The 216,614-nt window shown below is 47.3% G+C and carries 194 protein-coding genes, 3 pseudogenes and 1 riboswitch (1 of these 198 cut by a window edge); of the genes and pseudogenes, 116 read left to right on the top strand and 81 right to left on the bottom strand.

Annotated features, from left to right (window positions below; translation table 11 throughout):
- From NC994_RS01785 to ilvD, 4 genes are all read left to right on the top strand, one after another.
- Positions 1 to 519, top strand: a 519-nt coding sequence (locus NC994_RS01785; RefSeq protein WP_190436573.1) for an IS630 family transposase, incomplete at its 5' end; no start/stop codon positions are given.
- Positions 498 to 902, top strand: coding sequence for a hypothetical protein (locus NC994_RS01780; protein ID WP_190436571.1), 405 nt, complete (start codon positions 498 to 500; stop codon positions 900 to 902). The genes NC994_RS01785 and NC994_RS01780, both read left to right, overlap by 22 nt.
- A gap of 5 nt (positions 903 to 907) precedes the next feature.
- Positions 908 to 1,336, top strand: coding sequence for a transposase (locus NC994_RS01775; protein WP_190436568.1), 429 nt, complete (start codon positions 908 to 910; stop codon positions 1,334 to 1,336).
- A gap of 296 nt (positions 1,337 to 1,632) precedes the next feature.
- Positions 1,633 to 3,477, top strand: a complete 1,845-nt coding sequence (gene ilvD / locus NC994_RS01770; RefSeq protein ID WP_190436565.1) for a dihydroxy-acid dehydratase — start codon at positions 1,633 to 1,635, stop codon at positions 3,475 to 3,477.
- A gap of 289 nt (positions 3,478 to 3,766) precedes the next feature.
- Here the strand turns inward: ilvD and NC994_RS01765 are convergent.
- Positions 3,767 to 4,649 (bottom strand): annotated as a pseudogene (locus NC994_RS01765) (IS982 family transposase); the annotation flags it as partial.
- Between the two features lie 106 nt (positions 4,650 to 4,755).
- Here NC994_RS01765 and NC994_RS01760 point away from each other — a divergent pair.
- From NC994_RS01760 to NC994_RS01725, 8 genes are all read left to right on the top strand, one after another.
- Positions 4,756 to 7,581 carry an S-layer family protein gene (locus NC994_RS01760; protein WP_190436560.1) on the top strand — a complete coding sequence of 942 codons (2,826 nt, stop codon included), beginning with the start codon at positions 4,756 to 4,758 and terminating at the stop codon, positions 7,579 to 7,581.
- A 142-nt stretch (positions 7,582 to 7,723) separates the two neighbouring features.
- The gene (locus NC994_RS01755) at positions 7,724 to 8,509 is read left to right on the top strand and encodes a peptidylprolyl isomerase (RefSeq protein WP_190436557.1); all 786 of its coding nucleotides are present in this window, start codon (positions 7,724 to 7,726) and stop codon (positions 8,507 to 8,509) included.
- Positions 8,510 to 8,792: 283 nt separating this feature from the next.
- Complete coding sequence (locus NC994_RS01750) at positions 8,793 to 11,762, top strand: peptidase domain-containing ABC transporter (protein ID WP_190436554.1); 2,970 nt, start codon at positions 8,793 to 8,795, stop codon at positions 11,760 to 11,762.
- A 162-nt stretch (positions 11,763 to 11,924) separates the two neighbouring features.
- Positions 11,925 to 13,505 (top strand): HlyD family efflux transporter periplasmic adaptor subunit, encoded by a 1,581-nt coding sequence (locus NC994_RS01745; RefSeq protein ID WP_190436549.1) that lies wholly within the window; start codon positions 11,925 to 11,927, stop codon positions 13,503 to 13,505.
- A gap of 127 nt (positions 13,506 to 13,632) precedes the next feature.
- The gene (locus NC994_RS01740; protein ID WP_190410171.1) at positions 13,633 to 14,301 is read left to right on the top strand and encodes a glutathione S-transferase family protein; all 669 of its coding nucleotides are present in this window, start codon (positions 13,633 to 13,635) and stop codon (positions 14,299 to 14,301) included.
- Positions 14,302 to 14,516: 215 nt separating this feature from the next.
- Positions 14,517 to 15,344 (top strand): type I methionyl aminopeptidase, encoded by an 828-nt coding sequence (gene map, locus NC994_RS01735; protein WP_190436545.1) that lies wholly within the window; start codon positions 14,517 to 14,519, stop codon positions 15,342 to 15,344.
- A gap of 124 nt (positions 15,345 to 15,468) precedes the next feature.
- On the top strand, positions 15,469 to 16,128 hold the full coding sequence (locus NC994_RS01730) for a Uma2 family endonuclease (RefSeq protein ID WP_190430444.1): 660 nt from the start codon (positions 15,469 to 15,471) through the stop codon (positions 16,126 to 16,128).
- A gap of 104 nt (positions 16,129 to 16,232) precedes the next feature.
- Positions 16,233 to 17,636: an amidase gene (locus NC994_RS01725; protein WP_190436542.1), complete on the top strand. Its 1,404-nt coding sequence runs from the start codon at positions 16,233 to 16,235 to the stop codon at positions 17,634 to 17,636.
- A 99-nt stretch (positions 17,637 to 17,735) separates the two neighbouring features.
- Here NC994_RS01725 and NC994_RS01720 read toward each other — a convergent pair whose 3' ends face one another.
- From NC994_RS01720 to NC994_RS01710, 3 genes are all read right to left on the bottom strand, one after another.
- Positions 17,736 to 18,488 (bottom strand): SDR family oxidoreductase, encoded by a 753-nt coding sequence (locus NC994_RS01720; protein WP_190436540.1) that lies wholly within the window; start codon positions 18,486 to 18,488, stop codon positions 17,736 to 17,738.
- Positions 18,489 to 18,600: 112 nt separating this feature from the next.
- Complete coding sequence (locus NC994_RS01715; RefSeq protein WP_190436537.1) at positions 18,601 to 19,212, bottom strand: DsbA family oxidoreductase; 612 nt, start codon at positions 19,210 to 19,212, stop codon at positions 18,601 to 18,603.
- Positions 19,213 to 19,638: 426 nt separating this feature from the next.
- Positions 19,639 to 20,730 carry an EndoU domain-containing protein gene (locus NC994_RS01710; protein WP_242030556.1) on the bottom strand — a complete coding sequence of 364 codons (1,092 nt, stop codon included), beginning with the start codon at positions 20,728 to 20,730 and terminating at the stop codon, positions 19,639 to 19,641.
- A gap of 255 nt (positions 20,731 to 20,985) precedes the next feature.
- Between NC994_RS01710 and NC994_RS01705 the strand changes: the two genes are divergently transcribed.
- The gene (locus tag NC994_RS01705) at positions 20,986 to 22,794 is read left to right on the top strand and encodes a tetratricopeptide repeat protein (protein ID WP_190436534.1); all 1,809 of its coding nucleotides are present in this window, start codon (positions 20,986 to 20,988) and stop codon (positions 22,792 to 22,794) included.
- Positions 22,795 to 22,863: 69 nt separating this feature from the next.
- Here the strand turns inward: NC994_RS01705 and crtW are convergent, their stop codons facing one another.
- Both crtW and NC994_RS01695 read right to left on the bottom strand, forming a co-directional pair.
- Positions 22,864 to 23,640, bottom strand: a complete 777-nt coding sequence (gene crtW / locus NC994_RS01700; protein WP_190436531.1) for a beta-carotene ketolase CrtW — start codon at positions 23,638 to 23,640, stop codon at positions 22,864 to 22,866.
- A 386-nt stretch (positions 23,641 to 24,026) separates the two neighbouring features.
- The gene (locus tag NC994_RS01695; protein ID WP_190410163.1) at positions 24,027 to 24,233 is read right to left on the bottom strand and encodes a chlorophyll a/b-binding protein; all 207 of its coding nucleotides are present in this window, start codon (positions 24,231 to 24,233) and stop codon (positions 24,027 to 24,029) included.
- Positions 24,234 to 24,499: 266 nt separating this feature from the next.
- Between NC994_RS01695 and NC994_RS01690 the strand changes: the two genes are divergently transcribed.
- A complete protein-coding gene (locus NC994_RS01690) occupies positions 24,500 to 25,321 on the top strand; it encodes an SDR family oxidoreductase (protein WP_190430800.1) in 822 nt (273 codons plus the stop codon).
- A gap of 116 nt (positions 25,322 to 25,437) precedes the next feature.
- Here NC994_RS01690 and NC994_RS01685 read toward each other — a convergent pair whose 3' ends face one another.
- On the bottom strand, positions 25,438 to 28,128 hold the full coding sequence (locus NC994_RS01685) for a CHAT domain-containing tetratricopeptide repeat protein (protein ID WP_190436528.1): 2,691 nt from the start codon (positions 28,126 to 28,128) through the stop codon (positions 25,438 to 25,440).
- Between the two features lie 6 nt (positions 28,129 to 28,134).
- On the opposite strand from NC994_RS01685, the gene NC994_RS01680 reads away from it, so the two are divergent.
- Positions 28,135 to 28,353 carry a hypothetical protein gene (locus tag NC994_RS01680; RefSeq protein ID WP_190436653.1) on the top strand — a complete coding sequence of 73 codons (219 nt, stop codon included), beginning with the start codon at positions 28,135 to 28,137 and terminating at the stop codon, positions 28,351 to 28,353.
- A 291-nt stretch (positions 28,354 to 28,644) separates the two neighbouring features.
- Here NC994_RS01680 and ilvC read toward each other — a convergent pair whose 3' ends face one another.
- Positions 28,645 to 29,640 (bottom strand): ketol-acid reductoisomerase, encoded by a 996-nt coding sequence (ilvC, locus tag NC994_RS01675; RefSeq protein ID WP_190410160.1) that lies wholly within the window; start codon positions 29,638 to 29,640, stop codon positions 28,645 to 28,647.
- A 168-nt stretch (positions 29,641 to 29,808) separates the two neighbouring features.
- Entirely contained in the window at positions 29,809 to 30,537 is a 729-nt protein-coding gene (locus NC994_RS01670; protein ID WP_190410159.1) for a DUF3891 family protein, read from the bottom strand.
- Between the two features lie 228 nt (positions 30,538 to 30,765).
- Here NC994_RS01670 and NC994_RS01665 point away from each other — a divergent pair, with 228 nt between their 5' ends.
- The 3 genes from NC994_RS01665 to NC994_RS01655 all read left to right on the top strand — a co-directional run bounded on the left by NC994_RS01665 (position 30,766) and on the right by NC994_RS01655 (position 34,516).
- Positions 30,766 to 31,713, top strand: a complete 948-nt coding sequence (locus NC994_RS01665; RefSeq protein WP_190410158.1) for a DUF4349 domain-containing protein — start codon at positions 30,766 to 30,768, stop codon at positions 31,711 to 31,713.
- Positions 31,714 to 31,891: 178 nt separating this feature from the next.
- Positions 31,892 to 33,436, top strand: a complete 1,545-nt coding sequence (locus NC994_RS01660; protein WP_190410178.1) for a SagB/ThcOx family dehydrogenase — start codon at positions 31,892 to 31,894, stop codon at positions 33,434 to 33,436.
- Positions 33,437 to 33,574: 138 nt separating this feature from the next.
- A complete protein-coding gene (locus NC994_RS01655) occupies positions 33,575 to 34,516 on the top strand; it encodes a ribonuclease III domain-containing protein (RefSeq protein ID WP_190410157.1) in 942 nt (313 codons plus the stop codon).
- Between the two features lie 320 nt (positions 34,517 to 34,836).
- On the opposite strand, the gene NC994_RS01650 is transcribed toward NC994_RS01655, so the two are convergent.
- Positions 34,837 to 35,190 carry a PhoD-like phosphatase N-terminal domain-containing protein gene (locus NC994_RS01650; protein ID WP_199299647.1) on the bottom strand — a complete coding sequence of 118 codons (354 nt, stop codon included), beginning with the start codon at positions 35,188 to 35,190 and terminating at the stop codon, positions 34,837 to 34,839.
- A 402-nt stretch (positions 35,191 to 35,592) separates the two neighbouring features.
- Here NC994_RS01650 and NC994_RS01645 point away from each other — a divergent pair, with 402 nt between their 5' ends.
- Positions 35,593 to 35,973 carry a response regulator gene (locus NC994_RS01645; RefSeq protein ID WP_190410155.1) on the top strand — a complete coding sequence of 127 codons (381 nt, stop codon included), beginning with the start codon at positions 35,593 to 35,595 and terminating at the stop codon, positions 35,971 to 35,973.
- Between the two features lie 24 nt (positions 35,974 to 35,997).
- Here NC994_RS01645 and NC994_RS01640 read toward each other — a convergent pair whose 3' ends face one another.
- The gene (locus NC994_RS01640) at positions 35,998 to 36,591 is read right to left on the bottom strand and encodes a class I SAM-dependent methyltransferase (RefSeq protein WP_190436525.1); all 594 of its coding nucleotides are present in this window, start codon (positions 36,589 to 36,591) and stop codon (positions 35,998 to 36,000) included.
- Positions 36,592 to 36,718: 127 nt separating this feature from the next.
- Positions 36,719 to 38,104: a tRNA uridine-5-carboxymethylaminomethyl(34) synthesis GTPase MnmE gene (mnmE, locus tag NC994_RS01635; RefSeq protein ID WP_190436522.1), complete on the bottom strand. Its 1,386-nt coding sequence runs from the start codon at positions 38,102 to 38,104 to the stop codon at positions 36,719 to 36,721.
- Positions 38,105 to 38,163: 59 nt separating this feature from the next.
- Between mnmE and NC994_RS01630 the strand changes: the two genes are divergently transcribed.
- Positions 38,164 to 39,162 (top strand): mechanosensitive ion channel domain-containing protein, encoded by a 999-nt coding sequence (locus NC994_RS01630; protein ID WP_190436519.1) that lies wholly within the window; start codon positions 38,164 to 38,166, stop codon positions 39,160 to 39,162.
- The gene (locus NC994_RS01625; protein ID WP_190436516.1) at positions 39,137 to 40,273 is read left to right on the top strand and encodes a mechanosensitive ion channel domain-containing protein; all 1,137 of its coding nucleotides are present in this window, start codon (positions 39,137 to 39,139) and stop codon (positions 40,271 to 40,273) included. The genes NC994_RS01630 and NC994_RS01625 overlap by 26 nt, the downstream gene beginning before the upstream one ends.
- A gap of 79 nt (positions 40,274 to 40,352) precedes the next feature.
- Here the strand turns inward: NC994_RS01625 and NC994_RS01620 are convergent, their stop codons facing one another.
- The 3 genes and pseudogenes from NC994_RS01620 to NC994_RS01610 form a co-directional block, all read right to left on the bottom strand.
- Positions 40,353 to 40,880 (bottom strand): hypothetical protein, encoded by a 528-nt coding sequence (locus NC994_RS01620; RefSeq protein ID WP_242028965.1) that lies wholly within the window; start codon positions 40,878 to 40,880, stop codon positions 40,353 to 40,355.
- Between the two features lie 838 nt (positions 40,881 to 41,718).
- Positions 41,719 to 42,103: pseudogene (locus NC994_RS01615) on the bottom strand (SulP family inorganic anion transporter); the annotation flags it as partial.
- Positions 42,104 to 42,262: 159 nt separating this feature from the next.
- On the bottom strand, positions 42,263 to 42,430 hold the full coding sequence (locus NC994_RS01610) for a hypothetical protein (RefSeq protein ID WP_190410150.1): 168 nt from the start codon (positions 42,428 to 42,430) through the stop codon (positions 42,263 to 42,265).
- A gap of 42 nt (positions 42,431 to 42,472) precedes the next feature.
- On the opposite strand from NC994_RS01610, the gene NC994_RS01605 reads away from it, so the two are divergent.
- From NC994_RS01605 to NC994_RS01595, 3 genes are all read left to right on the top strand, one after another.
- Positions 42,473 to 44,317, top strand: a complete 1,845-nt coding sequence (locus NC994_RS01605; RefSeq protein WP_190436513.1) for a family 10 glycosylhydrolase — start codon at positions 42,473 to 42,475, stop codon at positions 44,315 to 44,317.
- Between the two features lie 312 nt (positions 44,318 to 44,629).
- Positions 44,630 to 45,970, top strand: coding sequence for a MurT ligase domain-containing protein (locus tag NC994_RS01600; RefSeq protein WP_190436511.1), 1,341 nt, complete (start codon positions 44,630 to 44,632; stop codon positions 45,968 to 45,970).
- A gap of 103 nt (positions 45,971 to 46,073) precedes the next feature.
- On the top strand, positions 46,074 to 46,898 hold the full coding sequence (locus NC994_RS01595; RefSeq protein ID WP_190436509.1) for a type 1 glutamine amidotransferase: 825 nt from the start codon (positions 46,074 to 46,076) through the stop codon (positions 46,896 to 46,898).
- Between the two features lie 163 nt (positions 46,899 to 47,061).
- Here the strand turns inward: NC994_RS01595 and NC994_RS01590 are convergent, their stop codons facing one another.
- Together NC994_RS01590 and NC994_RS01585 are read right to left on the bottom strand one after the other, a co-directional pair.
- Positions 47,062 to 49,824, bottom strand: a complete 2,763-nt coding sequence (locus NC994_RS01590; protein ID WP_190436506.1) for an MHYT domain-containing protein — start codon at positions 49,822 to 49,824, stop codon at positions 47,062 to 47,064.
- Positions 49,825 to 50,061: 237 nt separating this feature from the next.
- A complete protein-coding gene (locus tag NC994_RS01585) occupies positions 50,062 to 51,927 on the bottom strand; it encodes a DUF3685 domain-containing protein (protein ID WP_190436503.1) in 1,866 nt (621 codons plus the stop codon).
- A gap of 567 nt (positions 51,928 to 52,494) precedes the next feature.
- Here NC994_RS01585 and NC994_RS01580 point away from each other — a divergent pair.
- Positions 52,495 to 52,998, top strand: a complete 504-nt coding sequence (locus NC994_RS01580) for a peptidoglycan-binding domain-containing protein (protein WP_199299645.1) — start codon at positions 52,495 to 52,497, stop codon at positions 52,996 to 52,998.
- 197 nt (positions 52,999 to 53,195) lie between these two features.
- On the opposite strand, the gene NC994_RS01575 is transcribed toward NC994_RS01580, so the two are convergent.
- Entirely contained in the window at positions 53,196 to 55,121 is a 1,926-nt protein-coding gene (locus NC994_RS01575; RefSeq protein WP_348225570.1) for a hypothetical protein, read from the bottom strand.
- 336 nt (positions 55,122 to 55,457) lie between these two features.
- Here NC994_RS01575 and NC994_RS01570 point away from each other — a divergent pair, with 336 nt between their 5' ends.
- Positions 55,458 to 58,805 carry a pentapeptide repeat-containing protein gene (locus tag NC994_RS01570; RefSeq protein ID WP_190436497.1) on the top strand — a complete coding sequence of 1,116 codons (3,348 nt, stop codon included), beginning with the start codon at positions 55,458 to 55,460 and terminating at the stop codon, positions 58,803 to 58,805.
- A 314-nt stretch (positions 58,806 to 59,119) separates the two neighbouring features.
- On the opposite strand, the gene NC994_RS01565 is transcribed toward NC994_RS01570, so the two are convergent.
- A complete protein-coding gene (locus NC994_RS01565) occupies positions 59,120 to 59,584 on the bottom strand; it encodes a Fur family transcriptional regulator (protein WP_190411365.1) in 465 nt (154 codons plus the stop codon).
- A 126-nt stretch (positions 59,585 to 59,710) separates the two neighbouring features.
- Positions 59,711 to 60,103 carry a helix-turn-helix transcriptional regulator gene (locus tag NC994_RS01560; protein WP_242028996.1) on the bottom strand — a complete coding sequence of 131 codons (393 nt, stop codon included), beginning with the start codon at positions 60,101 to 60,103 and terminating at the stop codon, positions 59,711 to 59,713.
- A gap of 615 nt (positions 60,104 to 60,718) precedes the next feature.
- Here NC994_RS01560 and NC994_RS01555 point away from each other — a divergent pair.
- The 4 genes from NC994_RS01555 to NC994_RS01540 all read left to right on the top strand — a co-directional run bounded on the left by NC994_RS01555 (position 60,719) and on the right by NC994_RS01540 (position 63,387).
- Positions 60,719 to 61,195: a CRR6 family NdhI maturation factor gene (locus tag NC994_RS01555; RefSeq protein ID WP_190436494.1), complete on the top strand. Its 477-nt coding sequence runs from the start codon at positions 60,719 to 60,721 to the stop codon at positions 61,193 to 61,195.
- A 377-nt stretch (positions 61,196 to 61,572) separates the two neighbouring features.
- Complete coding sequence (locus NC994_RS01550; RefSeq protein ID WP_190428917.1) at positions 61,573 to 62,295, top strand: pyridoxine 5'-phosphate synthase; 723 nt, start codon at positions 61,573 to 61,575, stop codon at positions 62,293 to 62,295.
- 94 nt (positions 62,296 to 62,389) lie between these two features.
- Complete coding sequence (locus tag NC994_RS01545; protein ID WP_190436491.1) at positions 62,390 to 62,719, top strand: MgPME-cyclase complex family protein; 330 nt, start codon at positions 62,390 to 62,392, stop codon at positions 62,717 to 62,719.
- A gap of 59 nt (positions 62,720 to 62,778) precedes the next feature.
- Positions 62,779 to 63,387, top strand: a complete 609-nt coding sequence (locus tag NC994_RS01540; RefSeq protein WP_190428919.1) for a hypothetical protein — start codon at positions 62,779 to 62,781, stop codon at positions 63,385 to 63,387.
- A 60-nt stretch (positions 63,388 to 63,447) separates the two neighbouring features.
- Here the strand turns inward: NC994_RS01540 and NC994_RS01535 are convergent, their stop codons facing one another.
- The 3 genes from NC994_RS01535 to folD form a co-directional block, all read right to left on the bottom strand.
- Positions 63,448 to 63,903 carry a divergent PAP2 family protein gene (locus NC994_RS01535; RefSeq protein ID WP_190411370.1) on the bottom strand — a complete coding sequence of 152 codons (456 nt, stop codon included), beginning with the start codon at positions 63,901 to 63,903 and terminating at the stop codon, positions 63,448 to 63,450.
- 70 nt (positions 63,904 to 63,973) lie between these two features.
- Positions 63,974 to 64,903 carry a geranylgeranyl diphosphate synthase CrtE gene (crtE, locus tag NC994_RS01530; RefSeq protein WP_190436488.1) on the bottom strand — a complete coding sequence of 310 codons (930 nt, stop codon included), beginning with the start codon at positions 64,901 to 64,903 and terminating at the stop codon, positions 63,974 to 63,976.
- Positions 64,904 to 65,049: 146 nt separating this feature from the next.
- The gene (gene folD, locus NC994_RS01525; protein WP_190436486.1) at positions 65,050 to 65,925 is read right to left on the bottom strand and encodes a bifunctional methylenetetrahydrofolate dehydrogenase/methenyltetrahydrofolate cyclohydrolase FolD; all 876 of its coding nucleotides are present in this window, start codon (positions 65,923 to 65,925) and stop codon (positions 65,050 to 65,052) included.
- Positions 65,926 to 66,242: 317 nt separating this feature from the next.
- On the opposite strand from folD, the gene NC994_RS01520 reads away from it, so the two are divergent.
- From NC994_RS01520 to NC994_RS01495, 6 genes are all read left to right on the top strand, one after another.
- Entirely contained in the window at positions 66,243 to 66,698 is a 456-nt protein-coding gene (locus NC994_RS01520) for a hypothetical protein (protein ID WP_242032547.1), read from the top strand.
- Positions 66,688 to 67,134, top strand: a complete 447-nt coding sequence (locus NC994_RS01515) for an NUDIX hydrolase (RefSeq protein ID WP_190411372.1) — start codon at positions 66,688 to 66,690, stop codon at positions 67,132 to 67,134. Before NC994_RS01520 ends, NC994_RS01515 begins: the two co-directional genes overlap by 11 nt.
- Positions 67,135 to 67,188: 54 nt before the next feature.
- Positions 67,189 to 68,313, top strand: coding sequence for an AI-2E family transporter (locus NC994_RS01510; protein ID WP_190411475.1), 1,125 nt, complete (start codon positions 67,189 to 67,191; stop codon positions 68,311 to 68,313).
- A 75-nt stretch (positions 68,314 to 68,388) separates the two neighbouring features.
- Positions 68,389 to 69,645, top strand: a complete 1,257-nt coding sequence (locus NC994_RS01505) for an ATP-binding protein (protein ID WP_190436483.1) — start codon at positions 68,389 to 68,391, stop codon at positions 69,643 to 69,645.
- A 68-nt stretch (positions 69,646 to 69,713) separates the two neighbouring features.
- Complete coding sequence (locus NC994_RS01500) at positions 69,714 to 70,169, top strand: hypothetical protein (RefSeq protein ID WP_242032545.1); 456 nt, start codon at positions 69,714 to 69,716, stop codon at positions 70,167 to 70,169.
- A 17-nt stretch (positions 70,170 to 70,186) separates the two neighbouring features.
- Positions 70,187 to 71,050 carry an aminotransferase class IV gene (locus NC994_RS01495; protein ID WP_190436477.1) on the top strand — a complete coding sequence of 288 codons (864 nt, stop codon included), beginning with the start codon at positions 70,187 to 70,189 and terminating at the stop codon, positions 71,048 to 71,050.
- Here NC994_RS01495 and NC994_RS01490 read toward each other — a convergent pair.
- Complete coding sequence (locus tag NC994_RS01490; RefSeq protein ID WP_190436474.1) at positions 71,037 to 71,228, bottom strand: hypothetical protein; 192 nt, start codon at positions 71,226 to 71,228, stop codon at positions 71,037 to 71,039. The genes NC994_RS01495 and NC994_RS01490 overlap by 14 nt on opposite strands.
- Between NC994_RS01490 and mutS the strand changes: the two genes are divergently transcribed.
- Both mutS and NC994_RS01480 read left to right on the top strand, forming a co-directional pair.
- The gene (mutS, locus tag NC994_RS01485) at positions 71,227 to 73,887 is read left to right on the top strand and encodes a DNA mismatch repair protein MutS (RefSeq protein WP_190436471.1); all 2,661 of its coding nucleotides are present in this window, start codon (positions 71,227 to 71,229) and stop codon (positions 73,885 to 73,887) included. The genes NC994_RS01490 and mutS overlap by 2 nt on opposite strands.
- Before the next feature lie 465 nt (positions 73,888 to 74,352).
- Positions 74,353 to 74,829 (top strand): hypothetical protein, encoded by a 477-nt coding sequence (locus NC994_RS01480; RefSeq protein WP_190436468.1) that lies wholly within the window; start codon positions 74,353 to 74,355, stop codon positions 74,827 to 74,829.
- A gap of 31 nt (positions 74,830 to 74,860) precedes the next feature.
- Here NC994_RS01480 and NC994_RS01475 read toward each other — a convergent pair whose 3' ends face one another.
- The 3 genes from NC994_RS01475 to NC994_RS01465 all read right to left on the bottom strand — a co-directional run bounded on the left by NC994_RS01475 (position 74,861) and on the right by NC994_RS01465 (position 78,648).
- Positions 74,861 to 75,367: a hypothetical protein gene (locus NC994_RS01475; protein WP_190436465.1), complete on the bottom strand. Its 507-nt coding sequence runs from the start codon at positions 75,365 to 75,367 to the stop codon at positions 74,861 to 74,863.
- 15 nt (positions 75,368 to 75,382) lie between these two features.
- Entirely contained in the window at positions 75,383 to 77,260 is a 1,878-nt protein-coding gene (locus NC994_RS01470) for an adenylate/guanylate cyclase domain-containing protein (RefSeq protein WP_199299644.1), read from the bottom strand.
- Positions 77,261 to 77,778: 518 nt separating this feature from the next.
- Positions 77,779 to 78,648, bottom strand: a complete 870-nt coding sequence (locus tag NC994_RS01465) for a FecR family protein (protein ID WP_190436462.1) — start codon at positions 78,646 to 78,648, stop codon at positions 77,779 to 77,781.
- 83 nt (positions 78,649 to 78,731) lie between these two features.
- On the opposite strand from NC994_RS01465, the gene NC994_RS01460 reads away from it, so the two are divergent.
- Both NC994_RS01460 and NC994_RS01455 read left to right on the top strand, forming a co-directional pair.
- Positions 78,732 to 79,337 carry a thylakoid membrane photosystem I accumulation factor gene (locus NC994_RS01460; RefSeq protein ID WP_190411379.1) on the top strand — a complete coding sequence of 202 codons (606 nt, stop codon included), beginning with the start codon at positions 78,732 to 78,734 and terminating at the stop codon, positions 79,335 to 79,337.
- 298 nt (positions 79,338 to 79,635) lie between these two features.
- Positions 79,636 to 79,854 carry a hypothetical protein gene (locus NC994_RS01455; RefSeq protein WP_190411380.1) on the top strand — a complete coding sequence of 73 codons (219 nt, stop codon included), beginning with the start codon at positions 79,636 to 79,638 and terminating at the stop codon, positions 79,852 to 79,854.
- A 204-nt stretch (positions 79,855 to 80,058) separates the two neighbouring features.
- Here NC994_RS01455 and NC994_RS01450 read toward each other — a convergent pair whose 3' ends face one another.
- A complete protein-coding gene (locus NC994_RS01450) occupies positions 80,059 to 80,295 on the bottom strand; it encodes a hypothetical protein (protein WP_190411381.1) in 237 nt (78 codons plus the stop codon).
- A 575-nt stretch (positions 80,296 to 80,870) separates the two neighbouring features.
- Between NC994_RS01450 and NC994_RS01445 the strand changes: the two genes are divergently transcribed.
- Entirely contained in the window at positions 80,871 to 81,542 is a 672-nt protein-coding gene (locus tag NC994_RS01445; protein ID WP_190436457.1) for a DUF4214 domain-containing protein, read from the top strand.
- A 289-nt stretch (positions 81,543 to 81,831) separates the two neighbouring features.
- Here the strand turns inward: NC994_RS01445 and egtD are convergent, their stop codons facing one another.
- From egtD to egtC, 3 genes are all read right to left on the bottom strand, one after another.
- A complete protein-coding gene (gene egtD / locus NC994_RS01440) occupies positions 81,832 to 82,881 on the bottom strand; it encodes an L-histidine N(alpha)-methyltransferase (RefSeq protein ID WP_190436451.1) in 1,050 nt (349 codons plus the stop codon).
- A gap of 500 nt (positions 82,882 to 83,381) precedes the next feature.
- Entirely contained in the window at positions 83,382 to 84,671 is a 1,290-nt protein-coding gene (locus NC994_RS01435; protein ID WP_190436644.1) for an SUMF1/EgtB/PvdO family nonheme iron enzyme, read from the bottom strand.
- Entirely contained in the window at positions 84,661 to 85,449 is a 789-nt protein-coding gene (gene egtC, locus NC994_RS01430) for an ergothioneine biosynthesis protein EgtC (RefSeq protein WP_190436448.1), read from the bottom strand. Before egtC ends, NC994_RS01435 begins: the two co-directional genes overlap by 11 nt.
- A 123-nt stretch (positions 85,450 to 85,572) precedes the next feature.
- Here egtC and NC994_RS01425 point away from each other — a divergent pair, with 123 nt between their 5' ends.
- From NC994_RS01425 to NC994_RS01405, 5 genes are all read left to right on the top strand, one after another.
- A complete protein-coding gene (locus NC994_RS01425) occupies positions 85,573 to 85,740 on the top strand; it encodes a hypothetical protein (protein ID WP_190411385.1) in 168 nt (55 codons plus the stop codon).
- Positions 85,741 to 85,772: 32 nt separating this feature from the next.
- Positions 85,773 to 86,708, top strand: a complete 936-nt coding sequence (locus NC994_RS01420) for a nucleotidyltransferase domain-containing protein (protein WP_190436446.1) — start codon at positions 85,773 to 85,775, stop codon at positions 86,706 to 86,708.
- Between the two features lie 52 nt (positions 86,709 to 86,760).
- A complete protein-coding gene (locus NC994_RS01415) occupies positions 86,761 to 87,453 on the top strand; it encodes a DUF6717 family protein (protein WP_242032544.1) in 693 nt (230 codons plus the stop codon).
- 290 nt (positions 87,454 to 87,743) lie between these two features.
- Positions 87,744 to 88,508 carry a nucleotidyltransferase domain-containing protein gene (locus tag NC994_RS01410; protein WP_190436443.1) on the top strand — a complete coding sequence of 255 codons (765 nt, stop codon included), beginning with the start codon at positions 87,744 to 87,746 and terminating at the stop codon, positions 88,506 to 88,508.
- A gap of 468 nt (positions 88,509 to 88,976) precedes the next feature.
- Positions 88,977 to 89,639, top strand: a complete 663-nt coding sequence (locus NC994_RS01405; protein WP_190436441.1) for a dual specificity protein phosphatase family protein — start codon at positions 88,977 to 88,979, stop codon at positions 89,637 to 89,639.
- Here NC994_RS01405 and NC994_RS01400 read toward each other — a convergent pair.
- From NC994_RS01400 to nagA, 4 genes are all read right to left on the bottom strand, one after another.
- Positions 89,636 to 90,010 (bottom strand): DUF423 domain-containing protein, encoded by a 375-nt coding sequence (locus tag NC994_RS01400; RefSeq protein ID WP_190436641.1) that lies wholly within the window; start codon positions 90,008 to 90,010, stop codon positions 89,636 to 89,638. The genes NC994_RS01405 and NC994_RS01400 overlap by 4 nt on opposite strands.
- Before the next feature lie 17 nt (positions 90,011 to 90,027).
- Positions 90,028 to 90,450, bottom strand: a complete 423-nt coding sequence (locus tag NC994_RS01395; protein ID WP_190436438.1) for a hypothetical protein — start codon at positions 90,448 to 90,450, stop codon at positions 90,028 to 90,030.
- Between the two features lie 41 nt (positions 90,451 to 90,491).
- A complete protein-coding gene (bchM, locus tag NC994_RS01390; RefSeq protein ID WP_190436638.1) occupies positions 90,492 to 91,178 on the bottom strand; it encodes a magnesium protoporphyrin IX methyltransferase in 687 nt (228 codons plus the stop codon).
- Positions 91,179 to 91,276: 98 nt separating this feature from the next.
- Entirely contained in the window at positions 91,277 to 92,548 is a 1,272-nt protein-coding gene (gene nagA / locus NC994_RS01385; RefSeq protein WP_190436435.1) for an N-acetylglucosamine-6-phosphate deacetylase, read from the bottom strand.
- A gap of 75 nt (positions 92,549 to 92,623) precedes the next feature.
- Here nagA and purE point away from each other — a divergent pair, with 75 nt between their 5' ends.
- From purE to NC994_RS01360, 5 genes are all read left to right on the top strand, one after another.
- Positions 92,624 to 93,145: a 5-(carboxyamino)imidazole ribonucleotide mutase gene (gene purE / locus NC994_RS01380; RefSeq protein WP_190411392.1), complete on the top strand. Its 522-nt coding sequence runs from the start codon at positions 92,624 to 92,626 to the stop codon at positions 93,143 to 93,145.
- Between the two features lie 789 nt (positions 93,146 to 93,934).
- On the top strand, positions 93,935 to 95,545 hold the full coding sequence (amt, locus tag NC994_RS01375; RefSeq protein ID WP_190436432.1) for an ammonium transporter: 1,611 nt from the start codon (positions 93,935 to 93,937) through the stop codon (positions 95,543 to 95,545).
- A gap of 248 nt (positions 95,546 to 95,793) precedes the next feature.
- Positions 95,794 to 97,281, top strand: a complete 1,488-nt coding sequence (locus NC994_RS01370) for an ammonium transporter (protein ID WP_347276524.1) — start codon at positions 95,794 to 95,796, stop codon at positions 97,279 to 97,281.
- A gap of 92 nt (positions 97,282 to 97,373) precedes the next feature.
- Positions 97,374 to 98,240, top strand: a complete 867-nt coding sequence (locus tag NC994_RS01365) for an SGNH/GDSL hydrolase family protein (RefSeq protein WP_347276523.1) — start codon at positions 97,374 to 97,376, stop codon at positions 98,238 to 98,240.
- Between the two features lie 99 nt (positions 98,241 to 98,339).
- Positions 98,340 to 99,545, top strand: a complete 1,206-nt coding sequence (locus NC994_RS01360) for a 4-hydroxy-3-methylbut-2-enyl diphosphate reductase (RefSeq protein ID WP_190411395.1) — start codon at positions 98,340 to 98,342, stop codon at positions 99,543 to 99,545.
- A 63-nt stretch (positions 99,546 to 99,608) separates the two neighbouring features.
- Here the strand turns inward: NC994_RS01360 and NC994_RS01355 are convergent, their stop codons facing one another.
- Positions 99,609 to 100,496, bottom strand: coding sequence for a mechanosensitive ion channel family protein (locus NC994_RS01355; RefSeq protein ID WP_190436429.1), 888 nt, complete (start codon positions 100,494 to 100,496; stop codon positions 99,609 to 99,611).
- Between the two features lie 17 nt (positions 100,497 to 100,513).
- Complete coding sequence (locus NC994_RS01350; protein ID WP_190411397.1) at positions 100,514 to 100,666, bottom strand: hypothetical protein; 153 nt, start codon at positions 100,664 to 100,666, stop codon at positions 100,514 to 100,516.
- 607 nt (positions 100,667 to 101,273) lie between these two features.
- Here NC994_RS01350 and NC994_RS01345 point away from each other — a divergent pair.
- From NC994_RS01345 to NC994_RS01335, 3 genes are all read left to right on the top strand, one after another.
- Positions 101,274 to 102,098 carry an SDR family NAD(P)-dependent oxidoreductase gene (locus tag NC994_RS01345; protein WP_190436426.1) on the top strand — a complete coding sequence of 275 codons (825 nt, stop codon included), beginning with the start codon at positions 101,274 to 101,276 and terminating at the stop codon, positions 102,096 to 102,098.
- Between the two features lie 156 nt (positions 102,099 to 102,254).
- On the top strand, positions 102,255 to 102,704 hold the full coding sequence (locus NC994_RS01340) for a GAF domain-containing protein (protein WP_190436423.1): 450 nt from the start codon (positions 102,255 to 102,257) through the stop codon (positions 102,702 to 102,704).
- Between the two features lie 386 nt (positions 102,705 to 103,090).
- Positions 103,091 to 103,477: a hypothetical protein gene (locus NC994_RS01335; RefSeq protein ID WP_190436421.1), complete on the top strand. Its 387-nt coding sequence runs from the start codon at positions 103,091 to 103,093 to the stop codon at positions 103,475 to 103,477.
- A gap of 51 nt (positions 103,478 to 103,528) precedes the next feature.
- Here the strand turns inward: NC994_RS01335 and NC994_RS01330 are convergent, their stop codons facing one another.
- From NC994_RS01330 to NC994_RS01315, 4 genes are all read right to left on the bottom strand, one after another.
- Complete coding sequence (locus tag NC994_RS01330; RefSeq protein WP_190436418.1) at positions 103,529 to 104,332, bottom strand: hypothetical protein; 804 nt, start codon at positions 104,330 to 104,332, stop codon at positions 103,529 to 103,531.
- Between the two features lie 285 nt (positions 104,333 to 104,617).
- On the bottom strand, positions 104,618 to 104,983 hold the full coding sequence (locus tag NC994_RS01325; protein ID WP_190436416.1) for a transposase: 366 nt from the start codon (positions 104,981 to 104,983) through the stop codon (positions 104,618 to 104,620).
- Positions 104,984 to 105,333: 350 nt separating this feature from the next.
- The gene (locus NC994_RS01320; protein ID WP_190436411.1) at positions 105,334 to 105,879 is read right to left on the bottom strand and encodes an SH3 domain-containing protein; all 546 of its coding nucleotides are present in this window, start codon (positions 105,877 to 105,879) and stop codon (positions 105,334 to 105,336) included.
- Positions 105,880 to 105,926: 47 nt separating this feature from the next.
- Positions 105,927 to 107,435 carry a UbiD family decarboxylase gene (locus NC994_RS01315; protein WP_190436408.1) on the bottom strand — a complete coding sequence of 503 codons (1,509 nt, stop codon included), beginning with the start codon at positions 107,433 to 107,435 and terminating at the stop codon, positions 105,927 to 105,929.
- Between the two features lie 113 nt (positions 107,436 to 107,548).
- Here NC994_RS01315 and NC994_RS01310 point away from each other — a divergent pair, with 113 nt between their 5' ends.
- Positions 107,549 to 109,294, top strand: coding sequence for an NYN domain-containing protein (locus NC994_RS01310; protein ID WP_190436405.1), 1,746 nt, complete (start codon positions 107,549 to 107,551; stop codon positions 109,292 to 109,294).
- A 41-nt stretch (positions 109,295 to 109,335) separates the two neighbouring features.
- Here the strand turns inward: NC994_RS01310 and NC994_RS01305 are convergent, their stop codons facing one another.
- Complete coding sequence (locus NC994_RS01305; protein WP_190436402.1) at positions 109,336 to 110,808, bottom strand: cyclic nucleotide-binding domain-containing protein; 1,473 nt, start codon at positions 110,806 to 110,808, stop codon at positions 109,336 to 109,338.
- A 344-nt stretch (positions 110,809 to 111,152) separates the two neighbouring features.
- Between NC994_RS01305 and NC994_RS01300 the strand changes: the two genes are divergently transcribed.
- The 3 genes from NC994_RS01300 (at position 111,153) to NC994_RS01290 (ending at position 114,010) form a co-directional block, all read left to right on the top strand.
- On the top strand, positions 111,153 to 111,854 hold the full coding sequence (locus NC994_RS01300; RefSeq protein ID WP_190436399.1) for an SDR family oxidoreductase: 702 nt from the start codon (positions 111,153 to 111,155) through the stop codon (positions 111,852 to 111,854).
- A 226-nt stretch (positions 111,855 to 112,080) separates the two neighbouring features.
- On the top strand, positions 112,081 to 113,202 hold the full coding sequence (hppD, locus tag NC994_RS01295; RefSeq protein WP_190436396.1) for a 4-hydroxyphenylpyruvate dioxygenase: 1,122 nt from the start codon (positions 112,081 to 112,083) through the stop codon (positions 113,200 to 113,202).
- 79 nt (positions 113,203 to 113,281) lie between these two features.
- Positions 113,282 to 114,010 carry an HAD family hydrolase gene (locus NC994_RS01290; RefSeq protein WP_190411411.1) on the top strand — a complete coding sequence of 243 codons (729 nt, stop codon included), beginning with the start codon at positions 113,282 to 113,284 and terminating at the stop codon, positions 114,008 to 114,010.
- 34 nt (positions 114,011 to 114,044) lie between these two features.
- Here the strand turns inward: NC994_RS01290 and NC994_RS01285 are convergent, their stop codons facing one another.
- Entirely contained in the window at positions 114,045 to 114,668 is a 624-nt protein-coding gene (locus tag NC994_RS01285) for a CPP1-like family protein (protein ID WP_190411412.1), read from the bottom strand.
- A 464-nt stretch (positions 114,669 to 115,132) separates the two neighbouring features.
- Positions 115,133 to 115,414, bottom strand: coding sequence for a hypothetical protein (locus NC994_RS01280; RefSeq protein ID WP_190426037.1), 282 nt, complete (start codon positions 115,412 to 115,414; stop codon positions 115,133 to 115,135).
- A 23-nt stretch (positions 115,415 to 115,437) separates the two neighbouring features.
- Between NC994_RS01280 and NC994_RS01275 the strand changes: the two genes are divergently transcribed.
- Together NC994_RS01275 and modA are read left to right on the top strand one after the other, a co-directional pair.
- The gene (locus NC994_RS01275) at positions 115,438 to 116,172 is read left to right on the top strand and encodes a response regulator transcription factor (protein ID WP_190411414.1); all 735 of its coding nucleotides are present in this window, start codon (positions 115,438 to 115,440) and stop codon (positions 116,170 to 116,172) included.
- A 74-nt stretch (positions 116,173 to 116,246) separates the two neighbouring features.
- Positions 116,247 to 117,089 carry a molybdate ABC transporter substrate-binding protein gene (gene modA, locus NC994_RS01270; protein WP_190436393.1) on the top strand — a complete coding sequence of 281 codons (843 nt, stop codon included), beginning with the start codon at positions 116,247 to 116,249 and terminating at the stop codon, positions 117,087 to 117,089.
- Between the two features lie 194 nt (positions 117,090 to 117,283).
- On the opposite strand, the gene NC994_RS01265 is transcribed toward modA, so the two are convergent.
- Together NC994_RS01265 and psbH are read right to left on the bottom strand one after the other, a co-directional pair.
- Positions 117,284 to 117,556: a TatA/E family twin arginine-targeting protein translocase gene (locus NC994_RS01265; protein ID WP_190411416.1), complete on the bottom strand. Its 273-nt coding sequence runs from the start codon at positions 117,554 to 117,556 to the stop codon at positions 117,284 to 117,286.
- A gap of 132 nt (positions 117,557 to 117,688) precedes the next feature.
- Positions 117,689 to 117,892 (bottom strand): photosystem II reaction center protein PsbH, encoded by a 204-nt coding sequence (psbH, locus tag NC994_RS01260; RefSeq protein WP_190411417.1) that lies wholly within the window; start codon positions 117,890 to 117,892, stop codon positions 117,689 to 117,691.
- 83 nt (positions 117,893 to 117,975) lie between these two features.
- Between psbH and psbN the strand changes: the two genes are divergently transcribed.
- The 10 genes from psbN to NC994_RS01210 all read left to right on the top strand — a co-directional run bounded on the left by psbN (position 117,976) and on the right by NC994_RS01210 (position 125,524).
- Complete coding sequence (psbN, locus tag NC994_RS01255; RefSeq protein WP_190411418.1) at positions 117,976 to 118,107, top strand: photosystem II reaction center protein PsbN; 132 nt, start codon at positions 117,976 to 117,978, stop codon at positions 118,105 to 118,107.
- Positions 118,108 to 118,246: 139 nt separating this feature from the next.
- Positions 118,247 to 118,402, top strand: coding sequence for a hypothetical protein (locus NC994_RS01250; RefSeq protein ID WP_190436391.1), 156 nt, complete (start codon positions 118,247 to 118,249; stop codon positions 118,400 to 118,402).
- Positions 118,403 to 118,551: 149 nt separating this feature from the next.
- Positions 118,552 to 118,685, top strand: a riboswitch (guanidine-I (ykkC/yxkD leader).
- A 116-nt stretch (positions 118,686 to 118,801) separates the two neighbouring features.
- Positions 118,802 to 119,995 (top strand): agmatinase, encoded by a 1,194-nt coding sequence (gene speB, locus NC994_RS01245; protein WP_190411419.1) that lies wholly within the window; start codon positions 118,802 to 118,804, stop codon positions 119,993 to 119,995.
- Between the two features lie 3 nt (positions 119,996 to 119,998).
- Entirely contained in the window at positions 119,999 to 120,385 is a 387-nt protein-coding gene (gene hypA / locus NC994_RS01240; RefSeq protein ID WP_199299643.1) for a hydrogenase maturation nickel metallochaperone HypA, read from the top strand.
- Positions 120,369 to 121,079 (top strand): hydrogenase nickel incorporation protein HypB, encoded by a 711-nt coding sequence (gene hypB, locus NC994_RS01235; protein ID WP_190436388.1) that lies wholly within the window; start codon positions 120,369 to 120,371, stop codon positions 121,077 to 121,079. Before hypA ends, hypB begins: the two co-directional genes overlap by 17 nt.
- Before the next feature lie 28 nt (positions 121,080 to 121,107).
- On the top strand, positions 121,108 to 122,127 hold the full coding sequence (locus NC994_RS01230; protein ID WP_190436385.1) for an ABC transporter substrate-binding protein: 1,020 nt from the start codon (positions 121,108 to 121,110) through the stop codon (positions 122,125 to 122,127).
- Positions 122,124 to 122,972 (top strand): ABC transporter permease, encoded by an 849-nt coding sequence (locus tag NC994_RS01225; protein ID WP_190411422.1) that lies wholly within the window; start codon positions 122,124 to 122,126, stop codon positions 122,970 to 122,972. Before NC994_RS01230 ends, NC994_RS01225 begins: the two co-directional genes overlap by 4 nt.
- A gap of 106 nt (positions 122,973 to 123,078) precedes the next feature.
- A complete protein-coding gene (locus NC994_RS01220; protein ID WP_190411423.1) occupies positions 123,079 to 123,882 on the top strand; it encodes an ABC transporter ATP-binding protein in 804 nt (267 codons plus the stop codon).
- Positions 123,883 to 124,218: 336 nt separating this feature from the next.
- Positions 124,219 to 124,998 carry a cysteine hydrolase family protein gene (locus NC994_RS01215; protein WP_190411424.1) on the top strand — a complete coding sequence of 260 codons (780 nt, stop codon included), beginning with the start codon at positions 124,219 to 124,221 and terminating at the stop codon, positions 124,996 to 124,998.
- A gap of 70 nt (positions 124,999 to 125,068) precedes the next feature.
- Positions 125,069 to 125,524: a cupin domain-containing protein gene (locus NC994_RS01210; RefSeq protein WP_190411425.1), complete on the top strand. Its 456-nt coding sequence runs from the start codon at positions 125,069 to 125,071 to the stop codon at positions 125,522 to 125,524.
- 219 nt (positions 125,525 to 125,743) lie between these two features.
- Here NC994_RS01210 and NC994_RS01205 read toward each other — a convergent pair whose 3' ends face one another.
- Both NC994_RS01205 and NC994_RS01200 read right to left on the bottom strand, forming a co-directional pair.
- Positions 125,744 to 126,580 carry a sulfite exporter TauE/SafE family protein gene (locus NC994_RS01205; protein WP_190411427.1) on the bottom strand — a complete coding sequence of 279 codons (837 nt, stop codon included), beginning with the start codon at positions 126,578 to 126,580 and terminating at the stop codon, positions 125,744 to 125,746.
- Positions 126,581 to 126,656: 76 nt separating this feature from the next.
- Positions 126,657 to 127,826 (bottom strand): FAD-binding oxidoreductase, encoded by a 1,170-nt coding sequence (locus NC994_RS01200; RefSeq protein ID WP_190436630.1) that lies wholly within the window; start codon positions 127,824 to 127,826, stop codon positions 126,657 to 126,659.
- Positions 127,827 to 128,034: 208 nt separating this feature from the next.
- Between NC994_RS01200 and NC994_RS01195 the strand changes: the two genes are divergently transcribed.
- The 4 genes from NC994_RS01195 to NC994_RS01180 all read left to right on the top strand — a co-directional run bounded on the left by NC994_RS01195 (position 128,035) and on the right by NC994_RS01180 (position 131,284).
- The gene (locus NC994_RS01195) at positions 128,035 to 128,556 is read left to right on the top strand and encodes a hypothetical protein (RefSeq protein WP_190436382.1); all 522 of its coding nucleotides are present in this window, start codon (positions 128,035 to 128,037) and stop codon (positions 128,554 to 128,556) included.
- 149 nt (positions 128,557 to 128,705) lie between these two features.
- Complete coding sequence (locus tag NC994_RS01190) at positions 128,706 to 129,335, top strand: class I SAM-dependent methyltransferase (RefSeq protein ID WP_190429630.1); 630 nt, start codon at positions 128,706 to 128,708, stop codon at positions 129,333 to 129,335.
- A 181-nt stretch (positions 129,336 to 129,516) separates the two neighbouring features.
- Positions 129,517 to 130,902: a DegT/DnrJ/EryC1/StrS family aminotransferase gene (locus NC994_RS01185; protein ID WP_190436378.1), complete on the top strand. Its 1,386-nt coding sequence runs from the start codon at positions 129,517 to 129,519 to the stop codon at positions 130,900 to 130,902.
- A 193-nt stretch (positions 130,903 to 131,095) separates the two neighbouring features.
- A complete protein-coding gene (locus NC994_RS01180) occupies positions 131,096 to 131,284 on the top strand; it encodes a hypothetical protein (protein ID WP_190411487.1) in 189 nt (62 codons plus the stop codon).
- 320 nt (positions 131,285 to 131,604) lie between these two features.
- Here the strand turns inward: NC994_RS01180 and NC994_RS01175 are convergent, their stop codons facing one another.
- The gene (locus NC994_RS01175) at positions 131,605 to 133,005 is read right to left on the bottom strand and encodes an AtzE family amidohydrolase (protein WP_190436375.1); all 1,401 of its coding nucleotides are present in this window, start codon (positions 133,003 to 133,005) and stop codon (positions 131,605 to 131,607) included.
- Positions 133,002 to 133,187, bottom strand: a complete 186-nt coding sequence (locus NC994_RS01170) for a DUF4089 domain-containing protein (RefSeq protein ID WP_190411431.1) — start codon at positions 133,185 to 133,187, stop codon at positions 133,002 to 133,004. Before NC994_RS01170 ends, NC994_RS01175 begins: the two co-directional genes overlap by 4 nt.
- 421 nt (positions 133,188 to 133,608) lie before the next feature.
- Between NC994_RS01170 and NC994_RS01165 the strand changes: the two genes are divergently transcribed.
- From NC994_RS01165 to NC994_RS01135, 7 genes are all read left to right on the top strand, one after another.
- Complete coding sequence (locus NC994_RS01165) at positions 133,609 to 136,971, top strand: PAS domain S-box protein (RefSeq protein ID WP_190436372.1); 3,363 nt, start codon at positions 133,609 to 133,611, stop codon at positions 136,969 to 136,971.
- Between the two features lie 70 nt (positions 136,972 to 137,041).
- A complete protein-coding gene (locus NC994_RS01160; protein WP_190436369.1) occupies positions 137,042 to 137,503 on the top strand; it encodes a response regulator in 462 nt (153 codons plus the stop codon).
- Positions 137,504 to 137,707: 204 nt separating this feature from the next.
- Positions 137,708 to 140,362 (top strand): response regulator, encoded by a 2,655-nt coding sequence (locus NC994_RS01155; RefSeq protein WP_190436365.1) that lies wholly within the window; start codon positions 137,708 to 137,710, stop codon positions 140,360 to 140,362.
- Between the two features lie 593 nt (positions 140,363 to 140,955).
- Entirely contained in the window at positions 140,956 to 142,284 is a 1,329-nt protein-coding gene (locus NC994_RS01150; RefSeq protein ID WP_190436360.1) for an ABC transporter substrate-binding protein, read from the top strand.
- A 121-nt stretch (positions 142,285 to 142,405) separates the two neighbouring features.
- Positions 142,406 to 143,317: an ABC transporter permease subunit gene (locus NC994_RS01145; protein WP_190436357.1), complete on the top strand. Its 912-nt coding sequence runs from the start codon at positions 142,406 to 142,408 to the stop codon at positions 143,315 to 143,317.
- 81 nt (positions 143,318 to 143,398) lie between these two features.
- A complete protein-coding gene (locus tag NC994_RS01140; RefSeq protein ID WP_242028893.1) occupies positions 143,399 to 144,205 on the top strand; it encodes a carbohydrate ABC transporter permease in 807 nt (268 codons plus the stop codon).
- 147 nt (positions 144,206 to 144,352) lie between these two features.
- Positions 144,353 to 145,453 (top strand): ABC transporter ATP-binding protein, encoded by a 1,101-nt coding sequence (locus NC994_RS01135; protein WP_190426672.1) that lies wholly within the window; start codon positions 144,353 to 144,355, stop codon positions 145,451 to 145,453.
- A gap of 202 nt (positions 145,454 to 145,655) precedes the next feature.
- On the opposite strand, the gene NC994_RS01130 is transcribed toward NC994_RS01135, so the two are convergent.
- A complete protein-coding gene (locus NC994_RS01130) occupies positions 145,656 to 147,473 on the bottom strand; it encodes an iron uptake porin (protein ID WP_199299641.1) in 1,818 nt (605 codons plus the stop codon).
- Between the two features lie 526 nt (positions 147,474 to 147,999).
- Between NC994_RS01130 and NC994_RS01125 the strand changes: the two genes are divergently transcribed.
- The 4 genes from NC994_RS01125 (at position 148,000) to upp (ending at position 152,497) form a co-directional block, all read left to right on the top strand.
- Positions 148,000 to 148,554, top strand: a complete 555-nt coding sequence (locus NC994_RS01125) for a DUF2808 domain-containing protein (RefSeq protein WP_190436353.1) — start codon at positions 148,000 to 148,002, stop codon at positions 148,552 to 148,554.
- Positions 148,555 to 149,037: 483 nt separating this feature from the next.
- The gene (locus NC994_RS01120) at positions 149,038 to 150,303 is read left to right on the top strand and encodes a GTP cyclohydrolase II (RefSeq protein ID WP_190436350.1); all 1,266 of its coding nucleotides are present in this window, start codon (positions 149,038 to 149,040) and stop codon (positions 150,301 to 150,303) included.
- A gap of 50 nt (positions 150,304 to 150,353) precedes the next feature.
- Complete coding sequence (locus NC994_RS01115; protein WP_190436348.1) at positions 150,354 to 151,589, top strand: URC4/urg3 family protein; 1,236 nt, start codon at positions 150,354 to 150,356, stop codon at positions 151,587 to 151,589.
- A 272-nt stretch (positions 151,590 to 151,861) separates the two neighbouring features.
- Positions 151,862 to 152,497: a uracil phosphoribosyltransferase gene (gene upp, locus NC994_RS01110; RefSeq protein ID WP_190426659.1), complete on the top strand. Its 636-nt coding sequence runs from the start codon at positions 151,862 to 151,864 to the stop codon at positions 152,495 to 152,497.
- A gap of 10 nt (positions 152,498 to 152,507) precedes the next feature.
- Here the strand turns inward: upp and NC994_RS01105 are convergent, their stop codons facing one another.
- The 7 genes from NC994_RS01105 to NC994_RS01075 form a co-directional block, all read right to left on the bottom strand.
- Positions 152,508 to 153,167: an HAD family hydrolase gene (locus NC994_RS01105; RefSeq protein WP_190436345.1), complete on the bottom strand. Its 660-nt coding sequence runs from the start codon at positions 153,165 to 153,167 to the stop codon at positions 152,508 to 152,510.
- Positions 153,164 to 154,099, bottom strand: coding sequence for an ABC transporter permease (locus NC994_RS01100; RefSeq protein WP_190436342.1), 936 nt, complete (start codon positions 154,097 to 154,099; stop codon positions 153,164 to 153,166). Before NC994_RS01100 ends, NC994_RS01105 begins: the two co-directional genes overlap by 4 nt.
- 243 nt (positions 154,100 to 154,342) lie before the next feature.
- On the bottom strand, positions 154,343 to 156,127 hold the full coding sequence (gene pyk / locus NC994_RS01095; RefSeq protein WP_190411446.1) for a pyruvate kinase: 1,785 nt from the start codon (positions 156,125 to 156,127) through the stop codon (positions 154,343 to 154,345).
- A 143-nt stretch (positions 156,128 to 156,270) separates the two neighbouring features.
- Positions 156,271 to 156,774 carry a pentapeptide repeat-containing protein gene (locus NC994_RS01090; RefSeq protein WP_190411447.1) on the bottom strand — a complete coding sequence of 168 codons (504 nt, stop codon included), beginning with the start codon at positions 156,772 to 156,774 and terminating at the stop codon, positions 156,271 to 156,273.
- A 131-nt stretch (positions 156,775 to 156,905) separates the two neighbouring features.
- Complete coding sequence (locus NC994_RS01085) at positions 156,906 to 158,198, bottom strand: pentapeptide repeat-containing protein (RefSeq protein ID WP_190436339.1); 1,293 nt, start codon at positions 158,196 to 158,198, stop codon at positions 156,906 to 156,908.
- A 33-nt stretch (positions 158,199 to 158,231) separates the two neighbouring features.
- Positions 158,232 to 159,590 carry a sorbosone dehydrogenase family protein gene (locus NC994_RS01080; protein ID WP_190436336.1) on the bottom strand — a complete coding sequence of 453 codons (1,359 nt, stop codon included), beginning with the start codon at positions 159,588 to 159,590 and terminating at the stop codon, positions 158,232 to 158,234.
- Between the two features lie 115 nt (positions 159,591 to 159,705).
- Positions 159,706 to 160,791 carry an RNA ligase family protein gene (locus NC994_RS01075; RefSeq protein ID WP_190436334.1) on the bottom strand — a complete coding sequence of 362 codons (1,086 nt, stop codon included), beginning with the start codon at positions 160,789 to 160,791 and terminating at the stop codon, positions 159,706 to 159,708.
- Positions 160,792 to 161,004: 213 nt separating this feature from the next.
- Between NC994_RS01075 and NC994_RS01070 the strand changes: the two genes are divergently transcribed.
- On the top strand, positions 161,005 to 161,223 hold the full coding sequence (locus NC994_RS01070) for a hypothetical protein (RefSeq protein WP_190411451.1): 219 nt from the start codon (positions 161,005 to 161,007) through the stop codon (positions 161,221 to 161,223).
- A 241-nt stretch (positions 161,224 to 161,464) separates the two neighbouring features.
- Here NC994_RS01070 and NC994_RS01065 read toward each other — a convergent pair whose 3' ends face one another.
- The 5 genes from NC994_RS01065 to NC994_RS01045 form a co-directional block, all read right to left on the bottom strand.
- The gene (locus NC994_RS01065; RefSeq protein WP_199299640.1) at positions 161,465 to 162,148 is read right to left on the bottom strand and encodes a chromophore lyase CpcT/CpeT; all 684 of its coding nucleotides are present in this window, start codon (positions 162,146 to 162,148) and stop codon (positions 161,465 to 161,467) included.
- 15 nt (positions 162,149 to 162,163) lie between these two features.
- Entirely contained in the window at positions 162,164 to 162,580 is a 417-nt protein-coding gene (locus tag NC994_RS01060) for a hypothetical protein (RefSeq protein ID WP_190436331.1), read from the bottom strand.
- A gap of 63 nt (positions 162,581 to 162,643) precedes the next feature.
- Positions 162,644 to 163,486: an FAD-binding domain-containing protein gene (locus NC994_RS01055; RefSeq protein WP_190436622.1), complete on the bottom strand. Its 843-nt coding sequence runs from the start codon at positions 163,484 to 163,486 to the stop codon at positions 162,644 to 162,646.
- A gap of 148 nt (positions 163,487 to 163,634) precedes the next feature.
- On the bottom strand, positions 163,635 to 164,318 hold the full coding sequence (locus NC994_RS01050; RefSeq protein WP_190430327.1) for an S-layer homology domain-containing protein: 684 nt from the start codon (positions 164,316 to 164,318) through the stop codon (positions 163,635 to 163,637).
- A gap of 56 nt (positions 164,319 to 164,374) precedes the next feature.
- The gene (locus NC994_RS01045) at positions 164,375 to 164,551 is read right to left on the bottom strand and encodes a hypothetical protein (protein ID WP_190436328.1); all 177 of its coding nucleotides are present in this window, start codon (positions 164,549 to 164,551) and stop codon (positions 164,375 to 164,377) included.
- A 238-nt stretch (positions 164,552 to 164,789) separates the two neighbouring features.
- On the opposite strand from NC994_RS01045, the gene NC994_RS01040 reads away from it, so the two are divergent.
- From NC994_RS01040 to NC994_RS01015, 6 genes are all read left to right on the top strand, one after another.
- The gene (locus NC994_RS01040) at positions 164,790 to 164,933 is read left to right on the top strand and encodes a hypothetical protein (protein ID WP_190436325.1); all 144 of its coding nucleotides are present in this window, start codon (positions 164,790 to 164,792) and stop codon (positions 164,931 to 164,933) included.
- A 73-nt stretch (positions 164,934 to 165,006) separates the two neighbouring features.
- The gene (locus NC994_RS01035; protein ID WP_190436322.1) at positions 165,007 to 166,803 is read left to right on the top strand and encodes a serine/threonine-protein kinase; all 1,797 of its coding nucleotides are present in this window, start codon (positions 165,007 to 165,009) and stop codon (positions 166,801 to 166,803) included.
- 23 nt (positions 166,804 to 166,826) lie between these two features.
- Complete coding sequence (locus NC994_RS01030; RefSeq protein ID WP_190526880.1) at positions 166,827 to 166,994, top strand: hypothetical protein; 168 nt, start codon at positions 166,827 to 166,829, stop codon at positions 166,992 to 166,994.
- Between the two features lie 580 nt (positions 166,995 to 167,574).
- Positions 167,575 to 169,788, top strand: coding sequence for a polysaccharide biosynthesis tyrosine autokinase (locus NC994_RS01025; protein WP_190411461.1), 2,214 nt, complete (start codon positions 167,575 to 167,577; stop codon positions 169,786 to 169,788).
- Positions 169,789 to 171,002: 1,214 nt separating this feature from the next.
- Positions 171,003 to 172,250 carry a glycosyltransferase family 4 protein gene (locus tag NC994_RS01020; protein ID WP_190430324.1) on the top strand — a complete coding sequence of 416 codons (1,248 nt, stop codon included), beginning with the start codon at positions 171,003 to 171,005 and terminating at the stop codon, positions 172,248 to 172,250.
- Positions 172,247 to 173,434: a glycosyltransferase family 4 protein gene (locus tag NC994_RS01015; protein ID WP_190411463.1), complete on the top strand. Its 1,188-nt coding sequence runs from the start codon at positions 172,247 to 172,249 to the stop codon at positions 173,432 to 173,434. Before NC994_RS01020 ends, NC994_RS01015 begins: the two co-directional genes overlap by 4 nt.
- A gap of 691 nt (positions 173,435 to 174,125) precedes the next feature.
- Here the strand turns inward: NC994_RS01015 and NC994_RS01010 are convergent.
- The 3 genes from NC994_RS01010 to NC994_RS01000 all read right to left on the bottom strand — a co-directional run bounded on the left by NC994_RS01010 (position 174,126) and on the right by NC994_RS01000 (position 175,259).
- A complete protein-coding gene (locus NC994_RS01010) occupies positions 174,126 to 174,311 on the bottom strand; it encodes a hypothetical protein (protein ID WP_190411464.1) in 186 nt (61 codons plus the stop codon).
- Between the two features lie 141 nt (positions 174,312 to 174,452).
- Positions 174,453 to 174,632 carry a hypothetical protein gene (locus NC994_RS01005; RefSeq protein ID WP_190436319.1) on the bottom strand — a complete coding sequence of 60 codons (180 nt, stop codon included), beginning with the start codon at positions 174,630 to 174,632 and terminating at the stop codon, positions 174,453 to 174,455.
- A 162-nt stretch (positions 174,633 to 174,794) separates the two neighbouring features.
- Positions 174,795 to 175,259 (bottom strand): hypothetical protein, encoded by a 465-nt coding sequence (locus NC994_RS01000; RefSeq protein WP_190436316.1) that lies wholly within the window; start codon positions 175,257 to 175,259, stop codon positions 174,795 to 174,797.
- A gap of 874 nt (positions 175,260 to 176,133) precedes the next feature.
- Between NC994_RS01000 and NC994_RS00995 the strand changes: the two genes are divergently transcribed.
- From NC994_RS00995 to NC994_RS00975, 5 genes are all read left to right on the top strand, one after another.
- Positions 176,134 to 177,534, top strand: coding sequence for an oligosaccharide flippase family protein (locus NC994_RS00995; protein ID WP_190436313.1), 1,401 nt, complete (start codon positions 176,134 to 176,136; stop codon positions 177,532 to 177,534).
- A 125-nt stretch (positions 177,535 to 177,659) separates the two neighbouring features.
- A complete protein-coding gene (locus tag NC994_RS00990) occupies positions 177,660 to 178,952 on the top strand; it encodes an O-antigen ligase (RefSeq protein WP_190430196.1) in 1,293 nt (430 codons plus the stop codon).
- A 105-nt stretch (positions 178,953 to 179,057) separates the two neighbouring features.
- On the top strand, positions 179,058 to 180,155 hold the full coding sequence (locus NC994_RS00985; protein ID WP_190436311.1) for a glycosyltransferase: 1,098 nt from the start codon (positions 179,058 to 179,060) through the stop codon (positions 180,153 to 180,155).
- Between the two features lie 77 nt (positions 180,156 to 180,232).
- A complete protein-coding gene (locus NC994_RS00980) occupies positions 180,233 to 181,180 on the top strand; it encodes a glycosyltransferase (RefSeq protein WP_190436308.1) in 948 nt (315 codons plus the stop codon).
- 119 nt (positions 181,181 to 181,299) lie between these two features.
- On the top strand, positions 181,300 to 183,477 hold the full coding sequence (locus NC994_RS00975; protein ID WP_190436305.1) for a hypothetical protein: 2,178 nt from the start codon (positions 181,300 to 181,302) through the stop codon (positions 183,475 to 183,477).
- A 284-nt stretch (positions 183,478 to 183,761) separates the two neighbouring features.
- On the opposite strand, the gene NC994_RS00970 is transcribed toward NC994_RS00975, so the two are convergent.
- The 4 genes from NC994_RS00970 to rpmI form a co-directional block, all read right to left on the bottom strand.
- Positions 183,762 to 184,289, bottom strand: coding sequence for a tetratricopeptide repeat protein (locus NC994_RS00970; protein WP_190413797.1), 528 nt, complete (start codon positions 184,287 to 184,289; stop codon positions 183,762 to 183,764).
- A gap of 97 nt (positions 184,290 to 184,386) precedes the next feature.
- Positions 184,387 to 185,160, bottom strand: coding sequence for a transporter substrate-binding domain-containing protein (locus tag NC994_RS00965; protein WP_190436619.1), 774 nt, complete (start codon positions 185,158 to 185,160; stop codon positions 184,387 to 184,389).
- 98 nt (positions 185,161 to 185,258) lie between these two features.
- On the bottom strand, positions 185,259 to 185,615 hold the full coding sequence (gene rplT / locus NC994_RS00960; protein WP_190413799.1) for a 50S ribosomal protein L20: 357 nt from the start codon (positions 185,613 to 185,615) through the stop codon (positions 185,259 to 185,261).
- A 98-nt stretch (positions 185,616 to 185,713) separates the two neighbouring features.
- Entirely contained in the window at positions 185,714 to 185,911 is a 198-nt protein-coding gene (rpmI, locus tag NC994_RS00955; RefSeq protein ID WP_190413800.1) for a 50S ribosomal protein L35, read from the bottom strand.
- A 130-nt stretch (positions 185,912 to 186,041) separates the two neighbouring features.
- On the opposite strand from rpmI, the gene NC994_RS00950 reads away from it, so the two are divergent.
- Positions 186,042 to 186,485, top strand: coding sequence for a late competence development ComFB family protein (locus NC994_RS00950; protein WP_190436303.1), 444 nt, complete (start codon positions 186,042 to 186,044; stop codon positions 186,483 to 186,485).
- 54 nt (positions 186,486 to 186,539) lie between these two features.
- Here NC994_RS00950 and galK read toward each other — a convergent pair whose 3' ends face one another.
- Both galK and NC994_RS00940 read right to left on the bottom strand, forming a co-directional pair.
- Positions 186,540 to 187,598, bottom strand: a complete 1,059-nt coding sequence (gene galK / locus NC994_RS00945) for a galactokinase (protein WP_190436616.1) — start codon at positions 187,596 to 187,598, stop codon at positions 186,540 to 186,542.
- Between the two features lie 184 nt (positions 187,599 to 187,782).
- On the bottom strand, positions 187,783 to 188,256 hold the full coding sequence (locus NC994_RS00940; protein ID WP_190413802.1) for a tryptophan-rich sensory protein: 474 nt from the start codon (positions 188,254 to 188,256) through the stop codon (positions 187,783 to 187,785).
- A 688-nt stretch (positions 188,257 to 188,944) separates the two neighbouring features.
- Here NC994_RS00940 and NC994_RS00935 point away from each other — a divergent pair.
- From NC994_RS00935 to NC994_RS00920, 4 genes are all read left to right on the top strand, one after another.
- Entirely contained in the window at positions 188,945 to 189,595 is a 651-nt protein-coding gene (locus NC994_RS00935) for a PEP-CTERM sorting domain-containing protein (RefSeq protein ID WP_190436301.1), read from the top strand.
- A gap of 154 nt (positions 189,596 to 189,749) precedes the next feature.
- Positions 189,750 to 190,364 (top strand): PEP-CTERM sorting domain-containing protein, encoded by a 615-nt coding sequence (locus NC994_RS00930; RefSeq protein WP_190436297.1) that lies wholly within the window; start codon positions 189,750 to 189,752, stop codon positions 190,362 to 190,364.
- 135 nt (positions 190,365 to 190,499) lie between these two features.
- The gene (locus tag NC994_RS00925; protein ID WP_190436295.1) at positions 190,500 to 191,789 is read left to right on the top strand and encodes a choice-of-anchor tandem repeat NxxGxxAF-containing protein; all 1,290 of its coding nucleotides are present in this window, start codon (positions 190,500 to 190,502) and stop codon (positions 191,787 to 191,789) included.
- 74 nt (positions 191,790 to 191,863) lie between these two features.
- Positions 191,864 to 192,586, top strand: coding sequence for a PEP-CTERM sorting domain-containing protein (locus tag NC994_RS00920; RefSeq protein ID WP_199299639.1), 723 nt, complete (start codon positions 191,864 to 191,866; stop codon positions 192,584 to 192,586).
- 1 nt (position 192,587) lies between these two features.
- Here the strand turns inward: NC994_RS00920 and NC994_RS00915 are convergent, their stop codons facing one another.
- Positions 192,588 to 194,945: an ATP-dependent helicase gene (locus NC994_RS00915; RefSeq protein WP_190436609.1), complete on the bottom strand. Its 2,358-nt coding sequence runs from the start codon at positions 194,943 to 194,945 to the stop codon at positions 192,588 to 192,590.
- A gap of 238 nt (positions 194,946 to 195,183) precedes the next feature.
- On the opposite strand from NC994_RS00915, the gene NC994_RS00910 reads away from it, so the two are divergent.
- Positions 195,184 to 197,004 (top strand): glycosyltransferase family 39 protein, encoded by a 1,821-nt coding sequence (locus tag NC994_RS00910; RefSeq protein WP_190436293.1) that lies wholly within the window; start codon positions 195,184 to 195,186, stop codon positions 197,002 to 197,004.
- A 177-nt stretch (positions 197,005 to 197,181) separates the two neighbouring features.
- On the opposite strand, the gene NC994_RS00905 is transcribed toward NC994_RS00910, so the two are convergent.
- Positions 197,182 to 198,282: a RuBisCO accumulation factor 1 gene (locus tag NC994_RS00905; protein ID WP_190436291.1), complete on the bottom strand. Its 1,101-nt coding sequence runs from the start codon at positions 198,280 to 198,282 to the stop codon at positions 197,182 to 197,184.
- A gap of 244 nt (positions 198,283 to 198,526) precedes the next feature.
- Here NC994_RS00905 and NC994_RS00900 point away from each other — a divergent pair, with 244 nt between their 5' ends.
- The 4 genes from NC994_RS00900 (at position 198,527) to NC994_RS00885 (ending at position 203,038) form a co-directional block, all read left to right on the top strand.
- The gene (locus NC994_RS00900) at positions 198,527 to 199,474 is read left to right on the top strand and encodes a response regulator (protein ID WP_190413807.1); all 948 of its coding nucleotides are present in this window, start codon (positions 198,527 to 198,529) and stop codon (positions 199,472 to 199,474) included.
- A gap of 66 nt (positions 199,475 to 199,540) precedes the next feature.
- Positions 199,541 to 200,242, top strand: a complete 702-nt coding sequence (gene ubiE / locus NC994_RS00895; RefSeq protein WP_190413808.1) for a bifunctional demethylmenaquinone methyltransferase/2-methoxy-6-polyprenyl-1,4-benzoquinol methylase UbiE — start codon at positions 199,541 to 199,543, stop codon at positions 200,240 to 200,242.
- Positions 200,243 to 200,382: 140 nt separating this feature from the next.
- Complete coding sequence (locus tag NC994_RS00890; protein WP_190413809.1) at positions 200,383 to 201,612, top strand: DUF445 family protein; 1,230 nt, start codon at positions 200,383 to 200,385, stop codon at positions 201,610 to 201,612.
- 46 nt (positions 201,613 to 201,658) lie between these two features.
- Positions 201,659 to 203,038: a serine/threonine-protein kinase gene (locus NC994_RS00885; protein ID WP_190436290.1), complete on the top strand. Its 1,380-nt coding sequence runs from the start codon at positions 201,659 to 201,661 to the stop codon at positions 203,036 to 203,038.
- Between the two features lie 69 nt (positions 203,039 to 203,107).
- Here NC994_RS00885 and NC994_RS00880 read toward each other — a convergent pair whose 3' ends face one another.
- Entirely contained in the window at positions 203,108 to 203,563 is a 456-nt protein-coding gene (locus tag NC994_RS00880) for a hypothetical protein (RefSeq protein WP_190426374.1), read from the bottom strand.
- A gap of 118 nt (positions 203,564 to 203,681) precedes the next feature.
- Between NC994_RS00880 and NC994_RS00875 the strand changes: the two genes are divergently transcribed.
- The 3 genes from NC994_RS00875 to NC994_RS00865 all read left to right on the top strand — a co-directional run bounded on the left by NC994_RS00875 (position 203,682) and on the right by NC994_RS00865 (position 205,542).
- Positions 203,682 to 203,903 carry a helix-turn-helix transcriptional regulator gene (locus NC994_RS00875; RefSeq protein ID WP_190413812.1) on the top strand — a complete coding sequence of 74 codons (222 nt, stop codon included), beginning with the start codon at positions 203,682 to 203,684 and terminating at the stop codon, positions 203,901 to 203,903.
- A 242-nt stretch (positions 203,904 to 204,145) separates the two neighbouring features.
- Positions 204,146 to 204,508, top strand: a complete 363-nt coding sequence (locus NC994_RS00870; RefSeq protein WP_190436288.1) for a GUN4 domain-containing protein — start codon at positions 204,146 to 204,148, stop codon at positions 204,506 to 204,508.
- Between the two features lie 134 nt (positions 204,509 to 204,642).
- Complete coding sequence (locus NC994_RS00865) at positions 204,643 to 205,542, top strand: class I SAM-dependent methyltransferase (RefSeq protein ID WP_190436285.1); 900 nt, start codon at positions 204,643 to 204,645, stop codon at positions 205,540 to 205,542.
- A 365-nt stretch (positions 205,543 to 205,907) separates the two neighbouring features.
- Here NC994_RS00865 and NC994_RS00860 read toward each other — a convergent pair whose 3' ends face one another.
- Entirely contained in the window at positions 205,908 to 206,891 is a 984-nt protein-coding gene (locus NC994_RS00860; protein ID WP_190436606.1) for an AraC family transcriptional regulator, read from the bottom strand.
- A 359-nt stretch (positions 206,892 to 207,250) separates the two neighbouring features.
- Between NC994_RS00860 and NC994_RS00855 the strand changes: the two genes are divergently transcribed.
- The 6 genes and pseudogenes from NC994_RS00855 to NC994_RS00830 all read left to right on the top strand — a co-directional run.
- Positions 207,251 to 207,754, top strand: a complete 504-nt coding sequence (locus NC994_RS00855; RefSeq protein ID WP_190436283.1) for a cupin domain-containing protein — start codon at positions 207,251 to 207,253, stop codon at positions 207,752 to 207,754.
- Positions 207,754 to 208,281, top strand: a complete 528-nt coding sequence (locus NC994_RS00850) for a cyclophilin-like fold protein (protein ID WP_190436279.1) — start codon at positions 207,754 to 207,756, stop codon at positions 208,279 to 208,281. Before NC994_RS00855 ends, NC994_RS00850 begins: the two co-directional genes overlap by 1 nt.
- 83 nt (positions 208,282 to 208,364) lie before the next feature.
- Positions 208,365 to 209,456 (top strand): alpha/beta hydrolase, encoded by a 1,092-nt coding sequence (locus NC994_RS00845; RefSeq protein WP_190436276.1) that lies wholly within the window; start codon positions 208,365 to 208,367, stop codon positions 209,454 to 209,456.
- Positions 209,457 to 209,479: 23 nt separating this feature from the next.
- Positions 209,480 to 210,274, top strand: coding sequence for an SDR family oxidoreductase (locus tag NC994_RS00840; protein WP_190436273.1), 795 nt, complete (start codon positions 209,480 to 209,482; stop codon positions 210,272 to 210,274).
- 224 nt (positions 210,275 to 210,498) lie between these two features.
- Positions 210,499 to 211,560: an NAD(P)-dependent alcohol dehydrogenase gene (locus NC994_RS00835; RefSeq protein WP_190413822.1), complete on the top strand. Its 1,062-nt coding sequence runs from the start codon at positions 210,499 to 210,501 to the stop codon at positions 211,558 to 211,560.
- Between the two features lie 299 nt (positions 211,561 to 211,859).
- A pseudogene (locus NC994_RS00830) lies at positions 211,860 to 212,105 on the top strand (alpha/beta hydrolase); the annotation flags it as partial.
- Between the two features lie 77 nt (positions 212,106 to 212,182).
- On the opposite strand, the gene NC994_RS00825 reads toward NC994_RS00830, so the two are convergent.
- From NC994_RS00825 to dnaK, 5 genes are all read right to left on the bottom strand, one after another.
- A complete protein-coding gene (locus NC994_RS00825) occupies positions 212,183 to 212,530 on the bottom strand; it encodes a hypothetical protein (protein ID WP_190436270.1) in 348 nt (115 codons plus the stop codon).
- A gap of 17 nt (positions 212,531 to 212,547) precedes the next feature.
- Positions 212,548 to 213,720, bottom strand: a complete 1,173-nt coding sequence (gene rsgA / locus NC994_RS00820) for a small ribosomal subunit biogenesis GTPase RsgA (protein WP_190436267.1) — start codon at positions 213,718 to 213,720, stop codon at positions 212,548 to 212,550.
- The gene (locus tag NC994_RS00815; protein ID WP_190427803.1) at positions 213,717 to 213,992 is read right to left on the bottom strand and encodes a sulfurtransferase TusA family protein; all 276 of its coding nucleotides are present in this window, start codon (positions 213,990 to 213,992) and stop codon (positions 213,717 to 213,719) included. Before NC994_RS00815 ends, rsgA begins: the two co-directional genes overlap by 4 nt.
- Entirely contained in the window at positions 213,992 to 215,116 is a 1,125-nt protein-coding gene (gene dnaJ, locus NC994_RS00810) for a molecular chaperone DnaJ (RefSeq protein ID WP_190413824.1), read from the bottom strand. Before dnaJ ends, NC994_RS00815 begins: the two co-directional genes overlap by 1 nt.
- 101 nt (positions 215,117 to 215,217) lie before the next feature.
- Positions 215,218 to 216,614 carry the 3' portion of a molecular chaperone DnaK gene (gene dnaK, locus NC994_RS00805; protein WP_190427811.1) on the bottom strand. The gene runs 562 nt beyond the window's last position, so only the last 1,397 of its 1,959 coding nucleotides appear in the window; its start codon lies beyond the right edge, outside the window — the gene reads right to left on this strand; it ends in the stop codon at positions 215,218 to 215,220.

Genomic DNA, 216,614 nt, shown 5'->3' with positions numbered 1-216,614 from the left:
AAGCATCAAGCCTTTCAAGCCCGATTGAAGCGTATCCCCTATCCTCAAGTCGTATACGTGGATGAAGCAGGCATCGATAACCGAGATGACTATCCCTATGGCTACTGCCAGAGGGGAAAACGCTTCTATGCCCTCAAGTGTGGCAAACGCACTGGGCGAGTCAGTTGGATTGCCGCACTCAAACTCGGAAAGTTATTTGCACCGATGACCTTTGTCGGCTCCTGTAATCGGGACTTGTTTGAGCAGTGGTTAGGAGAGTGTCTGGTCCCGCAATTGCACCCAGGGGATGTGATTGTCATTGATAATGCTAGTTTCCACCATTCTCAGACGATTGAGGAAATTGTCACAGAAGCCGGGTGTAAAATCTGGTATCTGCCTCCCTATTCTCCAGACTTGAACAAGATCGAGCATTGGTGGAGTGTGCTGAAAAATTGGATGCGGCAACGCTGGGATGAGTTTGATAGCGTTCGCGATTGTGTTGATGCTGCTTTTAAACAATGTCCTCACGTATTTGCGTAACGCTATACCAGCATCGCATGGGCATCGAAGCTTTTTTTCGCGATTACAAAAGTGGGGGATATCAAGTCGAATCCACTCGTCTCAATCCTGAACGCTTATCGGGCTTATTTGTCCTTTTAGCTCTTGCCTATACCAGTGCGGTCATTCAAGGCTATGAAGTTCGTTCTCAAGGCTTATCGAGCTATATTTGTCGAGCCAAAGAAGGACGAAGACGGCGACGCAGACATAGCGATTTTTGGATAGGTTTGTATGCCCAAACCTGGTTAGAAGGGATGGATTTAGCCACTGATTGGGTAGAGTCTTGGATGCAGCTTAGTGGCAATAAGCAACTCTATCTTCAGCAAGGCTTGCATGCTGCTTCTCTCCTCCAGTCTTTGTTCTAGCCTTCTTGTTACCCCCTAAGGTTGTTGATCCTCAACGCCCAGCCCTAACTGCTCGACGAGCCGCATTCTTGGTGCTGCGGCAATCTGAGACACTTGGCACAGATGAACAACAGATGATTGAGGAAATGGTCAAACAGCCTGAACTAGCAACAGCGGTCGAACTGGCTCAAAGATTTATCTGTTTAGTCCGACAACAGCAGCCACAACAATTAGACATTTGGTTAGAGCAAGCGAAAGCCAGCCATCTTGCTCCAATGGTAAGGTTTGCTCAAAGCTTGCAAGAAGATTACGATGCGGTCACAGCCGGAGTGACTTTATCAACACATAACGGTCCGGTCGAGGGGCAAATCAATCGTTTGAAGATGCTCAAGCGCCAAATGTATGGACAAGCAGGCATTGATTTACTGAGTCGCCGCTTTTTGCTTGCAGGTTAGGCAATTGGGTTCTGGTTTAGATGTGAATCTAACGTCTCTCAACTGCTAAGATCACCAAAACTTAGGAAGAACCATTATATTTGGCGTGGAATCAAATTAATGTCGTTAAACTTTTAAATCGATATACTTCTTATCTCTCCTATGTCATAGCGATAAAGGTTCTCTTAGGACAACAGGACTTTGGACTTAGCGCTTAAGGCAACAAGATTTGCACAGAGCCTTTGTCACTGAGAAGTTTTTGCAACACAACCATAAAGTCTAAACTATTAAGAACCCTTAGACCAATAGGATGCGCCATGCCGACCTATCGCTCCAAAACCTCCACTCAGGGACGCAATATGGCCGGTGCCCGCGCTCTCTGGCGCGCCACCGGAATGCACACTGAGGATTTTGAGAAGCCAATCATTGCAGTTGCCAACTCCTTTACTCAATTCGTACCCGGTCACGTTCACTTGAAGGATCTGGGACAACTGGTGTGCCGTGAGATTGAAGCCGCTGGTGGTGTCGCCAAGGAATTCAACACCATCGCTGTGGATGATGGCATCGCCATGGGTCATGACGGGATGCTCTATAGCCTGCCCTCGCGCGAAATTATCGCCGATTCGGTCGAGTACATGGTCAACGCCCATTGTGCCGATGCCCTAGTCTGCATTTCCAACTGTGACAAAATCACCCCCGGTATGTTGATGGCAGCCTTGCGTCTCAACATTCCTACAGTATTTGTCTCCGGCGGTCCGATGGAAGCTGGCAAAACCAAGCTCGCGGATCACAAACTGGACTTGGTGGATGCTATGGTGGCTGCCGCCAACGACAGTCTCAGCGACGAGGTTGTCGAAGAGTATGAGCGTTCCGCCTGCCCGACCTGTGGCTCTTGCTCCGGTATGTTTACCGCCAACTCCATGAACTCCCTCACCGAAGCTATCGGGCTATCCTTACCGGGGAACGGCACTGTGCTTGCAACCCATTTCGACCGGAAGGATCTGTTTCTCAACGCTGCGCGCACTATTGTCAGCATTACCCGCCGCTACTACGAGCAGGACGATGAATCAGTACTGCCACGCTCCGTCGCCAGTTTTAAAGCATTCGAGAATGCCATGATGCTGGACATCGCAATGGGCGGCTCCACCAACACCATTCTGCACTTGCTGGCTGCCGCTCATGAAGCTGATGTCGATTTTACCTTGGCTGACATCGACCGCCTCTCGCGCCAACTTCCTCAACTGTGCAAAGTGGCACCAAACACACCCCAGTATCATATAGAGGATGTTCACCGCGCTGGCGGTATCCCCAGCATTCTTGGCGAACTAGATCGAGCTGGTCTGCTCCATACAGATGTACCGACAGTTCACAGTCAAACGCTGAAAGAAGCGCTCGATCGCTGGGATGTCATGCGTACCGATGACGAAGCCGTCCACACCTTCTTCAAGGCGGGTCCTGCGGGTATTCCAACTCAGCAAGCGTTCAGTCAATCGACCCGCTGGCCCTCACTCGACCTAGACCGAGAAAACGGCTGTATCCGCCGCCTCAAAAATGCCTACAGCACCGAGGGCGGACTGGCTGTGCTATACGGCAACCTGGCTGAGCGCGGTTGTATTGTGAAGACGGCAGGCGTAGACGAAAGCATTCATGTGTTTGAAGGCAAAGCGCGCATTTATGAAAGCCAGGATGCTGCTGTCAAAGGAATTCTGGGTGATGAAGTGGAACCAGGCGACGTGTTGATCATTCGCTATGAAGGACCGCGTGGTGGACCTGGTATGCAGGAAATGCTCTATCCAACGAGCTACCTTAAATCCAAGGGATTGGGCAAGGTTTGTGCATTACTGACCGATGGTCGATTCTCAGGTGGGACTTCGGGCCTCTCGATTGGTCATGCCTCTCCAGAGGCAGCAGCAGGCGGCAACATTGCTCTGGTCAAGGACGGCGATCCGATCCAGATTGACATCCCCAATCGCCGCATTAATGTGGAGCTATCGGCGGAGGAATTAGCCAACCGTCGTGCTGCCATGGAAGCGAAGGGCAAAGATGCCTGGAAGCCTGCACAGCCCCGTCAGCGTCGGGTGAGTGCGGCGCTCAAGGCTTATGCACTGCTGGCGACTAGCGCGGATCAAGGCGCGGTACGAAACCTGGAAATGCTGGAGTAGAGAAATACGCAGACACAAAAACTCTTTCCATCCGGGTGTACCAGCGGTTGTTTTGGACCTGGAAATGCTGGAGTATAGAAATACGCAGACACAAAAACGGGGTTGTGTCGCTTGCAATAGGTCACTGGTAAGGTGGGAAAGTCTCTCTTCCCTCCCCCATACACCATACAAGCGTTTAAAGTCTTCTGACTTCAGGCTCTTTACTTGCTCGTAGGTCATACATGCTACTCAACTCTAACCTGCTAGTCCCACGTATCTGACGCGATGTGCGACTAAAGCTAGGTTGCCACAACGGCTCAAACTGCAAAGGGTTAGTCGTGTGGCGATTGAGCCAGCGACAGACAGTATGAGCTAATAGCTTACGATTGATCCGACTGGTCAAGTGCCAGGTATCTCGTGCCCAGACTTTTTCAATCGAGAAGCGTTCGACGAGTTGTCCAATCACTGTTTCAATCAGTCGTCGCAGTCGTTTGAGTAAGGCGACCCAAGCCGGGTCACGCGAGTCGTGCATGTTGGAGGCAAGGCTGTTTCAAGCTCAATACCAACCTGTCGGAGTTCGTGTTGGAGTGGAGCAGACAGATAGCCCTTATCGCCAATGCGTAGTAGCCCGTGAATGGTTTGGCACCCAATCCCAAAGGGCTTCTCGCTCACTGCCATTGGCAGGAGTCAAACTAAAGCCGGTAATCACGCCGGTCGCACTGATGAGCAAATGCCCATGAAAGCCATAGTAGGTCTGTTTCTTGGCGGTACAGTACCCATAGGCAGCAACGCCCTTAAAACTGCGGCAACCTGGGGCACGACTGAAGCCGCACAACGGTATCGGAATGCCATCAACCAGATGCACGCTTGTCGCTAAAGGCTCCCAACTGGACCGCTAAGCGTTGCTGGAGGCGTTCTTTGTACTGCCACAGGTTTGCGGCTTGTCACACAAAGGCGCAACGGCTCCTTAAGCCGGGAAACCACTCCAACCAGTGACGGCGAAAGTACTGCCAAATTGCTTGGTCAGCGTCTATCCCTTGATACTCCGCCACAATCTCCATCGTCAGCACCTCGCTATCGCTCAACGCAGGCGCAAAGCCTTTGGCTCGAATTGGTTGTCCTTGCGTGATTTCAGCCAGTCCATCATCCACACAGCAGAAAACCGCAATGATAAACTCTTCAATAGAAAACATTTGTCTCACCCGAACTAGATAGGTTGTACTTCTAGCTTCGTAGGGTGAGACTTTCTTTGCAAATCCTTAGTTGCACATCGTGTTGATTATTGTTTAGATATCGTGCGTGCAAAATGGCACGCTATTCTGGGAAGCGATCGCCTTTTTCATCCTGACAGACGTCTGGATACGTTTTTACTCAGGCAAATGGTTGAATCCGACCCAGTTGTGGGGTTTGTGTATGAAACTGCGTTCTCTGTCATTCTGGCTTTTTGGCAGTCTTTCCGGGTTCTGTCTGGTGACAACCAGCCCCATGCAGGCGCAAATTGTCGAGGATTCAACCCTACCCCAGCCCTCCATCGTTACTCAAAGTGGCAACAGCAGAATAATTACCGGAGGTACGCAAGCTAACTCCAACTTGTTCCACAGCTTTGAGGAATTTTCGATTCCTACTAACGGCAGTGCTTACTTTAACAATGCTGCCAATATTCAAAACATTATCAGCCGCGTCACGGGTTCCTCGGAGTCTAAGATTGACGGCTTGATTCGAGCCAACGGGACAGCCAACCTATTTCTAATTAACTCGAACGGGATTACTTTTGGCTCAAATGCGGCGCTGAAGATTGGCGGATCTTTTTTGGCGAGTACGGCGACTAGCCTCAGCTTGGCGGATGGAACTTCGTTCAGCGCCACGAATCCCCAAACGACACCCCTGCTGACTCTCAGCGTCCCGATTGGTTTGCAATTTGGAAAAGCAGCAGCCAGCATTCAAGTACAGGGGGCGAAGCTGCAAGTGCCGTCTGGGAAAACCTTGGGGCTAGTGGGTGGTAACTTGACGCTCGTGGGAGGAAGATTACAGGCGGCGGGAGGACGGATTGAATTAGGCGGCGTGGCTGGAGCAATCACACCCGCTTCCCCCGTACAAGTTAACCTCACCCCAACTGCCCAAGGCTATGCTCTGGGGTATCCGAATATCCAGAACTTCCAAGACATCCAGTCCCAGCAAACGACGGTAACGACCAGCGGCAATGGGGGAGGCGATATCCACGTCCAAGGTAGGCGGATCGCGCTTACAGAGGGTTCTCAGATGCTGGCGAATACCTTGGGTTCAGCACCTGGAGGGGCTTTAGCGGTCACTGGCTCGGAGTGGGTGGAAATTAGTGGCAGTTCGCTTAGTGGCGATCGCAGTGGTTTATTTGCCAGGGTTAATTCAAAAACAGCCACCGGATCTGGGGGAAATCTGACCGTTGAAACCGGAAAATTCATTGTCCGGGATGGGGCGCAAGTCTCCACTTCTACTTTCGGTCAAGGGCAGGGCGGGAATTTAACGGTGCGTGCGACCGATTCGGTAGAAGTCAGTGGCAGATCGAGCGATCGCGAAATTGGGAGTGGATTGCGGGCTACAGTCCAAGGGGGAGCAAAAGGGGATGGGGGAAATCTAACTGTTGAAACTGGACAATTGATTGTCCGAGATGGAGCCGAAGTAACAACTTCTACTTTTGGGCAAGGGAAAGCCGGAGATTTAACCGTGAGAGCGACCCAAGTGGAAGCGATGGGTTATGGTTTCGATGAAAACAATACGCTCAGGCAAAGCAGTTTGCGTGCCCAAGTAGAACAAAACGCCACCGGAACTGGAGGAAATTTAACTATAGAGAGCGATCGCTTGAGCGTTCAAAATGGGGCACAAGTTGCAGTGACGACGCTTAGCAAGTTTAGCCAAGCCAAGGCAGGCACTTTGATAGTTCGAGCTTCAGACGTTGAACTGGCGGGGGTTGCGGTTTCCGCAGACGGTCAATTGCTGACAAATCAGCTCGGTTTGCCTTTTCCGAGCGGCTTATTTTCTGGAAGCGGTATCGGTTCCCAGGCAGATGGAGGAGCCTTAAGCGTTGAGACTGAACGATTGCGCGTCCGCGATGGAGCCGTCATCCAGACTTCTACTTTAGGTGCAGGGGATGCGGGAAATTTAACCGTTCAAGCTTCCGAGTTTGTGGAATTAGCGGGTACTGCTAAAGGCAGTCAGTTTCCCAGTAGCTTGCTTGCTGTTTCTGGAGGAATTCCCGGCTTTCCAGGTGTTTTTGACGCCACAGGTCGCGGGGGAAGTCTGAGGGTTAATACTGGAAAGTTGACGCTCCGGGATGGAGCAGCCGTAGCCGCGAGCAGTTTTAATCCAGCGAACGATGCCAAAGGTGCTGGCAACCTTGAGCTGACTGCTCAAAGCCTGAGTTTAGATAACCAGGCAACGATTACGGCAGCAACTGCATCCGGTAATGGGGGAAATATGGTGTTAGTGCAGGATTTGTTACTGCTGCGCCACAACAGTAGAATCTCAAGTACCGCTGGCATTGCAGGTGCGGGTGGCAATGGTGGCAACATCACGATTAACAGCTCATTTATCGTCGCCGTCCCTGGGGAAAATAGCGACATTACTGCCAATGCTTTTACTGGCAATGGGGGGAATATCCAAATTACGACTCAAGGCATCTTTGGAATTCAGTTTCGGGAAGACGAAACTCTCTTGAGCGACATCACCGCCAGTTCTGAGTTTGGCGTGAACGGTGTGGTGGAAATCAATACGCCGGATGTTGACCCCAGTCGCGGTGTAGTCGCTTTACCGACGGACTTGGTGGATGCCTCTGGACTGATTGCATCAAGTTGTGGAACCACGGTCGGGCAACAAAAAAGCGAATTGGTCGTTACCGGACGCGGTGGAATTCCACCCAATCCCGGCGAAACCCTCAGCAGCAACCTCGTTTGGAGCGATTTGCGCCTGATAACTCAGCAAGTCGGAAATCTTCCGAATCCTGCGGTTGTTCCCAGCCGTCCGGCTACCGGGGAGAGTTCCAGGCAGTTGATGGAAGCCCAAGGATGGGTGAGGAATAACTTTGGCGAGGTCATTCTCACCGCGCGATCGCCCACAGGGATGCCTCACGCCACTTCCTGCGCTGGCTCCTAGAAAGGGGTACAAGTAAAGTTTTGTAACGTATTACATAATTCCTGATTTTTCGGCTGATACATCCTTAGAGATTTGCAGATTTTGTCAGAGCAATCGCGCTCAAAATATCAGTCGCAAACCAGAAATTCAAAGGGACTCAGGTATGACTACAGCTTTACAAATTGGTAATCGCACCCTCACAGCTGAGGAAATCATTCCCCTACTGGCTAGCTACCAAATGTTTCCTCAATTGCTGCGTGAGAGCATTATTGATAGCGCGATCGCTTCTTTTAACTGTACGCCTGAAGAAATTGCTCATGCCTGCGGGAATTTCTACCAGCAAAATCAACTGACTTCTGAAGCCGAACAGCAAGCTTGGCTAGAGCGCTACAGGATGAGCCAAGAGCATTTAGAAGCCTTGACAACCCGGAAGTTAAGAATTGAAAAATTTAAACAAGCGACTTGGGGTAACAAACTAGAATCTTATTTTCTCAAGCGCAAAGGTCAATTGGATCAAGCCATTTATTCGTTGATTCGGACGAAAGATCCAGGCATTGCCCAAGAACTTTATTTCCGCCTTTCCGAACAAGAGCAGTCTTTTAGCGAACTGGCGGCTGAGTATTCCCAAGGGCCTGAAGCACAAACGGGTGGAACTATCGGCCCGGTAGAGATTGGGACTCTCCACCCACATCTGGCGAGACTGCTATCGGTTAGTCAAAAGAATCAACTTTGGTCGCCCAGACCTTTAGGAGAATGGATGGTCATTGTGCGCCTAGAAAAGTTAGTTCCCGCCCAATTAAATGAATTCATGCGTCAACGATTGCTGCGAGAACTTTTTGAATCGTGGGTGCAAGAGCAAATCGGGAACCTACCCGAAGCAGACAAAATTTGGCTGGGAGCTGCAACAAATCGTAAAGTTGAACCAAGCGGTCAACTGGCAGCAGCGTAAACGAGCGATCGCTAAGTAGAGATCGCTCTATTTAGGTGTTAAAAACAACTTCGATAATACGCATTTTTCTTGCCCTGAACTATTCTGATAAACTACAGAAGAGTGGTGCTAAACCTGTCAAAATGATTCAAACGGATCTGAGGCATCACTTATTAAAATATTCTGTTTTTTTCAGCAAAAGCATCGGTTTTAATTGTAATAGATTGTAAATATTTGAATAAGGAGGGTGGCTTTCTTTCCCATCAAGTAGCAGCTTGGATGGAGAGCGTAGCCGCAAAACGGGATGACCCATACGGCAATTAGTATCAAAGAAATTCTCGCTGGTATATCTCCGTTTAATCAACTGCCATCGGTTGTCTTAGAAAGAGTTGCAACAAAATTTCAATTTTTGCGCTACCGCATGGGACAGGCAATGTTTGTGCGAGAAACAATGCCAGCGCAAATTGCCATCATCTATCAAGGGCAAGCCCGCCTTTTAGGTTATGACCCCCGGAGCCAAGCACCTGTCACCCTGAAATTATTAGAACCCGGAGAAATTCTCGGATGGGTTAGCTTAATTCGGGGAACAGCTTGCGAGACAGCGATCGCTTCGACAGAAACCATTTGTTTAATCCTCCCAGACGCCGATTTTTTAGCTTTATTAAACCAGGAACGCTCATTTGCGGCTGCTTTTGAAAACCGTTGTTCTTTGATTGAAGTCTTCGATCTGATTGGGGAAGAATTGGCGCGTCAAGCTGATGGGACAACCAATCTCAAGGAACTCACTTTAAAAGCGGTTTCAGACGCAACGATTCTCAACTTACCCCCCGGAAAAACTCCCCTCAGCAAGATAGATCCTAACTGGGTATGGCTGGTGAGTGGCGGAACCGTCGCTGATTTCCCCGTAGGAAGCCGCTTGATACCGAGTACACCAGGAAATTTACACGTAGAAGGCGCGAGAGGGGTTCGTTTATTGGGCTTGCAGAAGTCCATCCTGTTTCCCTCGGAATCGAAAGACGCGATCGCATTGGCATCGGCGTCCCTTGCCCCTACAACTGACTGGGAAGCGATTCCCTACGCGCCGGAACAACCTCCATCTGGTGAAACGGCGACGACTTATAAACACGAGAAACACCCCTACATCTACGGGAGAGGTCGTCTGGATGCAACAATAGCTTGCTTCCAAATGCTGTCTCAGCACTTGGGGATACCTTTCCGACGGGATGTGATCAAGAGAGTCTTAGTCAATCACCTCAAGCACACCGAGAACTTATCTCTGCAATTTTGCGGTGCGGTGGCTGAGTTAACCGGGTTAAATACGCAATTAATTAAAGTGCCTGCGGCTGCGGTGTGTCGCCTGCAAGCTCCCGCCATGATTAGCTGGCAAGATAGTTTTGCGATTCTTTACAAAATTAGCGATCGCGAGTTAGTGCTGGCGGTGCCAGAAGTTGGCATTTTACGCAAAAAACCCGCCCAATTTATGGAAGCGTGGGGGCCAGAAGGGGAAGTTCTGCTGCTCCGACCTACAAAAGAAGCTTCTAAAGAGCGGTTTAGTCTGCGTTGGTTTTTACCTTCTATCTATCGCTACCGCAAAGTTTTAATAGAAGTTTTAATTGCTTCCATTTTTGTACAAATCTTTGGTTTAGTAAATCCCCTGATGACTCAGGTGATTATTGACAAAGTTCTTGTACAAAACAGTATTGATACTTTATCTGTTTTAGGCATTTTCTTAGTCGTAGTCGCTGCTGTCGAAGCAGTTCTGACCAGTTTACGCACGCATTTATTTGTTGATACCACCAACCGGATGGACTTGGCTTTAGGCTCAGAGGTCATCAGTCACCTTTTACGCCTGCCCTTGTCCTATTTTGAACGGCGGCCTGTTGGGGAACTCGCTACTCGCGTTAATGAACTTGAAAATATTCGCTCCTTCCTGACTGGAACCGCCTTAACAGTAGTGTTAGATGCCATCTTTTCAGTCATCTACATTGCGGTAATGTTGATTTACAGTGGAGTGCTAACGCTAGTCGCATTGGCAACAGTACCACTGTTTGCTTTGCTAACACTTGGAGTGTCACCGATCATTCGGCAGCAGTCGCGGGTGAAAGCAGAGCGCAACGCCGAAACTCACTCTTATTTAGTGGAAGTTCTGTCAGGAATCCAAACAGTTAAAGCACAAAATTTAGAATTGCGATCGCGCTGGCAATGGCAAGAGCGTTATGGTCGTTATATCAGTGCTGGATTTAAAACAGTTTCAACCTCTACGACTGCCAGTTCAATTAGCAGTTTCCTAAATAAACTCTCCAGTTTGTTAGTGTTATGGGCTGGAGCTTATTTAGTCCTAAAAGGAGAATTAACATTAGGACAATTAATTGCTTTCCGCATCCTTTCCGGTTATGTAACAAGTCCGTTATTGCGATTAGTACAACTGTGGCAAAACTTTCAAGAAACCGCTTTATCTCTTGAGCGACTGGGCGATGTTCTCGACGCCAATCTTGAAGCAGATGAAACCGATCGCCACAACATTCTCATGCCAGCCATTCAAGGAAGCGTGAAGTTTGAAAATGTTTCTTTCAGCTTCAATCCTAGCGGCGCTCTTCAGCTAAGTAATATTAATCTGGACTTTCCAGCAGGGCTATTTATCGGCATCGTAGGACAAAGCGGATCGGGTAAAAGTACCTTGACAAAACTTTTACCCAGACTCTATGAGCCAAGATCAGGGCGGATTATCATTGATGACTACGATATTAGTAAGGTAGAACTTTATTCCCTGCGGCGTCAGATTGGAATGGTGCTTCAAGATACTCTCTTGTTTGATGGGACGGTGCAGGAAAATATCGCGCTAACCAATCCAGATGCTAGCGATGAGGAAATCATTGAAGCCGCCAAGGTTGCTTTTGCCCACGACTTTATCATGGCTTTGCCGAACGGTTACAACACTCGCGTCGGAGAACGAGGTTCGGCTTTATCCGGGGGACAAAGACAGCGAATTGCGATCGCGCGTACCGTTTTACAAAATCCTCAGTTACTGATTTTAGACGAAGCGACCAGCGCTTTAGACTACAACGCAGAGCGACAAGTGTGTTTAAATCTAGCCTCGACATTCCGCGATCGCACTGTGTTTTTTATTACCCATCGTTTAACTACAATTAGAAATGCCAATCTGATTTTGATGATGGATCAAGGTGCAGTCGTTGAACAGGGAACTCATGACGAATTAATGGCTCTCAGAGGTCGCTACTACTGTCTGTATCAACAACAAGAAGCGCAACTATAGAAAATTGAATGGGAATTGCTAATGGCTAATGGGTAATTAATAAATCCCCCTCTCACCCTCTATTATTCAGTCCGCGAACACAGCGCCGCTTCGCTAACACTCTTCAGTCCTTAGTCCTCAGTCCACAGTCCCCAGTCCTAGCACTCAGCACTATTGTCAGCTATGCTCCAACAAAATGGAAAACAGTCTAACGAACACCTATCTTTAGTACCCCAAGCAGTCCCAAGTCCTAGCCTTAATACAGTTCCAAGTCCTAATCCTAATAAGGAAGTAACGCCACCCGCCTCTACCTCAAACAACTTCGATCAAGCTGTTATTCTTCAACAATCCCCGACTTGGTCTCGCGCGATCGTTTGGGGAATCATGGGAATGACAACTTTTGTGATAGTTTGGGCTTCTGTCTTCCAAATTGAAGAAGCCATTCCTGCGACTGGCAAACTGGAACCGCAAGGTGCTGTTAAGGAAGTTCAAGCTCCAATAGCAGGGGTCGTGAAAGAAATTTATGTCAAAGATGGACAACGAGTAAAAAAAGGGGATAAGCTGCTGAGTTTAGACTCAGAAACCGCTCAGGCTCAGTTAACTTCCCTGAATAAAATTCAGACAGCATTAAAGCAAGAAAATCAGTTTTATCGATCGCAAATAAAAGGTGCAGGTTTCCCCGCTGCAATAGATGGAGAGACTGCTCAACTAAAACTACCATTAGAGTTAGTCTCTCTGACTAAAGTGCGCTCCTCTTTAGCCTCAGAAAATCAACTGTATCGCGCTCAACTAAGAGGTTCTTCTAAAGGAACAAGTCTTAGCTTAGATCAACAGCAGCGTTTTCAATCGAGTATAGCAGAACTCAATTCTCGCGTTGCGACTGCTAGGTTGGAAGCTGAGCAATTGGAAAAGCAGCTAAGTCAAACTCAGGTAGAGATAGCGAGTTCCAAAGACTTATTAGAGGTGAATCAAGGGATTCTCGACGATATAGAACCGATCATGAAACAAGGAGCAGTTTCCCGCGTGCAATACCTGAAGCAGAAGCAGGATGTACGCACTCGCAAAGCTGAGGTGGATCAACTGACTCAGGAACAGAAGCGGTTACAGCTAGCGATCGCGCAAGCGAATGAAAAGCTGCAAAATACCATCGCTTTGACTAAACAAGATTTGCAAACCAAAATTGCTGAGAATGAAAAACGTTTGGCAGAAATTGACGATCAGCTAAACAAGGCAATTGTAGAAAACAACAAGCGCCTTGCAGAAATCGACAGCCAAATGAGCCAAGCAGAACAAAATTTAAAATACCAAGAAATCAAAGCTCCGGTAGATGGAACTATCTTTGAGCTAAAACCTCATGGACCAGGTTTTGTTACCAATTCTACCGAACCCGTTTTAAAAATTGTTCCAAGTGACAGCCTAGTTGCTAAAGTTTTTATCACCAATAAAGATATTGGCTTTGTGAAAGAAGGGATGGAAGCAGATATCAGAATTGACTCTTTTCCATTTCGGGAATTTGGCGATACGAAAGGTCGTTTAACCTGGATTGGATCGGATGCTCTACCACCCGAACAAATTCGCCCTTATTATACGTTTCCTGCCAAAGTTAGCTTAGATAATCAGTCTCTTTTAATTAAAGGTCGAGAAGTCCCGCTGCAATCAGGGATGTCGGTAAGTGTCAACCTGAAGGTACGTAAACGCACAATCATGAGCATTTTCACTGATTTATTTATGGATAAAGTTGAAGGCTTAAAGACGGTTCGCTAGGGTTTCTTAGCAGAAAGATGGAATAGGGAGAGGGAAGTTTGGAAAAAGTTGCATAGGACGCGATCGCGCTCGTTGCCAGACCAGGGAGCGGAGTATCCTGGGAAATAAGTTCTGGAGAGGTATCCTCATGCTGAAGCTTTATCACACTCCCCTTTCCGCTAACTCAAGGCGCGTATGGGTGGCGCTACTGGAGAAAGAAATTCCCTTTGAGCTGGTATCGCTGAATATGGATGGCGATCAATTTCACCCAGAATTTCTAGCGATGAATCCCTTCCACCACATTCCAGTTTTAGTGGATGATGGCTTTAACGTTATAGAATCCTTAGCCATCCTTGACTATCTAGAGGCAAAATATCCCACGCCTGCCTTACTACCTACGGATGCCAAGGCGCTAGCAACCGTGCGGATGGTAGAAATGGTGACTGTCAACGAACTGTTGCCTGCCATAAACCCATTCGCCAATCAAATGATGGGCTTGGATGCAGACGCACAGCAGTTGGAGCAGTCAAAGCAGAAAATTCTGACAGTGCTGAACTTTTTTGAGAGTCTACTGGGCGACGATCGATACTTTGCAGGTAGCGCTAGTCTCACCCTCGCTGAGATTGTCGCCGGAACGATGGTGCCGTTGTTGCCTATGCTAGGCGTATCGCTGGATAACCATCCCAAACTGAGTGCCTGGTGTGAGAACTTGACGCAGCGTCCTGCATGGCAAAAAACCCAGCCCACTCAGGAGGCAATTGAAGCCTTTAAGCCTCGATTCAAAGAGTTGATGGCAGCACGGCAGAACCAGTCTTAATAGCAGTTGGTAGCTGTAATCCTGAAACAATTCAGATGAGAGAACAACCGTGGAGTCTCCCGCCCTCGGAATGGTTTCAACAAAGTTAACTTAAGATAATAAATACCTGACAAATTAACAGGGAGAGTGCTTCCTCAGTCGTCAATCACCCCAGAAGCAGGCGGGAGGAGCGATCGCTTTACCCTGTTGACATCCCACCACTCGCCATCTGTCAAATGAACATCCTGAACAATCTGCTTTTCCAACCCGCTCAACCTCCCCGCGAGAAAAAACAACGTCGTGGCGTTGAAATTAAGTCACAGCGTGAAATTGAAATCATGCGACAGGCGGCGAAGATTGTGGCAACCGTGCTCAAAGAAATTCAAGAGATGGTGCAGCCTGGTATGACAACTGCGGATTTAGATGCTTATGCCGAAAAGCGCATCCGCGAAATGGGGGCAACACCGAGTTTTAAGGGATATCACGGCTTCCCCGCTTCTATTTGCTCCAGCATCAACAACGAAGTCGTACATGGCATTCCCAACGCCAAAAAAGTGATTCGGACTGGCGATGTCTTGAAAGTTGATACAGGTGCTTATTTCCAGGGCTATCACGGTGATTCCTGCATCACTATCGCCGTGGGTGAAGTGACACCAGAAGCGGCTAAGTTAATCCGCGTAGCAGAAGAAGCACTCTTTAAAGGAATTGAACAAGTTAAAGCTGGAGCCTACCTGCTCGACCTTGCTGGTGCCATTCAAGACCATGTGTTAGGCAATGGTTTTAGTATTGTGGAAGACTTCACCGGACACGGTGTTGGACGGAATTTGCACGAAGAACCGTCTGTTTTTAATTTCCGCACCCGCGAGATGCCAAATGTCAAGCTTCGGGCTGGAATGACTTTGGCAATTGAGCCGATTTTAAATGCTGGTTCAAAATTTACCCGCATCTTATCCGACAAGTGGACGGCAGTAACGGTGGATAATTCCCTGTCAGCTCAGTTTGAGCATACCGTGCTGGTGACGGAAGATGGATATGAGATTTTGACCGACCGCTCGAAAGTTTAATCGCTCAAAAGCACGATTGACCCACACCCGTAAGGGTGGGACTAGACAAACAAAGCCCGCCTGCGCGGGCTTCTGAATTTTTCTATCTAAAAGCATCATTTAAGTAAAGTGAGCAGGTGGCAATATGTACCAAACAGCGCAAGAGTTGGAAGCAAAAATGCCAGATGCTACAAAACTTTTGAGCGATGAACCAGAAATGGAAAGTTCTCTGCATTACAAGCAACTTGCTTTATTAGTGAGTTGCTTAGAATGGTTTTGGCGCAATCGCCATGATTTTTTTATTGGCGCTAACCTAACAGTTTATTTTAGTCGGCAGCAATTGCGAAATCGAGATTTTCGAGGGCCAGATTTTTTTCTGGTGAAAAATACCGAAAAACGCGATCGCACTTCTTGGGTGGTGTGGGAAGAAGAAGGCAAATATCCCGATCTGATTATCGAATTGCTTTCGACTTCAACGGCTAATATTGACCGAAATTTAAAAAAAGACCTCTATCAAAATCGATTTCGCACGCCAGAATACTTTTGGTTCGAGCCGGAGGATTTAGAGTTGGCAGGTTTTCGGCTGGTAGGAGAACAGTATCAAGCCATTGTGCCCAACCCTCAAGGCTGGCTGTGGAGTGAAGTTCTAGATTTGTATTTAGGCGTAGAAGCCGGAAAATTGCGCTACTTTACCCCAGAAGGTTCTCTAGTTCTTACACCAGAAGAGGCAGCAGAACAGGAACGAAGACGGGCAGAACGACTGGCGGAACAACTGCGATCGCTCGGTGTCGATCCGGATACTTAAGCGAAAAAGCGATCGCGTGAAACAATGTTTATTGGCAAGCTAGGATTTTATTGCCTAGACGCGCTCAGGCGTTCAAGATTAAGTAGCGATCGCCCAAAGTCCCCATGAATCAAACTGATTTAGCTTTTACCCCAGCGATAGAACAGGCGCGGCTCATCCGCAGCAAACAAGTATCACCGCTAGAGTTGGTGGAACTTTACCTGGAACGCATTCAGAGACTGGATTCCCAACTGGGGAGTTATTTTACCGTCATGGCAGATATGGCGCTTGCCGATGCCCAGGCGAAGACGGAAGCATTGGCAGGCAACACAGAAGAATTTCCGCCCTTTTTTGGGGTACCCATTTCGATTAAAGACCTCAACCCCGTTGCTGGTGTTCGCTGTACCTACGGAACAGCGGCGCTGATGGACAAAATTGCCGCTTATGATGATGCGGTGGTGACGCGGATTAAGCTGGCGGGGTTTACGATTCTCGGTAAGACGGCGACTTCTGAACTGGGTTCTTTCCCTTATACAGAACCTCCGGCGTTTCCACCCGCCCGGAATCCGTGGAATCTCGACTATACACCGGGGGGATCGAGTGGGGGCGCTGCGGCGGCTACGGCGGCGGGGTTGTGCGCGATCGCTCAAGGTTCTGATGGCGGCGGTTCGGTGCGCGGTCCCGCCGCTTGTTGTGGTTTAGTCGGCATTAAACCCTCCAGGGGTCGGGTGTCTTATGCACCTGTGGGCGATCATCTAAATGGCATTGCAACCAATGGCTGCTTGGCGCGTAACGTTGCCGATGCTGCCGCCCTTCTGGATGTCATGTCTGGTTATGTCGCGGGCGATCCCTACTGGTTGCCCGACCCAGGAACGACTTTTCTTGCCGCAACTGCCCAAAAATTGGGGTCTTTGCGGATTGCTTTTTCTACAACAATTCCCCCGATAGGCGAAGCCGATTCGGCATCTGGGCAAGCCGTCCAAAAAACTGTGCAATTGCTAGAAGAAATGGGTCATACCGTTGAACCCGGTTGTCCAGACTTTACCGATTTGATCAAACCTTTTTCCAAAGTTTGGCAAGCTGGTGTGGCAGCGACGGGGATTCCCGGCGACTACTTGGAACCGATGAATCGCTGGATGCTAGAGCAATCCGGTTCTGCGGGTGAATATCTGCAAGCGGTTGCTCAGATGCAAATTATGGCGCGGCGTATTGTTGCCTTTTTTGACAACTATGACGTTTTGGTAGTGCCAACTTATATGCATCAGCCAATTCGGGTTGGTGAGTGGGCGCACCTGAATCCGGAGGAAAGATTGCAGAAAATCATTCAGTGGATCGCTCCGTGTCCCCCATTCAATGCCACCGGACAGCCTGCAATCTCAGTTCCGACTGGTTTTGACGCCAACGGGTTGCCAATCGGCGTGCAGTTGGTGGGACGCCCCGCTGACGAAACCACGTTGATTGCCCTCGCCGCACAACTAGAAGCTGCAAAACTTTGGAGCGATCGCCGTCCGGACTTTGCAGCGCAATAAAATCGATATCTGTGTCTCGTTCCCCAGCTGCGCCGGGGAACGCGGCTAACTAGCCCCAAGACAGTTTATACTCTGGGGTTATCCTTCTGGTTAAATTCGTTAGAGTTCCTGAATCCGCGGGCGAATCAACAACTCACCGATATTGACGTGTTCAGGTTGGCTTACCACGTAAAGAATCGCGTTGGCAATATCTTCCGCTTGTAAAATATCCGCACCCGGAGCATAAAAACCGCCTTGTCCGGTCACAGCTTCTTTCGTTGCCTCGTGCTTAATTGAATCGGCAAGTTCAGTCGCCACTGCCCCTGGTTCAATGTCTGTCACCCGCACGCCATATTCAATTGCTTCCTGGCGCAAACAATCGGAGATAGCGCGTACCGCAAATTTGGTTCCGCAATAGACAGCCGCCCCTTTAAAGGCAAAGCGTCCAGCTACCGATCCTAGATTTACAATATGACCGTGCTTGCGCTTAGCCATGCCAGGAAGGACAGCATGAATGGTGTAGAGGAGTCCCTTCAGGTTTACGTCAATCATCCGCTCCCACTCATCCACGCGCCCTTCCAGCATCGGTGCCAGAGGCATTAAACCAGCGTTGTTGATCAGGATGTCCACGCCACCCATTGTTTCCAGTTCCTCTCCAAGCTGTGCCACAGCTTCTCGATTCGTTACGTCCAAGGGTTTGATCATCGCCTGACCGCCTGCACGTTCAATTTCCTGGGAAAGCTGTTCGAGTTGCTCGGTGCGACGTGCCGACAAAACGACTTTCGCTCCGTTCTGAGCTAATATTTTGGCTGTTGCTGCGCCGATGCCGCTACTAGCACCAGTAATCCAAGCTCGTCCTGAGAGAATTGCCATATTTTATCTCCTGTAATGACTAGAGTTGTACTTTACCCATCCCGATGGGGATGAATTTGTCGGTTAGGGAATTCACGCCAATGGTTAGAAAAATGGGCAGTTTAGGCGATCGCTATTTTTGACTAAGATTGCCCTCCAATGCCTGATTAATAGCTCGTTCCAAGCTTTCTTGACTTAACAAACCCGGCAAAATGCGATCGCCAATCATAAATGTCGGGACTGAGGTAATACCGACTTCTTTGCGAGTCTGTTCTAATGCCTGCTGATGAGCTGTTTTATACCTTCGAGTTTCCAAGGATTCTCTAAACTCTTTTCCATCCAGCCCAATTTCTCCCGCTAACTGCGTCAAAATCTCGATATTGCCAATATCCCGATCTTCTTGAAAAAACGCCCGGAGAATCCGGTCGTTGTATTCGTTAGCTTTACCATGTTCTCTCGCGTACTGATAACCCTCGAACGCTAGATGCGTATGTGGTTGCGGCGAGATAGTTGGTAGCTTGATCTCAACACCCATTTTTCTCGCTAGGGGATAGACTGACTGCTTCCAAACCGTTTGAAGATAATCGTCTTCCGGTTTCAGCGTCGCCTGTGGTGATGGTCGAAGCTCAAAGGGTGTCCACTCAACTTCAACGTCTTTTCCCTTAATCGCTGCTTCTAGGGGGAATTCGGCTAGAAAACAGTATGGACAAACGTAGTCAGAGAAAACTTTGATTTTAAGAGTCATGGCATATTCCTCTCAACAAACGGTGACGCAGGGGGATTAACTGCCAATCGTGGTGGTTCAATCGCTAAGAGAGCGATCGCGTCTTTACTTCAGAGGTACTGGACAAGTATCAATAATTGCTAGGTACTAGATGGAAACGAACAGAATCAGGGTTAGCAATGTCTGCCCCTTCCACTCAAGTCCAAGCAATCAATTCGTTTTTCCGAGCTTCAATAATTTCTGCATCCCATTCACTATCCTCCTCAAATCCTACTGGTGCTATTTCCGCCCACCTTCCATCTGAGGTATCAGTTGCAGAATATTGATTCTCCCCGTAAATCCCTCCGATAAGTTGGGGAATTTAGGGGGAGCAAAATCGGACAAATAGGTTCTAGAAGACGTGTGTGTATACGGTACGAACAACGGGGCGGGGATGGGGTTATTCAATTAACTTCTGCAAGCTTTTCCCCCAGGAGTCGCATCAGGATAAAAAGTAACGATTGCATCTCGACTCTTGACAAAAACCGCCTTATAAGATTTTTTCGTCTCATCATCCTGCACTGTTAAAATGCAAGCTCCCTGAGCATTTCCCTGTGCTTTCAATGCTTTTGTCGCATCTAATAACATTTCTTTGGCATCGCTGACGAGAGCATATCCTTTGATATTATCTCTCCAAGTTTGACCATTCTTTTTGATGAATACTCCTAAGGTATAAACTAACCCTGGAACGACTTCTTCTTTGTTCAAATTATTCGCAAGCCGTCCGCCAATTCCTTGCTCTTGCAGTTCCCGGTATCTGCCAAAAAAGTGCAGTCCGCCAATTTTCGTTGCCCCTTCTAGTTCACCACAAAATATATGTTCAAAGCCGCCTCTCTCAGACCAAGCAGCCGTTAAATCGTCGAGAAATTCTGCTTCTGTACTGCGGACGGCACGCAGTTCCCCACCCACTGCTTGTTGAATTTCACGCAGTACATCTCGATTTTCTGACATCAATTCTTTGAAAGCACTTGGCGTCACTTTGGTGCCAATCGCTCCACAGGTTCTCAACACTGCTTGGTCAAAAGCATTGAGTTGGGGTAATGGCGGTGTGATGTCTGCTTTTTGCCCGCGTGGAAAGCCATGAAGCTCTGGATTATTAACATTATCAAAAAAGGGTAGTGCCGATGTCGATGCCTGCGTTACGGTGCCGGAGTTCGGTTCAGGACTCGCATCTGTTGCGGGGGAAAAATTACCACAATCAGCACTAACCCAGCGACGTTCTGGCTTAGCATCAGGGACTGCAAGCTGAATAAACTTTCGTTTCGGAGAATTGAAGCCAATTGCTTGATAACGCTGACCGTTTGAGACTTGGATATTACCCGGATTTATCCCGTTAATTGCTCGTGGTGCTGCACAAGTGCGTGTAGCCGTGAAGGTTCCAGAAGGCGGGACTTGAGAGTAAGCAGCATCGATTGATAGTAGCGGAATGATTCCAAGCAAGAAAATGGCAATTTTGAGCATTGGGCTTGCGCCTAAACTAATTAAAAAATTACGTTGCATAATTGTTAAGGCAAGAATCCGTAGGATTACGTTAATAGATGAGGGCGTTGACAGAGTATATTCAAGCGTTTTTTATAAAAATCCGGACATTTATTGCCAGCTCCCGAAAGGATAAGATAATCATACTTTTCTAATTTTTTTAAACCTGGCAAGAGTTTATTTTACTTTACAGATAAAGTGTTAAATATTAATTTTGGCAAGGTAATAAATGGTCGCGCTTATGCTATTCTTGAAGTCTAAAATTCAGCTCTCGCTATGGCAGACTACGGCAATTTAAAGAAGGCGATCGCATTGCTAGGGCAATCCCGCAGAGAGAAAAAGGCGAACCAAAGATTTTTTACTTTTAGTTTATTTCTGTTAAGTTTTTATTGTGTAAGTGTTAGTTTTTACTGCTCCAAGATACTGGCGCAGCCAGCGCCGCAGCCACCCCTGGAGTTGAAGGACATTGATTACTGGGGGAGTTTGTGTGACTTATTGGGGGACGAGAAGAAATATGCAGAAGCCGTCGCGGCTTGCGACCAAGCGATCGCTCTCGATCCCAAAAAGCCGAAAATCTGGACGGACCGAGTGGATGGGCTGCTAGGACAAGCAAAATATACCGAAGCCTTGGTTTCTGCTGATAAGGCGATCCGTCTCAAACCCGATTACTCTCTGGCTTTGGCGGATCGATGCATCGCCCTCGCTAACTTAGGCAAATATGAAGACGCGATCGCGTCTTGCGACAAAGCACTCAGAGGCGATGGAAATTGGGAGAACAATACGCCGCTGATCGCTTGGTATAACAAAGGATTAGCGCAAAGGAAGCTGGGACAGAACGCCGAAGCGATCGCTTCTTTCGATCAAGCCTTAGAAATTAAAGCAGATTATTCCTTAGCTTTAGCGGATCGATGCGCCGCACTTTCTGCCTCTGGGCAATATTCTCAAGCGATCGCGGCTTGCGATTTGGCGCTGAAAAGTGATGCTGATTGGGGCGCTGGGACTCCAGCCGTCGCCTGGTACAACCGAGGCGTGGCGCTCAAAAAATTAAGTCAGTACCAAGAAGCGATCGCTTCTTACGATCAAGCTTTGGCGCTGAATCCCACAGACGCCACCGCTTGGACTGAACATGGCGTTTTGCTGTCACTGGTGGGTAAGTACGCCCAAGCACTCCCCTCTCAGGAAATGGCGGTGAAATTGAGTCCCACGTACTCTGTAGCGTTGGCGAACCAGTGCGCGACGCTAAACAAAGTCAGCAAGTACGAAGACGCCGCCGCCGCCTGCGATAAAGCATTGCAAGGAGATGGGAGATGGGGTGAGGCGAGTCCATCATTAGCCTGGGATCAGCGGGGAAATGCTTTAGCCGGACAAGGCAAGTACGAAGAAGCATTAGCCTCTCACGATCGCGCCATCGGTCTTAACCCGGATTACCCAGAAGCTTGGAACAACCGCAGCGTTACTCTGTGGTTTTTGGGAAGATACTCCGAAGCGCTCGTTTCGAGCGATCGCGCCACTAGCCTTAATCCTAACTATGCCCAAGCTTGGTTCAACAAAGGCAGGATACTTAGGACAGTAAAAGATTATCCCAAAGCACTCGCCGCTTACGATCAAGCGATTAAAAGTAGCGATCCGAACTTCAATCAATCGCTGCTTGCCGATATCTGGGCGAACCGAACGGTGGTGCTATGGCATTTGGGAAGAAACCCCGAAGCCCTCGCCTCAAGCGATCGCGCGATTAGCCTCAATCCTGAATTATCACAAGCTTGGTACAACCGAGGCGTCGTGTTAGTCGCTTTAGAACGGTATGAAGAAGCGATCGCCGCTTACGCCCAGGCGATTCGCATTACGCCCAATGATGCGAATAGTCTTGCCGGTCGAGGCGTCGCCCTGTTGCTGTTAGATCGGTTAGAAGAAGCGATCGCTGTCTTTGATGAAGTTTTGAAACTCGATCCAAAAAACACTTTAGCGCTGGAAAACAAAACCCTCGCAACGCAAAAATTGGAAGAAAAGAAGTTAGAAGAACAAAAATTGGAAGAGAAAAAGAAAAATAGTCTCCCGCCACCTAAAAAATTACCGATTAAGAAGTAATAAAAAAGGGGCGTATTAGATACGTCCCTTTTTCTATTTACAATGGCAATTGGCAGTACAAACGGTGTATCAACTAGAAGCGGTCTGATTCATTCTGTAAGCTTCTGGTAGCTGCCACCAAGGAAGATGCGGATGTTCGTGATGTTCCTCGTGGTAGCCGAAATGATAACAGGTGATAAATGACCAGAAAACCGGCAGAGCATTAGTTTTGGCGCGATGAGGATCTTTATAACCCTCTTGTGGCTCTCGATGAGGTAGGAAGGTACCGAAAAAGAATAATTGCACCGAACTCAAAATTGAAGGAATTACCCAAAATAAAGTCAAATTCAATTCTGGGATCGGTAGGGTGAAAGCAATCAGGTTATAGAAAGCCATTAAAGCAAACAAGCGTTTCCAGCTCCAATAACCTTTCATAAAGTGAAAGTACCAGGCAAAAAAGTTTTTATGCTGACTGTTATGAAAATCCGGATCGAATTCGCTTGCTGGGTGCTGGTGGTGTACCCCATGCTTTTTCAATAACTCGTCAAAAGAAAAGAATCCATATAACAATAATACGAATGAACCAATCAAGTTATTAATTTTACGGTTTTGAGGAAATACCACTCCATGCATTGCATCATGGGCAGTAATGAATAATCCTGTATACAGAAACATTTGCCAAATGATGGCGGGGATTCTCCATACAGTAGGTATTTGCGACCAGTCAAGGGAAATTAAGAAAACCAGACTGATTGCCCAGATGCCAATAATAGTAAAAGCAATTACAAGTCCAATAATTGGATTTTCACTTCTTTGTATTCGCGGAAGTTTCGCTTGTTGCAGAGGTGCGTGTTCGAGCTGAATCATGCTTGTATAAATTTGTAGCTTTCCTTTCGAGCAAAAATTTAGGAGCTAATAGCGAAGCGATCGCTACCTTATCCTGAAGAACCCGCGATCGCGCTCGGTTTACACGATACTCATCCTTCAAAAATCGATCGAGTGCAAGTCCCTCTGGGAAGAAAACTCTGTTGATGCTCGGTGTCTGGATGAGATAGCGCTTCCTTTTTGTTAAATACTGTAAAAATAATATAACTATTGTAAAGGATAGCTGGTACTGCGATCCGAACCAGAGACGTTTAACCGCTGCCTCTGACTGCACATCAGTGGCAACTTCATCGGATATTTGACTGTCTGGCTGGCAGATGAAGCCTTTATCTACAACTGCCAGCCAGACGAATCTTGCAAGTCAGTCATTAGCGGGTATAGGAAACCAGGTGCAGCACGTCCCGAACGACGCTGTAGCCTGCGAAATCCCAAAGTAGGTAAGCTAAAAAGCCGATCATCGCCAAGCGTCCGTTCCATAGCTCAGCTTGAGGATTCCAGCCAAACAGAAAGGCATTGCGGTCTTTGCCATTGTAGGCGCTAGCAACAGGTGGTAAATCAGTAGGGCGAGTCTGCATCGTTTACATTCCTTAACAAATTGATTACGCATACATCCTAACTACCCCATTAATCTCTGCTCTCTGTCTATAGTCCCAAACTGCATTTAATTCTCAAGGAAGATGTAAGGGGTTTTAGACAAAGTAATTTATATCACAAAGTTCATCGGATTTATGTGAGCAGAACTACAGCAGTTTTTATTAAAAACTCTGACGAAAGCTAGAGGATTTCCCCATTTTTGTTGAACAAACTTAGAGAGCAAAGCACTATTATTTGAAATAACCGTATGGCTTCCACAGTACTAATTACAGGTGCTTCTCAAGGCATCGGCAAAGCAACTGCTCTCTTGTTTGCCCAGAAAGGCTATGACTTAGTAATGGCGGCGCGTCAGGCTGACCGCTTGGAAGCGGCAGCACAGGAAGTGCGATCGCTCGGTCGAAAAGCTCTAGCTGTTCCCACCGATGTGAGAGACCCAGAACAGGTGAAAAGCCTGGTTGAGAAGGCGCTGGAAGAATATGGCGCTATCGATGTCCTAATCAATAATGCAGGTCGCTATATATCCGGGCCAGCAGATTCGTTTTCCCTAGACGATTGGCACCAGACGATAGACCTCAACCTGTGGGGATATATTCATACGATTCACGCCCTATTACCTCATTTTCTAGAGCGAAAACAGGGCACGATTGTTAATCTGAGTTCTATCGGCGGCAAAGTCCCCGTTCCTTATCTTGTGCCTTACAATACCAGCAAGTTTGCGGTAACTGGATTGACCGAAGCGCTGCACTCAGAACTCGCACCCAAAGGCATTCATGTTTGTGGGATTTACCCGAATCTAATCAAGAGTAGTTTGATGGAACGGGCAATCTTTGGAGGTAAGAATGTAGAAGATGCCCAAGCGCGTCGAGATCAGCTCGATCTGGTGCTGAGTACCCCAGTGGTGGAGAAGCCGGAGGATGTGGCAAAGGCAATTTGGGAGGCGGTGAAGCATCAGCGGGCTGAGGTGTTGGTGGGTTCCGCCAATCTATCGAAAGCCTCTTACAATATGTTTCCCGGCTTTATGCAGTGGGTGTTTCGGAAAACCTTCCAGCTCAAAGATAAGGAAGCATAGCCATATCGCCCCTCATTCAGCAATCTGGGAAGAACCCCTCCCCGCAAAGGCGCTGTCTCGTCTTTGCGCCTTTGCGCCTTCGCGCGAAAAATATTTGTATATACTAACCGCGATAGTTATCTGGGTTCCCCAATTAAGGTGAATCCTGCCCAGTCTTTGGGATTGGGATTTTGTTGCTTAATTTTGAGCATGGCTTGGCGCAAGGCTTTGGCTTTATCGTCGTTCTGCTTCAACTGCTTGTAAAATTCACTCATTAACGCACCTGTGGGAGCATCTGGCGCAGACCACAAAGGCACGATCGCAGTCGGAACACCCGCTGCAATCAGAGAAGTAGACAAACCAATTACTCCATCGCCAGTTGTTTTACCCTTGCCGTTTTCAACAGCAGTGAAAACGACTAATTCAGGACGCAGGTGTTGCCCTTTGGGTTGGGCAAAAGATTCCAGAATTTCAGCAGAAGTAAGTAAGCCATTATCGGAACCACCGGGAGAAAGTGCGATCGCACCGGGTACACCTTGGCGCTTCACATCATCGAGAATCGCATAAGTTCCGAGATGAACGCTCTTCGCTTTCCGCATCTGTTCCAAAACCGCCGCCTTTGTCGCCTGGTTGCCAATTAGCAAAGATTTTGTCTTGAGAAAATCAGCGATTTCTAAGGCTTGCTGTTCTGCATTTGCTAGCGGCGGTAACGCTTTCGGTGCTTGCCCCAGTGCTGGTGCAATTCGCGGCATCACGGGATTTCCGACTACCAGACGATTGCCCCCAGAAGTTTTTCCTCGTTGTTCTTTGGTTAAAGCAAGTACCTGAATTGCCGGTGCTGTCAAGATCGTATGTTTATCGATCAGGGAGTTGCCATAAACATCCACTAAAGCCGCAAACGGAATCCGAAACATTTCTTTTTGCGGAATGAAGATAACACGGGCGTTTGGGTCTTCTGGCAATAAATCGGCAATCGGTTTAATTAATAGTTGATGCAGTTGCAGCAACGGTTTCGGCTGAATGATTGGCGCTTTCGCCGGTGAGGAAGTTGCATTTCCGGCTGGCGCTGGTTCTGTTGCTCTGGGTTTCGGAGGATTGGCAGGCGCTTGCAATCCTAGAGATTCAGGAATTTTGGCAATTACATTTTCGATGGAAGAGACGGGGAAAATTGTATTTTGGGCACCCAGTTCGATGCGACGAAACGTCACTTCCCCACTAGGCGGAATCACCCAAACATAAAGTCCTTCATCGGGAATAATTGAATATTCAACGAGTGTGGCGTTTTCTTGTTTGGCGATTTTTTTAATTTCTTCAATCGTGGGGAAAGTCAGCTTCTTCGGTGCGGGTTTTAAACCCGATCCCACGGGTTCGGTAGATAACCGCAGCCGCAATAAATCGACAATCGACCTGATCCGCCCTTGTTCAGCCATTTCTAAGGCGGCAATCGGCTGTTTTTGAGCAATTAAAACTTGTTGCAAACGCTGATAAGTTGTTGTTTGCGCGTCCAAATAGCGATTAGTGCTGCCTAAGTTGGCACGGATAGCATCCCAAGTTTTAACTGAATTGAGTAAGGTTTCTTTGGCTTCTTCTGGTTTACCTGATTTGAGAAGCGCGAATGCCAAATTATTCAGCGCCGTCCCTTCTGCCAAGCGATCGCCTGTTTTCCTCGCCGCCTCCAGGGGTTCTTGATACAGTGCGATCGCTTGCTCAAATTGCCCCGCATTTTGGTAAGTTTTTGCCAAATTATTCAGGGCAATCAGTTGCAATGCGGCATCACCACTTTTTTGAGCGATCGCAACTTGCTGTCTTCTGACTTCAATCGCTTCTGGATATTGCCCCTGCGCCTCGAAAGCGTCCGCAATACTGTTGAGAAAATACCCTTCTTCGGTGACATTGCCGCTTTTCCGAGCAATTAGCAACTGCTGTTGATAAAAGTCAATGGCTTCCGGGTATTGTCCGAGGGTGCGATAAGCTTCAGCCAGGTTATTTAGAGAATCCAGCACCGCATTCGGATTGCGGCTTTCTCGTGCCGTCGCGAGCTGTTCTTTGTAAAGTGCGATCGCTTCTGGATATTCTCCCTCTGATTCGTGAGCGATTCCCACATTCCCTAAAAAAGCTGCTTCTCGTTTTGGGTTGCCGATTTCTTGTCTCAGCTTTTGCGCTGCATCGCGAAAATCTTTTGCTTGTTTTTCATCCCCCAGATAAAAGTAAGCATTCCCCAAATTATCCAACACCTTAGCCGCGCCCGGTTGATCGCCGATGCCTTGCAGAATGTCTAAGGTCTGGTAGTAGAATGCAAGCGATCGCAAATATTGCCCTAACGTGAAGTAAGTTTCGCCAATATTCAACAGCACATTCGCTTCACCCGTGCGCGAACCAATCTCTTGGTAGAGTTTGAGTGACCTTTGCAAAGACTTTAAGGCTTCTTGAAATTGTCCCGTTTGATGCTGCCGAATTCCTAGTTGCAGCAGTTTGTCTGCGTTGAATTCGCTAGCGCTTTGCCTGTCAGATATCTGGGATCGATTATCAATGGTGACGGGATCTGGTTTAACAACCTGTTTCGTTATGGCTGCTTTCTCTGTACCGGCGGTTTGTAAGCTTTTCCTGACACTTGCCCTGACACCACTGATAAAATCCTCGTCTCCTTGCGCCTGGGAATTCTTCAGGATATTTTCTCGTTCCGATGCTGCTGATAAGGGGGGTAATAAATAGAAAGACGCGAGTAAAGACAAGACAGCCGCCCAAAACAGATAAAATCCCTTTTGACTGTTTAACTTTTCCTGTTTTTGAGGGAACAATAGAAGAAAGTAGCTTAGGAAAATTTTCATACGATCGTGGATAAAAAAATAGTTACGCCATTGGTGATTATTTTAGCTTTGATGTTTGTTGGTTTTGGCGATCGCGTTCTGCCCAAACCCTTAAGTACAGCTAGTTTCAACACCCGAACCGCTTTGAATAATTCTTTACTGGGATTATTTCCCACTAAGAAACCGAGGAATGTTTACGAGCGAACTGAAAAAGCGATTGAACAAGAGGAAAAAGGAATCAAATAGTCAATGGGTAATGGCTTAGGGGAAGATGTTTATTCCCATTATCCATTACCGATGACAGGGCGTCAGAGCGCGTTTATAAAGAAAAATGAAAGTTATCGGCGAGCCGGTTTTTCCCATATAAAACTTTACACATACTCGCTAAACAGCAATACTTTCCGGTTAGTGCTGCAATCCTTGGGGAGAAGCTGAATTAAAGCATCAAAAGAATAAATTAGGATTGCAAAAACTTAAAAACCCGCTTTCTTTAAAGAAAGCGGGTTTTTATCCAAGGTAAGTTTCCTGTCTAACTGCTTACACTTTCTTCAACCAGCTAAACATTGCCCGTAAATCTTTGCCAACTTCCTCAATAGGATGTTCAGCTTCCTGACGCCGCATCGCTGTAAATCCGGCTTTTCCAGATTGATTTTCTAAAACAAATTCACGAGCAAATTGACCCGATTGAATTTCTTGGAGAATTTTCCGCATTTCGGTGCGGGTTTGGTCAGTGACAATCCGAGGGCCACGGGTCAAATCGCCATACTCAGCAGTATTAGAGATACTGTCGCGCATTTTGGCTAAACCGCCTTCCACAACCAAGTCAACAATCAGTTTGACTTCATGAAGACATTCAAAATAAGCCAATTCCGGCTGATAGCCAGCAGCAACAAGCGTTTCAAAACCCGCTTTAATCAGCGCACTTAAGCCACCGCAAAGCACAACTTGTTCGCCAAATAAATCGGTTTCAGTTTCTTCCCGGAAAGTAGTTTCTAAGATTCCGGCACGAGTCCCGCCGACACCTTTAGCGTAAGCCATCGCGCGATCGCGTGCTTGTCCCGTGGCATCTTGATACACCGCAAATAAACAAGGCACACCTTCACCCTGTTCGTAAGTGCGTCGCACCAAATGTCCTGGCCCCTTCGGTGCTACCATCACCACATCTACATTCTCAGGCGGGACAACCTGACCAAAGTGAATATTGAAGCCGTGGGCAAAGGCTAATACCTTTCCTTCGGTTAAATGAGGCGCAATTTCATTGGTATAAACTGTTCTTTGTGCCTCATCAGGCAGCAGAATCATAATGAAATCAGCCGCTGCGGCAGCATCAGCGACCGTGTGGACAGCTAAACCAGCTTCTTTCGCTTTTTGAGCCGACTTACTACCCGGATACAGCCCGACAATGACATTCATGCCACTATCTTTGAGATTGAGGGCGTGGGCGTGACCTTGAGAGCCATAGCCGATGATAGCAATGGTTTTTCCGCTTAATAAATCTAAGTTGGCATCGTTGTCATAATACATCCGGGCCATAGGGGCAACTCCTTGGAGCAAGCATCTTGAGTAGTGCAAACTCTTAATTCTATCAAACTACGTCAAGATCACCCTAGGCTTAGAAAATTGGTAATGGGTAATTGTTAGTAGTCGCGAGTCCTTGGTTTGTTGCGACTGACCCATGACCAATTACCCATTATCCATTCGTCAAGACTTCACTAACGTCCACTCTAAAAGGTCGATCGGTGCTTCTTGAAGTGCGTGCGTGAGTTCATCATTTGAGTCGAATTTCACTTGGCTGAGATAGCACGCTTCCACATTTACCGTAAACTTTTCCTCTTCAAAAGGCCAAGGCTTCACGGTGAGATTCCCATCGCTACGTTGCACCACATCATAGCGCTTTCCGTCTGGCCCCTTGCTAATTTCCAAAGCCCGCTCACCAGCAGGCAACTCGTGGTTGCAGAGGATGAGTGAGAAGCGATCGCACCATTGCATAAATGCATAAGCTTTATCGGCTTCCTTTTGGGTAATCTTCAACCCCTTAATCCATTGCTTTTGATGCTCTTTTTGCTCATCCAGAAATTTGTCCAATTCTGGCGACTCTCCCCGTTTCCCTTCATTGAGAAAGCTGGTATGCATCGAAATCAACAAAGCTACCCAGCGTCCTCGGTAGCGGGAATTCTGCGTCAGTGTAGCCAGCTTTTTGAGATCCGTTTTCTTGTCGAGGGTAAAGTCCAAGGGTGCCCCCGCTTCAGTGAGGTGATTTCCTTCCCACTCGCGTTCTAAGTCGTCGTGATGGGAAATTGCCGCCACCGTCTCGATCAAGCGTTCTGGGCGATCTTTTTGGTGCCAGTGACCCGCTATTTGAGCAGCTAGCAAGGCATGGGCGCGATGATAAATTACTTCCCAACCATTTTCAACTAAGTTAGCAATCACGAAAAACAGTCCTTTTTTCCTCGAATTCTCGATCTAGTGTGAAGTAAATTAACAAAGCACGTATCTAGCTTAGGGAAGCCGTTAGATGCGATCGCGCTCATCGGATTAGAGAAAGTATCGTCGCCCTTTCCTATCACCGCAACACCCTGTGTTGCATAAACCGCAACAATCAGCGTGCCCCTTTTTTCAGTAAGGCATACTGGCAATAACTAAATTGGGGGTTATGCAATGAACGGCTCACTTCATCCAAAGCTAAAACCTTCTTTATTCTTAAGCGCCTTGCTGGGAGGCATCGTTTTAACCAGTTGTGCCTCTTCTTTTGAACAAAAGACACAACTGGCGCAACTCGCGCCTACCGCCCCAAATTCAGAGCCAATGGCAAATTCAGCAGCCGAAGCCGGAGCCGTTCGCTCCCAAGACATAGCAAGCCCTGCTGGGGCGAAGGCTCAGGTGCCTCGCCAGCGCCCCCAATTGAGCAAAAATGCCGAACTATCGGTGAGTGTCAACTCCATCGAAAAAAGCACTGAAATCGCCTCCAAAATTGTTAAACAACAGCAGGGGGACTTACTAAAATTCCAAGAGCAAAAACCCAAAGACGAAAACGCCCGTCACACTGCATCCATGCAAATTCGGGTTCCTCAAGAGCAGCTCGAAACCAGTCTCGATTTCTTGGCAAAACTGGGAACCGTACAGCGCCGCACCCTCACCGCTGAAGATGTTACCGATCAACTCGTGGATAACGAAGCCCGACTGCGGAACCTGCGGAAACAGGAAAGCACCTTACTCAAAATTATGGAACGCTCCGGCTCAGTGGGGGATGTCCTGAAAGTTGCCAACGAACTCAGCAACGTGCGGCAAAATATCGAACAGCTGGATGCACAATTGAAAAGCTTACGCAGCCGAGTCGCCTACTCTACCATTACCCTAACTTTAGAAGAAGCGATCGCAGGTATTCCCCCAGCGCGACCTTTAGGTTCAGACGTTCGGGAAACTTGGAACCAAGCAACTCACTCCTTGGGCGAACTCACCACCAGCTTGATCCGGTTGGCGATTTGGTTAGCAGTTTTCAGCCCGTTTTTGCTGGTGTTAGTGGCGGTTCCCGTTGGCTATCACCGCTTCAAACAGCAGCGATCGCAATCATCTCCTCAACCGTCCGAACCCCCGCACGCCGGTTAATCTGTGGGTTTATCAATCTTAATTTTAGGAATTGGGGAAACTGCTATTCGCCCCGAAAGACCGTTAAAACAGGATGAATCCAGAACGACACAGATTTATTTGTACTTAACGGTACGACACGTTTGCTGCTGGGGATGGCAAGATGGAAGGCGAAGCGGAAGCGTTGCTAGACAGCTGTATGCCAGAATTGCGAGTATCAATTGCTCAGCACTATCACGAGCGGACTAAATACGATCCCCAGACGCTCGCCTCTAAGAGCCAGGGGCTGGACTGGGAGCGTCAACCAGTGCCTTTTAAAGACTACAAAATTGGCTCAACCTATGACCTGAAGCCCTATTTAACAGAAATACCAGAGGCGTTAGTCGATGAGGGCGAAAAAACCCAAGCATGGCGTCGCCTGTCGCGGCTGCTGTTTTGCAGCTATGGCTTGACGGCTAAAGTAATGACAATGGGAAATCCGATGTATCTGCGGGCAGCCCCCTCCGCCGGGGGATTGTACCCCGCGGAGATTTATTTAATTTCCCGTGGGACGCCGCTTTTACCACCCGGACTCTATAACTATCAGCCTCAGAGCCATTCTTTAATTCATTTTTGGGAAAGTGATGCCTGGAAAGCGCTGCAAACAGCTTGTTTTTGGCATCCGGTGTTAGATAGTACCCAATTGTGCCTCGTCACCACAGCCGTCTTCTACCGTTCTGCTTGGCGCTATCAAGACCGAGCTTATCGGCGGATTTTTTTGGATACGGGGCATCTGCTGGGCAATATTGAGCTGGCGAGTGCCTTGAATGACTACCGCCCTCACTTAATTGGGGGGTTTGCGGATCGGGCAGTGAATGAGTTACTTTACCTCGATCCAAAGGAGGAAGGAGCAATTTGCGCGATCGCTCTGGCAGACTTGCTGGATGTGAAACAAAACTTGCCCCTCAGTCCGACTGCATTGCCCTCTGTCACCCAAACGGACTATCCTAATATCCCCGATGGTGAATTGCTCGGCTACTGCCACCAAGCAACGCAGATTGAGGAAACCCAGCAGATAACGGGCAAAACGCCCATCTCACAAGATGTCCTGCAACCGCCAACTCCCGATGATAAATACAACTTTCCCTTCTGTCTCAAGGTTTCAACCGTCACGACGCCAATTGATTGGGCAGCAAATTTGCACGACTTGGAAACAACCATTCTCAAGCGGCGCTCGACTCGTGCCTACACGGGAGAAGATCTAACTCTAGAGGAACTGAAAGCTTTACTAGATTTCACCTACCAACCCCAGCACTACATCGACCAAGGTTTAGATAGCTCTCCAGACTATTTTGATTTAAATTTAATCGAAACCTTTATCGCCGTGTCTGGGGTAGAAGGACTGGAGGAAGGCTGCTACTATTACGCACCGAAAGCTCAGGAATTGCGGCAAATCCGCTTTAAAAATTTCCGCCAGGAATTGCACTATCTGTGCCTGGGGCAAGATTTGGGTAGAGATGCGGGAGCGGTGCTATTCCACACAGCAGATTTGAAAACAGCAGTGGCGCAGTATGGCGATCGCGTTTATCGTTATTTACACATGGATGCCGGTCATTTAGGGCAACGGCTGAATTTAGCCGCCATTCACCTTGGTCTAGGCGTCAGCGGCATCGGCGGCTTCTTTGATAACCAGGTGAATGAAGTCTTGGGTATCCCTGCTGATGAAGCGGTTGTGTACATCACCACCTTAGGGCGTCCGAGATAAAGGCAAGTAAAAGGCAAAAGGAAAAAGAAAAAATCGTTGTAAATTTTAAGATTGCCCATTGATTTTTTCAATCTCAAATCTAAAATTTCTTTTTCCTTTTGCCTTCGTTAATTAGGCATTTCATAGAGGAAAAAGAAGATGGCATGGAACCCAGAAACGGTCGAAAATAAAATTGGCCTCCGTTTCAAAGACAAGAACCTACTCCGCCTCGCCCTAACCCACACCTCCTTTGCCACCCAAATCGGCGAATCTGGGCAAGACAATCAGCGGTTAGAATTCCTCGGCAAGGCGATTCTCAACTTCGTGGTTGCTGACTACCTTTACGAACGCTGCCCCTATCTAGAGGTCAGCAAATTCTCAGTTTTGCAAGACAAGCTCGTTGAGGGAGAAAGGCTGACCAAGCTTTGGTTCCAATTAGGGTTAGGAGAAGACCTGTTGCTGGGTTCGGGTGAAGACTGGAACCTGCTGCGCCAGAAGGTGAATAACCCCTTTAAAGATGCATGTGAAGCGTTATTAGGTGCAATGTACCTCGATCGTCGTTTCTCGCAGACGCAGAAATGGATCGTCAAGCACTTAATCGCTCCGGTTCTGGAGCATCATCTTCAAAACTTGAAGGAGCGTAAGCAGCCGAATAAACAGTTAGAATTTTTGGGCGACGGGATCATCAATGCTGCTGTCTCCGATTACCTGTATCGCAAATTTCCCCACATTCGTACAGGCATTCTCTCCACTTTGCGAAAGCAGCTGATCAACTCTCACAAGTTAGCTCAATTGAAGTCTCATCTGAGGTCGGAAGACTCAATTTTACTAGGGCGAGAGTCGGAAAAAATTGGCAGTTTATCGTTCAAGGCAATATTAGGGGAAGTCTACAATTACCATGAACGTAGCTTCTCTGATACGTGTAATTGGTTTAAGCGCTTTATCCAAGAAGATGAAGTTTTTACTCTGGCAATCCCGTTACTTCTGGAAGACGGAAAACACAAGGAGTGGATTATCAAGAAAGTCATGGGATATGAAGGTCAGCGATACAAAGAAGGCGTAGAACGCTTTAATCAGCTGATGGAGCGGGAAGTTTCTTAAAAAGTCAGGACTTACGCACGAGTAACGGAAAAATGAACCGCGTTGGCGGAGCCTGCGCGTTAGCGCTTAGGCACGAAGGAATAAGAGTTTGAGAGAGTTTTTGCGTAAGTCCTAAAAGTGCTAGATACTGTTAGCGTAGCGGCATACTTGCGGACTGATCGACTTATTCTCTGTTCCAGGAGCAGTCTGGAAGAGAAAATATAGAGCGGATATACGACTTTTGTAGTGCGGAAACTGCCTTGTGCGGGGGCGCTGTAGATGTTGATATCAGATAATCTTGGAAGGGGACTCGGTAGAATATCTGCTGACCTAATGGCAAGTCAGCCAGGTAAATCCGTGTAAATCCGTGCTGTGAAATCGCTGTTTTCCAGGGCAGCGGGTCCCACAACCCGCTGCACATTCCGGAATGACTCGGTTGTCGAATATTTCACAATCATGCGTCCAGGGCGATTACAACGGCTCCATACGACGGCGCTGTTACCTGTGATGTCGCCGCTAGCAACCCCAAACGGGATTTGCGGACGCATCTTATCCGATGTCACAATAGCAGGGGCAGCGACTTGTGCTTGTCCAGATTTTGATAATAAATCTGCGGCAACGATCCCGCCTCCAGTCAGGGTACAGCCAAGTAGAAACCGACGACGGTTCAGCCGCGATCGCAGTTTTCCTTCCATGAACTGAAAATTATTAGTTATAACCGATACATAGAGTTGAATAAAAATCGGAACCCAAACACGACTCTGTATGCTTACGTATAAGGATGTTGACCGGAATTTGGCTTCTCCGTATTTAGACGGATATTTACATAATCTTTACAACTTTTCTGGAAAAACTCGGAGGAACTTTGAAGATTAAGCAAAGATGTCCGTTGATTGATAATCGGATTTCAGAGCGATCGCTTAAAATATAACGGAAAGAAACCGGAAAAATTACGTGTATTTACGTAAACAATTTTTAGACTCATAAGCGAAAATGAGCGGAAGTAGATAAGTTTTATCTAATCCAAAGGCAATTCGACTTGGGGTGCGCTGATTTTTTTCCCGCGAACATTTGAACCTCGTAAGTAGGTAGGAGTTATGACTACAGTTCTGGTGGTGGAAGACAGTCACACGCAACGGGAGATGATCTCACGCCTCCTTCAAGAGAGCGGGCTGAGTGTTACTGTGGCTTGTGACGGTGTCGAAGCGCTGGAGCAAATGGAGGGCAATTGTCCGGATTTAGTGGTGCTAGATATTGTGCTACCCCGGATGAATGGCTACGAAGTTTGCCGTAAAATTAGAGCCGACTCCAAAACCCAGAAGGTAGCTGTGGTGATGTGTTCAGCCAAACGGGAAGAATTCGATCGCTACTGGGGAATGAAGCAAGGCGCAGATGCCTATATTTCTAAACCTTTTGAACCCCACGAGCTAGTCGGAACCGTTAAACAATTGCTGCGAGAAACAAGTGTGAGGAACTAAGTTGGGCAGAGGGTGAGCAATGCCTTACTCTCCTTGTCCATAAGTTCGCTGATAAAGCCGCGATCGCACGCGGTTACACATAATTTCGTCTAAGCAAAGCCATCCCCATTCTGGCTTCAAGTGAGGTCGCTTGTTTGGGGTAATAATTATCATTGAATGGGCAATTAGACCTAGTTGGTAAACGACGATCGGCAAACGTGACTCTGGCAGCAAATGCATCGCAAAGCTGCACACAATCAAACTATAATGCCGGTTGTTGAGAATTCCAGAGGCAATGTCCTCAAAAGTATAGGGTTCAGCTTCTTTACCCGTGCGATTTAAATAGGCGTTGTAGGTATAGGGATCGATGCCATCAATGTTGGTACATCCTAAACTTTGCAGCGCTAAAGTTACTTCGCCGCTGCCACAAGCTAAGTCTAATACTTTGTGAAAATCTAGCTGCCACTGACTGGCTGCAAGTTGCAAAACTTTTTGAATGGCGGATTCTTGAGGATTTCGGTATTCATCTCCAAATTGTTCGTAGAAACCTTGGACGCTATATTGTTCGTATCCTTTCCGAATCGCTTGGCGCTGGTTAGAAGAGGTAGATTTTCCTGAGTTTTGCTTGTGCTTGTGCATAATATTAAATTGTCTGTATTGTGATTATGCCCTCAGCTTGAATGGGGCTATACAAACAATTAGCCCTACCTACGGGGGCTACAGAATAATGCATTTTGGTAATAGAGACTTCTGAAAAACTCATTACCTATTTCCCAATACAAAATCGGCTAAAAATGCGATCGAGAACCGATTCTGTGACTTCCTCTCCGGTGATTTCTCCTAAAGCTTGAATGGCACCCCGCAAGTCAATTGTCCAGAAGTCGAGAGGGAGTTGATCGGTAATCGTAGCCAGCACTTGTTCCAAAGAAGTTTTAGCCCTCGTTAGCGCCGCTGCTTGCCGCTGGTTAATCGCTAAATCCAAGTCGGCTGCCTTGAGGTTGCTGGTGTGTACGGCATCCAAAATGGCTTCTTCTAGGGCGTCAATGCCTTGGTTATGGGCGGCTGCGGTGGGTACAACCCGGTGAATAGTGTCTGGGAGGGAAAATTCTGGAATCTCCCCAACCAGGTCAACTTTGTTAATCACTAAAATGAGGGGGCGGTGTTGTACCTGTTCGTAGATTTCTCCATCAGCGGGCGTCCAACCGGCTTGGGCATCAATGGTGAGTAGTACCAAGTCAGCGGCTTGAGCGGCATCGCGCGATCGCTCAACCCCAATCTTTTCCACCACATCAGCGGTATCCCGAATCCCGGCAGTGTCTAGCACTTGCACGGGAATTCCACCGACGACCAGAGCCGATTCTACAACGTCGCGAGTGGTGCCGGGAAGGTCGGTGACGATGGCGCGATCGCTCCGACTCCAAGCATTCAGCAAACTCGATTTCCCGACGTTGGGACGCCCGACAATTGCCACTTTTAAGCCAGTGCGGAGGAGTTCGCCTTGTGCGGCAGTTGCCAAGATTTTTGTAGTTTCTGCCAATATCTGCTCGATTTGGGCGATGATATCCGCTTCATCCAACGGTGGCAAGTCTTCCTCAAAGTCGATTCGGGCTTCAATTTCTGCCAAGATGTCGAGGCAAGTGGTACGCAGGGAGCGAATCGGCTTTTGCAACTTCCCTTGCAACCCGGCAAGCGCTGATTGAGCCGCTTGAGGCGATTTCGCTCCCACGAGATCGGAAATACTCTCCGCCTGCGTCAAATCCAAACGCCCATTCAGAAACGCCCGCAGGGTAAACTCTCCCGGCTGTGCTAATTTTGCCCCCGCCTCCAAACACAGCTGCAATACCTGCTGCACTGGCATAATTCCGCCGTGGCAGTGGAACTCTACCACATCTTCGCGGGTGTAGGAGCGAGGCGCTTGCATCATCAACAATAGTGCTTCATCTACCACATCATGCGTCTGGGGATGGCGCACATATCCGTAGAGGATGCGGTGAGATTCCCACTGCTGCTTCCCTGGTGCGTGGAAGAGGGAACGCGCGATCGCGATCGCTTCCGCTCCCGATACGCGCACAATCCCCACACTCCCCTGCTGGGGAACAACAGCGGTAGCGATCGCGGCAATTGTTCCCCCCTGCACAAACGTTTCAGACATCTTGCCTTGAGATTCGGGTTAAATGAAAAGCTTATCAATTTCCATTCTGCTGTAATAAAGTGGAAGAATTACCAGAATTCTCAGAAGTTGTGCAATTAGTTTCTTCCCAGGCTCTTGAAGCCTATCAAAAAGTCGTTAAGCCTTATGAGGGTTTATTGGGAGTTGTCATTGGGCTAGCGATCGCTGACACTGCCATACACTTAATTCCGGCTTTTTTTCAGTCGGGTTTAATCGAATTTGCAGTTAGTTTATCTCTCGCGATCGCTGCCTGTTGGTTGGGTTCTCGCCTGTTTAAGCGGGTTTTTGATATCTATCTCTTAGATGCTGCCATCAACAGCGGACGTAAAATCAATAGCGAACTGCTAATTCTGGCTAAATTAATTGCTAATTTCATTATTGTATTTTTGATTATCGTTATTTTTGCCGAAACTCATAAAATTAATATTTTGGGTTTAGTAGCCAGTTTAGGGATTGGCGGCTTAGCTGTTGCCTTTGCTGCCCAAAAAACTTTGGAACAAGTATTAGGAGGCATTGTCATTTATCTCGATCGTCCCTTTGTTGTCGATGACTATATTGGCTTGCCAGATGGGATTTTTGGCAGAGTTGAGTCAATTGGCTGGCGTTCCACCAGAATTCGCACCTCTGGCAAAGGAACATTGGTAATCGTACCGAATAGTTCCTTAACACAGGTGAATATTGAGAATTTTTCGGGTGCCAAGAAAGTTATGGCTCTCATCTACTTAAACTTCGACCGAAAAATTGAGAACGAAGAACGTGCCTTAATTCGTCAAGTCATCTTAGACAGTACAGAGGATATTTTTGGAATCGACTCGCGCAACACCGAAGTTACATTTAAAGATTTGAGCAAGGATAGCGAGAGCAAAACGCAAGCACAAATCACTTTTTTTATCTTAGGTTCTAGCGAAGTGTCGATGGGATTGCGGCGTCAACTCCTCGATATTGCGAGTCAAAATATTACAGATAAATTGAAATATTACGGGATTGTCTTCGACATTGAAGAACCAACAATTTATGTGGATTCACCCATTACTATCTAATCTAAACCTTGCCGATATTCGTTATCAGGTTCTTCAAATTGATATTTCCAAACCCCTTATTTTCTTGCTGTTTTTCCTCCTGTCTTTGCTATTGGGACGATACACACCTGGGATCAGCAAATTAATCGTCCGCCGCTTTGCATCGGAGAAAGTAACGAGTATTTATGAAGACTTAATCGAGCCAATCAAACACTTGTTTAGAGTGGCGGGTACATTTATTCTTATCTCTCTTTCTCTAACCTGGATTGAAGATTATCAATCCCTTTATAAATTAATCAAACCTTTTGTAGATTTAGCTGTCATTATTAGCGTAGCTTGGTTAATATCCCGGTTGTTTCGGCAGTTTATCCGAATTTATGGAATTGATATACTTGGGAAATTTAGTCGAGATTTTGATGAACTGATTTTGGTAATTGAGACTTTAGTAAATGTTGCGATTGGCTTCATCGCCATTCTTGCTTTTGCCCAAAGTCAGCAATTCAATTTAGTTGGCTTGATGGCAAGTTTAGGCATTGGTGGATTGGCGGTGGCGTTTGCGGCTCAAAAGACTCTAGAGCAGCTTTTAGGGACGATTGTTTTGTATTTAGATCGCCCTTTTGTTCCTGGGGATTATATTCGTCTGCCTTCAATTGGCAATGTACCCGGAGGTTTGTTTGGTCGCGTTGAATCGATTGGTTTGCGCTCTACTAAGATTCGCACGGCGGCTAAAAGTACGTTATATATTGTGCCCAATTCCACATTGGCAAATTTAGAAATTGAGAATGTGACGATGGGCAAGAAAGTAATGGTTTTACTTTATCTAGATTTTTTTCAGTTACTAGAAGATCGGGAACAGGCGCTAGTACAGCAAGTCATTAATCAGAGTACAGACTCTGTATTCGGGATCGATCCCGGTAGTACAAATATTACGTTAATGAATAATGCAGAAAAGCAAACAACAAGAGCGAGGGTAACGTTTTTTATTCTGGGTTCCAGTGAAAACTCGATTCAACTGCGAAAGCATCTACTGGAATTGGCGAACGAAAAAATCTCTAAGCATCTGCTCGAGTATGGCATAGAGTTTAAGATGCAGGAACCAACAATTTATGTTGAGTCACCAGTGACTATTTAATGACGCCTATACAGTTATGGCTAGATAGGTCATCCTAGAGACTGCCAGCGCGTTAGTCATCTTGCAGGATGCTCCTCTTTCAAGCGGTGATGGCTGTCCACTCTATCGACTGATTGTTGGGAACCTCAAATCGAATGGCGGTGGTCGCCCAGTTTTTAAAATCTGGTGCCATCCGAGTCAGCTTTTGCAGAATTTCATCGCTCACCCACAACACTAGCGGAAAAGCGAACTGCTTGCGGAACTGATTCCGGACGAGGTTCGTCGAGGTAAGTACTTGATTAATGTCCACCACAGATTCTAGACCGAAGACCATCAAGGCTTGCGGCTGCCGATCTTCAATTGTTTTTTGAATCGTTGTATAAAGCGTCTTTACCGAAGGATGCAGGACGAGTTCTTGAATTTCGACCGTGGAGATTTCTTTTAGCAGCTTTGCCATTTGCTCTTGTAACTGGGGATAGTTACAGGAAACCAAAATCAGCGAGAACTCACCTTGAGAAAGCGCGATCGCCTTGGCGAGTCTTCTGAGCGATCGCTTGTGGTTTGCCTGAACATCTTCTGAATCATAAAGGTCAGTCATGGCGAGTACCAAAGGGAGTTTAATTAACATTTTTTCAATCTAAGTTTCTTTTTGCTTCCTTATATCGGGTGATTTTGGGAGCGTTCGGTCGATCGCGTCCTAACAGGACAATGACTGCTATCTTTTCGCTTCGTGATCTCTATCACTTAATTTAAGTGATCTCAGCTTGCCTGTCCAAAGGTAGCTAGAACAGTGCTGAGCTTGGATTGAGAGTCCTATAGGGGTTGTTGAATGTATGCGTACACCCGGTTATTTGCTACACAGGGGCATTCGGCTTTTCCCTTAACAAGGAATAAAATGTAATAAAACTTAACATATCGCTATAGTTCTTAAAGTCACAAGTGCTGGCTCTGGACATGGAATGCCAACGGCTCGATCGGACAGCACCACGATGTGCTAAGAGCGCTCTCGCTTTGCTGGATGCTGGCGACATCCGAATGTCCTAGACGTTGCGTATCCTACGAAAAGCCGCCATTCTAATTTTTGAAACCACCTACAGCTTGTATCTAAGTTAAAGAGCTTTATGCAGAAAATCCATAAGGATTGATCGCCACTATGCAAACATTGCACACCCACCTGATGAAACTACCGAAAGAATGAAAAATTGCTGACAAAGCAACAGCAGCAGACTCGGCTCTTTTTGAGCGATTTAGAAACACATCTGCTTCTTTCTTGGCTGTATAAATGAAAACTGTAGCAGAGGAGACAGCAGCTTTGGGGGATTTATTAAGTAATCTTCAGCTTTCTTAGCCAAACCCAGACTTATAGTAGATGCGAATACGCAAAAGTTAGTAAATTAAGCGAGCGCCCTTCCACATTTGAACGTCAACGAAGCGATCGCGCCTCTACTTCAAGAAGGCTTCTGTTCCCCTGAAAGACGGGTTTTCCCACCAGAACGGACATTGATGACGGTACGGGCGATCGCCCGTAGACGAAATTCTCCCAAAGAAGAGAACAATGATATTCGCTAAGCCTTGACCAATGAGTTCGCGCTCGCTATCGTGTTTTTCATTCACGGTCATCGCATCCGCTACGACTGCTGATAATAAAGACTCAATACTGCCGAGTGCTGCGAGTGCCAAAGCCGGCTCGATCGGTTCTCGAATTAATCCAAAATCATTCCAGAGGGGAATTCCTTGCGGCATCGGTAAAGATTGGGAAATGGCTGCAATTGTGGGCACTTTGAGATGAAAATAAGATGCGATCGCGATCGCTAAAACCAATCCTATTAATGAACCCGGTATCGTGCGATTATTACTCCAATTTTACTCTCGTCCTTGAAGACATTTCCCCTTGTTTCTACTAACAAGTCAAAAAGTTTAACGCTGCCTAATTGCCGGACGATGTAGGGTACATTTTGCGGATACCCAGGTATTGAGAAGGGCAGGTACAAGACCTACCCCGCCATTCTTTCAATCGTCAGCCACTTCAAAACTTGTATGCTGGTTGCACTTGCAGCATCCTTCAAGGGAGCGATGGCGATTTTCGATTCCCAATGATTTCCATGACACCACAACCTTTACCCAGTCAACTTGCTGCAACCTTTGCCGAAATGCCCAAGTCATGATTTGTGGTTCCATAATATTTGGGGAAGTTTTCGTACACCCTGATTGAGGTAGAGATTGAAATACGCTGTCAAACGACTTTTTACGAGCTTCGCAGACGGGCTAGTTTGGTTTAGCCGTGCCTTTGGGCGTCAAGCTTGGTTTATCTTCCTGGTTGCCTTTAGCTTCACCATGACGCTGGTAAACCCTGCCGCATTTGCTCAGACAAAATTTTTCGATGTGGAAGGACTTTGGGCGCAACCCTGTATAGAACAGTTGGCACAAAAGCAGATTATTAGTGGCTACCCGGATGGAAGTTTTCGACCAAAGGCACCCGTAACCAGGGGTGAGTTTGCCGCGATGGTTGGCAAAGCTTTCCCCAATACAGCGGACGTTCGTAGCGGCGGTCAGTTTGCGGATATCCCAGCAAATTCCTGGGCGGTAGATGCAATTCGTAAAGCCTATCAAAAGGGATTTATGTCGGGTTATCCGGGTGGGGTGTTCAAACCGAACGAAAAAATCCCGCGATCGCAAGCGTTGGTATCTTTGGCGAGTGGTTTGAAGTATTCGCCTACTCAGGCGGTGAGTAGCACGTTGTCTGGGGCATTTACCGATGCAACGGCAATTCCTAGCTATGCGCGGAATGCGATCGCTGCTGCGACCGAAAAACAAATCGTGGTCAATTACCCCAACGTCAAGACACTCAATCCCAATCAGCTAGCCAGTCGTGCAGAAGTTGCGACTTTCTTGTGTCAAGCCACCGGAACTGCTGGATTAGTCCCTTCCCAATACATTGTTAGCGCTGGGACGCCACCAACCGCGCAGTCCGAAGAGATTCGGGGGGTGTGGCTGACGAATATTGATAGTGACGTGTTGTTTGAGCGCGATCGCCTTAGCAAAGCCCTGCAACGCCTCGATGAGCTAAATTTCAATACCGTTTATCCCACCGTTTGGAATTGGGGTTACACCCTATATCCCAGTGCTGTAGCCCAAAAAGTCACCGGGCGATCGCTCGATCCCACCCCAGGCTTACAAGGACGAGATATCCTCAAAGAAATCATAGACCAGGGACACCAAAAAGGCATGGGAGTCATCCCCTGGTTTGAATTTGGTTTCATGGCACCCGCTGATTCTGAACTCGCCAAACGCCACCCCGAATGGCTACTCAAAAAACGCGACGGTTCTCAAACTTGGAAAGAAGGAACGCATAACCGAGTTTGGTTGAATCCTATGCGTCCCGAAGTGCAGAATTTCATCCAAGATTTAGTTGTCGAAATTGTTAGCAAATACGATATCGACGGCATTCAATTTGATGACCACTTCGGCTTTCCCGCCGATTTCGGCTACGACGCCTTCACCGTCGAACTGTACAAGAAAGAAAACGGCGGTAAATCTCCTCCCGCGAATGCCCAAGATCCTCAATGGATACGCTGGCGGGCTGACAAAATTACGGCATATCTGAAACAGTTGTTCAAAGCTGTCAAAGATCGCAAACCCAACGTTATTTTTGCCCTTTCTCCCAATCCCCAAGAATTCTCCTACAAATCCTTTCTCGCCGACTGGCAGACGTGGGAACAGCAGGGACTCATTGAGGAACTGATCGTCCAAATCTATCGAGATGATCTGAGCCGCTTCATTGGGGAATTAGAGCGCCCCGAAGTCAAAGCAGCAAAGCGTCATATCCCCGTCGCCATCGGCATTCTCAGCGGCGTGAAACCTCACCCGGTTAAGGCTGCACAAATTCAGGAGCAAGTTGCAGCGGTTCGTCAGCGCGGATTTGCCGGGATGTCATTCTTCTTCTATGAAAGCTTGTGGAATATGACCCCCGAAAAGCCAGACCTCAGACAGGCTGCCTTCAAACAACTCTTCCCAGCGTCTGTAGAACGACCAAATCTTTTGGACGGCTGGAAGGCATCTAATTAGGAATGTGGACTAAATAGTGGACTAAATAACGGATAATCATTCACGTTTTGTAGGTGAATGGTACCAACACGCTCCTATAGTCATACTCCTAGGCAGGAAATTGGAGGCTAATAAATCTACTGCAAGTTTGTGTAGCCGGTAGGGACAAGAATCTGTTTCTCCTAGCTATTGGGTACTTTTACTCATCATTGACAGGGGATTTACAGCCAAGTACGGTAGAATGCTGACGAGCAAAGCAGCGCTCAGTAAATAAGTAGCAGTAAAGCCGCGACGAAAGCGTGTGGCTTGTGTAGCCGGGGCAGGAGTGTGGTGGTGAGAATATCGCTTTTAGATAGGTTACGGCTGGGCGTAGCAGTCGGGACAGCAAAGACAGTGACGCGGCTGGTGCGCCTGCTGCGTTTGGGGGCTGCTAGCGTTTTACCGGGAGAAATTGCCGGACGCATTCAGCCGCAGCTGTTGTCCCTGCTGTCTGGTCAAGTAAAGCACGGTGTGATTTTCATTGCGGGGACGAATGGAAAGACAACGACATCGCTGCTGTTGAGGACAATGCTAGAAAGTCAGGGATGGCGCGTTGTTCACAATGCGGCGGGTGCCAATCTCATGAATGGATTAATCACCGCACTGCTGACCAACACCAATTTAATCGGTCAGCTCAACGCTGACTATGCAATTTTAGAGGTAGATGAAAATATTCTGCCGAAGGTTTTGCCGCCAGTTCAACCAAAATTGATTTTGTGTTTAAATTTATTTCGGGATCAGCTGGATCGGTACGGGGAAGTGGATACGATTAGCCAGCGTTGGCAGAAAGCGATCGCCCAATCCAAAGATACGGTAGCGATCTTAAATGGCGATGACCCCACCTTGTCTCATCTGGGTCAGCAGTTATCGCAACGAGTTTTATTCTTCGGTTTAAGCGAACCTGAAGCTTATCTTGACGAAATTCCTCATGCAGTAGATTCTATATATTGTCCCCGGTGCGGACATTCTCTCGATTATCAGGGCGTCTACTTATCTCATCAGGGCGATTATCGGTGTCCTAGCTGTGGCTTTGAAAAAGGCCCCTTGGCAATCGATAGTCGCCAATGGCCTCAGATTCTGATTGGGATTTACAACAAATACAACACGCTGGGGGCTGTTTTAGCGGCACAAGAAATTGGCGTTGATACCGCAAAGATTCTGGACACGATTAAAAACTTCCATGCAGCTTTTGGACGGGCTGAGGAATTAGAAGTCGCCGGGAAAAAGGTGCGGATTTTGTTATCAAAAAATCCGGTGGCGCTGAATGAAACCATCCGCGCTGTGAATCAGCAAAGAAGCCACGGCGGTTCCTCCACAACTCTGATGGTGCTGAACGATCGCACCCCAGACGGCACTGATGTCTCCTGGATTTGGGATGTGGACACCGAAAAATTGGTGGAACAGGGAGGAACGGTGGTAGTCAGCGGTGATCGCGTTTACGATATGGCGCTGCGCCTGCAATACAGCCAAGCAGACGAGGAACATGGCTGCAAACTGATCGTGAAAGAAGATTTGCAAGAAGCGATCGCCACTGCTTTAGAACACACCGCCACCGGCGAAACCCTGCACATTCTACCGACTTACTCAGCGATGCTAGAAGTCCGAGGTATTTTGACGGGGCGAAAAATTCTGTAGATGTTAAACGCTCTCGGTACGCAGAAAGTAGCCTTCCTTTGCGTACCTCTGCGATTTCCTTGGCGCTACTTTGCGTTAAAAATCAAAAAATTTGACTGTCACCATGACCGAACAACTTGAACTCACAATTGGCTGGCTTTATCCGACGCTGATGAGTACCTACGGCGATCGCGGTAATGTCATCTGTTTACAACAACGTGCCCAATGGCGGGGGATCAAAGTCAACGTCATGCCCTTAGATCGGGACGCCCCCGCAGAGCAATTTCGCCAAGTCGATGTAATCGTGGGTGGCGGCGCACAAGACCGACAGCAGGAAATCGTCATGCGCGATTTGCGCCAAGGCAAAGCAGAAGCGATCGCTCAGAAAATCGAAGCCGGAACGCCTGGGGTATTTACTTGCGGATCGCCCCAACTGCTAGGACACTATTACGAACCCGCATTAGGGCAACGGATCGAGGGATTGGGTTTATTGGATTTTGTCAGCAAGCATCCGGGGCCAGATGCCCGTCGCTGTATTGGGAATGTCGTGTTTGAGATCACGGCGTCGCGATTGGCGGAGGATTTGCGAAAGATGTCGGAGGATGCGCCTCTGGTCATTGGCTTTGAAAATCACGGCGGACGCACTTATTTAGGTGAGGTGGAACCCTTGGGACGTGTGATTAGCGGTTATGGGAATAATGGGGAAGATGGGATGGAAGGAGCATTTTATCGGAATGCGATCGCGACCTACTCTCACGGTCCTCTTTTACCCAAAAATCCCTCGATTGCTGACTGGCTCATTCAAACTGCACTTGCAGAAAAATATCAAACGCCAATTTCTTTAAAACCCCTGGATGATGTCTTGGCAATGCAGGGGCGAGAAGCGATGTTTAAAAAGTTGGGCGTCAAGGTGCCAGCGGTTTCTGCACAGCGGGGATCGAAAAATTAGTACAGTTCTGACTTGAACTCGGAACCTCACCCCCAACCCTTCTCCGTTGACGGAGAGGGGCGAATATTAAACCTATCTCTCAGAAAAGCGGGGACGGGCAGGGGTGGAGTTAAACTCCCCGTCTCCAGACGAGATTGATTGCGTCAGGAAAAGATTCTCCGATTCATCCGCATCGTCTGGATAAATGGGCGATCGCTGCCACCAATGCTAATGGTTTCACTGGCTTCGCGACGTGTGTCTGAAAGCCAGCTTTGACAGCCCGCGAGCGATCTTCTTCTCTGGCATACGCTGTCAGAGCCAAAGCTGGAATTCCCTTTTGTTGTGCATCCAGCGCCCTAACTTTGCGGATAAAAGTATAGCCGTCCTCGTTCGGCATATCGATGTCGCTCACCAGGACATCCGGACGCCAATCCGAAGCATCGTCAGTTAAGACTGCCATTGCCTCTTTTGCGGATGCAACTGCCATCACTTCGCCTCCGTAGTGTTGCAAGATAACCGTCAGCAACTCACGGGCATCGGCTTCATCATCTACTACCAGCACTCGCAATCCGTTGAGTCCTGGAGGACACTCTGAGAGTCCTTCGTTGTCCCTTGTCCAGAATCCCTGCTCGATATCCTTTGGCTCGATGAGGACAGCGAGGATCGGCAGCTTCACTGTAAAGGTTGCGCCTTTTCCTTCTCCCGGACTTTGGGCAAAGACCGTACCTCCGTGCAGTTCTATCAAGTGGCGGGCGACGGCTAACCCCAGTCCCAGTCCGCCGTATGACCGGGTGATGGAGCTATCAGCTTGACGGAAACGATCGAACACATAGGGGAGAAAGTCGGCAGCGATTCCCTGTCCGGTGTCGCTGACTTGAATCTCAACCCAAGAGTTGCTCCGCTCCAGCCGCACCTCGACTCGCCCCCGTTTGGGTGTAAACTTCACTGCATTCGACAGTAAATTCCATACAACTTGCTGCAAGCGGTCGGGATCGCCGCAGATTAGCCCTGCGGAGGAATCAAGAAAAGACTCCAATCGAATCGACTTGGCACTAGCCGCCGGTTGGATGGTCGCGATCGCAGCTTCAATGACGGAGGATAGCTCCAGCGGACGGACATAAAGGCGAAATTTCCCCTGAATAATCCGCGAAACATCCAGCAGATCCTCAATTAGCTGTGTTTGCAACCGAGCATTACGCTCAATTGTCTCCATTGCCCGCACAATAATCGCTTCGTCAAGCTTCCGAGTCCGAAGCAACTGAGTCCATCCCAGCATTGAGTTGAGGGGGGTGCGAAGCTCGTGAGAGAGGGTTGCTAAGAACTCATCCTTCAGGCGGTTGGTTTCTTCAGCTGCCATTCTCGCCTGTTGTTCGTAAACGAGCAGTTTTTCGCGCTCTTGTTCGGCTTGCTTGCGCTCGGTAATGTCTATACAAGAGCCGATATAACCGACAAAGCTCCCGCCTGGAGTCAGCCGGGGAACGCCTCGATCGAAAACCCAGCGATACTCGCCATCAAAGCGCCTCAGGCGGTATTCCATGTCAAAATTTTCGCGGGCATCAAAGGCAGTGCGGTATGTTTCTACACACTGCTGAAGATCGTCAGGATGGAGGCTTTGCGTCCAACCCATGCCGATTGATTCTTCTAAAGTCCTGCCAGTAAAGTCGAGCCAGCCTTTATTAAAATAATTACAAGTTTTGTCGCAATCGCACATCCACAACATCACGGGAGCCATATCTGCCATCAGGCGAAATCGTTGTTCGCTTTCCCGCAGCGACTCCTGCGATCGCTGGCGCTCGGTAATGTCGCGGTAAGCGATCGCGATACCCGCTACACTCTTCACATCTAGTAAATTATTGGCGATCGCTTCAAAATCTCGCCAAGAGCCATCGACTTTCTGGATGCGAAACTGTGCGGTAATTTTGCTAGTTGGAGAGTTGCTAGTTGGAGAATTCAGTGCAGCTGCTAATAGTTTCTCTCCTTGAGGGCGATCGCTCGGATGAACAATTTCAATTGCTTTTTTCGAGAGCCAATTTTCCGGGTCGTAGCCCAAAATCGATTGAATGGAGGCACTGGTGTAGCGAATTGTGCCATCAGCTGCAACAATCACAAGAATGTCAGAGGCATTCTGCGCTAAAGCCCGGAACCGCTCTTCGCTTTCCCGCAGTGCCTCTGCTCTGGCAAGCTCAATTTTTAGCCGTCGATCGAAGACAGAACCCAGCAGCGCTAGCGCCAGCACGATCGTCGTGGCAATTCCAATTTCAACTGCCAGCCAAGAATTGTCCATCATCAGGGACAACTTCATCCCGGAGGGATTGGTTGATTGATAGCTTACCGCTGCCATCCCGGTATAGTGCATCCCTGCGATCGCGCATCCCATGACAATCGCGCTGCCGATCTTTCGCAAGTTCCCGGTTAATGTCGCCGCTGTACGCAGATGAAAAGCTAACCACAAGGCGAGCCAGGAAGCACTAATGGCGATCGCCATCGAAACTGCTACCAGTCTAAGGTCATAGGTAACGGTCGCTTCTAACCGCATCCCCGCCATGCCTGTATAGTGCATCGCGGCAATGCCACAGCCCATGAAAATGCCACCTGCGAGTAATCTTCGCCAACCCATTTGTTCGCGGCTAACGATATACAAAGCTGCGGCGGAAGCGATCGCTGCGACTCCCATCGAAACCAAGACGGTGGGGAAATCGTAAGCCATTGAGATTGGCAGGCAATAGGCGAGCATTCCGATAAAATGCATCGACCAAATGCCACTTCCCATCGCGATCGCACCTCCTGCTAGCCACAGCTTCCGCCCACGTCCTTGAGCCGCCGTGACTCGTCCCGCTAAATCTAGCGCCGTGTAGGAAGCCGCGATCGCGATCGCCATCGAAAGCACAACCAGACGTAAATCGTAGGTTGCTATCATCTCTTGGGCTGCATCATTGATTCCCTTCATCTCTATACTGAACGCTGAGATTGTAGTGGCAGTCGCAATTTCTCACGATCGGATTGCCTGATTCAAGTGTTTAAATTTTATCGGAGCAGCGGTTGAAAACTGTTTAACCTTCAGGAATAGCCTGAGTATATCTTCCTATGAGTTAATCTTATGGAAATCGAGGAGAAGGAACAGAGAACGAGGTAGAATGCCCCTGCACCCCTACTCTTTTTACTTGTCCTTTTTCACCTGCCTTTTTTACTTCTGGCGTTCGCCATTTTTGCCAAACCGAGTTTCTTGTAACGTTGTGCCAATGCCTTGAATGATGCCGCGTCCAATTAAGCCAATGCCTCTGCCGATTACTTGCGTGAGGACGTAAACAACACCGCTACCTAGGAAGGCAACCGTTGAGCGCAGACGTGGCGCGATCGCATCTCTAGTTTCTAGCGCTAGCGTACAAGCGAGTTGGGCACCCCTGAGTTGCTGTAATTCATCAGTGCGGGGGGCATAAATAGAGATTTTTTTGATTCCAATGCCACCCAGCGCTAGCAGAAGATATCGGCTTTCAAAAATTGCGGTTGGCTCACCCACATATCTTTCTAAACGATATTTCCACGATAAATTGTTCCGAAATCGAGCAATTTCCCGCGATGAAATTAACCGTCTATCGTAAAAAATCTGCTTAATTGCTTCCACATCTGCGAAATAGTTCAGCAGGGGTTGGACAACGCTATTGGCAATTTGAATTAATAAATTCTCCAAGATAACTTCTGCTCGATCCCGCGCTTCCGGTGTCCCAAAAGAGTAGGAAACATTATCAATCATCAGCGGAGTTTGAAAAAGCAAATAGTTGATGATTTCGACAACCAGAGGAATTTTATCTAGAAAAGATTGTTGAATAATTGTTGCATCCTGTAACAATGTATTGACAATATCTACTTCAAGGTTTCCAACTTGAATTGTGCAATATTTGCCAAAAAAATCAGTGGTAGACGCTTGCCACAAATCCCGCAGAATCAGCGAGTGCTTCAGAGCGATCGCTTCCGGCTGTAGCTGGGAAAAGCGCAGTTCCTCTAAGACATCCTCGAATTTACGCAAGATCAGATAGAGCAATTCCCGTTTCTTTTCTTCCAGCAGAATATCAATTTCCAACGGAGAGCCAGTCAGATTTTTTAGCCCAAATTGAAGTTTATTTAAAGTAGCGTCTAGCAGGGGGCTGAGGATCGAGGATTCAGAAAGTGCTGAGGACTGAGTCGCGAGTGCTGAGTCTAACGAGGGATTATTTCTTCTCCTCGGTTCCGGGGTAGGGAGAGGAGTCCCACTGCGGCGATCGCGACTTCCCGATCTAGGTGGGTTGAGGAGGTCATTCGGGTTTTCCTCAGGGGGGTCAGTAAAACCCGTCCCTGCCACCTGATTTCTTGCGCCTGTCGTCGCCACAGGTAACAGCTGATTGACCAGCCAACGGGCTGTCCGCAATTCTCGTCGCCGTCCCGTTAGGATGAACCAATCTAGTGTCGAAAGATTGGGGTTTTGTACCTGGTTTGTCACCTGGGCGATCGCAGTATCGATTTGCCGTAGCCCCGACTGACGGATTTGCCAGCGCAAGGATGAACGACTTTGTATGACATCTGAGGCTTCTACAGGCGCGTCGTTTTGCGTCTGTACGAGTTCTGACCAGTAAACTTCCCCAACGGCTATCTGACGAAGCGCTGGCACCAGAACCGAGAGATCGGTGCCTTTGGGGCAATAGCCCTCGACGCCTAGGGTTCTGGCTGCTATCAGTTCCTCTGGCGGGAGTCGTTGGCTGAGAAGGAATATCGGTAATTTCGGGAATTGCGTCTTTAATTCCTGGCACAGCTGCAACCCGATCGATCCCCCCAAAGACAAGTTAGAGCGACCTAGGTTTAGTTCTAAAATCACCAGATTTGGAGCGTTGTCTGTACCAACTCCATCTGCCAAGGTCTGCAAAGCGTCAGCAACGCTATCCGCCTGGGCAACGACTTGCAGGTCGGGAAACGACGCCAAAGCGGTGCTAAGACCCAACCGAAAAATCGGGTCATCATCGATTAGCATCAACTTGAAGCGGCGAACAGTCCCAAGGGTATCCGCTACGCGATCGCTCATCAACAACCTCCTGCTTCACACCGCTTTCTCCCTGCTATAACAGATTACTCATTCCAGGGGCGATGCGAACAGAGCGCGATCGCGTGTCTTGGAAGCGAGGCTAACGCCTCGCGCAGAAAAAGTCAGTTCGCCACGCTTGTATTTTCCACAGAGCGCGATCGCTGTCATCTAACTATTTTTTTGGGAAATTTATCTTAAATCGTCCTATTTAATCTTCCCCTCTTTTTAGTTCAAGCTAAAGAAAAAGTTGTAGATTTTATAGTGGACAAGACCCACGAAATGCGATTAGGGCGGGCATTGCTCCCCCTGCTACTACAGAAACATCATCATCTAGTTCTTGTATTAAAAATCGAGCTGCTATTTCTATAGTCAGATATTTAGCACCTAGAAGCTCTAACTATAGAACTATGCTCAGACTCGACATCTCCTATAAGCTAACGAAGACATACAAAAGCTGGAAATCATTCAAAGCAAGAAGATTTGGATGAACCACAAATAGGAGGCTTTCTAAGCCACAAACGGTGCATTTATTAGCATCTTGTGTTTTTGAAAGAGGAACTGACGCTGATGACAGCAAAATCTTTTAAGTCAACTATCAAATCCCTGAGCATTCTTTCTGCGGTTGCCTCGCTCCCGCTCCTCTTGAACGGGATGAGTGCAAACGCTGCCGGGATTAGTGCTTCTCAGATCAACCCTGAGATCGAAGAAATGCCCATTGATATGCACGGTGGGAGCTATGAGCAGCCAACAAGACAAGCGCAGCTGATTCCCGATCCCACCGGGCGTAATGAAGGGCCAACTGTGCCCGCTGAAAACATAGCACCTGCAAAATTTAATCCCCTTGCCCGCTATTCTCCCTCACCCGCGCCGATGCTAAAAAGCGGTAGTCAGGGAGCAGTAGTGACAGAAGTTCAGACAGTATTAAAAGATCGAGGACTCTATAAAGGCGGAATTGACGGCGTGTATGGGTCGCAAACGCGCTCAGCCGTTATCGCCTTCCAGCAGTCGAGAAACTTAAGCCCGGATGGGATCGTTGGCCCTCGGACTTGGGAAGCAATGATTGCAGCTTAAAGCAGATACAGAACGATGGGCACTCTCCAGCAGGAGCGTGCCAATAAAAGAGAAAATGCTGAAAAAGTCAAGCAGCTAAACAAACAAAGGCTGCCTATGCAGCCTTTGTTTGTTTAGCCCCAGGATGAGAGGCTGGGGGAATTATCCAAGCCTTGGGAAACTTTACTGTCCCTTCTCGGTGAGGGAGATCGACACCGTCAATAATTCCCCTCCGGCTCACTATTCGTTTGAGATTCAGAGGAACTGTCTTCGATAGACTGCTGAAGTTCAGCTGCCTTTTGTCTTTCTATTAAAATGGCTTCTCGTTCAGATGCCCAACGAGCGATCGCTCCTTGCGCTTCTCGATACAGTGCCCGACCGTAGCGAATCCTAGAAGCCTTATTAATTGCCGCAGTGAGCCGCCCATTAGCCGCTAAAGCGTTCGCCTCGTTAAGAATCGGCGTATCTTCAGCGATTTGAATTTGCGTTACCCAATCGCTCAGCGATGCCTGTGCCTCAGAGTACAAAGCACGTCCAGGAGCGATTTTGGAGGCAGCTGCAACCGCCGCCTGGAGATTTCCCTGCTGAGCCAAACCTTTCGCTAAATCTAGGATCGGTCGGTCTTCCCTCGTTTGGATAGCTTTAGTCCATTGGGCGATATAGGTTTGTGCCTCTATCCGCAAAGGCTGACCCAGCTTAATCCGGCTTCCCTCCTCAACCGCCGCCCTCAAACTTTCTAGAGTTCCCGGTGTTGCCAGCTGTTTGGATCGGGCAAGGGCGATTCGGTCTTGAATTTGTTGAATTTGCTTCCGCCAGTGGGCAATTTGAGTTTGGGCTTCGATGCGTCCAGGTCGTTTGGGCGCGATCGCTTGGGCTTGGCTAATCGCAAATTCAAATGCCAACGGTTGATCGAAGCTGGCTATTGTTTCGGCAAATTGCATTTGCAGCCGATCTTGTAAATTAGATTGCCAAAGCGCCTCGGTCACTCGTGCTTGCTGGCGAAGCGGACTTTTTGGGGAAATCTGACGCAGCGCCGCTTGCGCCTCTAGGAAGCTGAGGATTTTATTTTCCTGAGCAACTGCATAAGAACGACTCAGTTGAATCCAATCTTGAGCTTCCTTATAAACTGAAGTCTTCGGAGGAATCAGCTGGGCGGCGGTAATAGCACGGTCAAACTCTTCCTTCTCGAAATGCTCGGCAGTTATTTTTAGCAACTCCTGGCTCCAGAGATTGATTTCGGCTTTTGCCTTTGATTTGACATAGGTGTTGGGGTTCACCTTTCCTGCCAGGGCGATCGCTGGCGCGTATCCCTCAGGTGTCTTGGCTTCGGCAAATGTCTGCGCCTCTTCTAGCTGTTGCCAAGCTTTTTTTTCCTGACTCATCCGATCGATCAGTTTATCCAGTTGTTTTTGATCCCAGTAGCGGTTATCGAGACGAGACAAAGCCTGTATTTGCAAAGAAGCTTCAAACCACTTTTGTTCTTTTAAAGTTGCTAAGAATTTTTTGGTAATCTCCTGACCCTGCCGCCAATCCCCTTGCCATTGTTTCATTGCTGCTTGCACCTCTGGATACAGGGGGCTAGAGGAGGGAATTTGGCGGGCAATGGCGATCGCTCCCTTTAAATCTCCTTGGTCAATTTTCTGACGGGCGATCGCCAAGAGCGATCGCGACCAGTCTTCCATCAGCCGAGTCGCTTCTGGATACACCGGGTTATCGGGGGACAAGCTCTTGACGAACTTCATTGCCTCCACCAGCTGCTCTAACTTGCCCGACTGAGCCGCCTGCTGGGCGCAAGTCAACCGATCCATTTCCGGAGCCAAAGGCGACATATTTTTACAGTTAACTTGGGGAGGAATCGTTGCCAGCAAGAAGAAAGCCGCGAGTGCCGTCCCACCCAACCCGAAGATGATACTCAGCCACAACAGCCACCACTGCCAAATCTTATTTCGCCGTCTCAGCGGTGTCAGAGGCGGCTGCATCGCTGAGGCAGCGGCTTCAGTTTGCTCCGCATCCTCGTCCCGGAGCTTGGTGGCAGATGCGCTGGCATTCGAGACGACTCTAATTACCAGTTTGCGTCCCTGCCGCTGGCGCAATCGATTTGCCGTGCGTACTTGAAATTCATGTAATTGTCTTTTCACTACCATCTCACTACCACTACCCTTGAGTCCTCGTTTTGCTGCTCCTGCTTGATGACATCGATCCGGAGCCGAATCGCCGTCAGCGTAAAGGGTCTAAAACTGATAATAAAAGCTTTAAGTTTGTAGGGGTAAAGCTTTTGTGAGTGAATTTAGAGAGCGAGCTGATTTTTTGCACCCGTGCTTCGCTCTTACATAAGTTATCCTGAAATTCAACTCAATTAGGGATGATGAAAAACAGCTTCTACCCCATTCATCACGATTGGTCGGCACACCAGCCGCCTACACTCCCGATAACATGACTAATAAGTGGCATATTGAGTTATTTCCTAGAATTGAGGTGGGATGAGCCTTAGCATTCGGCATTGGCTGGCGGAACGCAACATTGAACTGGCAACCTTGAGGCACCCAGGCACTCAGATTGCCGGGATTGCCTTTCGCATTGTCCGGGATATGGAACTCAAGAGCCTGACACCTTTTGATATTAGTGTCTTAGCGGAAGTCTTAGAACTACCTTTGAGAGCAGCTTGGGAAGTGGCAGGCGTAGCTTCCCAACTTTGTGTGGGGTTGCTGCGTATCCTGAGTCAAAAAAAGCCCCTGAAGCGCAACGAAGGAACCTGGCTAACTTTCCAAATTGCTTACCTGAACGCCTTACAAGGAATTTTAGAACAAGAATCTCAACTGAGAAGACCGTGGTTATCTCGTGCAGGCGTCCCAGGCGAGTCAGAAGACTTGTACGGGCAGGTCTGGGATGCGCCCCTTTCCGATCCCCAGTTGCAAGCCTTACTGAAAACTTTGCGTCCCGGACGCCTCACCGATAGTCAGGCAGAACAAGCGCTGAGTATGGTGGGCGACTCCTTTCTCGTGCAGCAGATGAATAGTACGGGCATTGCCTGGTTGATCGCCAATGGTGCCGAGGAAACAGAAGCCAAGCTAATCGCCCAACGCCTGGTTCACGGACTCCCAGGATATTTACTTGCCGCGATCGCTGAAAATGCCCTGCCGCTGGCACAACTACAGAAATTTGTCCAGCTAGGGAATTTATCAACTTGGCAGGATACTCCTGGCGCGGGAAACCCGGAGCGGAAGCGTTCTGGGTTCTCCACCACTTTGAATTTTGAGGCAAATCAAAACTCAGACCCAAACACGCCACAATTTTCGCTGAACCTCGAACGAGAACGCTATCGAGCCAGCCTTCTACAATCTTTGAGCGAACCGTTACTGGCAGAACCTTTTGCCCTAAAGGATTTATACGTCCCCTTGAAGGGAGTGCTGCTCGAAGAAAGCTCCACCCGGTTAGAGACGAAAAATCCCAAGTCAGATCCGACCACGACACCGCTTGCCGCTAACGCCGTACCTGCGAAACCCGTGGATTTAATGGAGTGGGTCACGGCTCAGCTAAATGATACGACCAGCATTGCGGCGATCGAGAGTCTTCCGGGCACGGGCAAGACCAGTTTTTGCCAAATATTGGCATCAACCGTTGCTCAGGAGCTTTACCCTAGATGGATGCCAGCGTTTATCCGACTCAAGGACGCTACCTTGGGGCAAACTTTGGAGCAAACCCTGAACTCTGCCTTCCCTTGGGGCAGATTTACAGATGCAGATGGTTGGCTTTCACCAATGCATCCTCCTTGCTTGTTGATTCTGGATGGCTTGGATGAATTGCCCCGATCAAGCCACGCAGGGCGTCATTACCATGCCTTCCTGAACCAGCTGATGCAGTTTCAAGGGGAAGCAATGGCGTCTTTTGAGGGCACGCCCCGCCACAAGATTATTCTGACCAGCCGGACAACTGGAAGAGAAGGAGAATATTTCGATCTTGCCTCTACTCTGATACCTTTGCCTCACGATTTGCGGCGGCGGATTGCAATTCAGCCAATGGAACACGAGGAGTTCCGGGAGTGGTTCAAGCAGTGGTCGAAACTGCAATCGAAAGCGATCGCTCAAGGATATTTCGCCTTTGTCAAAGAAAGAGGCGGCTTTTCGACTCGTCCCGTTGGCACCCCAGGCGCTGCTAACGTACTCGCCGCCCTCGTCCGCAAGCCTTTGATGCTCTATCTACTGGGTATCTTGCATCGAGATGGACTGCTCAACGACACGATCTTTCACCTGACATTACCCCAAGCGAAGTTTGAAATTTACGACCGGATTTGCCGCTGGCTTTTGGCATACCCCGAAGCTGGCAGTGGTTCCATGCCTTTTGTGATTCGGGAAGGTCTGGCTCATGCTTACCGCAGCAATGATGCGATCGCTCATCTCCTGCAAAACCGACGCCCCCAAGACCTACGCCACCAGATGCAAGTGGCGGCACTGGCCATTCTGCAAACAGGTCGCCATCAAGCCCCCCAATCCGCTGTAGAGGCAACCTTTACCAGAATGGCGACGGAGGCGCACAAACCGATAAACCCCCGCTTACAGCCGTCAGATGACACCCTGCCAGCCTTTTTCTTCCACACTCATCACTCAGCGATCGAGTTTTCTCACCGCAACCTGGGAGAATATCTCTGCGCTGAAGAAATTGCCGCTCAGCTGCAAGCCCTCACCCAGCCAGTCCAAGATACCTACGGTGAATTCACCTTTGCGATCCACTCGCCGATCAATGTAGCCCAGTATCTTTATCAATTACTGGGTTATGGCGTATTGTCAGTTGAAATCGAAGACATGGTAATTGAGCGACTGCGGCGGATTTTTGAGCGCAACCCGGCTCAGTTTAGCTTCAATGTTTTGTTTGAACGCCTCTATCGGTTTTACCGCACCTACTGTCGAGGTCGCTGGCTAGATGAAGGAATTGCCCACCAGTGTCACACCCAGTTGCAGGCGTTGCACAACCCCTTAAAAATCTTGCAAATCGATGCCGCCGTTGGGCTGAATGTCTTCTTGTTGCTCAGCGCGATCGCAAAGCAGATGCGCGAAGCACATCTCGGTCATCGGGCAACGCAGATTTCTTTCTGGCCTTGCGGCAACCCCGACCTGCCATCTGAATTTGACGCCGAAGCACTGCTGACTTTAATCGGTCGCACTGTTGTCCTATCTCCCACCGCCTTTTGGCAGAGGGCGCGGCACAGCCTCAGTCAATTACAGCTACGCTCTGCCTGTTTGAATCATGCTCTGTTAGCAGAGGCTAACCTCTGGCAAACCAATCTGTTAGCGGCTGAGTTAGCAGGAGCCAATTTAGCAGGTGCCAACCTCCAGCAAGCCAATTTGTCCTGGGCGAATCTCTCCGGTGCTGACTTATCAGGAGCCAATCTTGCTGGAGCAAGGCTTGAAGGGGCAAACTTAACCGGCGCTAACCTGCAAAGAACCAATCTTACGTTAGCGAACATCACTCATGCTTGTCTGTTTCAAGCCCAGTTAGATGATCAGAACCACTACTTTGCCCGGAAAAATGGTGCCCTATTTTCCTTGGAAGAGTTCCAGGCATACATTCAAAGATTACCCCGTCTCAAACAGGCTGGAAGCGCTCAGGACAAAGGCAGTGCAGATTCTGAACCTACAGTGTTTCTGATAGAAAGTGCCGAAGGAGAACCGATGTTGCCGGAAGAACCTATGGAGGATGAAGACGATGAAACGGTGATTGCAGAAACTTCTTCTACCCTAGGGGAACCCTTAGCATTCCAAGAAGCTCCGAAGGTAGATTCCCAATACGATGATGAGACGGCGCTAGTAGAAAACCCTCAACGAAGCAACTAGCTGTTGAGGGTGTTAAAAACTCTAGAACCGTATGAAGTATTCGTTAGGTTTCGCTAACGCCCAATCCCACTTACTAGCGCTAGTGGGTCTATTTGTAAATGTTAGGTAAAGGAAATTTGGAGCAGCGATTTAATCTCCAGTTTTCCCACCCTCAGTTAGCCCACTTAATCAAACTAGACAGCCTGCTACAAGCGTTTTTCACTAAACTTTAATCAGCCTATAGTTACGCAAAATTTTCCGTCCCTACAAACGGTTTAAAAAATTATTGATATAGCAGCAATCGGTGTTAAAAAGTGGATTCTACCGTCTACTGATTACCCGTTCTCCGCTTGAGACCCAGATTCCGGTAATTTGTACCCGTAGAAGTTAATGCAATATTCACTAATCCGAACCCCTGTTTGTTGTTCAATTTCTTTAAGCAGGGTTTCAGGCAGTTCTACATAAACATCTAAAATCTGATTGGTATCTAGACAGTTTACGTGGCTGTGAGCGTCGCTGATATTGCCGTACAAACGACCATCCGCACGCTCAATACACTCAATAATGCCTTGAACCGATAGCGCTTCTAAATTTTGATACACGGATGTATGACCGATGTCCTTACCTTGATGGTTCAAGCGGTCATAAATTTCTCGCGCCGACAGGTGTTCTTTCGCTTGCCACAGCAATTCCAGAATGAAGCGGCGTTGACGGCTCACGCGCATACCCAGCGCTTGACACCGATTTAAGGCATCCTCTAACGAGCGAATAGGTTTAACCGCTGCCGCTTCTTTTTGCATACTTTAGACTTTGACACGCTTGCCTGCTAATCCAAACTCATTTCCACTTTAACCTAGCTATTCTCGGAATGTCCACCGTCCCAATATTCTAGGACAGCACTATCGAGTGCAGCCGGTTAATTGATTCTATTGTTGCAGTAAATTTTCTTCTAGAAGGCGGGCGATCATGGCGGTTCTAGAAGTGACACCTAACTTGCCAAAAATCCGGCGTAAATAGGTAGCAACTGTCCAATGGGTAATGCCCAGCTGATTCCCAATACACTTGTTGGGAAGACCCTGTGCGACCAATCGGGCAATCCGCTGTTCTTGGGGGCTGAGGCTAATCCCGCGTTCTGACTTGGGGCGACAACGCACCAAATAATAGTGGGTTCCGTCAACATCAGATTCAAAGATTACTTCATCCACCGTCTGCTCAGATTTTTGAATCCCTTTGGATGGACTAACAGAATCAACTTGTTCTACAAGGTGCTTGAGCATTTCTTGGGGGATCATTGCCTCTCCTTGTTCTTTGGTTTTCATTTAACGATCAGAACTCGTAATTTCACGCAAAGTATCAGGAGTAGATGCCCGATCTTTATCAAATCTTCACAAAGCCTTGTGGAAAATACTTACTTCCTGACATAGTGCTGCTACAGGAAAATTGAGATGGATTTCGGAGATGGATGAATCCCCCAGATTTTTTGCTGAATGCATCGTATCCGTTCTATGCTGGAAAACCTGGAAGCGAAGCCTCAAGTTGCCTGTACTGTAAAGATTGCAAACCTGTACGCCGTATGGTTGCTGAAAGAATATAAGACTAAAGTGCGATTAAGTGAGATTAAGTGCGATCGCGCTGAGTGGATGTCGCCAAACAAAATGTCTGTTAACGCAGTTATAACAGCGTGGATAACAAAAAGCTAACGACATCTTACAGCTAAAGCTCCTTTCTACCCTGGTCAAAAAGGGAAATGACGGTGGAAAGGCTATCAAGAGACATCAAGCGAATTGTCGCTAGCCCGATACAAAGCGTGGGACAACTAATTTAGAGCTGGGACTGGCGTGAGATCGGAGCAAGGCTGCAACAATGTAGAGAGAAGCCAGCGCTAGCCAGCGCTATTGTCGGCATTCAAAGTGTGTCACCTTAAGAATGGTTCAATGACGACAGCAATCGCGCTCAATTCTGACTTGATTCAAACTCTGGATCTGTCGCCGGTGCAGTCGGCGATCGAAAAGTTGCTCCAAGAGGGAGCGATCGCATCCTCGGAACAGCAACTGTGTTTTGAGATTGACTATCCCCGCGAACCGGAAGATCCACGAGAACTCTCCGAAATCCCAGAAGTCCGTCTATGGTTTATTCGGTTAGATGCCCAATATCCCTGGATGCCCTTTCTGCTGGATTGGAAATCCGGTGAACTCGCCCGCTACACTGCTATGCTCGTGCCACACCAGTTCAATCGGACAGAAGGGATTGAGTACAATCCCGAAGCCCTAGAGATTTTTGTGATGCAAAAAATCTTTGTCCTGACACAATGGATGAAGCAGATGGGAATCCCCAGTACCTCTCGTGTAAAGTCAATGGCTAAAATGCTCGGCTATGAGCTGGATGATGCCTTCTTTGAGTTAATCGGCTGATATAGCCGTCCTAAATGCTTTGTGAAAGCGAGATACCCGACTTCTCCAAGAAGTCGGGTATCTAAACCACTGGTATCTCACAAATAACATGGGATTACTATTGCTATAAATACATAGATCGCAGAGCAGCCTAGCTCCTAACTCCTCAGCCGTCTTTCACTCACTCCTCAGCCCTCAATCCTAAACTCCTAACTCCTCAGCCGTCTTTCACTCACTCCCCAGCCCTCAGCCCTCAGTCCTCAGTCCTAACTCCTCAGCCCTCAGCCCTTAGTCCTCAGTCCTAACTCCTCAGTCCTAACTCCTTTTTAAAGATAGCCTTCCAGCGTTTCAGGTTAAAATCAATTGCGGAAGACTCTAAAACATTGGGAGAGGTTCCGTTGCCTACACTTGGCGTCAATATCGATCACATTGCCACCATTCGGCAGGCACGACGGACAGTAGAACCAGATCCGGTGGCAGCAGCGGTGCTGGCAGAACTTGCCGGTGCCGATGGGATCACGGTGCATCTGCGGGAAGACCGGCGGCATATTCAAGACCGAGATGTGAGATTACTGCGGCAGACAGTGCGGACTCATTTAAATTTGGAGATGGCACCCACCGAAGAAATGGTCGCCATCGCTCTCGACATCAAACCCGATTACGTCACCCTCGTGCCTGAAAAACGCGAAGAAGTGACGACAGAAGGCGGATTGGATGTTTCCAGTCAAATCGACCGAATTGGGGAAATGGTGACAAAGTTGCAAGACGCCGGAATCCCCGTCAGCTTGTTCATCGACGCCGATCCCGGTCAGATTATGGCAGCTGCGATTATTAAGGCGAAGTTCATTGAACTGCACACGGGTTGCTATGCCGAAGCAGCAGATGAAACCAGTCGAGAGAAGGAATTAGCCGTGTTAGCCAAAGGATGCGAGCAAGCGCGTGCTGCTGGCATCCGGATCAACGCCGGTCACGGTCTTACCTACTGGAACGTTTACCCGGTTGCTTGCCTTGAAGGGATGGAAGAACTCAATATTGGTCATACCATTATTAGTCGAGCAGCTCTTGTCGGAATAGAACGAGCCGTTCGAGAGATGAAACAAGCAATGTTCGGTCATTGGTAACAACTGAAGTGTCATGTGTGATGAGTCCTCAGTCACTCGCTAATGACTCATCATCGATTGCTAACAACCCATTACCCATTAACAACCTATTAAGATGCAAAATTACTACTACGTTCTGGCTAGCCAACGCTTTTTACTCGAAGAAGAACCCTTGGATGAAGTCCTCAAAGAGCGTACCCGTAACTACCACGAACAAGAAAAAGAAATTGATTTTTGGCTAGTCAAGCAACCGGCATTTTTAGAGGCACCGGAAATGGCAGCAATTAAGTCTCAGTGCCCTCAACCTTCTGTGGCAGTCATTTCTACGAATTCCCAATTTATTACCTGGTTAAAGCTGCGGTTAGAGTTTGTGCTGAGCGGGGAATTTCAGGCACCTTCCCAAAGTATCCCTAATCCACTTGCTTCCCTTGCCTCCGTTTCCTGAGAAGGCAAAAGTAAACAGTTAAAAATTAAGGAAAAAAGCAAAAAGGAAAAACTGAAAACATGAAAAAAATCTTTCTTTTGCCTTTTGCCTTTTTTCTTTTGCCGGGTGCAGTTGCTTCTGCTCAATCGTCGCCTCCCACTTGCCAGCCGCCTCCCCAAGGCGAGTATTTGGTATTAGTGGGAAGCCAAACGAGGGAAAGTCAAGAGCAAATTCAACGAACGTTGCCTAACAACACAAGTACGTCAACTTGTAAATATCTTGAAGATACGATGACGCGGATTGGTGGCTTCAGGAGCGTGGAAGATGCCAACGGTTGGGCACGTTATCTGAATGAGATTGTTGGGCTATCGGCTTTCGTTCTCCGACCTCCAGAGGCACCGGCAAATCCAAATGCACCCACCTATAAACCGCAGGCACTCGGTGCTGGTTATGCGGTGTTGGTGGATTATTCAAGCAAACCGGAAGTAGCGGCTCAAGTACGGCAGATGTTGGGTCGCGATGTCGGCTTGGTTTCCTATGTCCAACGTCCTTATTTACTGGCGGTTTACACAACCAATTCAAATGAGGCAAATTCGGCTTTAAGAAGATTGAGCGATCGCGGTTTTTTGGTAATGCTAGTCGATAGCCGCCGAGTGACACTGCTCAGATCATCAGTGGTGAGTAGATAGCCAATCGTAGCGATTCGTCATTCGTCCCCGATCGCTTGCTGATCGCGAAAGACTAATAGACTAATACGCTGGCCCTGCTAAGCAGGAGACAGCGATGCCGAGTGCTGAACCGACAATCACCTGAAACGGCGTATGTCCCAGTAACTCCTTGAGACGGTCTTCGTTAAACTTGTGATGTTCTTGAAATAGCTCATCGATAATTTGGTTCAGGATGCGAGCTTGCTTACCCGCAGCCTGACGGACGCCAGCGGCATCGTACATGACGATAACGGCAAAAATGGTGGCTAGCGCAAATTCAATACTGTCCCATCCCACCGTTTGTCCAATGCCGGTTGCCAGCGCTGTTACCAATGCTGAATGAGCGCTTGGCATCCCGCCAGTGGTAACTAAGACGCGCACATTCACCTTGCCATGTTGGGCTAAGTCGATGATCAGCTTGGATGCTTGAGCAATTAAACAAGCTACGGTCGCAACCAGTAGCACATGGTTTTCTAGGATGTGGGCAAAGTCCTGCATTTTGTTTTGCGTTGGGTAAAAACGAGCAGCATTGCAAGTTAGGAGCGTTTAGGAGTGAGGGGCTTATTTTCTAGTGAGTGCGAGTAGTAATGAAATCTGCGATCGCAATCAGGGGATTAGCTTTTTCTCCAAAGGTTGCCAATTCTCCTTTGGCGGCGTCAATCAGTTGCTGAGCCTTAACTTTTGATTCCTCAAGTCCCCAAAGTCGCGGGTAAGTTGCCTTTTGGGCTTGAATGTCTTTCCCAGCAGTTTTCCCCAACTCCTCTTGAGTCGCCGTGATATCCAAAATGTCATCCACAATCTGAAACGCCAACCCAATATTTTGGGCATAGCGAGACATTCGTTGCAAGGTTTCCAATTCTGCTTCCGCTAAAATCGCGCCGCAGACCACACAAGCTTCTAGTAGCGCCCCTGTTTTGTGGGTATGAATGAAAGTGAGCGTTTCTTCCTGAATATCCGGTTTTCCTTCAGATTCCAAGTCAACGACTTGACCGCCCACCAAGCCCGCAGCACCAACTGCTTTGGCTAACTGAGCAATTACCTGCAAAACTCGCGCTGCCGGTACATTCTGGGTATTTGAGGCAATGAACTCAAAGGCGTATGTCAGTAGGCCATCCCCCGCCAGAATGGCAATATCTTCACCATAAACCTTATGGTTGGTCAATTTGCCCCGCCGGTAGTCGTCGTTATCCATCGCCGGTAAGTCATCGTGAATCAAGGACATGGTATGAACCATCTCCAGGGCGCAGGCAGTGGGCATCGCCATTTCTAGGGTGCCTCCAGCCAGTTCGCAGCTGGCAAGGCAAAGAATCGGACGCAGGCGCTTGCCTCCAGCCAAAAGCGAGTAGCGCATCGCCTCATAAATTTTCTCTGGATACGTGACTGGGAGGGAACTATCCAGAGCTGCTTCTACCAGAGCCTGTTGTTGAGTCAGGTAGGTTGAAAGGTCAAAGGTCGCTGATTCACCTTTGGGAGCATGAAGGTCATCTGTCGCTAACATCCCGTGATTCCTTGTAGCACAGTCGTTTCCGTAACAATTTTACGGGGCTTTGGGTCACAAAAAGTTACGAATTATGAGCGATCGGTGTTAAGTGATGGAATTCGTCCAGAATCCTCGCGCCTCAAACCGTCTTCATTCAATCAAAACTAGAGATAGCGCTGGCTGTAGCTCCAGACTGTATTTTGCAGCAGCATGGCAACGGTCATCGCGCCAACCCCGCCGGGAACTGGGGTGATAAACTGCGCGACCTTTTTGACGGAATCAAAGTGGACATCTCCCACCAAACGGGAGTTCCCAGCGTCGTCGGTGACGCGATTGATGCCGACATCGATGACGACCGCACCAGGTTTGACCATCTCGGCGGTAATCAGCGCTGGACGCCCCACGGCTGCCAACAGAATATCAGCGCTGCGGGTAATGGCTGGGAGATCGTGCGATCGCGAATGGGCGATGGTAACGGTGGCGTCTGCGTCTAAGAGCATCAAAGCCAACGGCTTGCCCACCAGGGTACTCCGCCCCACCACCACTGCCTGTTTTCCCTTCACATCAATCTGGTATTCCTGCAACAGGCGCATGACTCCGGCTGGTGTGCAGCTGCGTAAACCAGCTTCAGAGCGCACCAGCCGCCCCAAGTTCAGGGGGTGTAGTCCATCGGCATCTTTATCTGGATCGATTTGATGCAGCAGGGAAACAGCGTCTAGGTGGCTAGGTAGGGGCAGCTGAACGAGAATTCCATCAACCCGCTCATCTTGATTCAGGTTTTGAATTACTTGCTCTAGTTCTGAAGCGGTCGTTTCCGTCGGGAAATGGGAACCATAGGAGGCAATCCCGACTTTGGCACAGGCGCGTTCTTTATTCCGCACGTAAGCAGCGCTGGCTGGATTATCGCCAACCATCAGCACGGCTAGTCCCGGAGGGCGTCCCGCAGTGGCTTGTATTTGCTGAATTTGCTCTTGTAGCTGTCCGTAAATTCGTTCAGCTAGCGCTTTACCGTCTAACAGTTGGGCGATTGATTCGTCCATTGTGGTGTCAGGAATGTGGTCAGGAATGCATTATCTAGGGATAAAACAGATCGCATCTGTCATAGGATAGTTTCGCAGATTTCCCGCCTTTACTGCCAAGGTCTCAGAGAGAAAAGGTTAGGCGATCGCGTTTTTCCGTTTGCCTTGTAGCTGCATCACAGGGCGATTTCCTTCGCCTTCTTTGCATTTAATCTTATTTGAGGCAGTCCTGCCCGACTGTAAATCTTTGGAAGATTCACTATATTTGTACCAGTCAGAGCCATCTGGATAGGGATAAGTATTAATACCGAAATAGTGAGAAACTTGAGATTTCCCCGATGCAAGATATGAGGTCAGTCAAAATCCGGGTATTGCAATTCAGCACCACCACACTAATTTTGGGTGGGTTGTTCGGCTGCGGTCATGTGGCTCAGTCTGGATTGGGTCTGTTTAACAACCGCAGTGTCCCGATCACCAGTATTAGCGATCTTCAACAGAGTTATGAGGGCAACCCAACGGTTTATTTGGAAGGCAAGGTAGCATCTCAAGCGCCTTTTGTGGGAAGCGGCGCTTATGAGTTGCGAGATGCGACGGGAAAAATATGGGTTTTCACCAGCCAGAATCTCCCCGATAGAGGAGATGAAGTTTTAATCAAGGGGAAAGTACAGTATCAAAGCATTCCCTTCGCAGGGAAAGATTTAGGAGAAGTTTTTCTTCAGCAGCAGGAACAGCTAGAGCGGAAGCCAGCGAAAAAGGGAGTGCCTTTACTACCGGAAGGAAGCTATGAACAATAAACCAATTGTTGAGGTAGCGATCGCCATCCTCTATCGCCACGGCAAATTTCTCCTCCAGCTGCGCGACAACATCCCCGGTATTCTCTACCCCGGACACTGGGCATTTTTTGGCGGGCACCTCGAACCAGGAGAAACCCCAGAAGAAGCCATCAAGCGGGAACTGCTGGAGGAAATCGGCTATACACCGCCCGCGTTATCATTATTTGGCTATTATCCCGATACCTACGTTCTTCGCCATGTCTATCAGGCACCGCTTCCCGTGGAACTTAACCAGCTAGTGCTAGGAGAAGGTTGGGATATGGATTTATTAACGCCTGAAGAAATTCAACGCGGCGAGGGTTACTCTGAAAAAGCTAGGCAAGTACGACCGTTAGGCACTCCTCACCAAAAAATTTTACTGGATTTTATGGACAAGTTTCCTCAATTGACTGTGTAGCCAGAAGCATAACTTTTTAGTTGTTATGAATCCCGATTTCAAAACCTCAACATGATGCAATCAGCAAACAAATTACCGCGATGGGTCGTTTTAGGATTGGCATTTCCCCTCGCCGTTCTCAATGGTTGGCTATTGCTGCTCGTGTTGCAATATTTTCAACCTCTAGTTAGCGTTTTTGTTGCCGCACTCCTGCTGGCTTTTGTATTAGATTACCCTATCCGTTTTTTACAGCAACAAGGAGTTAAACGGAACAATGCGGTCGTCGCTGTTTCCCTAGTGGCGTTGCTAATTTTGGTAGGTTTGGGACTTACCTTAGTTCCGATCATTTGGCAACAGCTCAACGAACTAGCTAATATATTGCCTAGTTGGATTGATTCGGGGAGGCAACAACTCCAAGCTTTTCAAATTTGGGCTGAAACTCAGCAACTTCCGATTAATTTAGGCGGAATCGTTACTCAACTAACAGACCGATTATCCAGTCAACTTCAAAACGTAACGGGTAGAATTCTTAATTTTGCCTTTGATACGATTGGCACTGCTGTCAATGTTCTGCTAACAGTGGTTCTAACTTTCTATCTAATATTAAATGGAGATCGTCTCTGGGACGGAATTTTTAAGTGGTTTCCGGCTAGCTTTAGTTCCCAAGTAAGGCAAGCTCTCCGCGAAGATTTCCATAATTATTTTATCGGTCAGGCGACGTTCGCTGCTTGGAGCGGATGTGTGATCACGCTGGCATTTCTGGCTTTGCGAGTGCCGTTAGGATTATTGTTTGGAATTGCAATTGGTTTTTTGGCTCTTTTTCCCTTTGGTGCCGGAATCGGTATCAGCATTGTTAGTCTGCTAGTAGCATTACAAAATTTTTGGCTAGGGGTGGAAGTGTTCGCTGTAGCTGCCGCTATCGATCAAATCAATGCTAATTTCATCGCGCCTCGCATTTTAGGTGGTTTTACTGGCTTAAATCCTGTTTGGATTTTGCTTTCGCTGTTGATAGGAGCAAAGCTAGGAGGGCTATTGGGGCTATTAATTGCTGTACCTTTAGCAAGCTTCATCAAAAGTACCGCAGATAGCTTGCGCGATGGCAAATGGAACGAGATAGAGGAGATTGAATCTGACTCTACACCCTTAAATGTTTCGCCCGTCATAGCGTCTAAGAACTTAGCGAGCGATGCCGGGAGTTGATAGCGATCGCTATTCTTGTGGAAGCCACGATGCAAACAAAAGATAAGCAGGGTCAGCAGAGTTTTAGAGTAAAAGATGCTTAAGCAACTTATCCTTAAAAACTGGAAAACTTTTCGGAATGCGGTGCTTCCTATTGACCCATTAACTGTTTTAATCGGTACAAATGCCAGTGGAAAATCTAATGCGCTTGATGCCTTAGAATTTTTAAAAAGAACAGTAAGAGGCAAAGAAATACAAGCGGCTTTGTCAGGTGATTCAAGTCTGACCTCTATTCGAGGTGGGGGAGAGTGGGCTGCACTTAAACCTGAAACTCAATTCACACTAGAAGCGCTGGTTGCGGGTGAGGATGATAGCACTGATTACCTCTACAGTATTACCGTGCAAACTAAGCCTATTGCGAAACTTTATCATGAATCTCTAGTCCGCCTACAATATCAACAAAAAAAACAGGCACAACCTGTCCGGCTTCAATTGCTAGAAACTTATATTAGCTCATCTGAATCTCCAGGTGTTATTACGCAATTTTATGGTTCAGAAAACGGCATGGGCTTAGCTGGTCTTCCTGGATTATGGATACGCTCATATTCAATTTTGAGTCAATTGAAAGGTTATTATTTGTTGGATGAAACCGTTAAGGGTATTAGTACAGTTCGTCAAAGTCTAGAAAACATTTTTATCCTAAATTCTATTCCTTCTATAATGCGGGATTATTCACTGCTTTCTGATAATCTTGAAAGTGATGCATCAAATATAGCGGGTGTGCTAGCAGCATTGCCTGATGAACGAAAAGCTGAGGTGGAATCTACATTATCTACCTACGTGAAGCATTTACCAGAAAGAGATATTCAAAGAGTGTGGGCAGAACCAGTTGGAAGGTTTAAAACAGATGCAATGCTCTACTGTGAAGAACTATGGAAACCTGGTGAAACTACAGAAATCGATGCAAGAGGAATGTCAGATGGAACGCTTAGATTTTTGGCGATTCTTACAGCACTTCTCACCCGTCCTGAAGGGAGCCAATTAGTAATCGAAGAAGTGGATAATGGACTTCATCCGTCCCGCGCAGACTTACTTTTAAAAATGCTGAGAGAAATCGGTGAAAAGAGAAAAATTGATATATTAGTTACTACCCATAATCCAGCTTTACTCGATGCTTTAGGGCCAGAAATGGTTCCATTTGTAGTTGTGGCGCACCGGGATACAGAAACTGGGGAGAGCAAGCTAACCCTTCTAGAAGATATTGATAATCTTCCTAAATTAATGGCATCTGGACCATTAGGCAAGCTGACAACAAAAGGTGCTATTGAAAGAAGCCTTTCCGGTACTAACTAATTTTAGTTATGAGAAAGGTTTTAATCATCGATACATCGATCCTTTGCGTTTGGTTGAAAATCCCTAAAATGGAAACTTGTGGAGCGGCTCCTAATCAGTGGAATTTTGAGCGTGTTGATAGGCTAATAGAAGAAGAAAGGAGTAAAAGTACAACATTGGTACTTCCTTTAGCAACAATTCTGGAAACAGGTAATCACATTGCTCAAGCTGGCTCCAGACGCTATGAAACAGCCCAAGCTTTAGCAAAAATCATGACAGAAGCAGCAGATGAAAAATCACCTTGGGCTGCTTTTACTGACCAATCGGTTCTTTGGGAAGCAGAAGGATTAAAAAAGTTAGCTTCGGAATGGCCCGCTCTAGCAACGCAAAAGATTTCTATCGGCGACGCCACCATCAAGACAGTGGCTGAATACTATGACAAAATGGGTTTTGAAGTGGATATTCTAACGGGTGATAAAGGGCTAAAGGCATACCAGTCAACTACGCCAGCGCCAGTGCCTAGGCGTAGGAGAAGTCAAACTTGAGAAGGCAAGAATAACAAATGTTTCTTGAATCAACGCCGATAGTTTGGCATAACGGAAAGTTAGTTGAACGGGAAAATGCTGCGCCTTCTATTGCTAGCCATTCTCTGCATTTAGGGATCGGCGTTTTTGATGGGATCATGGCTTATTGGAATCGCGATCGCTATTACATTCATCGCTTAGATGCACATTTAGACCGCCTTCGCAATGGTTCTACACATATTGGTTTGGGTTTTTCTTGGTCGAACGAAGACCTGAAAGCAGGTCTTTTGGCACTTTTAGAGGCAGTTCCGGCAACAAATTACTATATCCGACCGATTGTTTATCGTTCGGTGCCTCAACTGAACTTTAACGATACAATGCCGGTCGATGTGACCATCTTGGCAGTGACGATTCCTCGCGATGTTGATAAATCTTTGACTTGCCACATCTCCCCTTATGAACGGGTTTCTGGTAACGCAATTCCAGTGGCGTGGAAACTCTGTGGAACATATGTAAATAGTTATTTAGCTCGTCGTGCGGCGGAAGTGGCTGGATTTAATGATGCTATTTTGCTTGACCAACAAGGCAGAATTACTGAAGCGGCAGTGGCTAATCTTTTTCTTCTGCAAGAGGATAGAGTAATTACGCCTGCACTGACTCCGAATATTTTCCCTGGTATCACCCGCGCTACACTGCTTGATATTGCAGGGGAATTAGGACTTGAAGTGGTTGAACGGGATGTGCGACCGGAGGAATTAGGGAATTTTGAGGGTGCTTTCCTGGCTGCGACGATGATGGAATTGAAGCCATTAGCAAGTATTCATCCTTATGAATATGATTCGGCAAATCATCCTCTATTTCGACGCTTTTTGAAAGAATTTCGCGAAATTACGCACCAATAGAAAGGATTTTTAGCATCTCGTCAACTTCCTTGTGTGGAGACACCATTAATTGCGCCGCTACATCCCTTGGTGGGTGAAGACGTTCGGGACAAGATTTCAGGTTAACAAACTGCAAACAACGGCAAGAGATACCTGCGGTAAAGTCATTAAAGACCTTGGCGTAGCACTGACTTTCCATGAACGTTCCTGACTCGGCATCTACCCCGACCGAACCCAAAATCCGTAACGCTGACTCTCGACTGGTGGATCGCAGCAAGCTGAGTAAGATGTACCACCATTATGTAGAAGTGAAGGATAAGTATCCTCATGCGCTGCTGCTGTACCGGGTGGGAGACTTCTTTGAAACCTTTTTTCAGGATGCGATCGCTGTATCGAGAGAATTAGAACTTGTCCTCACCAGCAAGCAAGCCGGAGAAATTGGTCGGGTGCCGATGACGGGAGTGCCGCACCATGCTTGGGAACGCTACACGACTCAACTGGTGGAGAAGGGGTATGCAGTTGTAATCTGCGACCAAGTAGAAGACTCTGCCGATACTGACCCTGGAAAGCTGGTGAAGCGGGAAGTGACGCGGATTCTCACCCCCGGTACGTTGCTGGAAGAAGGGATGCTGAATGCGCGTCGCAATAATTACCTGGCGGCGGTGGTGATTGCCGGGAATCATTGGGGTTTAGCTTATGCAGATATTTCTACTGGGGAATTTCTCACAACCCAATCGAGCGAATTAGAGCATTTGACGCAAGAATTGATGCGTTTGCAGCCTTCTGAAGTTTTGGTGCCAACAAATGCGCCAGATTTGGGCAGTTTGCTGCGACCGGGGGAGACTTCCGAGCATTTACCGAGTTGTTTGCCGCCATCTTTCTGTTATGCGTTGCGATCGCAAACTCCTTTTACTGCGGGTGAATCGAGACATCGATTATTGCAGCGGTTTAAAGTGCGAAGTCTGGAAGGACTCGGTTGCGAACACCTCCCCCTGGCTGTCCGCGCTGCGGGTGGTTTGCTGGAATATTTAGAAGACACCCAGAAAGAAAACCTCGTTCCTCTCCAGTTCCTCCGCACCTACACCCTCAGCGATTATCTAATTCTTGACCACCAAACCCGCCGCAATCTAGAAATTACGCAAACGGTGCGGGATGGCACCTTTCACGGTTCCCTGCTTTGGGCGTTGGATAGAACTAGCACAGCGATGGGGGGACGTGCCTTGCGGCGGTGGTTGCTGCAACCGCTACTGGATATCAAAGGCATTGCAGCGCGGCAAGATACGATTCAAGAATTAGTCGAAAATAGCTTCTTGCGGCAAGATTTGCGCCAATTGTTGCGGCAAATTTACGATTTAGAACGGCTAACGGGTCGCGCTGGTTCCGGCACGGCGAATGCGAAGGATTTAGTTGCTTTAGCGGATTCTCTGGCAAAATTGCCGGAATTAGCGGAACTGGTGGCGGATGCTTACTCTCCGTTTATGAGAGCTTTGCAGAAGGTGCCGCCGGAATTGGAACAACTGGCAAAGAGACTCAGCGCCCATTTGGTAGACGCGCCTCCCATCCATATCAAGGAAGGCGGTTTGATTCGCCCCAATGTGAATGTTCAGTTGGATGAAATGCGAAGTCTTGCCCAAGAGGATCAGCAATGGGTGGCGAATTTGGAGGTGACGGAGAAGGCGCGAACCGGGATTTCGACGCTGAAGGTGGGCTTTAATAAGACATTCGGCTACTACATCAGCATCTCTCGCACTAAAGCTGACCAAGTTCCGGATAACTACATCCGCAAGCAAACGCTGACGAATGAGGAACGCTATATTACTCCGGAGTTGAAGGAGAGAGAAGCGCGGATTTTGACGGCGCGGGATGACTTAAATCGCCTGGAATATGAGATTTTCACTTCTTTAAGAGAAGAGGTGGGGCAATACGCAGAACAAATTCGCACGATTTCTCGTGCGGTGGCGGCGGCTGATGTGTTGTGTGGTTTGGCTGAGGTGGCGGTTTATCAGGGTTATTCCTGCCCTCAGATGGTGGAAGGTCGGGAAATTCGGATTATTGATGGGCGTCATCCGGTGGTTGAGCAGTCTTTGCCACCTGGGTTTTTTGTGCCGAATTCGACTGGGTTGGGGAGGGGGGAGTTAACCCCACCCCAGCCCTCCCCGCAAGCGGAGAGGGAGAACCTCACCCCGCTTGCGGGGGGAATCAGGGGGGTAGAAGAAAGACCGGATTTAATTATTTTGACGGGTCCGAATGCGAGTGGGAAGAGTTGCTATTTGCGGCAGGTGGGGTTAATTCAGTTGATGGCACAAATTGGTAGTTTTGTGCCAGCTAGGGCGGCGACTTTGGGAATATGCGATCGCGTTTTTACTCGTGTCGGTGCGGTAGATGATTTGGCGACGGGTCAATCTACTTTTATGGTGGAGATGAACGAGACAGCAAATATTCTCAATCACGCAACGGCGAAGTCTCTGGTACTCTTAGATGAGATTGGTCGGGGGACGGCTACGTTTGATGGTCTTTCGATTGCTTGGGCGGTGGCGGAGTATCTTGCCAGTGAAATTCGCTCGCGGACGATTTTTGCCACTCATTACCACGAATTGAACGAACTTGCCTCAATTTTGCCGAATGTGGCAAATTACCAGGTGACGGTGAAGGAGTTACCCGACCAGATTATCTTTTTGCATCAGGTGCAACCGGGAGGCGCTGACCGTTCCTATGGCATCGAAGCAGGGCGGCTAGCAGGTTTACCCGCACCCGTGATTCAACGCGCCAAGCAGGTGATGAGCCAAATTGAAAAGCATAGCAAAATTGCTATCGGGCTGCGCCAAGGCGGGCAGGTAGAGGAATCATCTACCTTCTAGGGAGGAAATGCATACTTCTGTTTTTTTGACAAGATTATTTTCCCCATACTCAGTCCACTTGATAAATAATCAAGCGGGACTGAAATCAGTAAATCTTTATACAAAATTGCTAACAATTCAGTAGTTTCTGGGTTTCATTTAGGCACCTAGAGGGCGCACATTAGTATTAGGGATCGGGCACCGTAGTTCTACTAAAAAAAGATTAATTAGGGAACTTATTTGCAGGGTGTTAGTGTCTGAACTCCTATGAACCAGTACGCATTAGCACTTTTCGTAGCAACTCTAAACGAGTTAGCGTTCCGAAAGGTGGCATCTCCAAAAGGAGATTCACAGCATTAACGAGAAGGCTCGCTTCAAGAATTAGGGAAAAGCAATCTGCAAGTCAATTCATACTTAATTTGCCGGAACCTTTAACTTTTTCCGGAAATTCTAAGCATCTGGGTGCATATTCTACCAATACAATTAATGCCCTTTGTAATAACAGCACCCCTGTCAATGTTTGCTATGGAAGAAGTTACTACCCCTGCCTCTCCCACAGAAACTATCGCTCAAAAGGCTAGCCAGCTAAGTCTAATTGTTCAGGCTTTGGTGTTGACGGGCATTTTATCTTTGACCGCTACACTAACGCTCCCCAATCGCAAAGTTACTATTTCAAATCCTCGTTCTGGGGTTAGTTTATTAACATCGGTTCAGAATGCGGTTTTGCAGGACGTGTCTCAACATTCAGGGTTGCCAAAGTCGGCGCTAAACATTGTCCAAACTCAACCGCAAACTTGGTCTGATGACTGCTTAGATATTAATAACTTGGAGGTGCTTTGCACCGAGATGCAAGTTCCTGGCTGGCAAGTCACGGTAGGGAATGGGCAACGCCGCTGGATTTATCGCACTAATGCCTCTGGCTCGATGGTGAAGCTGGCTCAAGGCGTCACACCCAATCAATAGAGCAGAAAGTAGGGAAGGTTACTGGGGATCGCTATCGAACGTATATAATTCGTGCATCTAGTTTCAGCGATCGCAATGCGTAATAGATACTTTTCGCACTGGATTGGTCGGGAAATGACCCCGCTAAAATGTAATTTCCTAAATTTGACTTGGCGATCAATGCATCGGGTACGCACTGACGCACTTGTTCCAGCGTGGCTTCACTTCCGGAGGGAACCACGACCACATAGTGATATTTAGGCAGGCGTCCCAGAACGATTAAATTCCCTTCCTGACGAGTATTAAAACCGGGTCTTTGCGATATATTCAGCAGCTCGGAACAGGGCGATGCCTGCACGCTTGACGCTTGCAAATTCCAAATAATCCAACTCACCGCAGCTAATATAATCAATTTACTGACTTTAGGAAAAGTTTGAAAATTAGCTGTTAGTTTGTTGTCAGCGATTGGTTGTGTAAAAGTGGGTTTAATCAAGATATCTGCTAATCGCGAGTAGATGCACAAATCCTCTTCAAACGGTGAAGTTAAAAGAAATTTCACGCTGGGTGTGCCGCTTTAGGCTGAAATATTCAGTGGGGGTGCGATCGCTTCCGCTGGATCTGCTAAGTTGACCTTCTCTCCCTGGATGCAGTAAATAATTGTTGCCTGTTCTCGTCCCCGCAGTTGAATGGCGCGGACAGCAGGCCCGTGATAGCGATCGCTTGCATAAGCAAATGTACTGCCACTGACAATCATTTGGTAGGGGTTGTGAATTTTTACTTCTTTATTCATCGGTTCCAGTCTGGCGGCAACATTGACGGTATCCCCCAAGACTGAATAATTCAGGCGTCGGGAACCTCCCACACTTCCGGCAACCACTGGCCCTGTGTGAATGCCAATCCCTATCTCAATCGTAGGCTTGTTAGCGTTGTGGAAGCGCTGGTTGAGCTTTTTGAGTCGTTCCTGCATCGCAATTCCTGCCGCGATCGCATTTAGGGCGTCCTGTTGAATTTCTTCCGGCGTGGTGTGCGAAAACGGAATCCCGAAAACCGCCATAATTGCATCCCCAATATATTTGTCGATCACACCGCCACGATCCATGATGCAATCTGTCATGGCGTCTAGGAACAGGTTCAGCCACTCGATTAATTCCCCCGGCGGTAGTTTCTCGGAAATACTGGTAAACCCCCGGATATCGGCAAATAAAACCGTGACCATCATTTCTTGGGCTTGCAGCTTCCCTTTGTGGAAGATTTCGTCTTTCCGGTGCCAAATGAGGTCAGCCATTTCTGGCGCAACGTGCTTGGCAAACAAACTCATCAGTTGTTGCTTTTCATATTGTTCTCGCAGCTGAACGCCGATCCCAGCAGCGATCGCGGTTCCCACAGGTGCGACGATGGGCAACCACCAGCCATCGTCGATGAAGGCACTCAGGGCAAAGATTACCCAACCACTCGGTAACAAAATAGCGATCGCCATTCGCCCCCAGACTCCCTGTTTTAACAACAGCCAGCTGGTAATCGGGGCAATCCCCAACAAAATGAGCATCACTGCCGTTTTAGGCAGCGTGTGCAGCAGCTTGCCGTTCAGCAAGTTATCAATTAACGCAGCATGAAGATAAACTCCAGCGGTCGGGGGATTTTGATTGTAAGGCGATCGCAAGCGATCGATAGCGGTTGCCGTGACACCGACTAAAACAAACTTGTTGGCGAAGGCTTTCGCGTCAACTTTGCCTTCCATGATTGAGGCATAAGAATAGGTGGAGACATTTTGGGTTGGCCCAGGCCAGTTAATCCAGACATCTTTACGCCTCTGAACCTCAGCCAGATGAGGCAGGGATACCGCCTCTGGTGCCTCTAGCAGCATTGCTAAACCGAGAGCGGGTTTGGTGCCAAAAAAGAGGGCTGCCTGTCGGCTAATGCCGTCTGCGTCGGGATTGTGCCAAATTTGACCTTCCCCAAGTGCCGCTTTTTTTAATTTGGGTAATACTTCCAGAGGTTGCCCGCGATTGTCCCAAGCCGTTGCCAAGATGACATTGCCAGATTTAGCGATCGCTTTGGCAAATTTCTCATCCCCTTGGCCTGGATCGACGAACAACACATCGAAACCAATGACTGCTGGAGAGGCTGGTTCTAGCTTCTGCAACAATTGGGCATAGCGATCGCGCGACCAAGGAAATTTCCCGTATTTCTTTAAACTCGCATCGTCAATCGCAATCACCGCGACCCGACGATCCCAATTCGTCTGCGGTAAGATACTGGCGCTACGAGCTTGAAACAGCGCACTGTATACAAGCCGTTCCAGGGGTTGCCATGCCCCTATCTGCCATAACCCGACAGACAATAAACCGACCATTGCGCCCGGAACGATTGATTGACTGCTAGAAATAAAACGCTGATTTTTTTTAAACCAATTTTTGATTAACACGTTGATTCCATCAAAAACATCAACCATCGCGATTGCTTGCCTGGAAACATACGGACTTTTCCCAAGCGTTCCGCACGCTCACCGGATGGTAAATGCCCCTGATGGAATACTGAATTTATAGCAATTCTCTGTTCTTGGATGCAGTACGATTTAACCCCACCCCTGCCCTTTGCCGCGAACGAGGAGGGGTTCAATCTTCCCCCTCTTTGCAACGAGGGGTTCAATCTTCCCCCCTCTGGGTGTAGGTCGAGGGGTTAGGGGTGAGGTTCCGATATATATGCACTAAGAATGAGAACCGCTATAATCTGCACTCAGACAAAACGCGATCGCGTATGTCCTGATGCGATCGCGTCACAGTATTGGCGCTTTCAAGTTCTTTGACGACTTCTCCAGTAACTCATGCCCTTGAGAATTTTCACCTCACTCGTGCGGAGGATTTTGCCAATTGATTCGCGTTCCCAAGCTCAGATTGAGAACGCGAATTCGTGGGTTGCTGCCTCGTCTTTTCCGACTAAAAAGGAGAGGAAAAGGCTATCCGATAAAAATTATTGATTCACAGGATTCTCCGATGTCCCCGCACTATTCGGAATTTCCAATTCATAAACTTGTTGATTGCCCAAGGGATTCCGCACGACTAATCTCATCTGCCGATTAGACGGGATTGGCACCACCGTATCGAGTTGTCCCTCGCCTCCCGTATCCACAATCTGATTATTCACTAACACTAAATTGATTGGGTCTACCGTTCCAGTGACTCTAACTTGACCATCGCCTGTCACCGATAGAACCTGTAATTTCAGTCTCGTGTCACCCGTTGTCACCTTGGGAATCGTTGGAGCCTGTCCCGGAACAATTAAAGCAGAATACCCCGGCTCTACCAACACAGTTTTCCCTCGCGCACTAAAGGCTACTTTGCCTCGGATAGTTGAAAGCCCAGTTTTCCCATTGGAACCGACGGTGACGCCAAATTCTGTGCCTCTCGTCCCAGCAACGCCCCCAGGCGTCTCCACTTCAAAGCTAGAGTTAGGGTTAGTAAAAGCTCGCACTTTGGCGCTGACCTGTCCCTTATCCATATAAAGGCGCGTTTGTTTGCTACCATCCTTACTTGTCTTTAAAGTCTTGACTTGCACGTTGGTGTTTTCGGAAACCTGAACCGTACCGATGCCATCTTCCATCGCCAAAACAGCACTGGCGTCGAAGTTGGTGCTGAGACTACCGGATGCCTGCAAGCGATCGCCAACTTTCACTGGCTTTCCTTGAGTTGTTACCGTACCGTTCGTTTCTTTGACTTCTATCGAGCGTGGACTAACCGCAGCTCGGACACTTTCGGAGACAAACGATAAGGAAGTAAGGACTAAGCTACCGGCTAACAGGGATAATCCTAGTAGGGTGACTGGAAAAACAGGGAACTTCATAGAGAATCGGGAGCCATAACGGGTGAACGCAAAGACGATTTAAGGACTACTGAAAGAAAAAAGGTTTCTACAGCAACTTTGGTATGATTCTTCGCTTGCAACAATTTCAAATCAGGATTCTGACAGCTTCTCGCCGTTCCTGGCGGCAGTTTTTTTTGAGTTGCCTCTTGACACTGGTTGTTTCTTTCAGCTGCCTGCTGGGGACGCCATCAGCTTTAGCGGGTATCAACGACGACAACTTTGACGGGAATGTTTTTCTCCTCTATGGCGGCAATGCCTCGCTGGTTCCCCCGCGAGTGGCATTGGCAGATTCTCTTAAAGGAGGTAAACCGGCATTGTTGGTGTTCTACGTGGACGACAGCAGCGATTGCAAGCAACACGCAATCGTCGTTTCGCAGCTTCAAGCTTTTTATGGTCGAGCCGCTGATTTCATCCCCATCGACGTAGATTCGATTCCAGTACAATCCAACTTTACACCTACGGAACCGGGCTACTACTACGAAGGCCTCGTCCCCCAAACAGTCTTGCTAAACCAGAAGGGCGAAGTTGTCCTCAACCAAAAGGGTACGGTGGCGTTTGAGAAAGTAGACGATGTTTTCCGTGAAGTGTTTAACTTGTTACCTCGCTCAGAATCGGTGGAGCTGAAGCGGCGACTCGTGAATGAGTTTAATACGGAGTTAGCGAAGTAAGTGGAGTTTTGTGGGTGGAGAATCTTGACTGTTTCAATTTCCGACAGGCGCGATCGCTCAACTCACAAGACAAAATCCTTGACAAATTTAGCAAAGTGTTCGTTTGCTCTCACTTCTTCAGTTTCTTCAGTAGCAAAAAACTCGATTCCTGGTCAAAAGGGGTGATTCAAAGTTTTGTGCAAATACTAAACTTCTATCTTGAGCTGTAATCTAAATCATATTAAATCTCTAGCTATAGATTGAGTTAGGTGCTGTTTTGAACCAATAACCTGAGTATCAAATAGCAGCAATCTTAACCATGAATTCTTCGATTTTTTCTCAAGCCTGTCTTTTACCGTCTGCAATCATTGACTTATCTGCCAAAGTTGCTGAATCAGGTCAGATAACAATTACAGACCGTTGCGTACTCAGAACAGCACTGCTTGAAAATTCTCTCAGCGAAGATGAACAACTTTTGCTGAACCGAATGCTTTATGCGGTTCGTCGGGGACGGCTGGCGCTGGTTAATGAATTTTAGCTTCTGAATGTAAATCTTGATTATTCAGTACCTTTTTTAATCGTAATTACTGCGACTCTCTCTGAAATTATTGACTTTTGAAAAAGAAAATTATTCCTTATCTCCATTGGTCTATTCGCTACCAAGTAGTAGGAATTAAAAATCGACGATTGCACTAATGATTAGGGTCATCTACTACCATAAGCCGGTCTTTGGTAGCGCCTGTTAGCGAGTTGTTCGCGACTTTGGCGACCAATTTGACCATTCACTAGAGGCAAAGACTTTTGCGGGTAGTTCATTCAGTACTTCGGCTGGAGCATCTACCTGATACAGGTCAATACAGCAGCCGCACCCTTCGTTATTGGACAAATATCGGATCTTGCCTTTCCACTTCTTAATCCATTCCTTAACTAACTCTTGTTCGGGTGTTTTGGCATTAACACAAATGCTGGCTTTCGGCATTGAGATTTTCTCCAGTCAGAGGAATAGATAATACTGAACTGATAAAGCTTTAAGAAGTAAAAGTTCTACACAAAATCGGTCGTTATTTTTTGCTGTTTCATTGGGTCTGCCTTTATCTAGCAATCCTAAATGATTTCTGAATGAGAGATACCCGACTTCGAGAGAGAAATCGGGTATCTAAACCGTTGGCATTTAACCGCTTAAGGATTACTATCTGCTAACCGGATGCGATCGCTCTCATCTGGCTGTCGTTCCTTGTCCAGTTGAAAAGCTCGCCTTTTCCCAATTTTAGGGTTAGCAGCGGGAACAAAATTAGACGATTTGCGATCGTATTTATTTATCTAGCTTAATCCGGTATCCGCGCGATCGCTATGCCAGAGATTTTCCAGTTGTCTTAAGGCGGTTCTCTGAACTCGACCTTGGCTTGTTTCGAGGAAAATTTCTCTGGCGAAATTTAACCGATCTCACCCAATTGGGTTATTCCATCGTAGGAAGTTGAGACCCGGAAAATAGAGCGAATATATGCCACAAAGAAAAATATTCTCTGACTTTTAAATTTCCTTGAGGGGAAAATTATGAAAATTGGAATGCACACCACAGCACGCTCTCTCAAGTCTGCTGCTACGGTTACTGTATTATCTGCACTGATAATTGCTCCAGTCGTCCTATCAGCAAATCCTGCGGCTGCTGAGCCTGACAGAGGACGGAGGGAGCAAACCTGTTTTTTGGGGATTTGTTGGGATCGAGGAGAGTCGTCAAGGCAAGACGATTATGACCGAGATGATGACTATCGACGCGATCGCCGTAACGACGATTATGACTATCGACGCGATCGCCGGAATGACGATTATGACTATCGACGCGATCGCCGTAACGACGATTATGACTATCGACGCGATCGCCGGGATGGCAGTTATGACTATCGCCGCAATCGGTCAAACGTCTCCAATAACATTAATAGAATTTATCGAAATGTGTTAGGTCGTAATGCCGATCGTGAAGGACTGAGGATGTATAGACAACGGGTAGAATCCGGTTGGTCACTGGAGAAAGTCCGTCGTGACATTGCTGACAGTTCAGAAGCAGAACAAGCGATTAACCGACTTTATCAAAATGAGCTAGGTCGTAATGCCGATCGTGAAGGACTGAGAACGTATAAAAGACGTTTAGCAGATGGTTGGTCGATCGATCGAGTCCGTCAGGATATTTCTAGGAGTAGAGAAGCCAGATCGAGAAGAGGTCAATAAACTTTTCTCTAGCGACCCTAAATGATTCGTGAAGACAAGATCCCCGACTTCTCTATCGAAGTTGGGGATCTGAATTGCTTGCTCATAACTTTTAGACAAGCGAGCAATGATGTTGGTGATGAAATAAGCGGGATTAATTATTTGTAGGATGTGTTAGCTTTCTTTGTCAACCATGCAGGTGTTAGGTTTGCTGGCGTTTCCTAACCTATAAAAATCTCTCTGCCCTCAATTCATGTTCCCTTCTCCGTTGACGAGGAGGGGTTAGGGGAGGGCTTCCACTGTCCTGCTGTCAACTGGTAGGCGGTTGTAGTTGACAAAGTAATAAGCCAAACCACTGATTCGGATCGCTCCAAATTTGGAGTGTTTTTAAGCCTCTTGTTTGAAGTTCCTGTTGCATAGCGTCGAGGTTAAATTTGCGGGAAATTTCCGTCAGGATAGTCTCGCCGCTTTCAAATTCAATCGTTAAATTGAGGTCGTTAAGTGTGACAGTTTGCGATCGCAAACTCCGCAGATGCATCTCAATTTGATGCTCGGATTCGTTATAAAACGCCCAGTGTTCAAACTGAGAAGGGTCAAAATTGCCATCAAAACGGCGATTCAGGTGGTGTAGGATATTCAGATTAAACGCCGCGGTCACGCCTTGGCTATCGTTATAGGCTGCATCCAACAAATGTTTTGGTTTTTGCCGGTCTATTCCGAGTAAGAAATACTCACCCACTTCCAGAGCCTCGGCAATTTGGGTGAAGAAGCGATCGCATTCTTGGGGATTTAAATTACCCAAGGTGCTACCCAAAAAACAGATCGTTCGACTAGGCAATTGCGTCGGTGCCAGTCGTGTCAATGCCAATTCATAAGTGCTGGCTAAAGCGTGAACCTGGAGGGAGGGATAATCAACTAGCAATTCCCTGGCACTACTTTCTAAAATGCCAGCACTCACGTCAATTGGCAGATAGCGCAGTGGGTAGCCGATTTCTTGGTAGGCATCTAGCAGAATCCGGGTTTTTGTTGAGCTACCGCTTCCCAGTTCTACCAGTTCACTTTCCCCCGTCAACTGAGCAATTTCACCCGCGCACTTTTGTAAAATAGCTGTTTCTGTGCGCGTTAGATAATATTCAGGTAACTCACAAATTTGCTCAAATAGTTGGGAGCCTTTGTCATCGTAGAAATAGCGCGGCGTCAGAGATTTGGGAGTCTCACTTAAACCCTTAACAACATCAGTTCCGTCAATTTCTTGATTTTGTAACTGTGCCGTGGCGCTGAGTAGATGCTCTATCTGCAAGCGTTTTTCTATCGTAGATTGGGAAGCAGTTTTACCGCTTGCAGTTTTAGAAATTGTCATTTATCCTCCGTTTGTGTGGGCGCGAACAGCCGAATCATTGCGGCATCCGCTTTTACGCGATCGCGAGGGTCAAAATAGTTGGCTATAACCGTCAGCTAGTGAAACACAAAGCTATATTGAATAAAATCATGCCTGAGCTAGATGTATTTAGACTCAGGCTACTTGTTATACATTTTCCTGATAAATCGGCAGCTTATTTCAGTAAATAAAAAATCGGGCTGTGTTGATACATGATTGAAACGCCATGTACCACTATTTCTTAGCTCCTAATTTATCGGGGGTTGGGGGAATCGAGTCAAGCAAATTCGGTCAGATTCCCCTAGCTCCCATCAATTAGAGGGAGAAATACCGATTGGATGCAGTACGGTTTAACCCCACCCAGCTCTTCCCCATTTACCCAGAGAAGTTCAATATTCTCCCCTCTCCGTTCACTGAGAGGGGCTGGGGGTGAGGTTCCGAGTGTGTCTATTGCACTTGAATGAAAACCGCTATAGATATAGCTACTTCGCACAGCGAAATCCAGACAAAATCTGACGGACGCTCGGATAATACCAGTTGCGGAAGCTAGAGCGCAAAGCGGCGGGACGAGTCGCCCAGCTACCACCTCTCAATACCTGATGCTCTCCATCAAAATAAGTCTTGGAATAACCAACGTAAGGGTAACTGACAAAACCGTCATAGCCATCAAAGCAGGTAGAAGTCCACTCCCAAACATTGCCGAGCATATCGTAGCAACCATAGGCACTCTGCCCAGAGGGATAAGCATCTACGGGTGTTGTTTGCCCTGCCAAGTTATCGTGGTTACATCGCTCTAGATATGGCTCCGCCTCGCCCCAGGGATATGTGCGGCGACACAGTGCGATCGCATCCCAACTGGCTGCTTTTTCCCACTCTGCCTCGGTTGGCAGTCGCTTCCCCACAAATCGGGCATACGCTTGTGCCTCGTACCCGGAAACGCCGCAGACTGGATGATTATCCCAAGCTGTGTCAGGTGCCCAGTATAGCGGCTGATTCACGGGATTTTCTTGCAGCCATTTCCACCCAGCTTCTGTCCACCATCGGGCATTTTGATATCCTCCCGCTTCCATAAACGCCCGGTACTGTCCGCAAGTGACGGGATAACGGTCAATCCAGTAGGTATCCAAGTAAACTCGGTGAACTGGACGCTCGTTGTCTAAAGCTTCGATGGACTCGTTGCCCATCTCAAACTCACCCGCCGCAATTTCAACCATCTCCTCTAAGATGGGGTGATTGCACGTTTCCGGTAGGTTAGCACGACTTCCTACGTGGAATTGGGCGTCTCGACGCTGTAATTGCAGCACGAAAGAGATAGTTTCACTATGCTGGCTCTCATGCTGGATTAACCAGCGCCAAAGACGTTCTTGCTCATCTAAAGGCGCGACTTCCAGGTAATCGAATACCTGTTCTCTGACTGCGTGCAGATAGCAGCGAATTTCAGTGAGCAGGGGTAAATAAACCCGTTGCATTTTGGGTAAGCCATCAGCCGCAAATAAGCGTTGATAATGGGCGATCTCTTGTCCCCCCTTCCCAAAGGGAAGTTCGAGCGTTTTACCCGCACTACGAACTAGCAGCCACAAAGCCTCGGTGTAGGCAATGTGGCCTAAATGCCAGCCAATCGGGCTAAAGTCGGGATGCACCTGACGACAGAAGGTGTCGTAGTTGATGCCTTCAAACAGTGCTAGAGTACCGGCACGGCAGCGCTGCATCGATTGTTTGATTTGTTGCCGCCGCTCATCAAGGGTACTCGCTCTGGCTACTTCAGAGTTGATGGATTTGAACTTCAAGGTCTTCTCCCACACTAATCATGCTTTGTTCGGGGAACCCGATCCAGTTGCCAGTAAACAATGGTTCAGATGCGATCGCTACTGCTTCTGGAAAGATAGGATCGTCCCGCAGCCAATACAGTGAGGGAACATTTGTTCCTTGAGCAAAGCGCGAGGCAACCATCCGATGTCCATCTGTGACAATTATGTTGGCAGAGATTGGTGTGTGGTAAGCATCCGCTAACTCGGTTAAAGTCATCAACGTTTTGTACAGTGCTTTTTCCAAGCTCATCCCAGGGTTAGATGCCAATTCATTCAGGAATAAGGCAAACATATGCTCGGAGTCTGTCGTGCCGTCAATAGATTGGTAAATTTCATCGCTCAGTCGGCTCCGAATCGGTTTATACAGTGTCTTGCGAAAGTTTTTGATCGCACCATTGTGTGTGAACAAGAGACTCTCGGAACGAAACGGCTGGCAGTTACTCAAATCTACTGACTGACCAGTAGTAGCGCTGCGAACATTGGCAAGGACGCATCCCGACTCGATATAACGGCTGAGGTTGGAGACATTCGTATCACCCCAAATGGGCAGCAAATTTTTGTAGATAAAGGGGTCGGTCTCTTTTTGGGCGTGATACCAGCCAATTCCAAAACCATCGGCACTAACGACACCAGAGGTCATCTCGCGGGGTTCATAGCTTTGGACAATCAGCGAGTGTTCCGGTTTGGACAAAAGGCAGTCCAGTAGAATAGGCGAACCGAGGTAGCCAAGTATACGGCACATTTTCTAGGGTTTGCTCCTACATTAATGGTTGAGATTAAGCTCCAAACCTTAAAAAAGGCTGAGATTTGGGGTGAATTGGCGATAGGAAATTGCTGAGAAACCGATGAGTTTGACGTTCGTTAGATGAACGTCGTTCCACATGAAAAGCTTATTTTCGTTGAACCATCAGTCGTCCAAGAGAATCCGCAGCCAAAAGTAGCAACTTATACTGCAAATGCAAGAGCGATCGCTTTCATATTTTTGACAATACTTCATATTGTAGACACGCCATCTTTGGCTATGGCAGCGTAGAGGAGAATACCAGTCCAAAGGGGGAGCAATAATTGTCAGAGAGTTTAGCCTTTAACCCCAATCTGATTTTGCCCGTTGGAACCCAGATAGTGACTCGTGTTGAGATTCAAGATGCTGCGGGTGAAATTGCGCGATCGCGCGGCACCGTCGGCGTTATTATCAAATCACCCATTGACAACTCCCACGCCTATCGCGTCCAGTTTCCAGACGGGGGAGAGGCGTCTCTACGGCGCTCAGAACTCACCATCCACTCATCTTGGCAACAAGAAGGTCTGCAACTACCAGGAGCCGTTCTTGCCGATTTTGACCTTTACGAGTGTGTCATTTACCGCTGTATCGTCGGTTCAAGAGCCTACGGTTTAGATAATGCCAACTCTGATATTGACCGACGCGGCATTTACTTACCACCCGCCAATATTCAGTGGTCGCTCTACGGGATTCCGGAGCAGTTGGAAAATAAAGAAAACGAGGAGTGCTACTGGGAACTCCAGAAATTTTTGACCTTGGCACTCAAAGCAAATCCGAATGTCTTAGAGTGCCTCTACACACCAGGTGTAGAAATGGTGATGCCCCTGGCTGAAGAATTGTTAGGAATTCGGTCTATTTTTCTCTCTCAGTTAGTTTACCAGACATATAACGGATATGTGATGTCACAGTTCAAAAAACTTGAACAAGATATCCGTACAAAGGGGGAATTTAAATGGAAGCACGCGATGCATCTAATCCGCCTGTTGTTGTCGGGCATCACCGTGCTGCAAGAGGGTTTTGTCCCAGTTCGCGTCGAAGAACACCGACAACAACTGCTGGCTATCCGCAACGGAGAGATGCCTTGGGAGGAAGTTAACGCTTGGCGGCTCAGCTTGCATCGCCACTTTGATGACGCCTTTGCCACAACATCGCTGACAGAACGTCCGGATTATGAGAAGGCAAATGCTTTTTTGGTTAAAGCGCGTCGAAGTATGGTTTAGAAATTGAATTTCAAAGATGTAAAAGACACCAAAAAAATAAGAGGGAATTTAGATGATGCCGAATGCAATGATGGTGATTTTTCCCTATCGTCATGAAGACTATTGGGTATTTGACTATGAACCAGCCGGACTTATCCGCGAACCCTTTGTCAGCGGGATGCCTGCAATCATTGACAGTCTGGTTCAAGATATTCCCAATGCTGCTCAAGGTTTTAAACTCTTGTTTTCTCCAATCGCTTTTTCAGAGTATCAGGCAGAACTGGTTTGGGTGAGAGAACAGTACGGCGGTAACTGGTATCGCTGGCAAGCCAAAAATTTAGAAGGCTGGCTAAGTCCAGCATTGTTTAAGTATTTCCCTGTAACGCCACAGAAAATCTATTGCAAGGCTGAACCAATGTCTAACGCAATGATGGTGATTTTCCCCTATCGCTACGAACACACTTGGGTGTTTGATGATGAGCGAGTCGGACTTGTCCGAGAGCCTTTTGTCAGCGGGATTCCTGAGATGATCGATCTTCTGGTTAAAGAGATTCCCAATGCTGAGAAAGGTTTTAAGCTTTTGTTCTCAGGAAACCCATTTCCCGGATATCAGGCGGAACTAACTTTGGTAAGAGAAGAGTATGGTGGCAATTGGTATCGCTGGGAGTTAAATAACAAGGAAGGATGGTTATGTCCCGCTTTATTTAAATACTTCAATGAAGCACCGAGAAAACTCTACTGCAAAGCAGAAAAGCTACGCGATTAAGCGAATGGGTAATCGAAAAGAGGTTCCTGGGAAGATAGCAATGAAGAATGAATCATTAGTAGGTTGGATTGAACGACAGTGAAGCTCAACTAATGTTTAAATGACATATTGCATATCTTTTCTCAATGCGATCGCTCTTTCTTCTGTCAATCCTGAAACCTTAACTCAGCTAAAAAACACCCTTAAACCACGATTTGAGTAGTTTAAGGGTGTATTTACCCGGATTTTGTAGCAGTTGATTCATACTATAAGCTTACTTCTTAACTATCGGCAATACCCATTAATAAATTATGGTAATAGCACAGCCACTACTCCCAGTCATTTCTGAGCAACCTTATCCGCTTTTGTTCGCAACAATCAGCGGCGCACATCTGTATGGCTTTCCATCTCCCGATTCTGATTATGACTTGCGCGGGTCACACATTCTGCCAGTGTCGGAGGTGGTTGGATTAGAGATTGGGCGTGAAACGATTGAAATTTCAGAAGTACGGGACAAGCTGGAAATTGACCTTGTAACTCACGATGTCAAAAAGTTCTTTTCGCTACTTCTTAAAAAGAACGGTTATGTATTAGAGCAGCTATATTCACCGCTAATTCTCCACACGACGCCAGAACATGAAGAATTAAAAGAGATTGCCAAAGGTTGCATCACCCGCCACCACTCTCACCATTATCTCGGCTTTGCAAATACGCAATGGCGGCTTTTTGAGAAAGAAAATCCGCATCGTGTTAAGCCGTTACTTTATGTTTATCGAGTGCTATTAACTGGCATTCATTTAATGCGAACGGGTGTTATAGAAGCTAATTTGGTTCATTTAAATGATATTTTTAAATTGCCTTATATTCCCGACTTGATTGAGCGCAAGTTAGCAGGAGCCGAAAAATCTGTTTTGGAAGATGCTGATATAGCATTTTATCAGGGAGAATTTAATCGTTTGTGCGGCGAATTAGAGAAAGCTAGTCAAAGTAGTCACCTGCCCGAATCCCCATCTAGTAAAGATGCGCTGAACGATTTACTGGCGCGGTTGCGCCTAGCGTCTTTTACTAATAATTAGAGGTAATTGATGGCATCTTATTGGCTGATTATGTTAGCACTTTTATTATCGGTGTAATTCTTGGCTTTCCAGGAAATATTTGGATAATTTCATCTTTATTATCGGTGTAATTCTTGCCTTTCCACTAGCAATTTTGATTAGTGCTGGGTTGGGCTGGCTGATTCAATTGATTGGTATCCGATGCCCAACTTGTAGGAAGCGGAAGCTAAAGTGTTACTCGTTGATTATGCCTACTCGTCAACCTTCTCGCAGCTTTTACCGCTGCGAAAACTGCGGGGCGCGATACAAATCTGTGAATAGTAGACCTTGGGAAGATGCATCAGGTCCAGACTATGACAAATATTACGAGTCTGATAGTTTGTACAAGTAAGCGTAGGTTGGCTTGAGGTAACGAAATATAAAATTAACAAGTTTTTAACTGAATAATCTATTAGTGCTGTTAAGAATGGCATCTATTGTCAACAAATAATGAAGTATAGTTTTATATTTTTTCTGAGCGGTATTTACCTAATTATGCTTGGATTGAGATTGGGTAATGCTAGATGGCTAATTTTATGGACTGGTGTTAGTTTTATTGCCGTAGGAGCAGCATACGGATGGTTGGGAGCTAAAGTATTTGGAAAACGGTCAGATGGAACGATGGGGTGGCTGAATATATGCTTATTGATGCCCTACTTATTATTAACCTGGATAACCTGGCATCTTCAAAGACTGATTGAGAAAGAGGAATGTTGTAACGAGATAGCACCTGGCATCTGGCTGGGTCGTAGAGTATTTCTTAATGAATTTCCCGATAATATCAGCTTAATAGTTGATTTAACAGCCGAATTCCCAGAACCTAAAAACGTTATTTCAGGAAGAGCTTATATCTGCGTTCCTACATTAGATGCGTCCGTGCCAGATTATCAAGTATTCCAAAAATTGATTGATAAAATCTGTGCATGGCAGGGAAATATTTATATTCACTGTGCGCTTGGGCATGGGCGTTCTGCAACAGTTGTTGCTGCTACACTTGTTGCCAAGGGGCTTGTGAATAATGCGAACCAAGCAGAAGCACTGATCAAGAATAAACGTTCTGGAATTGAGTTTAGTAAAGCTCAGCGGGACTTGCTGAAAAGGCTAACTATTTAAAATCTTAATGCAGCAACTGCTAAACAACCCCATCCCACAATAAAGGCTACGCCTCCTAGTGGAGTAATTGGTCCCAACCACTTTACACCCGTCAGACTCAAGGCATAAAGACTGCCTGAGAAAAGGACGACGCCAACGATGAAGGCATACCCAGCTGCCACAAGGATTGACTGTGCTGCCTCGGCGCGACTTAATAATAATGCCACCAGTAGCAAAGCTAATGCGTGATACATCTGATAACGGGCACCCGTCTCAAAGATTTCTGCTGCCCGTTCGCTGAGTTTTTCTTTCAAAGCGTGGGAGGCAAAAGCACCAGCAGCGACGGACAATCCGCCTAAAATAGATGCGATGCATAAAAAAATCTGCGTCATCATAATTTCAACTACTCTTATTTCAACAGGAAGTAATAAGAAATTCCTCCTTCCTCACTTACTTTAAAGTTAGCATCGTATTCTTTAGCTCTATCATCTAAATACTGCTTTGCCTCCGCAGCTGTTAGCTTCGCCTCTATCGCAAACTGTAAGGTGGTGATATTTCCACCGCCTTCTTTCAGTAGCTGGTAAAAGGTAGACTGGAGGCGATCGCTTGTTTCTTTCGAGTGTTGTTTCCGCAATCCCCACACCAGCCAACCTCCAAGGGCTACCGCTGGGAGTCCTAAAACTAGACCCCCGATGGCAGCGTCTCCATCTTCCTGTTTATCCTCCGGGCTAGCATTCGGATTCGGTAGGGTATAAACAATGAGCGGAATCATTAGCAAAATTCCGCCGAATGTCAGTAACAAGCCCGCAGACAGTTTTTTGATGAGCTTCATGGTGCCCAGCTGATGTTGTCAATACAGCCGCGATATTAACCTTAGTTTCGCGTAGCTTCTAGTATGCGAGAAAAGTAAAATCGAGTCTTAGTCATTCCTTGCCGCTGAATCGAAAAACCGTTACTTTCTAGAATTTTGACGATATCAGCTTCTCGGTGCAAATAAGCGCGAGTGGCTTTGCTGGGACCAGGGAAAAAACTGCCAATTTTTTTGAGCAAACTAAGGGCTAAAGTTTTCGGCGCAAAGCTGAGAATTATCCGAGATTCTGCCATAGAAGTGAGGTGAGAAATCATCTCGGCGGCTTTGTCTTGGGGATAGTGTATTAGGACATCTAAGCAAATAACAGTGTGATATTTGCCACTCAATGTTTCTAAATCCTGCACGGTGAAAGTAGGATTGCTAGCGTTGCCTAGAACTGCCTCGGCTCTTTCTTTGGCTTCTCCGACCATTTTTTCAGAGATGTCGCTGGCATAGACTTTGGCACCCGCTTCTGCGAGGGGGATGCTGAGGCTACCGACGCCACAACCAGCATCGCAGATGGAGAGAGTTGCGAGATTTTCATCGGCTTTCAGCCAGCTAAGGACGGTATCGACTGTCCGCTGATGTCCTTCGCGGATGTCTAGTTGGACTTTATTAACTTCACCATCGCCGTAAATGCGTCTCCAGCGATCGAAGCCGGTGGAGTTGAAATAGTCTTTGACAATTGTTTTATCGTCTGCTGCGTTCATGAAATTGGTTTTGTCGAAGTGTTCCCAACGGTTAAACTTACCATTTATACGAACCGCAGAGGATGCAGAGGAAGAGGAGAGGAGAGGCATTGCTTATTTTAGGGATTGGGTAATAAGCGCTGCCAGGTGAGTTCGTTAGTTGATTCATCTAGATGCCAGCGCAGCAGTTGATGAGCTGGTTGATTAAGATAGGGACTGGTTTTGTTGTTTTTTTGGCGATCGCGTTTTGACGGTTCTTTGAGCAACCCAATGGCGCAACGGGGGGATTCTGTGGCAAGTGCGATCGCAGTCTCGACTTCACAAATCCCCCAGCGTACTAGATTCTGCACTCCGACTAACAGCGATAATGTTGTTCCCGATAGGGTTCCATCTGGCAGCCGTGCGGTGCCGTTTTTCACTTCTATCTGCCGCGTATCCCACGGATAAATGCCATCGGGGAGTCCCAAGGGTGCTAAGGCATCGCTAACCAGGAAAATGCCTTCCTCAGACTCCCCCCGATTCCCGTTGTTTAGAGGGGTAGAACTGGCGCGTAGCAGCAGCTGAATCATCGTCTGAGAGACGTGCTGACCATCGGCAATTAAACCACACTGTACGGCTGGATGAACCAGGGCGGCTCCTAATAAGCCAGGTTCGCGGTGATGTAATCCGGGCATGGCATTGAAGGCATGAGTCACCATCGACGCCCCCAGTTTAAAAGCTTGCTGCGCTTCGGCTTCAGTGGCTTGGGAGTGTCCCAGACTGACGGTGATCCCAAGACTTCGCAAATACGCGATCGCTTCCCCAGTTGGATCTAATTCTGGTGCCAAAGTAATCACTTTCACTATCCCCGCATAGTTCCCCAAAACCCGTTTCACGTTGTCAATCGTTAGCGGCAATAGGTACTCGGCGGGGTGTGCGCCTCGTTTCTGGGGATTGAGAAATGGCCCTTCCAAATGCACTCCCAAAATTGCGGCAGTGGTTCGATCTTGGTGCTGGGAAGCGGCAAAATTAGAGAAAATGGAGAGCGATCGCTGAATGTTCTCAACCGATGTTGTAACGATGGTTGGTAAAAATCCATCAACGCCCTGATTCCACAGAAATTTACAAATTTCCGGTAGCTTATCGCAATTTTCCAGATTCAATTCTGGAAATGCCAATCCCAACGCCCCATTAATCTGCAAATCGACACCACCCAGCGACACCCAATCTCCCTCTACATCCAGCACTTGCAAATCCGCAGGTGGAACCATTTTGAATACAGTGTCCATTGACAGAATTTGCTCAATCCTGCCCTGATGAATCCAAATCTGCTGTAAGCTTTCATAGCCTCGGAATCGAGCATTGCGGATCACGATTGGGGCAGTCATGGATAGCGTTGTTGCGTCTGTCATCACTTTTGCGACAAGATACCTAAATTCGAGCAGACACCAGTTTATCTAACAACCAACTGAATAACTCCCGAAAAAATGACTCAACCGTTAATTGGCATCATTATGGGTAGCGATTCCGATTTGCCCACTATGCAAGGCGCGATCGCAATATGTGAAGAATTTGGCGTCGGCTGCGAAGTCGCTATCGTCTCTGCCCACCGTACCCCGGAACGGATGGTGGAATACGCCCAACAAGCCCACCAGCGCGGCATCAAAGTGATTATCGCGGGTGCCGGTGGTGCTGCCCATCTCCCCGGTATGGTAGCGTCTCTGACACCCTTGCCAGTAATTGGGGTGCCAGTCGCCAGCCGTCACCTACAGGGCGTTGATTCCCTCTATTCCATCGTGCAAATGCCAGCGGGAATTCCCGTCGCGACTGTTGCGATTGGCAATGCGAAAAATGCCGGTTTGTTGGCTGTGCAAATCTTGGCATCCCACCAGCCAGAATTACTCGAACGAGTGCAGCAATATCGCCGCAGTTTAAGCGATTCCGTGATGGAGAAGCAGCAGCTTCTGGATGAAATCGGCTATAAGCAGTATTTGGAGAAGATGCCCTAATTTTAAGGGCGAGTCAGTTATTTTTTTAGGCTTGGCAGAGAGGAGAAACGATTGAAATCTCAAGAATAATTTTTTGATACCAATCGCTTTGTTTACCGATAGCGAGGTGCGTCAAGAAAACTGCTGATTTCATTTTTAGCGGAACTGGAGGGGCGACAGGGGCGGTTTCTTTGAGATTTAGACCAAATCTATTCGTTGAATGTTTCGCGATCAAAGTCAAATTTAATCTTGTGCAAAAAAAAATTGATAACCTTGTTTTTGCTATTTTAGTAACAGTTTTTATCTGTTCATTAAATATAAAATAAAAAAACTTGCATTTAATTTATAGGAAAGTTTCTACAAAAGCATTTATTTAATAAAGTAATTGCTTAATTTAAGTTTCTATAATATGGGATTTTTGGGGAAATTTAAGCTTCTGAACTCTTAATGGATTCGCTTAATAAATTTAGGCTCTTGTTTGGGTCATCCCCCCATAGATGGATATAAACTAATTTAGCTCCAAGTTCGCTCAAACTCCCGCGATTTATACTTCCAGGAGAGTTCTGCGGGTTGAGATGCCAGAGCCAGAATCTAAAAATGTAACTTTCGATACAGAATATCCCGCCTCGGAAAATACAAAATCTTAAAATTTCCCGGACAAATTAGACATCCCGTCTAGATGTTGATAAAGGAAAAAATCCCTAACGAGTTGCCTGTAAGGTTTTGTCATATACTCACTTCAAATGACTGGATTTACTGATTTTTGACTAAACCGATGGATGTGTTGGACTGATTGAGGAAAGTGCAGTGATGATGCCTAAATTAACGCTCAAAAAGAAGAAATCGAAAGCCAAAAAGAAGCGATTGTCTTCTAATTGGCAAGTCCAATCTCCCCGGACTGCCACGATGTTTAAGCAGTTGCAAATTGCCATTAAGCGGCTGACTCCAAGTTGGCAAGCTTGCATTCCTATCGCCATTTTGATTGTGATGGTGTGGGGTTATGCAGCAGTCGCCCAGGATGCTCCGGCGGCTGAGGGGCCGACAACAGCCGAGTTGAAGGTAGCGCTAGACACCCTATGGGTAGCGATCGCGGCTTTCCTGGTGTTTTTCATGAATGCTGGCTTTTGTATGCTAGAAACTGGCTTCTGCCGCCAGAAAAACGCGGTCAACGTTCTCGCCAAAAACTTGATTGTGTTTGCTCTAGCAACCGTCGCGTTTTGGGCGATTGGTTTTGGCTTGATGTTCGGGGACGGCAATCCTTTCATTGGTTTGAGCGGGTGGTTTTTGAGCGGAGCCGATAACAGCCCTGCCACCAACGATGCCTATCAAGGTGTTTTTGGCTCTCTGAAATGGGCTGGCGTTCCCTTAGCTGCTAAGTTTTTGTTTCAGCTAGTATTTGCCGGAACAGCCGCCACGATTGTTTCTGGAGCGGTTGCAGAACGAATTAAGTTTGTTGACTTCTTAATCTTCAGCCTCTTACTCGTCGGGATTGCCTACCCGCTCACCGGACACTGGGTCTGGGGCGGTGGCTGGCTGCAAACCAGAGGTTTCTGGGATTTCGCGGGTTGCACGGTCGTTCACTCAGTGGGTGGCTGGGCTGCTTTGATGGGAGCCGCATTCTTAGGGCCACGGCTTGGTAAATATCAAGACGGGCAAAGCGTTGCTTTCCCTGGTCATAACCTGAGCATTGCCACCTTGGGCACTTTGATTCTCTGGTTGGGCTGGTTTGGTTTCAACCCTGGCTCCACAATGGCTGCCGATCCAAACGCCATTACTCACATTGCCCTGACAACCAACATGGGGGGTGCTGCGGGTGGAATTGCCGCTACCATTACAGCTTGGTTGTACCTGGGTAAGCCGGATCTGTCGATGATTATCAACGGCATTTTGGCTGGCTTAGTTTCGGTGACAGCTTCCTGTGCTTTTATCAGCATTGGCAGTTCTTTGATCATCGGTTTGGTTGGCGGAGTATTAGTTGTTTTCGCTGTCACTCTCTTTGACAAAATCAAAATTGATGACCCGGTGGGCGCGACCTCAGTTCACCTGGTTTGTGGTATCTGGGGGACTCTGGCAGTGGGTTTATTTGCTGCTGGTCCTGGTGTCTATTCCTGGTACGGTGAGGGTCTTGGCCCAACCAAGGGGTTATTGCTCGGTGGTGGTCTCGGACAGTTGATCACTCAACTGATTGGTATTGTCACAGTGGGAGGCATAACCGTTCTACTCAGTACAATCTTCTGGCTGGCGTTGAAAGCGACCCTCGGTATCCGAGTCACTCCAGAAGAGGAGTTTGAAGGTTTGGATATCGGAGAACATGGCATGGAAGCTTACAGTGGATTCCTTAAGGAAGGAAGCTCTGCTGGGTTTTCTGATACTGGTAAGCATGGTGGAATGCCGACTTCGCCCGGTGAATATGTCAAGTAACGACAGATAAACCAAAAGAAAGCATTTTGTTCTTTTGAGTTTTCTCCTTTCCCCATAGAGTCCGCCCTATTCCCAACTCTATAGAGTTGCGAGTAGGGCGGATTTCATTTTTGTCGTCTATCTGTGGGTGAAATATTTATAGGCAACTCCGCTAATTTGTATACTTTGATACAGAATTGACCTGATTGAAATTGGTGCAATCAGATTCATTTGCTTAACAAAGCGATCGCGTTGATGGAACCAAATCAGTGATCAAGAAAGTTCTCATTACTTGGATACTGGCGCTGTGTCTTCTGGGTGGCCCAATGGTAGGAAATGCGCTTGCCCAAGACGCATCGCCTTCGGTGAGTCCTTCCCCGGAATTGTCCGCTCCCGCAACGGTTCCTGGGGAACCAGCCGATGCTTCGCGTCAGGAAGCGTCGCCAGCGGTTGCTGAGGCTCCGAAAATCGACACAGGCGATACCGCATTTATGCTAATTTCATCAGCCCTAGTGCTGCTGATGACGCCTGGGTTAGCTTTTTTCTATGGCGGATTAGTGCGATCGCGCAACGTCCTCAACACCATTATGATGAGCTTCATCCTCATGGGAGTTGTCGGCGTTACCTGGACTCTGTGGGGCTATAGCCTCGCCTTTGCACCCACTTCCTTGACCCCTGGAGCCGATCCTCCTTTCAGTGCCAATCCCTTCATTGGCAGCCTGAACTGGCTATTTTTGAATAACGTCGCCTTCGACCAACCCGATCCGGTCGGTTACGCTGGCACGATTCCCCATCAAGTGTTCATGGTTTACCAGATGATGTTTGCCATCATCACTCCAGCCCTAATTTCTGGGGCTATCGTGGAGCGGATGAGTTTCAAGGCATACTTCTGGTTCATCCTGCTTTGGTCTACCTTTATCTACTCTCCTTTAGCTCACTGGGTTTGGGGCAAAGGCTGGATCGGTACATTTGGAGCCTTAGATTTTGCTGGAGGAACCGTCGTACACATCAGCTCTGGCGTCTCTGCTGTCGTCGCCGCTTGGGTGATTGGGCCGCGAAAAAGCTTCATGGTGACACCACACGCACCCCATAACGTGCCTTACGTGCTACTCGGAATCGGTATGCTCTGGTTTGGCTGGTTTGGCTTTAATGCCGGGAGTGCTTTAACAGCAGGTTCCCTAGCAGCGGTAGCTTTCGTCGCCACAATGGTCGCTGCGGCAGCCGGCGGTCTCACTTGGGTCATCCTGGAATGGCTACTCAGAGGCAAACCGACAGCAATTGGCATTGCCAGCGGTTTCCTCGGCGGACTGGTTGGCGTGATCCCGGCAGCCGGATACGTGAATCCGCTCGGAGCCATCTTCATCGGTTCCGTTACCTCTGTTTGCTGTTTCTTTGCCGTCAGTCTCCGAGCCAAGTTGCAGTTTGACGATTCTTTGGATACCTTTCCTATCCACGGCGTTGGCGGGACGATAGGGGCGCTTCTGACGGGTCTGGTTGCGACGACAACCGTTAACTCAGCAGGAGACAACGGTTTATTTTTCGGCAATCCCGTCCAATTATGGGAACAGATTGTCGGTGTCTTAGCAACTTATGTGTTTGCCGGGGTGGGCACTTTTGCTATCCTCAAACTTTTAAGTTTGGCGATGGATTTGCGAGTCAAACCTAACGCTGAAGACCAAGGTTTAGACATCAACGAGCATGGTGAAGAAGGTTATGGAGAGGATTTTACCACTGGACTGAGCTTCAAAGGCGAATAATTGGCAATTTCCATTGGCAGCTAGGCGATCGCTCGATTTGTGGATGCTAGCAATTTAAGATTAAATTCAACCTGTGCTGAATCTGATTTAGTGTGTCCACTCGCTCGAAAACCTTTCTTCCGGCTTGGGCGCTTTTGTCCCTAGCTACCAACGGGTTGCTGATGCTAACAGTAATTTTGTTGCTGAATCGGGATCGGTGGCTATCAGCTAGGTTACAAGCTAGCGATGCTACCTCTGTAGAGCCGATCCCAGAAGACGTCTCTACCAGCCTGCTGACGAAAACACTACCTTCCACACCCGCGTTAGGGCCGCGCCACCAGCTGAATTACGCTCAGTGGGTGACGCTGCTCAGGCAAGAAGCGGAGGTAGCCGCAACCAAAAATCCCAAACATTTAACCGTACTGGCTGGGGATTCGCTCAGTCTGTGGTTTCCTTCGGAGCTATTGCCAACAGAGCGCACTTGGCTCAATCAAGGAATTTCTGGAGATACTTCGGGGGGTTTGCTCAACCGATTGGATGTGTTGGACGAAACTCAGCCGGAAACGATCTTGGTGATGATTGGCATTAACGACCTGATCCGAGGGGTGGGGGATCGGAGAATTCTGGCGAACCAGCGACAGATTATCCGCTATCTGCGACGGGTTCATCCCCAAGCACAGATTGTTGTGCAGTCGATTTTGCCCCACGGCGGTAAAAAGTCAACCTGGGTGGGACGCGATCGCCTGATTGCTATCCCTACCAGTCGCATCCGCGAACTGAACCGACAACTGGGCGCGATCGCTCGTTCGGAATCTGTCAGCTATCTCGATCTCTATCCCCTGTTTGCCGATAGTAACGGCAATATACAGCCCGAACTGACGACGGATGGCTTGCACCTAAGTCCCCAAGGCTATGTTATTTGGCGCTATGCCCTTCAATTCTTCATGCAGGTGGAAACAGAACCCAGCAAAGCCAATTAAAAATTCCTGGCTTTGACTTTGCTGGGTAACGCCAGCTGAGCGTCCAGGCATTTTATGATCGACGAGGAGAACCACCAGAATGAGAGAGGAAACGGCTGCATGGATACAAAAGCCTTCAAACGGTCATTAAACAGTTCTGAGAACTACCATCGCAAGGGCTTTGGTCATCAAGAGGAAGTCGCTGGTGTCCTCAAATCCGAGTATCAGAGCCATCTCATTCAGGAAATTCGGGAAAACAACTACACCCTGAAACGCGGTGATGTCACCATCCGGTTAGCCGAATCGTTTGGTTTTTGCTGGGGTGTGGAACGCGCCGTCGCAATGGCTTATGAAACCCGCCAGCACTTCCCGACCGAGCAGATTTGGATTACTAATGAAATTATTCACAACCCTTCTGTGAATCAGCGCTTGCGCGACATGAAAGTAGGGTTTATCTCAGTAGAGAAAGGGGAAAAAGACTTCTCCGTTGTCGATGCGGGTGACGTGGTGATTTTACCGGCATTTGGTGCCAGCGTTCAGGAAATGCAGCTGCTCAACGACAAGGGTTGCAAGATTGTCGATACAACCTGTCCTTGGGTTTCTAAAGTTTGGAATACGGTCGAAAAGCACAAGAAAAAAGCTTATACCTCGATCATTCACGGCAAATACAATCACGAAGAAACTGTCGCCACCAGTTCTTTTGCTGACAAGTATTTGATCGTGCTGAATCTGGCACAAGCGGAGTATGTCTCTAACTACATTCTCAATGGTGGGAGTCGCGACGAATTTATGACAAAATTCAGCCGCGCTTGCTCAGAGGGATTCGATCCCGACACCGATTTAGAGCGGATTGGTATTGCTAATCAAACCACGATGCTCAAGAGCGAAACCGAGCTAATCGGCAAGCTATTTGAGCGCACCATGATGAGAAAGTATGGGCCAAGCGAGTTAAACGAGCATTTCCAAAGCTTCAACACCATCTGTGATGCGACTCAAGAGCGGCAAGATGCTATGTTTCAGCTAGTAGATGAAAAACTAGATCTCATGGTGGTGATTGGGGGGTTCAATTCTTCCAATACGACGCACTTACAAGAAATTGCCATTGAGCGGAAAATTCCTTCCTATCACATCGATAGCGCCGAGCGAATTGGCCCTGGCAATCGTGTGGAGCATAAGCCGCTGGGTGGCGATTTGGAAGTTCAGGAAAATTGGCTCCCCGCTGGTCCCATTGTGGTAGGAGTTACTTCTGGAGCTTCAACTCCCGATAAGGTGGTAGAGGATACGATCGAGAGGATTTTTGAGCTGAAAGTGGCTGCGGTGGTTTAACAAAATTAGGGGATGAATTCGTTTTGAGTTTTGAGTTTTTCTTCAATTCAAAACTCAAAACTTTCAGCTTTTTTGGGCACCATCTGCAACTGGGGAAGCATCGTTGAACTGATCCTGGTTGTAGTTGTAAAGCGTGCGGATGGGGTAAGGAATGTTAATGTCAGCGCGATCGCAGGCTTGTTTGATCGCGATCATCACCTTGGTTCTCGTGCGGCGCACATCTACCTTGTGCGGCGATGTCCAATAGCGGACGACCAAGTTCATCGAGCTATCACCAAAGCCTAATCCATCCACTTCCGGTGCTGGCTTCGATAAGACGCCTTCGACTTTTAACACGGCTTCGAGCAGAGTTTCGACAGCGTAGGGTAAAGGTGTATTGTAATCAACGCCAATTTCTAAATCAGTCCGGCGGTGGGGCATCGCCGTCAGCACTTGCACCGGACTGGTAAAGACAATTGCATTTGGCACGACGATGCGCTCTCCCTGATAGGTGATAATTTGGGTGGCGCGCAGGGAAATTTCTTCAATCGTTCCCTCGAAACCGTTTACTATCACTTGATCCCCCAACCGAAACGGTTCCTGCAACAGCAGCAGCACTCCCGCCAGAAAATTTTTGAAAATATCTTGAAAGGCGAAGCCAATCGCTACCGAGCTGAGTCCCAGCAAACCAATGATGTCGCCCAGCCGCAAGTCTGGGAAGGCAACAACACAGGCGAAGAGAATCCCTACCACCCAGGTTCCTACAAAACTGGTCTGCACGAGCAGCAGGCGCAGTGATGGGTTTTTCAGGGCACGCCTGCCAACGCCACGGACGAGCCGCCGAACTAGATTCGCTCCATACCGAGTTAAACAGAGGATTGCGATCCCCATCAAAATTCCTGGTAGCGCCTCAATAGTTTGACCCATCAGGTTTAATAAGCTCTGTTGGATTTCTTTGATCAAAGCAGCCATAGGCGAAAGGGATCATCTTAAACTTTTGCCAGAATATCAAATATCTCAAAACCGAGCGGTTTCTTCGCTTGGGTTTTGGCGTGAGCGATCGCTTTTTGGTTGGCTCTCTTCGGACGCCCAGTGTGTTCCACAACACCAGTAAATAGGAAGTCGCCCGCTCCTGCGCTCACGGCATCCCTTGACTTCCCCAAAGGAACACCTCGCCCAATTTAGCTCCAGCAAAGCATTTGGCAGTTTTGTAACAGAATGTTAAGCAAAATTTATTAAAATTTATTGCGATTCGTTGATGCAGTTGCTAAGGTGTGCTTAAGAGTTGCTTCTGGTCAATGCCCGTATTTTAGGAGACGTGCCATCCATGCTCTACATCAAACTTGGCTGTACACCCATTCACTGATTGCAGGATTGCCTGAAACTTTATTTCTCTGACGGTACACCAACCTTGCTAGACGGCGGAGGAATTTCTTTGTTTCACGATTCAAAATGCATTTCTTCAATTTCATCTGGTTCCTAACTCGTGTTCCCCTTACGTACTGCCAGTCCAACTCTTATTTGACTGAAGTTTTCCGGAAAGACATTTCTCAGGTTTGTCTACAAAAATAGGGTTCCCTGCAAGAATTTTGAGAAATGTCTTGCTCCCAACAGTTCAGTTCAACTCATCTGTAATTACGAGTTACTGTTTTCCTCACTGCGAGCTTAGAAGATGCTACCTCTACTTCTTTGCATCTTGAACTCGGCACTATCAGCGCGGTGAGACCTCAAATGGAGAAGGTTTAAGTTATGAATATTCAAGGAAAGACAGCTCTGATTACCGGAGCTTCCCGTGGAATTGGGCGAGCGATCGCGCTTGAACTCGCGCAACAAGGAGCCAAACGCCTGTTGCTGGTGGCACGCGATGCCGATCGCTTAGCGGAAGTCGCCGCCGAAATTGAAGCACTTGGCGTAGAAGCCGCGATCCTGCCATTGGATCTGGCTCAGATAGTAGAAGTGAATATTGCGATCGCCCAAGCTTGGCGAGATTATGGTCAGATTCATCTGCTTGTCAACTGTGCGGGAGTTGCACACCAAGCGCCCTTTTTGAAATCTCAACTCCCGGATGTGCAGCAAGAAATCGCGATTAATTTAATGGGAATGTACACCATGACTCGTCTGGTTGCTCGACGTATGGCAACCCAACGGGAAGGAACCATCGTGAACGTTTCTAGCTTGATGGGCAAAATTGCCGCGCCGACGATGGCGACTTATTCAGCCACCAAGTTTGCGATTTTGGGATTCACCCAAGCCTTGCGCGGTGAACTCGCTGACTACAATATCCGGGTGATGGCTTTGCTGCCATCTTTGACCGACACTGACATGGTGCGAGAATTAAAGTGGTTTCGCTGGGTAGTGCCCACGACTTCTCAGAAAGTTGCTCAAGCACTCGTCACTGGACTGCAAAAGGAATCGCCAGAAATTTTAGTGGGATGGCAAAGTCATTTAGCTGTGTGGTGCAATCGCATTGCACCTTGGCTGCTAGAGAAAGTTTTACTGCTAGCAGCACCCCTGTCGAAGTATAAACAAAAGCGCTACCACAGACTCCGAGAGGCTGGAATAATTTCGCGTTAAAGTCTGTTATCAACAGGAGAATCTGATTCCAGAGTAGAGACGCGATTAATCGTGTCTCTACTTTAGCTGTGAAATTTATTTCCAGGCTCCGAGCGTTAGTGCCATTTAACCTAACTGTATTTGGATAGACTGATTGCAGATAAAGAGATGTTAACGATGAGTCAAAATCGCCAGATATTAGATGACATTGCCGAACGCATCCAAGCAATTGTCAATGCTGAAACAGCCAGCGTGGTTCTAGCTGAGTCCGAAGGGGAAACCGTCTACTATGCGGCAGCAATAGGCAAGCACGCTGAGTGGGTGTTGGACAAAAGGGTTGCCGCAGCGACTTCCGGATTGTGTGGTACGGCATTTCAGAGCGACAAACCCGTGTTAGTTTGTCGTACTGAGGGCGATCGCCGAGTCCGGCAAGATCATGCTAAAGCATTGGGAATTGAGACAGCTTTAGCCGTACCACTCTACTACGAAGGCAAGCTTTTAGGAGCGCTACAAGCTTGGAATCGTACTGACGGCAGCTTATTTGACGAAGAGGCAGAAAGTGTTTTGGCTGCTTACGCCTCTGAAGTTGCTCCACTGGTTTATCAATACCAGACAACTATGAAGTAGAGGATAATTTGCAGGAAAAAGCGATCGCGCTGGCTTGAAATAAGCAACGAATCAAAGATGAGCAAATGACCCAAGATGAACCCATAGAACCAAAGCTTCTACGCCACTCCAATTCCCCCTCTTCCTCCAATCCCTCCTCCTGCTCCCCGCAAGCGAGGAGGGGGCTAAGAGGGAGATGGGTGCGATCGCACTTGCGGTGATGAGGATGCGATCAACGCAGTACGGTAGTACAGATGATTTAAAGCTTCCTGATTTTAACGTTGCTGGAAGTTTAAAAATAAAATCGCGGTGTCCTAGTTAGCGGTCGGGACTTTCTATAAATAGCTAAATATTATTTCAAGTAGAGTTTACGTTTATGTTAACAGCCCTAATTTTTGAGGAATTACATGGAGCTACCCTTATTTTTAGAGCAATTGGGAAGAGATTTAAATAATTTTCAAACTTATTTAAACAATCAAATAATCCAAGACGATGATGTTAACACTCTTAAAAATCACATCTATGAAACCAGGATATTACTGGATAAAAGTAAAACTAAGTTAACAGCATCTTTGAATATCAATCTACCAGATTATCCAGATGAAGACTTACAACAACTGTTGTATTATAAAGACAAAATTATAGAAATTCAAACATCATTAGAGAAGCTTACAGGTGTACCTGAGACACTAAATAAGATAGTTCTGAACCTGTGTAAAGATATCGATTACAGAATAAAACTTCGTATTTCCAGAGGTCAACCGAAAGCGCGCAAGCGTAGTACCAACTTTTAATCATTTCCTGGCTGTACTGCTGCCATCTTTATGTTTCCTTGAAAAAGCCGCTTATCTTACCTTAATAGACATTTTTTCAAATTCGATTATGATATATTTAAATATTCTTTTTACAGTATCACTTTTGACATAGTATTCTTTTATATTTTCTTGTTCTTCAAGATGTTTTTCAATAGCTTTTATCGCTATTTCGTATGGTTTATTTTTCTCAGGCATATGGGATATTGCTGAAGCGTGTTTCTCTGGTTCTACTATGCAAGCAGCACGATTTAGAATACTATCATATAACCAGTTGATACATTCACGAATATCTTCATTAAACTTAGCTTTGTGTTTTTTAGGAATATTAAAGTTTGCCTTTGATACAGCGCCCAAAGCAGTTTTAAGTAAAGCTGACCTATTAGCTCTAACATCCAACCATTTAGCAATTTCTTCAGCCGCCTTGCGGCTGGAATGAAACTTCTCTGGAGCAAACCGAATTGAGCGAATAATCTCTAACAATTTCTCTCGTTCTTCAGAAACATCCAAAGACTCAACTGCCTTTTTTAATTCATTGGTATCGCCTTCTAATTGCTGCCTAAAATCCTCCATTTCTGATTCTAATTGTTCATCTAAATTTTCCGTTGATCGTTTTTCTGCTTCTGCTTCAATCTCTTTTGAGATTGTATAATTAACCAAGGTCAGAAAACCTAGTGCGACAGCAGGAGCGAAAACAAAATTTACGATTTGCCTATCCCGCTCTGAAAGAGTTGTAGGAAATTGACTATATATGAAACCAATAAGCCATGTAAAGGCACCGAAAATAAAAACAAAAATTGATGATGAATTAATTTTAAAAAAGCTTCCTAAATTCATGTAAAAACCCTAGATTCATCTTTATAAACCCTGTCCAATTTTTCTAACAAAATGACACAGTCTCTAAAAATCATTTCAGAGACACTGTGACTCTGTCGGAATTGTGCCAAGACTGTCAAAGTTGTCTGTCTAGCCCTGATTGACTGGTAAAGCCAGGAAAGACCCCGTTAAGGAAATTAGAGAAATCGTTGTCAAGTAAAGGCTCCTGGCTTTCACCCTAGGAATTATCAGCTAGTCTGACTGCGTAACGGTTGCAGAAGTTTTGTCAGTTAATCAGGCACTAGACTAAACCACACTGAGCTTTTGTAACAGTTCCGGTTCCTCCGTTATGGCTCTACGGATACGCTCGATCATGTAGCAAGCTGTGTTTTTGTTCACCCCGATCTCCTTAGCAAGCTGACGCCCACTGATGCCTGCTGGCGACTTTAAAACAAGGGGAATCGCCAAAATCCATTTGTCCAAGTCTACATGAGTTTTATGAAATAGCGTACCAACTGTAACGCTATATGAAGTAAAGCACTCATTACACTGGTATCTGTGTTCATTCTTCAATTTCCTATAATTGGTCGATTCGCAATATGGACACTTTGGCTTTCCACTCCAGCGAATTTGTTCAAGAAGGGCAATGCAATCTTCGTGATTTCGTCTCATCTTAAAACTCAGAACTCTGAGCTTTAAGATGGATTACAAGTTCAAGCGTTCAACTGCCTATTAGCGTCTGTAAGCCATTTGGGATATGCGATCGCCTGTAATTGCTAAAGCAAAACCCCAAGACAGTCAACCTTGGGGCTTTGTGGGTCTATTCTCAATAAAATTTACTTAAGCGATAGAAAAGACACAGCAGGCGATCGCGATCGCCTCAGACTTCCTCCTACGCGCCTCTTCAAGCTTGAACTACCGTAAAGCTTGCGATCGCAACAATTTATCAGCCCAAGCTGCATCTGGGTCTGATAGCGATCGCACTAGCCCATAAACCTAATCTATTGCACCTCGCAAAACAATTAAGAACAGGTTGTGCCTACACCACATTGATCGTCACTTTTCAGCCAACCTTTAACACCTCGATATTCAATCTCCGCCCATTCTCCCTGACAGCCTATTAATTTAACATCGGTTCTACGTGGAACTCGTGCAATTTTTCGGCTTTGCTGACTGGGACTAACATAAAGATTAACGCCATTAGTTTCATAGCCCCTCGTTGATGTGCCTAACATGGGCAAAAACACCCAGCCAGTTCCCTGAAAGCCGCCAATTTCTCTAAAAGCATTCGTAATTTTTACCCAATTTCCAGAGGAAGCAATGATATCAACTGACTCGTATGTGGGAATTTTTCCCAAGATTCGACTATTACTACTTGGGCCGCTACGCACATTTAAACCTTGCGGATCTTTGTCGATAACGACGGCAGAAATATCGCATTTTTTTTCATTAACTGGTTGCGCTAATACGCTAAGATTAGCCGTGCCAGTATTGATAACCCAACTCATGCTAGCTAGCGCTAATCCTAAGGTTAGCTTTGATGCTGTCTTGTTCGCCTTTTTAGCCATAATTTTCCCGATTATTTAACACCAGCGTTAGTGCTGGTGCCAAACAATTACTTCATATCGTAGCCGAACAATTTCGGATCAACTTCTCCTAATTGCAAGTCGGCTAAACCATACTCTGCCCAGCGTCGTTCCACCATCGCCGCCACATCTGGATCGGATTCCAAAGGTTCGCCCCATTCATGTTCGGTTTCAGGAGGAATCTTCGTAGTCGCATCAATTCCCATGCGTCCGCCTAAACCAATTTTTTCACTGGCGAAATCCAAAGTATCAAAAGGCGTATTCGGCAAAATGAAAACATCACGCACCGGGTCAACTTTAGAACTAATTGCCCACACCACTTGACGCGGATCGCGGATGTTAATGTCTTTATCTACCACAATCACAAACTTGGTGTAAGTAAACTGAGGTAAAGCACTCCAAAAAGCTAAGGCTGCACGTCGCGCCTGACCCGGATATGCCTTATCAATGGAAATAATCGCCGCTTTATAACTCAACGCCTCCATTGGGAGGAAGAAATCAACAATTTCTGACACTTGTTGCCGCAAAATCGGCGTGTAGATGCGGTTTAGCGCGATCGCCATCATCGCTTCTTCTTTCGGCGGACGACCGCTAAAAGTTGTCATATACATTGGATCTTTGCGGTGTGTCATGCACTGGAAGCGAATTAACGGCGAATCCTCGACACCGCCGTAATAACCCATGTGATCGCCAAAAGGGCCATCTGACAGCACTTCCCCCGGTGTAATCGTGCCCTCTAGGACAAATTCCGAGTCGGCTGGCACTTCTAAATCTACCGTCTTACACTTCGCCAACTGCACCCCAGAACCGCCGTAGAGTCCGGCAAACAGCCATTCTGATAAATCGACTGGAATCGGCGTTGCCGCAGCCATGATGATCAGAGGGTCAACACCGAGTGCGATCGCAACTTCCAACTTTTTCCCCCGTTCCGCCGCCTTGCGTAGATGTCTCGCACCACCCCTCACCGATAGCCAATGCACCGTCATCGTGTTGTGCGATTGCAGTTGCAGTCGGTACACCCCCACATTCGGCGTACCCGTCTCGCAATCCTTGGTAATGACCAGCCCTAGCGTGATTATCTTCCCAGCATCCCCAGAATAAGGACGAATTAACGGCAATTGGTTCAGATCCAGATCATCACCTTGGATAACCACTTGCTGACAGGCTGGGAAAAAATCGCGCCCCGGTTTCGCCTTCAGCACATCAAATAGCACCTTGCCAAACTCCACCGCCTGAGAAATCTTCTTCGGTGGCTTCGGCTGTTGCAACATACTCAGCTTTTTGCCCAGTTCCTCCAACTCCAACGGATGCTGCATATTCATCGCCCAGCAAATCCGTTCAACTGTACCCATCAGGTTCACCGCCACCGGATAAGCTGACCCTTTTACATTTTCAAATAGCAGCCCAGGACCACCGCGTTGTAACATCCGGTTGGAAATCTCAGCAATTTCCATATCTGGGTCAACTAAGGCATCGATTCTCCGTAACTGCCCTCGTTCTTCCAGTAGCTTGATGAATCCCCGCAAGTCTCTTGCCATAGTAAAGATTAAGAAGTATAAAGCACTTTCTTTTATTATGAGGGGAATCCTAAACCTAAGAGCGCTCCCTAGAGACTTCAGGGATACGCCGCCTGAATATAACCCAAAAAACTATGCCAGATAACGTTCGCGTGACGTCGGTAAATGATTCTACTGTCATTAAGGAAATTAGTTTCTGTATCTATCAAACCATTATTTTTGTTCAGCAACAGCAGCCAAAATTATTAACTGAAAAGTACCGGAATGTTCCTTGGAGTGATGCTCTCTATCAATCCTCTTTCCTATTAAAACTGCAAACAGAACTCAACAAAGCATCTGATAGAGATGCGCTAATTAAAACAGTACGAAAATTACTGCGATTAATCTTAACTCCTCAATGTTTAGAATTACCGATATCTAGTAAATTAATAGAAAAACTTCGTATCTTAATCGATTCAGCATCTGAAATAGCTCCCAGAAATGGCTCAGCCTTTTCACATCCAGCAGAAGCGCCACGAGTGCTGATTCCAGAGCAACATATCGCGATTTTGCTTTTGGATGCCGAAAACTTACAACTCGATACCGAAACAGAAAAATTTTTAACAACCGTCTGTACTTACTTTATCCAAGTTAAAATTGCCTTTGCCAATTGGCGGCGCATGGGTAAATTAGATGCGGAATTGCATGAACGCGGCTATGATTTAATTCACGTTCCTGCTGGTAGAGATAACGCTGATGGAAAAATGATAGCAGTTGGCTTATCAATCCGGGAACACTACCCAAAAGTTAAGGAAGTCTTAGTTTGTTCATCAGATACGGTGATGACCAATCTTTGCAACCATCTTCAGAAATACGGGTTAACGGTATATCGGGTTTTTCGACACGGTTCTAATATAACTGTATCTAACTATAAAACAGGTGAAATTGAAACTTATACGCCTAAAGACTTACCCGTTATTCCACCATTAATGCAATGTATTAGTTATTTAAAAGCGTTGCTTGCCGAAGAACAAGAACGGGCTAAAATTCAGTGGGTAAAGTTATCTGCCCTATCTCAGCTATTTTACGAAAAGTACGAAATTACTATCAATCAAGTTGTTGATACTTATAGTCCCGGTAAGACTGATAAAGATATTTTCATAGATAAACCCTCAGATTTTGTAGTACATCAACTCCCCGAAACTTCTGAGGTATATATAACTCTATTTAAAGTCGGTCAAGTGACCAAAACGACTAAACAAGAGCCTGAGTTAAAAACTGATAAAACTCAAGCCGGGAATCAGACTTTAGTTGAACCCCAAAAAGCACCAGAAAATTCTAAACTTGAACAGCAATCAGACGATAAACTTCAAGCTTTATCTACTATTACTTCTCTAGCAGAACTAGAAAATGCAGTTTTAAATATTATTCAGGCAATGCAAGCCCAATCTTTAGATGCAAAAATATTAATAGGACCGCTGGGTGGAGAATTCAGTAAAGTGTATGGTGAATCCCCGACTGCATTACTTAAAAAACTAAAATCCGGTAATAATTTCACCCAGTTTTTACAGTCATGTTCTAAGTTAAAAGTTGAGAAAAATGGGCAAGGTTATCAGGTAGCGATCGCTCACCCTTCCTTATATAAAATTGACTCTTGCCTTGAGCTGGAACAAGTGCTATTAAATATATTGAATAGTTTAACGGCTGAATCTCCAAAAAGCTATATTCCCCTAGAAACTTTAGGAGGAGAATTTCATAAGCAATACAATCAACCAATCTCTGAAATTATCAAACAATTTAATCCAGAAGGTAGCTTTACTCAATTTATAAAGTCTTATAGTTGCTTCAAGGTAGAGAAAACCAATAAAGGATATCAAGTAGCGATCGCTCAAAAATCCTAAATCAAATCGCGATCCATTGCTTAAATTAAACAAATTAATTCTTAGATGCCGAAAAGGCTTTGAATTCGTTGACGGATTCGGATTAAAGGAGTCTGTTCGGAGACTTCTTCTGTTAGTATTCCCAAATCTCGTAACGCCTGTTGTCGTTCTGATAACTTTTGGGCAATCTGATCGGCTAACTCCTGATGCGTGACTAAAAGCTTCTGTAAGTCGTTGCGGTCTACGACAAACAAAATGGAATCTTCCAAAGTGCGAACTGTTGCTGAGCGAGGAGTTCCTAGTAACAAAGAAATTTCTCCAAAAAATTCCCCTTTGTGAAGCGTTGCAATATATTTCTCTGCTTTTTGAGAAAAGACTTCTACAGAGCCAGTCAGAATAATATAAAATGAATCGCCAGGGTCATTTTCTTGACAAACAGCCTGTCCGTTTGGATACAGTTGTCGATATCCGTACTCAATCAATTGACGCAGTTCTAAATCCGTACACGACTCAAAGAAAGTGACTCTCCGCAACAAATCGCGCAGCGTCCAATTATCGGGGGATTTGGGAAGAACTTTGGGGTTGGGTGTGATAGTACTATTGTGCGAATTGACTTTGCCATTAGGAACATCTGTCGCGCTGGTTTTATGAAACCGATGCGTTATTTCTTCTAAATTGCGAATGTGGATATCCCTCTGGGGAAAAGGAATCTCGATTCCCCGGTCGCGAAATTCATTCTCAATCGCAAAGTTTAAAGAACTTTTGATGGGATCGCTACCCTGCGGTCGATCGATCCAAACTAATAGCTCAAAATTTAAAGAACTTTCTCCAAAATTTTTAAACCAAACTTTGGGAGCAGGAGAAGATAAAACGCCTGGTTCCATTCGAGCAGCCGCTAAAAGTGCTTCTGTGACTAAGATGGGTTCGCTCCCATAGGCAACTCCAATCGGGATATGGATGCGACACTTGGGGTCCTTATAAGTCCAGTTAATAATATGGTTTTCTACAAATCGAACATTGGGAACGATGACAAAAACGCCATCCAGCGTCCGAACAATTGTAGAACGAATAGAAATATTTTCTACAGTTCCTAAAAGACCATCAACTTCAATAAAGTCTCCGGCTCTAATCGGTTGTTCAAAAAGTAGCGTCAATCCGCTGATAAAGTTGCTGGATAAATTCTGTAATCCAAATCCCAACCCAATTCCAATCACTCCAGCAAATACCGTTAGAGAACTCAGGTTGATGCCTGCCGTTTGCAAGACAATCATAAATCCGAAACCAGCTAAAAGGTAGCCGATGACGGCTGCGATCGCTTCTCGCGTTCCTCGATCCAATTTCACCCGCACCAGAATTTTCCGCTTAATCCACTCGCTGGTAGCGCGAGAAGCGATAAAGACAGCGATCGCTAACAAAATCAGTTGGACAATCGAACCGAGAGAAAGACGGGTGTTGCCGATTTCAAAAACCGGGGTTGTAAATAGCTGGGATAAGCCAGCAAATATTTCCCCTGTCTCTTTGACTATCCAATCCATGATTTACTCAACCTGAAGCAGGAACTCTCACGCACTTTGTCCATCACAGCCTCGATTTTTACGAAATGTCAAGGTTTTACCTGGGAAGTCTGCTCATTTTCGCGGTTTCTGCTTTGAGAGGCTCTACCAGGAAATGCCTACTGGATGGGCTGCTGCTGCGCTTAGGTGCTACTACGGTGTTCCCACCCTCTTCCTAGAGTTTCTCGGTGATGGCGGCAAGCAAGAGCCTCCTGAGAGCCTTCTTAGGCGAGGTCTCCTCACCTTGGAAACGAGAAATCACTGGTTTGAGCAGAATGAATCGCGGTCAGTATGATGGGAGAAGATGTAAAGAAATGTAAAGGAATATGCAAGATAAAGTCGTTGTCATCGTTGGTGCTACCGGCGGCATTGGTTCTGTCTTAACTCGCAAACTAGCACCGATGGGGGCGCGGTTGGTACTAGCGGCAAGAGATAGCAGCCGGTTGGAAAACTTGGCATCTGGACTCCCCCAAGTCTTAACCGTACCGACAGATATTACTAAACCGCAGCAAGTGGAGACGCTAATGGAAAAAGCGATCGCCCACTTTGGTCAAATTGATGTTTTAGTCAATGCGGCGGGCGCTGGCGTCCTGAAGCAATACAACCAGTTAGAACCCGCAGATTTAGACGCCATGCTCGACGTGAACTTAAAAGGCAGCTTCTACACCTGTCAGGCAGCAGCGGAGGCGATGAAGGAGCATAAAAGCGGTCATATCTGCAATGTAGTAGGGATTCTAGGCAAGCACTCAATGGCGATGGCAGCGGCTTACTGTGCCTCAAAATTTGGCGTCGTGGGTTTCAGCAAGTGTATGGCAGATGAACTGAAGCGCTTCGGCATCAAGTTCACCCTGTTCTATTTTGGCGGCGTTGATTCTCCTTTTTGGGATAATGTCAGCCTAAAAGTCGATCGCAAAAAGATGCTCAGCCCTGAAACTGCTGCTGATGCAATTCTGTTCGCGCTCAGCGCCGATCCGCAAGCGGTGCCGATGGAAATTAATATTCAACCAGAAAGCCACCTATTTTTCTAATTAGTCACTGCGAACTCAGTACACCACGTATAAAATCTGCTGTTTTTTACTGGCTCTGTGCTACTCTCTCCATCTCCCACTCAGTCGTTGACAAAGCCAGGGAAACCCAGATCCTAAAGCACTCAGCACTTTATCAAAGGAGGGATTCTTTCTCAAGAATGACCTGCAAATGCCAGGAAGAGGGCAAAATTTACACTCAGGTAGAGCTGCTCAGACTGGATAAACCATGAAAATTGACCATGTTCACTTCTATGTTGAAGATGCCAAAGCGTCGCGCGACTGGTTTGTGCTACTGCTGGGCTTTCAAGCAGTAGCCGCTGGGGTAAGCGACCACACTCGCACAGAAGTGGTCAAAAGCGGCTCAGTCTATTTTTTGCTATCTTCACCCCTGACATCGGCGAGTCCCGTTGCCCAGTTTCTGCACCAACATCCTCCCGGTGTTGCTGACATCGCTTTTAGCGTTCCTGATGTGGAAGCGGTGATGACGAAGGCGGTCAATGGAGGCGCTAAGGTGTTGCAACCCATCCAAGAACAACCGGGTAAGGTCTTTCTGAAGTGGGGCAAGATTGCCGCTTGGGGTTCTTTGAGCCATACCTTGATAGAAAGGCAGCCTAGGTTTGTTGAGCGCCAAGATAGAGGTTTTATTTGCACTTTTCCCCAGCTTGACTGGGATGGCGGAAAAGCCTTATGGGATGATGATTCCGAGCGGTTAGATGGCAGGAGCAACACCGGCTTCGCGTTTGGCGGCATCGATCATGTGGTGCTGAATGTGGCGGCTGGGGACTTGGATCGGGCAGTTGCTTGGTATGAAAAGACGCTAGCGTTTATACCGCAGCAGTCGTTTGCGATTCAAACCGAGCGTTCGGGACTGCACAGTAAGGTGATGCATCATCCGGATGGTTGGGTCAAGTTACCGATTAATCAACCCGCATCTGCGAATTCCCAAATTCAGGAATTTTTGGAGGTGAATCAGGGGCCAGGAGTTCAGCATATTGCTTTGCAAACGCCCAATATTGTGAATGCGATCGCTTACCTGCGTCAACGCGGTCTACCCTTCCTACAAGTCCCCCGCACCTACTACACGCAACTGCTTCACCGGCAAGGACTTCAGCTATCAGAGGCTGAAATTCAGGAAATCGCGGCGCAACAAATTTTGGTGGATTGGGAGGAAAACTCTCCCGAAGCGTTGCTACTGCAAATCTTCACTCAACCGATTTTTGAACAACCCACTTTCTTCTTTGAGTTAATTGAGCGTCGCTTACAGGCACGGGGTTTTGGGGAAGGCAACTTTCGCGCTCTTTTTGAAGCGATTGAACGAGAGCAGATGAAGCGAGGTAGCCTGTATTGAGGAACCTATCGGCAGGCAGGTAAAAAAGGGGTAATTTGTGATTAATCTTAATCATATAGATTAACCCCTGCGTCTAAAAATGTTAAGAATTATCAGTGACTTCGACGGCCCAATTATGGACGTTTCGGAGCGATATTACCAAGTTTACCAGTTTTGTTTGGAACAGACGCGGCGGGAAGACCAGTCAGTGCGTCAGATGTCTAAGGAGGAGTTTTGGGGTTTGAAGCGATCGCGCGTCCCAGAACGACAAATCGGCATCCTTTCCGGTCTCGATGAAGAGCAAGCCCAAGCATTTGCGGCACTGCGGCGTCAAACCGTGCATACCATGCCCTATCTAGTTTATGACGCCCTGGCACCCGGAGCCGTTGACGCCCTGGAAAAAGTACAGGAAGCAGGCGTCGATTTGGTCGTACTAACCATGCGCCGTCAACGAGAGTTAGATTACGCTTTCGGTCGTTACGACTTAGCGCGATTTTTCCCAGAGAATCGGTGCTACCACCTGGCAAACGACTACGTGAAGACTCGTGACATCGACGACAAACCGCTGCTGATGGAACGCGCGATCGCGGAACTTCCTCCCGCCTCTGAGGTGTGGATGATCGGGGATACCGAGGCTGATATAATTGCCGCAAAAAACCACGGCGTTAAGGTCATCGGGGTTTTGTGCGGGATACGCGATCGCGCTCAGCTTGAGCAATACCAGCCAGACTTGATCGTAAACAACCTTGGTGAAGCCGTAGATTTCGTGTTGAGTCAGCCGCTGCCTGAAGAATTAAACATAAAAAATGAAAAATTAAAAATTCTATAATTAACTCTTAATTTTTCATGTTTAATTCTTAGCTTTAGCGCAGAAAGCTACTAACCAGCCAGAGAATAATAAACGTCACCACCGTGACGAATTTATCTGGCGTCAATCCGATATTGGAAATTTGCGTCATCAGCACATTATCGAGCAGCGTTCCCAATCCAATTCCAACGAACAACCCCAGCAGCGTCAGCAGGAAAGCGCGACCAAATTTCCGCTCTTTGCGATTGACCAAAAATAAAGTTAATCCAGCCCCTAACGCCATATTCAATGGCAGCATCGAATCATTGGTGCCTGGATAGGCTGTAATGGCGCTCAATGCCAAGAACAAACCGCTAGGCCACGCCACCTCCTGTAAGCTGGGCGTATCAATCAGATTTTGCAACCAAGCTGGGGAACGGTTGACCGGCACAGGAGTAAAAGTGGGAGGAGGCGCGATCGCCCGCTCTGGGAACCGAATCCGTTCCGGAACCTTAATTTTTCCCTCTTGGCGCATCCTCAGACGTTCCATTAAAATCGCATCGTAGGCCGTCTCCATCGCTTCCAGAAGCTCCTTCTCGCCATGATGCTCTTGAAGAAGGCGCTTGCGGGTCTCCTGAATTTCCTCAAAAGTTGCGTCTTCTGACAGTCCAAGCTTTTCGTAGGGATTTTGCTCGCTCATCCAAAACCTCCCAGAGATCTATTATTTTTAGCAGTCTTCATCGACTCAATCGTTTCTGGCAATCTAGCTCCCTATCTACACTGCCAGTTCCTCAGGCTAGAAGAAAGTATCGTTAGCCAGCCGTTCTAACCTATGTAACCTAAAACTCCCTAATTCCCGTTGCGAAAAGAAGATCTCCGACCCCATGAGAGCGCGATTGGAATACTTTCACGCTGATTGGAGAAGGTGCTACGGCTCTTGAAGGATGGAATGGTCATAAATTACTACATTTGGCAAAGTATCTATACATTTCCCGTGAAGTTTTGTCATACTGGTTTTTTGTTCAAAGCCGTTCAAGTCCTTGAAATCACTGCCTAATCGCAGTTGACCCTTAGCCTTGAGTGCCTACATTCATCCTATCCTCCAAGTTAGTTTAGCTTGATCCTTGAACACAAGCACTTCTCTCGAAAGACACTTTTATTCGTTTACCAGCTAACCGTCAGATGATTTATCCGGATTCGCTCGGCAAATTTAATTTTTTTAGACAAAAAAGACTTACAACAAACCGCCAGACTGCCCATCGTGGAGACTTGACGATTACGAGATATTTTCACTAACTGGGGAGAGCGACGATAATTGTCTAAAATGCTCATTACGTCATTAAGCTTGGGAATATTAATAAGGTAAGGAAGCGATTTTTCGCCTTCCAAAGCGCTTATTTCCCCGACTCGACCTGTTTGCTTAAAATACCGCTGTCCGTTAATCATAATCCAGTTCTTAGTGGAAAGTTATGGTCCTGGCTTCCGCAACTCACAAGATTCTTGTCGTGGATGACGATCCGGCCATCCGGAATCTCATCTATCGCTTCTTAAGTCAGCAAAACTATCAAATGGAGTCTGCTGAAGACGGCAAGACCGCCCGCGCCGTGTTTGATCAATTCAACCCAAACCTGGTGATTCTGGACGTGAATTTGCCTGACGCGAATGGCTATCAACTCTGCAAAGAATTGCAAAGCCGCACCGACGTATTAGTACTGCTGCTAACGAGTCGCGCCGACGAAAACGATAAAATCCACGGCTTTTCCCAGGGTGCGGATGACTACATTACCAAGCCTTTTAGCTTGGGAGAGTTAGGCGTCCGCGTCGGGGCGCTTTTAAAGCGCCATCGGCCCCTGAAAGTCGCCGAACAGCAACGCCTCATCTTTGACAAACTGGTGATCGATCCAGTGCGTCGAGAGGTGAATCTGAGCGATCAACCAGTCCCCTTGACCGCCTTAGAATTTAATTTGTTGCATTTCTTGGCAAGTCATCCCGGTCGGGTTTGGCGTCGAGCCGAGTTAATCAAGGAAGTTTGGGCTTCTGACTACATTGGAGACCCACGGGTCGTTGACGTTCATATCGGGCAGATTCGCAAGAAGATAGAAATCGATTCTACTCAGCCTGAGTTAATTCAAACAGTTCGGGGCGTCGGTTACAAATTTGAAGTTCCTGGTAAACCCGAACTCAATGGCAAAGCGGAGCGCTGAAACGAATGGTTCAAGAACATCAAAGCCTAAAATCATAGTTTTTGCTAGGGAAAAAACGCTTGAGTTCTTTTTTGATGCCACGCAAGTGTCCGGAGAATGCCAATCGGTTCGCTATCCTACCCCCTCTCATCCTGCTAAGTCTGGTTATGAGTCTTCTGCTGGGGGCTTGCAGTGCCCCAGCTATTTCCCCAAAGGCATCTGAATCTACATCTACCACGCTGACTGTTGCTGCTGCTGCTTCGTTGAGCGAAGCTTTTACAGAGATTGCCACATCCTTTCAAGCTCACCTTCCTACCTTTACCGTTAACTTTAATTTTGCCGCTTCTGGTTTCTTGCAAAAGCAAATCGAACGGGGTGCCCCCATTGATGTATTCGCGAGTGCAGCAGCTCGACCGATAGATGCTTTAGAAACGCAGAATTTGTTGCTTCCCCAAACTCGCAAGACGTTTGCTCGTAATCAATTAGTCCTGGTGGCAACTACTGCTCAAACCCCTTGGCTGAAGAAACTATCTGACTTAAGGGATAGTCGTCTGAAACGTTTAGCAATCGGTAATCCAGCTACCGTGCCAGCGGGAGAGTACGCAAAAATAGCTCTGGAAAAAGAAAATCTTTATACCAAACTGGAAAAAGAAAAAAAGTTAGTCTTTGGTGACAATGTGCGTCAAGTTTTGACTTATGTGGAGCAGGGAAATGTTGACGCCGCCCTTGTCTATGCAACGGATGCGGCGATATCGAAGAAAGTGAAGGCGATCGCCCGAATTTCCCTTGAATCAACTCGACCTATCAGCTATTGGATAGCGGTTGTCAAGCAAAGTCAAAATTCCCAGCAGGCAAAAGAATTCATCAACTTTGTTACTAGTAACAGAGGGCAGCAGATATTGCAGAAATATGGCTTTCTACCAGTCGCTGACAATTAGCGTCTACCCCCTTTCCTGTTCTATAGCAATTCTCTATTGGATGCACTACGGTTTAACCCCACTCCTGCCCTCTCCCAGCGAACGGGGAGGGGTTCGATATCCCCTCTCGGTTCATAAAAGGGGGTTGGGGGTGAGGTTCCTGTATATTCCACTAAGAGTGAGAATCGCTATCGTGGCAACGAGAATTGCCAGTTTTAGCTGTGTTGCGATGAGCTAGTTGCGGGATTCTCTGACTTTCCGTTTGCTACTTTCTCTGAGTCAGCCTGGGGTAGTGTCTTGACAGCTTGTTCTATCTGCTCTGCTTCCTGCTTGAACTCAGTTTCAAATTCTCTGGATGCTTCCTGGAAGCCGCGAATTGCCTTGCCCATACTGCGACCAATTTCTGGCAACTTTTTGGGACCAAAAATCAAAAGAGCCACAACCATAATCAGCGCCATTTCCGGCAGACCGATGCCAAAGATATTCATAGGATTTTTCGTGCAAAAGGTTAACTTTAGTATAGAACCGACAAAAAAACCCGGTCTAGCCGGGAAAGCATCAGTGTTTTTTAATCGTGGCGTTATGTAAAGCCCAAGGACTTCGCGCCCGATCACAGTCGATTAACGCCCTAGGCTTTTCCAATCGACATCAACACCCTCAACGAGGAGTGAGGAATTGTAAAGTTGCAGAATAATCAGTAAAAAGACCAAAAATAGCACCATAAAGACGCCCATCAATGGCGTAGTGCCCCACCCCGGAGATACTTTCCCATATTCAGAGTTAAGGGGTTTGAGGACATCTCCTAACCAAGTCCGTTGTGCCATAGCTTTCCTAGGATCAATCTCGACAGAAGTTTTTAACGTTTTGTAATATTGTATAGGAACTGCTCTCATAAATTATCTCACCTATGGAACCCGCAACAGTTCTTAGCATTTCTATCGCTACCTTTCTCGTCGCCATCACTGGCTTCACCATCTACACTGCGTTCGGGCCTCCTTCTAAGGAATTGAGCGATCCGTTTGAAGATCACGAAGACTAAAGCTTTCCGACGACTGACCCGTGTAGGGCGATCCAGTGTAGGGCGATCGCTCTCAGGGGTAAGCGCAGCTACACAAGACATCGCCTGCTGGGATCTTTCTATCAATGTGTTACCTATGTAGGCGAAACGCTGGAGTGAAATGCGGGGGCAAGTTTGTCCTAATGGGGCGCTGATGATGCGCCAAGCCTGGAGTCGTTTGCATCCAGGTTTGGCTGCGGTGTCCATTACAGATTTGAGCCTTCTGGGTGGCGACCCGGCTGTAGGATGGGATGTTGTTTATCTAGGTAGCGATTAGGTAGCGATCGCTTGACTCTGGATTCCCCCCAGGGGGGAATCCGCCCAATTGTAACTTTGATTACATTCTCCCTTAAAATTTATTGATATCTATACATTTAAGCTTTCAAAGTTCATCCAACAAATATTGATAGCTATCGGGTAAAAAAAATTAATAGCTTCTAGGGTTCCGGTTTAAGTCTCAAGATTTAAACGGCTGGTCCGAGAGAAGCGAATCAGTCATAGAGTGTTTTTAGAAATTGAAACACGGACTGGTTACACGGCGGGAGAAAAGCCCGGGAGGTACATAGCAGAAGCTTATCTGTTATGGCTTACCCGGGCTATTGTTTTTGCAAGTCTTCTTTGACTTGGGAGAAAAAATAGAGCTTTTAGACTGACGAAACATCCCATTTTTCCAAACATGACTGACATAAATTCTCAAAACTCGAATTCGGATTTTCAGCCGCCGTCTACTGAAGCGAGTCGCGCCTTAGAGAAAGAAACCCATCTGCCAATGACAGGCTGGCAACAGGAGGTTGCAAAAGGGTTAGAGTTTGGATTAGAGGCAGCAGAAAGTATACGCGATCGCTCTATTTCTACCTTCTCTCGCGGCGAACTTCCCCACTACGCAGGTATTAACACCTTCCTGAAAGCACCTTATATAGAAGATGTGCGAAAAGTGGGTGAATACGATGTTGCAATTGTAGGCGTACCGCATGATTCTGGCACCACCTACCGACCTGGAACCCGGTTTGGTCCTCAAGGAATTCGGCGGATTTCGGCTTTGTATACGCCCTATAACTTTGAATTAGGCGTTGATTTGCGAGAGCAAATTACCCTGTGTGATGTTGGAGATATTTTCACAATTCCCGGAAATAACGAAAAGTCATTTGACCAAATTTCTAAAGGAATTGCTCATATCTTTAGTTCTGGTGCTTTCCCAATTATTTTGGGAGGCGATCATTCAATTGGCTATCCCACAGTGCGGGGAGTTTGTCGCCATTTAGGCGATAAAAAACTGGGGATTATTCACTTCGATCGCCACGTCGATACCCAGGAAACAGACCTCGATGAGCGCATGCACACCTGCCCTTGGTTCCATGCCACAAACATCAAAAATGCCAATCCAAAAAACCTCGTGCAATTAGGAATCGGCGGCTGGCAAGTGCCGCGTCAAGGTGTAAAAGTCTGTCGAGAACGAGCCACAAATATTCTGACAGTTACAGACATCACAGAAATGGGTTTGGATGCAGCGGTAAACTTCGCTCTAGAAAGAGCTTTAGACGGAACCGACTGCGTTTATATCAGCTTTGATATTGACTGCATTGATGCCGGTTTTGTCCCAGGAACGGGTTGGCCTGAACCAGGTGGATTATTACCCCGCGAGGCTCTTTATATGCTGGGCAAAATTGTTCAGAAAGCACCCGTTTGCGGGCTTGAGGTGGTGGAAGTATCGCCCCCTTACGACATCAGCGACATGACATCTTTGATGGCAACGCGAGTGATTTGCGACACGATGGCGCATCTAGTGCTGTCAGGACAGTTACCTCGAAAAGAAAAAGCCGCATACATTCACCCCTACGCCCAACCAGAATTAGTTGCAGAGTGGAGTTGAGCCTTGCACGAAACTGACATGACAAAGGCGCTCATTTTCACAGTAAAAGACTGGTGGGAATCCCAGACTGAGCGCCCCCAGATTACCCAGATTCACTTAATTGTTGGTAAGTTCACTTGTGTCGAACCTGTCAGTCTAAAATTTGCTTTTGAAGTACAGACTGGCAACACCTTTTTAGAAGGGGTAGAACTGGTAATTCAGGAAACACCGCTGATTGCCTTTTGTCACCGCTGCCAACAAGAATATGCACCCCAAGTTGGATTGCAATACGGCTGCCCTGAGTGTGACTCACCGATGGAGGATATTCGCTCAGGTAGAGAACTAAAAATTGACCGAATTGAGTATAGTTTTGACGAGGTACAGAAAAACGCTTATGCATCAAACATTTGACGCTGCATTGGGAATTAACTTGCTCCATGCTAATCAGAAAGGAGCCGATCATAACCGAGCGCATTTCGATGAGTGGGGGATTACTTGTTTCAATATTATGAGTAGTCCTGGGGCAGGTAAAACAGCACTGTTAGAGCGATCGCTTGCGGTTTTGACGGATGATTTAAAAATCGCCGTAATTGAAGGGGATATGACGACGGAGTTGGATGCCGACCGTTTGCGTCAATCTGGAGTCCCTGTAATTGCAATTAATACGGGGCGTTCCTGCCACTTGGATTCCAAGATGGTAGCTGGGGGAATTCATCAACTAGAACACCAATATAATCCTTCGGATTTTGATTTAGTGCTAGTTGAAAATGTCGGTAATTTAGTTTGTCCTGCTGAGTTTGAAGTAGGAGAACACGTTAAAGTTGCTTTGTTGAGCGTGACTGAAGGAGAAGATAAACCCCTCAAGTATCCGGTCATGTTTCAAGAAGCGGATTGTTTGTTAATTACCAAGATCGATTTGGCTCCTTATCTCGATATTGATATTAATCGGATTGCCGCTAACGTCCGTCAGATGAACCCTCATGTGACAATTATTGCGGTTTCTGCCAAGACAGGTGAGGGATTAGAAAATTGGTTTGATTGGGTAAAATCGCAAGTTTTAAATCAACGTTCATCTGCTGCGGCAACAGAAATGCTACTCGCCTAATGAGCCTGCTAGTAAAGAGTGAGACTCAATGAAGACCCGCCAGTTCCTTTCTCTATTCTCAGTCTTTTTGCTCAGCCTCGTCATTACGGTTAGTTGTGCTAACCCCCAGCAAACCGCTACATCCTCAAAAACTGAAACAATTCAAATGGGTTTCAGTGTCTGGCCTGGGTGGTTGCCCTGGCAGGTGGCTCAGGAAGAAAAGCTGTTTGACGCGAACAAAGTTAATGTGAATTTGAAGTGGTTTGATGGCTATTTAGATTCCATTAACGCCCTCAATGCTGGTCAGCTCAGCGCGAATACCCAAACCTTGAATGACACGATCAGCTCAGTGGCTGCTGGTTCCGATCAAGTGATTGTATTAGTTAATGACAATTCAACAGGCAACGATAAAATTATTGTTCGGGAAGGTATCAATAGTATTGCCGACCTCAAAGGGAAAAAAATCGCTGCTGAAGAAGGAACCGTCGATCATTTCTTGCTACTTCTCGGACTGAAAAAAGCGGGTTTAACCCAGGCTGATATTACTTTTCAGCCTTTAGAAACCGGCGCAGCCTCAGCTGCTTTTGTTGCGGGTCAAGTGGATGCAGTTGGAGTTTTTGCACCGTTTACCAGCAAGGCATTAGAACGTGCTGGAAGTAAAGAGTTATTCAGTTCTAAGGACTTTCCAGGAGCAATTCCCGATCATTTAACAGTCAGTCGAAAACTGATTAACGAACGTCCTCAAGACGTGCAAGCTTTGGTCAATACATGGTTCGATACCTTGGCGTTTATCCGCACCAATCCTGACAAAGCTTACGCCGCGATGGCAAAACGGGCTGGGGTCACGGTTGATGAATACAAGAAATACGAAGCCGGGACGAAAATCTTCAGCATTGAAGACAACTTGAAAGCATTTAGTCCCGGTAATGACATGACCTCTTTGAGTTACGCCGCTCAAGAAATTAGCAAATTTTTAGTTGAGGCTAAGTTAGCTAAACAGGCTCCGAATCTCACCCAAATATTTGACGATCAGTTTATCAAAGCCTACGCGGCAAAGCAAAAATCATGAACCGCTACGCTGAAGATTTGCCGGAAAATAATTCCGCTCGTCCTCGTAAAATGTTATCGCCTAGCGTCTTCTGGCGCATTGGTGAGGAGATTCCTAAAAAATTGGCATGGACTTTAATGGTTCTGTCAATTTGCATCCCGGTTGCTCTTTGGTGGATAGTCTCCAATGCTGGGATAGTCGCACCTTTATTTTTGCCGACTCCCGCTCAAGTTTGGGGCGCTTTTCAGAGGCTTTTAGCAACTGGCGATTTGCAAAAAGATATTGCCTATAGCCTGTTTCGCGTTCTGAGTGGCTTTTCTCTGGCGGCGCTGATTGCAATTCCCTTAGGGATACTGATGGGAACTTTTTCCAGCATTCGAGCGCTGATGGAACCGATTATTGGCATTGTGCGTTATATGCCAGCACCGGCTTTTATTCCCTTACTAATTTTGTATTTTGGTCTGGGAGAAGAACCAAAAATTCTGCTGATTTTCATCGGAACGCTATTTTTTAACACGCTCATGGTGATGGATGCGGTGAAGTTTGTACCGAAAGAGCTATTGGAAACTTCCTACACCTTGGGCGGTCAGCGAAAGCAAGTTTTATTGCAAGTAATTTTTCCCTTTATTCTTCCGAGTATTATCGATGCGGGTCGCGTCAATATGGCAGCTTCTTGGAACTTAGTCATCGTGTCCGAGTTGGTGGCAGCGACAGAAGGCTTGGGTCGCCGTATTAGTGTCGCCCAAAGATTTCTCAAGACCGATGAAATTTTTGCGGGACTGATTGTAATTGGCTTGATTGGTTTGACGATCGACCTTTTGTTTCGATTGTTACTGCGCGTGTCTTGTAAGTGGGCTAATGATTAAGAAAAGAAGTAAGCAGTCATTGGTTTTGAAGGATTCGTTCGGTGCTAGTGACCAATGACGATTAGAGTGGGCAACTCAATCTAAAAACTTAAAATTATCACTCATTATGCATTTGCAAGTTTCTCAACTCCATAAACAATTTCCAATTCGACGCGGTTCGCTCGTTGCTCTCAAAGATATCAATTTGCAGATTGAAGAGGGAGAATGTATCTGTGCGGTAGGTGCTTCGGGTTCTGGTAAGTCAACATTGCTACGGTTGATTGCTGGATTGGATACTCCCACGGCGGGGGAAGTTTTGGTCGATGGGGTGCGCGTGACGGGACCTGGCCCTGACCGGGGAATGGTGTTCCAAAGCTATACGCTATATCCGTGGATGACGGTTGCAGAGAACGTGGGATTTGGTTTAAAGCTGCAAGGTGTCTCCTCGGTAGAACGACGGCGACGGGTGGCTTATTATCTGGACGTGGTTGGGTTGTCTGGGTTTGCCAAGTCACTTCCAAAGGAACTTTCAGGTGGGATGAAGCAACGGGTCGCGATCGCGCGTGCTTTAGCCTCGCAACCGAAAATTTTACTGATGGATGAACCGTTTGGGGCGTTGGATGTGCAGACGAAAGAAGCGATGCAGCAATTTTTACTAGAAGTCTGGCAACGCACGCGGACAACAATATTTATGATTACTCACGATGTTGAGGAAGCAGTGTTTCTATCTCAACGCATCTATGTGCTGAGTTCGCGTCCAGGTACGGTTAAAGAAGAATTAAGTATAAAACTCCCAAGCGATCGCACTTATGACATTAAGTGCAATCCTCTGTTTCAGGATTATAAGGATCGGGTAATGGAACTCCTCCGCGCCGAGGAAGACAAAACTTTACTAAAAAGTAGCTTTCAAGAGTTACCGATGGTGGTTTAAGCAACAAGATCGTTTCATTCTAGTTCCGGAACCCCACCCCAACCCTCCTGAATAAAATTTATTCCTTATCTTCCCTCTGCTGGCGGGGAGATAGAGGGGGGTACGGAGAAGGGGAATTTTGCCTTTTGGGATTAAAAATTATTTCCGATCTTACTCTTGCTGGTGGGGAAGTGAGGAGGTTGTGCAAGTAAGCAGGAACAGGTCAATCGGGTATGCCCAAACCTTCTGTAAGTTTATAACTCGCGCATTTTCCCTTGAAGTTAAGAAATAGAAAAATTTAAGAGTCCTGGGCAGAAAAAGTAGTATTCCTCAAGATTGCCCCCTTGCACTCTCCCTATGAATCGACCCCTCCGTACCTTGGGTGTGCCGCCGAATGCTTGGGCAGTTGATGCGGAAATTGCTGATATCACGCGCCCGCCTTTAAAACCGCAAGTTGTCACCCTAGCCACAGAAACCAAGACGCTACGCCTAGATTTGGCAAAAGCCGCAATTTTGGTGATTGATATGCAGAATGATTTCTGTCATCCCGATGGCTGGCTAGCCCACATTGGCGTAGACGTGACACCCGCCCGAACTCCCATCAATCCGCTTAAAACGCTGTTGCCAGAATTGCGAACGGCAAACGTTCCGGTGATTTGGGTTAACTGGGGGAACCGTCCCGACTTACTGAATATCAGCGCCAGTGTACGCCATGTTTATAATCCCACTGGCGATGGCGTGGGTTTAGGAGATCCGTTGCCCGCGAATGGTTCGCCAGTGCTGATGGTGGGCAGTTGGGCGGCGGCGGTGGTGGATGAATTGGAACCAAACCCGGAAGATATCCGCGTCGATAAGTACCGGATGAGCGGTTTTTGGGATACACCTCTCGACAGCATCTTGCGGAACCTGGGAAAAACGACTTTGTTCTTTGCCGGAGTCAATGCAGATCAGTGCGTGATGGCAACGCTGCAAGATGCTAACTTTCTCGGCTATGACTGCATTTTGGTGAAAGATGGTACTGCTACCACATCCCCAGAGTATTGCTGGCAAGCCACCCTTTATAACGTAAAACAGTGTTTTGGTTTCGTGGCAGATTCTCAAGCTATCGTAGAAGCAATTAAGTTGGCTAACCGCTAATGCTAATCGCCAATGGTAACGAACAATTAGCCATTAGCCAAATCGCTCTCTTTTAGAGGAGAAATGCCCGATGGACTCGTCCCGTTGCATGATTCCGATCGTCAAGTCTCCCAGAGACTATCAAGCCTTTCGCATCAGTCCTGAGGATAGCAATCGGTTAGCGATTGTCTTCGATCCGGCAAGCGCTAACGTTTCATTAACTTTTTGTGTAGAAATTTTTGATATTGGTGGGAAAACTCCTCCCAATCGTCACCAAATGGCTGTGGAGATGTTTTTTGTCCTCAAGGGGCAAGGGCTAGCGACTTGCGACGGCAAAACCGTCCCGATTTGCCCTGGAGACAGCTTATTAGTACCGCCGACGGGGATTCATAAAATTGAAAATACAGGTTGCGATCGCTTGTATACGCTGTGCTTTATGGTTCCCAACGAGGACTTTGTGGAACTGATTCGCAGCGGCGTCCCCGTCGAGTTGGATGAGGAGGATTTAAGAGTTCTGAATCGTTCAGATGCGCTTGTCGCTTGCTAAAGGTTTAAGAGAAAGAAACGGTTTGTCTGCTTAGTTATTAGTTACGAGTTATTAGTGAAGGCGAGATCCCCGACTTCTCCCAGAAGTCGGGGGTCTGAACCGCTCGTATCTGATAACTAAACCAGGCTCGTTATCAATACAAATAAATTCAATAAATAGAGAAAGGTAATTATTGTAATTTAAAGTTTCAACTTATCTAAAAACAGTTTTTATATAAGCTTAAATTTTAAAATTGTTATAGTTTTGCCATGCTTGCCAAAAGACATAAATAGATAAAATCCCTAGCAAGGTGCGAAAGGCTAAACTGACGACTTCATCGGGCAATTTGGGTAGAAAGCGCGTGCTTATTTGCGCCCCCAAGAAACCACCACATCCTAAAAGAAGTCCTTCAACTAACAAAACATTGCCTCTGAAAGCGTGTCCGATAGTCGCTGATATAGCTGTAATAACGATGACACCTAAACTGGTTTGAATGGCGACTTTGATGGTTTCTCCTAAAAGTAAAATTTGCAGCGGCACCATAATTACACCGCCACCAACCCCAAATAAACCTGCGAGTATCCCAGCAGCGCTGCCAGTGGCAATTCTGGCAAAATTTGGATTGAAGAAGATGTTTGAATTTTTAGGGATGGTATCGTGGCTACCTGGAGTTTTTAGTTCCTGTTCTTCTTCCTGCTTCTTCTTGATTGTTAGCTGCTTGCGTAGTTCAACTAAGTAAATATTTAAAAGTAGCAATAATCCAAAAGCTGCTAGCAGTAAATAAGGACGGAATTGGGTAGCTAAATAAGCACCAATTTGTGCAGTGACTACAGCAGGAAATCCAATGGCAATCACTCTTTTGAAGCTGAATAACCCCATCCGCCAGTTTTGGACACTGCCAGAAATTGCCGTAATTAAAATTGCTAGGCTACTGGTGCCAACCGCTTGCACGGGTGTGTATTTCAAAGCGACTAATAAGGGGACAAGAACCGTACCACCGCCAATGCCTAAAAATCCCGCAAGAATTCCGGCAAAGAGTCCAGCGATCGCAAAAATCAATAAACTCGTGGTTGTCATAGTAAAAACGCCTGACGATTGAAGTCGCGGCTATACAAACAAAGCCTGCCTACGCAGACTAATAGGGATTGTATCGCTACAACTGTAGCGGCGATAATTGGGTGAGAACCTCGTCTTCTTGACCTGCTGCCCAACTAGCAAAATGCTTGGCTAAGGATGGCACGAATACCAAGGGATTTGAAAATCCGGAGAAGAGATAAGCACCGTCCACGTTATTGAGTGCGCCGACTAAGGGAAGGCGATCGCTACTAAACGCAACCAAGCAGTGATGCCACTTTCCGGGTAGATTCTCTAGTGCTGGTAAGATTTTACCAACCGCAGCACGAAGGTTCGCTTCACTTTGGGTCGCATCAATTTTAGCGTCGGGGTTCGCGATCGCGCGGCTAATTTGACCGATGCGTAAACTGCCATCTTTGAACTGAATCGCACCCGCATCTAGAATCGGTGGAACAGGCTCATAATCGGGTTCATCCCAGAAGCGATCGCGTTCAGGGATAGTTGCTTCCGCTTCTAGTTGAAAGCGTTTGATTTCTGCTGGCATCACCGTTGTCTGCAACTGTACATCAACGGGTGGCGTTTCGATGAGTTCGGTATGGGTGAAATACAAACGGATGGGAATCCCCGCAGCTTTGAGTAACTGCCGACTCATGGCACCGGCACAAATAACCGTTTTGGCAGCGTGGTAGGTTGCCGTTGGGGTTTTGACTCCCTGAATCTTTGAGCCTGTGCCGAGTAGTTCCACTACCCGATCGATTTGCACCTCACCCCCAGCGCGGCGAAAAGCTTGAGTGTAACCTTGAGTTATTTTTTCGGGTTCAATGTGACCGTGACGAACCGTTAAAGCAGCAGCGATCGCATCTGGATTGAGTAGCGGTTCCATCTCGCAAGCTTCTGCAACGCTGAGTAACCGAGGCGGAATTGCAAACTCAGCGTAGTTGGCAGCAACTTTCTCCGGATCGTCATCAGTACCAATGGTCAAAATTAAATCTAATTCGCGGAACTGAGTATCGGTGTCTAATTCCTCAGATAAAATGCGGTGACGCTCAATCCCCTCAGCACATAACTGTCGCGTCAACTCAGTCGTCCCTGACCAGTAGGCAATTCCACCATAACTATAGCGAGTGGCACCTTGCAGTGAGGCGTGTTGCTCTAACAAAAGAACCGAAAAGCCTTTGATTGCCAGTTCGTAAGCCAGCGCCGCGCCTGTAATGCCGCCGCCGACAACAATCCAGTCGTAAGTTTTCATCATTGCCATTGGTCATTCCTGCGTCTAATGACTATTTTCCTTCCCCGCGCACATACGCTCTGTAAAGCTCTGTAACCCTAACGAGCCTTGGTTTTGCCTGATTTCTGGAAATGCTTTTCGTCGATTTGAAGAACCAAAAAGCAGGCAGTTGAAGGGTGCTAAGTGCAGATGCCGACAACTCGTCTTCAGTTCAAAGGAAGGTTAACACATGGCATTCGGTCTTCGTATATTTAATTACAAATATGTTTCAACGCTGGCGCTACTCGGTGCAGGGGCATTTCTATTGTTGAACTCCCAAGCATGGGCGACAGCACTCACTAACAACGCTTCCGGTATTCATGTTTCTAAGACTAACGTAGGCAATACTACCCTCCAAATAGCCGCCCAACCCCAAACCGGCGTCAACCGGCGCGTACAGTTTGCACGGGGGAGAAGCTCTACTACGATTAAGGGAGCGGTGCCCCTAGGCAAAAAAGACATCTATACTTTCAGGGCACGGAAAGGTCAAACAATTATTACAGAAATAACCTGGGAAGGCGATCGCGTAGGTGCCGATAACAACGACGAAGGACTGTCTGGCTTCACCTTCGTTTGGCCTAACGGAGAAGTGATGGAACACCCACAAAATATTTATTTCGAGGCAACATCAACAGGCGATTATCGGGTTGTGGTTGCACAGCCTTATAAGCTGACCAATTCCAGATACACATTTAAGTTGACGATTGAATAAGGAATCGGGCTTAAATAACGTATAAAGTTCGTGTTCCCTAGGGATATGGTATTGCCATGCCCCTAGGGTATTTTTATAGCCGCCCAGCACAGCCACTCAGCACTCGGTCAGCAGCTAGTAGATAATAAGAAATTTCTATGGAGTTACAAATGCAAAGCTGTCCCTGTTGCTGGAATAAGCGCTTATTTGCGTGGTTGCTATCCAAAGGCAACGCTGGATATGAAAAACTGGTAAGCGATCGCAAGCGCGATCTATTTTCTGACTTGCACGGCGATGTGTTGGAAATTGGCCCAGGAACGGGTGCTAACTTCCCTTATTATCCAAAAGACATTCGCTGGATTGGAATCGAGCCGAACCCGTATATGCATCCTTATCTGCGAAAAGAAGCCGAACGAAATGGCTTAAACAATCCCGATATCCGCAGTATTAGCGCCCAACGACTGGAAGCTGAAGATAACAGTATCGATGCAGTCGTTAGTACCCTTGTCTTGTGTTCGGTGCCGGATTTAACGGCAACTTTCCATGAAATCTTGCGAGTTCTCAAACCCGGCGGGCGCTTCTTGTTTCTCGAACACGTCGCCGCACCCCAAGGTACTTTCTTGCGACGGGTACAGGAGGGAGTGCGTCCAGGGTGGAAATTTCTTGCCGATGGTTGCAACCCAGACCGAGAAACTTGGGTAGCATTGGAAAACGCTGGTTTTGACCGCCTCAATTACGAGAAGTTTGAGATCGATTTCCCCATTGTTAGCCCTCAAATCGCCGGTGTCGCGACCAAGTAGCAGGATTGTTTGGGAAAGTAATTGAAGTGCTTGGAGTGCGCTCTTTGTGTAGCCCCAAGTCCGCCTTAAACTCAAGTTCAAGGCTCATCGCTCAAGTCCATTGAAATAAACTAAAATTCTTAGGCAGTCTTCTCTTAGAAGACTTGATTCTGTTAGCCAGGAATTAAGCTCCGGGCGGGTAATGCGACTGGTGAAAGATGTGACAACCAACTTATCGTTAGCGTCGAGCTTAAAGTCGCCTGTAACAAGGTTGAAAGTTTATCCTAGATTGCATCTGCATATTAGCTTTGCCGACCTTATAGCAAGTCTTTTTTCCTTTCTTTACTTCCCAAACAGAGAGCAAATCATCCGAGAAATTCAACTTGATTGGCTGGGGCGAGAACTTTTAGAAACACAATACGATCGCGTCAAAATTCTTTCTAAGCCTGGGTGTAAGAGTGGATGGGACGAGCAAATTGATGAATGTAGCAAGGTTCTAGTTACACTTTCAGTTAGAACAGCTCTCGATCTGCTGCTACAGTCATTAAACCTTCCTGCTGGGTCGGAAGTGTTGATGAGTGGTGTCAATATTCGGGATATGGTTGATGTGGTGAAACGGTATGGGTTAGTGCCGATACCCGTTGATATTTCCTTAGATACGCTTGCACCCGATCTGAAATTATTGGAATCTCTGATTTCGGAAAAAAGTAAAGTTTTGATTGTGGCACATTTATTCGGCTCAATTATCAATCTGGAGCCTTATGGCGAACTGTGCAAGAAACACCAGATTTTCTTAGTAGAGGATTGTGCCCAAGCTTTTGCCGGTGACAAATATCACGGTTATCAGGACGCAGATGTAAGTTTATTTAGTTTTGGCCCGATCAAGTCCTGCACGGCACTTGGGGGAGCGATCGCTATCATTCAGGAGCGATCGCTTGCTCAACAAATGAGAGAGATCGAGCAACAATATCCCTCCAAGAGCGAGCCTTGGTTTTTTAAACGTATCCTTAAGTATTTTTGCTTAAAGCTTTTTTCCATTCCTTGGATATATTACCCTCTACTGGTTTTTTTTAAATCCTTGGGAAAGAATCTCGACTCCGCGATCAACTCAATGACACGGGGGTTTTCTCAAGGAGATATTCTGGCAAAAATTAGGTATCGTCCTCCGACTCGGATGCTGGTTCTTTTAAAACGGAGATTAAGAACCTGCGATACCCAATGGTTTGAAAGACGGTCAAAAAATGCCCGCAAATTTCTGTCTCTTCTCAAACCCGAAATTCCTTGCCCCGGAAGCAAAGCTGAGTACAACTCGTTTTGGGTTGTTCCCATACTGGTTTCAAATCCCCCATCGGTGATGGAAAAGCTTAGAGAGCAAGGTTTTGACGCCACTCAAGGAAATACCAGTTTGACCTTTATAGATATAGATATAGATAACGCTTCGTCAGGTGACAAACCAGCGACTGAAGGAGCTGGGAATGCACAACGGCTGATCCAGCATGTGCTTTACCTGCCGGTGTCTGAATCTTTACCGGAAAATGACCTAGTGTGTCTTGCACAATTAATCAATTCCATGAAGTGTGCCCCATGACAGCAAAAATGTCAGGGCGACTAGGCGGACTGAATACGCACATATCCCCAAGCTTGAGGCGGTGGGACTAAATTCGCATGCATCAGGATGCTCCTCCCAAAGCATGATTTTTATTATGAAATTGAAATTCTGTCAAGATAATTAAAAAAGATGTTATATTAGTTTACATAGGTTCACACGAGGTTACACATTCATGCGATACACCAATAAAGAAGGGAATACCCTAACCCTCGATGAGTGTATGACTGCCGACAGCTTCTTTATGGAGGCTGATGTGTATGTCGGCGAACCACTAGAGATGCATTTCGACGAAAAACAAGAGCTAAAAGCAGGCAAGAAACCGAAGAAAGCAGTAGCAGCCAATCCAAGCGATCGCACATAAACCGCTCCCTACGAAGGTGTAATGGCTTTACTGTTGCAGAAACTTCAAAAATTCAAGAATTGTGGAAGTGTTACAGAGTGGTTGTTAGAGCGATTGACACCCATAGCAAGATCGGGGGTTTGAAAAAGCTCAACACGGCTAAAACACTTTCCTAAACCGGATATCTCTTCTCTAGACATTAACCTCGGCATACACAACCGAGGTTTTTTCTTGGGATACCATTTAACTTTTGGGCAACGATAGATCAGAAACCCCCGTACCCCGACGTTATCAGGGATGGGATTTCTAAAAACTGAATCTCGATAACGAGATGTATCGGGTTAAGCGCGATCGCTATTAGCAATCGGCGCTGAAATAATACCCTGTGCCTCCAGTACCGCCGCCACCCGGAGAATCAGCGTCTCGTTGTAAGGCGCGGCGATGATTTGCACTCCTAAAGGCATGGCATCGGGGCGATGTATGGGGACAGAGAGAACCGGCAAACCAATAAAAGATAGCGGTTGCGTGAAGAGTCCTAGGTGGGGACGGACTAGCACCTCCTCGCCAGCGATCGCCATTTTTTCTTGTCCAATCGGAGGGGCAATGCAGGGAGTGGTTGGGGCGAGAATGATATCAACCTCGCTGAAGATTTCCCGAACGCGATCGCGGTACCATTGCCGAAATCTTTGCGCCTGAATGTACCAGCTTGCCGGAATCAGGGCACCGGCTAGAAAGCGATCGCGGGTTGCCGGATCGAAATCTTGAGGACGCGATCGCAAGGAAGCTAAATGCAGATTCGACCCTTCACTCGCCGTAATCACATACGCCGCCGCCCTTGCCCGATGGGGTTCCGGAATCGTGACCGTTTCTTGCACGCCTAACGCCCGCGCAACATTGGCAACTGCTTCCAACGCTTCTGGTTCTGCACCTTGGGCAAAATAAACATCCGCTACGGCAATTCGCAACCCCTCAATGCTCCGTTTGAGGTGCGGTAAGCACAGTTCTGGGGGGCGAGTTGTACAAACCGGATCTCTGGCATCTGCCCCTTGCAAGACATCAAAAACGGCAGCCAAATCGCGTACAGAACGTGCAAACGGCCCAATATGATCGAAGCTACTCGAAAACAATCCCGCGCCTGCTCTTGACAACCGCCCATAGGTCGGCTTGAAGCCGAAAACTCCGCAAAATGCCGCAGGAACGCGGATCGAGCCGTTCGTATCCGAACCCAGCGTCAGCGGCACTAACCCAGATGCCACAGCCGCCGCAGAACCTCCAGAAGAACCTCCGGTAACGCGAGTCAGGTCGTGGGGGTTTGCTGATGTACCGTAGTGGCTGTTTTCGGTGACAAAGCCGTAAGCGTACTCATCCATATTCAGCGCCCCGACTAGAACGGCACCGGCTTGTTTGAGTTTGGCGACAGCGGTGGCGTCTTGGGTGGCGGGAGGATTTTCGGCGTTAATTTTTGCGCCCGCGAGGGTGGTTAAACCCGCGATATCGAAGAGATTTTTAACCGCGAAAGGCACCCCTGCCAAAACACCCGGATCGTCGCCTCGGGCGATCGCGCGATCGATGGTTTCGGCGTCTGCAATTGCCGTCTCAGCCGTAACAGCTGTAAAACAGTTCAGCGTCTGATTCTGGTCGGCAATTCTCGCCAAGGTAGCAGCAACGACGGCTTTTGCTGAAACTTCAGAATTCCGCACGGCATAGGCAATTTGAGTAGCGTCAGGATAGGCTTGGCTCATGGTTGAAACACGGGTGCGGCTTCGATTTCATCGGGCAGAGGAAACTCGTTGACGAGTTGCGCGATCGCGGCAATTTTACTCAGATTCTCCACCACACCTGGATGGTGTTCTGGAGCCAGTGGCAAATCAATTAATTTTGCCATCAAATTGACATATTCTTCAGCGATGTCGTCAGTGGTCATTGCGGAAAAGAGAATGGCTAATGGTGCGGATTACTTGGGCAGATCCCCGATTAGTTCGATGAAAGCAGACTAACTTTCACGGAGGGTTTGCATAAGTTTATTCAGATGCGAACTCTATGCGCCAAGTATTTTTTTGTTTTCATGTCGTTTTTATCAACTGAGTTTAATTTAAATTTTATGAATAAATTTCCAGAGCGATCGCATTGAATGAACGAGATTCGCGTGAATTTAGACACTAAAACCCAAAGATACCGGGAAAAAGTGGCGAGTTGCGATTTTGAGTGCGATCGCTGCTAATCATTACGAATCATAACAACTCAATAAATAATCCATAAGGTGAATGCCAAAAAATTGTCATCTACCTTAGGGTTAAAAAAGCCTTGGTGATAGGTGCGCTTTGGATTTCGATCTTGAAAGGTTCATGCTGAAAGTAACACGCTCCCAACTCTTGAGCTATGGCGTGGTTGTATTGAGTGTGGTGGTAGCTCTGCTACTGACACTCCTGTTACAGCCACTGATGGGACCGCTCATTTTCCCCTTCTTTTATGCAGCAGTGTCGATTAGTGCCTGGTATGGTGGCATGGTTCCGGGGCTGCTAGCTGCAATTTTATCGGCTTTAGTTACCAATTTCCTCTTCTTAGGGCCGCTCTATTCTTTAAACGTTGCCAGCACGAGCCTTGTAGTGCGACTGGGTGTATTTATTCTTGTGACGTTCCTGATCAGCTCGCTGAACTCAGAACTACACACTGCAAAACAGCGGCTAGAGACGAGTCTGCTGAAGCTACAGGCAAGTGAGAAGCGCTATCGTCGCCTCATCGATACTGCCAACGAAGGCATTTGGACAATCGATACCCAAGGACAGACAGACTACGTCAACCAGCGGATGGCGCAAATGCTGGGATATAGCGTGGAGGAAATGCGCGATCTCTCAATTTTCGACTTTGTGGATGAAGCATCGCGCGGAGAGGCACTGCAAAAAATACCACAACCCAACCCAGGCATCACCGCTCAATATGACTGGCAATTTCGCCGTAAAGACGGCTCGAATCTCTGGGCAATTGTATGCACCAGTCCAATTTTCAGCGACATAGGAGAATTCCTCGGCACCCTTGCCATGATTACCGATGTCAGCGATCGCAAGCAAGCAGAGTTTGTCCTACAGGAGTCCACCCGTCGCGTTACGAACATCCTAGAGAGCATCACTGATGCGTTTGTCGCCTTGGATCGTCAGTGGCGGATCGCTTATGTAAACCAAGAAACGGCGAGGCTCAACGGGCAAAAGCCGGAGGAAATCGTTGGGAAAACTCACTGGGAGCAATGGCCTTGGTCAGTAGGGACGAAAGTTGAGAGAGAATATCGACGGGCAATTGCCGAGCAGGTGGCTGTCCATTTCGAGGTGTTCTACGAGCCATTAAGCATCTGGTTGGAGATCCATGCTTATCCTTCCGAAGATGGGCTGGGCATTTATTACCGGGACATCACCGAACGCAAGCAAGCGCAGGAGACGCTGGAAAAAAAAGAAAATGAACTCCGCCTGATTACAAATGCCTTGCCAGCCCTGATTGCCTATATCGATTCGGAACAGCACTATCGCTTTCACAACAAAGCCTATGAAGAATGGTTCGGGGATTCTGGCACGCAAGTGAATGGAAAGCACACTCGGGAGGTTCTAGGCGAAGCCGCTTATGAAGCGACTCGTCCGTATATTGAGACAGTCTTGTCAGGAAAACAAGTTACTTACGAAACCAAACTCCCGTATAAAGATGGTGGTACCCGCTACATCAGTGCCACTTACATTCCCCAGTTTGACAATCTTGGGCAAGTTGAAGGATTTGTCGGCTTAGTCAGCGATATTAGCGATCGCAAAGCGGCTGAGGAAGCGTTGCGTCGCTCAGAAGAGCGCTTCCGACGGCTGTTCGACTCCAACCTGAGCGGAATTGCCTTCTGGAACGTGGATGGTTTCATCACCGAAGCCAATGACGCCTATCTTCGCCTGGTTGGCTATACCCGCGAAGAATTTACCGAAGTAGGAAAAATCAGTTGGAGATACCTGACGCCCCCAGAATACAAGCACTTGGATGAGCGAGCGATCGCAGAGGTTCTAGCAACGGGAGTTTCCAATATTTACGAGAAAGAGTACGTCCAACGGGACGGCAAGCGAGTGCCGATTGTTCTGGGGATTGCCTTGCTCAACGACTCTCAGCAAGACGGTGTGGCTTTCGTACTGGATATTAGCGATCGCAAACAAGTAGAGGCAGAACGCGCTGTGCTTTTATCCTTAGAGCAAATCGCCCGTGCGGAAGCAGAAGCCGCTAGAGAGCAAGTCTCCAATATTCTCGAAAGCATCACCGACGGCTTTCTCGCCTTCGACCGCGAGTGGCGTTTCACCTACGTCAACCGCGAGGGAGCCAGAACTTTGGGTCGTTCCCCGGAAGAACTTCTGGGCAAGAACTTCTGGGAAGAGTTGCCAGAAGTTGTCAACACCCGCTTCGATCAGATGTACCGGCGGGTAATTGCCGAGCAAGTGCCTCTGGAACTGGAAGACTATTACCCACCATTCGACGCTTGGTTTGTCGTCCGCGCTTACCCTACGGAAACCGGAGGACTATCGCTATACTTCCGCAATATTAGCGATCGCAAGCACGCTGAAGCCGCATTAATCGAAAGTGAGGAACGCTTTCGCCTAATGGCAGATACGGCTCCCGTCTTGATTTGGATGTCTGGTTTAGACAAGCTCTATTACTACTTCAATAAACCTTGGCTAAACTTTACTGGCAGGACTTTGGAACAAGAGATGGGCAACGGTTGGATAGAAGGAGTCCATCCCGACGATCTCCAGTTTTTAGATACTTATGTAAATGCCTTTGATGCTCGTCAAGATTTCAAAATGGAATATCGTCTCAGACGCTTTGATGGCGAGTACCGATGGCTTCTAGAGATTGGGATTCCCCGATTTACACCGGATGGCAGTTTTCTGGGTTATATCGGCTCGTGTATCGACATTAGCGATCGCAAAGAAGCTGAAGCATCGATTCGACAACTCAATGAAAAGTTAGAAAAACGGGTCCAAGAACGGACTGCTCAACTAGAAGCTGCTAATAAAGAACTTGAATCTTTCTCCTACTCGGTTTCCCATGACTTGCGGGCACCACTTCGCCATATTAGCGGTTTCGTGGACTTGCTCCTAAAACGGCTAGGGTCAACAACCCTCGATGAAACCAGTCTGCGTTATCTCAAAACGATTGCCCAGACCACTAAACAAGCCGGAGTTCTCGTCGATGAACTGCTCGCCTTTTCCCGCATGGGGCGCACTGAGATGCGCTATGCATCGATTAATATGGATCGGCTGGTTCGAGAAGTCCAACGCGATCTAGAGCCGGAAATCAATAACCGGGCGGTAACTTGGCAACTTGAAAACTTACCTGAAGTCCAAGGCGACCCTTCCATGTTACGGCTGGTACTCCAGAATCTGATGGCGAATGCTATTAAGTACACGCAGACACGCACCCATGCCGAAATAGAAATTGGCAGCACTGACAATGAGTCTGAGGTTGTCTTTTTTATTCGTGATAATGGCGTAGGATTCGATATGCAGTACGTACACAAACTTTTTGGCGTATTTCAGCGCCTGCACAGCCAACAAGAGTTCGAGGGGACTGGCATTGGATTGGCGAACGTCCAGCGAATTATCCATCGTCATGGCGGTCGAACCTGGGCAGAGAGTGCGGTAGAGGGTGGAGCAACTTTCTACTTCTCATTGCCAAAATTGGCAGGAAAAACATGAAAATTAAAAAGGCAAAATTAAAAATTAAGAACAATAAATTTTTTAATTTTTAATTGATACAGGGGGATGAATGAAAGAATTGAAACGAATTTTGCTAGTTGAAGATAGTCCCAACGATGTTGAGTTAACACTCGCAGCGCTAGAGGAAAACCATCTAGCGAATGAAGTGGTGGTCGTGCGCGACGGGGAGGAAGCGCTAGATTATCTCTATCGACGGGGGATTTTTAAGCTGCGGATTGAAGGGAATCCGGTCGTGGTACTGCTAGATCTAAAATTACCCAAAGTGGATGGGCTGGAAGTGCTAGCACAGTTGAAGTCTGACCCTACGATGAAAGTAATCCCAATCGTCATGCTGACTTCTTCACGGGAAGAGCAAGATCTGATTAGGAGTTACGATTTAGGGGTGAATGCTTATGTTGTGAAGCCGGTTGATTTTCATGAATTTGTGAACGCAATCAAGGAAATCGGGCTTTTTTGGGCAGTCGTCAATCAGCCACCACCTGGTTCTTTACCCATTGCCTGTACTGTCTAAGCAGGTAGAAGAAATTAAGCATTCATGATGGAGTTTATTCATGAAAACAAGGGATTATAAACGAAAAATTTTTAAGTTATGAGTTTTAAATTTGGAATCAAAAAAAAATCTAATCACTCAAAATCAAAACTTTCGTTTTCAGCTTTAAGCAGTAATGTTGATTTCCACGGTTGCGCTGAATAATCAAAAAAAGGTTTGAGTCCTGTGAAAGTACTGCGTATCCTCCTACTCGAAGACAGTCTGCTAGATACAGAACTCATCTATGCGAATTTAAGCAATGGTGGGATTGACTGCGAGTTGGTGCAAGTAGAGACGCGCACTGACTTTGTTACAGCACTAGAAACAGACTCTTTTGACTTGATTCTCTCAGATTACTCACTGCCGTCGTTTGATGGCATCTCAGCGCTGAAAATCGCTCGCTCCCTTTGCTGCGATGTGCCATTTATTTTTGTCTCGGCGACGATTGGCGAGGAATTGGCGATTGACACTCTGAAAAACGGTGCGACAGACTACGTGGTGAAGCAACGGCTAGAGCGACTGGTGCCATCAGTCATGCGAGCTTTGCGAGAAAGCCAGGAACGCAGCGATCGCAAAGCTGCCGAACAAGACCTACACAAAAGCCACGAGCGGCTCAAGCTTCTCTCTGAAACGGCAAGCAAGTTACTGTTGAACGATCGACCGCAAGAACTGATCGAAAACCTATTTCAAGAACTTTCTTCTCATCTGGGGCTTGAAGTTTATTTCAACTACTTGGTCGATCGGGAAAAACAACTTCTGCGTTTAAACTGTTGTGGTGGAGTTTCCGAGCAAGTTTCCCAAGAAAGAGAGTGGTTGGATTTGGGTGAAACTGTGTGTGGACGTGTCGCTTTAGAGCGTCACCACTTCGTCGCAGAGAACGTTCAGCAATCCACAGACCCGAAAATAGAAATGGCGCGATCGCTGGGAATGACAGCTTATACTTGTCACCCGTTACTCGCCCACGGTCAGCTCATGGGAACCCTTTCTTTTGGCACCCGCAACCGCATCCGTTTCGAGCCGGATGAAATTGAATTGATGAAGGTTGTTTGCGATCAGATAGCGATCGCATTAGAACGCGCCCAAATGTTAACCCGTCAACGGCAATATACCAGCCGTTTGCAACGCCTCGCAGAGGCATCCGTTTCCATCAACTCAACCCTATCTCTCGAAGAGTTGCTACGGTTGATTACGGAGCAGTCCCGCGACATTATTGGGGCACATCAGTCAGTCACAAGCTTGACGCTAGACGAGAACTGGGCACAGGCGATTAACTCAGTCTCTCTGTCAGATAAGTACGCGCAGTGGCGAGATTACAGTGAAACAACTGATGGTTCTGGCATCTATGCACTGGTCTGTAGCATGAAGCGCCCGATGCGGATGACGCAAGCCGAACTAGAAGCACATCCAGCTTGGCGAGGTTTTGGGAAGGCGGCGGACAACCACCCACCCATGCGGGGTTGGCTGGCTGTTCCCCTGATCGGTCGCAATGGACAAAATATCGGTTTAATTCAGCTTTCCGACAAATACGAGGGGGAATTTACCGAAGAGGACGAAGCCATCCTGGTACAAATGGCTCAGATGGCATCGGCGGCGATTGATAATGCACAGCTTTACCAAGAATCTCAGCAAGCGAATCGCATGAAGGATGAGTTCTTGGCGATACTTTCTCACGAGTTGCGATCGCCGCTCAACCCAATCCTCGGTTGGACGCAACTACTCCGCACCCGAAAGTTTGACCAAGCTACCACTGCTCGTGCGATTGAAACCATCGAGCGCAATGCTAAGTTGCAGACACAGCTAATTGAGGATTTACTGGATGTCTCGCGGATCATCCGCGGAAAAGTCGGTCTAAATATCTCCCCAATCAACCTAGTCTCTACCCTTGAGGCAGCTATCGACACGGTGCGTCTGGCGGCTGACGCGAAATCGATTCAGCTTCAGTCTTTCCTCGATCCATCTGTAGGGCTGGTTTCGGGGGATTCCAGCCGCATACAACAAGTTGTTTGGAATTTGCTCTCAAACGCGATTAAGTTTACGCCGGAAGGCGGTCGTGTTGAGATAAGACTGTCAATGGTCAGCGGTCAAAAGTCATTCGCCAACGAACGCGAACTCATGAAGAATGAAGGACTCAGGACTAATCGCAACTATGCCCAAATTCAAGTCCTTGACACCGGAAAGGGTATCCGTGCTGACTTTTTGCCCCATGTCTTTGATTACTTCCGACAAGCGGATGGCTCAACGACTCGGAAGCACGGTGGACTGGGACTCGGTTTGGCAATCGTGCATCATTTAGTAGAACTGCACGGTGGGACTGTCTACGCAGAAAGTCCGGGCGAAGGACAGGGAGCAACTTTCACAGTAATATTGCCACTTATCAAGAGTGAGGCGAAAAAACTAACAATGGAAGAAGATGTTTTATTGGGTTCTGAATCCTCCGTCGGCAGCGCTTTACTCGATGGCGTGCGAGTACTGGTTGTGGACGATGATACTGACACGCGGGAATTTCTGACCTTCATGCTAGAACAATATGGCGCTGAAGCGATCGCAGCGGCATCGGCACAAGAAGCATTTGAGCGAATCCCTCAAGTCAGACCGGATGTTCTGGTGAGTGACATTGGGATGCCCGACGAGGATGGCTATTCTTTGCTTGGGAAAGTGCGGAAACTGGATGCCAGCCAAGGAGGAGAGACTCCGGCGATCGCGCTGACTGCCTATGCGAGGGAAGAAGACCGCACGCAGGCTCTCTCGGCAGGCTTTCAGATGCATTTGGCGAAGCCAGTTGAGCCAGATGAATTGGCGAATGTGGTTGCAAAGCTGGCGGCAAGCACTTCAAATCGATAACTGCTAATTCTAATAGATGAATATCAATAGAAATTGTGGTTTGTACAATTGGGTAGTTTTTCGCAGCGATCGCTAGTCTTAACCCTTAGAGTTTTTCATAGCGATCGCGAGTCTTAACCCTTCCAAGGTTAATCAAACTTTTTTTAAATTTAATAAAACTTAATCTTATATTAACGAGGATTTTACCACTTTTAGGTTTGCAACTCAAACCCCCCAGGAAAGTTTTTTGTTTATAGCTTGCTATCTCTTTGGAAGGTTGATCTCTCATTAATAAGAAATTAATTTACTGATATCAAAGCATTTTTATCTATCGGAAATAAACAGTTTGTACTCCTAGCAGAACCAGAGACGATCTCAGTTCAGCCTAGGATACGTTTCTGCAAACTTTGCCTTTTTCAAAGGAATCATCTGCATTGATGACAAGCTGAAACTTTATCTGTAGCACGAGCTATTTTTTTCGGGCTTCTTATCAGAGTATTAAGCAATTTTAAGCAAAGTGAGTAAGCTAGCCATCAAATAAGCCGGTTGAGAAAATTTAATTGTCTTTATTTGTTTCCTAATCAACTATTAAACCTTTGCTTGATAAAGCGACAATGTTATATCGCCAATCGGTAAACAAACTGCGAAAATTCCTACCAAACCTCCGCTCTTTGCGTCGCTTTGGGATATCTATTCTTCTTTTCTTGGGCATCGTATTGTTTAGCTGGTTCGTGATGGCTCAGCAGCCAGTCACGCTCAACCTGTTGCTGCCTGCCCCAGATGCCCCACCCTTGCAGCGGATGATCAAAGACTTCGAGGCAGAGAATCCAGGCATTCGCATCAACATCGTTGAAGGTCCTAACGCTACAAACTTGGTTGAAGACCTCTATACCTCTGCTTTCATCTTGGGAGAATCTCCTTATGACCTGGTGGTCATGGATATCATCTGGACGCCAAAATTTGCGGCGGCGGGTTGGCTGCTAGACATTAGCAACCGAATTTCCCAAGACGAATTGGCAGCATTCTCACCCAATGATGTAGAAGGGGGCCGTTACGAAGGCAAGCTGTACCGACTGCCAATTCGTTCTGATGCGGGGATGCTCTACTACCGAAAAGACTTGCTAGCAGAAGCCGGATTGCAGCCGCCAGAAACCTTTCAAGATTTGATGGCAGCTTCCAAAACCTTGCAGAAGGCAGGAAAGGTAACATGGGGCTACCTCTGGCAAGGTCGCCAATACGAAGGAGCGGTGGCAATGTTTATGGAGGTTCTCGAAGGCGCTGGTGGCTTCTGGGTGAATCCCGACACGTTAGAAGTTGGGTTAGATCGACCGGAAGCCTTAAGAGCCATCGAGTTTTTGCGCGGCACCGTTCAGGAGGGTGTTGCTCCGCCTGGGGTGACAACCTATCACGAAGAAGATACCCGACGCTTCTTCCAAAACGGTCAGGCAGCGTTTTTAAGAAGTTGGCCTTATGTCTGGCCCTTAGCGAATGAAGAGACTTCGCCAATTAAGGGAAAAATCGGGATTAAACCGATGGTTCACGTCCCCGGTCAAAAAGGGGCGGCTTGCCTAGGCGGGTGGGGTTTTGGAATTTCTAAATCCTCTCGACATCCAGAGGAAGCCTGGAAAGCAATTCAATACTTTACCAGTAAAGAAACACAGCGGCGATTCATTTTGCAAGAGGGCTATCTGCCCAGCCGCCGGGAATTATTTACAGACCCACAGATTGTCACTAAATACCCCCACTTCCCGCAGATTTTAGAGGTAGTGCAAAGAGCCGTCTTACGTCCGCCGATTGCACAATATGCCCAAGCCTCTGATATTTTGCAACGCTACCTCAGTGCCGCACTCACCAACCGAACGAGTCCGGAAAGAGCAATGCAATCTGCCGCCAATGAAACGCGCCGACTCCTCAACTCGGGTCAAGCGAAACCGTCGGCATAACCAGGCAACCCTGTAAAAGGCAAAAGTAAATCAAAACAATATTTGCGGTTTCTTTTGCCTTTTCACCTTGGACTTTTGACTTTTTTAAGAGTTAGTCTTTTGAATTTTTACCTTTGACTTCATGATGAACCTGAATACAATCCGAGGTCGGGAACAACGCACGGGCTGGATCTTACTACTGCCTGCCTTGCTTGTCCTGTTATTGGTCTATGGCTACCCGATTGTCCGGGCATTCTGGTTGAGTTTGTTTACGAAGAACCTAGGAACCGAGTTGCAACCTGTCTTCGTGGGTCTGGATAATTACGGGCGGATGGCGGGGGATGGTCGTTTCTGGCAGAGTTTCTGGACAACAACAGTCTTCACTACCTCAGCCGTCATTATCGAGCTATTACTAGGGCTGGGAATCGCTCTGGTTCTGACTCAGAAATTTCGGGGAAGAAGCTTGGTGCGAACGACAGCTATCTTACCGTGGGCATTACCGACTGCTCTGATCGGTCTTGCCTGGGGTTGGATTTTTAACGACCAGTTTGGCGTTGTCAACGACATTCTCAGACGAGTGGGTCTAATTGAAGGTGGGATTAACTGGCTGGGAGATCCAACCCTGGCATTGATGGCGGTGATCTTTGCCGATGTTTGGAAAACCACGCCGTTTATCAGCATTCTGCTCTTGGCTGGGTTGCAGTCGATTTCGCCTGACCTTTACGAAGCTCATTCGATTGATGGAGCAACCCCTTGGCAAAACTTCACTAGAATTACGCTACCGTTGCTGATGCCGCAAATCTTAATTGCACTGCTATTTCGATTTGCCCAATCTTTCGGGATTTTCGACTTGATTGCGGTGATGACGGGTGGCGGGCCTGGAGGTTCGACGGAAGTGGTCTCGCTGTACATCTACTCCACCGTGATGCGCTACTTAGACTTTGGTTATGGTGCGGCGCTGGTGGTAGTGACCTTTACGTTGCTGATTGTAGCGGTAGCGATCGCTAGTTTCTTGCTCAGTCGCTCTCGTGCCAAAACTTCAGGAGCCGCTTAAGTTATGACTGTCATTCCCCAAGAACGCCCAACCGCTCCAACCCCAACCAAGGGGAAAAAGTTTTCCTGGAAAAAAATCTTAATGCCCCTGGCAGTTGCCCTGGTAGTAATCTTCTGCCTAGCGCCAGTTTTATGGCAACTGCTGACTTCATTCAAAGTCAATGAGGATATTGCCGCCGTTCCCACGGTCTATTTTCCCACTCGATACACCCTTGCTCACTACATTGAGTTATTCGTTCGTCGTCCATTTTGGCGCTACATCTTAAATAGTGCCTTCGTCTCGATTACTTCCACTGCTCTGGCTTTAGCGATTGGGGCACCCGCTGCTTACGCTCTGGCACGATTGCATCTTCGGGGCGGCAAAGTTATCCTCGCCGGTGTCCTCATCATTACTTTATTCCCTGGAATTTTGTTGTTCTTGGGACTGTTAGAAATTGTCCAGGCATTTCGCTTGGGTAACAACTATTTGGCGCTGATAATTCCTTATACCGCTATCAATTTACCGTTGACGATTTTAGTGCTGCGAAGCTTTTTCGAGCAATTGCCAAAAGATTTGGAAGATGCCGCTAAAGTTGATGGCTATAATACTTTCCAAATGCTGACGCAAATCTTACTGCCGATGACGGTTCCGGCTTTGGTCACGACTGGGATTCTCACCTTTATTTTTGCTTGGAACGAGTTTATCTTCGCCCTCACCTTTATTACTCGTGAAGATATGAAGACGATTCCGGTTGGGGCGGCTCAATTAGGCGGTGCGTCCCTATTTGAAATTCCATACGGGCCAATTGCTGCGGCAACGGTCTTGGGAACTTTGCCCCTAGTTTTACTGGTGTTGTTCTTCCAGCGCAAGATTGTCCAAGGTTTAACAGCGGGTGCTGTTAAAGGATAAAGGGATGAATTTTGAGTTTTGAGTGATGAATGAATCACTCAAACTTTAAAAATCATCCCTTTGATTCAGACTGAGCCAGAAACCGAGGTAAAAAAACTTTCAACCTTCAACTTTCTGCAACTTTCAACCTTCAACCTGTTTAAAATCATGGCTAGACTCGAACTCCGAAACTTAAATAAAACCTATAATCCGAAAGTCATCCCGGTCAAAGACGTTAGTTTGAGCGTAGAAGATGGTGAGTTTCTCACGTTACTTGGACCTTCTGGATGCGGTAAATCTACCATTCTGCGGTTGATTGCAGGTCTAGAGGAACCCACGCGCGGTCGAGTCTCAATCGGGGATAAAGATGTCACAAACTTGCGACCGGGCGATCGCGACATTGCAATGGTATTTCAAAGCTATGCCCTTTATCCTCACATGACGGTTTACGAGAATATCGGTTCTGGTCTCAAACTGCAAAAAACACCCTCTGACGAAATTAAACAACGGGTGGCAGAAGCTTCAAGAGTATTGGGATTAGATGAATTAATGAGCCGCAAACCGGGTCAAATGTCTGGCGGACAACGGCAGCGGGTCGCCCTAGCACGGGCTTTGGTACGCCGCCCTCATGTCTTTTTATTAGATGAACCCCTCAGTAACTTGGATGCGCTGTTGCGGGAAAACGTCAGGGCTGAAATTAAGCAATTATTTGAATCTCAACACGTTCCAGTTGTTTACGTCACCCACGACCAGACAGAAGCGATGACGCTTTCTAGCAAAGTCGCTGTTCTCAACAAGGGCGATGTGCAGCAACTTGACCCCCCCGAACGTATTTATAATAATCCGGCAAATCTATTTGTGGCGGGGTTTGTGGGCAGTCCCCAGATGAATTTGTTAACGCTGCCTTGCCAGGGAAATTCCGCCATGCTAGGGAATCATAGAATCCCGCTGCCGGAAGTTCCAACCGTGCCGCCGCAGATTGTGTTGGGGATTCGTCCGGAAAATGTTCGCATTGCACAACCTGAAGATAGAAACACCGTTCGGGGCCGGGTGTTTTTGGTAGAAAACTTGGGGATGAACAACTTAGTAAGCGTGCGGGTTGAGGGTTCTGCTAGCGAACCCACGACAATTCGTACCTTGTTACCGACGGATCGGCGCTGGAGTGGCGAAGATATAACACTGGCATTGCCACTTCAGAATATCCACTGGTTTGATGTGCAGACGGGGGATGCTGTTTTTAGACGGCAACCGCTTGCGGTTGGGCGTTAGGCAACACTAAAGGTTCATTTTGCAATCAGAAAAAATTTTTGTTTGACTCGGTCAAAGAGCCAGGGGATTGTTTCCCTGACTCTTTGCTATGCCCCTACATCTGCGAAGACTCTACAGAGCTTGCCTGTGCTATGCACCGCTACGCTAACAAGCGATCGCGTTTCGGTAATGCTCAGAATGGTAACAGGATTAAAACACTTTCTTAAAACACAAAACTGGTGCGGACGGTGCCGACATAAATTAGATCGTTGTTAGCATTGTGTTCGGGATTTGTAACTACAAAAAATCCTGGGGTAATCGCAATATTATCAGTGATTTGATAGCGGTAAAAGGCCTCTAAATGTAAGGAGGTATCGGGATCTTCGCGCCCAACAACATCATTTTCAATCGCTTTAGGCGGTTGACCAATCACGAATCCGAGCAGATTACCCAGTCCACCGACATCGGGCAAAGCAAAGCTTAAAGCCCACGTAAAGATTTTGGCATCGCTGCCTTTATGTGGATCGGATTCGGCACGAGCATTAATTAACCCTGTCCAGCCGGAAATGTTGAAGTTAGGAGAGACTTGATAAGAGGCTTGTAATCCATAAGCATTGGTAGAAAGATTCGCACCATTAAAAGGGTCTTCGGCGTTACGACTGCCTTTGCCAGTGACGATGTTGTAGGAATGAATATAAGTTAAACCCACACTCAGGCTGTCTGTGGGGTATAGAGTGACTTGAGCGATCGCGCCGTAACGACCCCCAAATAGACCCGTTTCCGCTTGATTGGTGTTCGATGCGAGATATCCCAAAGACAGCCGCACCGCTCGACTAATGCGATATTCTAAACCAAACCCCGTGCCTCCATTCAGCCCAAATAGCTGCGATTCTCCGGCAAAGTTAGAAACGGCAGCAAGAAGAGAATTGTTGACATAGGGATTGAGGGTAGGCGTAAAATCACCAAAGCCAATCCCGATCAGTCCAAAGTAAACGATCGCTTGCTCTGTCACCGGATACCGATAGAACAGTGCGCCAAGTTGAATGTCATTCTCGTTGTTTCCGGTGAATGAGAGTTTGGCAAAGTTGGTTCCCGTGACTTCTGCAAAGTTAGGCGTATTTTGAGCCGCTAATCGGGTTCTCAACAAGTCTTGACCAGAGAAACTGGTATCAAAATTCAATTCAACTCGGTTGCTGAGGACAACATTCGCATCGACATCCTGGTTGTTGATTTCGCCGCCACCCACTCCACTGACGGCAAACAGGATTTCTCCCCGGAGTCGAGTTGTCGTGGAAAAGCGTTGTTCTTCTAACTGAGTAACGGATGCCTCTAAGTTACCGACACGAGTTAACAAGGTTGCGAGTTCTGGTGCAAATTCGGTTTGCAATCGTTGCAGCGTCGCTAAATCTTCTTGGCTCGCAAGTTCGCCAGTTGAGGTTTGAATGAGTTGATTGATTCGATTGAGACAGGCATTTAACCCGGCGGCAAATTCATAGCGACTGAGTGCGCGGTTGCCTCTAAAGGTGCTGTCGGGATAACCTGCAATGCAACCATAGCGCTCGACTAGGGATTCCAGCGCCTGGAATGCCCAGTCTGTCGGCTGCACATCGGAAAGTTGAGTGACGGAAGTGACTTGCTCCATCGAGTCAGCTTCTAGCTCATCTAGGCTGGTTGGCTCCAAGTCGTCGGGGGTTTGCGCTATTGTTGTCGCTTTTTCGCCTAACCCGGTTTCAATAACTGATTCAATAACTGGCGCTTCCGGTAAATTTGAATTGAGATCGGCAGGAGTCGGCTCAGATAGAACGGCAACTGAACTGACATCTATGCTGATATCTATTGGTGAAAGCTCGGTGCTGTTTGCTCCTGGTGACTCCTGGGTTTCTGGGGTAGATGAGGCAATTGTTTCTAAGGAAGTGGTATTAGGTTCGGTATTGGCAATTTCTGTGGCGATCGCTTCTATAGCAACGGCACGATTGCACAATAGCAAAGCGACACCCCAGATGCCTATACCAAGTCCTAAAGCCCGGAATAGCTTAAACATAGTTCCTCCGCACACCTGTATACACGCTGGTGAAAGCGCTGAGTCGGCAAAGACAACCTGTGAAAAACTCCCTAGTTTTTCAAAATCTTTTGTAGTTAGGTTAAAACTCGGTTGTTCTCAGCTTTGCTCAACCGCGCTTTAAAAATTAATCTGTAGCTTGATTTTATCTATTATTTTCCGATTTTTAGCTGATTTGATGCAGTTATTGACATTCTGTAAACTTAGAAGCGGCGAATGAGAACTGCACAAATCTGAAGGGAATTATTAGGAGCGATCGCTCAAATCTTAAATGAAGGTTTAAAATTATATGTTCAAGGCGGAGCTACTTTTAAAATTCTTTGCTATAAAAAAGGTAAGAAAGATAAAGCATCCTTCTTAGGTAGCATTGTTACTTATCATTTTCATGAATAATTGTTGAAGATGATATACGCGATCGCTTTGCCGTAAATGGCTCTCCCTTGAGAACAGCTTTCCAAGTTCGTAAATCGCATCTACCAGACACTCGCACCCCTAGGAGGTCACAACAATGAAGCGTCTTAAGCAATTGTCTCTGGCATTAATTGCAGGCACTCTTACCTTTGGCGTCGGCGCTTCTGGAGTAAACAATCCATCAGCGCAGGCGATTCAATTCTCAAATGGCAGAAGTTCTTTTGGTGTTCCTTTTCAATTAAGTAATGCCAGAACAAGCCAAGCCAGCGTTCGGTTCAGAGGCGCAAGCTATTACTTCACCTTTAACTTACCAAAAACGGCGTCTCAATCTTTAAATCGAGTAACAATTCGTCAAAATGGTGGCAATTTAGTTGAATTCGATTCTGCCAGAACTAAGGCATTTCTCAATGAAAAACCCAAAGAGAATTGTAAGTTGGGCGAAGTAAAAGTTGACAAAAAAACTCAGGAAGTTGACCTGGTGTTTGATCCCCCAATTCAACCCGGTCAAACTGTAACGGTTGCCATTGGACCCTTTGAAAATCCTAGTGTTTCTGGGATTTATAACTTTGGCGTGTCAGCGTTTCCTACAGGTGATAAACCCGAAAAGCGATTTTTAGGTTATGGCCCTTTGCGCTTTTTTGATGCTCGGTAAAGTTTGTATTATCCATAAAGCCAAGCCGCAACCGCTAGGGAGTTTTCTCTAGCGGTTTTTTTCCTGAATATTCTTGACAATATAGTGATTCTCGGTTAAGCATGATTTCTCTGTATCGGCGTTGTATTGTGGTGCAGGGATCGTCTGCTGCGATCGCGCCGCTCGAGCTTACTTATAAAGCTTAACTAGCGCTGAAAATCCTCTAAAAAACTCAGGAGAGAAAAGTTAAGCACAAACGTTTGTATGGATGAATTCATAGGAGTATAGCGATAGGATTAGATTTCTATTAAGTTAATTTAAAAATCTGGAAATTGTATAAATTTGTAGCAAATAATACTAAATGAAAGGGTAGCAACCACAAACAGATTTGGCTGTGCAGGATACTCCGAAAGCCAAAATGCCCTTGCTATGATGAGAGCTTATTTCCAATTCCCTGCGTAGATTGCCCTAGACGACATCTTGAGTGCATCTTGTGAGCTATTTATGGAAAACCCAAAAAAAGTATCTTCGCATAAGCATATTGTTTTAACATCCCATCCCGGTAAATCGGGTAAAAAATCGGTTTCCATCCATTGGGGAGAAAGCGATCCGATCAAACGAGGACCCATTATTGGGACATTAGCGAACCCAAATCAACGGAATGCAATTGGCACGCATTCGGGATCTTATGCCGTTTATCGGGCACTTGCGATCGCATCTGGCGCACTCCAAGCAAATCACCGCGCCGATTTAACCAATACTTCTCCGGTTGTCCACATTGGGCCACATCCTAGTTGGGCAGATGCGAACAAAATTGTCTCACTCGATCCATTTGGAGCAATCGTGGGTGAAGTTTACCCTTCATTTTATGAAGAGGGGTACGATATTCGTCCCACCATTGCTGTCACCAAAGCTCATATTAATATGCCGGAATTGCAAGATTCTGTGGCAAAAGGGCGCTTGCAAGTTGACGGTCAAATTATCAAAAATAACGGTAATTTAGTCGTCACAAAGGTCGCAATCGATCCAGTCTGGTATTTACCAGGGATTGCCAAGCGACTCAACATTGAAGAAAGCGATTTACGTCGCATTCTCTTCCAGCAAACAGGCGGGATGTTCCCAGAATTGGTAACGCGCCCAGATTTACACGTATTCTTACCACCGATTGGCGGCACGACGATTTATCTGATTGGCGATGTCGCCGCAATTACAGATCCCAACCGACTGCTTGCCGTGCGGGTACATGATGAATGCAACGGTTCCGATGTGTTTGGTTCCGATATTTGCACTTGTCGCCCTTATCTAGTGCATGGCATTGAAGTCTGCGTCCAGACAGCACAAGCAGGCGGCGCAGGGGTGATTGTCTATTTCCGCAAAGAAGGTCGTGCCTTGGGCGAAGTAACTAAATTTTTAGTTTACAATGCCCGGAAGCGTCAGGAAGGAGGCGATCGCGCAGATGCCTATTTTGCCCGGACTGAATGCGTGGCGGGACTTCAAGATATGCGGTTTCAAGAACTGATGCCGGATGTGTTGCATTGGCTAGGAATTACGCGAATTGACCGCTTGGTGTCGATGAGTGATATGAAATACAACGCGATTACAAATTCTGGTATCGAGGTAATCGAACGCATCCCGATTCCCGATGATTGGATTCCAGAAGATGCGTGGGTGGAAATTGCTGCCAAGCAAGCCGCTGGTTACTACACGCCGGGAGAGGTGCCCACTGCGACAACTCTGGCAGAAATTAAGGGACGGGGTTTAGGGGATTAGGTTTTTTAACGCAAAGGTACGCAAAGTTAATCTTTGCGTTTTTATTGTTTATGAACAATTCTGAACGGGAAGCGATCGCATATTTGAGGAGTCCGGCGGCAATTCGGGAAAGATGCGATCGCCTCTTTCTTTTAGGCTGTGAAGACAAACTGCGTTACTTTCGAGTTGATTTAACCCAGTTAGACAAATGCGCTGATTACGTTATCGGGGTGATGCGCGATGATTATCCCAATCTCGATATTCCTTTTCACAGTCGCTGGCGACATTTTGAAGTCGGAAATGTGCCTCGTCTTTTGGAACTTGAACAAGCTTTAACGAGACTGACTGGATTAGAAAAAGCGAAAGTTAAGTTTGATTTAGCGATTGTTAGCGTTTTACTGGATGCAGGCGCGGGCACTCATTGGCAGTATTGCGAACCAGAAACGGGACAAGTGTTTCGGCGTTCGGAAGGCTTAGCCGTGGCTAGCTTCCGAATGTTTTTCCAAGGTGCTTTCTCTAGTCACTCGAAATCACCATTACAGGTAGATGCCGATGGACTCCTACAGTTAACAGAAGACGCTTTAGTGCAAGGTTTCCAAGTTAGTGAAAAAAATCCGCTGGTTGGGGTGGAAGGGCGCGTTCAGCTGCTACAGCGTTTGGGACAAGTCCTCGCTCAAAATCCTAAGTTTTTTGGCACCGAAAGCCCGCGTCTTGGCAATCTAGTCAATTATTTGTGGGATAGCAGCAATCATGGACAACTGGCTGCGAGTAAGGTGTTGAGTGCAGTTTTGGAGGGGTTGGGGGAAATTTGGTCGGGGAGACTTGCGATCGCTGGGGTAAACTTAGGCGATGTCTGGATTCATTCCGCTTTACAGGGAGATAAGAAAAGCGACAATTATGTGCCGTTTCACAAACTCTCCCAGTGGTTAACTTATTCTCTTTTAGAACCCCTTCAGGAACTCGATTTAAAAATCACTGGACTAGAGGAACTTACAGGTTTGCCCGAATATCGTAATGGCGGTTTATGTCTAGATACTGGATTGTTACAAGTCAAAGATTCAGCAGTTTTGCAGGAACGTCATCCAGTAGGTTCTGAGGTAATTGTAGAATGGAGGGCTTTAACGGTTAGTTTGTTAGATAAAATTGCGCCAACGATTCGACAAAAGCTGAATATGACTGCTGATGAATTACCCCTAGTAAAAGTTTTACAAGGAGGAACTTGGAGTGCGGGGAGAAAAATTGCCGCACAATTACGAGAAGGCGGCGTTCCTCCAATTGAAATTGCGAGTGATGGAACCGTGTTTTAATAGAAATTAGCTGGTGAATATAGCAATGCTCTATTGGATGCAGTATGGTTTAACCCCACCCCTGCCCCTCCCCGTAAACAGGGAGGGGTTAAATATTCCCTCCTGCTTGTAAACGGAGAGGGGTTAAATATTCCCCCCCCTCCGTTCACGGAGAGGGGTTGGGGGTGAGGTTCTTTTATATATTGCACTCAAGTGAAAAGGAATTTTTGCTTATTTTTTAAGCCTGCGTAGGTAGGCTTTGTCTTTGTGCATCTTTCGAGAGGAATTTATTAATGAATGCTGAAGTCACTGTAATCGAACATCCCTTGATCCAACATAAATTAACCCTGATGCGGAAAACGGAAACTAGCACAGGAAAATTTCGCAATCTCCTCAAAGAAATCGGGATGTTGTTAGCTTACGAGGTGACGCGAGATTTACCGCTAAAATATGAAGAAATTAAGACGCCTATTGCCCCGATGTTGGCACCGATGCTGGCTGCTGAAAAGAAGATGGTAATTGTCTCAATTATGCGGGCAGGACAGGGGATTTTAGATGGAATTTTGGAACTGATTCCTTCCGCAAGAGTCGGGCATATTGGTTTATATCGCGACCCGACTACTCATGTGGCGATCGAGTATTATTTCAAGGTTCCGAATGATATTGAACAGCGAGATATTTTGGTTGTCGATCCCATGTTGGCAACTGGAAATTCAGCCGTCGCGGCGATTGACAGAATTAAGGAAGTTAGCCCGATGTCAATCAAGTTTTTGTGCTTGCTGGCAGCACCAGAGGGGATTGCACACTTACGCCGCGAACACCCGGACGTGCCTATTTATACGGCTGCAATTGACGAAAAATTAGATGAACACGGTTATATTGTCCCAGGACTTGGGGATGCAGGCGATCGCTTGTACGGGACAAAGTAGCGATTTGCACTTAGGATTTGATGATTGAAATCAATTCGGAAATCTGGTTAACAACAAAAGTTGGGTTGAGTGGTAAACATTTTGCGCGATCGCCATAGCCATAAGTAGCCCAACAAGCATCTAATCCAGCATTTTTAGCAAACATTAAGTCTACATGACTGTCGCCAAATACTAAAACTTCGTTACTTTGGATGTCTGGATAAATTGGCTGGATGACTGAGTGGAATAATCTTGCATCCGGTTTGGTTGGCGTTTGTCCGTCATCGCCAATAACCAGATCGAAGTCAGTATTAATTTTTAGCTTTTCTACAGCAAGCTTTAAAAACTTAGTGTGTTTGACGCTAACAATTGCTAAGTTCAAACCTTCGGAGGATGCAGCTTGAATCACTTGCTTCACTCCCGAAAATAAATCGATTTTTAATAAACCTTCTGTTTGATAAAAGTGTCTGTAAGTTTGAATCCATCTAGGAATTTCTTCGGGCGCGATCGCTGGATGGAAAATCGGGAAAGCCTCGGCAAGCGTAACGCCAATGACTGAGCGAATCTGTTCCTCATCTGGCGGGTCGATGTTAAATGTCTGGAAGGTTTTAATAACGCAGGATATGATAGCCGGATGCGTAATTGCTAAAGTGCCATCAAAGTCAAAAATAATTAACTGATATCGACTCATTGTTCGCGACTTTCAGGAATGTAAGGAACACCGAGGGCGGCGGGAGGGGTTGATTTGCCAGCTAATCCCACTAGCGCCAATAGCGCAATGACATAAGGCAACATTACTAAAAATTGATAGGGAATATTCAGATTAAAAGCTTGAATTCGCAGTTGCAAAGCTTCTGTAGCACCGAATAACAAGCAAGCTAAAGCCGTGCTGACGGGATGCCATCTGCCAAAAATCAAAGCTGCAAGGGCAATAAAACCTCTTCCTGCACTCATATCCTCTACAAAGAATCTGACGTGAACTAATGTTAAATAAGCTCCTCCTAAACCGGCGAGACAGCCGCTGAGAGTGACTGCAACATAGCGCACCTTGGTGACAGAAACTCCGGCAGTATCCGCAGCACGGGGATATTCTCCAACGGCACGTAAAGATAAGCCTAAACTTGTACGAAATAGCAGGTATGTACTTAGGGGAACTAACAGAAATAATAAGTAAATTAAGGGGTCTTGATTAAAGAAGAGATTACCGATAACTAGAATATTTTTTAATCCGGGAATGCCGATGATTTGAATGCCTGGTAGCTGCTGCGCTTGACCGCTATTAAATAAGACACGCGACCAGAAAGAAGTTAATCCTGCTGCTGTAAGATTGATGGCAAGTCCAGATACTAATTGATCGACGCGCAAGGTAACGCACAGATAAGCATGAAGCAGACCGACTAATCCACCGACGACGATTGCTAACAGCATTCCCAGCCAAACATTGCCGGTAAAAAATGCTCCTGCTGCACTCGCAAATGCCCCGGAGAGTAACATTCCTTCTAGTCCAATATTTAGCACTCCCGATCGTTCGGAAAAAAGTCCACCAAGGGCAGCAAAGGCTAATGGTACTGAGAGGCGCAGGCTAGCAATTAGATAGTCGGTGAAAAAGTTGAGAGTGTCCATGCTGAATGAGGAACCTCTCCCCCAACCCCTCCCCTGCAAGGGAAGGGGAGAAAGATCCCTTCCAGATAAAAAATTTCTTCTTCCCGCTCCGATTAGGAGCAGGAAGAGAGATGCGAAGGGGGCTGGAGGTTATGTTTTTTGTTGTCTCGTGTAGTAAAAATTAAATCCTTGCTTTCTTTACCTCATTGTGAAGGTTTGGGGAAAGCGCGATCGCTTATGAAAGATAAACAGACGCGATCGCACTTAAACTGGCAGTGCCGGAGTCGTCTGAGAAGTCCCTGCCATCGCACCAGAGTAAACCAGACCCCGTTGCATATCTAGGGTCAAAATCGCCCCATCCCGAATCATTTCCGTCGCCTTCTTGACGCCCACAATGACCGGCACCCCAAGGCGTAAGCCAATCACCGCCGCATGACTGGTTAGGCTTTCATCCTCAGTAATAATCCCAGATGCCTTGCGAATTGCTTCCACATAATCGGCATTTGTGCCCGGTACTACCAAAATTTCCCCATGATTGAAATTGCCCACCTCTCTGGCAGTGCGAGCCACTCGCGCTCGACCGCTCACCGATCCCTGACCAATCCCAATTCCCTTTCCAAGAATGGATGTCACCACCTCAACTTTAATCAGGTCGGTTGAACCAGAGATACCTTGGAGCGTCCCGGCAGTCATTACCACCAAATCTCCTTCAGCCAGCAGCTGTTTCTCCAGCGCCACATTGATTGCCGCTTGGAACGTCTGACCCGCAGAAGGCAAATCCAGCACTAGAAGCGGCTTCACGCCCCACACCATCTGCAACTGCCGCGCCACGTCTACATGGGGAGTCACTGCTAGAACGGGCGTTGAAGGTCGAAACTTAGAAACATTTCGGGCAGTGGCACCGCTTTTGGTCAACGACATAATCGCAGCTGCCCCTAGCTGCTCAGAAATTTGACCAACCGCCTGACTAATCGCATTCGTGATCGAGCGAGTCGTACCCCGGACGTTCCGGGCGATTTGTTCTTGCTCAATCCGCACGGCAATCCGCGCCATCGTCTCCACCGCTTCGACGGCGTATTTACCCACCGCTGTCTCGTTGGAGAGCATCACGGCGTCGGTTCCGTCCAAAATCGCATTGGCGACATCGGAAATTTCAGCACGGGTGGGACGGGGATTGTTCACCATGCTGTCCAACATCTGAGTTGCCGTAATCACCGGAATCCCCAGTTGATTCGCCGTGGCAATCAGCCGCTTTTGCAGAATGGGGACATCCTCAGCAGGCAATTCAACGCCTAAGTCACCACGAGCCACCATGACACCATCGCTAAGCGAGAGAATCGCTTCCATTTGGTCGATGGCTTCGTGCTTTTCAATCTTGACAACCACCGGCACTTGCTTACCAGCACTAGAAATCAGCTCTTTAATTTCCAGCACATCCTGGGGGTTGCGGACAAAGCTCAGCGCTACCCAGTCAACCCCTTGGTCAAGACCAAACATCAAGTCTTTACGGTCTTTGTCAGTTAGCGCCTTAATTGACAGATAGACGCCGGGGAAATTCACTCCTTTGTTGTTAGAAAGTGGGCCGCCGACGACAACGCGACAGTGCAATTCCCGCGCCGTGCGGTCTACCTGCTCGACCCGCATTTCCACTTTGCCATCATCCAAGAGAATCGTTGCCCCGTTTGGAACTTCATCTGCTAGAGGTTCGTAGGTGACAGAGCTAATTTCTTGGGTGCCTGGGACAGGGTGACTGGTTAGGATGAAGCGATCGCCCTTATTCAGGACGATAGACCCCGTTTCAAACCGTCCCAAACGAATTTTCGGGCCTTGCAAATCTTGCAAAATGCCCACCGGCTGATTCAGTTCAAAAGCCATCTGGCGGATCAAGCGAATGCTCCGCTGATGGTCTTCATGAGTTCCATGAGAAAAGTTGAGGCGCAGGGTCGTCGCACCCGCTTCAATTAAAGCGCGTAAGACCTCTGGGCTACTGGTAGCAGGGCCAATCGTTGCGACAATTTTTGTCCGGCGCTGGGGATTTCGCAGTTGCATGGGGCAAAATTCAGGGACAGAAGAGGACTGCGTGTAACAGGAAAGCAAAGGGATACTATCACATTTGTTCCAACTCCTATTAGGGCTTTGGAGCTGGTTCCCCTCTCTACTGTGTGGGTATTATACTAAAAAGCTTATTGATTTTACGGGTTTATCGGGTCGCTTCGGTCTTGGTTGAGGGGTTTCCCGGTCTCAGGTGCCGGTTTCTTTTGACCCTCAGCAAGCGGCTTGTAAACTAGACCAGAAGGCATAATTGTCCCGGTGAGATCGGCACCTGTCACGTCAAATGCTTCCTTCGCTTTGACTCCCTGTAGACTCGCATATTGCAAGTTCGCAAACCGCATCTTCGTACCGCTAAGGTTCGCGCCATTAAGAACCGCATTATTCAAATTCGCATTTTCCAAGGTGGCTGCTGTAAGATCGGCTCCAGCTAGCACGACACTGGTGAGATTGGCATTGAGTAGATTGGCACCCTTCAAGTTGGCACCGCTGAGGTCATACCCAGTTAAGTTCACATTGCTCAAGTCACAAAATTGGCATTCTTTATAAATTAATAATCTCTGAACGTGTTCTGGATTCTCTGCTTTGACCGGCACTGCAAAGCAGACAGGCATCAACAGGGCAACAGCGAGGATTCCTGGTTTCATGGGAGGCTAGCCAACTGAGGAAATGAGTATCGATTGAACTGCCAAAACACCCTCTTGGTAGCCATGCGCGATCGCGCTATAGAATGCACAAAATCAGAACAAAAGAGTCAATGGGGATAGAATGCGATCGCTCAATATCCATACAATCCAATGACACCTTTGAGCTTAGCATCCTTCCAGTTGGCACCCGTCAGGTTGGCATTCGCTAAGCTAGCTTGACCCAAATCTGTTTGAGTCAAGTTGGCATAACTCAGATTAGTATTTCCTAAATTGGCACCCCGGAGATCGGCACTGCTGAAATTGGTGTAACTCAAATTGGCTCCTGTCAAAATAGCATTCGTCAGATTGGCACTTTCTAGATTCGTACCCATCATCGACGCACCGCTTAAATTGGCAGACCGCAAATTCGCCCCGCGCAAGTTTACACCGCTGAGATTAGCACCGTTGAGATTGGTACTATCCAGATAAGCATCCTGGAGGTTAGCACCTGCTAAATTAGCGTTGGTGAGGTTGGCAAGCGGCAATTTGGCATTGGTTAAATCAGCATCGTTGAATTTAGCACCCGTCAAATTGGCACGATTGAAACCAGCACCCGTCAAATTGGCACCCGTCAAATTGGCATTTGTGAGCGTAGCACTTTGAAAATTCGCTGCTGTCAGCGATCCTTTTTGCAGATTGGCACCCGTGAGAATTCCCCCATTCAAGTCAGCATTATTCAAAGAAGCCTGACTCAAATCAGCATTGCTCAAGTTGACACTATCCATATTGGCAGTCTCTAACTGGGCATTATTCAACTTGGCACCTGTAAGATTGGCACCGGCTAAGTTAACAATTTGCATCTGAGCATCTTTTAGGTTTGCCCCGCCTAAATTGGCACCCGAAAGATTCGCTTCGAGCAAATTAGCTTGTCCGAGATTTGCACCGACTAACTGAGCAAAATTCAGTTGAGTTTGGGCTAGCTGGGCACGCTCTAGCTTAGCGCCCGTGAGGTTCGCTGCATATAAGTTTGCCCCCCGCAATTTAGCATCTGTTAAATCAGCAACAATTTTATTTGCAGCCGCCAATTTTGCCTGTCTCAAGTTCGCCTTTTCCAAATTAGCGGCAGTTAGTTTGGCACCGTTGAGCTGGGCACCCTCTAGCTTAGCGCCCGAAAGGTCAGCCGCCGTCAAGTCCGCACCGTCAAGCTGGGCATTCTTCAAGTCGGCGTTTCTGAGGTTAATCCCCCTGAGTTGGGCATCTTTTAGGTCACATCCAGGGCAAGTTTTCAGCGTCAGTAACTTCTGCAAGTCTTTGGAGTTTGCCGCTTGGGCTGGGGTTGGTAGGCCAAGCGTTAACACTCCGACGGCTGAAGTCGCAGCTAAACAAACCAAGCCCGCGAAGGCGGGCTTAAGGACAGCGAATTGATTAACGAGTTTTGGGCGCATGGGGCAGTTCTTTGAGCCGCGATTAACAACTACTTAAGAGCCACGATACTGGATGCGGTAAATCCGGTTATTGGCTTCTTCCGTCAGCAGCAAACTCCCATCGGGTAGCACGAGTAACCCCACCGGACGCCCCCAGGTGGTTGGAACAGAGGGGTCTAGCAGGAACCCAGTGAGAAAGTCTTCATAGTAGCCCTGAGGACGCCCGTTAGAGAAGGGGGCAAAGACAATTTTGTAGCCGGTGCCTTGGTTGCGGTTCCAGGAACCGCGAAAGGCAACAAAAGCGCCATTGCGGTATTTTTCTGGAAAGGTATTGCCGTCATAAAACTGCAATCCCAAAGCAGCAGAATGGGCTTGGAAAAGAACGTCGGGCGTCTTTGTTTGCGCTACCAGGTCGGGACGTTTGCTCTTTCCGTTGACCAAATGACGCGGGTCAAGGAGATTTGGTGCCAGGTAGGCGTAAGGCCAGCCATAGAATTCTCCCTGTTGGATGCGGGTTAGATAGTCGGGTACCAGGTCGTCGCCCAGTCCGTCTCGTTCGTTCACGGCGGTATAAAGTTCGCCAGTGGTGGGGTGAAAGTCGAGTCCGACTGGGTTGCGTAAACCGGAAGCAAAAGTTTGCTGGTTGGAACCGTCTAGGTTCATCACCTGTACAGAAGCGCGGGGGATGGGTTCTTCTGAAGCGTTGGATGCCGACCCAACTGAGACATAAAGCTTTTGCCCATCGGGTGAGGCAACGACGTTGCGCGTCCAGTGCTGGTTGTAGCCGCCGGGGGTTAAGTTAGCGATTTTTTCGCCGGTTCCGGTGAGTTGTTGTTGTCCTTGAGTGTAGGGATACCGCCGGACTTCGCCTGTGTTGCCGAGGAAGAAGTATCCGCCCGCAAAAGTCATGCCAAAGGGGATATTTACCCCATTTTGGGAACTGGCGAAGGTTTGGCGGACATCAGCGACGCCATCGCCGTTAGTGTCGCGCAGCAAGCGAATCTGGTTTTGTCGCGTTTCGGTGACTAACACGTCACCGTTCGGGGTGAGTGCCAGCCAACGGGGTGCATCTAATCCATCGGCAAAAACGTTGACGACGAAACCAGCCGGGACTCGCAGGGTGGGGTTTTCTGGGATGGGCACCACGTTGGGCGAGTTGGAGGCGCTGTCGCTGGCGTAGGGTTTGGGTAAGTTATCGAGGGTGATGCGAATCGGTTGGGGTGTCAGGGGTTCGGTTCGCACCACGTTATTAGTCTGCGTCGCTTGGGCAAGCTGTTGGTTCGGCTGTGCCGGAGTTTCTGTCGGTTGTTGGCTTGGTTGGGTTGTCTGGGGGTCGAGGGATGCCTGAGTTGAGCCACAGGCGGCTGCTGTAGTCAGGATGAGCAGCAGCAGCAAGAAACGTATCGATTTCATGTCAAAAGGTGGGAACTCTAATTCCAGGGTAGTCATTGAAGACTAGAGTGCGATCGCACTCTTCGTTTCAGATCGAGTATTTGTTGGTCGCTGACCCTAAAACTGTCCTTAAATATTATTTTTTGAAGTAATTATTCATCAATTGTTTTGATTCCTGCTCCAATTGTTCGATTAAAATATGCTGACTTTTCTCAGGTAAGCTTTTAAAAATGCTTTCATAAGATTCGTTAAATGTTTCTATTACATCATTTACAAATAATTGAAAAAATTTCTCTATTGCTTTTGGGTCTTTACCAGAAACCCGACCTACTTTTGATAGAGTATTCATCAATCTATTTTCTGTAATCAATGCAAGCATCACCTCATGAAGCCATTTTTCATCACTCAAATAGTGAAGAGATGTTGCTAAGTTTTGGTTACTCCATTTCTCTGCCTGATGAAATCGGCTCTCTTCAGCAAATTTTGGAATTTTTCTCTTTAATACCGGCCTAATTCTTCCCTTGGGAGTATCTATATAGATCGACCTTACAGGTTTAATGACAATCCCTTCCGCCTGATTGCTAAACGGCAATTTGGGTAAACCTAATAAGGCAGGAATGGTAGAATCAAACTCTATCTTCTGTGCAAGCGCTTGTTCGTATTTTCCAGTAAATAGCGGTTTAGCACCCTGCATTTCTACTTGCTGAAATAATTTCAGCGCTTTCTCATAATCTATGTAATCTCGTTTTGCCGTTCTATTATTTTCTTCAATAGCAATATCAAAAGCACAAAACTCAATTTTAGGTGAATAATAGATTCCTGTTTGGACAGCCTGAACACTAGGAACAGGAACTACGCCAGGATGGGGATATTCTCCGCCAAACAATTCCCCATACACAGAAACTCTAAACGTTTCCGGACGTTCCAACTGGATAATTTTGAATATATCTTTGGCTTGTTGGGCTAATTTATATCTAAGCGTTTGATATCCAAAAAAGTCTTCGTCTGGCTGCAATAATTCTTTTCTCTTGGCAAAGCGAACGTCTGAGCCGTCTGCGATTATACAGAAATTCGCCCCGTGAATTTTTTCAGTTACCACCCAGGCAGTTTTCTTGAAAATGCGATAATCTGATTCTGTTAAATTCCAATTATTCGAGCTTTCCGGTATTTTTTCATAGCTGATATGCGTCCAGCCGGTGAAGTTGCTTTCTTGTTTGTCCATCGGTTTTATTTTTTTGGAAAGAAGCTGAGAAAATGCGATCGCATAGCTGGTTGAGGGATGCGATCGCGCTTGAGCCGCTTGTGCGTTGAGTGCCTATGTAATTCAGATCACTCGAAAGGCTGAGAATTTTCACACGTTACTCATCGAAGCGATCGCTCGGCGGGACGGAAAGGGGTGAGATATTAAATATCGTAGAGTTGACGCCCAACAACCATGCTTCCCCAAATCCAACTGCTCCCCGGTGCTATCTCTGAAATCCTAGCCTCTGTCAGCGAAACTGGTATTCTGACTCTGGCTGACCGTTATGGACTGATGGCAGCCGCTCTGGATGAGTCCTTGGATGAAGAAGAAAGAGGTTGCGTCAACAGACTGCTGCGTTCTGTACTCAAAGGACGGGTAACAGTAGTGGCTGACCTCTCCGCTGCCGCTTAATCTCGAAGTAAGGAAATGTGCATTGCTGCTGCCAGGACAATGGGCGTTGAACTCAGCAGCGATCGCATTCTAAAATTATTGCTGCAAAGATGACGCAGATAGGCAGAGAATGGCTACCCGCATTAATGAGGCGATTTCTAATGAAGAAACCTTGAATGGTAAATTAATTCGGGTGGTGCGTCCGCAGGGATGAAGAAGCGATCGCGAGTTCAACGAATATCACAAAAAATGGCTAGCAAATTCAGCGACTCGTGCTTGGCTTAACCCACCGAAACTGATAAGGTTCGCCTTTTGAACCCCAAACTTGATTACCAGCGGCATCAAAAGCGCGATCTAAAGTGTCCATTCCCGTAGAATGCAAGACAATTCGGTTTGTTACTTTGACAGCGCCTTTGTAGTCGCTGGGACAACCCGCCTCTGGTGTCTCGCCAATGTAGCGATCGCCATCGCGTTTCAAGAATACACTACACTTGGCAGACCCAACTTCGCTCAATCTCACAACCCGCTTGGCTTCTGGCTGACTGCACAACCCAATGAAAGCTTCTGGTGAGGGGGGTTTAAAGGATTGCGATTCAATGCTTTGATTATCGGTAGTGGGGGCAATTTTCAAGAATCTTTGCCGGTAAGGTTTAGCAAGATTCTCAGACATGGCTTGTTCTTGATAGAGAAAAACTGCCTGGGGATTTTGTTTAGTATCCGCCACACTAACTTTACAGGTCGTCATTCTCACATTTGGAGCTTTTGGTTTGGCTTGCGCTTGTGCGGAAGTATCCATCACTCCTACCAAATGCGACACCACTTCCCCGACTTGCTGCTGAATGGGTAATGATGCCTGGAGGTTGTTCGCCGGACACGAATAAGCTGCTGTGCCAGTTGAGGAGACAAGGGCGATCGCGATCAAACTCCGAGTTCTTGTATTCTTCACAATAGTCTCCCTGTGCTAATCAAAAACATAACGTTCGGCAACGCGCCAGTAGCGAGAAAAGCGTTTAAGGTCAATATATCCGTCGTATTTTACAAATGGCTCAACAGGTAACACTTCGATAGGCAGCGATTCCTCAATGTTGTCGCAAATGAGGTCAAAACGGGGGCTAGGACTTTCTGCTGTAACAATTCCATCGGCACTGTGTTCCTTGGCAAAAGCGATAACTTCAGCAGCGACATCACCGCGTCGAATCGTTACTGGCAGTTCTAGCAAACACTCATAAATAAAAGTAATCCGCTTGAGACTCAGCTGCCACTCTTCAATCAAAGCATCGTCCCAAACCCATATCGCGGGGCTTTCAGGGTATGCTTGCAATGCGGGATTTCCAAGACTTAAACAGTCTCCATGCATCCAAATAATCGGCTGTTTCATTAATTCAAGGCTCACGCACTCAAAACTCACGCACTCAAAACTCGCGCACTCAAAACTCACGCACTACCGACGCTTCTTCCCGCGCTGAAAACTCTTGCTACCGCCACTTCGATCGAAGCTTTGAGCTTTAGGAAACAATCGCTTCTCTAGTTCATCGTAGCTGCCCTCGAAGTCACAATGACCGTACAGGGGGCATTGGCGGCAATAGACGCCATCCGTATAGCGTTCTAAGTTCTCCCGGTTAAAGAAATAAGGCTTTTGGCTAAAGGTGCTGGCAACCCACTGCCAGGAGAGATTATTGCTGGCTGGATCGCCATCCAGTAAGTGTTGCAGAAACCATCTTGCCCCGACTTGCCAACGAATCCGCCGCCAGTGAACTAGGTAAGCAGCTAGCCACATTCGCCCGTGGTTGTGCAGGTAGCCAGAGGAGTGCAAGTCGCGGCTAAAACTGTCAATACAGACCATGCCGGTGCTACTTTTGTCAACATCTTCCGGTAACTTTTCGGCATAGTCTTTGGCTGTGTAGCCTGTCTTGTAAGGCTCTTGATCTTCCCAAATGTCGTTTCCCAGCTTGGCATAGAGACGCTGCCAGTAATCGCGCCAGCCGAGTTCGTTGATGAGTTTTTGTGCGTCATCTCGGTTTTCCACTTTGTCCAGCACAGCATCCCGCACTTCTGCCAAGCTCAAGACGCCGTAGCGGAGATAGGGTGAAAGGCGCGTGACTGCGCCACTAAAAGAATTGCGCGTTTTGGCGTAACGGGCGGGATCTACTTGACTTAAGAAGGCTTCTGCGGCTTTACGTCCTCCTACGGTGGTAGCGATCGCGTCATCGCGTTCGGTGACGGTAGGGAATTGTTCGCGGAGATAGGTAATTAAATCGTCGCGGCTGGCAAAATCTCGCCGCATATCTCGATTATTTGGCGTGGCGTTCATCGGTTAGCGATCGCTCCAAACTTTTCACTCCAAACTTATCGAGTGTAACAAGCCAGCCGCCTTCTGGCGCTCTTCAAAAGCAAAAAAGCCGTTTTCTCAAAGAAAACGGCTTTTTCGGAACTTATTGGATTGGTAAGCTCGCTGGCGAAGGTAAATCTTCTTCCAACATCGGTGCGGGTGCTTCTTGTCGCTCCAAAAATTTACTCAAGGCGTAAGCCATATCCCCTCTCGTCATCGGATTTAGGGGATTCAGATTGCCTTGTTCATCGGGATTAGCAAATCCCTCGTAAAGTGCAGTTGCCATCGATTTTTTAGCCCAATCCGGTATATTCCCGGAATCTGGATACTTCGCAAGAATTTTAGCAACGGTGTCATTCGGAAACTGAAATACACCGTGAGCTTGGGCAAAGATAGATAAAGCTTCAGCGCGATTGATTTTTTGGTTGGGGAAGAACATATCTCCCCGATATCCCTTCATAATGCCAGTTTTTAAAACTGTCTGAATGTCGTTATATGCCCAGTGGGAAGAAGGTACATCTTGAACTGAAATAACTTCTTGTTTGGTGGCACCCGCTCGTTTGTCCAGTTTAAAAGTTTTGACCAAAATTGAGGCAAGTTCTGCACGACTGATGAATTGTTCTGAACGAAACTGTCCATCAGGATATGCAGTCATTAATTTGGCAGCAATCACCTGTTCGATGGGGTCAGATGGGGCGTCTGAAGCAGGTTGTGTTTGAGCAGAAACAACTGCTGGAAAACATTGTAGAAACCCCAATAGAGAAAGAGTGCCCAGGATCTGACGCATAATTAAAATCACTTTTCAGTTGCTAACTTCACTGTATAAACACTGGAACCAAATCTTCATCGCCCATTCGGGTCAATCCAAGCGGGGATGTTGGCAATAATGGTGACGAATCTGGAGTTTGCAAAGTTGCAACCAGTGCTAAGACCGTGGATGCTTCCGAGGAGCCGTTGCAAAAAGTGGCATTCGCTGACGACGATCCCGGCTAAGAGCGCATAGGAAGAAGGCGATCGCAACAATCAGCCTAGACACTCCCAACCTAAACAATCGGAACCTCTCGAATTATTAACTTCCTTAGAAATCGCCACATTCGCTTCTGATAGCTGTGTCATAATTACGATCCTTAGATATCAAGTTCTTAACTAGGTGTAGCTCACTCACTTTATTTTTATGAACTTTCACAGCGAAAACAGAAATTCCTACTCCTAAGCTGGTGAACTAGGATGAGAAGGGACAACTGGGAAAAGGGGAAAGATGAAGTCTCAAAAAAGGCGTACACCCACTTCCTTTATCTGCCATCCCTGGTTTGTTCGGATTGCGCGATCGCTTTGGCGTATGCCGCAAGTTAGCGGCTACTCGCTCTGGCGTATGCCGCAAGTTAGCGGCTACTCGCTCTAGCTGCTCCCGCTAACTGCAACTGCTCGCGTAGCGGTTGCATAGAATCATTCAACCTGCGTTCGTTCTCTCACACATGAGCAACTTTCCAGACTTATCCAGCCACGGTTATCAGGTCGTCCGAGAATTAGGACACAACCGCGCCGGTGGTCGAGTAACCTACCTGGCGCTCAACCTGAAAACACGGCAACCCGCCGTCATTAAACGGTTTCAGTTTGCTAAAATCAACGCCACCTGGTCAGACTACGACGCCTACCAGCGCGAAATTCAAGTGTTACAGGGGCTGAATCATCCCGGAATCCCCCGCTACCTGGATTCCTTCCAGACCTCCGATGGCTTTTGTATGGTTCAGGAGTATAAACAGGCACCGTCTTTAGCCGTGCCCCGTAGCTTCGACCCTGATGAAATCAAGAAAATTGCGGTTTCTTTATTAGAAATTCTCGTTTATCTGCAAAATCGCATTCCCACTGTTATCCATCGAGATATTAAACCCGAAAATATCTTGGTTGATGGAAACATCAATGTTTTTTTAGTTGATTTTGGTCTGGCTCGAATTGGGGATGGGGAAGTAACGATGAACAGCGTGGCAAAAGGAACTTTAGGGTTCATGCCGCCCGAACAATTATTCCATCGGCAGCTTACTGAAGCCTCAGATTTATATAGTTTGGGAGCAACGCTAATTTGCTTATTAACTGGCATCAAATCTTCTGAGATTAGCCAGTTAATTGATGATGATTATCGAATTAATTTCAAGCATCTCGTTCCCAAGCTCAGTCTGCGGTGGATTGACTGGTTGCAAAAGATGGTGGAAATCAAACCAAAAGACCGCTATCCTAACGCAGCGATCGCCTTGGAAGCTCTCAAGCCTATCTATGTGATTCGCGTACCCGAAGCGAAGCTGAGTAAACCCATCCTAGAATTTAAGGCAAGAAAATTAGGTGAAAGGGTGACTCAAACAATCGCAGTTACGAACTCGATTCCTGATACCCTTCTGGAAGGAAATTGGGAAGTGGCACCCCACGAAAGCGATCCCCCCCATACACCAGATACTCACACTTGGATTTCTTTTGATTCCGTTAAGTTTGAGAACAATCAGGCGAAGTGTAAAATCAATGTGAATACCAGCCGGTTGATGGCAGATAAAACCTACGAGCGACATCTGTTATTACACACAAATTCTCTGCCAGAAACTCACGATATTACTGTTAAGATTCAGACTGCCCCGGTTCCGATTGCGAACAAAAAACTACCTTATATCGCGCTCGCTTTACTGGTGACACTTGCTGCCTCGGCGGCTTGGATTGAGGGAATCGCTTGGGGCGGAACGATTGCCCAAGTTGGGGCGATGGGTGTGGTCATGGCTGGGTTTATCACGCTGTTTGTCGCTGCATTTGGTGTGGCAGCAGCGGCTACGGCGGCGGCTGGGGCTGTGTTTGTCGCTAAGCTTCTATCCAGGTATAAAGTTAAGTTTGCGGGTATAGACACGGTTGTAGCTTTGTTGGTTGCGGGAATTGTCGCTTTTTTTGTGACGGGTTTTGGCGAGCAATTTAGAGCGGCAAATTCGGCGGCGGTTGGGTTTGAAGCGGTGGATTTTGCTGTATTTATGGCTGGTTTTGGGGCGCAGAGTCTGGCAGTTAGTTGTTTGAAAAGAGGATTTAGTCCCAATCTCGCGATTGGGGTGTCGCTATTAGCAATGGCGTTAGGCATGACTTTAGGAGTTGGCTTCCAAGTTGGATTGCTAAATCCTTTGGTGATGGGCGCTGTTTTGGCAGTTGGTTTACCTTTGGGAACCATCTTGTTCTATCCCCCTTTTGAGCGGGCAAGGTTAATTGGTAACTATCGCAAGTTTGAGCAACATTTGATTAAGCCGTAGTCAGGCAATTTGGCTCACGCCGCGTGCAACTTTTTTTAGGGAGTTTAGGCAAAGGCTTTCAACCTGTCAAACAGGTTGAAAGCTTTAAGGTAAGAGATTTATCTTCAGGAGCGGGGACGGTTTCTTCACACACCAAGGATATTCATGCCGTGAATCCTGGCAATCATCCGATTTGTTCAGGCTGGTGGTAATCTCTTTGGCTAAAGAATAATCGGATGTTTATACAGATATCTCAGGATTTTGAGGGCGATCGCACAAAGCAGAAATATGTTCCCAGATATTTGTGCCAAATTAATCTTCCAGTCACTCCGGCAATCGTCCCAAAACTGCCTCCGATAGGACCTAAAATATTTCCGACTCAATTGTTTGAGTCATTCTATAGCGATCGCGCAGTTAATTCTGCTTTAAGGTGTAAGCTTAAGGTGCTTTCATCCAAAGCGATCGCACTTCTACTCTTTGCCATAGTCCGGTTGTCCGTCAGCATCAAAAAATTTCGCAGCCCGCTTTTGTTAATCCCTCTTATCTAGAGCTACCAGCCGAATGCTACTGCATACAGCTTTAAGCTCATCCTTTCATTGATTAACAGTTTTTTTTATCACTCCAACTTTTACTAGCCTTGTTAGGATACAATTGTCGGCTGAGTAAGAACTACCAGATGCTGCCTCTCGATAAGCGAGGAAATAGTCTACACTGCAAGGACTCGCTTCTGGGAGCGGCTAATACACCTGCCTCCAAAACAACCTTATTACCACTCTCCTACACGAGCCTCTTATGGAAACTAGACAATACACAGAAGATATAGATTTTAAAAAATACTGGCTTATCCTCAAACGGCGTTGGCTACCCGCCAGTACCGTCTTTATATTTACAGTTGCACTCGCCGCCGCATTTGCGTTCTTAAAAAAGCCTACCTACGAAGCCGAAGGGAGGCTTTTGTTTAAGAAGCAAAATACGACTTCTGCTTTAGTCACAGAGGCGGGAGCAAAAATCGGACAGTTGGAACCGCTCAATGTCTTGAATACTCCTCTGGATACAGAAGCCGAGATAGTCCGTTCTGAGCCTCTGATACAAGAGACGATAAATTCTCTAAACCTAAAAGACAAAAAGGGAGATCCCCTAAAACCTGCTGATTTCCTAAAACAGCTTACGGTAAAAGGGATCAAAGGAACCGATGTTTTGCAGATATCCGTTAAAGGCAAAGATCCCCAGGAAGCTGCAAAGATAGTCAACAAACTGATGGATTTGTATCGCGAGAAGAATGTACTTAATAACCGCGCTCAAGCAGCGGCGGCTCGCGAATTTATTAGTAAGCAGCTACCGAAGACTGAAGCCACTGTTCGTCAAGCAGAAGCCGCTTTGCGTAGTTTCAAAGAACAGAATAACATTGTAGCTCTAGAAGAAGAAGGAAGCTCAGCCGTAAAAGCGATCGCAGAGCTAGACAGCAAAAAAGCGCAAACTCAAGCTGAACTTGAAGATGCAACTGCTAGAGTCGCCGCCTTCCAAAGTAAGATAGGACTGAATTCACAGCGGGCTATGGCTCTAAACTCGCTCAGCCAATCTCCCGCAGTTCAGCAAGTGCTGATAGAACTCCAAAAAATTGAAGGCGAGTTGACAGTTGAGCGCACCCGGTTTCAGGATGAAAACCCCAAAATAATTAATCTCGAAAGCAAACAAGCGGCATTAAAAGCTTTACTACAGGAACGGGTAGGAGAGATTGTTGGCACCAACCAACAAGTATCCGAAGCAAATTTACAAATTGGGGAACTTGAACAAAAACTGACCGCAGAATTAGTCAACGCAGAAGTGCAACGCTTAGGTTTGGCTAATCAAGTGACTTTTTTATCTCGCGCTCAGGAGGCGTACAAACAAAGAGCGAACATTTTACCTAGATTGCAACAGGGTCAGCGGGATTTACAACGGCAAGTAGAAGCCGCGCAATCTACCTACCAAATTCTTTTGAAAAATCTTCAAGAGGTACAGATTGCGGAAAATCAAAATGTAGGCAACGCTAGTTTAATTTCTGCCGCTACAGTTCCAGAAAAGCCCGTAGGTACTCGCAAGCTAATAATCATAGCTGCCGGAATTGTTGCAGGCAGTCTACTTTATGTAATTACTGCTTTCCTTGTAGACCTGAAAGATCCAACCATCAAAACCGCCAAGGAGGTGCGGGAGTTATTTAAATATACTGTCCTGGGAATGATTCCTTCTTTGAAGAAAAAAGTTACTTTTCGCAGTAAGAAACTAGAAAGAATTCTTCCGCAGCTTCCTGTTAGAGATAATCCACATTCGGTTATCAGTGAAGCTTACCGTATGCTTCAGGCAAACTTGAAGTTTCTCAGTCCAGATCAAGAGCTGAAAGTCATTGCGGTGACAAGTTCTGTTTCTAAAGAAGGCAAGTCTACAGTTTGTGCCAACTTGGCTATCGCTATGGCTCAACTAGGAAGACGAGTTTTATTAATAGATGCGGATCTGCACCATCCCATGCAGCATCATATTTGGGACTTGACTAATGCAATTGGTCTGAGCGATGTCATCGTTAATCAAGCTGAGTTTGAGATGGCTGTGCGCGAAGTGATGGATAACCTGGATGTGCTTCCTTCCGGGGTAATTCCTCCTAATCCATTGGCTCTTGTTGACTCAAAGCGGATGGCTGGATTAATTGACAATTTTTCTAAAGACTACGATTTTATAATCCTTGATACGCCTCCAATTGTTCTGGTGGCAGATGCTCTGGCAGTAGGCAAGATGACTGATGGTATGTTATTGGTAGTTCGCCCAGGCGTGGTTGATACTGTCAGCGCTGCTGCTTGTAAGCAATTTTTGGTACAGTCAGGTCAGAAGGTCTTGGGCTTGGTTGTCAATGGTGTGATTGTGGAAAACGAACCTGATAGTTATTTCCACCATGCCAAGGCATACTACAAGGAAGACGCCAGTACGCCAAAAATGCTGACAGCGAAGGCTCCTAAAAATAGCGATCGCGCTTAAACAAGCATTAATCGATTACTTCTAGCTCGAACCATAAGCGTACCGTTGTAAGGACGTTCTATACGCTTATGGCGAATCCTCTTCTCCTAACCGTGTTCGGGGTAGGAGAATTTTGTTATGGGAAAAAGGCGAGTCCCCTTTCCATGTAGAGAAGACCGCTGATATACACTTGCTTAAATGCGTTACGTTGATACCCCTCACCAATAGGACAACTAAGCAAATTCGCTCTTGCAGGCTGCTACTGCGGATCGGCAAAGAAATATCTTCTAGTAGAGAATATTAAATAAAATTGTACTTTTGCATAGTGGCTGTCAAATTACACTTTTAAATACAGACTTCATTAGCAGTTTATATCCGATGCCTCGGAAAGTTAATTGTAAAGTACACAAGTACAATTTATACAATTAAGCGGCTTTATGTATAAACTCAGTTCGCATCTTCCATAAGGAGTATTCATAATTCCTACTTTTGATAGTAGTAATAGCCTTCGGAAAGTTAATTGCAAAGTACAATTCATACAAATACGTAATCTTACGTATAAATTTAGTTTGCATCTTCCATAGGGAGTATTTATAATTCCTACTTTTGATAGTAGTAATAGCCTTCGGAAAGTTAATTTCAAAGTACAATTCATACAACTAAGTAATCTTACGTATAAACTTAGTCCGCATCTTCCATAAGGAGTATTCATAATTCCTACTTTTGATAGTAGTAATAGCCTTCGGAAAGTTAATTTCAAAGTACAATCCATACAACTAAGTAATCTTACGTATAAACTTAGTCCGCATCTTCCATAAGGAGTATTTGATAACTACTACTTTTGATAGTAGTAGTAGGAGTAACGAGTTCTCTTCTAGGGTGGTATTAGATTTGGGAAAAGCTTAGGAATGGCTGGGTCAGGGTTTTTCGGGTTTGGGAGAAATTATTGGGCAGTGTTAAAATTGAGCCATTTTTTGCCTTCATAGCGTCTTGAACCTCATTATAAAGTTGCCATGAAGTCAAGTAGGAAATTTGAGAACTTTCTGTAAAATCTGGCAAATTCAATTTACTTAAGTAGGGTTTTACAGTAATCTAAGCAATTATGAGGAAGAGAATCTCAGACTCTCAAGTCAGCTAAGCAATCATGCTGAAATAAATCTACTGACAGACTGCTTAATTAATCTTTGCCACAACAAAAAAACAACCAATACACCTAGCTATATATAGGTATTGTTATGCGTAAACCTGTTTTGACTATCTTCTACCAGTTCAATCCGAGTAGCATTAGCATCGGGGGTATACAAACAGTCATACGCACTTTTGTTAAATACGCTCCTAGCGAATTTGAAATCCGGCTGGTAGGCACGGAGAACGATCCATCGCAACCCATAGGAGTATGGAGAGACGCCCAGTTGGCAGGCAGAGAGATCCGCTTTATGCCCTTGTTTTTTATAGAAAACGATAACTTTAAAAAATTAGTACCAACCACTATTAAATATACGGCTGCCCTTTTGGGTCGGAATTTGAGTTCGGATTTCATGCACTTTCACAGGCTGGAACCCACACTTTTTACTCGCAACTGGTCAGGAGAAAAGACTCTCTTTATTCACAACGATATTCAAAAGCAAATTAATTCTGCGGACAAAAAAAATGCGATTCTGTGGCAACGTTTTCCAGCAGCATATTTTGCTATCGAACGCTATCTTGTAAGTCAGTTTTCTCAAATCTTGTCGTGTAATACTGAATCGGTGCAACATTACCAGCAGCATTACCCAGAGATAGCAGAGCGCATTTCCTACGTCAAAAACACAGTAGATAACGAAATCTGCTACCCATTGACCTTAGATGAACGAGAGAAAGGTAGGCGCACACTTGCACAGCAGATGGGTTTAGCGGAAGATACACGCTTTATTCTATTTGCTGGTCGCCTTCACGCCCAGAAAGATCCCGTCTTGCTAGTCCGCTCCATTGCTGCCCTGAACGATTCAAATGTTCACCTCCTCATAGCAGGCGATGGAGACTTAAAGGATAAGCTACGTTCTGAGATTTCCCGCCTTGGATTGTCCGGACAGGTAACGCTGCTGGGACCATTAGCCCAGGCAGAACTTGCACAGTTGCAACGTGTATGTAGTGTTTTTGTACTAACGAGCGCCTATGAAGGTCTTCCGATGGTCGTTCTCGAAGCACTTGCCAGTGGTACGCCAGTGGTGACAACCCAATGCGGCGAAACTCCAAACCTACTCACTACTGATAGTGGAGTGGTGTGCGAGGAGCGATCGCCAGCCGCAATTGCAGATGCCTTGCGGAAGGTACTGCACAACGGTGGAGACTATCCAATCGAGGCGTGCGTTAAAGCTGCCAAACCTTACAGTGCCAAGACTGTCGTGGGTGATATCTACAGCGATATGCTAAGCCGCTGGCAACAGCGGAATTTGTCTACTAGCCAGATTAATCAAAAAACTTTTACCGGGGTTTCGCCATGAAAATTGCCGTAATTGGAGCAAAAGGGTTGCCTGCTAAACAGGGTGGTATCGAGCACCACTGTGAAGAAATTTATTCACGGGTTGTGGAACAGGGTCATGAAGTGGATTTGTTTGCCCGTTCCTCATACACTGGAGATGTTTCGCTCAGCCACTATAACGTTCATGGTGTGAAGGTTGTTTCTATACCCAGCTTGAATATCAAGGGAATGGATGCTCTGTTGAGTTCGGCGCTGGGAGCGATCGCTTGCAATGCGAAGCGTTATGATATCGTTCACTTCCATGCTTTAGGACCAGCCCTCTTTACTTGGCTACCCAAAATTGCTTCCTCGGCAAAAGTTGTTGTTACCTGTCATGGCTTAGATTGGCAACGTGCCAAATGGAACAAAGCTTCTAGCGACCTAATCCGTCGCGGCGAACGTGCTGCTGTCCGCTTCTCTGATAGCATGATCGTCGTCTCAGAGGAACTGCGCTCATACTTTAAGGAAACTTACGGTAAGGAGACAATTTATATTCCTAACGCACCCTCAAATATGGGTGATTCAGACCCTACTTTTAGCTATGGAACTTCGCTAGGTCTGGAACAGGGACGCTATATTCTATTTTTAGGTAGACTCGTACCGGAAAAGTGCCCTGACTTACTCATCAAAGCCTTCCAAAACCTTCAGCAAGAAGGATGGAAACTCGTCATGGTGGGCGGTACCAGCGATACCAATGAGTTCACCTCGGAGATCACCGAGATGGCGGCGAATAACAAGAACATCATATTCACAGGTGAACTTAGAGGTCCCCGTCTTGCAGAAATCCTTCGGGGTGCGGGATTGTTTGTACTTCCTTCTGAGTTGGAGGGATTACCTCTATCAATGTTGGAAGCAATGCAGGAAGGTGTTCCCGTACTCGGTAGTGACATTCCCGTGCATCAGCAATTGATTGGCAAAAACCGAGGGATGCTTTTCCAGGTAAAAAATGTAGACTCTTGCCTCCGCAGCTTGGAATGGGCAATCAATCACCAGAATGAATTGGCGGTAATGGCTAAAAACGCCCAGAGTTATGTGCAAGCACACTATACCTGGAACCAGATTACTAGCGAAACATTGGAGTTGTACAGAACACTCACCGCCCTTGCTCCACTAGACAACGAAAACGGCAAACGAATTCCAGTTCCATCAGACCTGGTCAAGGCTTAAGAGCGCTGTTGCATTTCTAAATTGTCAATATAACTTAATATTTTCCTGCCAGGTGATAGGGGCGCACAAATAGCTGTACGCCCCTACTATTTTTTGTCTTTATATTATCTTTATATTTTTTTTACACAAAATAGCCATTAACACTCACTTCACCAGTGTTATAAGCGCGACACACATATTTGCATTCAATTACGTATTTACTAGCAGCATTCAGTTAAAAAACTTAGCTTTCAGGACAAAATCAGAAAAACATCCTTTAATTTATTTGTAGAAAAATATACTTAAAGCGTCTCCGTATGTTTTCGGGTTTATAAAGGAGTTCTTTACAAAAAATTCAAAAAATTCACTGATGTCAAGACCCTGTAGTGTTTCATATCCTAGAGGGGTAAACAAAACTATTTACCAAAATGAACGCCTTTATCAAAAAACTAATTTCTACAAGCGTCATGTTTCTCTTCACGGCTGCTGGTTTCGTAGTATTGGCATTTTCGGTAGTCTTGATGACGGTTGAATCCCTCGTCTCGTACGTGTTGTCACAAGTAACAGCACTACAAAATCATTCTTTAACAGAACGTGTTACTAGCGTGAAAGAACCGTCTTCTGTTAAAGGCTAATGCCTTGGTACTTTTCGGGTAAATTTAACCAGTATTCAGGGGCGAATTGCGTGTACGGGCGCGGAAGATAAAGCAGCCTACTCCTTGGAATCGTCAGGAGTTCCGTAGTAGATGCCCCTGCCATTGGTACCAACGAAAACCAAGCCAAACTGTTGCCAACTCGCCTCCATCGCATTTGGCTCGCCAGGGATGGGATTTTGGCTAGAACCAATGCTTATCCAAGTTTTGCCTCTGTCGAGAGAACGGAAGATTCCCTCGCCCATACCAGAAATTTTTCCATACAAATAAAGCGCTGGAGTTGTCCTTCCGGTCTGCGGTTTCCCGAAAGTAAACAAATGCGCCTTTTCTACTGAAGGCAGCTTAGCAAACGTTTTGCCACCGTCTGTGGAGTGGAATAAACCTTCCTAGTCTAAGCTGAGCCAGACTTCATTTTTCGCATCTGGAACTGTTTTCAGCGCATACGAATAGTAGTCACTCCTAATATTGGGAATCGATGAGTTGACAATGCTAAAGGCTAAAGGATGCACCTTGGTCAGTGCTGCGGTAAACTTTGCTGTCGCTGTAATAGTAAAAAGTATTTCCATCTACTTTATTCGCCACCAAGGGCTGATCTCAATACCAGGGACATTCTGAGCAATTTGGTAGTCCAGACACTGCACTCCCTGAAGCGCCGCCATTAGTGGTGCGTAGGGGTAGAGCTTTACTTACAGCTACAACAAACAAGTTTGGATTAGTTGCCGATATCGCTACGCGCAGTGGTAATTGATGCCGGAAACGACGCAAACTTCTTCCAGGTTAATCCACCGTCTGTTGAAGTTGCTCCTGTAGAAGTTGAGTTCCACCTTGAACCGCCAACGCGGACGAGATGCCAACGCTCTTTGGTAAGCGTTGGGGATAAAGTTGCGACTTTCGCCCATTGTCGCGCCTGCATTCGAGGATCTCCACACCCCATCGTGCCGCGAATCAAAGAAAATAATGTTGGAGTTAGCCGGATTGAGAGCTAGTCTTTTTCCCACCCAGCAATGCTCAACATTACTGTCTATCCCTAAGTTTATGTTTAGTTTAGTCCAGTTTTTACCTCGCTCTGTGGACTTAAAGATTGATCCTTTGGGTTGCCGCTGGGAGTATTTACCTGCTGCCATGTAAACGATATTTGGGTTGATGGGATCTGTTGCGATCGCTTCTTCCCCGTAATATGTTTTCTCTTTCATTGTGAAGCTGTCATGTAATCGAATGCAGGTTTTATCTTCGGCATTCCAGCGATCAAAGCCACCAACGTCGGTTCTGATCTAAACCAGATCCTTTTGTGCGTTGTAAGTATAAACACCTGTAACAAACCCTCTACTGCCTATCGACACGTTAGCCCAGCGACGTAGGAAGTGGGTGCCATCGGTACGGACACAAGATCCGCGCCTACAATCGGCTGTTGGTTGCTACCTATTGCTACTAGCAGTACACCCAAGCATAGTGCCAATAAACACAGGAGCCACAGCCCGATGGAGAAGTTTTAATATCATGATTGCCTAAACACTGGTAAGATTACAGACATTTTGCAGAGAATAATGTAAGTTATCTATTTCATAAAGTTGAAGTTCTAATGAAGAATTATCAAGCCTTCCATAGCTCAATGCCAAATGTGTAAATATTCAGTGTCTTTATAAAAGCTTTAAACTTTGGGGGGGAATTCTCACAAATCCACACTGTTGTCTGTGGTAAATTAAATTTGCTTGCTTAAAAAGAGATTGGCACCCAAGTACGATCGCTTTAACTGTTGCTGAGATATTTTTGCCAATCTCTACTAGCGTTAGTAGCAATTGACTATTTATTCAATGAAATATGCTGACGACCTTAGAAGGCCGTCTACTGATGCAGTAGCGATGAACCAAGGCAAACTAAGGAGAAAAATGTGCTGGAGCTGAGCCACCTGCTCAAAAAATTGATGAGCATTCTACCGATTTTCCCGCATCTTGTGCCGCTAAAGACTCCCAAGCTGCGATCGCTATCTATAAATCTCTTTTTCTGGAAGTCTTCATTGGTAGAACATCAAGGATTTCTCCGTAATATTTGCTACTTTGAGGGACAAGCATGAACCTGAAAACGCAAGTCATGCGGGGAGGAGTCTACCTGGTACTGCGTCAGGGACTGGGAGTATTCATCAGTCTGGCAGGAGTGATGCTAGTTACCAAAGTCATAGGACCGGAGAAATACGGTCTCTATGCTGCCACCATCAGTATATTTTTGTACCTTCAGATGCTCAGCCAGCTAGGCATTGAAGTTTATCTGGTGCGGCGGGAAGGGGAAGAGGAACTCGGAGTATATCACCAAGCTTTCACCCTGCTGTTGCTGCAAGCGTTTACAGGAATGCTTTTAGCTTTTTTGGCGCTTCCCTTAATAGAAAGCTGGGTGAATATCCAAGGGTTTCGCCCGGTAGCGCAAGTCTTGTTTCTAGGACTTCCAGTCGTTCTCCTCAATCAAGTCCCGATGGCTCGGCTAGAGCGCAATCTAGATTACAAGCGGGTAGCTTTAATTGAACTTCTCGGTCAGTTAGTTTACTACGTGATAGCCTTTCCAATGGCTTTTCGGGGAGCCGGAGTTTGGGCACTGGTGGCTGGATGGTGGCTACAGCAAGTTCAAACTCTAGCACTACTCTACTGGAGTGCCGGATATCGTCCCCGCTTTGCTTGGAATTGGGTTTTAGTTAAGCAGATGCTGGGATACAGCATCGGATTTTCCACCTCAGTCTGGGTGTGGCAACTACGTACTCTGATCAACCCCCTACTAGTAGGTAGATACGCTGGTGCCGAGGCAGTGGGATATGTAGCCCTAGCCATCCGGATCATCGACATTCTCAGTTTCGTAAAAACCGCAACGTGGCGGATTTCCATTGCCACCTTGGGGCGCTTGCAGGGAGATCGAGAGCGGTTACGGAGAGCTGTCACTGAGGGCATGGGCCTTCAGATATTAGCTTTAGGACCCCTGCTCGTAGTAGTCAGCTGGGCTTTGCCTGTGCTTATTCCATTGGTGTTTGGCGATCGCTGGCTTCCCGTAGTGGCGATCTATCCTTATATCGCCTTGAGCAATCTGACCAACTCCATGTTTAATATGCATTCCTCAACCCTCTACGTTTTGCGGCGGAACTGGGAAGTTACAGTTTTTCACATCGTGTATATGGCTCTTTTTGTAGGAGCAGCATTCGTGCTGTTACCCCGCTTGGGATTAGTGGGATACGGCTGGGCTGAGGTGGCGACTTTAGCGAGTTATATTGTCATCCACTTCTACCTAGTGCGGGACATTGGCAGTCCTGACTATCGATTGGCTGGCTTGTGGTGCGGGACCTTTGGAATAGCTTTGTTTGCCTACCAGTTAGGATGGTGGGTAGTTTTGGGCTTAGTAGTCGTGGCATTGTTGCCCAGTACCCAGCAGAAGCTGAGAGATTATATTAAAAGTATCAAAGGAGTAAAGCAGGAAAAATCATCCGAAGCTTAACGCCACCTTCAACAAAAACTGCATCATCCTAGAAACTTGTCAAAAGTCATTTTCTCCCCCCTCACCCGACTGAAAAGACCTAGACTTGAGTTGAATTCTAGATACTTTTACCACCCTCTAAAGTCGTGAATCCACTCCTAAATTTCGCTGAAAAGAGATTCTCGGTTCTGGCGCTGCTAGTGTTCTCAGGATTATTAAACTTTGCCAGCTTAAACAATGCGTCGGAGGGAACAGCTGGCTACGCTGTTTATGTTTCTTCCGTGTTTGACAAGATTATATCGCTGCTACAGATGGGAGTCTATGCAGGGACAATCTTTTTTATTTTTGCCCGGTTCAAAAGTGTTGTTCGTCCAGCTTTGAGAGACGTTTTCTTATGGGGTTTAGTCGCAACAATTGTAATCTCATTTTTTTGGTCTGATTTCCCGCCTATTTCTAGAAAAGCTGGCCTCAATGTATTACAAACAACCTTGTTTGGACTGTATTTGGCTTCGCGCTATACCTTGAAAGAGCAAGTACGCATAATAGCGTGGGCGCTGGGTATAGGAGCAGTAATTACCGTAATGTACACCCTAGTTTTTCGGGGAGGTGGAATAGAAAGTGGAACTCATGCAGGAGCTTGGCGGGGGCCTTTGTTACACAAAAACCTCTTGTCTCGCCTGATGCTGGTACCAGCATTGTCTACCTTACTTGTGGCTCTGAACGTTCGCAAATATCGTTACTTGGTATGGGGTGTCTGTGGTATTTGCGTTGGCGTGATTGTACTTACAACTTCAAAAACTGCTTTAATCATCTTCTTGACTTTGATAATTCTCTTGCCTTTTTACAGCGCTTTACGGTGGAGCGACAACTTAGCTATTCCCTTCTTCATTACATTGATATTAATCGGTGGAAGTCTAGCTACATGGGGCGTGGCAAGTTGGGATAACTTGCTGTTTAGCTTAGGCAAAGATCCTACCCTCAGCGGTCGTACAGAGATTTGGGATGCTGTAATAGAAAAAATCTGGGATCGGCCTTGGTTAGGCTATGGTTATCAGGGATTTTGGCTGGAGGGAGGAGAGTCGGAATATGTTTGGCGTGTACTTCGCTATAAGGTATACCACGCTCACAATGGCTTTTTAAACTTGACAGTTGATCTCGGCTTTGTAGGGCTATTCTTCTTTGGAATTAGTATTATTTTCACCTATTTTAGGGCCATAAAATGGGTGCGTTCCACTAAAGAACCAGAAGATTTATGGCCCCTAACTTACGTGACGTTTTTACTAATGTATAACTATACCGAAAGTACAATTGTAGAACCGCACTCTCTGTTTTGGATATTGTATGTATCAGCAACTTTATCATTGAAGCGCCTCCCAATGTCGAATATTAGGCCATTTGAACCAGAGGAAAGAAAGGAAGGATTAGTTGAAACAACCTAGTAAGGTTAGCAATAAATTTACCATTTTTTTCAAGTAACCCTTCCCTTAACTCCTCCCCAGAGAGCGGGAATTAGGGAATAGAAGTATTTTCAACCTCAAATAAAAATGTCTAGCCTAACAATTTTTCTTACTTCCCTATATGGCGGTGGCGCTGAGAGAGTCCTGGTTAATTTGGCTCGTGGTTTTGTCGAGCAAGGCTTAAGCGTAGACTTAGTTTTAGTTAAGGTGGAAGGACCTTATCTGTCTCTAGTACCGCCAGAGGTGAGAATTGTGGACTTGAAAGGTAAGCGGCTGCTATCAAGTCTCCCCGCCTTGGTACGCTATCTGAAAGAAAATAAACCTACAGCTTTGCTTTCGGCTTTGGAAGATACGAATATAGTAGCTTTGTTGGCTCGAAGGCTGGCTGGTGTATCTACAAGAGTGGTAGTGAGCGTACATAACACCCTGTCTCAGGAGGCGCAAAACTCTAAGCAGCTGAAAAGGCGAATTGCACCTTACTTGGTACGCTGGTTTTACCCGATGGCTGATGCAGTTGTTAGTGTGTCTCAAGGGTCGGCTGATGATTTGGTGCATCTAGGATTAGCAAAAGAGCAAATCAAAGTTATTTACAACCCAGTTGTTACCCCGGATCTGTTCAAAAAAGCCAGTGAACTTGTGGAACATCCTTGGTTTGAGGCGGGACAGCCTCCGGTGATTTTGGGTGTGGGACGCCTGGAAAAGCAGAAAGACTTTCCTTCTTTGATTCGCGCCTTTGCTCAAGTGCAACAACAGCGTCCGGCGCGGCTGATGATTTTAGGGGAGGGAACGGAGCGATCGCAGCTTGAAGCTTTGGTGCAGGAATTGGGTATAGCATCGAATGTGGCTTTACCTGGGTTTGTGGCGAATCCCTATGCTTATATGGCATCTTCAGCAGTATTCGTCCTATCTTCTTTATATGAAGGATTGCCTACTGTACTCATTGAGGCGATCGCTATGGGAACCAGGGTAGTTTCTACCGATTGTCCTAGCGGGCCAGAAGAGATTTTAGCAAACGGAAAGTACGGTCAGTTAGTCAGTGTTGGAGATGTCAAAGGTTTAGCAGAAGCGATCGCGACTACCTTAGATAAGCCTTCTGACTCGGAAGCACTGCGGCTAAGAGCTGATGAGTTCTCCCTGGAAAAGTCTGTAGCACAGTATCGGCAAGTATTGGGTATTGATTCATAGGCATTGCTGTGTTCTTCCCAAGCTTGCTGCTATAACTGTCACTACTCAAACCAGACGCTCATAACAACACTAAAAGCATGAACAGCAACCCTAAAGTTAGCATCGCCATTAATAACTACAATTATGCTCGTTTCCTATCACAGGCAATTGATAGCGCCCTAAGCCAAACCTATCCCCACGTCGAGGTAATTGTGGTGGACGACGGTTCTACCGACAACTCACGAGAAGTTATTGCCAGTTATGGCGATAAAATTCTCCCGGTGCTAAAGGAAAATGGGGGACAAGCTTCAGCTTTCAATGCAGGCTTTGCCGCGAGTAAAGGAGATATTGTTTGCTTTTTGGATGCTGACGATACTTTTGTACCTGAAAAAGCAGAAAAAGTAGTAGAAGCATTAGGCGATCGCCCAGATTTAGGTTGGTGTTTCCATCCTCTTAAATTTGTGGACGAAAAGTTAGTGGAAATAAATGATAAAAAACTTAAAACCAGTCCCGATTTCTTCCGCGAGTACGATTTGACACAGTTAACGAAAAGTGGCAGATTCTACAAAAACTTTCCTTACCCCTCTACCTCTGGTCTTTGCTTGAAACGGTCACTCTTACAACAAATTCTGCCAATGCCGGATAAAGCAGGAAGCACTTTGCTCAATGATGCTTTTTTAATTTTTAGCTCATTAGGGCTAAGTAAAGGGATCGTTTTGGATAAGGAATTAAGTCTTTATCGGGTACATGGGAAGAACGCCAATGCTATCGGAAAAGAGACTAAGGGGAAATCAAAAGACTATCAGAAGCGAACCGCCAAGATCAATATCCTTTTAGGCTATTGGATAGGAGTCAAATTCCCATCATTTTATGAGTTTTCTAACCACATGATGGCGACAGGAATGGGTGTGTATCTCCGGAATGGAGAAATGGATGCGGAGTTTAAAAAACTTGTTAAAAATCATCTTGCCACCGTAAAACCGATAGATAAACTAAAAATCTATATGAGAGCTTTCTATAATTTTTTAAAAAACCCTAAATATTAAACTTAAGCAATATAACTTCTCATACACCATCAATTTACTAGGAATGAAATCGGGAATGAACAGAGACTTACACAAATAATTCATTGGGGTTCATCTGTGTTTATCTTTGGTTATAAATTATGAAAATACCAAAATTTATCGCTTTGACTGGTTTGCCTATTGTGGTGGGAATTATTGCTGCGTGTGCCACTAGCAACCAACAACCGCAAACATACAAAAGCCTTGGCATAGCATCTGTAGCCGCAGCACCCATCTACTCGATCGGGGGAAATGGATATCGCTGGGCTAACGTTTCTATAGGTGGAGGTGGGTTTGTTACAGGTGTCTACCCCCATCCTTTAGAAAAGGATCTTGTTTATATCAGAACTGACGTTGGTGGTTTTTATCGCTGGAATGCAGCAGATAAAAGTTGGATTCCTTTAAATGACAGCTTTCCACTTGCCCAAAAAACTTATTACGGGGGAGAAGCACTAGCCGTCGATCCAAAGGATGCGAATATTGTCTACATGGCGGCAGGCAAATACTCCCAGTGGGAGCCGAAGGGGTCAATTTTCAAGTCTAGCGATCGAGGAAAAACTTGGACTAAATTGAAGATAGACTTAGGGATGGACAGCAACTCCGAAGAGCGGTGGGCAGGAGAAAGGTTAGCTGTCGATCCGTCTAACTCTAAAGTAATCTTTTTTGGTTCGCGGCACGATGGGTTGTGGAAGTCGTCTGACGCGGGGGCGACATGGGCTAGAGTTACTTCTTTTTCCCCAAATCTGACAAAAGGAATTGGAATTTTAGGCATTGCGTTTGACAAGCGATCGCCCGGTTTAGTCTACGCGAATGTCTATGGAGATGGAATCTATAAATCTACTGACACGGGTAATACTTGGAGCAAAATCCAGGGAAGCCCGACACAGGCACAGCGAATGGCTGTTTCCAGCAACGGTATTCTCTACGTTACGCACAAATCAGGAGTTAGCAAATATGCTGGTGGAACCTGGAGTAACATCACTCCAGATGGCAAGCCAGCGTTTTTCAATGCCTTGGGTGTTAACCCAACGAATCCCAATCATTTAGTCGTATCTTTAGGTCAAATAACTAGCAAAATCCTCTATAGTTCCTTAGATGGGGGAGCGACTTGGACAGAAAAAAAGGCAAATATAAACCACACGGTTTCTTGGTGGCATGATGCCATGTTTGAATCGTGGGTTTCAGCAATTGAATTTGACCCGAAAGTACCGGGAAAAGTTTGGTTGACGAATGGTTCTGGAATTTGGCAAACAGAAAATATCAACGCCAATCCGGTGACTTGGGCTAACTATCAGCAAGGACAAGAAGAGATAGTCGCTTTCGCCTTAGCTGCACCTCCAAAAGGTGCTGTGTTATTGAGTGGTGTAGCCGATGTAGACGGTTTCAATCACAACAATGGGCTTAATTCTTATCCATCGAAAAGGATGGGCGGTATCGGACCTTGGCCTCAGCATACTTACGGTATTACCTACTCTGAAAGCGACCCGTCGCGGGTGGTGCGGGTTGGTGGTGTGGAGTGGGAACCAATCCACAATGGCGGAACAACTTCGACAGACGGCGGATTGACTTGGAAGAAGTTTGGGTCATTTCCCTCAAAGGCAATGCCGTTGCGCGTAGCTATATCGGCAAATAACCCAAACAATTTTGTCGTGACTCTCAGCGAGGCTCAGCCGATACAGACAACTGATGGCGGCGCGTCATGGAGTAAAGTGTCGGGGCTACCTAATGGGGCTAAAGGCCCCTGGTATTGGGGTGAGCCGTTGGCCGCAGATAAAGTAGATGGCAACACGTTTTACTATTACAGCGAAGGCAAAGTTTATCGCAGTACTGATAGGGGCGCATCGTTTCAGGTTGTTAACTCATCGATTAAAAGCGAGTATTGGGCAGATTTGTGGTGCAGGCTGAAAACAGTTCCGGGTGTGAAAGATGAGGTGTGGCTTAGTCTGGATTGGAATGGTTTGTACCGTTCAACAGACGGTGGCAAGACGCTGACTAAGCTGCCTTCAGTAGAGAGGGCGCATTTGTTTGCCTTCGGGAAACCACCGGATGGCAGCACGACTCCGGCACTTTATCTCTATGGAAAAGTTGCTGGTATGGGCGAGGGAATTTTTCGTTCTCTTGATAGAGGCCAAACTTGGACGAGCATTGGCTCTCAAGAGAATCCTATCGGTGGTGAGCCAAATGTGATGGAGGCGAGTTGGCAGCAGTTTGGGCTGGTGTTTATCGGTACCAATGGTAGGGGCATCTACTACGGAAAACCAGATGGTTCCTCTGGATAGGCGGCTTCATCTTCCACGCGGGCGATCGCACTCCGTCACTGAAAGTTTGCTTTTTCCCGCTCCCAGCCTCCAACTTGAAACGCCTGTGATGAGGCTGAGCCTCATCGCAGGCGTCAGCTTTTTTAATTAACTTTGCCTTGTGTAGCGTCCCATCAGTTCTACAGCCTCGAAAATATGACCTTGCTACGGATAAAGCTGTAGGGGCACAAAAGTTTGCGCCCCTACAATCGTTACGTTTTATTTGAGTTCCGCAGGAGGCAGAGCCTCAGGGATGACAAGGTGTTTTAAGTCGAGGGAACCAACCGTTTCCGCAAGGATTCGGCGCGGCGCTTGGCGGTGCCATTGTCAGGCTCGTGCTTCAGCGCTTCCTCATAGCTTTCCAACGCCTGAGCGGTTAACTTCTTCTTCTCGTAAACATGACCCAGATTATTGAGCGCCGTGACATAATTTGGAGCTATTTTCAAAGCTTCTTTGTAGTTGCGAATCGCTACGTCGTACTGCTCTTGGGAGAAGTAAGCAAAGCCTAAGGCATTGTAGATAGGCGCGAGGTTTTCCTCTTCGGCATCCTCAGCTTTGAGTGCTTTTTGAAGCAGCGAGATTGCCTGAGTGTAAAGTTTTTTATCTAAATAGATGCTGCCGAGTTCGTAAAACTCTTGGGTTGTGCATTTGTCGTTTTGCACCTTATTTTGCAGCCGAGAGAGGACACTTTCAACTTTGCGGGTTTTGAAAACCTGGCGCACAACTGCCCAACCGGCAACGGCAAGCAGTACCAGCAACAAGGAGAGATAAAAAATTGCCAGAGAGTTATCCATTGCCCTTCAAATACAGAGATTAATTTGCTTTCTCTATTCATTATGGGACGTGATTGCGGCGGAGGTGGATCGCCACAGGTGCCCTATCGGAAGTTTTCTAAAATCGGTTGGTATCGCTCTGGGGGAGTCCCCAATACTTCACCCGTTCTTGTAGCCAGCCTTCTCGTTTCCAACGCGCGATCGCATCATTTACCCGTTGCCGCAATTGATTGTACTGCAACCCTTTGGGCATTACCACGGCTAGCGGCTCCCCCGACAAGCGTACCGGCAGCAGTCGGTACTGGGGATATTCCTGCACCCAGCCGCTGAGAATGCTGGCATCGGCGGCGAAGGCATCGGCGTTACCCGATTCCAGGAGCGATCGCGCCTGTTCGTAGGAATCTACGCCAATTAGCTGAACTTGGGGGATAAGATAGCGCACCGTAGAAATCGTATCCGATCCTTTCAGAACGGCGACTTTTCTCTGTTGCAGATCGTTAAGCCTTTGTAAGGATGCGTCCTGAGTGACTAAAGCGGTGCCGTCTAGGTAGTAAGGAATGCTGAAGTTGACCAAGCGATCGCGCGAAGCATTTTGTGTCACCCTCGCGATCGTCAGATCGACCGTTCCATCCACCACCACCGAGAGCCGCTCTCGATTCGCCACCGGCTGCAACTTTACCGCATCGGGTTTATCTAGGAGTTCTGCTGCTAAACGCTGGGCAATGTCAATTTCCAGCCCTTGCAGTTTGCCTTCCCCATCCCGAAAAGCCAGGGGACGGACATTGTCTTTCACTGCAACAATTAGGTAGCCGCGCTCCACAATCTCTTGTAGCTCGGCAGCAACCGCTAAGTTTGGCGTTTTTATACTAGCAAAGAGCCAAAGAAAAAACATTCCCAGGCACCGCCTGGGAACGAGGCTGGCAACAAACGAGTGGCGAGCTTCATTCATCCCACCCTCTGGGAAGGACAAAGCCCTACATCCTTCATCCTTTACCCTTGAGCCTGTGTAGCGAGTTGCAGCACTTTGTCAAAGCCAGCCGGATCGAGAACAGCCATCTGTGCCAGCATCTTGCGATTAATCTGGACATTTGCCTTTTTCAATTTGCCCATCAGCTGGCTATAGCTAATGCCGTGCTGACGTGCTGCGGCGTTGATACGGGTGATCCAGAGGCTGCGGAAATCGCGTTTGCGCTTCTTGCGATCGCGGTAGGCGTTACGCAGCGCCTTCATGACCTGTTGATTGGCTGTCCGGAACAAAGTTGAATGAGAACCTCGGAAGCCTTTGGCTAGTTTGAGAATTTTTTTGCGGCGTTTGCGAGCAACGTTACCGCGTTTTACCCGTGTCATGGCTAATTATTAGTTGTTATTGATCGGTGGTCAGCAGTCATTCGTCATTAGTCATTAGCAATTGACTAGAGACTCATCATAGAAAGCAAATTGCTTCCTTACAAATAGGGCAGCATCAAGCGTACATTTTCTTCATCGCGTTCATGCACCAGAGCCATTTTAGAAATCCGCCGTTTCCGGTCAGAACTCTTGTGCTGTAGCAAGTGACTTTTGAAGGCTTTGCGGTGGACGATTTTGCCGCTGCCGGTGGCTCTAAAACGCTTTGCCGCTGCTTTACGGGTTTTCAGTTTAGGCATGGATGGTCTTTAATTCGACACAATCTATAAAGTTAGCACTATTTAGGCTAATTAGACAAGTTATAAATTTCAAATCTAAGGCAGAATCATAGGATTGCCGTTTGAAATGCGATCGTCAGGGAGAGATGCGATGAGTTTGGAAAAGCTCACGATAGGAACAATTGTTGAACAAGCTTTGCAGGACGGATATATGACGCCATCTCTAGCACAAGAGATTGGCAGCATCTGCGAAATTTCGGAAATTTCTGTTGACGACTACATCGCTTTAGATCGCTTATTCGGGCAACTTTTAACCGATGAAGCGATCGCTATTCCCGGAAAACAGTTTATCAATGTGATGGAAGCATTGGTGCTAATAGAAGCGAGCGTGCAGGTGCTAAAAAGGGAAGTAACCAACCCTTGCCTTCTGGATCTGGGAGAGATTGCTGCTTATGCGCTCAATCGACTGCCACCCCTCTATGCCACCACTGAGGAAGGCGCTAGCTTTCAGCGTCAGCGTGGCAAGGAGGAACTTCGAGAGTTAATTACCCAGAAAGTTAAAGAAGCGATCGCGCGATCGCCGATGCCAGGATGATTCGGCTGCTCGCCCTTCCCCTGAGTGTATAAAGTGTATACCGCTAGCTTCGCCTTACTGAACCAGAATCCGTCCGGTGTAACCCGATCCGTTGTAGCGTTGAAGTACATTTTGGGCGATCGCTTCCGCCTTCCCAACCTCTACCAAAGCAACGCAAGCGCCCCCAAACCCAGCACCCGTCAATCGTGCGCCGAATACGCCACGGGTTTCTTGCAACATTCTCACCAGCGTATCCAACGCCGGTACGGAAACTTCGTAATCGTCCCGCAAACTGGCATGAGAAGCATTCATCAACTCGCCAAAGCGCTCCGCAGAGACGCCCTGTATCGCCTCCAGCACCCGGTTATCCTCTGTAACCACATGAAGAGCGCGACGCCGCAGCGGTTCGGGTAAAGACTCTACAGCTTGCGGATCGGTGATATCTCTGAGCGCCTTCACTCCCAACAACCGTGCTGCTTCCTCACAATCAGCGCGTCGTTGGTTGTAGCCACTTGCCGCCAGGGTACGAGGTACGCCGCTATCGATTACCACAACTTCTGCTCCCTTTGGGAAAGGAAGAACTTGACGTTCCAGCGTGCGCGTGTCCAGAAACAGCATCGAATCGGTGTCAGCAAGACTCGACGCCATCTGATCCATAATTCCGCATTGCACGCCAGCATAGTGAATTTCTGCCTGTTGTGCGAGTTGGGCGATTTGCACATCATCGAGAGTAAGTGAAACAAGCGATCTCAATCCTCTGAGAGTCGCCACTTCCAACGCCGCACTGCTAGACAAACCCGAACCAATAGGAACGGAGGATGTAACATACACGTTAACCGGCGGGATAGTGTTACCTTTCTGCTCTAAAAGTCGGATACACCCAAATACATAACTTGCGAAACTAGACGGCGTATGAGTGCTTTCTAAAACGTCTACTTTTTCGTCAAGTTCCGCAGAGTAAAAGTGGTGCTGTTCATCTTTGCTAAATCCCAATTGTACCGTCGTTTTTTGGGGGATAGCTGTTGGGAGGACAAATCCATCGTTATAGTCCGTGTGTTCGCCTAGTAGATTTACTCGTCCTGGTGCGCTGGCTTCGACTTCTGGTTCTGTACCGAATACTTGTTGAAAATTCATCATGGTTTGTTGAGAGAAAGTACCTAGCGATGTTTATAATCGCAACTTCTGCCCCCCTTCAGAAGAAGGAGGGCAGAAATTGCGAGAGCTTTTATCAAACGAAGTCTGTCTTCGCTGACTGTCAAGAGGCAAAGTTTCGGGTCTTTACAAATAGATTTCAAACCGGCTGAGAAGCCTTTCCTAACTATATAGACTCAGGATTCAGTTGAATCATCTCCCAAGTCGTATAGGTTCCAACTGGACTCCAAAGCACATAGGGGAGTAATAAAAGAGCCGATAATCCAGAAATCGGTAATACAAACAATGCTAAAAGAACCCCTAAAATAACGCCCGATCCCCCTAATAGCGTACCGACTGTAAGGCTGCGGAGTCTGAGCGTGGTAGGAATGTAAGCGACTGTGACAATTTCCAAGAGTAGGTAAAGTGCCATCAACAACCAAGTTTTGAGGCTACCTGGATCTTGTTCCCAAATTATGGTTGCTGATAAAGCTCCGCCTGCAAAAACAATCGTCCAGATAAACGGAATCAGAGGCTCAAAGACAAGCCAACTAGGTCGGGTCAAGTTTTTGACCCATTGAGTATCGCGCGGTCTAAACAAGAGACTTCCTAGCGCAACGAATAAGGTCACGCCCCCAATAATCATCATTGAATTAATCATTTTTTTACCCTCTGCGATCGCCTAGCGTGCCAAATGGTTTATCGCTATACTTGCGCTCCCGATTGAGCTGAAGCAACCTGTACAAATCGATCGTGTCAATTTCAAGAATGACTTTAATCAGTCTTTGGTGTGAGAGTGTGGGTAATTTTGACTGTTATTAGCTTCAAAGCACTCTTTATCTATCAAAAGATAGATTCAAAATTTCAATCCATTCTAGATATAGAACTTACAGTTTTTTCTACTATTTCTGTGGTGGTAGATGAATCTCATAAATGAAGGGAGTTTAAATAAAATATTGATTATGCATCTTCCTTAAGTCTGGCTTGTTTTATCTAAACCAAAACTTCATAAATTCTCAGTAGAACTACTTAAAGCCAGACCGACCGAATCATGAGGTCTTTAGGGATTTTTTCGTTTTCTTGGCTCTTCAAAGTTTATTGTTTTGATAAAGATTCAGTATAACTACTAGCATTTTTCCTAAAAAATATGTGAAACTTTCATGACAAGCGAAAACACTCTAAAAAACCTGGCGATCGCCAGATTACCAGCCTAAGTAATTTCCGCAAATATTTATCGCTTCTGTTGAGCGCCAAAGATACACAGTTGCCCTTGGTAAGACAATTGTGGCGATCGCACTTTGGATCATTTCCAATATCAAAATTAAGCTTTACGGAGGGAGGGTTATTTTATGTCTATTTCAACTACTTGGAATAAGTTATCAATGGCTGTTGCCGGTGCAACATTGATTGTAGGAACATTTCATTCGGCTCCTGCGAACGCCATAACATTTAAATTTCAAGGGGATGCTGAAGACGCAGGCTCAGTTGAAGGCAGCTATACCGTCGCCGATGATATCCTCAAAACCTTAGTTAGCGATGTACGGATACAAGCTCCTTTCCTACAGGTAGAGAATCCTTTGGATTTTTTTTCCTTTACCGTGAATGGCAATAACATCTTCAGTGGCAAGCCATCATACTCATCTTTAACATCTTTAATTCCGGTAAATGGAGTCTTTGCTTTCAGGGAGGTTTTGAGACTAGACGTTATAGATGATCGGGGCCTATTTTTCGCCTTTAAGCTAGATGTCGCAACCGCTGATGAAGGACTGATAGAACCGGTTGACCAGTGTTTAGTTAAAGAATGTCAAGGATTTCTGGGTTTTGCCCTTGGAGGTGGAATCAACTCTCCACCAGGCGTTATCGGAGGTGGCTTTGTTCCGCATAAACCTGTGAATGATGTCGAATCCGTACCAGAACCAACGGCAGCGATCGCGCTAGGTATCATCGGCGCTTCTATGCTAATCCGCAAAAGAAAATTATCGTCCTCGCTACACGCCTAAACTAGATTTAACTAGATTTCAATTAGCAATATTTGCCAGTATTAACTGCTTGAACACAGCCTGCAATCCGGAAAAACCTAGCAGATTTATGGCGTACCATAAGCAGTTAAAAATACCAATTTTATCAACAGTTAACTTTACGGAGGCTTGTTTTATGTCTACTTCAAAAATGTGGAATAAATTGTCAATAGCTGTTAGTGCAGCATTTTTGGCTTTGGGAACAGTTAATTTGGCTCCTGCGAACGCCATAACATTTAACTTTCAAGGGAATCTTGACGGAGACTCAGTCGAAGGCACCTACACCGTCGCCGATGAAATTCTAGACTTATTAGTCAGCGATGTACGGATAGGAAATTATCTAGATGTCAAGAATCCTTTTGATTTTTTCTCCTTGAGCGTGAATGGCAATAATATCTTTAGTGGCAAGCCATCAGACTCATTTTTAACATCTTTGATTCCGGTAAATGGAGTTTTTGCTTTCAGAGAGGTTTTGAGACTAGATGTTAACGATACGAATTTTGACTTTCAGCTAAGTGTAGCAACTGGTGATAATGGGCCAAGAGAACCTGTTGCTCAGTGTTTAGTTAAAGAATGTCAAGGATTTACGATTTTTAGCGTTTCGGGCGTTAATGGAAGTGGATTTGTTTCCCATAAACCTGTGAATGATGTCGAGTCCGTACCAGAACCAACCGCCACGATCGCGTTAGGTGTGATAGGCGCTTCTATGCTAATCCGCAAAAGAAAATTATCGTCCTCGCAACACGCCTAAACTAGCTTCCAATTAGCAATATTTGCCAGAATAAACTGTTTTACTACAGTCTGCACATTCTGGCAAATTTTTGGTAATTGCAAAACAAGTAACTCCTCTTGTCGCTAGTCACTCCATTTCAAAAGAGAAATAGCTATGAAATTACACTTAAGCATTCCCACAGCATTGATGGGCTTATGCCTCAGCTTTTTGGCAGCGGGAGAAGTGCAAGCTGCCAGCTTCACCTTTACGAAAATTGCGGATACAAGCGATCGCTTCAGTTCCTTTCTGTCATCTCCCGCCTTAAATAATGCTGGAACCGCCGCCTTTTTGGCTGGACTAGATACAGGGAGCATAGGTATTTTCACGGCCAATGGCTCCACAATTACCACGATTGCCAACACCAATAATTTCTTTAGTAGCTTTCGTACTCCTCTCTCCATTAATGATGGAGGAACCGTCGCCTTCAGCGCTGTCCTAGCTGAGGTAGGTGGAGGTATTTTCACTGGGAACGGAACAACAACGCCCACTCCTGTCGCCCTTGCTTTCCCTCAATCCGACTCGAATGGTATTGAGTCACCCTGGATTGATGATGACGTTATTGTCGCGAAGGACTACTTTAGTGATTTTTATTCGCCCTCGATTAATAATGCCGGAGTTGTAGCTTTCATAGAGAGACTTTACCGGGGCGAACGTATTCTCACCAGCGAAGGAAAAGTTATCGATACTATCTTTTATGGCAGCGTCAATTCTCCCTTCATCAATGATGAAAGAACTGTAGCCTATAGAATTGAAAGTGGGAATCCTAGCACGGTAATTGTTACGAGTAACGGCACTACAAGGACTATCGTTGCCAGCCTTGGAAATAATTATCCTGAGGATTCTGGCTTTGGTTCCCCTGCCCTCAATAATGTAGGAAACGTTGCCTTTTATGCTCCCCCGGCTATTGATCCAAGCAATGATTGGTATACTCCGCCAGAGCCATTTGTGGGAGGAAAAAATGCAGCTTTGTTCGCTAGCAATAGCAAAACAACAACCTTAATTGCAGACACGAGCAGCTCCTTGAACGGCTTTCTTGGCGTTCCCTCAATTAATGATGTGGGAACTATTGCCTTTTTTGCTGAACTGGATGTAGGGGGGACGGGTATCTTCACTGGAGCCGATCCGCTAAAAGATAAGGTAATTAGTACTGGTGATACCCTGTTTGGTTCCACCGTAACGTCCCTTAGTTTTTCGCGGGAAGGATTAAATAATGCTGGTCAGGTGGCATTTCTTGCCAGTCTTGCGGATGGCACTACGGGCATTTTCCGCGCCGAGCCGGGAGTGTCTAGCGAACCGCCAAAGGATGTTCCCGAACCCACTTCAGGCTTGGGTTTACTCGCATTAGGTGCTTTGGGTGCTGGTTCAGTGATGCAGCGTCAACAGAAACAGCAGATCGACGACTAATCATAGATAGCGATCGCATTCCACTTTTACCCATTCCCACTTGCAACTTCTACAATTTTTGAGAAATGGCTTGTATGGCTACCTTCAGAAAAACACTTTCAGCCTTAGTCTTCAGCACAGTCTGCTTTTCCTTATCTGCACTGATGGCACCTAAAAGCGTGCAGGCTGCTACATTGACTACATTAACTTTTGATGAGCTGCCGACTCAACCAGCGGATGATTTGAGTTTTAAGGGCGTTACATTTGACTTTAAAGTAAATGGAGAAAACTCAACTGCTGCCACCTACAATGTTGAAAGAAAATTGAATCTCGGAGGTTTGTTCGGCGTTGAAGAAGCATTTTATTTCCTTGATTTATCACCCCCCGTCTTAGAGATCGGTGCGCCAGGAATTTTAACACTTGACTTTGCCATGTCTACTTCTAATATTATGTTCGACGTGGCGAAGCTAGGGGATTTTCGCTTTCAGCCTCTACCCAAATTAACCGTCCAACTTTTTGACGAAGACTTCACTTCTCTTGGCATCACAGAGGTGATTCTGGATAAAACATTCGTAGACGACTTTCCTTCCCCACTCAGAATTAGTGTTTCCGGCACTACTTTTACTTACAGCGGCACCCCTGTAAAACGGGCAGTTGTAGATTTCACTAAGGAATTAGGTTCATGGGGATTTGACAACCTTAGCTATCTAACCGCCGCTCAAACAGCTTCGGTTCCCGAACCAGCTTCTGTATTGGGTTTACTGGCATTGGGTGCTTTCGGTGCAACTTCACGACTTAAGCGCAAACAAAAAAAGTAAACTAACTCGGCATCCTAGACAAAGCAACCACCGATTTAGGAAAGCGACTCTTTAACGCGGGTATCACCGGACACGGTTTTTTCTCCTGTAAATTGTCTTGATTATTCCAGTTGAAGGTGTTCCAGCGGAAAGGTCCCTTTTGAGCAGCTGCCATCCAGAGTAGGCGCTTCGCTCGTGTCATCGCCACGTAGAGGAGGCGGAATTCCTCTGCGTTTTTGAGCTGTCCCGCTTGTTCCCAGGCTGCGGGTGCTGGGGGTAAGGGATATTGACCGTGGAGACTGGCGCGAATCTGTGCCCTAGCGACCTCTGCTAGGGTAAAATCGCCCAGGAATTGGGCAGCCGTAGGCACCCAAGGACTGCCGGGAATACTATCTTCGTGCAAAAACGGCATAAAGACATAATCCCAGTCCAATCCCTTGGCTTTGTGCATGGTGATGATGGTGAGTTGACCGGCCCGGACATAGCGGGCGTCTGTGTCTTCAGTTTCTACGGGTTCAAAGCGTTCGGAATTCACAATTTCGCTTAAGACTTCCAGAGTAGAACTCATGGAACTGTTGCCGTAGGTTTGTTGGGCGATGCGTTCGGCTAATTTATCCGCTGTGGCGAGTTCGGACGGGTCGTATTTTAAGGTGAGAGCGAGAAAGGTAGGCAATTGGTAGTGGGGCAGTTCCAAGCGGGCGCGAAGCAAACTGCGACAGTACCGCGCCGCCTGATGCACGGGTGGCGTTTGGGGAGGATCGAGCGGGCCGGGATAGAGAAATTGCTCTGGAAAAGTGGCGAGGGCGTTGAGGTCTTGGGTGGGAATCAGCTGGCGCTGTACGAGTACCTCTAGTGCGGCTTTTATATAGTCGGGGGAGTGGGGGCGATCGAGAAATTGTAAGAGGGCGAGGATTTCGGTGGGGACGTTAGAGTGGCGATCGCTCTGGGAAACATCGTACACCTCAATCTTGTGCTGGCTTTGCAGATAACTCAGCCTTTCAGCCACAAATCGGGCTTGCCGATTTTCCCGCACCAAAACCGCCGCCCGACCTTTGGGATTTTTCTCAAATAATTCGATCGTCCGTTCTCCGATCAGCTGGACGGTATGGTAAATGTCGCGGGGGGTGTAGATTTCCAGCCCTCGACCCGTTGGTTCCGGGTTGGCGTCAGATTGGGGATCTCCTGCGTCAACGGGATGAATGGTTTGGGGACGAAAGGGCAGTTCAGTTGGGTTTTGGGAGGATTTTGACGAAGTTGTTCCTCTACGGTCGGGTTTGCCCCCATAGGTGTGATTCACCCACTCCAGGACGAAGTTCGCGGCGTCAACAATCGTCTGGCTACTCCGACCCGCTCGATCCATCGTTGCCAAGCGTTCCTGGGCTTGGCAGGCTTCGCAGAAGCGACGGAAGTAAATCGGATCGGCAGGGGTGAAAGTGGAGTTAATCGCCTGGTTGGGGTCTCCCACGCGCACCAAGTTGAGGGCTGGGGAATTGCTGGCGGGTTGAGCGGCGAGAATTTCTAAAAGTCGGCTTTGGAGGGGGCTAGAGTCTTGGGCTTCATCTTCAAAGACGGCAAAGACTTGGTTTTGCCAAAGTTGGCGGGCGCTTTCGTTTTGCAGCACCCGCAGGGCACCGAGAATCATTTCGTCGTAGTCGATCAAGTCGCGCGATCGCAATAAAGCTTGATATTGCTCGTACAACCCGGCAGCGACGCTCAAAATTCCATAATCATCCGGCGTCTGTCTTGCCAGTTCCCACAAATTTTCCGGCAACAATCCAGAACTTTTTGCTTCGTGAATTACCGTGTTTGCAAGACTGGGCAACACTTCGGTGCGTAAAACTGCCTGACGGCGCAACCGCTCGGTTTCTTCCCCATCAAATTGCAATCCCTCCAGCAGCGTGGAGTAGCGCTGAGGATTGTGAGAAATCCATCGCTCTACGCAGTCCCGAATTAAGCGGTGACTTTGGTTCGGAGAAACCAAAGTTACCGTTTCCAAATTCAAACCCGATAGCTCTGGATGGCGGGTAGCAATATTCAGTGCCAAACCGTGTAACGTATGGACAACAAAGCCAGTTTGCGGTAGTCGCAAATCCTCCCGCAGGCACTGCCGAATCTTGGCTTTAATATTTGCCGCAGCCGAGCGAGTAAAGGTGACAACGACTAAATAGCGTCGAGTATGCAATTGGTAACGAGCGATCGCTAAAGCCGCCGCCACTGCCATCCCAGTCGATTTACCCGCACCGGGTACGGCAGAAACCGCTAAAGGGCCACCTCGCCAGTCAGCCATGCTTTGCTGCCCCGCTCGCAACCCATTGCGGAGTCGCTGCATTGCCTGTTCGCGCACTGCTGCTAGCGACACCTGAGCCAAATCCGGCACCATTTGGGCTGCTGTACCATCTGGGTGAATAAGATTATCGTCATTCATGGCTAATGGCTTGTGAGAGTTTTGAGTTTTGAGTTGTGGAGTCGCGGTTTGTCGCGTCTAAGGTTTAAGTTTTGAGGTTTGAGTTGTAGAGTCGCGGTTTATCGCGTTTGAGGTTTGAGTTCCAAGAGAATTTTTTAGTTCAAAATTTAACACTTAAAACTTTTTACTAATTAGCAGCTAACAACAGAAAAACATGAATCGCCTAAAGTTCTTTCTACATTATTTAGCGCTAGCTGGGGTAATTGTCTTGGGCGCTGCTTTGCGGTTTTGGCATCTTGACCTGAAACCGCTGTGGCTAGATGAGGTGATTACAGGGTTATTTAGTTTGGGACGGACTTACAATGATGTCCCGCTTGACGTAGTTTTTCCCCTATCAACCTTAAAGCAAATTTTTACCCTGAAGCCAGACGTTAGCTGTGCTGAAATTGCTCATACACTTGCAACTCAGTCTACCCATCCTCCCCTATTTTTTTGCCTGATGCACGGCTGGCTAAAATTACTCAGCCATGAGTACGGACAAGGCGCTACCGTCCCCCTACTGCTCAGCACTGACTTGCGATCGCTACCGGCGATTTTCGGAGTCGGAGCGATCGCGGCAATTTATTGGCTAGGTCGCATCGCCTTCTTCCCCGCCGTCGGTTTGATGACCGCAGCAATCATGGCGGTTTCTCCTTTTGGCGTCTACCTCTCCCAAGAAGCACGGCACTACACCCTCCCGGTGCTGTTGATTACCTTGGCACTGGTAGGATTCATTCAAATTCAGCAAGACCTGGAAAAAAATCGGCAGACGGGATGGCGCGTTTGGCTTGGCTGGGGCGTTGTCAACAGTATTGCCTTCTACGTCCACTACTTTTTTGTCTTAGCTTTCGTGGCGCAGCTGGTGACGCTCCTGACGATATTTTACTGGCGGCGGCGATCGCTTAAAATTCACACCTGGGTTGGGCTGAGTCTGACAATTTTGGGGATTGTACTCAGTTTTCTGCCTTGGTTGCCGGTGCTACTGGGACATTCTGGACGTTCGGAAACCAGTTGGCTTCCGTCTCCCCATAACGTTGCGCCCTTATACCAAACTTTGGTCGGTTGGCTGCTGATGGCGATCGCCCTACCCGTAGAAAGTCAGCCTTTATGGATTGCGATTCCATCGGGGCTGCTGATGCTTCTGTTTGGCTGTTGGCTGGGAAGGCAAATTTATAATTTTTTTAAGGGAAAGAGGCAATTAACCGCCTCTGGAGGGCACACGCAGGTAAATCCAAGTCGCTTTAAAACCCTCTATTCCTCAGCAATTTTCGCCTTGGGTAGTTTCACTTTTTGCGTGCTGCTGCAATTCTTAGCCATTGTCTACCTGCTGGACAAAGACATCACCATTGCCCCTCGCTATCACTTTGTCTATTACCCAGCTTTGTGCGCCCTTTTGGGAGCTATCCTCACCATCGGGACTGCGGCAAAAGAATTGCCCACTGAAGATGCCCAAGAAAATTTTGATGGAAATGCACGAACTCAGCACCAAAGCCAAGATCCATACTTACTCCTGAGTCCTCAGTCCTCAGATGTACTGCTAGTTTGCCTTCTCAGCAGCGTTTTTGTCGTTTTTAACCTGGCATTCTTAAAGCCCTTTAACCCCCTGCAAGTCTCCCACCACATGAACTTAGAACCGACCATTCCTCTAATGGTTGTGGTGGGATACAACGATTCCCAGGATGTCGCTTTGGGGTTAAGCTTTGCCCTTGCTGTCGATAAAATCCGGGCACCCCGCGTCGGTGATTTTGAGCCGGAGGGCGAAAAAGCCTACTTTGCTTTCTTAAACGCGAAACCTAGTTATGATGCCCTTTGGCAAAATCTCTCTGCCATCCAAACTCCTTTGAAATCGCCACTGAATTTGTGGGTGGTTGCCCCTGGACTCAAGCGGGTCGATTATCCCCAGTCTTTGGCACTTGCCGAGCCAACGAGTTGTACGATTGACTCTACTCAGCACTACCGAATCGGGGTTCCTTATCAGCTATATCGATGTCGTTAGCCAGTTTTGAGTTTTGAGTTTTGAGTTTTGAATTTAGGACTTACGCACCAGGAACGGAAAAATGAACCATCTTCGCTTAAGACACGAAGAAATAAGAGTGTGAGAGAGTTTTTGCATAAGTCCTGGAATGAAAAATTCTCTTGTAACTCAAAACTCAAAACTCATAACTCCCATCAACTATTCTTCGATCTGCCATAAATCCTTAGTCATGTCTTCATCGACAATTTTCTTCGGACGCAACACCAGGAGGATTTGTCCCAAAATGGGCACAGTAGGAGCATCGGGGAACCAGTGAAGTTGCAGCTCTCCTGACTGGTCAACGATAAAATAGCTGCTGTCATTCCATTCTTGTCGAGATCGATCGATGAGAACTAGAATTCCTTCCGGTTTGTTGGTATGTTGGCTGGGCAACTGGCTGCTGTTGCAGAGAATGACGACCGGGTCTTGTGCGTTCAAGACGACTTGCCAACCGGGTAGAGACACCCAAGATCCACTCCAAGAAGTTTGCACTAACCGGAACGGCTCAATCTGTTCTACTGGGGGAACCAATTGCAAGTCTGCGGGTGTCAAGGGCAAGGCACCGGCGACGGGTATCGTGCGAGGGAGTTGTTCGTCCTCATCCAGTCGGTACAGGGGCAAAGAGGGGGCACGACGAGGGGCAGCACCGGCAATTCCTTCGGTTAGCAGCTGTTCGATTTGATTTCGGGCAGTTTGGCTGTGGGCAAACATTAAGCCGCGTGCAATAAAACGCGATCGCTCTTGCAAATTACTTAATTGTTTTGCCCGTCTCCAATACTGATAAGCAACCGCGTCTCCAGGATGGTCGGTAAACCCCTGCGGTAGAGTCCGCATCCGGGACAATTCTTTCACATCTTTGGCGACTTCACGGGCAACATCGGCGTCGAGGTTTCTGGATCGGATAAAGTCTGCCGCGGCGACCCGTTCCGGCTCAGTCAGAATCCGCAATTCGTATAAAATATCACTGCCAGTGCGAGAATAGTGCGATCGCACTTCTTCTACTGCCCCACCGTTGACCAAAGACGTATAGACCTGTGAGCCTACAATTACTTGATTCTGATGTATTGGCTCAAAGCCAGTTGCCTCAAAAATCGCTTGGGTACTGTAACCGGCTTTTTGCAATTTGGCACAGGCGTGTCCCCAGTCAACCCAGGTTCCTTCTTTACGTCGGAGCGAGAACAGCAAATCTTCAACATTCACGTTCGCTGACTCTGGTTGAAGGCTACGATCGGGAGTGTCTGCGGAAGGTGTTTCAGTCATAATGACCTCAAAAAGCTTTTCATCGCTATCAAGCGACCAGGAACGTTTTTAAATGTATCGCGTTCGGGTCACGAATAAATTTACATGGCAAGTTTAGTTTGAGGTCCGGTCTGTTTGACGCAAACCAGGAATTCCTAGTTATGTCATTTGTCCCGAAAGCGCTACTAAACAATCGGTCTTAAGATAGATGTTTTGTGTATCTGAATTTGCATTAACAAGTTGACCAAGAGTTTGTTGTATCGTTATGGACAATGCTATTCCAGAGCTTGATAGTATCAGCCGTCAGTTAATGAGCCTAGAACGCCCCAAGAAGCCCAAAATGTTGGTGGTAGACGATGAGCCAGATAATTTAGACTTGCTCTACCGCACTTTTCGACGAGATTTCAATGTGCTGAGAGCCGAAAGCGGTATTCACGCCCTGGAAGTGCTGGCGACAGAAGGGGAAGTAGCCGTGATTATCTCCGATCAGCGGATGCCTGAAATGAAGGGAACGGAATTTTTGAGCAGAACCGTGCCCAAGTTCCCGGATACGGTACGAATCATCCTCACGGGTTTTACCGATGTGGAAGATTTGGTAGAAGCGATTAATTCTGGACAAGTCTACAAGTACATTACCAAGCCTTGGGACCCCAACGAATTAAAGGCGGTAGTCCAGCGGGCAGCAGATACCTATGAATTGCTAAAGCAACGCACGGAGGAACTGCATCGCGCTCAAGCACAAACGGCACTGCTGGCAACGATTGTGCAAGTGGCTCAGGAGTCTCCCAATGTAGAGGCAACGCTAGAACCCATCGCCAGTGCCTTTGGCAGAAATTTCGCAGCAGATGGCTGTATTTTACAGCAGGTAGATGGCAATCAGCTGGTAGCGGCAAAAGGAACTTATAGTGCTGTAGGCGACACGGAAAACTGGCTGGAAAAAGACCCTCTGGTACAGGATGCGATCGCCTCTCGAAAACTTCAGGTTTGGGTAAATACTCCGGGAACGACTCCTCCAGCAAGTATCGAACAATACCAAGCTTCCGGTCTCCAGGCGCATCTAGCGATCCCGATCATCTATCGGAGCGACGTACTAGCGTTGCTATCCCTCCAGTGGAAACGACCCTGTAAACTACGCGAAGATGAGTTGAAATTCATTCACTTATCCGCCCAGCAGATTGCTCTGGTTCTAACCACGACCCGCACTCATCAGTAATCGTTAAGGGCTGATGGTAATTTCCTAATTAGCCATTAGCCCTTACCTGTTAGCAACTGAAACATCATGACCTCTGAGCATATTCAAGCCATCTTTGACCGCATTGCACCCGTTTACGACGAGCTTAACGATCGCTTAAGTCTCGGACAGCACCGCGTATGGAAGCTGATGACGGTGAAGTGGAGTCATGCGAGTCGGGGAGATATTTGCTTAGATGTCTGCTGTGGGAGTGGTGACATCGCCCAGCTACTGGCGCGACAGGTAGGGGAGAAGGGTCAAGTATTTGGGGTGGATTTTTCACCGGCGCAATTAGCGATCGCGAGAGAGCGATGGGAAAATAGGGGCACCCAAAAGGAGTGCCCCATCACCTGGATAGAAGGCGATGCCCTCAATCTCCCCTTCCCCGACAACCATTTCGACTGCGCCACAATGGGGTACGGACTTCGCAACGTCACCAATATTCCTCGATGTCTGGAAGAATTGCACCGCGTCCTCAAGCCGGGTGCTAAAGCCGCTATCCTAGACTTCCATCGTCCCAGCAATCGTTTAATGCGAAGCTTTCAGCAGTGGTATCTCGATACCATCGTCGTCCCAACCGCCAAAGACATGGGATTGACTGAAGAATATGCCTACATTAGCCCTAGCTTAGATAAATTTCCCACGGGCAGCGAACAAGTGGATTTAGCCGGAAAAGCGGGATTTACCGCCGCGACCCACTATCAAATTGCGGGTGGGGTCATGGGCGTATTGGTAGTAACCAAAGCCTAAGATGGTAGTAGGGGGTAGCAGATGAGTTTTGAGTAATCAGTGTTGAATTATCAGTTATGAATTGACCCTAACTCAACACTCAACATTCAACATTCATAACTTCCCTTAAAACGTAACCCCTGCCTAATTGGATCGCCGCCTTGAATTGGTCTAACCTCTGGCTTTACGTCAGCCCCCCGATTGTTGGTGCAATTATTGGCTACTTCACCAACGATATCGCCATTAAAATGTTATTCCGCCCCTATCGGACTCTTTACATCGGTGGGCGGCGCGTCCCTTTCACGCCTGGATTGATTCCCCGAAATCAGGAACGGCTAGCCAACCGGGTTTCTGACACCATCATGGGTTCTCTGCTGACGCCAGAAGAATTGCAAAATCTGGCACGACGGCTGCTGCATACAGAACGGGTGCAGGGAGCAATTCTTTGGTTACTCCGGCTAGCGCTAGAGCAGGTCAAACCCGATGCCGAGCAGAAAACCGCTAAAATTATGGCGGGAATTCTGCGGGATTTGCTGGGTGAATCGTTTCCTCGCCTGCTGAAAGTTTTAGCTCGCCGCGAGGATTTTCTGGAAGTCCAACTCAACCAAATTTTTGATAAGGTTTTGCTGGAATTTCAGCTGAGTGACGATCAGGCAAAGAAGCTTTCTGACTGGATATTGCAAGTGGTGCTACCACCAGATATTGTGCGGCAAGCTTTGATAGATTTTTTGACTGACCGCAATATTCAAGTCATTGATGAAGGCTTTCGGGCAAAGACGAGTGGCACTTACTGGGTAGTGGCGAATTTATTTGGTCTTCGCAACACTCTGACGCGCCTGCGGACGTTTTGCCTGGATGAAAAAGAGGAAACAAATCAGCGGATAACAGAGTTGATTCTCTCTTTGGGAATTCGAGAACGTTTGCAGGAATGGCTGCAAAATCTCTCTTTACAAAATTTGCCGGTTTCGACGGTGCGCCAGTTGCGGAAAACGATGCGCGACAGCGTCCGCAGTTATATTCAAGAGCGGGGCGCTGATTTGTTGCAGGGATTGAGTGACTCTGTGGACTGGGAAAATATTGCTAAGTTAATCCTGGGTCGGCTGCGAACATCGCCTGCTGTCAACGCTTCCTTAGAAGTGGTTAGCAAAGAATTGGCTTTAATTTTAGAGCGCTATTTGGAGCGGGATCTGGAAAAAATTGTCGCTCAAGTAATTCCGATTTTGTCGATCGATCAGGTGATTATTGACCGAGTCAAGGGAACATCGGCAGCGGAATTAGAAATGGCAATTCAAGGCATCGTAAAAAGTGAATTGCAAGCAATTGTTAATTTAGGAGGCATCTTAGGGTTTGTCGTGGGTTTGTTACAGGGGGTTTTGCTGTTGCTGCGTTAAACTGTGCAAAAATTAACACGGTTCGTCTTGGAGTCTTTCGTAAGCTATGGCTTGGGCAGCTGGGCAGAGGTTATACGGCGATCGCTATATCATCGAAAGACCGCTGGGTCAGGGTGGTGTTGGGATTACCTATCTTGCTAAAGACAGAAAAGGCAATCAAGTTGTCATCAAGACGCTGAAGGACGATGTCCTCAACAACCCAGAACTCGCTTCTTTCCGGGATAAATTTCAGCGGGATTTCCGAGATGAGGCGCTACGCTTAGCCTTATGTCGTCATCCGCATATCGTGCAGATTGACAATGCTTTTCAGGAAGGCTCGCTTCCCTGTATGGCGATGGAATATGTGGAAGGGGAAGATTTATGGAAGTGGGTGAACAGGTGGGGACTGCTGTCGGAAATAGAAGCACTGCGCTACATTCAGCAGATTGGTGAAGCGCTTACCGTCGTTCACGATAAAGGGTTGCTGCATCGGGATGTAAAGCCGCACAACATCATGCTGCGTTCTGGGAAATTAGAGGCAGTTTTGATTGATTTTGGGATTGCACGGGAGTTTATCCGGGATACTACCCAAGCTCATACTCAAGCTTTAACCCACGGTTTTGCACCGATTGAGCAATATGCTGAGGAAGCGAGGCGAGGCGAGTATACGGATGTCTACGCCCTCGCTGCAACTCTGTATTATTTACTCACGGGAAAGCGCCCGACTCCGGCTTTTGCCAGGGCGGCGAAAGTTCCCTTAGAGGCACCGAGACAAATTAATTCTAGTATTAGCGATCGCCTTGAGCTGGCAATTCTCCAAGGTATGGAGTTTGAACCAGAGAATCGTCCTGCTTCCGTGCAAGCTTGGTTGGATTTATTTAATTTCAGCAGTCTGAATCAAGATGCGGCGACGTTACCCATCCGAAACGTTGAATCAGTCATTACTACGTCTGACACCACGCTTCCCACGACAATGTTTGTTTCTTCAGACTCTCACAACAAGCTGAGTCCGGAGGCGGGGGAAAATTACCGTCAATTGCGGGATTTATTAGCAGCAGGGAAGTGGAGAGAAGCCGATATGGAAACGGCGGCGATTATGCTGAAGGTAGCCCGTCGGGACGAAGAATGGCTGGATTACGAACACATTGAATCGTTTCCAGGGCAAGATTTACGCACCATCGACACTCTCTGGGTAAACTACAGCAACGGACGCTTTGGCTTGAGCGTCCAGAAGCGGATTTACAACGAGTGTGGGAAAGATTTTGTCACGTTTGGCGATCGCGTGGGTTGGCGCGTCAACGAAACTTGGTTGTGGTGGAATGACCTCAATTTCACTTCCGATGCTCTCCCCGGACATCTTCCGGGATGGCGAGTCGGGGGTTCGGGGGGGGTTTGGGGTTGTTTTGTAACGGTTGGCGAGTCGCTGCTGGCGCGTCCCGACTTGTAAGCGAATCAACTCAAGAGCGATCGCTTTGTTTTGAAGCAGCTGGTTCGCAAGATTTCTGGAAATTAATTCTTAAACAAGTTGAATTTGAAAATTTTCCATTGCTTGTTTTTTCTGGGCATAGAGACTCCGCAACCTCCGCAATTGAGCCTCTGACAGCACAGATTTAATGACGCTCAGCAATTCCCCCCATCTGTACATTTCTGCCAAGGAAGGGGCTGTGTTTAGTTTCTGCTCGTAAAATTTCACCCAAAAGCCGGGGGCTTTATATTGATGCTTTCTCCAACGCTTGCGCCATCTGAGGAAATCTTTGGTAGTGGGTGTCTCTGCGCCTAAAATGGGTGGCAGATCCGCATAGCTGACAAACGTACTCACGCCTTTGCCAACAACGTGGATGACATATTGCCAACAGTCGATCCGATATATCTGTTCGGGGTTGAGGTTAAGCAAAAGCGCGATCGCTTCTTTCGTCACAAACCGAGCCAATTGATGAACAACCCTTGCTTCAGGCTGTGAGCTTGATATCATAATAATTAACTCCAATATCATGGAGTTTTTGTGGAATTAGCGATCGCTCTTCAGTTTCCGACGCCAAAGGGCGATCGCTTTTTACTGGATAAAATATTTTAGTCGAAATTTAAACTCTATGTCAAGAACAGAGTTAATAAAGTTGCGGATTAGGGAGTTTGCCGCCAAGGAAGGCTGGACGCTGAAGGAGGTTTCCGAACGTTCCGGAGTCTCATACAGCACCATCAAAACTTATGCAGTGTCGCCGGGAATGGTGATGGCGGACTTAGCTGCTTTAAGAAAGTTAGCGCGAACTTTTGATGTGTTAATTGAAGATTTGTTGGAAGTGGTGCAAGAATAAGCAGCGTAACATTCAATAAAGTTTAAGTGAGCGATCGCGCTGTGGGGACATTTCTTGGTACTGTGTCAAAATGAACCCAAGCGTTTCAACATTGCAATCGATGGTTTGGGGCGGTGCAATTAATTTCAGCAGTAGGAATGGACTACAGCAGACTGCAAGATTGACTAGTAGATGGAAATGGAAAGAAGCTGATAAAGAAACTGCGGCTGTTGTACTTAAAATAACCAATCGAAAAAGAAGGTTTGCTAGATATAGAAGCGATTAAAAAGATTCCCTATCCAGACTTTTGTACTATCGAAAAACTATGGTTAAGATACAGCAACGAGCATTTTGGTTATAGCGTACAAAAGAGTATCTGGCAGAGTGTCGGTGGTAAGCTGCACGCTGGCGATAAAACTTGGCAAAGTTTTGGCGATCGCTTGGGATGGTTTGAACAAGGTTGGTGCGAATATGATGAACTTACCTTCAGCTTGGATGCACCAGCAGGACATCTTCCTTGGATGCGATCGCTTAATTTCTATCTTAATGGGGACGTGGTTTCTTCATTTTTAATTGTGGAAATGTCTTCTCTCGCGTCGAGACTGGCAACTTGTAGCCAAAAGTAATTTATAGCGGTTTGTAAGATTTGTAAAAGACGAGTGATGGGAAGCGATCGCTCTCTCTAAATCCAAGTTTTCACAAGCGATCGCTTCTGGCAAGATAAGGAGAAGTGTCACATTCACTAAGGTCATCAGTTGCTATGCGTTTGAAGCGAATCCTTGGCTTTTTGGTGTTGTGTGCGGGTGTTAGCAGCCTCTTCATCTGGCAAGAAGGGCGATCGCTACCCGTCTCCCAAGCTCAACCTCCACCCCTGCCGGAGGGGGTGCGATCGCAGACTGATGTGCCTTATGTGCCAACACCTAACGAGGTGGTGACAGCAATGCTAAAGATGGCTGACGTGACTCAAGATGATGTCGTTTACGATTTAGGTTCTGGTGATGGCAGGCTGGTTATCGCAGCCGCGAAGGAATTTGGCGCGAAAGGTGTCGGTTTCGAAATTAACCCGCGACTAATTCAGGAAAGTAACGAAAAAGCTAGATTAGCAGGTGTGAGCGATCGCGTGAAGTTTGTCGAGCAAGATTTGTTCCAAACTGACCTCAGCGAAGCTACCGTGGTGACGCTTTACCTGTTGCCTAAAGTTAACGTCCAACTGCGACCAAAACTGCTGCGCGAACTCAAACCGGGAACGCCCGTTGTGTCTCACCAGTTTGACATGAAGGAATGGAAACCCGATCGTACTGAAGTGTTGCGGGTTGGTTCTCGCATTCACAGAGTTTTCTACTGGGTGATTCCAGCACAAGTAACAGGAACCTGGCAATGGAATATGCAATCCGTTGGAAGCAAAAATCCTTACACGCTTCAATTACGTCAACAGTTTCAAGAAGTTACCGGAACTGTGAAAATGAGCAATGAGGAAATACCGATTACTGAGGCGAAATTAACAGGCGACCAACTTAGCTTTAAAGTTTCACAGCCGAAGCAAGGGAAGCTGGTAACAATGCAGTTTAATGGGCGCATTTCTGACAACACCATTATTGGAAGCGTGGATATATTAGGCGGTGCCAAAGTAGATAGACGCAACTGGTCAGCCCGACGCTAATACTAAATTGGTCAAATTCCTTTGATGCAAGAGTTTTAAATTTTACTCTAACGCGAGCAACAAAAGAGCGATGATTGCCCGAACTAGAAGAGTTAGACAAATTGTATCAGTCTAACGAAATGATAGTTAGCCTACTTCATTTCTCGGTGGGCGCGTACCGGAACATTGTCTGTAGGGTGTCATCCTTAGACCTCCTGCATGAATAGGAAAGCAATGTGCCAGTTAGAGTCAAGGTAAAGGAGAATCGGGAAAACCTTAGGAAGAAGGACGGCAAGAGGGAGTTAAAATGCCCTATAACGAATTAGAACATCTATCCCGTAGAAACTTTTTAGCGACTTCTGGCAAGATTAGGAGTCTTGAAGAGGTCATATTGAACCAGCAGTCTCCCTGGCAGTTTCTCGCAGCCGCTCCACATCACGCATCGGTGGTGCACCAAAGAGCCGCTTGTATTCCCGGTTGAAGTGCGAGGCGTCATCATATCCCACATGGTAGGCAGCACTGTTAGCGTCAAGGTTTTGCCCCAGCATCAGACGGCGAGCCTCTTGAAGCCGTAGTTGCTTCTGAAACTGCAAGGGACTCATAGCAGTGACCGACTTGAAGTGATGGTGAAAGCCAGAAACGCTCATGCCAAGCTCTCGTGCGATGCTTTCAATCCGAAGCGGCTGGTTAAAGTCTTTGCGAAGTCGATCGACCGCTCTGGCGATGTGGTGAGTGTAGCCACCTAGAACGGCAATCTGACGCAGCCGATTTCCTTGCGTTCCCATTAGGAGTCGGTAGATAATTTCCCGTTTAATCAGGGGTGCAAGCACATGGGCTTCGGCAGGAGAATCGAGAAGCCTGACAAGCCGCACCACAGCATCCAACAGGTCTGCATCCAACGGACTCACGTCGATCGCTTTTACACTAGCACCCCGTTGCGCTGAGGGATAGCCTGCCTCAACCATGACTGAGCCAACTAGGGTAGGGTCGAGATCGAGACGAAGGCCTAGGTACGGTTTTTCCTGAGTTGCTTCTAGAATTTGGCTGGCAATCGGCAGTTCGACTGTCCCCAGCAGATAGTGCATCGGATCGTACTGATAGCGATCGCTGCCCAGTAGGACTTCTTTGCTGCCCTGAGCGATCGCACAAAAGGCAGGAATAGAGACACTATGAAAGCATTCCGAAGGAGACGAGGTGCGATAGAAGTGCAATCCTTTCAGCAGCTCGATCGCTCCATCTTGACGAATCGCTTGGGCAATTCGCTCCCTTAGTTCCTCTCGGTTGGCTTGCGCTCGGTCTGCTTCACGCTTTGCCTGAGGGTTATTCATCAACGCTCTATCGGACTTTTCACTCGTTCTTGCAGCGTTCATTTCTGATGTCCGTTCAAATCGATTTATAGACACATCAAGCTCTAGAAAGGGTTTGGCAGCTAAGCCTGTATAAGAATCTAGCGCGGCTTGAATCGAAAGCGGTGCAAGTTTGCAGGATTGTACAACCATCCTAGACAATCGTCCTATTGCTTGCCTTTCAAGATTCCTAGAATGAGGTTAAAGCAATGAAATGTGATTCCGGCTGCTTGTAAGCGTCTGGATTTCTCTTCAAGAGAACACTCAGGTTTATTTGGTCAAGCGCTTCTTTCGATTGCACGAGAAGCATCATCAAATCCACGGCAGGCATTGGTCGCTGTGGGAAAGCTTTGCATGACAAAGCACAAATTGGAGGAACAGAAATGAAACGGCTCACGATACCTGTCATGGCATTTTCCTTATTGGCTTTGGGGTTCGCGCAGGCAGGGCATACGCAAGTCTCATCTGGCGATCGCCCACAGACGGTAGAAATCACGCGTAACGGTTCGCAGCCTTCCACTGAAGGATCTGCCGAATATTTCACGGGTTCTGTACGCATCAATCCTCTTTTTCCGGCGCACGATCCATCCCGTGCATCTGGCGCAAGTGTCACCTTCAAGCCAGGTGCCCGAACCGCATGGCACACCCATCCTTTGGGGCAAATTCTGATTGTGACGGCTGGAGTTGGCTGGGTTCAGCAGTGGGGCGGTCAAATTCAGGAGATTAGACCCGGTGATGTTGTCTGGATTCCACCGAACGTAAAACACTGGCACGGAGCCACAGCAACTACAGCCATGACCCATACTGCGATTCAAGAACAACTTGACGGCACCCCTGTGAACTGGATGGAACAGGTCAGCGACGAACAGTACGAAGGGAGATCCTGATGCTTTCGAGATGGCTTCCCACTAGAGGAAAAAACGGTCAGAAGCGAATGCTGATTTTGGTTCTCGCTTTAGCAATGTCCCTAAGTTCCTCAGCCTGCCATGCCGATAACAGTATCACCAGCAATGCCCCGTTAGAGATACCAACTGAACTATCAACCGAGCAGACAAACAGGATGAAGATCAACATCCAGATCGGAAACAAGGTTGTACCAGCCACGTTGATTGACAGCAAAACCACTCAGGATTTTATTTCCCTGTTGCCATTAACACTGACGCTAAAAGATTACGTAAACACCGAAAAAATTAGTGATTTGCCAAGACGATTATCCACAGAAGATGCACCTCCGGGCACCGATCCTGCGGTTGGAGATATTGCTTATTACGCTCCCTGGGGGAATTTAGCGATGTATTACAACGATTTTGGATACTCAAACGGACTCATTATCCTCGGAAAAATTGACGGTGACATCGAGGCATTGAATGTGCCTGGTTCTGTAGAAGCGACGATTGAGTTGCGATCGCAGTAAAGAGGGTACGAAATGAAACTGCTTGCGACGACTATTGAGCCAAAGTGAACCCGCTAAATAAACCCACACATACGAACAAATCAATGAAACACCGCGTTCTAATACCAACCCTCTTGATGAGTGCAATCGGTGCAACGGCGGCATTTGCACTCGACAAAACACACGTCTGGCGTAATAGCCCCCAAGCACTCGCGCAGCAGTCCCCTGTGGTCGAGGGGGCGGACAACTTCTACAAGAGCGACAAGGTGACGGTGCAGAAGGTTACATTCAAAAACCAATACAACATGCAGGTTGCTGGGACTCTCTTCATCCCCAAAGCCTTGAATCAGAACGCCAGGAATCCGGCAATCATTGTCGGGCACCCAATGGGCGCAGTCAAAGAACAGAGCGCAAATCTGTATGCCCAAAAGCTGGCTGAGCAGGGATTCGTCACCTTGTCCCTCGATTTGTCTTTCTGGGGCGAGAGTGAGGGGCAGCCTCGCAACGTTGTTTCGCCGGATATTTATGCCGAGGATTTCAGTGCTGCGGTCGATTTTCTGGGCACCCGACCATTCGTTGATAGAGATCGGATTGGCGCTCTTGGAATTTGCGGTAGCGGTAGCTTCGTCATCAGCGCCGCCAAGATCGATCCGCGAATGAAGGCTATTGCGACGGTCAGTATGTATGACATGGGTGCTGCCGCTCGCAACGGGCTTAAGCATTCTACGACCCTGGAACAAAGGAAGAAATGGATCGCAGAGGCGGCTGAGCAACGCTATGCGGAGTTCACGGGCGGCGAGACCAAATACACAAGCGGGACTGTGCATGAACTAAATGAGAACTCCAGCGCCATTGAGCGTGAGTTCTATTACTTCTACCGCACTCCTAGAGGCGAATACACCCCCAAAAGTTCGTCGCCGAAACTTACAACGCATCCGACACTTACCAGCAACGTCAAATTCATGAACTTTTACCCGTTCGATGACATTGAGACGATTTCGCCTCGTCCGATGCTGTTCATCACGGGTGACAATGCCCATTCTAGGGAGTTCAGCGAAGATGCCTACAAACGCGCAGCCGAGCCAAAGGATCTCTACATCGTTCCGAACGCGGGACACGTCGATTTGTACGACCGGGTGAACCTTATCCCGTGGGACAAGCTTGCGTCCTTTTTCAATCAGCACCTCAGTCGGTAAGCGAGAAACTGGCAGGAGAATATATGCTACTCAACTCGAATGGAAACTTCACAGATAAGGTGGCTTTTGTCACCGGAGCAGCGAACGGCATCGGTCGAGCGACAGCGCTGGCATTTGCTCGTGAGGGCGCTAACGTGGTGGTCGCTGACATTTCAGAACAAGGCAATCAAGAAACAGTCCGCATAATTGAGGAACTCGACGGGCGGGCGGGAGCTTCGCTGCTGCCGAAGGCGCTCGCCGTCAGGTGCGACGTGACGCGAGCCGAGGACGTGAAGGCAGCCCTGGATAAGGCCATTGAGATTTTCGGGCGACTGGACTTTGCCTTCAACAACGCTGGCGTGGAACAGAAGATAGCGGCGACAGCCGACCTTACAGAGGAGGAGTGGAACCGCATCGTCAACATCAACCTGCGCGGCGTGTTCCTGTGCCTGAAGCACGAAATCCCGCTGATGCTCAAGCAAGGCGGTGGCGCGATCGTGAATACCTCTTCAGGTGCTGGGGTTAAAGGCTTCAAAGGTCAAGCGGCTTACGTGGCTGCAAAGCACGGCGTGGTCGGACTGACCAAGGCGGCGGCACTCGACTACGCCGCGCAGAACATTCGCATCAACGCTGTGTGTCCCGGAATCATCGACACCCCGATGATGGATCGCTTCAGCAGCGGCACTTCCGAAGGACGAGAGCGAGTGATCTCGCAGGAACCAATTGGAAGGATGGGTCAACCCGAAGAGATCGCCAATGCCGTCGTCTGGCTGTGTTCGGATGCGTCCTCCTTCGCTATTGGGCACGCCCTGGTCATTGATGGCGGTCAAACGGTTTAGTGATGTGCGTCGCCAACCAGATTAAACCCTAAACGCACGACAACAAAGCATTGTCGCCATCGCCACATTCACCACTAACGACGATGACTCATATCGCTACTCAGGAGGTACTCGACGGCAAGCCCTTAGACTGGATGGAAAAGGTCAGCGACGAACAATACCAGGACAGATTCAAGACCGAGTACAAGTAAACCAGCTTATCTTCCAGATTGGAGCATCAATTTATGTACAACGCCAAAGCTTACTCCGCAGTCAGTGCAACATCACCGCTGGCCTCCGACACGATCGCACGGCGCGATCCTACTGAGCATGACGTTCAGATTGAAATTCTCTTCTGTGGCATCTGCCACTCCGACCTCCATTCAGTGCGGGACGAGTGGAGCGATTTCATGTCCACAACCTACCCGATCGTTCCCGGTCATGAAATCGTCGGACGGGTCACTCAAGTCGGTTCAGCAGTGACCAAGTTCAAGTCGGGCGATCTAGTAGGAGTTGGCTGCATGGTCGATTCGGATGGTCACTGTCCCAATTGCAAGGCTGGCTTTGAGCAGTTTTGCCAAAATGCGATCTTCACCTACAACTCTCCAGACAAGCACAAGACCGCTCCAGTTACCTATGGTGGCTATTCCAATAGCATTGTTGTCGATCAACGCTTCGTGCTGCGCGTTCCCCCAAACCTCGATCTAGCTGGAGTTGCACCGCTCCTGTGTGCAGGCATTACCACGTATTCGCCACTCCGTCATTGGGGAGTTACAGAGGGTAAGAAAGTAGGTGTGGTCGGTCTGGGCGGATTGGGGCACATGGGCGTGAAGCTTGCTCATGCAATGGGAGCGCACGTTGTTGTCTTTACCACGTCCCCCGACAAGAAAGAAGACGCGCTCCGCCTGGGTGCCGATGAAGTTGTTGTTTCCCGCAATGCTGACGAGATGCAAAAGCACGCTGGTAGCTTCGATTTTATCCTCGATACCGTCGCTGCCAAGCACGACATTAATGCTTATCTCAACCTGCTGGACCTCGATGGTAACATCACCCTGGTTGGTGCGCCTGAAAAGCCTCTAGATGTCGCGGCATTTAGTCTGATTATGAGTCGCCGCAGTCTTTCTGGCTCTATGATCGGCGGCATCGCCGAAACCCAAGAGATGCTCGACTTTTGCGGTGAACACAATATCACCGCCGATGTTGAAGTCATCCCCATCCAGAAGGTCAACGAAGCCTACGAGCGACTGCTCAAGTCCGATGTGAAATATCGCTTTGTAATTGATATGGCTTCTCTGAAATCTGAATAACCGAGGTGAAACTTCGCAGGAGTACCAATGCAAACGCGCTTACGAGCGCTTGGTGAACAAGGACGCGCGCTATCGCTTCGTCATCGACATAGCCCCGCTGAAGGCAGGCGCGTCGAACCGAAGCTAACCCGCTAGATAAACCCACACATACGAACAAATCAATGAAACACCGCGTTCTAATACCAACCCTCTTGATGAGTGCAATCGGCGCAACGGCGGCATTTGCACTCGACAAAACACACGTTTGGCGTAATAGCCCCCAAGCACTCGTGTAGCAGTCCGCGGTAGTCGAGGGGACGGACAACTTCTATAGGAGCGACAAGGTGACGGTGCAGAAGGTTACGTTCAGAAACCAATACAATATGCAGGTTGCTGGGAATCTCTTCATTCCCAAAGCCTTAGATCAGAACACCAAGAATCCCGCAATCATAGTCGGGCACCCAATGGGCGCAGTCAAAGAACAGAGCGCAAATCTGTATGCCCAAAAGCTGGCTGAGCAGGGATTCGTCACCTTGTCCCTCGATTTGTCTTTCTGGGGCGAGAGCGGTCGTCGAGTCCGGGCGTGACGAGTATTTAGTCACATTGACGTCGTCGTCAACAACGTGGGGTATAGCCTGAGCGGCTAAGTTCGAGGAACTATCCTTATCCGAGATCGAGCGCCCGTTTGCGACCACCTTCCGTGGAAGCTCAACTCTGGAGAGCGACGTGACAACGAGTAAGCCTGACGAAATCCCCGAAGCGGTTCTTTGGCTTGATTCGGATGCGACTTCGTTTGTAATTGGACATGCGATGTCCGTCGATGGAGGATTTGTACGCTCCCAAACTGAGGAGGACGCTTCAGGGGCGAGACTGGCACTAATTTGACAACAGGATGCTTGTCTTTCGAGATCGTGACTTCTTCACCACGAAGTGCCACCTCAATTAATTTGGGCAGAGGTTGAGATGCCGCAGCGAGATCGATTTGCTGCATAAATCTAACCCTCTTTTTTATTCATCTTCCATCTTTTCTAAAAAATCCGTGTCTTGATACACTTGGTCAAGTGCCTGCTGTTGAGTCCGACGGGAAGGACGACGGTATTTTTTGGCTTCTAACCGGGGTTCGTATTGACTGTGCCCTTTACCCTTGGTTTTCATTTTCAGGGTGGCGTCGGGATCGGCTTGTTGGTTCAGATGAGTAGAAAGAGCGATCGCATCTTTCAGAAAATCTAGATAATGCTCGTAACGTTCCCAATCCCCTCGCACCGCACAATTCGGCTCATCCCGATGCAGGCAATCACTAAATTGACATCGGGCAACCGCTAAGCGCTGGCGTGCTTCTGGGAAATAATGCACTAACTCTTCCGGAGTCGCATCCAAGTCTGGTTGGTTGAATCCAGGGGTATCTGCAATGAATCCGCCTGTCGGTAATTCAAACAATTCAACGTGTCGCGTCGTATGACGCCCTCGGCTGAGTTTGCCGGAAACTTCTCCGACGCGCAGATTGACGCTGGGAATAAGATAGTTTACGATGCTCGATTTCCCGACGCCAGAAAGACCCGCAAAAATAGTAATTTTATGATTTAGTTGATGCTGGAATTCTTCTAGACCTCGACCTGTGTGGACGCTGATAAATATCGGTTGGTAGCCCCATCCTTGCAAGCGATCGCGCCATTGGTTGAGTTGGTCAGTTGTCACTAAATCGCTTTTATTTAAGCAAAGGCAGACTTCTAAGCCAGTAGACTCTCCTTTTACCAGAAAACGACTCAATTGATAGGCATCCAACGTAGGTTCTTCTAGGGCAAAAACGAGAAGAATTTGCTGAGCATTTGCCACTGGAGGACGATCTAGTTCGCTTGTGCGGGGGAAAACTTCAGCGATCGCTCCCCGTCCACCTGCCCAGTCAGCTTCTTCAATCAGAACGCGATCGCCTACCATCACCTTCTGACCTATTTTTTTCAGCCTTGCCCGACGAGTACACAGGAGAAAGGGAGTTATCGGCGGGGTGTCAGCTTCCAACTCCAAACTACTGAGGTCTAGTCGCACTTGATAGAAATTCGCCTGCACAGCCACCACCGTCCCAATTAACGGCGAAGATTCTTCCAACCGATCAACCGGATCTGGAAATTTCTGCTCCCTCTCCTCTCCTGTCGGCGGTAGCGACGGAGGTGGTACAGAACTCATAGGGAAGCTGGACGCCGCACCCTCAGGGCAAAAAAGCCTGTGCGGTCTTCAGACGCAATGAATCGCGTCTCTTCAATTGTGTAGCCCGCCATCGCTAAACTATCAGGAACCTGCTCAATTGGCTCACCCGGATCTAGCCAAACTTCTAATAAGGTGTCGGGTGCCATTTGTTCCAGGCGGAGTTTAGTGCGAACGAAATTAATCGGGCAAGGCGTCCCCCGCAAGTCCAGCTGAGCGTCCGGCACATCCGTTGCAGTCGCTGGATTGTCGATCACTTGAACAACCCTCCTAAAAATCCTTCTAAACCGCCTTTCCCAGTGCGATCGCCTTTGATTTTAGCCAGCTTCTCCAGCAGTTCCCGTTCTTCAGCCGTAATCCGATTGGGAATATCAATTCCTACATTAATCAGGTGATCTCCCCGGCTGACTGGGTTCCCTAGTTTGGGTACGCCATGATTTTCTAGCGTCAGCACCGTATTCGGTTGCGTTCCCGCCGGAATTGTTAACTCTACCGGCCCATCTACTGTATTCACTTCCAGACGGCATCCTAAGATCGCCTGCAAGTAGCTAATCTTAATCTCTGACAGGACGTTAATCCCATCCCGATGAAACTCTGCGTCTTCCTCAACAAACAAATAGACGTACAAATCTCCCGGAGGCCCACCGCGCAGACCAGCGTCTCCTTCTTTAGAAACGCGTAGCCGGGTTCCATTATCTACCCCTGGAGGGATAGTAATTTTAAGCTTTTTCGTCTCCTGTTTGCGACCGACGCCTCCGCAAGTTTCACACTTGTCCTCAATTACCTGCCCTTCACCGTTACAGGTGGGACAGACAGAGACTTGGGTAAAGCTACCAAAGGGAGTCCGTGTCGCACGACGCACTTGACCGGAACCACTGCAAGTCGGACAGGCTCGCGGTCGCGTTCCCGGCTTGGCACCTGCACCGCTACAGGTAGCACAGGTTTCTAGATGGGGAATCCGGATTTCTTTTTCGCCCCCAAAGACGGCTTCCCGAAATTCCAGCTTTAAATCTAACCGCAGGTCGTCGCCGCGAACGGGACCGCTACGTCTGCGAGCAGCCGTTTGACCCCCGGTACCCCCAAACCCACTGAAGAAGCTTTCAAAAATATCGGCAAAGTTACCAATATCGCCTAAGTCTGGGCCAGCTCCGACACCAGAAGCGACTCCGGCTTCTCCATAGCGATCGTAGCGAGTCCGGGTTTCTGGTTCCGAAAGGACTTCGTATGCTCGATTGATTTCTTTAAAGCGTTCTTCCGCCCCTGGCTCTTTATTGACATCCGGGTGATATTTCCGGGCCAGACGGCGATAGGCACGCTTAATTTCCTCTTTGTCTGAGTCACGGGAGACCCCGAGAATTTCATAGTAGTCGCGGGCCATAGAACGCTGCTTCTTTAGGGGTTAAGGGTTAGGAGAACGGAAAAATGAAAACTTTAGATATCCTTCAATTTTTCATTTTTCCTTTTTTATTTTTATTTGATTTAGTCAACTGGCTCGTAGTCAGCCTGAACGGTATTATCGTCATCAAATCTAAAGTCATCGTCATCGGGTGTAGAGTCAGGCGCTTCACTAAACTCTGGAGATATGCCACTTTCCAGGCTTTCGTAATCATCCGGTGTCTCGCGTCCGCTGGCTTGCTGGTACACGGCAGCACCAATCGCAAACAGTGTCTGCTGAAAATCGTCGATCTGTTGTTTGATCTCCTCAACACTAATTGAGGGGTTAGCCAGCGCCGCTCGCACCGCTGTAGCCTTCTTATTTGCCTGCGTTTTGATATCCTCTGCAACCAGATCCCCGTTGTCATTCAACGTCGATTCATAGCTGTAGAACAGGCTATCAGCCTGATTTTTCAGCTCCACTACTTGCATCCGACGCTGGTCTTCTTCGGCATAGGTTTCAGCTTCGTGCCGCATCCGTTCGACTTCGCTGGCACTCAAGCCGCCGGTATTGCTAATCCGGATACTCTGCTCTCTCCCAGTGCCTTTATCTTGAGCCAATACTTTGAGAATTCCATCAACGCCGATTTCAAAGGACACTTCAATTTGAGGGATGCCTCTGGGAGCGGGGGGAATTCCTGCTAGGAGGAATTTGCCAAGACTTTTGTTATCTTTCGCCATCGCCCGCTCACCCTGTAAGACGTGAATTTCCACGCTGGTTTGTCCGTCGGTGGCGGTGGAAAAAACTTGGGATTTCGTCGTGGGAATTGTGGTGTTGCGCTCAATAATTTTTGTAAACACTTCTCCCAAGGTTTCAATGCCCAAGCTTAGGGGGGCAACATCCAATAGCAGCAGATCCTCGACTTCGCCGCTTAAGACGCCTCCTTGGATCGCTGCTCCCAGCGCCACTGCTTCATCCGGGTTGATCGACCGATCGGGTGCTTTGCCGCCAAAAAACTTCTTAATCGCATCTTGAACGGCAGGAATTCGAGTTGAACCTCCCACCAGGATGATCCGGTCAATCTCATTGGCTGTCAAACCGCTGTCTTTGATCGCCTGAGCTACAGGCTCAATGGTACCTTCCACCAAATGGTTGACGAGTTCTTCAAACTGGGCGCGGGAAAGTTCCATCTCTAAATGTTTTGGCCCGGTTTCATCGGCGGTGATGAATGGCAAATTGATGGAGGTGCTGCCCATGCTGGAAAGTTCGATTTTGGCTTTCTCTGCTGCCTCTCGCAACCGCTGGAGAGCCATTTTGTCGGTTCCCAGGTCGATGGAATCTTGCTGTTTGAAGTTTTCGATCATCCAGCGGACAATGCTGTTGTCAAAGTCATCTCCGCCTAGATGGTTGTTTCCAGAGGTAGCTTTGACTTCAAAAACGCCGTCACCCAATTGGAGTACGGAAACGTCGAAGGTACCGCCCCCTAAGTCAAACACCAGAA

The sequence above is a fragment of the Trichocoleus sp. AS-A1 genome (assembly GCF_039962015.1).
Lineage (GTDB): Bacteria > Cyanobacteriota > Cyanobacteriia > Cyanobacteriales > FACHB-T130 > FACHB-T130.
Note: the sequence above shows the minus strand (reverse complement) of the source record. Positions and strands in the feature narration are given on the sequence as shown.

What these genes read in the sequence shown, in the direction of transcription:
- NC994_RS01780 (WP_190436571.1), top strand. Translation starts at nt 498, where the DNA reads ATGTCCTCACGTATTTGCGTAACGCTATACCAGCATCGCATGGGCATC.
- ilvD (WP_190436565.1), top strand. Translation starts at nt 1,633, where the DNA reads ATGCCGACCTATCGCTCCAAAACCTCCACTCAGGGACGCAATATGGCC.
- NC994_RS01755 (WP_190436557.1), top strand. Translation starts at nt 7,724, where the DNA reads ATGACTACAGCTTTACAAATTGGTAATCGCACCCTCACAGCTGAGGAA.
- NC994_RS01750 (WP_190436554.1), top strand. Translation starts at nt 8,793, where the DNA reads ATGACCCATACGGCAATTAGTATCAAAGAAATTCTCGCTGGTATATCT.
- NC994_RS01745 (WP_190436549.1), top strand. Translation starts at nt 11,925, where the DNA reads ATGCTCCAACAAAATGGAAAACAGTCTAACGAACACCTATCTTTAGTA.
- NC994_RS01740 (WP_190410171.1), top strand. Translation starts at nt 13,633, where the DNA reads ATGCTGAAGCTTTATCACACTCCCCTTTCCGCTAACTCAAGGCGCGTA.
- map (WP_190436545.1), top strand. Translation starts at nt 14,517, where the DNA reads ATGAACATCCTGAACAATCTGCTTTTCCAACCCGCTCAACCTCCCCGC.
- NC994_RS01730 (WP_190430444.1), top strand. Translation starts at nt 15,469, where the DNA reads ATGTACCAAACAGCGCAAGAGTTGGAAGCAAAAATGCCAGATGCTACA.
- NC994_RS01725 (WP_190436542.1), top strand. Translation starts at nt 16,233, where the DNA reads ATGAATCAAACTGATTTAGCTTTTACCCCAGCGATAGAACAGGCGCGG.
- NC994_RS01720 (WP_190436540.1), bottom strand. Translation starts at nt 18,488, where the DNA reads ATGGCAATTCTCTCAGGACGAGCTTGGATTACTGGTGCTAGTAGCGGC.
- NC994_RS01715 (WP_190436537.1), bottom strand. Translation starts at nt 19,212, where the DNA reads ATGACTCTTAAAATCAAAGTTTTCTCTGACTACGTTTGTCCATACTGT.
- NC994_RS01710 (WP_242030556.1), bottom strand. Translation starts at nt 20,730, where the DNA reads ATGCAACGTAATTTTTTAATTAGTTTAGGCGCAAGCCCAATGCTCAAA.
- NC994_RS01705 (WP_190436534.1), top strand. Translation starts at nt 20,986, where the DNA reads ATGGCAGACTACGGCAATTTAAAGAAGGCGATCGCATTGCTAGGGCAA.
- crtW (WP_190436531.1), bottom strand. Translation starts at nt 23,640, where the DNA reads ATGATTCAGCTCGAACACGCACCTCTGCAACAAGCGAAACTTCCGCGA.
- NC994_RS01695 (WP_190410163.1), bottom strand. Translation starts at nt 24,233, where the DNA reads ATGCAGACTCGCCCTACTGATTTACCACCTGTTGCTAGCGCCTACAAT.
- NC994_RS01690 (WP_190430800.1), top strand. Translation starts at nt 24,500, where the DNA reads ATGGCTTCCACAGTACTAATTACAGGTGCTTCTCAAGGCATCGGCAAA.
- NC994_RS01685 (WP_190436528.1), bottom strand. Translation starts at nt 28,128, where the DNA reads ATGAAAATTTTCCTAAGCTACTTTCTTCTATTGTTCCCTCAAAAACAG.
- ilvC (WP_190410160.1), bottom strand. Translation starts at nt 29,640, where the DNA reads ATGGCCCGGATGTATTATGACAACGATGCCAACTTAGATTTATTAAGC.
- NC994_RS01665 (WP_190410158.1), top strand. Translation starts at nt 30,766, where the DNA reads ATGAACGGCTCACTTCATCCAAAGCTAAAACCTTCTTTATTCTTAAGC.
- NC994_RS01660 (WP_190410178.1), top strand. Translation starts at nt 31,892, where the DNA reads ATGCCAGAATTGCGAGTATCAATTGCTCAGCACTATCACGAGCGGACT.
- NC994_RS01655 (WP_190410157.1), top strand. Translation starts at nt 33,575, where the DNA reads ATGGCATGGAACCCAGAAACGGTCGAAAATAAAATTGGCCTCCGTTTC.
- NC994_RS01650 (WP_199299647.1), bottom strand. Translation starts at nt 35,190, where the DNA reads ATGGAAGGAAAACTGCGATCGCGGCTGAACCGTCGTCGGTTTCTACTT.
- NC994_RS01645 (WP_190410155.1), top strand. Translation starts at nt 35,593, where the DNA reads ATGACTACAGTTCTGGTGGTGGAAGACAGTCACACGCAACGGGAGATG.
- NC994_RS01640 (WP_190436525.1), bottom strand. Translation starts at nt 36,591, where the DNA reads ATGCACAAGCACAAGCAAAACTCAGGAAAATCTACCTCTTCTAACCAG.
- mnmE (WP_190436522.1), bottom strand. Translation starts at nt 38,104, where the DNA reads ATGTCTGAAACGTTTGTGCAGGGGGGAACAATTGCCGCGATCGCTACC.
- NC994_RS01625 (WP_190436516.1), top strand. Translation starts at nt 39,137, where the DNA reads ATGTGGATTCACCCATTACTATCTAATCTAAACCTTGCCGATATTCGT.
- NC994_RS01620 (WP_242028965.1), bottom strand. Translation starts at nt 40,880, where the DNA reads ATGTTAATTAAACTCCCTTTGGTACTCGCCATGACTGACCTTTATGAT.
- NC994_RS01610 (WP_190410150.1), bottom strand. Translation starts at nt 42,430, where the DNA reads ATGGAACCACAAATCATGACTTGGGCATTTCGGCAAAGGTTGCAGCAA.
- NC994_RS01595 (WP_190436509.1), top strand. Translation starts at nt 46,074, where the DNA reads ATGACCGAACAACTTGAACTCACAATTGGCTGGCTTTATCCGACGCTG.
- NC994_RS01590 (WP_190436506.1), bottom strand. Translation starts at nt 49,824, where the DNA reads ATGAAGGGAATCAATGATGCAGCCCAAGAGATGATAGCAACCTACGAT.
- NC994_RS01585 (WP_190436503.1), bottom strand. Translation starts at nt 51,927, where the DNA reads ATGAGCGATCGCGTAGCGGATACCCTTGGGACTGTTCGCCGCTTCAAG.
- NC994_RS01580 (WP_199299645.1), top strand. Translation starts at nt 52,495, where the DNA reads ATGACAGCAAAATCTTTTAAGTCAACTATCAAATCCCTGAGCATTCTT.
- NC994_RS01575 (WP_348225570.1), bottom strand. Translation starts at nt 55,121, where the DNA reads ATGGTAGTGAAAAGACAATTACATGAATTTCAAGTACGCACGGCAAAT.
- NC994_RS01570 (WP_190436497.1), top strand. Translation starts at nt 55,458, where the DNA reads ATGAGCCTTAGCATTCGGCATTGGCTGGCGGAACGCAACATTGAACTG.
- NC994_RS01565 (WP_190411365.1), bottom strand. Translation starts at nt 59,584, where the DNA reads ATGCAAAAAGAAGCGGCAGCGGTTAAACCTATTCGCTCGTTAGAGGAT.
- NC994_RS01560 (WP_242028996.1), bottom strand. Translation starts at nt 60,103, where the DNA reads ATGAAAACCAAAGAACAAGGAGAGGCAATGATCCCCCAAGAAATGCTC.
- NC994_RS01555 (WP_190436494.1), top strand. Translation starts at nt 60,719, where the DNA reads ATGACGACAGCAATCGCGCTCAATTCTGACTTGATTCAAACTCTGGAT.
- NC994_RS01545 (WP_190436491.1), top strand. Translation starts at nt 62,390, where the DNA reads ATGCAAAATTACTACTACGTTCTGGCTAGCCAACGCTTTTTACTCGAA.
- NC994_RS01540 (WP_190428919.1), top strand. Translation starts at nt 62,779, where the DNA reads ATGAAAAAAATCTTTCTTTTGCCTTTTGCCTTTTTTCTTTTGCCGGGT.
- NC994_RS01535 (WP_190411370.1), bottom strand. Translation starts at nt 63,903, where the DNA reads ATGCAGGACTTTGCCCACATCCTAGAAAACCATGTGCTACTGGTTGCG.
- crtE (WP_190436488.1), bottom strand. Translation starts at nt 64,903, where the DNA reads ATGTTAGCGACAGATGACCTTCATGCTCCCAAAGGTGAATCAGCGACC.
- folD (WP_190436486.1), bottom strand. Translation starts at nt 65,925, where the DNA reads ATGGACGAATCAATCGCCCAACTGTTAGACGGTAAAGCGCTAGCTGAA.
- NC994_RS01520 (WP_242032547.1), top strand. Translation starts at nt 66,243, where the DNA reads ATGCAAGATATGAGGTCAGTCAAAATCCGGGTATTGCAATTCAGCACC.
- NC994_RS01515 (WP_190411372.1), top strand. Translation starts at nt 66,688, where the DNA reads ATGAACAATAAACCAATTGTTGAGGTAGCGATCGCCATCCTCTATCGC.
- NC994_RS01510 (WP_190411475.1), top strand. Translation starts at nt 67,189, where the DNA reads ATGCAATCAGCAAACAAATTACCGCGATGGGTCGTTTTAGGATTGGCA.
- NC994_RS01505 (WP_190436483.1), top strand. Translation starts at nt 68,389, where the DNA reads ATGCTTAAGCAACTTATCCTTAAAAACTGGAAAACTTTTCGGAATGCG.
- NC994_RS01500 (WP_242032545.1), top strand. Translation starts at nt 69,714, where the DNA reads ATGGAAACTTGTGGAGCGGCTCCTAATCAGTGGAATTTTGAGCGTGTT.
- NC994_RS01495 (WP_190436477.1), top strand. Translation starts at nt 70,187, where the DNA reads ATGTTTCTTGAATCAACGCCGATAGTTTGGCATAACGGAAAGTTAGTT.
- mutS (WP_190436471.1), top strand. Translation starts at nt 71,227, where the DNA reads ATGAACGTTCCTGACTCGGCATCTACCCCGACCGAACCCAAAATCCGT.
- NC994_RS01490 (WP_190436474.1), bottom strand. Translation starts at nt 71,228, where the DNA reads ATGGAAAGTCAGTGCTACGCCAAGGTCTTTAATGACTTTACCGCAGGT.
- NC994_RS01480 (WP_190436468.1), top strand. Translation starts at nt 74,353, where the DNA reads ATGCCCTTTGTAATAACAGCACCCCTGTCAATGTTTGCTATGGAAGAA.
- NC994_RS01470 (WP_199299644.1), bottom strand. Translation starts at nt 77,260, where the DNA reads ATGGTTGATGTTTTTGATGGAATCAACGTGTTAATCAAAAATTGGTTT.
- NC994_RS01465 (WP_190436462.1), bottom strand. Translation starts at nt 78,648, where the DNA reads ATGAAGTTCCCTGTTTTTCCAGTCACCCTACTAGGATTATCCCTGTTA.
- NC994_RS01460 (WP_190411379.1), top strand. Translation starts at nt 78,732, where the DNA reads ATGATTCTTCGCTTGCAACAATTTCAAATCAGGATTCTGACAGCTTCT.
- NC994_RS01455 (WP_190411380.1), top strand. Translation starts at nt 79,636, where the DNA reads ATGAATTCTTCGATTTTTTCTCAAGCCTGTCTTTTACCGTCTGCAATC.
- NC994_RS01450 (WP_190411381.1), bottom strand. Translation starts at nt 80,295, where the DNA reads ATGCCGAAAGCCAGCATTTGTGTTAATGCCAAAACACCCGAACAAGAG.
- NC994_RS01445 (WP_190436457.1), top strand. Translation starts at nt 80,871, where the DNA reads ATGAAAATTGGAATGCACACCACAGCACGCTCTCTCAAGTCTGCTGCT.
- egtD (WP_190436451.1), bottom strand. Translation starts at nt 82,881, where the DNA reads ATGACAATTTCTAAAACTGCAAGCGGTAAAACTGCTTCCCAATCTACG.
- egtC (WP_190436448.1), bottom strand. Translation starts at nt 85,449, where the DNA reads ATGTGCCGTATACTTGGCTACCTCGGTTCGCCTATTCTACTGGACTGC.
- NC994_RS01425 (WP_190411385.1), top strand. Translation starts at nt 85,573, where the DNA reads ATGAACGTCGTTCCACATGAAAAGCTTATTTTCGTTGAACCATCAGTC.
- NC994_RS01415 (WP_242032544.1), top strand. Translation starts at nt 86,761, where the DNA reads ATGATGCCGAATGCAATGATGGTGATTTTTCCCTATCGTCATGAAGAC.
- NC994_RS01410 (WP_190436443.1), top strand. Translation starts at nt 87,744, where the DNA reads ATGGTAATAGCACAGCCACTACTCCCAGTCATTTCTGAGCAACCTTAT.
- NC994_RS01405 (WP_190436441.1), top strand. Translation starts at nt 88,977, where the DNA reads ATGAAGTATAGTTTTATATTTTTTCTGAGCGGTATTTACCTAATTATG.
- NC994_RS01400 (WP_190436641.1), bottom strand. Translation starts at nt 90,010, where the DNA reads ATGACGCAGATTTTTTTATGCATCGCATCTATTTTAGGCGGATTGTCC.
- NC994_RS01395 (WP_190436438.1), bottom strand. Translation starts at nt 90,450, where the DNA reads ATGAAGCTCATCAAAAAACTGTCTGCGGGCTTGTTACTGACATTCGGC.
- bchM (WP_190436638.1), bottom strand. Translation starts at nt 91,178, where the DNA reads ATGAACGCAGCAGACGATAAAACAATTGTCAAAGACTATTTCAACTCC.
- nagA (WP_190436435.1), bottom strand. Translation starts at nt 92,548, where the DNA reads ATGACAGACGCAACAACGCTATCCATGACTGCCCCAATCGTGATCCGC.
- purE (WP_190411392.1), top strand. Translation starts at nt 92,624, where the DNA reads ATGACTCAACCGTTAATTGGCATCATTATGGGTAGCGATTCCGATTTG.
- amt (WP_190436432.1), top strand. Translation starts at nt 93,935, where the DNA reads ATGATGCCTAAATTAACGCTCAAAAAGAAGAAATCGAAAGCCAAAAAG.
- NC994_RS01360 (WP_190411395.1), top strand. Translation starts at nt 98,340, where the DNA reads ATGGATACAAAAGCCTTCAAACGGTCATTAAACAGTTCTGAGAACTAC.
- NC994_RS01355 (WP_190436429.1), bottom strand. Translation starts at nt 100,496, where the DNA reads ATGGCTGCTTTGATCAAAGAAATCCAACAGAGCTTATTAAACCTGATG.
- NC994_RS01345 (WP_190436426.1), top strand. Translation starts at nt 101,274, where the DNA reads ATGAATATTCAAGGAAAGACAGCTCTGATTACCGGAGCTTCCCGTGGA.
- NC994_RS01340 (WP_190436423.1), top strand. Translation starts at nt 102,255, where the DNA reads ATGAGTCAAAATCGCCAGATATTAGATGACATTGCCGAACGCATCCAA.
- NC994_RS01335 (WP_190436421.1), top strand. Translation starts at nt 103,091, where the DNA reads ATGGAGCTACCCTTATTTTTAGAGCAATTGGGAAGAGATTTAAATAAT.
- NC994_RS01330 (WP_190436418.1), bottom strand. Translation starts at nt 104,332, where the DNA reads ATGAATTTAGGAAGCTTTTTTAAAATTAATTCATCATCAATTTTTGTT.
- NC994_RS01325 (WP_190436416.1), bottom strand. Translation starts at nt 104,983, where the DNA reads ATGAGACGAAATCACGAAGATTGCATTGCCCTTCTTGAACAAATTCGC.
- NC994_RS01320 (WP_190436411.1), bottom strand. Translation starts at nt 105,879, where the DNA reads ATGGCTAAAAAGGCGAACAAGACAGCATCAAAGCTAACCTTAGGATTA.
- NC994_RS01315 (WP_190436408.1), bottom strand. Translation starts at nt 107,435, where the DNA reads ATGGCAAGAGACTTGCGGGGATTCATCAAGCTACTGGAAGAACGAGGG.
- NC994_RS01310 (WP_190436405.1), top strand. Translation starts at nt 107,549, where the DNA reads ATGCCAGATAACGTTCGCGTGACGTCGGTAAATGATTCTACTGTCATT.
- NC994_RS01305 (WP_190436402.1), bottom strand. Translation starts at nt 110,808, where the DNA reads ATGGATTGGATAGTCAAAGAGACAGGGGAAATATTTGCTGGCTTATCC.
- NC994_RS01300 (WP_190436399.1), top strand. Translation starts at nt 111,153, where the DNA reads ATGCAAGATAAAGTCGTTGTCATCGTTGGTGCTACCGGCGGCATTGGT.
- hppD (WP_190436396.1), top strand. Translation starts at nt 112,081, where the DNA reads ATGAAAATTGACCATGTTCACTTCTATGTTGAAGATGCCAAAGCGTCG.
- NC994_RS01290 (WP_190411411.1), top strand. Translation starts at nt 113,282, where the DNA reads ATGTTAAGAATTATCAGTGACTTCGACGGCCCAATTATGGACGTTTCG.
- NC994_RS01285 (WP_190411412.1), bottom strand. Translation starts at nt 114,668, where the DNA reads ATGAGCGAGCAAAATCCCTACGAAAAGCTTGGACTGTCAGAAGACGCA.
- NC994_RS01280 (WP_190426037.1), bottom strand. Translation starts at nt 115,414, where the DNA reads ATGATTAACGGACAGCGGTATTTTAAGCAAACAGGTCGAGTCGGGGAA.
- NC994_RS01275 (WP_190411414.1), top strand. Translation starts at nt 115,438, where the DNA reads ATGGTCCTGGCTTCCGCAACTCACAAGATTCTTGTCGTGGATGACGAT.
- modA (WP_190436393.1), top strand. Translation starts at nt 116,247, where the DNA reads ATGCCACGCAAGTGTCCGGAGAATGCCAATCGGTTCGCTATCCTACCC.
- NC994_RS01265 (WP_190411416.1), bottom strand. Translation starts at nt 117,556, where the DNA reads ATGAATATCTTTGGCATCGGTCTGCCGGAAATGGCGCTGATTATGGTT.
- psbH (WP_190411417.1), bottom strand. Translation starts at nt 117,892, where the DNA reads ATGGCACAACGGACTTGGTTAGGAGATGTCCTCAAACCCCTTAACTCT.
- psbN (WP_190411418.1), top strand. Translation starts at nt 117,976, where the DNA reads ATGGAACCCGCAACAGTTCTTAGCATTTCTATCGCTACCTTTCTCGTC.
- NC994_RS01250 (WP_190436391.1), top strand. Translation starts at nt 118,247, where the DNA reads ATGCGGGGGCAAGTTTGTCCTAATGGGGCGCTGATGATGCGCCAAGCC.
- speB (WP_190411419.1), top strand. Translation starts at nt 118,802, where the DNA reads ATGACTGACATAAATTCTCAAAACTCGAATTCGGATTTTCAGCCGCCG.
- hypB (WP_190436388.1), top strand. Translation starts at nt 120,369, where the DNA reads ATGCATCAAACATTTGACGCTGCATTGGGAATTAACTTGCTCCATGCT.
- NC994_RS01230 (WP_190436385.1), top strand. Translation starts at nt 121,108, where the DNA reads ATGAAGACCCGCCAGTTCCTTTCTCTATTCTCAGTCTTTTTGCTCAGC.
- NC994_RS01225 (WP_190411422.1), top strand. Translation starts at nt 122,124, where the DNA reads ATGAACCGCTACGCTGAAGATTTGCCGGAAAATAATTCCGCTCGTCCT.
- NC994_RS01220 (WP_190411423.1), top strand. Translation starts at nt 123,079, where the DNA reads ATGCATTTGCAAGTTTCTCAACTCCATAAACAATTTCCAATTCGACGC.
- NC994_RS01215 (WP_190411424.1), top strand. Translation starts at nt 124,219, where the DNA reads ATGAATCGACCCCTCCGTACCTTGGGTGTGCCGCCGAATGCTTGGGCA.
- NC994_RS01210 (WP_190411425.1), top strand. Translation starts at nt 125,069, where the DNA reads ATGGACTCGTCCCGTTGCATGATTCCGATCGTCAAGTCTCCCAGAGAC.
- NC994_RS01205 (WP_190411427.1), bottom strand. Translation starts at nt 126,580, where the DNA reads ATGACAACCACGAGTTTATTGATTTTTGCGATCGCTGGACTCTTTGCC.
- NC994_RS01200 (WP_190436630.1), bottom strand. Translation starts at nt 127,826, where the DNA reads ATGAAAACTTACGACTGGATTGTTGTCGGCGGCGGCATTACAGGCGCG.
- NC994_RS01195 (WP_190436382.1), top strand. Translation starts at nt 128,035, where the DNA reads ATGGCATTCGGTCTTCGTATATTTAATTACAAATATGTTTCAACGCTG.
- NC994_RS01190 (WP_190429630.1), top strand. Translation starts at nt 128,706, where the DNA reads ATGCAAAGCTGTCCCTGTTGCTGGAATAAGCGCTTATTTGCGTGGTTG.
- NC994_RS01185 (WP_190436378.1), top strand. Translation starts at nt 129,517, where the DNA reads ATGCGACTGGTGAAAGATGTGACAACCAACTTATCGTTAGCGTCGAGC.
- NC994_RS01180 (WP_190411487.1), top strand. Translation starts at nt 131,096, where the DNA reads ATGCGATACACCAATAAAGAAGGGAATACCCTAACCCTCGATGAGTGT.
- NC994_RS01175 (WP_190436375.1), bottom strand. Translation starts at nt 133,005, where the DNA reads ATGAGCCAAGCCTATCCTGACGCTACTCAAATTGCCTATGCCGTGCGG.
- NC994_RS01170 (WP_190411431.1), bottom strand. Translation starts at nt 133,187, where the DNA reads ATGACCACTGACGACATCGCTGAAGAATATGTCAATTTGATGGCAAAA.
- NC994_RS01165 (WP_190436372.1), top strand. Translation starts at nt 133,609, where the DNA reads ATGCTGAAAGTAACACGCTCCCAACTCTTGAGCTATGGCGTGGTTGTA.
- NC994_RS01160 (WP_190436369.1), top strand. Translation starts at nt 137,042, where the DNA reads ATGAAAGAATTGAAACGAATTTTGCTAGTTGAAGATAGTCCCAACGAT.
- NC994_RS01150 (WP_190436360.1), top strand. Translation starts at nt 140,956, where the DNA reads ATGTTATATCGCCAATCGGTAAACAAACTGCGAAAATTCCTACCAAAC.
- NC994_RS01145 (WP_190436357.1), top strand. Translation starts at nt 142,406, where the DNA reads ATGATGAACCTGAATACAATCCGAGGTCGGGAACAACGCACGGGCTGG.
- NC994_RS01140 (WP_242028893.1), top strand. Translation starts at nt 143,399, where the DNA reads ATGCCCCTGGCAGTTGCCCTGGTAGTAATCTTCTGCCTAGCGCCAGTT.
- NC994_RS01135 (WP_190426672.1), top strand. Translation starts at nt 144,353, where the DNA reads ATGGCTAGACTCGAACTCCGAAACTTAAATAAAACCTATAATCCGAAA.
- NC994_RS01130 (WP_199299641.1), bottom strand. Translation starts at nt 147,473, where the DNA reads ATGTTTAAGCTATTCCGGGCTTTAGGACTTGGTATAGGCATCTGGGGT.
- NC994_RS01125 (WP_190436353.1), top strand. Translation starts at nt 148,000, where the DNA reads ATGAAGCGTCTTAAGCAATTGTCTCTGGCATTAATTGCAGGCACTCTT.
- NC994_RS01120 (WP_190436350.1), top strand. Translation starts at nt 149,038, where the DNA reads ATGGAAAACCCAAAAAAAGTATCTTCGCATAAGCATATTGTTTTAACA.
- NC994_RS01115 (WP_190436348.1), top strand. Translation starts at nt 150,354, where the DNA reads ATGAACAATTCTGAACGGGAAGCGATCGCATATTTGAGGAGTCCGGCG.
- upp (WP_190426659.1), top strand. Translation starts at nt 151,862, where the DNA reads ATGAATGCTGAAGTCACTGTAATCGAACATCCCTTGATCCAACATAAA.
- NC994_RS01105 (WP_190436345.1), bottom strand. Translation starts at nt 153,167, where the DNA reads ATGAGTCGATATCAGTTAATTATTTTTGACTTTGATGGCACTTTAGCA.
- NC994_RS01100 (WP_190436342.1), bottom strand. Translation starts at nt 154,099, where the DNA reads ATGGACACTCTCAACTTTTTCACCGACTATCTAATTGCTAGCCTGCGC.
- pyk (WP_190411446.1), bottom strand. Translation starts at nt 156,127, where the DNA reads ATGCAACTGCGAAATCCCCAGCGCCGGACAAAAATTGTCGCAACGATT.
- NC994_RS01090 (WP_190411447.1), bottom strand. Translation starts at nt 156,774, where the DNA reads ATGAAACCAGGAATCCTCGCTGTTGCCCTGTTGATGCCTGTCTGCTTT.
- NC994_RS01085 (WP_190436339.1), bottom strand. Translation starts at nt 158,198, where the DNA reads ATGCGCCCAAAACTCGTTAATCAATTCGCTGTCCTTAAGCCCGCCTTC.
- NC994_RS01080 (WP_190436336.1), bottom strand. Translation starts at nt 159,590, where the DNA reads ATGAAATCGATACGTTTCTTGCTGCTGCTGCTCATCCTGACTACAGCA.
- NC994_RS01075 (WP_190436334.1), bottom strand. Translation starts at nt 160,791, where the DNA reads ATGGACAAACAAGAAAGCAACTTCACCGGCTGGACGCATATCAGCTAT.
- NC994_RS01070 (WP_190411451.1), top strand. Translation starts at nt 161,005, where the DNA reads ATGCTTCCCCAAATCCAACTGCTCCCCGGTGCTATCTCTGAAATCCTA.
- NC994_RS01060 (WP_190436331.1), bottom strand. Translation starts at nt 162,580, where the DNA reads ATGAAACAGCCGATTATTTGGATGCATGGAGACTGTTTAAGTCTTGGA.
- NC994_RS01055 (WP_190436622.1), bottom strand. Translation starts at nt 163,486, where the DNA reads ATGCGGCGAGATTTTGCCAGCCGCGACGATTTAATTACCTATCTCCGC.
- NC994_RS01050 (WP_190430327.1), bottom strand. Translation starts at nt 164,318, where the DNA reads ATGCGTCAGATCCTGGGCACTCTTTCTCTATTGGGGTTTCTACAATGT.
- NC994_RS01040 (WP_190436325.1), top strand. Translation starts at nt 164,790, where the DNA reads ATGAAGTCTCAAAAAAGGCGTACACCCACTTCCTTTATCTGCCATCCC.
- NC994_RS01035 (WP_190436322.1), top strand. Translation starts at nt 165,007, where the DNA reads ATGAGCAACTTTCCAGACTTATCCAGCCACGGTTATCAGGTCGTCCGA.
- NC994_RS01025 (WP_190411461.1), top strand. Translation starts at nt 167,575, where the DNA reads ATGGAAACTAGACAATACACAGAAGATATAGATTTTAAAAAATACTGG.
- NC994_RS01020 (WP_190430324.1), top strand. Translation starts at nt 171,003, where the DNA reads ATGCGTAAACCTGTTTTGACTATCTTCTACCAGTTCAATCCGAGTAGC.
- NC994_RS01015 (WP_190411463.1), top strand. Translation starts at nt 172,247, where the DNA reads ATGAAAATTGCCGTAATTGGAGCAAAAGGGTTGCCTGCTAAACAGGGT.
- NC994_RS01010 (WP_190411464.1), bottom strand. Translation starts at nt 174,311, where the DNA reads ATGGGCGAGGGAATCTTCCGTTCTCTCGACAGAGGCAAAACTTGGATA.
- NC994_RS01005 (WP_190436319.1), bottom strand. Translation starts at nt 174,632, where the DNA reads ATGGAAATACTTTTTACTATTACAGCGACAGCAAAGTTTACCGCAGCA.
- NC994_RS01000 (WP_190436316.1), bottom strand. Translation starts at nt 175,259, where the DNA reads ATGAAAGAGAAAACATATTACGGGGAAGAAGCGATCGCAACAGATCCC.
- NC994_RS00995 (WP_190436313.1), top strand. Translation starts at nt 176,134, where the DNA reads ATGAACCTGAAAACGCAAGTCATGCGGGGAGGAGTCTACCTGGTACTG.
- NC994_RS00985 (WP_190436311.1), top strand. Translation starts at nt 179,058, where the DNA reads ATGTCTAGCCTAACAATTTTTCTTACTTCCCTATATGGCGGTGGCGCT.
- NC994_RS00980 (WP_190436308.1), top strand. Translation starts at nt 180,233, where the DNA reads ATGAACAGCAACCCTAAAGTTAGCATCGCCATTAATAACTACAATTAT.
- NC994_RS00975 (WP_190436305.1), top strand. Translation starts at nt 181,300, where the DNA reads ATGAAAATACCAAAATTTATCGCTTTGACTGGTTTGCCTATTGTGGTG.
- NC994_RS00970 (WP_190413797.1), bottom strand. Translation starts at nt 184,289, where the DNA reads ATGGATAACTCTCTGGCAATTTTTTATCTCTCCTTGTTGCTGGTACTG.
- NC994_RS00965 (WP_190436619.1), bottom strand. Translation starts at nt 185,160, where the DNA reads ATGTTTTTTCTTTGGCTCTTTGCTAGTATAAAAACGCCAAACTTAGCG.
- rplT (WP_190413799.1), bottom strand. Translation starts at nt 185,615, where the DNA reads ATGACACGGGTAAAACGCGGTAACGTTGCTCGCAAACGCCGCAAAAAA.
- rpmI (WP_190413800.1), bottom strand. Translation starts at nt 185,911, where the DNA reads ATGCCTAAACTGAAAACCCGTAAAGCAGCGGCAAAGCGTTTTAGAGCC.
- NC994_RS00950 (WP_190436303.1), top strand. Translation starts at nt 186,042, where the DNA reads ATGAGTTTGGAAAAGCTCACGATAGGAACAATTGTTGAACAAGCTTTG.
- galK (WP_190436616.1), bottom strand. Translation starts at nt 187,598, where the DNA reads ATGAATTTTCAACAAGTATTCGGTACAGAACCAGAAGTCGAAGCCAGC.
- NC994_RS00940 (WP_190413802.1), bottom strand. Translation starts at nt 188,256, where the DNA reads ATGATTAATTCAATGATGATTATTGGGGGCGTGACCTTATTCGTTGCG.
- NC994_RS00935 (WP_190436301.1), top strand. Translation starts at nt 188,945, where the DNA reads ATGTCTATTTCAACTACTTGGAATAAGTTATCAATGGCTGTTGCCGGT.
- NC994_RS00930 (WP_190436297.1), top strand. Translation starts at nt 189,750, where the DNA reads ATGTCTACTTCAAAAATGTGGAATAAATTGTCAATAGCTGTTAGTGCA.
- NC994_RS00925 (WP_190436295.1), top strand. Translation starts at nt 190,500, where the DNA reads ATGAAATTACACTTAAGCATTCCCACAGCATTGATGGGCTTATGCCTC.
- NC994_RS00920 (WP_199299639.1), top strand. Translation starts at nt 191,864, where the DNA reads ATGGCTACCTTCAGAAAAACACTTTCAGCCTTAGTCTTCAGCACAGTC.
- NC994_RS00915 (WP_190436609.1), bottom strand. Translation starts at nt 194,945, where the DNA reads ATGGTGCCGGATTTGGCTCAGGTGTCGCTAGCAGCAGTGCGCGAACAG.
- NC994_RS00910 (WP_190436293.1), top strand. Translation starts at nt 195,184, where the DNA reads ATGAATCGCCTAAAGTTCTTTCTACATTATTTAGCGCTAGCTGGGGTA.
- NC994_RS00905 (WP_190436291.1), bottom strand. Translation starts at nt 198,282, where the DNA reads ATGACTGAAACACCTTCCGCAGACACTCCCGATCGTAGCCTTCAACCA.
- NC994_RS00900 (WP_190413807.1), top strand. Translation starts at nt 198,527, where the DNA reads ATGGACAATGCTATTCCAGAGCTTGATAGTATCAGCCGTCAGTTAATG.
- ubiE (WP_190413808.1), top strand. Translation starts at nt 199,541, where the DNA reads ATGACCTCTGAGCATATTCAAGCCATCTTTGACCGCATTGCACCCGTT.
- NC994_RS00885 (WP_190436290.1), top strand. Translation starts at nt 201,659, where the DNA reads ATGGCTTGGGCAGCTGGGCAGAGGTTATACGGCGATCGCTATATCATC.
- NC994_RS00880 (WP_190426374.1), bottom strand. Translation starts at nt 203,563, where the DNA reads ATGATATCAAGCTCACAGCCTGAAGCAAGGGTTGTTCATCAATTGGCT.
- NC994_RS00875 (WP_190413812.1), top strand. Translation starts at nt 203,682, where the DNA reads ATGTCAAGAACAGAGTTAATAAAGTTGCGGATTAGGGAGTTTGCCGCC.
- NC994_RS00865 (WP_190436285.1), top strand. Translation starts at nt 204,643, where the DNA reads ATGCGTTTGAAGCGAATCCTTGGCTTTTTGGTGTTGTGTGCGGGTGTT.
- NC994_RS00860 (WP_190436606.1), bottom strand. Translation starts at nt 206,891, where the DNA reads ATGAACGCTGCAAGAACGAGTGAAAAGTCCGATAGAGCGTTGATGAAT.
- NC994_RS00855 (WP_190436283.1), top strand. Translation starts at nt 207,251, where the DNA reads ATGAAACGGCTCACGATACCTGTCATGGCATTTTCCTTATTGGCTTTG.
- NC994_RS00850 (WP_190436279.1), top strand. Translation starts at nt 207,754, where the DNA reads ATGCTTTCGAGATGGCTTCCCACTAGAGGAAAAAACGGTCAGAAGCGA.
- NC994_RS00845 (WP_190436276.1), top strand. Translation starts at nt 208,365, where the DNA reads ATGAAACACCGCGTTCTAATACCAACCCTCTTGATGAGTGCAATCGGT.
- NC994_RS00840 (WP_190436273.1), top strand. Translation starts at nt 209,480, where the DNA reads ATGCTACTCAACTCGAATGGAAACTTCACAGATAAGGTGGCTTTTGTC.
- NC994_RS00835 (WP_190413822.1), top strand. Translation starts at nt 210,499, where the DNA reads ATGTACAACGCCAAAGCTTACTCCGCAGTCAGTGCAACATCACCGCTG.
- NC994_RS00825 (WP_190436270.1), bottom strand. Translation starts at nt 212,530, where the DNA reads ATGCAGCAAATCGATCTCGCTGCGGCATCTCAACCTCTGCCCAAATTA.
- rsgA (WP_190436267.1), bottom strand. Translation starts at nt 213,720, where the DNA reads ATGAGTTCTGTACCACCTCCGTCGCTACCGCCGACAGGAGAGGAGAGG.
- dnaJ (WP_190413824.1), bottom strand. Translation starts at nt 215,116, where the DNA reads ATGGCCCGCGACTACTATGAAATTCTCGGGGTCTCCCGTGACTCAGAC.